Origin of the sequence: Embleya sp. NPDC020886 (genome assembly GCF_044333915.1) — a bacterium.
Classification (GTDB): Bacteria; Actinomycetota; Actinomycetes; order Streptomycetales; family Streptomycetaceae; genus Embleya.
Genome location: NZ_JBIRRX010000006.1, coordinates 299,351 through 486,793 on the forward strand (window position 1 = coordinate 299,351; position 187,443 = coordinate 486,793).

The window sequence follows — 187,443 nt, forward strand, 5'->3', positions numbered from 1 at the left end:
GGAGCAGGACCACGCCGATCTCGGCGCCGATCTCGATGAAGTCGTCGCTCTGCGAGAGGTCGAGTACGCCGCCGTGTCCGAAGGCGAGGCCGCCGAGGAGATAGAAGGGGATGGGTGACATCCCCATCCGGGTCGCGACCCGGCCGAGGATGGACAGGCCCAGAATGATGGCGCCGAGTTCGATGAGCAGTGTTGCCGGGTGCATGTGGGGCTGTGCTCGCGTCGTTCGCAGGGGCAGGGGCGGTCTGCGGCTCGAACGCGGGTGAGGGAGTCCGCGGTCGGGTGGGGTCAGTCCTCGGCGAGCAGTTCCGCGAGCGCCACGGCCTCGGCCCGGGTCAGCCGTACGCCCGGGCCACAGGCGTCGGGGTCGTCCACGTTGTAGAACGCGATCCGTCGCACGCCGTCACGGCCGGCGACCACGGAGATGGCCCGACCGGCGGTGGTGGAGAGCGTGTACTGCGTACCGATGCCCGGGAGGGGGGTTTCGCTGATCGGGACCTGGCCGCCCATGAGGTTCTCCTGTTCGAACATAAGGGGCTTCAGGTTAGGTGCAACAGGGTGTCGATCGGTGTTCTTCCTGGGTTTCGATGCGGCCTTGGCCCGGGTTTGCACTGTTTGCCCGCAGGGATGCGGGTGGATTTCGCCGGATCGGCCGGCCGGCGGAGGTGGGTGGGCGCCGACGGGGTATCCGGGAGGCATCGTCGCCGCCGCGACGTGTCCGGGCCCGCCCGGACCCAGCCCTCGCCAGGAGGTTGCCGTGACCGATCCGTGGCCGGATCCCCTGCCCCCGATTCCGCCGATGCCCGGTCCGCGCCCGCTGCCGGAGCCCGGCCCCGAACCGCTCCCGCCCGACCCGGGCGGCCCACCCGTGCCACCCGTGCCGGACGAACCCGACCCGGAACCGGAGCCGGCGCCGATGCGCTGACGCACCGGCGCACTCTTCGACGCCGCCGACCCGGGCGCTCCGCGTGCCGAGACACGCCGGGAGCGCCCACCGGCGCACGCCACCGCCCTCCGCCACCCACCAGGGGCCCATCCGGGCCCCGCGCTCCCGGGGCTCCGGCCGAGCCGGGTGTGGTCGCTCTCGACGCCGGACGCGGCGGGAACCGGAGAAGGAGCGCGAATGCGATTCCCGGCCGCCGGTTGCGGCCGGGTGCTGCTTCTTTCCCGTGGACGAGAGTCCGGCCTGTTGGTTCGTCAGCGGATCGGTACGCCCGACAACGTTCGCGCGATGACCAGGCGCTGGATCTCGCTCGTGCCCTCGAAGATCGTGTAGATCGCGCTGTCCCGGTGCATGCGCTCGACCGGGTATTCGCGGGTGTATCCGTTGCCGCCGAGGATCTGCATCGCGGCGGAGGTGACCCACTTGGCGGTCTCGCCGGCGTACAGCTTGGACATCGAGCCCTCGGCCGCGGTGAACGGCTGGTTCGTCGCCGCCATCCACGAGGCCCGCCAGGTGAGCAGCCGGGCCGCGTCGATCCGGGTGCGCATGTCGGCGATGGTGAACGCGACGCCCTGGTTGTCGATGATCGGCCGGCCGAACTGCTCGCGGACCTGCGCGTATTCCAGGGCCACCTCGTAGGCGGCGCGCGCGATGCCCACCGCCTGCGCGGCGACCGCCGGGCGGGACGACTCGAAGGTGGCCATCGCCGCGTTCGAGCGCCCGGACGTGCCGGACCTGGCGCGCGCGAGCCGCTCGTCCAGCTTGTCCTTGCCGCCCAACAGGCAGTCGCCGGGGACCCGGACGTGGTCCAGCACCACCTCGGCGGTGTGCGACGCGCGGATCCCGTGCTTCTTGAACTTCTGTCCCTGGGACAACCCGGGCGTGTTCGGCGGGATCACGAAACTGGCCTGGCCGCGCGAGCCGAGGGCGGGGTCGGTGGTGGCGACCACGACGTGCACGTGCGCGATGCCGCCGTTGGTGGCCCAGGTCTTGACCCCGTTGAGGATCCAGTCGCCGGTGGCCTCGTCGAATTCGGCGCGGGTGCGCATCGAGGAGACGTCGGAACCGGCGTCGGGCTCGGAGGAGCAGAACGCGGCGACCCGGACGTCGTCGGTGGTGCCGAACAGTTCGGGTGCCCAGGTGATGATCTGTTCCTGCGTGCCGTTGGCCACCAGGCCGGCCGCGGCGAGCGCGGTGCCGGTCAACGCCAGGCCCAACCCGGCGTCGCCCCAGAAGAGTTCCTCCATGATCAGCGGCATGCTCAGGCCGGTGGGGTCGAACGCCTGGGTGGTGAAGAAGTCGAGGGAGTAGAGTCCGATCTTGGCGGCTTCCTGGATGATCGGCCAGGGGGTCTCCTCCCGCTCGTCCCACTCGGCGGCGGCCGGGCGCATCGTCTCGGCGGCGAAGGTGTGCACCCAGTCGCGGATGGTGGTCTGGTCCTCGTTCAGCGCGAGGTTGAAGGCGGTCATGGGTGGTGGCCCCCGGGACATCGTCGAATTGTTACCGGCTGGTAGCTTGAGTGTGTCGTCGCCGCCCGAGGCCGTCAAGAGGCCCGGGAATACCGGCCGATCGGGTTTGCCCAAGCCACGCACCGCGGTGTCCGGCGGCTCGCGCGACGGCCGCCGACGTCCCGTCGGATGCCGGGTCGCGTCGGGTCAGATGCCCGGTCGATAGCGGATCGGATGCTCGTCCGGAACCTGCACCACACAGATCCGCACCCCGTCCGGATCGGCGATCCACATCTCGTCCAACCCCCACTCCTCCCGGCGCGGTTCGCGCAGCACGGTGGCGCCCCTGCCCAGGAGTTCCTTGTGGGTGACGCCCAAGTCCCGCACCTGGAGCCACAACCGCAGATCCGCGCAGCCGGGCCCGGTCTCCGTCGCGGTGCCCGAGACCTCCAGGAACCCGCCGCCGAGGAAGAACACCGTCCCGCGATGTGTCCCGGTCCCGAACTCGCGGGCGATCGCGAGTCCGAGCACGTCGCGGTAGAAGGCCAGCGAACGATCGAGGTCGAGGGGGCGCAACAGGATGCGGCCGGAGAGTACGTCCATGCCTTCAAGCTTCGCCCCGGGGCCACGATTTCGAACCCTTTCGGGGCGGTGTGTCCCACCCCTGCACGGATCGCCGCCCCGCCGCCGCCCCGCCCCGCGTGCCCGTCACCGGCCCGCATAAAGATCCGAACGCGAGCCGCCCGGCCGGCAGGCTGGGACCTCGACGAAGGGTGGTGCCACATGGTGGGGAACGCGGAGCGGGTGCGCGGGAGCATGTTCGGCCTGGCGTACGGGGACGCGTTGGGCGCGCCGACGGAATTCCTGTCCTACGCGCAGATCGTGCGTCGATACGAACTGCCCGGCCCGATGGACCTGGAAGGCACGCCCGCGCTGGTCACCGACGACACCCAGATGGGCCTGGCGGTGGCCCACGCGCTGATCGACGCGCGGACGAACGCGGGGCCGCACGCGCGGGCGAACGGGTGGGTGCCGACCGCCGAGCAGTTCGCGCCGTTGCTGATCGAGCGGTTCCTGACCTGGTGGGACTCCCCGGACAACACCCGCGCGCCGGGGCACACGTGCATGTCCGCGTGCGCCGAGTTGGCCGCCGGCCGGAGCTGGATCGACGCGACCCGCCGCGGCTCCAAGGGCTGCGGCGCGAACATGCGGGTGACCCCGCTGGGCCTGGTCGACCACCTCGACGAGGCCGCGCGGTGCGGTGCGGCGCAGCTCCAGGCGGCGATCACCCATGGTCACCCCACCGCACTGGCCGCCTCGGACCTGACCGCGACCGCGGTACACGCGCTGCGTACCGGTGTGTCGATCGCCGACCTGCCCGCGTACCTGCGTGCGCACGCCGAGGCGCAGCGCGAGGTCTACCACGCCGACTGGCTCGGCGAGGACCTGTGGCGCGGCCCGTTCGCGGACACGCCGGAGGGCTTCATCGCGCGCGGCTGGGACGAATGCCTGGGCGTGCTGGACCGGTTGGACAGCGCGCTGCTGGAGCGCGATCGACGGTCGGATCCGTGCCGGATCACCGGCGCCGGCTGGATCGCGGAGGAGGCGTTGGCCACGGCCGTGTCGTGTGTCGCGCTGTATCCGGACGACCCGAGGTCGGCGCTGGCCCGGGCCGCCGCCACCTCCGGCGACTCGGACTCGATCGCCGCGTTGACGGGCGCGATGATCGGCGCGGTGCACGGCCTCGACGGGTGGCCCGCGGCCTGGCTGGAGCGCATCGAGTACCCGGTCGAACTGTCCGAGGTGTCCGAGGCGCTCCGGATGTGACGCAGGTCGTGGTGTCCGGGACCGCTTACGGGTAGTGATGGCGCCATGGGAAAGATCCATGCCGCCGACCGGGCGGCCTTCGCGTGGGTGGCAACGCATCATGTGCCGTGGGCGAACAAGGCGCTGCCCGCCTTGTCGCGCGCGGCCAACCATTCGCGTCTGTGGGCGGTGACCGGTGCGGGAATGGCGCTTTCCGGTGGACGCAGCGGGCGCCGGGCGGCATTGCGCGGACTGGGTTCGGTGGCGCTCGCGTCGACCGTGACCAACGTGGTCCTCAAGAGTTGGGTACGCCGGCCCCGGCCGGTGATCGACGCGGTGCCGATGGCCCGCCGGCTCAGCAGGCAGCCGTGGACGACGTCGTTCCCGTCCGGGCACGCGGCCTCCGCGGCGGCCTTCGCCACCGGAGTCGCGTTGGAGTCGCGTCCGTTGGGCGTGGCGGCCGGCGCGCTGGCCGGGTCGGTGGCCTTCTCCCGGGTGTACACCGGCGTGCACTATCCGGGTGACGTCCTGGCCGGCGCGGCGCTCGGCGCGGGCCTGGCGGCGGTGACGCTGCGCTGGTGGCCGACCCGGCCGGTGGAGGCGGCGTCCGCGCCGCCGCCGCGCGGGAAGGTGCCGGCGCTGGTCGAGGGGGACGGCCTGGTGGTCGTGGTCAACTCCTCGGCCGGCCCCGAGGGCGACGCCGCCCAGCGCCTGCGCGAACTGCTGCCGGCTGCCAAGGTGGTCGAGCGCGGCCAGAACGGCGATCTGGTCGCGCTGTTGTGCGAGGCGGCCCGGGAGGCCCAGGTGCTGGGCGTCGCGGGTGGCGACGGCAGCGTGAACTGCGCGGCGCGGATCGCGCTCGATCGGGGCATGCCGCTCGCGGTCTTCCCCGCCGGCACGCTCAACCACTTCGCCGGCGACCTGGGCCTGACCCGACTGGACGACACCGCGCAGGCGCTCGCGGCGGGCGAGGCGGTGTCGGTGGACGTCGCCGAGTTGCAGCGCGACCACTCGCACCCGTTCTCCGACGACGGGCAGGAACTGGGCCCGGAGCTCTTCCTGAACACCTTCTCGCTCGGCGTCTACCCCGATCTGGTGCGCTTCCGCGAGGAGTTGGAGGGCAAGATCGGCAAGTGGCCGGCCATGCTGGTGGGCCTGGTCCGGGTGCTCCGGGACGCGGGTCCGGTCAAGATGCGGGTCAACGGCCGTCCCCGCTCGTTGTGGCTGCTGTTCCTGGGCAACGGCCAATACGCCCCGGAGGGCTTCGCGCCCACCTACCGCCCCGACCTCACCGACGGCCTCCTGGACGTACGCATCGTCGACGCCTCCCGACCGCTGGCCCGCACCCGACTGGTGGCCGCCGTACTCTCCGGCACCCTCGGCACCTCGCGCGTGTACGAGGCGTCCACGACCCGCACGATGCGCCTGTCCGAAATACAGGAGGGCGCCGAACTCGCCGTCGACGGCGAAGTCCGCCCCGGCGCGTCCCAACTCCGCATCGCCAAGGGTCGCCGCCTGATGGTCTACCGCCCGGAGGGCGCGGTACGCGACTGATCCCCACCGCCGGACCCCCGGCGCGGCTCACCCCGCTCGCCGTCCCCGCCGCCCGACCGCCTCGGGAATTCCCTGGCCGGGGCGGCGTTGGGGGTGGTGTGAACGTTGTGCCGCCGGGGGTCCGGTTTTCCGTGCTCGACAGGTCGCTCACCCTGGACGGGGAGCATCCGGCCTCCGCGTTGCGTCATGCCGTGGCGTTCGCGCGGGACGTGGAGCGGTTGGGGTATCACCGGTTCTGGGTCGCCGAGCATCACAGCGTGCCGGGCGTGGCCGGGTCGGCACCCACCGTGTTGGCCGCCGCGGTGGCGGCGGTCACCGAGCGGATTCGGGTCGGGACCGGCGGGGTGATGTTGCCCAATCACCAACCGCTGGTGGTGGCGGAGCAGTTCGGCGTGCTCGAATCGTTGTATCCCGGGCGGATCGACCTGGGCGTGGGTCGTTCGGTGGGCTTCACCGACGGGATTCGGGCGGCCCTGGGTCGGGGCAAGGACGCGGCCGAGGACTTTCCGGACCGCCTGGCCGAGTTGCTCGGCTACTTCCTGGGCACCCAGGACGCGCATCCCGGCGTGCACGCCCGACCGGCCGAGGGACTGCGCCCCGCCCCCTTCGTGCTGGCCACCGGGGCCGGCGCGGACCACGCGGCGCGGGCGGGGGTGCCGCTCGTGGTCGCCGCGGCGATCGGCGAGGAGCGCATGCTGCGCGCGATCGAGCGCTACCGGACCGCGTTTCGCCCGTCCGCGTGGTCGGCGCGGCCCTACGTCGTGGTGGCCGGCACGGTCGCGGTCGCCGAGACCGAGGAGGCGGCCCACGACCTGCTGCTGCCCGAGGCATGGGCCGCCGCGTATTCACGCACCCGAGGCACCTTCCCGCCGCTGATCCCGGCCGAGCGCATCCGCGCCGGCACACCGAGCACCCGCGAGCGGGAACACCTGGACGCGGCACTGCGCGAGCAGATCCACGGCACCGCCGAGACCGTCGCCGCCCGGCTGGCCGCCCTGTTCGCCCGCACCGACGCGGACGAGTTCCTGGTCACCACGAGTTCGTACGACCGACCGGGTCGCCTCGACTCGGCCCGACGCCTGGCCGAACTCGCGGGCATCGCGCCCCGGATCGGCGCCGCCGCGGGTTGAGACCCGCGGGTGGTGCGGCCGGGCCGTGCGGCACCAGGCCGACCGATGGCGGCCGGGCGCGCGTGGCAGGCGGTGGGCGTTGCTAACGTGGTGCGGCCCGAGCCGGTCGTTCTGCGGGGAGGTTCCGACCGATGGCCCATGCCGGCCAGCACGCATCCACGCTGCCACACCCATACGCACCCGGGCACACACCCGCGCACGCGGCCGTCGAGACACCCGCGCAGATCGAGCGGCGCTGGATCGCCAACGTCGCCTCGGTGGTGGTTCCGGGCGTGCTCGCGCACCGGATGTTGCGTCCGTCGCACCGGATCGGCAAGCCGGACGGGCTGATGGGCAACCTCAACCGGGTACGCGCGTGGCTCGGCCTGACCATCGTGTTGGCCGTGTTCCTGCGCGGGCTGTACCAGGAGCGCACGCACGCCTCCGGCGCCACCACCAAGGTGCAGGGTGCCCAGGTGGTCGCCGAGTTGGTCTCGGCGATGGTGCGTCGGCTGGTGCTGCTGCCGCTGTACGGCATCGTCGGCATCCTGTTGATGGGCTGCCTCCTGGTGCTCTGCGCCCGGCCGCACCTGCGGTCGTTGACCATGCGCCAGTTGATCCATCCGATCCGCTCGGTCGGGTTGTTCCTGATCGTCCCGGTGCTGGGCATCGCCCTGGCCTGGGGGTGCCGCAAGGGCGCGGGCCTCGGCGCCGACACCAACACGCTGCGCACCGACGGGACCGCGGTGCAGCTCGTGTTGTCGTGGGTGTCCATGGTCGCCGGGATCTGGGTCTTCGGGTTCGCCCTGGTGGCCATCTGGCAGGTGGCGCAACACCTGTTCTCGGCGGCGGACGGGCACCCGATGTTGCCCGCGCTGATGGCGATGTGGCTGGCCTGGACGTTCGCGCTCACCGACATGCTGGTCAAGACCGACAACCCGCTGTTCGCGGGCTCCGACATCGTGCCGGGCAACATCAAGGCGGTGGTCGGCGTGGGCGGTTCGCTGATCATCACCGGGTTGAGCATCTGGGAGATCCGCCGGCTCGGCCGCTGGAACGGCATCACCTGGCGCAGCGGTCCGTGGGGGTCACGCTCGCCGCAGACCCGAGACGCGGTTCAGGGACCTGGGCAGGGACCGAGGTAGCCGCCGAGGCCGACCACCCGGCCCCGGGCGCGGGTGGGTACGCCCGGGGCGTGTCCTCGATCGCCCGCCGGGCGTCGTGGAGCCCGACGGGGGATCGAGGACACGCCCCGGCTAGTCCTTGCTTCGCGCGCTGGTGATCACGCGGTAGCCGAGGCCGGCGGTGCTCTCCTCGACCAGGAACAGTCGGCCGTCGTGTTCGAAGGGCTTGGGCATCGTCTCGGCGACGGAGACGCCCAGGCGCAGCGGATACTCGTCGAGTACGCGGATGTGCCCGGTTTCCGGGTCGAAGTGGACCAGGCGCGGGGGCTTGCTGCCTCGGGCGTTGACCCATACCCGCAGGCCGCCGTCCCGGTCCACCGCGATCGGCGCGGCCTTGCTGTCCACGCTCACGCCCACGACCTTGACGGCGGCGGGCAGCGCGGAGATCCAGCGCACGCGGCCGCTCGCCCGGTCGATCGCGATGATCTGGTTGGCCCCGGGCGTGCTGGACGCGTGCACGGACCGGCCGTTGTTGCCGGGAACGTAGATCGTGCGGTCGTCGGCCAGGATGCGCGGCGCGGTGCCGCGCGCGTCGCCGATCAGCGGGCCGCCGGCCTCGATCGGGTAGGCGGGCTCGCCCCGGTCGGACAACACGATCAGCCGCGTCGGCCCGCCCGGTGCGTTCGGCTCGTCGACGATCACGGGGGAGGTGGCGACCACCGGTGATCCGCCCTTGGCGACGGTGCCGTCCCGGGGCAGCTTGTGCACCCAGGCCGGCTTGCCGGTGAGCGGGTCGACCGCCCACACGGCGTCGGTGGTCCCGCACAGTCCGTTGGCGACGAGCGCGGGGCCGCCGCGGAAGCCGGTGACGTGGCAGCCCGCCGCGAAGGTGCGGTCCGCGACCCACAGTTGGGCGCCGTCCTTGATCCGGAACGCGGTGTCGCCGCTGACCGCGACACCGCGCGAGACGGCCAGGCGTTCGCGGGCGGGGGTGTCCTTGGCGGGGCGCGGCTTGCTCCACACCTCGGTGCCGGAGGTGAGGTCGATGCCGGCGATCCGGTCGCACGCGGTACCGACGCCGTAGACGACGATGGCGATCGGGCCGTCGGTCTCGGCGCCGGCCGCGCACATCGCGGCGCCGTTCGGGAGCGGCTTCTCCCACACGGTCGCCCCGCTGTCCACGCGGTACGCGACCACCCGGGCACGTTCCGAGCGGACCACGGTGTCGCCCTGGAACCAGGTGCCCTCCAGCGTGCGCGGGTCGGCGACCGCGTTGTCGGGGGGCTTGGGGCCGTCCCGACCCTCCTTCAACGCCCAGGCGACGGTGACGCGTTCGCCGACGTTGTCGTAGCCCTGGGGCTGCCGGACGGCCTGCCGGACCGCGCCGACACCCGCGATCGCGAGTACCACCAGGGCCAGGATCGTGCCGCGGAGCAGGATCGGCCGATCGCGCGCGGGCCGGACCCGGTCCGGGGCGAGCGGCGGTCCGAAGACGAAGTGGTGCGCCGAGGCCGCGGGTTGCAGAGGCATCGGGGCCGGCGTCGGCGGGAGCGGTGAACCGGGGCCGGCCGGGCCGACATATCCGGCTCCGTGCGGGTGCGGGTGCGCGTGCGGGTAGGGCGTGGGCTGCGGATGCGGGTCGTGCAGCGGCAGGTTGGGGTTGGCGACGAAGCCGCCGCCGGAGGCGTTCGGGAACGGCGCGGGTCGGGGCTGTGGTTGGGCCGGGTCGGGGGTGGCAGGCCGGCTGTGAGGATGGCCCGGCGACTGGGGTGCGGTCCGATCCGACGGCGGGGCGAACGCGGGTGGCGTCTGGGCCTGGGCCGGCGGGGCGAACGGCGGAGGTGTCCCGGGCGACGCCGGCGGGGCGAACCCCGGGGGCGTGGACTGCCCCGCCCGGGCCCGGCGTTGCTCGTCCCACGGGTCCTGCGAGTCCTGCCGGTTCGGCGCGCCGTCCGGGTCGTGCGGGTGCCGCGGGGTGCTCACGCGCCACCTCCCGCGATACCGGGTAGCACCGGTGCGCCGAGGCCGACGTCGCGGGGACCGGGCAGGTCCTTCTTGAGGTCGCCGCGGTCCAGCGGGCCCACCGACTGGCCGACGTTGTGCAACCACAACACCAGGAACGCGATCACGGCGGCCGATGCCGCGGTGATCAGCACACACACCACGATCACCCGCACCTTGCGCGGCGCGGCCGGCCGGTTCGCCGCGGGCGGCTCCGTCGCCCCGCCCCACGGTTGTGGTGTCGGTCCCGGTCGTGGTGTCGGCCCGCGGCCCCGACCCTGCCCCGGCAATGAGTGCGTCATGACGATCGCGCCCCCCGTGTTCCTGTCCCGAATCCACCCCGTGCCGCGACCGCGATCCGGCACCCTCGACGCAACGCCGCGTCGATCACCGTACCGACCCCGGCCGGTTCCCGCCGACAATCACCCCCCGCCCGACGTGGAACCCGCGCCGGGCGCGGGCTCGACGGACGCTCTGCGGGAGGCGGACGGGACCACCTTGTGGGCGGTTTGTCGAGGTGGGGCAGGATGGCGACGCGTCGATCGACGTCGTTGTCGTAGCGGGGAAGTGGATCGTGTCGTTTCAGCATCCGGCCGGGGGCGAGCAGCCGCCGCCCGGTGGTGGGCCCTATGGGCCGCCGCCGGGATACGGGGCACCGCCGCCCCCCGGTCAGTCGTACGGTGGGCCCTACGGTCCGCCGCCCGGGGCCCACCAGCCGGGCGCCCACCCGTACGGATACGGGGCCCCGCCGCCCGGGCAGCCGATGTACGGGCCGCCGCCCGGATACGGCCCTCCGCTGCCGCCGGAGCGCCGCGGCCCCAAGGTCGCTCTGATCGTGACGGCCGTGGTCGGTGTGCTGGCGGTCGGTACGGTCGCCGTGCTGGGGGCGACCGGGGCGTTCTCCTCCGATGACAAGGACTCGGTGGCCGAGCCCACGTCGTCGGTTTCCGCGCCGGTGACCGGTGGGCCGACCACGCCGACCACGCGGCCCACTTCGGCGCCGCCGGCGCCGCCTCGGCCGACGAGCACGGCGTCGACGGCCAAGCGCCGGGTGGACACCCCCGCGCGGGCGGGCGGCCTCGATCGTATGGGCGACGACGTCTATCCGCTCCAGACCAGCATCCGGCGGCAGGCGGTGGCCGGTTCGAAGGTCGCCGCCTACGGTCCGGCCGGGGCGACCACCCCGACCGCGCTGGTGATGGTGATGGCCAACCCCTCGCCGCTGTTGTCGCCGACGACGGTGATGGATCAGATCATCGAGGGCATGCAGGACGGTGCGCAGGAGAAGTCGGCGGACATGGGCAACGTGCGCGAGATGACTCCCGGCGCCCTCGGCGGTGTCGTGCGTTGTACCAGCATCCGCTCGGGGGGCAAGGCGCTGCCCACGTGTGTGTGGGCGGACGCGGACACGGTGGGGGTCGTCTACGCGATCAACGAGACGTCGTTGGACGCCGCGTCGGCACTGACCCTGCGGGTGCGTCCCGATCTGGAGAAGTGACCGGCCGTCCGGAGCGTGACCCACCACCTGGGGAAGCGACCCACCGGTGATTTCGGTGCACGCGGCGGGCCGGCTCGATTCGTCGAGTCGGCCCGTTCGCATTCCCGGGACCCGCTGCCCGCTCCGGCGATACCGGGATTCGGGGCGGGTCGGCCGGTGTCCACCTTCGGCCCGGTCGCCGACTGCGCCGGCGAGCCAAATCGGGGCGGAGTTCTTGGTGGCTCGTCCCAACGCGGTACTCGGAGTGCTCATTATGCTTCGAGGAGTGGCTACGCGAGGAGTCGGTTATGGTTGCCCCGTTCGACACGACGGATTTCCGGCGTACCCTCGGATACCTGCCGACCGGGGTAACGGTAATCACCACCACCGACCCGTTCGGCCGGCCCGTCGGTATGGCGTGCAATTCGTTCATGTCGGTTTCGTTGAATCCCCCACTGGTCATGTTGTGTGTCGGTGAGGCGTCGGCGACGCTGGTGGATCTTCGACAGAACGGCGGATTCTGCGTCAACATCCTCGGCAGCGACCAGGGGCAGTTGTGTCGGCAGTTCTCGGTCAAGGACATCGATCGATTCGCCGATGTCCGGTGGAGCGAGTCGGCGGCCGGCCCGGAATTGTGTGACGCGCTCGCCTGGATGTCGTGTTCGATCGACGTCGAGCATGTCGCCGGGGACCACGTCATCATCATTGCCGAGGTCACCGCGCTGCGGGTGAATCCGGACGAGCCCGAGCCGTTGGTATTTCATCGCGGCCTGTTCGGGTCCTTTCGGGAGAGCGCGAAACCGGTCGCGGCCGGGGCCGCACCCGGAGCGGGAGCCGGCGCCGGCGGCCGGACGGTGTCGGTCGCCCCGAGTACCGCCGGATAGGCGTACGCGCCGACCGCACCTCGCGCCGCGGACGCACGGCGAGCCGACCACACCTCGCCGTTGCCCGAAGGCACGCGAGCGCACCGCCGTAGCCGAGCCCCCGAACGCGCGGCCCCGCAGCGCCGTACCGCGGCGCAGGTGCCCGCCCGCACCGGCGCGCGACCGGCGCGGACCGGCCCGGCAGCCTCGTTCGTCCCGCCCGAATCGCTCGCCACACGACCCCCACGCGGGTCGGCGTCGGCGCCGCGCGGGCCGAACCCGCGGCAGATCCACCGTCGTTCGCACTGGTATCGGCAGGTCGTGCGCGCCATGCTTGCCCACACCTTCCGCGCCGCGTGTCGTCGTGCCGCCGGCGGAAATGGCGGAAACGGGGCAGCGGGAACGGTCTTTCCTCTCGCATATCGCTCACCATGGCGGAGAATGGCTCATTAGGGATTAATTTTTATATACCGGCCAAATGGTAGAGACATTGAACGCTGCTCGGGTATCCTTCCGGGAGGTAAATGGAAGGAATGCATAGTTCACTGGGAGTGCCTTTGTTTCCCGAACCGGGTGCCGGAATATTCGAAGTTTATGAATGGAGTTTAGGCCAGGACGGATTCGCGGTCGACGATGTCACGCACGAGTTCGGATTCGAGAGTCCCGGCCGGGGTGAGGAGATCGTGGCCGAACTCCTGGAACTTCGGCTCATTCAACCGTCCCGTCACCAGGACGCCTGGTTCGTCCCGGCGGACCCGAGTATGGCCTCCTCCCGGCTCCTGACGCGCAGCGAGCGCGAGTTGCTCGGTTGGAAGATGGCGACGGGCCAGCTCCGGAACGAGCTGGCCCGACTTTCGCTGCTGTTTCGGTCGAGCAGGTTCGGCGATCGGAATGTCAATTCATTCGACGTGGTCAAGGAACCCGAGACGGTCGAATTGCTGCTTTCCGAGGCGGCGGCGCACAGTTCGCACGAGGTCGTCTGTATGCAGCCCCGCGGCGGGCGGCCGATCGACGAGTCGATCGAGGCACAGACCCGGAATTTCCGACTGCTCGGCCGGGATGTGCGCCTGCGTGTCCTGTACCAGCACGCGGCCCGGTTCGACATACCGATCCGTGAGTATGCGGGGAAGTTGGTCGACGCCGGTGCCGAGTTGCGGACGGCCGGAGCGCTGTTCGGCGAGATATACATCTTCGACCGCTCTTCGGCGTACATCCTCGCGAGCGGCGACGAGGGCGGTGCCGTGGTCGTGCAGGAGCGCTCGCTCATCGACTTTCTCTACTCCTGTTTCGAGCACGTCTGGGCGACCGCGAAGGATTTCGACAGTCGACGGGCCGAAACCGAAGTCATCAGCAGCGACATGAAGAAGGAGATCGTCAAGATGCTGATCTCCGGCGCGAAGGACGAAGCCATCGCCCGGCGTCTGGGCGTGTCGGTCCGCACCTGCCGTAAACATATCGGCCAGGTTATGCAGATGTTCGGCGCGACGAGCCGGTTCCAGTTCGGCTACCTCGTGAAGGAGGCGAACCTGGCGGAGGACGTGTAGCGGCGGCCGGTTCCGTCCACCCCTTGGCCGGCCGCGGCGCGGCCGCGCCCTCCCCTCGACCCGTCCGTCGGCGCGCGCCCGCCGCGGGGACCGTTCGACGCATGACCGGGTACCCGTGTGCTGGTCAAGTGCAGGGTGCGTGAGTTTCATCAAGTGGAGGTGCAGCTTGATGAGCGGGTCGGGGGGTGGAGTCCGCAGCGCTTCTGTCACACACTGTAGGGAGTCGCAACCGCACAACGGCGGGATGTTCGCCGAACACCAGCCGAACACCAAGGGGGCCGCGTCGATCCGTTCATCCCTTGTGTCACCGGTTCGCCCGAGCGTTACAAGCGGGGTTTCGGGGGCACGGTGGCGAGGTAGGTTGCGCATGGAGAATCCTGCACGAATTCATTCACTGGTCATTTTCCCCGGGTGCGGGGTGGCATAGGATTTCGTACCCAGGGCGGCCTTGCAGTCGGCGTCGCAAAGATGCGACTCGGTCGACCTGACGATCCATTATTTTCGTGTTCGCTTGTCTCGACGAGTGGACACTCTCTTGATGTGCACAATTCCTTCCGAAAGTATTTCCGCACGCGATCTTTCCGCACGCAAACTTTCCACACGCAAACCGGGGGTGGTTATGAGCGGGTCTGTCGTTCGTGATATCGGTCGGGGGTTTAGAAAGCCCTTCGCCGTTCCGGGACGGGCGGGCGTGGTCGACCGATGACCGAAAACGGGCGCGCGCCGCAGCTTGCGGTGTTCGGCGCGGGAGTGATGGGAATCGGGATCACGACCCTCGCGGTCGGGCGCGGGGTGCCGGTCGTCCTGGTTGACGTGGATCCGGCACGGCTGGGCAACGCCCGCGAGCGAGTACGGGACGAGCTTCGGCTCGCCCACATGATGGGCGCGCTCCCGCGCGGCGGGCCGATCGGCGAGTTGGAACTCGCCGACTCCGCGGTGGCGGCGGCGGACGCGACCTGGGTGATCGAGGCGATCACCGAAGTGGCCGAGCTGAAGGCCAAGGTGCACCGGGAGATCGCCTCCGTGGTCGCGCCGGGCACGCTGCGGATCACCAATACCTCGTCCATTCCGGTCGACGAACTGGCGGGGGAGGTACCCAACCCCGACTCCCTGCTGGGCGTGCACTTCATGAATCCGCCCTACCTGATCGGGACGCTCGAGGTGATCCGGGGGCCGCGGACCGGCGAGGCGGCGATGACGGCCGTGCGAGACCTGCTGGCCACGTTGGATCGCAAGGGGATCGTGGTCGGGGACGGGGCCGGCTTCGTCACCAGCCGCCTGCTGCACCGGATGATCAACGACGCGGCGAACATCGTCGAGGAGGGGCGGGCCGGCGTCGAGGACGTCGACGCCCTGATGGAGGGCTGTCTCGGACACCCGACGGGCCCGCTACGCACCGCCGACCTGATCGGTATCGACAACCTGGTCGACTCCCTGGTGGTGCTCTACGAGCGCACCGGGGACGAGGGTTGCCGGCCCAGCGAGTTGCTCCTGCGCAAGGTCGCCGAGGGCAACCACGGCCGTAAGACCGGGCGTGGTTTCTACGAGTACGGCGTCCGCTGATGGCCGGCCAGGTGGAAGTGGACGAGCGCCTGCTCGACTACGTGCGGTCGGTGTCCCTGCGCGACGACGAGATCCTGCGCGACCTGGTCGCCGAGACCGCCTTCATGCCCGCGCTCAGCGCCATGGTGACGATGCCCGAAGAGGGGCAACTGCTGGCCATGCTGGTCGGGTTGACCGGCGCCGGCCGAGTGCTGGAGATCGGCACCTTCACCGGTTACAGCACGCTGTGCATGGCCCGGGCGCTGCCGCCCGGCGGGCGGATCGTCACCTGCGACATCAGCGAGCGCTGGACCAGGATCGCCCGGCGGTACTGGGAACGGGCCGGGGTCTGCGACCGGATCGAACTGCGGCTGGGGGACGGCGCGCAGACCATGGTGGACCTGCTCGCCGAGCACGGGCCGGAGACCTTCGACCTGGTCTTCGTCGACGCCGACAAGACCGGCTACGCGCGTTACTACGAAGAGGCGCTGACCCACCTGCGGCCCGGCGGCCTGATCGTGCTGGACAACACCCTCTACTTCGGGCGGGTCGCGGACCCGGAGGCGGACGACGCCGACACCGAGGCCATCCGCGCGCTCAACGCCGCGCTCCTGGTCGACAGCAGGGTCGAACTGTCCATGCTCGTCATGGCGGACGGCATCACGTTGGCACGCAAGAACAAGGTGCAATAGGAAGGGACTTTTCCCATGACGGACCAGACAACGGATCTGACGGTCGCCGACATCGAGCAGCGGATCGGCGAGTTTCTCCAGGCGAAGACCAGGCTGACCTGGGAGCCGGAGGTGGACCTGTTCGCCTCGGGCGCGGTCTCCTCGCTGTTCGCGATGGAGCTGGTGGTGTTCGTGGAGAGCACGTTCGGCGTCGCGGTGGAGGGTGCCGACCTCGCCATGGACAAGTTCCGCACCGTGCGCTCGATGAGTTCGCTGGTGACCCGGCTGCGCACCGGTGGTGACGGTGCTTGACGCCCTGACCGCCCTGGTGACCGAGACGGTCGCCGACGCCGCGGGCGAGTGGGACGTGGCGGGCGAGATTCCGATCGACGTCCTGCGCGGACTCGGCGCCAAGGGCGTGCTGTGCGCCGAGGCGAACCCGACCTTCGGCGGGCTGGGCCTGTCCGGCGCGGCCAACGGCGAACTCGCGGCGCACACGGGCGCGTTGTGCAGCTCGCTGCGCAGCGTGATGACCTCCCAGGGGATGGCCGCGTGGACGATCCAACGGTTCGGTGACAAGGCGCAGCGCACCGAGTACATCGGCCGGCTCACCGGCGGCGAACTGGCCGCGGTGGCGTTCAGCGAGCCGGGCGCGGGCAGCGATCTCGCCGCGATGGCCACCGAGATTCGGCGCGACGGCGACGAGATCGTCGTGGACGGCACCAAGACGTGGATCACGGTCGCCGCGTACGCCGACTGGATCCTGGTGTTCGGTCGCCACGAGCGCGGCGCCGCGGTCGCCGTGGTGCCGACGTCGGCGCCCGGTGTCCGGGTGACCCGGGTGGCCGAACCGCTCGGCTGCCGGGCCGGCGGGCACGCCACCGTGGAGCTGGACGAGGTGCGGTTGCCCGCGGCGAACCTGCTCGCGGTGGCCGGCCAACCGGCGCTCATGCTGACCACCATCGCGCTGACCTACGGCCGGCTGTCGGTGGCCTGGGGCTGCGTGGGAATCCTGCGCGCGTGCCTGGCGGCCGTCGCTCGACACGCGGCGACCCGGGAGCAGTTCGGCAAGCCGCTGCTGCAACACCAGCTCGTCGCCCGGCACCTGGCCGAGCTCTATGCCGCGGAACGAACGGCGACGTTCGCCTGCGAGCAGGCGAGCCGCAGTTGGGACGCGGGTTCGCCGGAGCAGGTACCGGCGTCGGTCCTGGCCAAGCACGTCGCGGCCGGGAACGCCGCGCGCGGCGCGGCCTCGGCGATGCAGGTGCTCGCCTCCGCGGGGGCGGCGGGCGGGCACGTGGTGGAGCGGGCGTACCGGGACGCGAAGTTGATGGAAATCATCGAAGGCAGCAACGAGATCTGCCAGTTGATCCTCGCTGAGCACGCCGCCTCGGCGGCGGGCTGAGCGGTCGCAGAAACGGGGGCGAAGATGTCCGAAACACAACCGGTCGTGAAGTGCCTGGTGTGGGATCTCGACAACACACTGTGGAACGGCACGTTGGTCGAGGACGGCCATGTCGAGGTCGACGACGTCGTGCGCAAGGTGATCGTCGAACTCGACGCGCGGGGCGTGTTACAGGCGGTGTCCAGCCGCAACGACCACGACGAGGCGTGGGCGCGGCTGGAGGAGCTCGGCCTCGCCGAGTACTTCGTCCTGCCGCACATCGGCTGGGGCCCGAAGTCGGAGTCGGTGCGCCGGATCGCCGAGCAGTTGAACTTCTCGCTCAAGACGATCGCGTTCATCGACGACCTGCCGACCGAGCGCGCCGAGGTCGAGTACCACCTGCCGGAAGTGCGCTGCTACCCGGCCGAACAGGTCGGCGTGTTGCTCGGCCTGCCCGAGTTCAGCCCGGCGGTGGTCACCGTCGACGCGCGCCGGCGCCGGCAGATGTACCAGGCCGGGTTCGAGCGGGACCGGGAGCGGGAGCAATACCACGGCGCCGACGAGGAGTTCCTGCGCTCGCTCGACCTGGTGATGCGGATCGGCAAGGCCAGGGACGAGGAGATCACCCGGGTCGAGGAACTGACCCTGCGGACCAGCCAGATGAACGCGACCGGCGTGCACTACTCGGATGCCGCGCTGCGTTCGTTCCTGTCCGACGAGAGCCACGACGTGCTGGTGGTCTCGATGAGCGACCGCTTCGGACCGCACGGCGCGGTCGGGGTGATGTTGATCGAGAAGACCCCGAGTGCCTGGCACATCAAACTGTTGGCGACCTCGTGTCGGGTCGTCTCGTTCGGCGCGGGCGCGGTACTGCTGCGCTGGCTCACCGACGCCGCCGCCCGGGCCGAGGTGCACCTGGTCGCCGACTTCCGGCGCACCGAACGCAACCGAATGATGGAAGTGGCTTACCGGTTCGCGGGGTTCACCACCGCGACCTGTGCCTGCCTGGACTCGTTCTCGCCGCCCGAGGGAACCGAGTGCCTGCATCTGGAGCCGGTCCGGCAGGACGCGCCCACCACCATGCGCGTCCTCACGCCGGAACCGAACGTCGACGGCCGTGAAGCGGAATGGCTGTAACCGGGGCTCATCGCTCGGTCGACCGCTGAACAGGAACGATCTACGGGGGATCTCTTGCAGTTCTTGGTGCTCGGCCCGTTAAAACTGATGGACGACGAGAAACCGATCGCGATCGGTGGCGACCGACGCCGAGCCACACTCGGCCTGTTGCTGCTCAACGCCAATCGCGAAGTGGCGACCAGCAAGCTCCTCGAAGGTCTGTGGGGCACGGAGGAGACACCGGCGACGGCGCGCAAGATCCTGCAGAACGCGGTTCGCGGCCTGCGGGTGATGTTCGCCGAGCACGCGCGTGACGACGCGCGTCCGCCGGCGCTGCTGACCTGTTCGCACGGCTACCAGTTGCAGGTGGACCCGGAACAGGTCGACATGTTCCGGTTCCACCGCCTGGCGCAGGCCGGCCGGGCGCAACTCGCGGCCGGCCGCCCCGCCGCCGCGGCGGTCACCCTGGGGGAGGTGCTCGCCCTGTGGCGCGGCGAGGCGCTGGCCGACCTGGTGGAGAGCGGGCACTCCTGGGCGGAGCTGACGGCGTTGCAGAACGCCCGCCTGGACGTGATGGAGGACTACTACGAGGCCGAGCTGGCCAACGGGCGCCACCAGGCCGTCCTGGGCGAGCTGGAGGCGATGGTCGAGGCCGAGCCGCTGCGCGAACGGGCCTGCCACCAACTGATGCTCGCGCTGTACCGCAGTGGTCGTCAGGCCGACTCGCTCGCGGTCTACCGGCTGGTGCGGCTGCGGCTGGCCGAGGAATTCGGGCTGGAACCCGGCCGCGAACTACGGCTGTTGCAGCACTCGATCCTGGTGCACGACCCGGCCATCGCGGCGCCTGCGGGGCCGCCGCCACCGGTGGTGATCTCCGGGCTCGGGCAGCCGGCGGAGCGGCCCGAGCCACCGGTGCGCAGGGCGGTCCAGCTCGTCGCCCCGCCGACCCCCGGCGTGCGCAGCACGGTCAGCGCCGTGCTGATCCGCGCCGACTTCGGGGCCGGCCGTCGGGTCACCGACATCGGCGAGGCGCTGGAGCGCACCGCGACGACCGTGCACGAGGAGGTGGAGCGGGTCGGTGGCGTGGTCGCCGGATCGACCGGCTCGGTGACGCTGGCCGTGTTCCGGCCCACCTCGCCGCACGAGGACGGCGCCGAGCAGGTCGCCGAACGCGCGGTGCACGCCGCGATGTCGTTGCGACAGCGGATCTGCCTCGACGTACCGGACGGCGAGCGGCCCGCGCTGCGGGTGGCGGTGTCCACGGGCGAGGTTCCGGTCCGTCCCGGCCAGACATTGCTGGAGCCGCTGCCGGTCAACGGCGCGCTGCTCGCCGACTGCGAGTCGCTGCTCCAGTTCGGCGAGGACGCCGAGATCGTGGTCTGCGGTCGGACCAGAAGGCTGACCGGGTCGGCGATCCGGTACGGCCGCGAGGGCGGCCTGCGTCCGCGCTGGACCGTCAAGGGCCGCTGCCGCGAGTCCTTCGCCCAGCCGGAGGTCTTCGACCGCGAGCCCGAACTCGACGTGCTGAGCAGCCTGTTGGAGCGCGTGCGCCGTCGTGCCCGGCCGCACCTGGTGCTGGTGTTGGGTGCCCCGGGGATCGGCAAGTCGCGGTTGCTCACGGCGTTCGAACGTCGCGTCCAGGACGCGGCGACCGTGCGGCTGGAACCCGGCGGGCCGGTGGCCACCCCGAACGTGGCCAAGCTCGCCGAACACCGCCCGCTCGTGGTCTTCGCCGACGACCTGCACCTGGCCGACAGCGCGACCCTGGAGACCATCGAGGACCTGCTTCGGCTGCCCGAGCCGATGCCGCTGCTGGTGGTCGCCGCGGCCCGGCCGGAGTTGTTCCGTCGCCGCCCCGGATGGGGCGACGGTCAACGACAGGCGAGCTGGATGACGCTCGAACCGGTGACGCTCGACCCACCCGTCGAAGCACCGTACGAGCACACCATGCCGACGCTCTGCCACGCCGCCGGCTGAGCACGGACCCGATTCCTTGGTTCGGGGAGCCAGATTCGCGGCCCGGTATGGGTTTCCTGAACCCGGCTGCCCACCGCCCCCGCAGGGTTGACTGGCCCAGTTGAGTACTCGGCCGGAGGAGTGACGACACGATGGAGAACGAGGGCAGGCTGCGGAATTACCTCAAGCAGGCGGTTGGGGAACTGCAGGACACACGCGAGCGTCTGCAGGAACTGGAGCGGGCGGCCGGCGAGCCGATCGCGATCGTCGGCATGGCCTGCCGCTTCCCGGGAGGTGTCGTCTCGCCCGACGGGCTGTGGGAGTTGGTGCTCGAAGGCCGGGACGCGGTCGGCGACTTCCCCACCGACCGCGGCTGGGACATCGACGGCCGGTACGACCCCAATCCCGGTGTGCCGGGCAGCTTCTACGCGCGCGGCGGCGGATTCCTGTACGAAGCCGCCGAGTTCGACGCCGAGTTCTTCGGGATCTCGCCCCGCGAGGCGTTGGCGATGGATCCGCAGCAGCGACTGCTCCTGGAGACGTCCTGGGAGGCGCTGGAGCGGACCGGGATGGACCCGCAGTCGTTGCGGGGCAGCGAGACCGGGGTGTTCGTCGGACTGATGGGCCACGGCGGCCAGCGCTACGGACTCGGCGCGGAGGAATCCGGGCAGGGCGGTGACGGCTTCGGCGGCACCGGGAGCGCGGCCAGCGTCGCGTCCGGCCGGATCGCCTACCTGCTCGGCCTGGAGGGGCCGGCGTTGACGGTCGACACGGCGTGCTCGTCGTCGCTGGCCACCATGCACCTGGCGAGCCGGGCCCTGCGGATCGGGGAGTGCTCGCTGGCGCTGGCCGGCGGGGCGTCGGTGATGGCGTCGCTGGACACGTTCGTGGACTTCTCGCGGCAACGCGGGCTGGCCGAGGACGGCCGGTGCAAGGCGTTCTCGGCCTCGGCGGACGGCACCGGCTGGTCCGAGGGCGTCGGCATGGTGGTGCTGGAGCGGCTCTCCGACGCCCGGCGGCTGGGGCATCCGGTGCTCGCGGTGATCCGCGGCAGCGCGGTCAACTCCGACGGCGCCTCCAACGGGTTGACCGCGCCGAACGGGCCGTCCCAACAGCGGGTCATCCGCCAGGCACTGGCCGACGCGAACCTCACCCCCGCCGATGTGGACGTCGTGGACGCACACGGCACCGGCACGCGGCTCGGCGACCCGATCGAGGCGCAGGCGCTGCTGGCCACCTACGGCCTGGACCGGCCGCGGGAGCAACCGCTGTGGCTGGGCTCGCTCAAGTCCAACATCGGACACACCCAGGCCGCCGCCGGAGTCGGCGGCGTGATCAAGATGGTGTCGGCGCTCCGACACGGCGTGCTGCCCCGGACGCTGCACGTCGACGAGCCGACACCCGCGGTGGACTGGACGTCGGGCGCGGTGGAACTGCTGACCCGGGCACGTGCCTGGCCGGAGACCGGCCGACCGCGCCGAGCCGCGGTCTCGGCCTTCGGGATCAGCGGTACCAACGCCCACCTGATCATCGAACAAGCCCCCGCGGAGCCGGTATCCGACCCGGCCGAGCCGGATTCGGGGCCCGTGCCCGCGCCCGCGACGGTGCCGCTGTTGTTGTCCGCCTCCTCGCCGACCGCGCTCGCGGCCAGGGCACGCCAGGTGCACGAGCACCTCGCGGCGCACCCGGACGCGCCCGTGGCCGGCGCGCTGGCCACCCGGGCACCCCGACTGGTGCACCGCGCGGCCGTGACCGCCGCCGACCCCTCGGCGGGACTGCTCGCACTCGCCGACGGGCGGCCGTCCCCGGACGTGCTGCTCGGCGCCGCCCGGGCACGCGGCAAGACGGTGTTCGTCTTCCCCGGTCAGGGTTCGCAGTGGTCCGGGATGGCCCTGGACCTCTACCGCGAGTCGGACGTCTTCCGGGCCCGACTGGACGACTGCGCCCAGGCGTTGGCGCCGCACGTCGACTGGGACCTGCGCGACGCGCTGGCCGGACCCCTGGACCGGGTCGACGTCGTACAACCGGCCCTGTGGGCGGTGATGATCTCGGTCGCCGCCCTGTGGGAACACCACGGCATCGTGCCCGACGCGGTACTGGGCCACTCCCAGGGCGAGATCGCCGCCGCCCACGTGGCCGGCGCGCTCTCCCTCGCGGACTCCGCGGCCGTCGTCGCCCTGCGCAGCAAGGCCATCACGCGACTGGCCGGCACCGGCGGCATGGCCTCGGTACAACTCCCGGCCGCCGACGTCGCCCACCGGATCGAGCGGTACGCGGGCGCGGTGGAGATCGCCGCGATCAACGGGCCCGGCAGCACGGTCGTCTCGGGCACCCCCACCGACCTGGCCGACCTCGTCGCGTCCTGCGCGGCCGAGGAGATCCGCGCGCGGATCATCCCGGTGGACTACGCCTCGCACTCGGCGCACGTCGAGGCCCTGCGGGACGAGATCGTCACGGCGCTCGCCGGCATCGAACCGCGACCCGCCCGGGTCCCGTTCCACTCCACCGTCACCGACGAGGTGCTGGGCGGACCGGAGTTGAATGCCGAGTACTGGTTCCGCAACCTGCGCCGCACCGTCGGCTTCGCCGCCGGCACCCGCTCGTTGCTCGACTCGGGCCACCGAACGTTCGTCGAGGTCAGCGCCCATCCCGTGCTCACCACCGCGATCGGCGAGACGGCCGAGGAGGCGCAGGCGTCCGAGGCGCTCGTGCTGGAGTCCCTGCGCCGCGACGAGGACGGGCCGGCCCGCTTCCGCGCCGGACTGGCCAGGGCGTACGTGCACGGCGTCGACGTCGACTGGCGAATACCGCCCGTCTCGGCGGAGTTGCCGACGTACCCGTTCCAACGCCGGAGCTACTGGCTCAAGGAGCTCGCGGCCGTCGGCGACACCTCGGCGCTGGGCCTGCAACGCGCCGACCACCCGCTGCTCGGCGCGGTGTTGCGCTCGGCGGACGCGGACACGACGGTACTCACCGGCCGGTTGTCCCGAACCGCCCAGCCCTGGCTGGCCGCACACGGGGTCGGCGAATCGGTGCTGCTGCCCGGCACCGCGATGGTCGAACTCGCCCTGCACGCCGGCGACCGCGTCGGCTGCGGGCACCTGGCCGAACTGACCATCCAGACACCGGTGGTCCTCGATACCGACCTGGACCTCCAGGTGCTGATCGGCGCCGAGACCGACGGCCGCCGGCCGGTGAGCATGTACACCGGCCCGAGCGGAGGCAACGACTGGACCCGGCACGCGAGCGGCGTATTGACCGCGGAGAGCCCTGCCGCGCCCGGTGACCTGACCGCCTGGCCGCCGCCGGGCGCGGTCGCGGTGCCGTTGGACGGGTTCTACGAGTCCCTGGCCGACCGCGGCTACCGCTACGGCCCGGTATTTCGCGGCGTGCGCGCCGCGTGGCAGGACGGCGACGTGAGCTACGCGACGGTCGCGCTGCCCGAGGAGCAGGACATCGCCGGCTTCGGGCTGCACCCCGCCCTGTTGGACGCGTCGCTGCACGCGGCGGGCCTGCGCGGCGCGCAGGAGCTGCGGATGCCGTTCGGCTGGACCGACGTGCACCTGCACGCCACCGGCGCCCGGACGGTCCGAGCGCGGCTGACCCCGGTGGGGCCGAGTTCGATGGCCGTGCTCGTCACCGACGAGGCCGGCCAAGTGGTGGCCTCGGTGGGCGAGTTGGCGTTGCGGCCGGTGGACGCGGGCGCGTTCGGACGGACCCGGGTGGACGACTCGGCGCTGTTCGGCCTGGACCTGGTGCCGGTCGAACTGCCGGAGCCGGCCGCGGAGCAGGGCTGGGTCGCGCTCTCGGGCGACGACCGTCCGGAGTCGGCGGCGGCGGCGACCGCCGGGTTGTGGACGTGCCCCACCGGCGAACCGGCGGAGGTCGTCGGCCGCACGCTGGACTTCGTCCGGGAGTGGCTCGCCGAGCCGCGGCTCGCGGACGTCCCGCTCGTCGTGCTCACCCGGGCGGACGAGCCCGCACATCGCGCGGTGACCGGACTGCTGCGCACCGCGCGCACCGAGCACCCGGGTCGGCTGCGGCAGCTCGACGTCGACCGACACCCGTATACGCAGCAGGCGTTGCCGGCCGCGATGGTCGCCGAACATCCGGAGCTGGTGATCCGCGCCGGCGTCGGCGCGGTGCCCGGGCTGGTCCGGGCGTCCGCCTCGCCGGCGCTGCCGGAGCCCAAGGATCAGCCGTGGCGCCTGGCTCTGACCTATCGCGGCGAGTTGGACGGCCTGTCGCTCACCGCGTGCCCCGAGGTGCTGCGCCCGCTCGACGCGGGTGAGGTGCGGATCGCGGTGCGCGCGGGCGGGTTGAACTTCAAGGCCGTGCTGCTGGAACTGGGCATGGTGGCGCAGGACGGCTGGTCGTCGCTGGGCGAGGGCGCCGGGATCGTGCTGGAGGTCGGCGCGGAGGTCACCGGATTGGCCCCCGGCGACCGGGTGATGGGCTTGTTCACCGGCGGACTGGGCTCGGTCACCATCTCCGATCGCCGGCTCGTCGTGGCGATGCCGAAACGCCTGTCGTTCGCGCAGGCCGCCGGAGTGCCGGTGGTGCACCTGACGGCCTACTACGGTCTCGCGGACCTGGCCGAGTTGCGGGCGGGCGAATCCCTGCTGCTGCACGCCGCGACCGGCGGGGTGGGCTTCGCGGCCCTGCAACTGGCCAGGCACTGGGGCGTCGAGGTGTTCGGTACCGCGAGTGCCGGCAAACGGGACGTGCTGCGGGCGTGGGGATTCGACGACGACCACCTCGCCGACTCCCGCAGCCTGGGCTACGCCGCGCGGTTCACCGAGAGCACCGGCGGGCGCGGGGTGGACGTGGTGCTCAACGCCCTGGCCCACGAGCACGTCGAGGAGTCGCTGGCGCTGCTGCCGCGTGGTGGGCGGTTCGTCGAGATGGGCAAGACCGACATCCGCGACGCGCAGGAGATCGCGCAGACGTATCCCGGGGTGCGGTACCGGGCGTTCGACGTGATGGAGGCCGGCTTCGAGCGCATCGGCGAGATGCTGGAGGAGATCCGGGTCCTGTTCGACGAGGGTGCGCTGCGGCCGATGCCGCTCACCACGTTCCCCGTCCACCGCGCGCCGGAGGCGTTCCGCCACCTGAGCCAGGCGCGGCACATCGGCAAGATCGTGCTGACCGTGCCCGCGCCGCTCGACCCCGACGGCACCGTGCTGATCACCGGCGGGACCGGAGTGCTCGGCGGCCTCATCGCCCGGCACCTGGTCGCCGAACACGGCGTGCGCCGGCTGTTGTTGACGAGCAGACGCGGCCCGGCGGCGGAGGGCGCGGCCGAACTGGTCGCGGACCTGCGCGCGGCCGGCGCCGAGGTGTCCGTGCCGGCGTGCGATGTCTCCGACCGGGACTCGCTGGCGGAGCTGGTCGGTTCGGCACACCGGCTGACCGGGGTGATCCACGCGGCCGGGGTGATGTCGGACGGCGTGCTGGAGGCGCTGACCCGAGCGGATCTGGACACCGTGCTGCGGGCGAAGGCACAGTCCGCGTGGCATCTGCACGAGCTGACCCGCGACCACGACCTGGCCCTGTTCGTGTTGTTCTCCTCGGCCGCCGGGGTGCTGGGCAACGCGGGACAGGGCGGGTACGCCGCGGCGAACGCCTACCTCGACGGTCTCGCCGAACATCGGCGCGGGCTGGGCCTGCCGGGCACCTCGATCGCGTGGGGTCTGTGGGCCCGGGAGAGCGCGATGACCGGCCACATGAGCGAACTCGACCGGGAACGGCTGACCCGGATGGGCCTGGGGGCGATCTCCGACGAGCAGGGCCCGGCCCTGTTCGACGCCGCACTGGACCTGCATCGACCGGTGGTGCTGGCGGCGCCCGTCGACGTGGCCCGGCTGCGCGAGAGCGGCCGTGCGGTGCCGGACCTGCTGCTCGCGCTGGACTCCGCCGGACCGACCCGCCGCAGGGTCGTGGCGGCGGTTGCCGCGGCGAGCCACGCGGACCGGCTCGTCGAGTTGCCCGAACGGCAACGGCGCAGGGAACTACTGGAACTGGTACGGGAGTCCGCGGCCGTTGTGCTCGGGCACAGTACGGCTGCGGCGGTCGACGCGGACAGCGCGTTCAAGGAACTCGGGTTCGACTCGCTGACCGCGGTGGAACTGCGCAACCGACTCGGCAACGGCACCGGACTGCGGCTGCCCCCGACGGTCGTGTTCGACCACCCGACACCGGCCGAACTCGCCGGCTTCCTGAACGAACTGCTCGTGCCCACCGAGGAAACGACGGTGCGCTCGATCGTGACGGAACTCGACCGGCTCGCCGTGACCGACCTCGACGAGAACGAACGAGCGGTGCTGGCCAAGCAGTTGCAGGAGGTGCTGCGCCGACTCGCGGCACCCGAGGACGCGGGTGGTGAGGAGCGCGACTTCACCGCGGCCTCCGACGACGAACTATTCGACTTCATCGACGGCGAACTCGACATCGCGTGATCTTGCACGTCCGAACGGAAGGGGGCTGCCCGGGATGTCCAACGAGCAGAAGCTTCGAGAGTATCTGCGGCGGGTCACCACGGACCTGCAGCGAGCACAGCGGGAACTACGCGATGTCGAGGCCGCCGCGCGCGAGCCGATCGCGATCGTCGGCATGGCGAGCCGCTTCCCGGGTGCCGCGCGCACCCCCGAGGACCTGTGGGAACTGCTCCGCGACGGCAAGGACGCCCTCAGCGAATTCCCGACCGACCGCGGCTGGGACATCGACCGGTTGTCCGACCCGGATCCCGAGACGCCGGGCACCACCTACCTCACCCGGGGCGGATTCCTGCCCGACGCCGGCCGGTTCGACGCCGAGTTCTTCGGCATCTCGCCGCGCGAGGCGTTGGCGATGGATCCGCAACAGCGGGTGCTGCTGGAGACCTCGTGGGAGGCCCTGGAGAACGCCCGGATCGATCCGACGTCGCTCCGGGGCAGCTCGGGTGGCGTGTTCGTCGGGGTGATCCCGCAGGAGTACATGCCTCGCGCGGGGGAGACGCCGGCGGAGTTGGAGGGCTTCGTCCTCACCGGCGGCACCACGAGCGTCGCCTCGGGGCGGATCTCCTATGTGCTGGGCCTCCTGGGGCCGGCGGTGACGCTGGATACGGCGTGCTCCTCGTCGTTGGTGTCGATACACCTGGCGGAGCAGTCGCTGCGCAGCGGGGAATGCGACATCGCGCTCGCGGGCGGCGCCACCGTGATGGCCGGCCCCAGCGTGTTCGTGGAGTTCTCCCGGCAGCGTGGGCTCGCGCCGGACGGATACTGCAAGGCGTTCGCCGCGGCGGCGGACGGCACCGGCTTCTCCGAGGGCGTGGGGGTGCTGGTACTGGCGCGGTTGTCGGTGGCCCGACAGCGCGGGCTGCCGGTGCTCGCGGTGATCCGGGGCAGCGCGGTGAACTCCGACGGCGCCTCCAACGGCCTGACCGCGCCGAACGGCCCGTCCCAGCAGCGGGTGATCCGGCAGGCGCTGAGCAATGCCGGCCTCTCGCCCGCCGAGGTGGACGTGGTGGAGGCACACGGCACGGGCACCCGGTTGGGTGACCCGATCGAGGCGCAGGCGCTGTTGGCCACGTACGGGCAGGCGCGGTCGGCCGATTCGGACGATCAGCCTTTGTTGTTGGGCTCGTTGAAGTCGAACATCGGGCATACCCAGGCCGCGGCCGGGGTGGCCGGGGTGATCAAGCTGGTCATGGCGATGCGGCACGGAGTGGTGCCGAAGACGTTGCACGTGGACGCGCCGACGCCGGCGGTGGACTGGTCGGCCGGGTCGGTCGAGCTGGTGACCGAGACGCGGCCGTGGCCGGCGACCGGGCGGCCCCGGCGCGCGGCCGTGTCGTCGTTCGGGATCAGTGGCACCAACGCGCACGTCATTCTCGAACAGGCGCCCGAGATCGTCCCGGAGCCGGCCGCGGAATCGGTCTCCGCAGGGGACGAGCCGGTGTCGGGGGAGCCGGTCGAGTCCTCGGTGGTGCCGGTGGTGGTGTCGGCGCGGTCGGCGGAGGCGTTGCGGGCTCAAGCGGAACGGTTGGCGTCCTTGGCGGCCTCCGAGTCCTCGGCGGCATCGGTGGCCGGCGACGAGGTGTCGTTGTCGGATATCGGGTTGTCGGCGGCGGTGTCGCGGTCGACGTTCGAGCATCGTGGTGTGGTGGTGGCCGCGGATCGGGGCGAACTGGTCGCGGGGTTGCGGGCGTTGGCGGCGGGTGAGGCCGGGGCCGGGGTGGTTTCCGGGGTCGCGGTGGAGGGGCGTACGGCGTTCCTGTTCACGGGTCAGGGTGCGCAGCGGGCGGGGATGGGTCGGGAGCTGTACGAGGCGTTCCCGGTGTTCGCGTCGGCGTTCGACGAGATCTGTGCCCGTTTCGACGTTCACCTGTCCCGGTCGTTGAAGGACGTGGTGTTCGGCGGGGTGGGGTTGGACGAGACGGGGTTCACCCAGCCCGCGTTGTTCGCGGTCGAGGTGGCGTTGTTCCGGCTGCTCGAGTCGTGGGGTGTGCGGCCGGACTTCGTGACCGGGCACTCGATCGGCGAGTTGGCCGCGGCGCACGTGGCCGGGGTGTTGACGTTGGACGACGCCTGTCGGGTGGTCGCCGCGCGTGGCCGGTTGATGCAGGCGTTGCCCGAGGGCGGGGCGATGGTCGCGGTGCAGGCGACCGAGGCCGAGGTCTCGGACCTGCTGCGCGGTCACGAGGCGCGGGTGGGGATCGCGGCGGTCAACGGGCCGTCGGCGGTGGTGATCTCCGGCGTCGAGGACGTCGTCGTCGCGATCGCGGAGGAGTTGCGCGAGCGGGGGCACAAGACCCGGCGGCTCACCGTCAGCCACGCGTTCCACTCGCCGTTGATGGATCCGGTCCTGGACGAGTTCGCCGCCGTCGTGAACGACGTGGCGTTCGCCGAACCCGAGATCCCGATGGCCGCGGGCACCGAGGAGGTGTGTTCGGCGCGATACTGGGTCGATCACGTGCGTGGCGCGGTGCGGTTCGCCGATCACCTCGCCCGACTGCGCGCGGCGGGCGTGACCCGCTTCGTGGAGATCGGCCCCGACGGCGTGCTCACCGCGATGGGCCCGGAGAACGTGGCCGACGCGTCGTTCACCGCGCTGCAACGCCGGGACCGACCGCAGGTGCGTACCGCCGTGATCGCGTTGGCCCACCTGCACACCGCCGGCCACACCGTCGACTGGTCCCACCTGTTCACCGGGACCGCCGCGACCCTGACCGACCTGCCCACCTACCCCTTCCGACACCGGAACTACTGGCTGGCGCAGTCGTCGTCGGGCGACGCCGTCTCGGCCGGGCAGGCGGCCGCGAGCCACCCCATGCTGGACGCGGTGGTGCGGATCGCCGGCGCCGACGAGGTGGTGTTCACCGGTCGCCTCTCGGCCCGGACGCACGCCTGGGTCGCCGAACACGAGCTGGGTGGGCGGGCGTTGGTGCCGGGCACCGCGTTGATCGACATGGCGATCCGGGCCGGCGACGAGGTCGGCTGCGCCGGTGTGACCGAGATGGTGGTCACCGCGCCGCTGGTCCTCCCGGCGACCGGCGGCGTGCGGGTCCAGCTCGTGGTGAACGAGTTGCAGGAAACCGGGCACCGGGCGTTCGCGATCCATTCCTGCCGGGAGAGCGATCAGGAGTGGATCTGCCACGCCACCGGCCTGTTGGCCCCCTCGGCGCCGGAGCCACGTTTCGAGCTGAGTGAATGGCCGCCGGCCGGCGCCGTTCCGCTGGCGACGGACGGGTTCTACGAGCGGCTCGCGGACCACGGCTACGTGTACGGCCCGATGTTCCGCGGGTTGCACACGTTGTGGCGCCGCGACGGCGCCGACGGGGCCGAGTTCTTCGCCGAGGTCGCGCTGCCGGAACACACGGACACGACCGGATTCGGGATTCACCCCGCCCTGTTCGACGCGGCCATCCACCCCCGGGTCTTCGCCGCGATCGCCGATGCGGGCGATGACTTCACGCTGCTGTTGCCGTTCGTGTGGAACGGGATCAGCCTCTACGCCACCGGGGCGACCGCGCTGCGGGTCCGGGTGGTCATCGACGGCGATGCCGCCGCAGCGACCTCGTGCCGGGTGCAACTCGCCGACGAGGCGGGGCAACCGGTCGCCGAGGTGCGATCGGTGGAGGCGCGCCCGGTGTCGGCCGACGCGCCGGCGGTGCGGGACGAGACGGCCGGCTCCCTGTTCGCGGTGGACTGGGTCGGGGTGGAGGTGAGCCCGACCGGACAGGCCGGGCAGTGGGCCCTGCTGGGCGCCACCCCCGACCGGTCGATCGACGAGGTGTTGACGGTCGACCGCCGCGAGACGTTGGCGGAGGCGGCCGGTGCCGACGTGCTGGTCACCGTCCACGCCGGCCGACCGGCCGGCGAGGTCGCCGAGACCGGCGACGTCGTCGCAGCGGTGCACGACACCGTCGTCGCGGCGGCGGAACTGGTCCGGGAATGGCTGGTCGACGAGCGTTTCACGGCCGGCCGCCTGGTCGCGGTGACCCGCGGCGCGGTGTCGGCCGGCCCGGACGCCGCCCCGGACCTGGTGGGCGCCGCGGTGTGGGGCCTGCTGCGCTCGGCGCAGTCGGAACACCCCGACCGGATCGTACTCGCGGACGTGGACGACGACCCGGCCTCGCTCGCGGTCCTGCCCGCGGTGCTGGCGGCGGGCCACGACCAGGTCGCGATACGCGCCGGCGCGGTGACCGTGCCACGCCTGGCGCCGCAGTCCGTAGTGGACACCGTCGGGCCGGAGTTGGCGCCGGAGGGCACGGTCCTGATCACCGGCGGAACCGGCGCCCTCGGCGCCCTGTTCGCCCGCCACCTCATCACCGAACACGGCGTCCGCCACCTCCTCCTCGCCGGCCGCCGCGGACCCGACACCCCCGGCGCCCACCAACTCGCCCACGAACTCACCACCCTCGGCGCCACCGTCCACATCGCCGCCTGCGACACCGCCGACCGCACCCAACTCGCCCACCTCCTCACCACCATCCCCACCGAACACCCCCTCACCGGCATCCTCCACACCGCCGGCATCATCGACGACGGCATCATCACCGCCCTCACCCCCGACCGCATCACCCCCGTACTCCGCCCCAAAGTCGACGCCGCCTGGCACCTCCACGAACTCACCCGCGACCAACCACTCGTGATGTTCGTGTTGTTCTCCTCGCTCGCCGGCACGCTCGGCAACTCGGGCCAGGCGAACTACTCGGCGGCCAACCACTTCCTCGACGCGCTCGCCGAACATCGCCGCGCGCAGGGCCTGCCCGCCGTCTCGCTGGGCTGGGGCCTGTGGTCCGTGGCGGGCGGCATGCAGGCCGGGGTCACCGCGGGCGGGCTCGACCAACTGCGGCACACCGGACTGCGGCCGATCTCCGCGACGGACGGCGCGGCCCTGTTCGATCGAGCGCTCGCGGCGAATCGCCCGGTGACCCTGCCGGCGCGGCTCGACCTGCGGGCGCTGCGGGCCGGATCGACCCCGGTCCCGGCGATGTTGCGGAGCCTGGTCGGTCGCCCGTCCCGCCGGGTGGTTCGGCCGGGCGCGGGCGGCGGGCGGGCACTGGCCGATCGGCTGGCCGCGCTGGCGCCGCAGCAGCGCGTCGAGCAGGTCGCCGAACTGGTGCGGGCCGAGGTGGCCGCGGTGCTCGGGTTCGGCAGCGGCGAACGGGTCGGCGAGAGCGTGCCGTTCCGCGAGCTGGGCTTCGACTCGCTGACCTCGGTCGAGTTGCGCAATCGACTGGCCGAGGTCACCGGTCTGCGGTTGTCGCCCGGGGTGGTGTTCGACTACCCGACGGTCTCGGTGATCTCCGAGCACCTGTTGGCCGAGCTGAGCGGCGAACTGCCGGCTTCGGCGGCGGCCGTGGCCGCGTCGGTCGCGGGTCCCGGCGGCGAGCACGACCCGATCGCGATCGTCGGGATGGCGTGCCGCTTCCCCGGCGGGGCCGGTACGCCCGAGGCGCTGTGGCGGCTCGTGGTCGACGGGGTGGACGCGATGTCGGAGATGCCGGACGACCGGGGCTGGGACATCGAGCGGCTCTGGGATCCGGACCCCGACAAGCCGGGCACGTTCTATCCGCGTGCCGGTGGATTCATCGACGGTGCCGCCGAGTTCGACGCCGGCTTCTTCGGCATCTCGCCCCGCGAGGCGCTCGCGATGGACCCGCAACAGCGGTTGCTCCTGGAGACCTCGTGGGAGGCGCTGGAGAGCGGCGGCATCGACCCGCAGTCGTTGCGCGGCAGCAACACCGGCGTCTACACCGGATTGACCGCGCAGGCATACGGCGAGGGCGGCGACGGGGTCGAGGAGAGCGCCGAGGGATATCGGCTCACCGGCTCCACGACGTCCTTCGGTTCCGGCCGAATCTCCTACGTGCTCGGGCTGGAAGGCCCGACGATGTCCATCGACACGGCCTGCTCGTCGGTGCTGGTGTCGCTGCACCTGGCCGCGAACGCGGTACGCAGCGGCGAATGCGGACTGGCCCTCGCGGGTGGCGCGACGGTGATGGCCCAGCCGATCGGCTTCATCGAGTTCTCCCGGCAGCGCACCCTGTCGCCCGACGGCAGGGCCAAGGCGTTCGACGAATCCGCGGACGGCACCGGCTGGTCCGAGGGGCTGGGCCTGTTCGTGCTGGAGCGGTTGTCCGACGCCCGGCGCAACGGGCACCCGGTGCTGGCGCTGGTCCGGGGCAGCGCGGTGAACTCCGACGGCGCCTCCAACGGCATGACCGCGCCCAACGGCCCGTCGCAACAGCGGGTGATCCGCCAGGCGTTGGCCAACGCCGGCGTGCAGGCGTCCGAGGTGGACCTCCTGGAGGCGCACGGGACCGGCACCCGGCTCGGCGACCCGATCGAGGCGCAGGCGCTGCTGGCGACCTACGGCCGGGATCGGCCGGCCGACCGCCCGCTGTGGCTGGGATCGGTGAAGTCGAACATCGGGCACACCCAGCACGCCGCCGGCGCCGGCGGGCTGATCAAGGCGGTGCTGGCCATGCGGGACGGCCTGCTGCCCAAGACCCTGCACGTCGCGGAGCCGACCTCGGCGGTGGACTGGTCCTCCGGCGCGATGCAACTGTTGACCGAGGCCCGCCCGTGGCCGGAGCTGGACCGGCCGCGCCGAGCCGCCGTGTCCGCGTTCGGGATGAGCGGCACCAACGCGCACGTGATCCTCGAACAGGCGCCGGCGGAGCCGGTCCCGGCACCGGCGCCGGACCCGGTGTCGCTGCCGGCGGTGCCGTGGGTGTTGTCGGCCAAGTCGCCGCAGGCGCTGCGGGCCCAGGCCGCCCGGTTGTCGTCCGTGCTGGACTCCGACACCGCGCCGAACCCGCTCGACATCGGGTTCTCGCTGGCGGCCCGCACGGTGTTCGACTACCGCGCGGTGCTCGTCACCGGGGGCGACGCCCAGGCGTCGGCCGGGTTGCGGGCGATCGCCGAGGGCGAGGCATCGGCCGCCCGGGAGGGCCGGTCCGCGTTCCTGTTCACCGCAGGGCCGGTACCGGGCCCGGATCCCGATCTGTACGAGACGCTGCCGGCATATGCCAAGGCGTTCGACCGGACCCTGGCCGAACTCGGCGACAAGGGCGAGGACGCCACCCTGTTCGCCGCCGAGGTCGCGCTGTTCCGCCTGGTCGAGTCCTGGGGCCTGTCCATCGGCTGCGTCGCCGGGGCCGGGATCGGCGAACTCGCCGCCGCGTACGTCGCGGGCGCGCTCTCGTCGGCCGACGCCGCCCGGTTGGTGACCGGCGCGGACCGGGACGACGTGGTGTTCGCCGAACCGCGGATCCCGGTGCTGTCGTTGCGCACCGGCCGCCCGCTCGCCGCCGGCGACCCGATCGGGTCGCCGGGAGCCGAGGGCATCGCCGCCGCCGAGCGGTGGATGGCCGAGCAGCGGGTGACCCGGTTCGTCGAGTCGGGTTCCCGGCACACGATCGAGGGCTCGGTGCTCCTGGTTCGGGACGACCGGCCGCGGGTGCACACCGTGCTCGAAGGCGTGGCGGAGCTGTTCGTCGCCGGGGCGACCGTCGACTGGGCGGCGGTGTTCACCGACACCGGGGCCCGCCGGACCGGCCTGCCCACTTACCCGTTCCAGCGCGAGCGGTACTGGCCGGCCGAGTCCGGCGACGCCGTGAGCCCGGACTCGGACGCCGGCGAGCACGGGCTGCTCGGCACCGCCATCGCGGTGGCGGGCCGGGACGAGCTGGTGTTCACCGGCCGGTTGTCGCTCGGCACCCATCCCTGGCTGGCGGACCACGTCGTCGCCGGGGTGCCGGTGTTGCCCGGAGCGGCCCTGGTGGACCTGGCGATCCGGGCCGGCGACGCGACCGGCTGCCCGGTGCTGGCCGAACTCACGGTCGCCGAACCGCTGGTGCTGCCCGATCGCGGCGGCCTGCAGCTACAGGTGGTGACCGGCGCCGCCGACGAGGCCGGACGGCGCACGGTGGGGATCCACAGCCGACCCGCGGCCGGCCCGGATGCGGACGGCGCGCCTCGGGACTGGACCTGCCACGCCACCGGCGTGCTCGCCGCCGCAGCCGGCCGGGCGGAGATCGAGGCGGTCGCGTGGCCGCCGGCCAAGGCCGCGGTGGTGGACTGGGCGTACCAGGATCTCGCCGACGCCGGTCGCCGATACGGCCCGGTGTTCCAGGGCCTGGAGTCGGTGCTGCGGCGCGGCGACGAGGTGTTCGCCGAGGTCCGGCTGCCCGAACGAGCCGTCGCCGAGGTCGGCCGGTTCGGCATCCACCCGGCCCTGCTGGAGGCCGCCGTACAGCCGCTGCTGATCGGCGCCGCCGAGGTCGAGCCGGACGGCACGGCCCTGCTGCCGCTGGGCTGGGAGGGCGTCGCCCTGTACGCCACCGAGGCGACCGTCCTGCACGTGCGGCTGGCTCCGGTCGGATCGCGGGCGTACCGCCTCGAAGTGGTCGACGAGGCCGGACTGCCGGTGCTGGTGGCCGAGTCGGTGCGCCTGGTGTCGGTGCGGCTGACGCCCAGGGACGGTGCGGCCGTTTCGCCCGGCCGCGCCTCGTTGTTCGCGCTGGACTGGACTCCGGTCCCGCCGCCGGCCGAGGACGAGCCGGAGAGCCTGCTCGCCCTGCTCGGCGACGACCCGGGCGACCTGGCCGCGGTGGCGCCGCTGCGGTTCGCCGACATCGAGACGGCGGCGGCCTCCTACACCCCGTGGGACGTCCTGCTGGTGCAACCGTCGGCGCCGGGCGGCGTCGCCGGCCGACCGGCGGACGTGCACCGGGCGGTGGAACGGGCGCTCGACGTGACGCAGTCCTGGCTGGCCGAGGAGAACCTCCCGGACAACCGCCTGGTCGTGGTGACCAGGGGAGCGATGACCGTCGACGCGGCGGAGGAGGTCCGCGACCCGGCCGGGGCCGCGGTGTGGGGCCTGCTGCGGTCGGCCCAGGCGGAGAACCCCGATCGCGTCGTGCTGGTCGACCTGGACGACGACCCGGCCTCGGCCGAGCTGCTGTACCTGGCGGCCCAGGCCGGGGAACCCCAACTCGCGGTCCGCGCCGGGCGGATGCTCGCCCCTCGGCTGGCACCCTCGACCGCGCCGAAGTCGGCACCGCCGGTGCTCGCGAGTGGTGGCACCGTGCTGGTCACCGGCGCCGACGGGCCGCTGGGGGCGTTGTTCGCCCGGCACCTGGTCACCGCGTACGGGGTCGAGCACTTGCTGCTCGTACACCCACACGGGACCGGCGGGCCCGCTGCGGGGCTGCGGGAGGAACTGCTCGGTCTCGGTGCGACGGTCACCGCCGCGGGCTGCGACGTGGCCGACCGGGAGGGCGTGCGCGCGCTGCTCGCCGGCATCCCCGCCGACCATCCGCTGACCGGCGTCGTGCACACCGAGAACGTCCTGGACGACGGGGTGTTCACCGGGCTGACCACCGAGCGGGTCGCCCACGTGTTGCGGCCCAAGGTGGACGGGGCGTGGCATCTGCACGAGCTGACCGAGTCCGCCCCGCCCGCGCTGTTCGTGCTGTTCTCCTCGGTGGTCGGCATGCTCGGCAGCCCGGGCCAGGCCAACTTCGCCTCGGCGAACGCCTACCTGGACGCGCTGGCCACCCGGCGTCGGGCCGGCGGGCTGCCCGCGGTGTCGATGGCCTGGGGTCGGATGGTCGAGGGCGCCCAGTCCGGTCTGCGGGTGATCGCCGAGGACGAGGCACGCGACCTGTTCGACGCCGCGCTCGCCACCGGGCAGGCGGTGGTCGCCCCGGCGCCGCTGGACCTGGCCGCGCTGCGCCGCGACACCGCGCAGGTTCCGGTGGTGCTGCGCGCCCTGGTGCCGCGCGGCGAGCGCCGGAAGGCGAGCGCCGAACTGGCGGGCGACCGATTCGCGCAGATGACCAGGCCCGAGGCCGAGACGTATCTGCGCGACCTGGTGCGCGCCGAGGCGGCCGGCGTGCTCGGGCACGCGACGCCGGAGAACGTGCAGTGGGAGGTGTCTTTCCGGGACTCCGGCTTCGACTCGCTCTCCGCCGTGCAGTTCCGCAACCGGCTGGCCGAACAGACCGGCCTGTCCCTGCCCACCACGCTGGTCTTCGACTACGCCTCACCCGATGTGCTGGTGGAGCACCTGCTCGAACGGCTGGCCGTCACCGACGGGGTCAGCCGCCGCTCCGCGCTGGCCGAACTGGACAAGCTGGAGGCCGTCTTGATGGCCGTTCCGGTCGACGGGGCGGACGACCAGGACTCCGGGCACACCGAGATCGCCGCCCGACTGAGCGCCATTCTCGCCCGCTGGAACAAGACCCGGCCCGACGCGCGGCCCGACGCGGTCCCGGGTACCGGCGCGATCGACCTGGCCGCCGCGATCGAGACCGCGACCGAGAACGAGGTCTTCGACTTCATCGACCGGGAGCTGGGCCGCTCCTCCGCCAACCCGAACCGCTGACCACCAGGAGATATTGGTGAACGCACCCATCCGTTACGCCGAAGCCCTACTGACCGGATTGCTCGGCACCTTCGGTCTGGACATCGAGTATGTCCGAGCGGACAAGAACACCCTGTACTACCTGGACGAGACCGGTACCGAGGTGCCGGTGCTCGACCTGGTCGGTGGTTGGGGATCGTTGATGCTCGGGCACAACCATCCGGAGATCGTCGCCTACGCGAAGGAACTGCTCGACACCGGTTGGCCGGTGCACTCGCAGCACTCCTCGCACCCGGTGGCCGACCGGGTCGGCGCGGTGCTCAACGACATCCTCGGTCGCGAGTTCCCCGGCGCCGAGCCGTACCCGATCATCTTCGCCAACACCGGCGCGGAGGCGGTCGAAGCGGCGGTCAAGCACTGCGAGTTCGACCGCGTGTTGCGAATGAAGAGCCTGTTCGAGCAGATCGAGTGGAACGCCGACGTGGCGCTGAACGCGGTGCGCGACGGAGTGGCGGCACTGCCGGACGACACCTCCCTGCTGCCCGGGGACGTGCCGGCCCCGACCGGCCCGGAGGAGTTCGCGGCGCTGCTGGGAGCGGTGGCCGCGCACAACGTCGCGCGGGCCGGGACCACCCCGGTGTTCTTCGCGCTGGAGCGGGCCTTCCACGGCAAGCTGGTCGGCAGCACCCAGTTCACCTACAACCCGCTGTTCCGGGCGGCGTTCGCCTCGCTGGGGTCGACGGTGACGTTCGTACCGCCGAACGACGCGGGGGCGTTCGAGAAGATCGTCTCCGAGCAGCGGGTCACCGTGCTCGACGTCGAGGTGGTCGAGGGCCGGGTCACGCTCGTCGAGCGGGCCTTCCCGGTCATCGCCGGACTGATCGTCGAGCCGATCCAGGGCGAGGGCGGGATCCACGAGCTGACCGTCGAGTTCGCCACGCGGATCAGGCGGATCTGCGACGAGATCGAGTGCCCGATCGTCGTGGACGAGATCCAGACCGGGATGGGGCGGACCGGGAAGTTCTTCGCGAGCGCGCACATCGGACTGCTCGGCGACTACTACGTGCTGGGCAAGTCGCTGGGCGGCGGAATCGGCAAGACCTCCGTCATGCTGGTCCGACAGTCGCGCTATCGCCCGGAGTTCGAGCTGGTGCACAGCTCGACCTTCGCCAAGGACGGCTTCTCCACCGCCATTGCGCTGCGGACCCTGGAACTCCTCGAAGCGGAGGACGGCGCCGCCTACGACCGGGCCGCCGAACGCGGCGACCGCATCCTGGGCATGCTCCGCGAGCTGGCCGAGGAATTCTCCGACGTGGTGGCCGACGTGCGAGGGCGCGGACTGCTCATCGGACTGGACTTCGCCGACCAGAGCAACGCCTCGTCGCCGATCATCCGGGAGAAGGCGCGGGCCGGGCTGCTCGTCTTCCAACTGGGCAGCTACCTGCAGACGGCCCACCACATCCGCACCGGTCCGACGGCCAGCGTGCCGACCATGTTGCGGATCGAGCCGTCGATCGAGATCAGCGACGAGGAGATCGAGCAGCTTCGGACCGGCCTCACCCAGGTCTGCCGGATCCTGCGCCACCAGGACGCGATGACCTTGATCCACCCGCTCACCGGCGCCGGAGCGTCGGCGCGCCCGGAGATCGCGGACTTCCGACCGGCCGCGGCCGAGGCGTCCGCGCCGACGGAGCCGGCCGACCACCGGGTCGGGCTCGTCGGCTATCCGCTGACCCCGGACGCGTTGCGGGAGTTCGACCCCTCGCTGGCCGACCTCGACGATGCCCGGCTGCTCGCCTACGCGCGGCGGTCCGAGCTGCTCAAGGACCTGCCGGCGTCCGGACCGGTGCGGTTCACGTCGCCGCAGGGGACGTCGGTGGACCTCACCGTGTACCCGCTGTTGGTGACCCAGCAGCAGTTGCGCGAGTACCAGGTCTCCGGGCAGACCTTCCTGATCGGCCTGGACCTGGATCGCCGGGTGCGCGGGGCGAAGGCGGACGGCTGCGACACCGTCGGCCTCGGCTTCGGCCTCGGCGCGGTCGGCGGTCACGGCCGCGCGTTGCGGGTTCCCGGGGTCACGGTGACCGCGGGCAGCGCGCTGGCGGTCGGCTCGGCGCTGGCCGCCGTCCGGCACGCGGCCACCGAACGCTTCGGCGGACTCGACGGGTTGACGGTCGCGGTCGTCGGCGCCGGCGGGCGGATCGGCTCGGCCATCGCCGCGATCGGCGCCCGGGAGGCCGCCCGGATCGTGCTGGTGGGCAGTGGCCGGCCGGGCTCGGCCGAGCGACTGCAGGCCACCGAACATCGCATCTACCAGGAGTCGTGGGCGCGGATCGCGGCCGGCGGCGAGCTGACCGGCATCGCGGCGGCGCTGTTCGCGGAGCCGCTCATCGCCGGGTGGCTGGCGGAGGGACGCGCCGGCGACGAGCCCAGCGGCCAGGCGATCGCCGCCTATCTCGCCGACAGCCGGGAGAGCGACCCGTTTGTCGTCGTGGCCGATGATCTTTTGCCGGTGCGAAATGCACACGTGGTGTTCACGGCACATTCGAGCCCGGTTTCCGTGTTGGACGAGAAGCACCTCACCGACGGCGCAATCATCGGCGATTTGTCCTTTTTCGGCACCGGTGCCGAATCCACGGTAGCGGCTTCTCGCGACGATCTACTGTACGTACGGGCCGGTGTACTTTCCGTGTCCACTGGCGGTATTCTGCCTCCTGGCCTCAGCGTTTCACCGAGTGCTGACGAATTGCCGGCGGGGGCGGCGGAAGCCATCACACTCGCATTGTCCGGGGGTGGATCGACGGGCGATGGTGCCATTACCCGCGAGCGGGTGGACGCCATTGTCGAACTCGCGAAGCTGCACGGATTCGAGACGGTTCTTCGCTGAAGTCCGCCGAACGCCGTTCGCCGGACCATCGGCCGATGGTCCGGCCCGATCAACAGAGGTAAGTGGTATGTCAGAGTCACCAGATTCCGAGTCGAAAGTGGCGGCGGAGGGCGCGTCCGACCCCCACTACGTCAACCGCTGGTTGATCCTGGCGGTGATCGGCATCGCGCAGATGACGATCTTCCTGGATACGACGGTCGTCAACATCGCGCTGCCGTCGGCACAGGCGGACCTCGGGTTCGAGGACGCGGACCGGCAGTGGGTCGTCACGGCCTACGCACTCGCCTTCGGCAGCTTATTGCTGCTGGGCGGCCGGGTGGTCGACCTCATCGGGGCCAAGCGGTCGCTGATGATCTCGATCGTCGGATTCGGTGTCATGTCGGTGCTGGGCGGCGCGGCCAACGGGTTCCCCATGTTGGTGACCGCTCGGGCGCTGCAGGGAGGGTTCGCCGCGCTCGTCGCGCCGGCGGCGCTGTCGTTCCTGCTGACCGTGTTCAAGGACCCGAAGGAACGGGTCACCGCGTTCGGTGTCTACGGTGCACTGGGCAGCGGCGGGCTCGCGCTCGGCCTGATCCTGGGCGGCGCGCTGACCGACTGGTTGGACTGGCGTTGGTGCCTGTACGTCAACGTGATCCTCACCGCGGTCGTCTTCATCGGCGCGTCGCTGACGATGCAGAACCGGCAGGCCGAGCACCGCCCGGAGAAGCTCGACCTGCCCGGCACGGTGACCGCCTCGGTCGGCCTGTTCTGCCTGGCCTACGGCCTGTCCAACGCTGCGGACGGTCACTGGGGCGGCGTCGACGTGTGGGGCTACCTGGTCGGCAGCGGGGTCCTGCTGATCGCCTTCGTGCTGTTCGAACTGCGCTCGAGCACCCCGCTGCTGCCGATCAGGATCGTGTTGCACCGCAACCGGGGCAGCGCGTATCTGGCGATGTTCCTGCTGGGGATCGGGCTGTTCGTACAGTTCCTGTTCCTGACCTACTACCTCCAGTTGATCCTGGACTTCTCGGCGATCCAGAGCGGCCTGGCCTTCCTGCCGATGATCGTCGGGATCGCGATCGGCGCGACCACCGTCCCGCCGATCCTCGAACCCAAGCTGGGGTCGCGCATCCTGATCCCGGCCGGGCTGCTGTTGGCCGCGGTGGGTTCGTTCTGGCTCAGCCGGCTGACCACCGACAGTTCGTACGCGGGCGGCGTGCTGGCCCCGACCCTGATAGCCGGCATCGGCTTCGGCCTGGTCGTCTCGCTGGGCGCCGCGGTGGCCACGGTGGGCGTCGAGCCGCAGGACGCCGGTGCCGCCTCGGCACTGGTCAACACGGTGCAGCAGGTGGGTGGTTCGATCGGCACCGCGCTGCTGAGCACGCTGGCGATCACCGCGGCGGACTCGTACATCGAGGGCAAGACGCCGACCCCGAAGCTCGCCGCGGAGGCCTCCGTGGAGAGCTACACGACGGCGTTCTTCTGGGGCGCGGTGGTCTTCCTCGGCGGCGCGATCGTCTGTGGGCTGCTCTTCGACCGCTTCGTGACGGCGCAGACCGACCCGGAGGTCGGTGAACCGGCCGCGGTGCCGGGCGTCTGATCCGTCCGCGGGCTTCGACCGGGAACCGGTCGTCGGCTCGTACTCGGTGCCAAGGCTCGTACTTGGTTCCGAGTACCAGCCCGGCGGCCGGTTTCTGGGTTCTCGACGCTGGGACTGCCGGGCCGGAGCGGATTGACTTGAGCACGGATGCGGTGCGGTGAGCCCACCCCGATCGGGGTCGGCCCGCGACCCACGATCGAAGGAGAGCTTCGTGACAGCAGTGGCCGATGAGCGGACGGACGAGGCGACCGGGCCGACGGTCGACCCCGCGGAGCTTTTGACCCGTGCCCGTGAGCTTGCTCAGCTCATCCGCGACAATGCGCCGAAGACCGAGCAGGACCGCAGGCTCGCCGAGGAGGTCGTGGTCGGCCTCCGCGACGCGGGCCTGTTCCGGCTCACCACGCCGACCCGGTTCGGCGGCTACGACCTGAAGATGTCGGACCTGCTGGCGCTCGTCGCCGAGGTCGGCAAGTCGTGCGGGTCGGCGGGCTGGAACCTGTCCATCGACACCGCGTCGACGCGGTTCGCGTTGAACGGGATGCCGGAGGCCGCGCTGGCCGAGATGTTCGCGGACAACCCCGACGCGTACGTGATCTCCACGGCCCACCTGAGCACCACCAAGGCATGGCGCACCGAGGGCGGGTTCCGGATCACCGGCACCTTCCCGTGGAGCTCGGGCTGCGAGATAGCGGACTGGGCCTACATCCCCGTGGTGCACATCTACGACGGCGAGGAGCAGACCACCGACCTGGTGGGCGCCGTCGTACCGATGAGCGACCTCAAGATCGAGCGCACCTGGCACGTGGCCGGTCTGGCCGGCTCCGGCACGCACACGGTCGTCGCCGAGGACGTGTTCGTCCCCGAGGTGCGGGCGGTCGGGTTCAGCCTCACCGACCTGGTGGGCGAGGACGAGCGGGACAGCATGCTGCTCCAGGGCAGCGCGCAGTCGCTCGCCGCGATCGTGGGCGCGGCCGAGGGCGCGCTCGAGGTCACCCGGCAGGCGCTGGCCAAGAAGCGGCCGATCACCTACGTCAACTACGAGGCGGCCGTCGACGCGCCGTCGGTGCAGATGTGGTTCGGCGAGGCCGCGCACCTGATCGAGACCTCCCGACTGCACCTGACCGAGATCGGCCGGGCCCTCGACGGGATTCCGGAGACCCAGCCGATGCCGTGGGAGGAGCGGGCCCGGCTTCGCATGCACCAGCGGTCCGCGCACGAAAAGGCGCGCGCGGGTGTGGAGAAGTTGCTCGACGTCGTCGGCGGCAGCGCATTCGCCCTGTCCAACCCGCTGCAGCGCCTGTGGCGGGATATCTCGGTGATGAGCCGGCACACCGCGCTCAACGCGCCGATCATTCTCGAGGACTACAGCCGCGCGACGTTGGACATTCACCCCTCGGTGACTCTGCTGTACTGAGGTTCCTCCTTCCGGCCGGGCCTTCGGGCGCGGCTGCTCCTCCGCAGCGATCAATGCATCGGTATTGCTCGGCGGCCGGATGATCCGGTGGCCGCCGAGCAATACCGGTGCGCCTTTTTATGGACCGCTTCCCACCCGGCCGGCGGCGATTTCCATTGGTATCCGCCACCAGATTTCCATACGCATTCTGGGTTCGTGAAACAAGCCAACTCACCGCCGGCCGCGTTGACTGCTGGGTATGAGACGGATCGCCGTGGTCGGATTGGCTTGTCGGTTTCCCGGGGCCGGCGACGGCCACGAATTCTGGCGATTGTTGCGGGACGGGACGGACGCGGTACGCGAGGCCCCCGAGGACCGGTGGCGCGGCGCCGAACTGCCGCATCGCCGGGGCGGGTTCGTGGACGGAATCGACCGCTTCGACGCGGCGTTCTTCGGCATCGCCCCGGGCGCGGCGGCCGCGATGGACCCGCAGCAGCGCCTGATGCTGGAGCTGGCCTGGGAGGCGCTGGAGGACGCCCGGATCCTGCCCGCCGAACTCGGCGGCGGCGACACCGGGGTGTTCGTCGGTGTCATGTGGGACGACTACGCGGCGCTCCAGGATCGGCTCGGCGCGGCCGGCGTCGACCGGCACACGATGACCGGCACCCGCCGCGCGATCATCGCCAACCGCGTCTCCCACCACCTCGGCCTGCGCGGACCGAGCCTGGCCGTGGACACCGCACAGTCCTCCTCCCTGGTGGCCGTGCACCTGGCGTGCGAGAGCCTGCGACGCGGCGAGTGCGGCGTGGCCATCGCCGGCGGGGTGAACCTGAACATCCTGGCCGAGTCGACGCTCGGCGCGGTGCGCTTCGGCGGCCTGTCGCCGGACGGCCGCTGCTACACCTTCGACGCGCGGGCCGACGGCTTCGTGCGCGGCGAGGGCGGCGGCGTGGTGGTACTCAAGCCGCTGGACGCCGCGCTCGCCGACGGCGACGACATCTACTGCGTCCTGACCGGTGGTGCCGTGAACAACGACGGCGCCGGGGAGGGCGAGCACGCCGGCCTCACCGTGCCGACCCGGTCCGCGCAGGAGGAGGTCGTCCGGCAGGCGTACCGGCGGGCCGGCGTCGCGCTGCGCGGCGTGCAGTACGTCGAACTGCACGGCAGCGGCACCCCGGTGGGCGATCCGATCGAGGCCGCGGCGCTAGGTGCGGCACTGGGTCGCGCCCGGCAGCCGGGTGCGCCGCTGTCGGTGGGTTCGGTCAAGACCAACATCGGGCACCTGGAGGGCGCGGGCGGGATCGCCGGGCTGGTCAAGGTGGCGCTGAGCATGCGGCACCGGTTGTTGCCGCCGAGCCTGAACTTCGTCGCACCGCCCTCGACCATTCCCCTCGACGACCTCGGCCTGCGGGTACAGACCGAGTTGACGCCGTGGCCGGAACCGGACCGGCCGCTGCTGGCCGGGGTGAGTTCGTTCGGGATGGGCGGTACGAACTGTCACCTGGTGGTCGCCGAGGCCCCGGCGACCGGTGCGCGGTCCGCCACGACGATCGCCCCGACCACCGCCTCGGCGGCCGGTGCGCACGTGTGGCCGATCGCCGGCCGCACCGGCGAGGCACTGCGGGCCCAGGCCGCCCGGCTGTCCTCCTTCGTGGACGAACGGCCGGAGTCCGCCGCGGACATCGGGCTGTCCCTGGCCACCACCAGGACCGCGTTCCGACACCGTGCGGTCGTGGTCGGCCGGGACCGGGAACAACTGCGGCTCCGACTGGCCGAGTTCGCCGCCGGCGCGGCCGTCGCCGGAGTGGTCGAGGGACAGGCCGCGGCGGTCGGCGAGACGGTGTTCGTCTTCCCCGGGCAGGGTTCGCAATGGGCCGGCATGGCGGTCGAACTGCTGGAATCCGTACCGGAGTTCGCCGAATCGATGCGGGCCTGCGAGGCGGCGTTCGCGCCGCATGTCGACTGGTCGCTGAGCGAGGTGTTGCGGGACGCGACCGCCCTGGAGCGGGTGGACGTGGTGCAGCCCGCGCTGTTCGCGGTGATGGTGTCGCTCGCCGCGCTGTGGCGCTCGTGCGGGATCGAGCCGGCGGCGGTGGTCGGACACAGCCAGGGCGAGATCGCCGCCGCGTGCGTGGCGGGCGCCCTGTCGCTCGAGGACGCCGCGCGGGTGGTGACGCTGCGCAGCCGGGCCCTGATCGCGCTGTCCGGCCGCGGCGGCATGGTGTCGGTCCTGCGGTCGGCCGCCGAGGTGCGCGAGCGGATCGCCCCATGGCACGGCGCGGTGTCGATCGCGGCGGCGAACGGACCGTCGTCCGTGGTGCTCTCCGGCGACCCCGACGCGCTGGACGAGCTGGTCGCGCGGTGGACCGAGGAAGGCGTCGAGACCCGGCGGATCGTGGTCGACTACGCGTCCCACTCGTCGCACGTGGAGCAGATCCGGGAACGGCTGCACACCGTGCTGGCCGGGATCCGGCCGAGGTCCTCGGCGGTGCCGTTCTACTCCACGGTGACCGGCGACCTGCTGGACACCGCCGAGCTGGACGCCGAGTACTGGTACCGCAACCTGCGGCAGACCGTGGAACTGGAGCAGGCCACGGGAGCGCTGCTGCGCGACGGACACGCGGTGTTCGTCGAGTGCAGCCCGCATCCGGTGCTGCTGCCCGCGCTGCGGGACACGATCGAGCAGGCCGGATCCGCATCCGGCGTGGTCACCGGCTCGCTGCGCCGGGGCGAAGGCGGGCCGGAGCGCTTCCTCGCGTCACTGGCCGAACTGCACGTGCGCGGGGTCCGGGTGGACTGGCCGCGCGTGTTCGCCCTGCGCGGCGCCCGCACCGTGGACCTGCCCGGCTACGCCTTCCAGCGCGAGCGGCACTGGCTCACCGAACCGGCCGTACGGGCCGCGCTCCCCGAGCCGCGGTCCGGGCCGGCGGCGCCCGCTCCGGCCGGGGTCACGGCCGTGATCCCGGCCGGGCCCCGGATGCTCGGGCTGGTGCGGTCGACCGTCGCGGTCGTGCTCGGCCACTCGGGCGGCGACGCGGTGGATCCCGGCGCCACGTTCAAGGAGCTGGGGTTCGACTCGCTGGGCTCGGTGGAACTGCGGGACCGGTTGAGCGCGGCGATCGGGCGCCCGCTGCCGGCGGGCCTGTTGTTCGGTCACCCGACGCCGGCCGAACTCGCGGACCACCTGCGTGTTCTGGTGACGGGCGACGACGCGGACGACTCGACCGGCGACCGGGCGGACGGCTCGCCGGGCGACACGACGGGCGGCTCGGCGGGCGACCTCGCGAGCGACGAGCCGATCGCGATCGTCGGGATGGCCTGCCGGCTCCCCGGCGGCGTGACGTCGCCGGAGGACCTGTGGCGACTGGTCGTGGACGGGACCGACGCGATCTCGGGATTCCCCACCAACCGGGGCTGGGACCTGGACCGACTGCACGACGTCGACCCGGACCGGGCGGGCACCTCGTACACCCGGCACGGTGGTTTCCTGCACGACGCCGACCGGTTCGACCCGGAATTCTTCGGCATCTCGCCGCGCGAGGCGCTGGCCATGGACCCGCAGCAGCGACTGCTGCTGGAGACGTCCTGGGAGGCGCTGGAGCGGGCCGGGATCGATCCCGCGGGCCGACGCGGCGCACCCGTGGGGGTCTTCGTCGGAGCGATGGCACAGGACTACGGTCCGCCGCTGCACGCCGTGCACGCCGAGTCCGACGGCTACCGACTGACCGGCAGCACGATCAGTGTCGCGTCCGGTCGGATCGCCTACACGCTCGGGCTCCAGGGCCCCGCGGTCACCGTGGACACCGCGTGCTCGTCGTCGCTGGTGGCGCTGCATCTCGCCGCGCAGGCGCTGCGGGCCGGGGAGTGCTCGCTGGCGCTGGCCGGCGGTGTCGCGGTGATGTCCGGGCCGGGCATGTTCGTGGAATTCAGCCGCCAGCGCGGGCTGGCCGAGGACGGCCGATGCAAGGCGTTCTCGGCCGCCGCCGACGGCACCGGATGGGCCGAGGGCGCCGGCATCGTGGTGCTCGAACGGCTGTCCGACGCACGGCGCAACGGGCACCGGGTGCTGGCCGTGGTGCGCGGCAGCGCGATCAACCAGGACGGGGCGTCGAACGGGCTCACCGCGCCGAACGGGGTCGCCCAGGAACGGGTGATCCGCCGGGCGCTCGCCGCCGCCGGGATCTCCACCGGGGACGTCGACGTGGTCGAGGCGCACGGTACCGGGACCACGCTCGGCGACCCGATCGAGGCGGACGCGCTCGCCGCCACCTACGGCCGCGACCGGGAGCCGGGCCGCCCGCTGCTGCTGGGGTCGCTCAAGTCGAACATCGGCCACGCCCAGGCTGCGGCCGGGGTGGCCGGCGTGATCAAGATGGTGCAGGCGCTGCGGCACGAGACGGTGCCCAGGACACTGCACGCCGACGAGCCGACCCCGCACGTGGACTGGGCCGGCGGCGGGTTGGAACTGGTGACCGAGACCCGGGAGTGGCCGCGCACCGGTCGGGCCCGCCGGGCCGGGGTGTCCTCGTTCGGGATCAGCGGCACCAACGCGCACGTGATCATCGAACAGGCGCCGGCCGAGCCGGAGTCCGCGCCCGCACCCGTCGGGCCGGCCGGTCAGGTGTTGCCGTGGGTCCTCTCCGCGAGCAGCGAGGACGCGGTGGCGACCCAGGCCGCCGCCCTGCTGTCCTTCCTGGACGCCCACCCCGACCCGGACCGGGCGGACACCGGATTCGCCCTGGCCGCCGCCCGATCCGGCCTGCCGCACCGGGCCGCGATCGTCGGCGCCGACCCGGCCGCGCTGCGCCGGGGTCTGACCGCGCTCGCCGCCGGCGTCCAGGCACCCGGAGTGCTGCGCGGCGTCGCCCGGGAGGCGGGCGCGGTGGTGTTCGTCTTCCCCGGCCAGGGTTCGCAGTGGGTCGGGATGGCGACCGAACTGCTGGACTCCTCGGCCGTGTTCGCCGAGACGATGCGGGCGTGCGCCGAGGCGCTGGCCCCGCATGTCGACTGGGACCTGTTCGAGGTGCTGCGCGACGCCGCCGCGCTGGAGCGGGTGGACGTGGTGCAGCCCGTGTTGTTCGCGGTGATGGTGTCGCTGGCCGCGCTGTGGCGTTCCCACGGTGTGCGGCCCGCCGCGGTGGTGGGCCATTCGCAGGGGGAGATCGCCGCCGCCTGCGTCGCCGGGGCACTGGACCTGGCCGACGCGGCGCGGATCGTCGCGCTGCGCAGCCGGGCCATCCTGGCGCTGTCCGGCGCCGGCGGCATGGTCTCGCTCGCCCTGTCCGAGGACGAGGCCGCCGAACGACTGCTCCGCTGGGACGGCCGGATCTCGACGGCGGTGGTGAACGGCCCGGGGTCGGTCGTCGTCGCCGGCGACGTGGACGCGCTGGACGAGTTGATCGCCGAGTGCGAGGCGGCCGAGATCCGGGTCAAGCGGCTCCCGGTGGACTACGCGTCGCATTCGGCGCAGGTGGAGCGGATCGCCGACGAACTGGCCTCGGTCCTGGCCGGAACGACCCCGCGCCCTGCGGCGATCCCGTTCTACTCGACGGTGACCGCCGATCTGCTGGACACCACCGACCTGGACGCCGAGTACTGGTACCGCAACCTGCGCAGCCGGGTCCGCTTCGCCGAGACGGTCGGCGTGCTGGCCGAACGCGGGCACTCGGTGTTCGTCGAGGTCAGCCCGCACCCGGTGCTGACCTCGGCGATCGAGGACGTGCTGGAGCAGGCGGTCGTGGTCGGCTCGCTGCGCCGCGACGACGGTGGCCCCGAGCGGTTCCTGACCTCGCTGTCCGAGGCGTACGTACGCGGGGTGAGCCCCGACTGGCGGACCGTCTTCCCCGACGCCCGGCCGGTCGACGTGCCCACGTCGGTGTTCCGACGTCGGCGCTACTGGCTCGAACCGACCTCGGACGCGGAAGCGGCGGACGTCGCGGCGGCCGGACTGACCGCGGCGGATCACCCGCTGCTCGGCGCGGTGGTGGAACTGCCGGACTCCGGCGGCCTCGTGCTCACCGGACAACTCTCCCGGCAGGCCCAGCCGTGGCTGGCCGACCACGGGCTGGCCGATCGCGGGCAGGGCGACACGGTGCTGGTGCCCGGCGCCGCGTTCGTCGAACTGGCGGTGCGCGCGGGCGACGAGGTGGGCTGCGACGAGGTGGCCGAGCTGACCTGCGAGGTGCCGCTGGCGCTGCCGGAGCAGGGCGGGGTCGCGGTCCGGGTCACGGTCGGCGAGGAGGACGAGTCCGGCCGCCGGGTGCTGGCCGTGCACGCTCGCCCGGCGGACGGTTCCGGTGTCTGGACCCGGCACGCGAGCGGGGTGCTGGCGGTCGGTCGGGCCGAGGAGTTCGACCTGAGCGCCTGGCCGCCGGCCGACGCGGTCGCGGTGGAGTGGGACGGCGGATACGACCGCTGGACCGAACTGGGCTACCGCTACGGCCCGGCGTTCCAAGGACTGCGCTCGTGGTGGCGCCGGGGTACGGAGATCTTCGCCGAGGTCGCGCTGCCCGCCGAGATCGAGGCGGACGCCGGCCGGTTCGGGCTGCACCCGGCGCTGTTGGACGCCGCGTTGCACGCCGCGGTCGGGGACGGTCCCGGCTGCCGGTTGCCGTTCTCCTGGCAGGGCGTGTCGTTGCGGGCCGGCGGGGCGTCCGCGCTGCGGGTGTGGATCTCGCCGGACGGGGCGGACACCGTCTCGTTGCGGCTCGCCGACGCGACCGGGGCACCGGTGGCCTCGGTGGAATCGCTGGCGCTGCGCCCGCTCCCGGCCGGGGCGCCGACCGGCGGGTCGCCGGATGCCCTGTTCCGGGTGGACTGGGTCGAGGCACACGTGCCCGAGACCCGCGACGACCGGCGGCCGTGGGCGGTCGTCGGCACCGACGAACTCGGGGTCGGCGTGCCGACCCACGCCGATCTCGGCGCGCTGGCCGCCGCCGGACCGGTACCCGACGTGGTCTTCGCCGCGTCGACGGGAGAGCCCACCGCGGCCGGCGTGCACGCCGTGGCCGGCCGGACGTTGCGGTTGATCCAGGAGTGGCTCGCCGACGAGCGGTTCTCCGCGTCGAGGCTGGTGCTGCTCACCCGCGACGCGATGGTCGTGGAAGCGGCCGAGACGGATCCCACCGGGGCGGCGGGTGCCGGGGTCTGGGGCCTGGTCCGGTCGGCCCAGCGCGAGCATCCGGATCGGTTCGTCGTCGTCGACCTGGACGCCCACGAGGCGTCGGTCGCCGCCCTCCCGGTCGCGCTGGCCACCGGCGAACCGCAACTGGCCATCCGCAAGGGGCGGCCACTGGTACCCCGGTTGGCCCGGGTCGCCGGCCGGCCGGCGACGCGACCCGACCTCACCGCGGGCACGGTGCTGATCACCGGCGCCACCGGCACCCTGGGCGCCCTGTTCGCCCGGCACCTGGTGACCCGGTACGGCGTAACCCACCTGCTGCTGGCCGGGCGGCGCGGACCGGACGCCCCCGGCGCGGCCGAACTCGCCGCCGAGCTGGCCGAGTCGGGCGCGACGGTCACCGTGGCCGCGTGCGACGTCGCCGATCGTGGCGCGCTGGCCGAGCTGTTGGCCTCGATCCCGGCCGAACGCCCGCTGACCGGTGTGCTGCACGCCGCCGGGCTGCTCGACGACAGCGTGCTCGAAGCGATGCGCCCCGAGCAGCTCGAACGGGTACTGCGGCCCAAGGTCGACGCCGCGCTGAACCTGCACGAGCTGACCCGAGGACTCGACCTGTCGATGTTCGTGCTGTTCTCCTCGGTCGCCGGGATCCTCGGGCTGCCGGGACAGGCGAACTACGCCGCCGCCAACGCGTTCCTGGACACCCTGGCCCAGCAGCGCGCGGCAGGCGGCCTGCCCGCCGTGTCGCTCGCCTGGGGCCTGTGGGCGCCGCCGAGCGGCATGACCGGCCGACTCGCGGACGCCGACCTGAGCCGGATGCGCCGCGCCGGCCTGACCGCGCTGACCGCGGCGGACGGGCTGGCCCTGTTCGACGCCGCGGTCTCCGCCGACACGCCCCTGCTGGTCCCGGCCCGGATCGACCCGGCCGCGGTACGGGCGCACGGTACGGTACCGGCCCTGCTGCGCGGGGTGGTCCGCGACCGGGTCCGGCGCGCGGAGGCCACCGCGGCCAAGCCGGGCGACGCCGTCGCATCGCTCGGCGCGGGCCTGGCCCGGATGTCCGGTGCCGAGCGCGAGGAAGCCCTGCTCGGCCTGGTCCGCGAACACACCGCCACCGTGCTGGCCCACGGCACACCGGGCGCGGTCGCCCCCGGCCGGACCTTCAAGGAACTGGGGTTCGACTCGCTGACGGCGGTGGAACTGCGCAACCGGCTGGGCGCGGCGACCGGGCTGCGCCTGCGGGCCACGCTGGTGTTCGACTACCCGACACCGGCGGCACTCGCCGGTCACCTGGGCACGGCGCTCGCCCCGACCGAGCCCACCGGGCCGACGGAGCCCACCGGGCCCACCGTGCCGGCCGCGTCACCCGTACCGCAGGCGGTCGAGCTGGACGGGCTGGAGCTCGACGAACTCTTCGACCTCATCGACGGCGAACTTGGCATGCCCTGATCGGAGTTCTTGTGAGTAACGAAGAGAAGCTGGTCGAATACCTCAAGCGGGTCACGGCCGAGTTGCAGCAGACCAAGCAACGCCTGCGCGACACCGAGCAGGCGAGCCGCGAACCGATCGCCATCATCGGCATGGCGTGCCGCTTCCCCGGCGACGTCGGCTCGCCGGAGGACCTGTGGCGGCTGCTGGAGGCCGGTGGCGACGCGATCGGCGAATTCCCCGTCGACCGGGGCTGGGACGCGGAGTCGCTCTACGACCCGGACCCCGACACCCCCGGCCGCACCTACACCCGAAGCGGCGGATTCCTGCGCGACGCGACGGAGTTCGACCCGGAGTTCTTCGGGATCTCGCCGCGCGAGGCGGTCGCGATGGACCCGCAGCAGCGGCTGCTCCTGGAAACCTCGTGGGAGGCGCTGGAGCGGGCCCGGGTCCGCCCCGCATCGCTGCGCGGCGCCCGGGTCGGGGTGTTCGCCGGAGCCATGGCACCGGACTACGGCCCCCGACTGCACCAGGCCGCCGGCGGCGCGGAGGCGCATCTGCTCACCGGCACCGCGAACAGCGCCGCGTCCGGGCGGATCGCCTACACCTTCGGGTTCGAGGGCCCCGCGGTCACCGTCGACACGGCCTGCTCCTCCTCGCTGGTCGCACTGCATCTGGCGGTGCAGTCGCTGCGCCGCGGCGAGTGCACGCTGGCGCTGGCCGGCGGTGCCACGGTGATGTCCACCCCGGGCATGCTCGTCGCGTTCAGCCGCCAGCGCGGACTGGCCTCGGACGGGCGCTGCAAGTCCTTCGCCGACGCGGCCGACGGCACCGGCTGGGCCGAGGGCGTCGGCATGCTCCTGGTCGAGCGGCTCTCGGACGCGCTGCGGCTCGGGCATCCGGTACTGGCCGTGGTGCGCGGCAGCGCGGTCAACCAGGACGGCGCGTCGAACGGGTTGACCGCGCCGAACGGACCGTCCCAGCAGCGGGTGATCCGGCAGGCGCTGGAGAACGCCGAGTTGTCCGCCACGGACGTGGACGCGGTCGAGGCGCACGGCACCGGAACCGGCCTCGGCGACCCGATCGAGGCCCAGGCCGTCCTGGACACCTACGGCCCGAACCGCGACCGCCCCCTGTGGCTCGGATCGTTGAAGTCCAACATCGGCCACACCCAGGCCGCCGCCGGGGTCGGCGGCGTGATCAAGATGGTGCTCGCGCTGCACCACGGGGTGCTGCCCAAGACGCTGCACGTGGACGCTCCCTCCTCGCATGTGGACTGGTCCTCGGGAGAGGTACGGCTGCTGACCGAGCGGCGGGAGTGGCCGCGAACGGACGCGCCGCGGCGGGCCGCGGTGTCGTCGTTCGGGATCAGCGGTACGAACGCGCACGTGATCCTGGAGCAGGCGCCGGCGACCGAGCCGGTCGAGGCGGTCGAGCCGAGGGAGCGGACCCCGCTGCCGCTGGTGCCGTGGGTGCTCTCCGGCCGGACCCCCGAGGGGCCGGCCGACCAGGCCGGGGCCCTGCTGGCCGCCGTGGACGGGCTCGACCCGCTCGACGTCGGGTTCTCGCTGGCGACCACCCGGACGGCCTTCGAACAGCGGGCCGCGGTGGTGGCGGCGGACCGGGACGGACTGCTCGCGGGCCTGCGGGCGATCGCCGCCGGCGACACGGTCGCCGGGGTGGTGCGGGGTGTCGCGCACCCGGGCCGGACCGCGTTCGTGTTCGCCGGACAGGGCACCCAGCGGCTCGGGATGGGCCGCGAACTCTACGCGGCGTTCCCGGTGTTCGCGGCCGCGCTGGACGAGGTGTGCGCCGGGTTCGACGGCCTGCTGGACCGGCCGCTGCGCGAGGTACTGCTCGCGGAGCCGGAGCCGGAGCCGGAGCGGGAGTCGGGGCCGGAGCCGGAAACGCAGACGCAGACGGGCGCCGGACTGCTGGACCGCACCGGCTGGGCGCAACCCGCGCTGTTCGCGGTCGAGGTCGCGCTGACCCGCCTGCTGGGCTCCTGGGGGGTGCGGCCGGAGGTGCTGGCCGGGCATTCGATCGGCGAGTTGTCGGCGGCGTTCGTCGCGGGACTGTGGACGTTGGAGGACGCGTGCCGCGTGGTGGCGGCGCGCGGCCGGCTGATGGAGGCGTTGCCGGCGGGCGGCGCGATGGTGTCGATCCGGGTCGGCGAGGACGAGGTCGCCTCGATGGCGGCGGGTGCCGAGGTCGGCATCGCCGCCGTGAACGGCCCGGAATCGGTGGTCGTGTCGGGCGAGGAGGCCGCCGTGTCGCGGGTCGCCGAGCACTTCGCGGCCCTGGGCCGACGCACGAAGCGGTTGCGGGTGAGCCACGCGTTCCACTCGCCCCTGATGGACCCGATGCTGGCGCCCTACCGCGAGGTGCTCGCCCAAGTGGAGTTCCACGAACCGGTGTTGCCGATCGTGTCGACGGTCACCGGCGAGCCGCTGCCCGCCGAGTCGGTGTGCTCGCCGGAGTACTGGGTGCGCCAGGTCCGCGAGCCGGTGCGGTTCGCCGCCGCGGTGCGTCGGCTCGGGGACGACGGGGTGACCCGGTTCGTCGGCGTCGGCCCGGATGCCGCGGTGACCGCGATGGCCGAGGGGTGTTTCCCGGAAGGGGACGCGGTGTCGGTCGCGGTGCCGGTGTTGCGCGCCGATCGCCCGGAACCGGCCACCGCGACGACCGCGTTGGCCACCCTGCACGTGCACGGAGTGGAGGTGGACTGGCCCGCGGTGTTCGCCGAGACGGGTGCGCGCACGGTGCCGGTGCCCACCTACGTGTTCCGGCGCGACCGGTACTGGATGGAGGTGCCGGCGCAGGCCGGCGACCTGCGCGCCGCGGGCCTGGCCGCCGGGGAACACCCGCTGCTCGGCGCGGTGTTGGCGCTGCCGGAGTCCGGCGGGACGGTACTGACCGGCCGGTTGTCCCCGCAGGCCCAGCCGTGGCTGGCCGACCACGCGGTGCTGGGTCGGGTGATCGTGCCCGGCGCGGCGTTCGTCGAGATGGTGCTGCGGGCCGGCCGTGAGGTCGGGTGCGACCTGCTCGACGAACTGACCGTGCACACACCGCTGGTGCTCGGGGAGCGCGACGGGGCACAACTTCAGGTCGTGGTCGAGCAGGCCGACGAGTCCGGACACCGGGCGGTGTCGGTGCACGCCCGCACCGAGCACGGCGACTGGGTCCGGCACGCGGACGGTTCGTTGTCCGACTGGGCACCGCCCGCCGGGTTCGAGGCCGGGCACTGGCCGCCGGAGGGGGCGCAGGAGGTCGCGATCGGCGACCTGTACGCCGACCTCGCCGCCCGCGGGTACGACTATGGACCGGCGTTTCGCGGGTTGTCCGCGCTGTGGCGGCTCGGGGACGAGGTGTTCGCCGAGGTCGCGCTGCCGCCGGAGGCGGCGGCGGACGCGGATCGGTACGGCCTGCACCCGGCGCTGCTGGACGCGGCGCTGCACGCGGTCTGGTTCGGCTCCTTCCTCGACCGGATGCCGGGCGCCGTCCTGCCGTTCGCGTGGTCCGGGGTGTCCCTGTCCGCGGTCGGCGCGTCCGCGCTGCGGGTGCGGATGTCGGCCGCCGGCGCGGACGTGGTGTCGATCCGGCTCGCGGATGCGAGCGGTGTGCCGGTGGCGTCGGTCGACGGCCTGCGCTTTCGGCAGATGCCGACGACCGAGCCGGGTACGCCCGCGGAGTCGATGTTCCGGGTGGAGTGGTCGGCCGCGCCCGCCGAGCCGGTGGAGCCGGCCCGGTGGACGCTCGTCGGGGAACTCGCCGAGGTCGGCGCCGATCCGGACGTGGTGTTCCTGCGCTGCCCGGCCGGCCCGGACGCCCGGGAGGTCACCAATGTGGTGCTCACCGCCGTGCAGGAGTGGCTCGCGGACGAACGCTTCGCCTCCGGCACGCTCGTGTTGGTGACCGAGGGGGCGGTCGGGGCCGAGCCGAAGGAGCCGGTCGACGGGCTGGCCCAGGCCGGTGTGTGGGGCCTGGTGCGGTCGGCGCAGACCGAGAACCCCGGCCGATTCGGGCTGGTGGACGTGGACGCCGAGTCGGTGCCGTGGGACGCGGTGGCGGCGCTGGTCGCGCAGGAGCCGCAGTTGGCGGTGCGCTCCGGTCGGGCCCTGGTGCCCAGGCTGGTCCGGGCCGAGGTGGGCGGCGCCGGCGCGCCGACGGCGGCGTTCGGGACCGGCACGGTGCTCGTCACCGGCGGGACCGGCACGCTCGGCGCGGTGGTGGCCCGGCATCTGGTGACCGTGCACGGGGTGCGGCGGTTGTTGCTGGTCAGCCGCACCGGCGCCGGGTCCGCGCGGGGCGTCGAGCTGGCGGCCGAACTGACCGCGCTGGGCGCCGAGGTGGTCCTGGCCGGTTGTGACACGGCCGACCGCGCCGCGCTGTCCCGATTGCTCGCCGCGATCCCCGCCGAGGCCCCGCTGACGGCGGTCGTGCACGCGGCCGGCGCGCTCGACGACGGGGTGCTGACCGAGCTGACCGGGCAGCGACTCGACGTGGCGCTGAACCCCAAGATGGTCGCTGCGTGGAACCTGCACGAGCTGACCGGCGATCTGGACCTGTCGGCGTTCGTGATGTTCTCCTCGCTGTCCGGCCTGATCGGCCCGGCCGGTCAGGCGAACTACGCGGCCGGCAACGCCTATCTGGACGCCCTGGCGCAGTACCGGCGAGCCCGGGGGCTGCCCGGGGTGTCGCTGGCCTGGGGCATGTGGGCCGAGCGCAGCACGATGACCGAGGACCTGACCGAGGTGGACCTGGCCCGGCTGGCCCGGCTCGGGGTGACCCTGTCCTCGTCGGAGCAGGGCGTCGCGCTGCTGGACGCGGCACTCGGTCTGGACGAGCCGCTGCTGGTTCCGGTCGCCCTGGACCTGGCCATGGTGCGCGCCCAGGCGGAGGTACCCCCGATCCTGCGGCGACTCGCGGGCCGCGGGGTGACGCCGCGTGCGCCGCGGGCGTCGCGGCCGGCCTCGGCCGGTGCGGGCGCCCTGTCGGACCGGCTGTCCGGCCTGGCCGAGGAGGACCGATACGAGATCCTGCTCGACCTGGTGTGCACCCGGATGGCCGACGTGTTGCAGTACGCGGCGGGACGGTCGATCGATCCGGATCGGGCGTTCTCCGACCTGGGGGTCGACTCGGTGTCCGCCGTGGAGTTCCGGAACCGCCTCGGCGCCGAGACCGGCCTGCGGCTTGCGCAGACGCTGGTGTTCGACCACCCGACGGCGGCGGCCGTGGCGCGTGAGCTGATGCGCCTGCTTGCGGCTCGCCTGTCGACGCCGACGGGCTCGGTGCTCAGCGAGCTGGACCGGGTCGACTCGGCGCTGACCATGTCCTCGGCGACCGGTCGGGACGGGGATCGCATCGCCGATCGCCTGGAGGGTCTGCTGCTGAAGCTGCGCGCCTTCCGGGACTCCGCCGACCGGCCCGACGAGCGGCTCGACGTCACCGCCGCGACGGACGAGGAACTCTTCCAGTTCCTGGACGGCAACCAGTAGGCCCGGATGCGCCGGTGGACTCGCACCGCGGGTCCACCGGCGCCGATCCGGTGGCGGTGAACGGTCCGTCGGGGGTGTCCGAGCACCCTCGGCGGACCTTTTCACGTCGGGCCGCAACCCCGAGCCAGCCGCTCGCCGGGCACCGGCCCTCGCGTGTGCGGGCTCTCACATGTGCGGGCCCTTACGGGCGCCGACCGGGCGCGGCCGGGTATGCCGAAGGGCCGGCGGGCCCAGGTGCGTGGCGAGCCGTCGAAGGCAAGCACACACCTGGGCTGCATCCGGCCCGTTCGGTCCCACCGGTCGGCGGGACGGCACCTACCCGAGCTTGCCCGGCGCCGGGAAGTAGCCGGCGCCGGCGAAGAACTCGGTATACCTGGCGAACAGTTCGGCATCGATCTCCGGGCAGGCGATGCCGGTACCGGCCAGGGCGGCCTCCGTCTCGTCGACGTCCATCCGCATGTACAGCGCCTCGCCGGCGGTCATGTAGCTCCGGAAGATGTCGATCGTCGGGAAGAGCGCGTTGTCCCGATCGGCGCGGACCGTGGCGACGAACTCGTCCCAGGGCACCTCGTCCAGGACGTAGCCGGACTCGCGCAACCGCTTCACCATGTCGGCGTAGCCGACCGCCACCGGGTTGAACAGGTGGAACGTGCGGCCGTTCGTGGTACGGGACAGCGCCAGCACGGCCGCGCTGACATAGTCCACCGGCACCATCGGGAACAGCGCGTTCGCGCCGATCGGCATCGCCCGGGCCTGGAGGCTGCCCTTCAGGCTCAACCAGACGAAGTCCCGGGTCTGGCAGGCGCCGTTGGTCTGTGCGCCGGAGATGACGTCGGCGCGGTAGATCGACACCGGCAGGCCGCGGGCCTGGGCCAGCGCGATGATCTTCTCCGCGACGTACTTGCTCTGCCGGTATCCGTTGGTCAGCTCCTCCGGCGGGCCGGTGGGATCCTGCGGGGTCAGCCCGGCGCCGTCGGGCGCCGGCCTGGCGAAGACGCCGGTGCTCGACACGTAGTGCAGCGGAACCGTGCGATGCAGCGCGGCGAGCCGGAGCGCCCACTCGGTGCCGGTCACGTTGGCCGCCTTCAGCGACGTGTACGGGTGCAGCCAGTTGACCGTCGCGCCCGCGTGGTAGACCGCGTCGACCTCGCGGGCGAACCGGTCGAACCGCTCGTCGCCCAGTCCCAGTTGCGGTTCGGCGAGGTCGCCGGTGACGACCGACAGTCGGTCGAGGTCGATCTCGTCCCAGATGCCGTACCAGGTCAGGTTGGCGCGCAGCCGATCGAGCGCGGCCTCCTCGTCGGCGCCGCGGACCAGGCAGTGCACGGTGGCCCCGGTCTCGCGCATCAGGTCCCGGAGCAGGAACGCGCCGACGAACCCGGTCGCTCCGGTGAGGAACACCTGCCCGGGATCGGCGACCACGGTGGTCACCTCGTCGGCCGGGACCACGTCCTCGGCGAGCCGGATCTCGGCCGCGAAGTCCACGCCGGACCGTGTGGTGCCCTCGGTGCGGCCGGCGAGTTCCACCGCGAGGAAGTCGATCAGCGCCGCAGGGGTGGTGTGGTCGAACAGCAGAGTCGGCGGCAGGCGCAGACCCGTCTCGCCCTCCAGCCCGTTGCGCAGTTCGACCGCGGTCAGCGAGTCGAACCCCAGCTCGGTGAACACGGTCGTGGGGGTGATGCGATCGGTCGAGCCGTGGCCCAGTACCGCGGCCACGGCGGTGCGGACCAGATCGAGCAGGACTTCCCGCCGGCCGGACTCGTCGAGCGGGGCGAGCCGTTCCGCGAGCAGCCCGGTGTGCTCGGCCGCCGCGCTGATCACGCGCCGGCCCGACCTGCGGACCAGACTGCGCAACACCGGGAGGATCGGGCCCGGTTGCCGCTCGATCAGGGCGACGTCCAGGTGCATCGGCACCGTCGTCGGGTGGGCTGCGGCGAGCGCCGCGTCGAACAGCCCCGGGCCCTCGACCGGTGAGATCGGCCGCAGCCCGGCCTGGGTCGCTCGGCTCCGGTCCACCTCGGTCAGTCGGGACGCCATGCCGTGTTCCTGCGCCCAGGCACCCCAGGCGAGCGAGTGGGCGGGCCGCCCGTTCGCCCGGCGGTGCTGGGCGAGCGCGTCGAGGAACTGGTTGGCCGCCGAGTAGTTCGCCTGTCCCGGCGAACCGACGACGCCGGCGACCGAGGAGAAGAGCACGAACATCGCGAGGTCGGCGTCGGCGGTGAGTTCGTGGAGGTGCCAGGCGGCGTCGACTTTGGGGCGGAGTACGGGGGTGATGCGGTCGGGGGTGAGGGCGGTGATGATGCCGTCGTCGATGATGCCGGCGGTGTGGAGGATGCCGGTGAGGGGGTGTTCGGTGGGGATGGTGGTGAGGAGGTGGGCGAGTTGGGTGCGGTCGGCGGTGTCGCAGGCGGCGATGTGGACGGTGGCGCCGAGGGTGGTGAGTTCGTGGGCGAGTTGGTGGGCGCCGGGGGTGTCGGGTCCGCGGCGGCCGGCGAGGAGGAGGTGGCGGACGCCGTGTTCGGTGATGAGGTGGCGGGCGAACAGGGCGCCGAGGGCGCCGGTTCCGCCGGTGATCAGGACCGTGCCCTCCGGCGCCAACTCCGGCCCGGCCGTCGCGGCGGCACGCACCCTGGCCAGTCGGGGGGTGCTCGCCCGTCCCGCGCGCAGGGCCACCTGGTCGTGGCCGGACACGATCGCGGTGCCGAGTTGCTCGGCGCTGGCCGTACTGCCGTCCAGGTCGATCAGGGTGATGCGGCCGGGATTCTCCACCTGGGCCGACCTGACCAGTCCCCACACCGGGGCCGCGGCCGGGTCGACGTCCTCCGCGTCGTGGGTCGCGACGGCGTTGCGCGTGACGAGCACGAGCCGGGAGGTCCCGAACGCCAGCCCGTCCTGCACCAGTTCCAGCGCTCGTACGGTGGCCCGGTGCGCCGCGGCCACCGGGTCGGTGCCGGCCGGCACGTCGATCACGGCGACCAGGACGTCCCCGGCGGCGTCCGCGACGCTCTCGACCCGGCGGGCGGGGCCGGCCGCCGGGGTGTTCCCGAGTACGGCCCAGCCGGTGTCGGTGAGATCCTCCGGGTCGGGGAGCACGACCGGCGACCACAACACGTGGAACAGCGAGTCGGCGACCGCGCCGTCGACCCGGTCCGCGGGCGCCGCCGGACGTGCCCGCAACGCGCGCACCTCGGCGACGGGTTCGCCGGTGTCGTCGGCCAACCACACCCGGAACGCGTCCGGTCCCTTGGGCCTGATCCGGACCCGGAGCGCGCGCGGGCCGGCGGCGTAGAGGTCGAACCCGTGCCAGGACGGCTCGGCGATTTCTCGCCCGACCGCGAGCAACGGGTGCAACGCGGCGTCGAGCAGCGCCGGATGGATCCCGAACGTGTCCGAGTCGACGTCCTCGGGCAACCGCACCTCGGCGAACAACTCGTCGCCGCGTTGCCACAGCGCCGCCAGCCCCCCGAACGCGGGCCCGTGTGTGCGACCGCGCTCGTCGAGCCGCCGGTGGAGGTCGTCCAGGTCGATCGGCACGGCGTCGGCCGGCGGCCAGACGTCCAGCGCGATCGTCGGCGCCGGCGCCGGCTCGGTGAGCAGGCCGGTGGCGTGTACCTGCCACGGCACGGCCGAACCGTCCCCATCCGGCCGGGAGCCGATGGTGATCCGCCGGTGCCCGTCCGCGTCGGCCGCGCCCATGGTGACCTGCACCTGGACCTTCCCGTCGTCCGGGACGGTCAGCGGGACGTCGACGGTCAGCTCGGCGACGCCGGAACAGCCGACCTCGTCGCCGGCCCGGACCGCCAACTCGACCATGGCCGCCGCGGGCAGCGTGGCGATGCCGCCGACCCGGTGGTCGGCGAGCCAGGGCTGGGCGTGCAGCGAGAGCCCGCCGGTGAACACCGCACCGTCACCGCCGGCGAGCACGATGGCCGCCGTCAGCAGCGGGTGTTCCGGTGAGGTCAGGCCGATCCCGCCGGCCTTGCGCCCGCCCGGCGAGGTGCCGTCCAGCCAGTAGCTCTGGTGTTGGAAGGCGTAGGTGGGCAGATCGGTCAGCGTCGCGGCGGTCCCGGTGAACAGGCGGGACCAGTCGACGGTGTGCCCGCCGGTGTGCAGGTGCGCGAGGGCGGTCACGGCGGTGGCGACCTGCGGCCGTCCCCGGCGTTGCAGCGCGGTGAACGACGCGTCGGCCACGCTCTGCGGGCCCATCGCGGTGAGCACGCCGTCGGGGCCGATCTCCACGAAGCGGGTCACGCCCGCCGCGCGCAGTCGGGTGACGTGATCGGCGAACCGCACCGGCTCGCGCACGTGATCCACCCAGTACCGGGCCGAACACACCTCCTCGGCGGTCGCGGCCATCGGGACGACCGGCTCGGTCAACTCGACCCCGGCCAGCACCGCGGCGAACTCGACCAGGACCGGATCCATCAACGGCGAGTGGAACGCGTGACTGACCGTCAACCGGTTCGTCTTGCGCCCCCGCGCCCGCAGTTCGTCCGCGATCTCGACGACGATGTCCTCGGCCCCGGAGATCACCACCGACGACGGCCCGTTGACCGCCGCGATGCCGGCCTCCTTCTCCCGCCCGCGCAACAACTCGACGACCTCGGCCTCCGCGGCCCCGACCGCGACCATCGCCCCGCCCTCGGGCAACGCCTGCATCAACCGGCCACGCGCGGCGACCACCCGACAGGCGTCGTCCAACGTCAACACCCCGGCCACATGCGCCGCGGCCAGCTCGCCGATCGAGTGACCGGTCACGAAGTCCGGCCGCACGCCCCACGACTCGAGCAGCCGGAACAACGCCACCTCGACCGCGAACAACGCGGGCTGGGTGAACCCCGTCTCGTCCAACCCCTCCCCGCCGAACACCACGTCCTTCAACGACCGGGACAGGTGAACGTCGAAACGGGCACAGATCTCGTCGAACGCCGACGCGAACACCGGGAACGCCTCGTACAGCTCCCGACCCATCCCCGCCCGCTGCGCCCCCTGACCCGTGAACAGGAACGCCGTACGCCCCTCCACCGCGACCCCGGAAACCACCCCGGCCCCGGCCTCACCCGCCGCCAACGCCCGCAACCCCGCGACCAGTTCGCCCCGATCCGCGGCCACCACCACACCACGATGCTCGAACGTCGACCGCGACACCGCCGCCGACAACCCGATATCCGACAACGACACCTCGTCGCCGGCCGCGGCGCAGACCAGCGACGCCAACCGCTCCGCCTGGGCCCGCAACGCCGGTACCGACCGCGCCGACACGGCCACCGGCACCACCACCGGCACGACCGGGGCCACCGGTACGACGACCTCGGTCGACTCCACCGGCACCGGCTCGGCCACCGGGGCCTGTTCGACGATCAGGTGTGCGTTGGTACCGCTGACTCCGAACGAGGACACCGCCCCGCGCATCGGCCGCCCGGTCGTCGGCCACGGCCGTGCCTCGGTCACCAGTTCGATCGACCCGGCCGACCAGTCCACCGCCGGCGTCGGCGCGTCCACATGCAGCGTCTTCGGCACCACCCGGTGCCGCATCGCCATGACCAGCTTGATCACCCCGGCCACCCCGGCCGCGGCCTGGGTATGCCCGATGTTCGACTTCAACGAGCCCAACAGCAGCGGTCGGCCGTCCGCCCGGGCCTGACCGTAGGTGGCCAACAGCGCCTGCGCCTCGATCGGATCGCCGAGCATCGTGCCGGTACCGTGCGCGTCGATCACGTCGACCTCGGCGGGGGAGAGACCCGCGTTGGCCAGCGCCCGGCGGATGACCCGCTGCTGGGACGGGCCGCTCGGCGCGGTCAGGCCGTTCGAGGCGCCGTCGGAGTTCACCGCACTGCCGCGGATCACGGCCAGTACCGGGTACCCCAGCCGCCGGGCGTCGGAGAGCCGTGCCAACGTCAGCACGCCCACCCCCTCGGAGAAGCCGGTGCCGTCCGCCGCCGCCGCGAACGCCTTGCAGCGCCCGTCCGGCGCGAGCCCACGCTGCCGGGAGAACTCCACGAAGCCGTCCGGCACCGGAATCACCATCGCCCCGCCGGCCAGCGCCAGCGAGCACTCGCCGTTGCGCAGCGCGGTCACGGCGTGGTGGATCGACACCAGCGACGACGAACAGGCCGTGTCCATGCTGACCGTGGGCCCTTCCAGGCCCAGGACGTAGGAGATCCGACCGGAGGCGACGCTGGTCAGCATCCCGGTCATCGCGTAACCCTCGATGCCGGTGGACGCCGCGTCGACGGTGGAGGCGTAGCCGGTGTACATGACCCCGACGAAAACCCCGGTGTCGCTGCCCCGCAACGAGCGCGGGTCGATCCGGGCCCGTTCGATGGCCTCCCACGTGGTCTCCAGCAGCAGCCGCTGCTGCGGGTCCATCGCCAGCGCCTCCCGGGGCGAGATCCCGAAGAACGCCGAGTCGAAACCCTTGACGTCGCTGAGGAATCCGCCCTGGCGCGCGTAGAACTTGCCCATCGCGTCGGGGTCCGGGTCGTACATGCCCGCCACGTCCCAGTCGCGGTCGGCGGGGAACTCGGTGATCGCGTCGACGCCGTCGGCGGCCACCCGCCACAACTCCTCGGGCGTGGACACGTCGCCCGGGTAGCGGCAGCCCATGCCCAAAATGGCGATGGGCTCGGACCGGCTCGATTCCAATTCCTCGACCCGGGCCCGGGCCTTGTGCAGGTCGGCGGTGACCCACTTGAGGTAGTCGAGGAGTTTCTCGTCCTTGTTCATCTGCCGCTCGCTCATGAGGACACCGCCCGAATCGAGTTCTCCAGTCCCGTGGCGGGACCCTGCTTGGTCAGCACCGACGAGCCGAGCCGGCCGGCCAGGGACAGCGCGAGGTGCAGGCGCAGGTGGTCCACCCGCAGGGACCGCCCGAGCAGTTGCTCCGCCTTCTTCACCCGGTAGACCACGGTGTTCTTCGCGATGTGCAGGTGTTTGGCCGTGACGGCCACGCCCCGCTCGTTGTCCAGCAGGCACCGCACGGTCTCGCGCAACGCGGCCATGGTGCGGTTGTCGGCGGCGAGCGGGCCCAGTTCACGGCGGACGAAGTCGGCGGTGGCCTCGGCGTCGTTGCCGAGCAGGATCACCAACTCCAGGTCGCCGTAGTCGCACAGCCTGGACGGGCCGGGCTCGGTGATCCGGCCGACCCGCTCCGCGGTGACCGCCTGCTCGTGCGAACGCTGGAAGCCGGCCACGCCGTCGCCCGGCAACCCCGAGGCGACGTGGATGTGCGCCGGCAGGTCCACCGGCTTGTCCGAGCGCCCCAGCTCGCCCGGGTGGTCGGTGGCGCGACCGCCCCACGCCCACAGTCGGCCCGGGCCCGCCGGAAGCAGCAACATCGAGGAGCAGCCGACCTGGTCCAGCAGCCGCAGTGCGGTGGTCTCCAGCTCGCGCTTGCTGTCCGGGGTGATCTCGTCCTGCCACAACACCAGCGCGACGTGATGCAGCGTCAGGTCGTACTGCAACCGGCGCAGCGCCTTGCGCGTGTCGACCGGCTTGCCCTTCAAAATCGCGGACACCAGTTCGAAGCGTTCACCCACGGATCCGGCGAACCAGCGGTTGCGTTCGGCGGCGAACTTCTCGGTCACCGCGGCGGAGAGGGTCTCCATTCCGTCGAACAGGTCGGCCGAAATGGACCGCATCATGGCCGGCTGGTCCTGGGCGGGGATCTGCGCCTCGCAGAACGCGAACAACTCGCGGGTGAATCGTGCCTGGCTGGCCCGGACGCACCGGAGCAGGAGGTCGACCGTGGTGTTGTCGGCGATGCGTTCCCGAATGGCATTGGTGAGTTCGGCGGAAAGCAGCCCGGTAATGGCGCGCACACCACTGAGTCGCAATACGACCCAGAGCGCTATCGCCTCGATCAGCCGCGTTTCGCTGGAAGATCTTCGATCGAAGCGCACGAACGGTTCCCCGGCCAACTCGGCGAGCAACAGACGGCTGTTCTCGATGGCCCAACCGGTCGCCCCGGAACCGACGCGCAGGACGACCTCCTCGACCAACTGCGCGTTCGTCGCCGGTAGATGGAGTACGGAGTCGTCCGTGGGGCGCAGTAGATGCAACAGCGAATAGGTGGATGTGATCTGTCGTTGCGCAGGTATGGCAGCCTGCGATATCGGATAGGCCGACAACGAGTAGCCTCCGTACCGGAAAGCGAGCGCGACTGGTCGTCGGCAGCCTTACACGGTTCCATCCACGGTGGGTAATCGGCCGGTAACCGCACGCCGGTGCCGAGATTACCGCCCGATGGGCGGGCTCGGCGGGCGGGTGCGACCTGCATGTCTTGGTGTTTGCGGCGGTATGCCCGGCCCCGGATCGCCGCACCCGGGTGCGGCTGTGCCGCACGCGCCCTGCGCGGGTTCGGGTGCGCGGGACGCGTGCGGGGTGGTGTTCGCCGGCGGACCGTGCCGGGCGGCGGGCGCCGTCGGTCAGTTCGGTACGCGGTCGCCTTCGGACCGCGCGGGCGGCGCGGTGCGCGGGTTCGTGTTCTTCGCCTTGGGCCGGTGTCGCCCGAAGCGCCGGACCAGCGGCGTCTCCACGCACCAGTACAGGAACGCGGAGCAGGCCAGCGCGGCGCCGAGCACGGCCAGGATCAGCAGTGCGTTGACCCAGGACGAGAACGTGCGGGTGGGGCCGATGAATTCGGCGGTCTGCATGATGACGATCCAGTGCACCATGTAGAACGCGAAGGAGATCTCGCCCAGGTAGATCATCGTCGGCTTGCGGAACACCGAGGCGGTGCGCTGTCGGTCCGCGACCGCGGCGGCGGCGATCAGGGGCGCGGTCCACACGGTCGCCACGCCGGCCGTGCCCGCCAGGTACGGCTCGTACTGGGTGAGCACGTAGCCGACGACGGCCAGGCCGAAGGCGGGCACCAGGCCGATGCGCGGCCAGCGACCGGCCGCGACGACCTTGGCCAGCAGAATGCCCAGGACGAATTCGAGCGCCCGGACCGGCGGGAAGAAGTACACGAACCACACCTGGTCGAAGGACACTTCGCCGGACACCCCGAAGGCGGCGAGCCGGGGCTGGTCGTCGACCACGTAGGTGCCGACCAGGAACGCGCCCACGATCAGCGCGAGTACCACCGCGACCGCCGGCCACAACCACTCCTCGCGGATCCGGCGCAGGACCGGCAGCAGGAAGGGGAAGGCCAGGTAGAAGAAGAACTCGCAACACAGCGACCAGCTCACCCCGTTGACCGCCGAGACGGTCTGGATGTCCGGGAACCACGCCTGTTGCATGGACCCGGAGGCGAGCCAGTCGACCAGCCGGGTGGGCCGGTCCGTCTCCAGTACGAACAGGGCCGCCAGGCCGAAGGTGACCACGTGCATCGGGCCGATCTTCGCCAGCCGGCGGCGCCAGAACGAACCGGTCGTGTCGCCCGAGCGGGCCGTCCAGGTGAGCACGAAGCCGCTCAGGATGAAGAAGAAGCCGACGCCGTAGGAGCCGAAGAGGGCGAAGGTCTCGCGAAGGTCGTCCCCCGTGTCACCCGGGACGAGCCGGGTGTAGAACAGGATGTGCGTCGTGAAGACGAGCATGGCCGCCACGATGCGCAGTCCCGTCAACGACGGCAACCGTGCGGGTTCCGGGTGATCGGACGTGTGCGCATCGCCGGCGCGGCTCGGGCCGACTTCCCTGGTCACCATGTGATCGTCGGGGGTAGGAGTTCACCAGCGGGTTTCGCGCTTTCCCGAGCGGAGCGCGGCGGATTCGATCCGGAATGAATGGATGTGATCTGCGGATGCGCAGGAATAAGAGCCTGCGCTATCGGATAGCCCGACAACGAGTGGCCTCCGTACTGGAAAGCGGACGTGATCTGGGGGTCGGCAGCCTTGCACGATTTGTTCCCTGTCGGGTAATCCGTCGGTAACCGGGTCCGGGCGGCGGAATTACCGCACGGTGGGCGGAAACTCGCGGCCCGCGCGATATCTTGCAATGCGCAGTCCGCCGATTGGCAATGACGAGGAGTACTCGTGACCGAGCCGGCCACACAAGACGTCCCGACCGCAGTCGGTGCCGGAGCCGGCACCGTGCCGTGGGTGTTGTCCGGGCGAACCGAACAGGGTCTGCGCGGCCAGGCCGCGCGGCTGCTGGCCCGGCTCGAATCCGACGCGGCGGCGAACGTCGCCGACGACCTCACCGACGTGGGCCGGTCGCTGGTGGCGGCCGGCGCGCTCTTCGAGTATCGGGCCGTGGTGCTGGGGCGCGACCGGGCGGAGTTGCTCGCCGGCTTGCGGGCGCTGGTCGAGGAGCGGCCCGCGCCGAACGTGATCAGCGGACGGGCGACCCGGCAGGCCCAGGCCGATGCCCGGCCGGTGTTCGTCTTCCCGGGCCAGGGCACCCAGTGGGTCGGCATGGCCGTCGAGCTCTTGCACACCTCGCCCGCGTTCGCCCAGGAGATCCGGGCCTGCGAGAAGGCGCTGTCGCCGCACCTGGACTGGTCCCTGGAGGACGTGCTGCGCGGGGTGCCGGGAACGCCGCCGCTGGACCGGGTGGACGTCGTACAGCCGGTGCTGTTCTCGATGATGTTGTCGCTGGCCCGGCTGTGGCGCCGATTCGGCGTGGAGCCCAAGGCGACGGTCGGCCATTCGCAGGGCGAGATCGTGGCCGCGCACGTCGCGGGCGCGTTGTCGCTGGAGGACGCGGCGCGAATCGTCGCGTTGCGCAGTCGGGCGCTGACGGCGATCCGCGGTCGCGGCGAGATGTTGACGGTGCTGGCCCCCAACGAGCGGGTGCGCACCATGCTGGCCGACTGGGACGGCGCGTTGTCGATCGCGGCGGTGAACGGCCCGGCCACCATGACCGTGTCGGGTGACGTGGGCGCGATGGCCGAGTTCGGTGCCGCGCTCTCCGCGGCTCGGATGATGCGCTGGCGGGTGCCGGGAGTGGACTTCGCCGCGCACTCGGCGCATGTGGAGGATCTGCGCGAGACCCTGCTCGACCTGGCGGCCGACATCCGACCGGCGCGCGGCGACGTGCCGTTCTACTCGACGGTGACCGGACGGCGCATCGACACCGACGAACTGGACGCCGAGTACTGGTACCGGAATCTGCGCCAGACCGTCAGGTTCGACGAGGCGGTGCGTTCGCTGGTCGCCGACGGGCACTCGATCTTCGTCGAGTGCAGTGCCCAGCCGGTGCTGTCCGTCGGCATCCAGGACATCGTCGAGGAACTCGGTCGTTCGGCCGTACTGATGGCGACGCTGCGCAACGAGGACGGCGGGATGGGCCGCTTTCTCGCCGCGTTGGCGGAAGCGTACGTGCACGGGGTCGCGGTGGACTGGACGGCCGCGTTCGCGTGAGAACCGGGTGACCGCGTCCGGTCCGCCCGAGCCCGCTTGACCCCGCCGTCGCCTTGAGCCCGCCCCGACCGCGCGTCCGGGCCGGTTCGGCGGCGGCTCGGTGCTGCGCCGGCCCGGGGGCGTCGATCCGCCGCGTCCGGGCATGCCAAGGGGCGGGTCGGCTTCGTCCGGTGTGGACGAAGGCGGCCCGCCGGGGTGGGGCGGGAGCGGTCAGGCCGATTCCGGGGACACCGGGATTCGGCTGGTCATGCGCTCCATGCCGCTGATCCAGTTGTCGCGCAGCGCGGCGGTGGCGGCGGCCACGTCCCCGGCGCGCAGGTGTTCGGCGATCCGGCAGTGCTCCTCCGCCTCGCGTTCCAACAGCGTGTCCTCGCCCGCGATCAGGTGGGTGTAGCGCCGCATGCCCGCCTTCACGCTGGTCACCAGATCCAACAGTCGCTCGTTCGGACACCGGCCGAGCAGCAGGTCGTGCCACTCGTCGTCGTGCCACTCGATCTCCGACTGCTCCGCCACCGGATCCGGGAAGTCCCGGGCCAGGCGCAGCAACTCCGGTGCCATCTCCTGGAGTTCGGCTGGGTCGGAGAGTTCGAGCGCGAGCGATTCCAGGCCCGCGACGATCTCGCACAGGTCGCGGAACTCCTTGCTGCTGACCGGCGCGAACCGGAAGCCGCGTCCCTGATTGCTCTCCAGGACGCCCTCGCCGGCCAGGGTGATCAGGGCCTCGCGCAGGGGAGTGCGGCTCACCCCCAACTCGCCCGCGAGCACCACCTCGTTGATGTCCTTGCCTGCCGCGAAGTCACCCCGGTCGAGGCGCAGAAGCAACTCCTCGCGGATCTGCTCCCGCAGAGGTCGCCGCTGGATTCCCATGGGTCGGTTACTCCTCGTGTCGATCGACGTCGATAACTGGTGCTTGACATGTCACACCGTAGACACCTTGAATTATGAATACAGAATACATGAACGGGAGGTCGACGTGGGGTTGACGCGAGTGCCCGGGCTGCTGTTCGGGGGTGACTACAACCCCGAGCAATGGCCCGAGGAGGTCTGGGTCGAGGACGCCAAGCTGATGGTCGAGGCCGGGGTGAACATGGCGACGGTCGCCGTCTTCTCCTGGTCACGGCTGGAACCCAGGCCCGGCGAGTACGACTTCGGCTGGTTGGACCGGGTACTCGACCTGCTGCACGAGCACGGCATCGCCGCCGACCTGGCCACCGCGACCGCCACCCCGCCGCCGTGGCTGGTCCGTGAGCACCCGGAGCTGTTGCCGGTCGACGCGAACGGCACCCGGCTCGAATTCGGCTCCCGGCAGGGCTACTGTCCCAGCTCGCCGATCTTCCGCGCGGCCACCGTGCGACTGGCCCGGGCGATGGCGGAGCGTTACGGCGAGCACCCGGCGCTGGCGATGTGGCATATCGGCAACGAGTACGCCGACCACACGCTGGAATGCTTCTGCGACGAGTCCGCCCGGCACTTCCGCCGCTGGCTGGCCGAGCGATACCGGGACATCGACGGCCTCAACGCCGCGTGGGGCACCTCGTGTTGGGGTCAGCACTACACCGACTTCGAACAGATCGCCCCACCGCGCGCGGCGCCGGGCCCGATCAACCCGACCCAGGTGCTGGACTGGCGCCGGTTCTGCTCGGACGCGCTCCTGGAGTGCTTCGAGGCGGAGCAGCGCGTACTGCGCGAGGTCACCCCCGACATTCCGGTGACCACGAACTTCATGAGCATCCTGGCCGGCCTGGACTATTGGAAATGGGCCGAGGCCGAGGACTTCGTCAGCGACGACGCCTACCCCGACCCGGCCGACCCCACCTCGCACGTGGGCATCGCGCTCAGCTACGACCTGATGCGCTCGCTCAAGCGGCGCCCGTGGCTGCTGTTGGAGCAGGCCCCGAGCGCGGTGAGCTGGCGCGAGGTCAACGTGCCCAAGCCGCGGGGCAAGATGCGCCTGGACAGCCTCCAGGCACTCGCGCACGGCGCCGACGGGGTGATGTTCTTCCAGTGGCGCCAGGCCCACTACGGGCCGGAGAAGTTCCACTCCGCCCTGCTCCCGCACGGCGGCGTGCAGACCCGCGGCTGGCAGGACACGCTGCGGCTGGGCGGCGAACTGGCCAGGCTCGCCGAACTCGCCGGCACCACCAGCCGCGCGGACGTCGCCCTGCTGCTGGACTGGTCCTCCTGGTGGGGCCTGGAGGCGCCCGAGTCGATGCCGTCCAAGCGGCTGGAACTCAAGCGCCTGCTCACCGCCTGGTACACCCCGCTGCACGCCCTCGGAATCACCGTCGACCTGGCCCCACCGGACCGTGACCTGTCCGACTACCGCCTGGTCATCGCGCCCAACCTGTACCTCTGCACGGACGAACAGGCGGCCCGACTGCGGACGTTCGACGGCGAGCTGATCGTCGGCCCGTTCAGCGGCGTGGTCGACGCGGCCGACCGGATCCATCCCGGCGGGGCCCCCGGCCCCCTGCGCGAGCTGCTCGGGGTGAGCGTCGACGAGTTCTGGCCGCTCGCCGACGGCGACACCAGGCTCGTCCGGCACGCCGACGGCACCGCGGGCGGCGCGACCCGATGGGCCGAGTGGCTGCGTGTCGAGGCGGCCACGCCGATCGCCACCTACGCGGACGGCGACCTGGCCGGGCAACCCGCGATCACCCGACACGGCCGCGCCACCTACGTCGGCTGCGACCTCGACGACGTCACGCCCGTACTGACCGAGGTACTCACCCGCGCGGGCGTCCGCCCCGTCGCGGACGTGCCCCCCGGGGTCGAGGCCACCCGCCGCAGCGGACCCGACGCCGACTACCTGTTCCTGCTCAATCACGGCACGACCACCGCGACTGTGACCCTGCGCGCCCCCGGCACGGACCTGCCGACCGGGCGCGACCTGCACGGCCCGATCGAGATCGGGCCCAGGGACGCCGTGGTGCTGCGCACCGCTCACGAGGGAGAGAAGTGACCCACCCCTACATACCCAATGCCGAGCCGGCCGTCCGGGCCGAGATGCTGGCCGCGATCGGGGTCGAGTCCATCGAGGACTTCTATACCGCCATCCCCGCCGCGCTGCGCCTGAACCGGCCGCTCGACCTGCCCGCGCCGATGGCCTCGGAACACGAACTGGTCCGGCACATGCGCGGGTTGCTCGCACGCAACACCGACACCACCGAGGTGCTCAGCTTCCTCGGCGGCGGCTGCTACCCGCACCACGTGCCCGCCGTGTGCGACGAGGTCAACTCGCGCGGCGAGTTCCTCACCGCCTACGCCGGCGAGCCGTACGAGGACCACGGCCGATTCCAGGCCCTCTTCGAGTACGTCAGCATGATGGGCGAACTCCTGGAGATGGACGTCGTCAACGTCCCCACCTACGACGGCTTCCAGGCGACCGGCACCGCGCTGCGGATGGCCGCCCGCTACACCGGCCGATCCAAGGTGCTGGTCACCGCCGCGATCGGCGCGGACAAGCTGAGCAAGCTGCACGACTTCCTCGCGCCCGACGTCGAGATCGTCATGATCGCGATCACCGAGACCGGCGAGGCCGCCGAGTTCACCGTCGACGACACCGTCGCCGCGGTCTACCTGGAGAGCCCCAACCTCTACGGCGTGGTCGAGAGCCGGACCGCCGAGATCGCCGAACTCGCGCACGCCCAGGGCGCGTTGCTCGTGGTGAGCGCCGACCCGATCTCGCTCGGCGTACTCGCCCCGCCCGCCACCCTCGGCGCGGACATCGTCTGCGGCGACATCCAGTCGCTGGGCATGCACCAGAGCTACGGCGGCGGCCACGCCGGCTACATCGCCACCCGGGACGAACCGCGCCTGGTCGCCGAGTTCCCCTCGCGCCTGTTCGGCATCGCGCCGACCGCGGTACCCGGCGAATACGGCTTCGGCGACGTCTTCTACGACCGCACCTCCTTCGCGCTGCGCGAGGAGGGCAAGGAATGGGTGGGCACCGCCGCCTCGCTGTGGGGCATCACGGCCGGCGTCTATCTCGCCCTGATGGGCCCCGAGGGCATGCGCGAACTCGGCGAGACGATCCTGGCCCGCACCCGCTACGCGATGGACGAACTGGCCGCCGTACCCGGGGTGTCGGTCAAGCACGCCCAGGCGGTGCACTTCCGCGAGTTCGCGATCGAGGTGGCCGACACCGACGCGCTGCTCACGGCGCTGCGCGAGCACGGCATCTACGCCGGCATCGCGCTGGACGCCACGACGCTGCTGGTCTGCGTGACCGAGCGGCACGGCAAGGACGACATCGACTCGCTGGTGCGAGCGGTACGAGAGGTGCAGGGCTGATGGGTGCCGTCGGAGAATCCTTCGCGAAATTGCCGATCGAGGCGAAGCCGCCGCTGCGCCGGTTCCACCAGGCGCGCTGGGACGAGCCGATCATCTTCGAGCTGTCCAGCCCCGGCCGGCGCGGCATCGGGGTGCCCGAGGCGGGCGTGCCCGCCGTCGAACTGCCCGCCGGCATCCGGCGCGAGACGGCGCCCGCGCTGCCGCAGATGTCCCAGTTGCACGTGCTCCGGCACTACATGCGACTCTCCCAGGAGACCATCGGCGTCGACCTGGGCATCGCCGTCGGCCAGGGCACCTGCACGATGAAGTACAGCCCCAAGATCAACGACCGGTTCGTCGCCGACGCCAAGATCGCCGAACTGCACCCGGCCCAGCCCGAGGACAGCGTGCAGGGCGTGCTCGCGATCTACTGGCACCTGGAGCAGATGCTCAAGGAGATCTCCGGCCTGAACCGGGTCTGCCTGCAACCGGGCTCCGGCTCGGCGGCGATCTACGCCAACATCGCGATGATCCGCGCCTACCACGCCTCGCGGGGCGAGGGCGAACAGCGCGACCAGGTGATCACCACGATGTTCTCGCACCCCTCGAACGCGGCCTGCGCCAAGGTCGCCGGGTACGAGGTGATCACCTTGATGCCCGACGCCGACGGCTACCCGGACATCGAGGCCCTGCGCGCCGCCGTGGGCCCGCGCACCGCCGCGCTGATGATCACCAACCCGGAGGACACCGGGATCTACAACCCCCGGATCGCCGAGTTCGTCGAACTCGTGCACGGGGCGGGCGGGTTGGCCTGCTACGACCAGGCCAACGCGAACGGCATCCTGGGCATCACCCGGGCCGCCGACGCCGGGTTCGACCTGTGCCACTTCAACCTGCACAAGACCTTCTCCACCCCGCACGCGTGCGGCGGCCCGGCGGCGGGCGCGTGCGGTGTCGCGGAGAAGCTGGTGCCGTTCATGCCCGGCCCGACCATCGAGTTCGACGGCGAACGCTACTTCCTGGACACCGACCGGCCGCAGTCGGTCGGCAAGATCCGGCCCTACCTCGGGGTCACCCCGAACGTGGTGCGCGCCTACGCGTGGATCATGGCGCTGGGCGCCGAGGGTCTGCGGCAGGTGGCCGAGACGGCGGTGCTGAACAACAACTACCTGATGCACAAGGTGTTGCAGATCCCCGGTGCCTCCGCGCCGTGGAACAAGGACCGGCTGGAGCAGGTCCGCTACTCGTGGCAGGCGCTCTACGAGGACACGGGCGTGCACTCGGAGGAGATCGGCGTGCGCGCGTCCGACTTCGGGGTGCACTACTGGACCAGCCACCACCCGTACCTGGTGCCCGAGCCGTTCACCCTGGAGCCGACCGAGTCGTACTCCAAGGAGGACCTCGACGAATACGCGGCGATCCTGGCGCACGTCGCGGACGAGGCGCGCAGCGAACCGGAGTTCGTCAAGGGCGCGCCGTACAACCAGACCGTGCACAAGATCGACCCGACCTGCCTGGACGACCCGGAGCAGTGGGCGACGACCTGGCGGGCGTACGTCCGCAAGCACCTGTCATGAGAGTCGGCCTGGTCGTCAACCCGGTGGCCGGCCTCGGCGGGGCGGCCGGGCTCAAGGGCAGCGACGGCGCCGACGTGCAGCGCGAGGCGCTGGCACGCGGGGCGATCGCCCGAGCCGGGGAGCGCGCGACCGCGGCCGTGCGCGCGCTCCTGGCCGCCCGCCCGGACGCCACCGTGGTCACCGTGCCCGGCGCGATGGGCGAGCACGCCGTGCGCGCCGCCGGCGCGGTGCCCGAACTGGTGGCGTGCACACCGGGGGAGCCGTCCTCGTCCGCCGACACCCGGGCCTGCGTCCGGGCGTTGGCGGCGGTGGATCTGCTGCTGTTCGCGGGCGGCGACGGCACCGCCCGGGACGTGCTGGACGCCGCGCCCGGCATGCCGGTGCTCGGCATCCCGGCCGGGGTCAAGGTCTACTCCGGCTGCTTCGCGGTCGGCCCGGCGGCGGCCGGCCACGCCGCCGCCGAGTTCGCCGGGGACACCACCGAGGCCGAGGTGGTGGACCTGGACGAACAGGGCTACCGCGAGGGCCGGGTCGGCCCCCGCCTGTACGGCACGCTGACCGTGCCCGCGGTCCGGGTCCGGCTGTCCGGTCGCAAGACCGGCTCCTCGGGCGCCGCGCCGGAAAGCATCGAGGCCATCGCCCGCGAAGTGGTCGCCCGGATGCGCCCGGGTGTGCGCTACATCCTGGGACCGGGCACCACCACCCGTGCGGTCGGCCGCGCGCTGGGCGCCGAATCCACCCTGCTCGGCGTGGACGTGGTCGCCGACGGCGTGCCGATCGGGGTCGACCTGAGCGAGCGCGCGCTGCTCGACCTGGTGGAAGGGCACGAGACGGACGCCGTCGTGTCGGTGATCGGCGGCCAGGGCTTCGTGTTCGGCCGCGGCAACCAGCAGATCAGCCCGTCGGTGCTGGCCCGCGTGCACGGCCTGACCGTGCTCGCCACCCGCACCAAGCTGGCCGCGCTCGGCGGCCGGCCGCTGTTGGCGGACACCGGGGACCCGGCCACGGACGCCCGGTTGAGCGGTTTCGTCCGGGTGGTCACCGGCTACCGCGAGAGCGTCCCCTATCGAATTGTTCCTGCGAGTGAGGAGTGCTGCGGATGAACGGGATGACTGGATCCCTGCACGGCAAGGTCGCCATCGTCACCGGCGGCGGCTCGGGCATCGGCCGGGCCACCGCGCTGATGTTCGCCGCGGAGGGTGCGGACGTGGTGATCGCCGACATCGACGCGGCGGCGGCGACCCGCACCGCGCAGGAGATCACCGACCAGGGCTCCCGGGCAGTCGGGGTCAAGGCGGACGTCTCCGCCGAGGCCGACTGCGTGTCCGTGGTGTCCACGGCGGTGCAGACGTTCGGCGGGCTGCACGTGTTGTTCAACAACGCGGGCATCATCCGGCGCGCCGACGCGATCGGCACCTCGGTCGAGGAGTGGGACCGGGTGATGGCGGTCAACGTGCGCTCGGTCTTCCTGATGTGCAAGCACGCCGTCCCCGCGATGAGCGACGGTGGATCCATCGTCAACACCGGCTCCGGCTGGGGTCTCAAGGGCGGCGGCAACGCGATCTCCTACTGCGCGTCCAAGGCCGCCGTGGTCAACATGACCCGGGCCCTGGCGATCGACCACGCGGCGGCCGGCATCCGGGTCAACTCGGTCAACCCCGGTGACACGGACACCCCGATGTTGCGCGAGGAGGCCCGGCAACTGGCCGAGGACTGGACGGCGTTCGCGGCCGATGCGGCGGACCGTCCGATGGGCCGCGCCGGCACGCCGGACGAGATCGCCCGCGCGGTGCTCTTCCTGGCCTCCGACGCGGCGAGCTACATCACCGGCACCGCCCTGGTCGTCGACGGCGGCGGCCTCGCCTAGTCATCCCGGCCCCGCTCCCGTCGTCGCCGTCGGCGACGGGCGCGGTCCCGGTCCCGGTACGTGCACGTCCCGCACCATTCCCCCCGGAGGCACATCGTGTCATTTTCCCGCGCAGCGAAGACCGTCGCCGTGCTGGCCGTCGGTGCCGCACTCGCCGCAACCACCGGTTGCGGCGGGAGCAGCGGCTCCGGCTCCGGCTCCGGCAAGACCACCGTCACCTGGTCGACCTGGGGCAACCCCGAGGAACTGGCCCGGTTCAAGGAGTTCGAGAAGGACTTCGGCAAGCGCCACCCCGACATCAAGCTGAAGCTCCAGGCGGTGCCGTCCTACAGCGACTACCACGCCAAGCTGCTCACCCAGCTCTCCTCCAAGACCGCGCCCGACGTGTTCTACGTCGGTGACGACTTCGCCGGCAAATTCGTCTCCGCCGGGGCGCTCGCGCCGCTCAACGAGAAGATGGCGGCCCCCGACAGCAAGGCCAAGCAGGAGGACTTCTTCGACGGGCTGTACGGCGGCGCGAAGAAGGACGGCAAGATCTACGGCATACCGAACGACGCCAACCCCGAGGTGCTCTGGTACGACAAGCAGACGCTCAAGGACGCCGGGATCACCGAGGACCCGGCCGCGCTGAACGCGCAGGGCAAGTGGACGATGGCCACCTTCCTGGAGATGAACCGCAAGCTCAAGGGCGCGGACAAGGCCGGTTCGGTCTTCTACAACTGGTACGGCTCGACCTACAGCATGATCAACGGCTTCGGCGGCAAGGTGTACGACGGCGGCAAGTTCGTCGGCAACACCGACCCCAAGTCGCGCGAGGCATTGAAGGCATTGGCGGACGGCTACCAGAACGGGACCTTCCTGGTCGCCGACATCCTGCCCGAGGGCAACGGCTCCGACGTGCAGTTCATCAAGCACAAGGTCGGCTTCGCCGCGGGCGGACGGTGGATGATCGACACGGTCAAGAAGGGGCAGCCGGACAACTACGACATCGTGCCGTTCCCGTCCCAGTCCGGCGTGTTGATGCCGCAGACGGTCGGCACCTCCTTCCTGGCACTCAACAAGGACGCCAAGAACGCGCAGGCGGCCTGGACCTTCATGTCCGAGTTCGTCTCCAAGGAGGGCCAGACCCTGCGCCTGAAGGGCGGCGGCAACGCGGTGCCCTCGGTCAAGGGCGCGGACAGCGTGGTGATGGAGGGCTACCCGGCGCACGCGCAGACCTTCGTCGACGCCCGGGACGGCGGCTTCGCCAACTACCCGGAAGAGGCCGGCGTGCCGGAACTGACGGCGAAGATCAACGAGTTGCTGCTGAAGTTGTGGACCGGCAAGGTCGGGTTCGACCAGGCGATGAACGACCTCGGCTCGCTCGTCTCCGGCAAACTGAGCTGACCGGGGGCCGCCGTGACCACGTCCACGCTCAGCCGCACCACCGACGCACGGCGCCCGGCCACCGACAAGCCCGACAGCCGCCGGACCCTTTTGGGCCGGCGGCGTCGGGAACGGTGGTGGGCCGCCCTCTTCCTCGGGCCGCAACTGGCCGCCCTGCTGGTCTTCACCCTGATACCGCTGGGCTTCGCCGTCGTGCTGGCCTTCATGAAGTGGGACGGCCTGGGTGAGAAGTCCTGGGTCGGCTTCGACAACTTCCAGACCCAGTTCTCCGACCCCACCTTCCGCGACGCGGTGCTCAACACGCTGACCCTGGGCCTGATCACGGTGCCGGTGGGGCTGGTACTCGCCCTGCTGATCGCGATGGCGCTCAACAACGTGCGCGGCAAGACCATCTACCGGGTGATCTACTTCCTGCCCGTGGTCACCAGCTCGGTGGCCGTCGCGGTGATCTGGCAGATGTTGCTGGCCAGCGGTGACCTGGGGATGCTCAACAACACCGTGCACGACTGGTTCGGCATCACCCTGCCGGACTGGCTCAACGACCCCGACTGGGTGATGGTCGCGATCGCGGCGGTGACCATCTGGTCCTCGCTGGGCCTGAACGTGGTGATCTTCCTGGCCGGCCTGCAGTCCATCCCGGCGCACCTGACCGAGGTGGCCCGGATCGACGGCGCGGGACCGTTGCGCATCTTCCGGCACGTCACGCTGCCGCTGCTGTCCCCGACCATCTTCTTCTCCTTCGTGGTCGCGGTGATCAGCTCGTTCCAAGCCTTCGACCAGATCTACGTGCTGGTCGACCCGGACCACAACGAGGGCGCCCGCACGATCGTCTACCAGGTCTACGACCTGGGCTTCAAGAAGTTCGAATTCGGCGCCAGCAGCGCCGCCGCCCTGCTCCTGACGCTGATGACGGTCGTGGTCACGGTCGCCCAGTTCGGCATGCAGAAGCGCTTCGTCCACTACGAGTCGTAAGAGAGGAGGGTCGTGATGGTCACTGCCATCCGCCGACGCGTCGGCACCGTCGCACTGCACACCCTGCTCATCGTGGGCGGGCTGCTGATGACGTTCCCGTTCGTGTGGATGCTGCTCACCGCGTTCAAGGGCGAGGGGCAGATGATCCAGGATCCGCTGGCCTGGCTGCCGGACCCCTGGCGCGCGAGCAACTTCCCCGACGCCCTGGACGCGATGCCGTTCGGCCGCGCCTACTGGAACAGTTTCTACATCGCCGCGATCACGGTCGTGGCCACCCTGCTCACCGCCTCGATGGCGGCCTATGCCTTCACCCGGATCGAATTCCCGTTCTCCCGCTCGCTGTTCGTGGTCTTCCTGCTCACCCAGATGGTGCCCACCCAGGTCACCCTGGTGCCGCTCTACGTGATGTTGTCGCACTTCGGCTGGATCGACACCCACCTGGCGCTGATCCTGCCCGCCATCGCGAACCCGTTCGCGGTCTTCATGATGCGCCAGTTCATCCGGGCGGTGCCGATCGAACTGGAGGAGGCCGCCCGGCTGGACGGCGCGAACCGGTGGACGATCTTCACCCGGATCGTGCTGCCCAACATCAAGCCCGGCATGGCCGCGCTCGGCATCATCGTCTTCCTGGGCAGCTGGAACAGCTTCATCTACCCGTTGATCTTCCTCAACTCCGAGGAAAACTTCACCGTTCCGATGTTGCTCGCCTCGTTCAAGGGCCAGCACGGCGGACTGGACTACGGCATGCTCCTCGCCGCTTCGACGATCTCCGTGGTGCCGATGCTGATCGCCTTCATGATCGGGCAGCGGAAGATCATCAACAGCATGGCGGCATCCGGCATGGGAGGCCGCTGAGATGACGGCGCACGACCGCGACCTGCTCGACCGGGTCGCGCCGGACCTGCGCGAACGCCCCTTCACCGACCGCGGTTCGCGGCTGCTGGTGTTGGCGCAGGAGGACGGCGACCTGTGGATCGCCCGGTCCGAGTACGAGACCCGACTCACCGACACGACCGTGCTCACCGGGCTGCGGATCGAGTCGGCGGGCGGCGACCCGCTGCCGATCCGCTCCGCGCACCCGGACCGGATCTCCTTCGCGGGCGGTGTGCACCTGGCCTTCGCCGATCCGGACACGCTCGTCTTGATCGGTACCGGTGCCCGGGCGCGCTGGCGGACGGCGGACGGCGCCGCGCACGAGGCGGCGATCGAGGGCTGCCGGGTGCTGGTGGGCCGGGACGCGCGGATCGAGGGGCCCGCCGTCCTGGCCGCGGCCGGCGCGCGCTGGAACGCCTGGTTCGAGCGCATGCCGGCGGTCCGCGCGGACCTGCGGGAACGCGCCGCGATGGCGTGGTGGACGCTCGGGGTGAACCTGCTGCCGATCCGCTTCGCGGGCGGCCGGGAGGGCCTGGTCCCGTCCCGGTTCGGCTACGTCGGCGTGTGGAACTGGGACTCCTACTTCCACGCCATCGCGCTGCGGCACGGCGACCCCGAACTGGCCCGGGACCAGATCCGGATCCTGCTCGCCCACCAGCGCGCCGACGGGCTGATCCCCGACGTCGTGCACGACGAGGGCGTGCTGGCCGAGACCAACGACCTGCCGCGCTCGGACCGGGCCCGGCTGGCCGAGCACGTCGGCCAGGCCCTGGGCGAGGACGCGGCACCCGCCGCCGCGGCCGGCGACGCGGTTCCGGTGACCAAGCCGCCGCTGACCGCGTGGGCGGTCTGGAAGATCCACCGGGCGGCCCCCGACCTCGCCTTCCTGGCCGAGGTCTACGAGCCGATCGCCCGCTCCCAGGAATGGTGGCTGACCCACTCCGACCCGGACGGCGACGGCCTGGCCGAATACCTGCACCCGTACTCCAGCGGCCTGGACGACAGCCCGGTCTGGGACTACGGCCCGCGCGCCGAGCCGCCGGACCTGAACGCCTATCTGGCGCTCCAGTTCGACGTGTTGGGCGACATCGCCCAGGAACTGGGCCGAACCGAGGAGGCCGCGACCTGGCGCGAGCGGGCCGCCGCGCACACCGAACTCCTGGTGTCCCGGCGGTGGGACGGCAAACGTTTCACCACCGTCTCGGCGGGCCGCACGGTCCCGGTCCGCACCCCGCTGGAACTGCTGCCGCTGCTCACCGGACGGCTGCCGCGCGAGATCGCCGACCGACTGGTCGAGGACCTGCGCTCGCCGAGCTTCTGGGGCGAACGCCCGGTGCCGACCGTGGCGTTCGACGACCCGAACTTCGATCCCGAGGCGATGTGGCGCGGGCCGGTCTGGCTCAACGTCAACTACCTGCTGATCGAGGGCCTGCGCCGCTCCGGATACCCGGACGTGGCCGACGAGTTGACCGAACGCACGGTGCGGATGGTGGCCGAGGGCGGCGGGTTGTACGAGTACTGGAACCCGCTCACCGGCGGCCGGGCCGGGCGGGCGACCACCGGATTCGGCTGGTCCAGCGCGCTGTTCGTGGACCTGGCCCGGAGCTGAGCACACCGCCCGCCGTCGCCGCATCCGGCGACGGCGGGCCGGACGCGCGGTTCAGCGGGCGTCGAGCACGTCGGCCAGGTCGTAGCGGGCCGGTTCGGCGAGTTGTTCATACGTGCACTGGGCCGGATCCTTGTCGGTGCGCCACCGGCGGAACCGGGTCGTGTGCCGGAACCGGTCGCCCTGGACGTGGTCGTAGGCCACCTCGCACACCGATTCCGGCCGCAACGGCACCCAGTCCGACAGCCGACCGCCCGACCAGCGGGTCACCGCGCCGGGCAGCCGATCCGCCTCGTGCGCCTCGGCCTCGGCCCAGTGCGCCCACGGATGCCCGGCCGGATCCGCCATCCGGTACGGCGCCAACTCCTCGACCAACTCGGCCCGCCGGGCCGCGGTGAACGCCGCACTGACACCCACGTGTTGCAGCCGACCACGGTCGTCGTACAGACCGAGCAACAGCGAACCCACCACCGGGCCCGACTTGTGCTCGCGATAGCCCGCCACCACGCAGTCCGCGGTGCGCTCGTGCTTGACCTTGACCATCGCCCGTACATCCGGCAGATACGGCCCGGCCGGGTCCTTGGCCACGATGCCGTCCAGGCCCGCGCCCTCGAACCGGTCGAACCAATCCTGCGCCACGCCCCGATCGGTGGTGGCGGGCGCCAGGTGGATCGGCGCCGACACCTCGGCCAGCGCCCGCTCCAGCGCGGCGCGCCGCTCGGTCAGCGGACGCGACAGATACGCCCGGTCGCCCAGCGCCAGCAGGTCGAACGCCACGAACGACGCCGGGGTGGTCTCGGCCAGCAACCGCACCCGCGAGGCCGCCGGGTGGATCCGGTCCTGGAGCCGATCGAAGTCGAGCCGTCCGTCCCGGGCGATGACCAGCTCGCCGTCCAGTACGCAGCGTGACGGAAGCAGCCGCAACACCGCGTCCACCACATCCGGAAAGTAACGATCGAGCGGCTTGGTGTTACGGCTGCCGATCAGCACCTCGTCGCCGTCCCGGAAGACGATCGCCCGAAATCCGTCCCACTTGGCCTCGTAGTGCAGGCCGGCGGGAATCCGCGCGGCGGCCTTGGCGAGCATCGGCTTGACCGGGGGCATCACGGGAAGGCGCATGCGGCTCAGTGTGCTCGGGCGCCGCACCGGTCGCCTCCGCAGCGGCCGAACGGCGGCACGCCATCGGGACGAAGCGGGGCAAATCTGCCTACCCTGAGGAATGAGCGCTGCCGAGGAATTCGAGGTCGACGGCAGGTCCGTCCGGGTGAGCAACGTCGACAAGATCTACTACCCGGAACGCGGCTTCACCAAGGGTGACGTGGTCCGCTACCTGATCTCGGTCGGCGGTGGCCTGCTGCGCGGTTTGCGGGATCGACCCACCACCCTGCAACGCTTCCCCGAGGGTGTGGACGGCGAGTCGTTCTTCCAAAAGCGGGTGCCCAAATACCTGCCGGACTGGATCCCCACCGCCCGGATCACCTTCCCCAGCGGTCGGCACGCCGACGAGATGGCCCCCGACAGCGTGGCCGCACTGGTCTGGGCGGGCAACCTCGGCTGCCTGACCTTCCACCCCTGGCCGGTCCGACGCAACGCCACCGAACACCCCGACGAACTGCGCATCGACCTCGACCCGCAACCGGGCACCGACTTCGCCGACGCGGTCCGCGCCGCACACGCGATGCGCGAGGTACTGGCCGACTACCGGCTGACCGCCTGGCCGAAGACCTCCGGCGGCCGCGGCCTGCACCTCTACGTGCCGGTCCGGCCCGAGTGGGAGTTCACCGGGGTGCGCCGCGCGGTGATCGCGCTGGGCCGTGAACTGGAGGCGCGGATGCCCGATCGGGTGACCACCGCCTGGTGGAAGGAGGAGCGCGGCGAACGCATCTTCGTCGACTACAACCAGATGGCCCGGGACCGCACCATCGCCGCCGCCTACTCGCCGCGGCCCACCGCCCGGGCGACCGTATCGGCCCCGCTGACCTGGGACGAGGTCGACGACGCGCACCCCGACGACTTCGACCTCGCGAGCATGCCCGAGCGCTACGCCCGGCTCGGCGACGTGCACGCGGACATGTCGGAGCACGCCTTCGACCTGCGCCCGGCGCTCGAACTGGCCGAGCGGCAGGCCCGCGACCACGGCGCGGGCGACCTGCCCTATCCGCCGGACCACCCCAAGATGCCCGGCGAACCACCCCGGGTCCAACCCAGCCGGGCCCGCGAACACTGAAGGCGAAATCCGCGAACACCGAATGCGAAATCGGGATCCGAGACAGGAAAGAGTCCCTCATGTGTCTGTCGTTTCGTGCGCCGCTGTCCGTGCACAACCCCGTGTCGATCCACCATCCCTTCTCGACCCGCGCCCGGCTGTCCGTGCGCAAGGACGTGGGTCTGCTCGCGCTGCGCCTGGGCACCGGCGGCGTGTTGTTCGCACACGGCGCGCAGAAGTTGTTCGGCTGGTTCGGCGGCCACGGCCTGGCCGGTACCGGCTCGGCGATGGAACACATGGGCTTTCGGCCCGGTCGGCAGAGTGCGATCGCGGCCGGTCTCGGCGAGGCGGGCGGCGGGGTGCTCCTCGCGCTCGGCCTGGCCACTCCCGCGGCGGGCGCGGCGGCGGCCGGCGCGATGGCGGGTGCGGTCGCGGTACACGCGCCGGCCGGCTTCTTCGCGCAATCGGGCGGCTTCGAGTATCCGGCGTTCCTCGGCTTCGTCGCGGCCGGGCTCGGTCTCGCCGGCCCCGGGCGGTTCTCGGTGGACCACCTGACCTGCCACGTGCTGGACCGCCCGTGGGTGGTCGGCATCGCGTTCACCGGCAGCGCCGCCGCGGCCGCCGCGGTGATCGGCCGCCGCCGGGCCGCCGCCCAGGACGAGACGGACACACCGGCCGAGTAGGGCTCAGCGGCCGGCGCCGGCCCAGGCGAGCAGGCGCTCGACGGGCCACGTGGTGATCACCCGGTCCGCCGGCACCTCGCATGCGGTGGCCCGGGCGCAACCGTGGCCCTGCCAGTCGAGTTGGCCGGGCGCGTGTGCGTCGGTGTCGATCGAGAAGCAGACCCCGGCGGCCAGCGCCCGGCGCAGCAGCCGGGACGGTGGATCCCGGCGCTCGGGGCGGCAGTTGATCTCCACGGCGGTGTGCGACTCGGCACATGCGGCGAACACCGCGTCGGCGTCGAACGTGGACTCCGGGCGCTGCTTGCCCCCGATCAGTCGACCGGTGCAGTGGCCCAGCACGTCGACCCGCGGATTGCGCACCGCGGTCAACAGACGGCGGGTCATCGCCGGCTCCTCCATCCGCAGCTTGGAGTGCACCGAGGCGACCACCACGTCCAGGCGGGCGAGCAGATCCGGGTCCTGGTCCAGCGAGCCGTCGTCGAGGATGTCGCATTCGATGCCGGTCAACAGTCGGAACGGGGCCAGTTCGGCGGCGAGTTCGGCCACCACGCGCAACTGCGCGCGCAGCCGCTCGGCGGTCAGACCGCGAGCCACGGTCAACCGCGGCGAATGGTCGGTCAGGACGACCCACTCGTGCCCCAGGTCCCGTGCGGTGCGGGCCATCACGTCGATCGGGCTGCCGCCGTCGGACCAGTCGGAATGCATGTGGCAGTCGCCGCGCTGCGCGGCCAGCAGCGCCGCGCCGTCGGTGGGTACCGGCGAGGGGCGGGATTCCAGGTCGGCGAGGTAACCCGGCAGCCGGCCGGCCTGGGCCTGCTCGATGACGTCCGCCGTCTTGGGGCCGATGCCCTTCAGCTCGCCGAGCGTGCGCTGCTCGACCCGGCGGCGCAATTCGTCGGGCGTCAGTCCGGCCACCACCGCGGCCGCGGTCCGGAACGCCTTGACCCGGTACGTCGGCGCCTGGTCGCGTTCGAGCAGGAACGCGATGCGATCCAGTGCGGTCACGGGGTCGGGGGCGGGGCCGGGCTGGGAGGCGGGCGAGGGTCGGGGAGCCATGGGGGGACTGTGGCCGCGCCGGGCGAGGGTAAACCGCGCGAACGGGCCGATCGGCGTTCATCCGCGGGAGTCGGCGCGGGAGCCGGTGCGCGAGTTCCCGTGGGAGTTGCGGTGCGGAACACGAGCCGGCGTCGACCGGGTGCGTGTCCCGGGTGCGGGTGAATTCGGGATGCGGGTGAATACGGCTAGCGACCGGGTTCCTCGTCCTTCATGCCCTTGCGGATCTCCTCGCGCAGTTCGGGCGAGTCGGTGTGCCCGTGCACGGTCTGGGCATGCTGGGTGGCGGCCACGAGGACTTCGTCCTCGGAGCCGGCGATGGTGAGCGTGCACCCGGACTCACTGGGCATGTCCCGGCAATCGACGATCTTGCGCATGACGTCCTCCCGGACTGGGCTCTCGTCCCCGAGGGGCACGGTCCCGGGCACGACAGCGCGAGACCATGGTCATAGTTTAGTCCGTTTTGTGGCTATTTTCGGGCTCGGGTGAGTGGCCCGGCCCCGCCGCTGCGACCCGTGATGACGCGGGTCGCAGCGGTGACCGGGCCGCCGGCCGGTGCTAGCCGTTGGCGAACTCGTGCACGCCCCACCAGCCGGTTTCGTCGCGGTAGATGCCGATGCCCGCCTCGGTGTGGGTCGGGTCGGTCTGGTTGCGGTAGTGGCCCGGGCTGTGTCGCCACATGTCCTGGAACTTCTCGGCCGCCTGCCGGGCGGTCATGGCCGGGTCGCCCCACCACACGATGTTCTCGGCCACGCCGGTGCGGGCGCCGGTGACCAGGACGTCCGCCTCGGGGCCGGAGTGGGCGAAGCCGGTACGACGCATGTGTTCGGCCCACTTGCGGGCGAAGTCGCTCAGGTCGGTGCTCGCCCGGAGCGGCCGGAGGCCGACCTTCGCGCGTTCGGCGTTGAGCAGTTCCAGGGACATCGCCTCGGCGTCGGCACTCGACTGGGACGCGGGCCGGTTGCCGCGCACGGTGGGGTTGGCCCCGGGCGGCCCGTCCGCCGCCGAGGGAGTGGTGGGTCGGGTGCTCCTGGTCGCCGGGGCGGCCTTGCCGTTCGTCCCGACGCGGCTGGGGCTGCCGGTCGGGGTCGGCGTGCGCGTCGCGGGCGCGGTGCCGGTGCTGCCGGCCGGCTGCCCGGGGGCGGGCGAGGTGGGCGCCGCCGACGTGGGGGCCGTGGCCGCGGTGTCGGTCGGAGCCGCCGGCCGGGCCGCGCCGTCGTGCCGCTCGGCGGGCGAGCCGCAGCCGGCCAGTACGAACGCGGCCAGTGTCGCGGCGAGGGTGGTGGACACGGCCCGGTGGTGTCGGTACAGCCGGTGGTGTCGGTACTGCACGATGCGCAACTCCTCGAAAGGTACGGCTACTCGCCCGGCACGAACGCCGGGGACACCTGGGAGAGCCGCGGGGCGCGGGTGGATAACACAAATACCGAATCGAGTTCCGGGCGGGCGGGGCGGGTCAGGCCGGTGTCGCGAAGATCTGGGTCCACCAGGTCGTGCCGCCCGGGCCGACCGCGGCGCCGACGCCGATGTCGGTGAAGCCGCAATCGAGGATGTTGCCCCGGTGGATCGGACTGGCCAGCCACTGTGCGACCACCGACGCGGCGTCCGACCGACCCCGATCGAGGTTCTCGCCCCACTGCCGCCACCGGTAGCCGGCGGCGGTGATCCGGGCGTCGGGGCGCACCCCGTCCGGGGTCACGTGGTCGTAGAACCGGCGGGCGAGCATGTCGTCGGAGTGTTTGCGGGCGGCGCCGCGCAGCCGGTCGTCCACCCGGACCGGAGCACAACCGTGCTCGGCGCGGGCCGCGTTGACCAGGTCGACCACGGCACGTTCGAGCCGGGGCCGAGGGTCGGTGGAGGCGGAGGCGGTCGTGCGGGTGCCGACGGGCTCGGTCGTGGGTGTCGGCGTGGCCGGCCGCGTGGCGCTCGGCGCGGTGGCGGGCCGCAGGTCGGTGGTGGGCGCGGTGGTGGGCGTCGGAGCGGCGTCGGCGCCCGGCGGGTGGGCGGCGGGCGTGCTTCGGGTCGGCGGGGCGTGGTGGGGGCGGTCGACGATGACGACAGCGGCAAGGACGAGCAGGCCGATTGCCGCGGCGCCGAGCGCGAGCCCGCGCGGGCGGCGACTCGGGCGCGGCGCGGCGTGGCCCGGCGGGGCCGCGTGCGTCCCGGGCGACGGGGCGGCCGGGCCGGTGGCGCCGGGCGGGCCAGGATGGGTGGGTGGACCTGCCTGGGTGGCCGCGCTCGGGTCGGTGGGTGGGCCCGGGTGGGTGAGCGCGCTCGGGTCGGTGGGTGGGCTCGCGTGGGCGAGCGAGCCCGGGTGGGTGGCCGGGCCCGGGGCGGCGAGGGGGGCCGTCGCGCCGGTCGCCGACCATGGGCCCCGGGCGAGCAGGTGCAGCAGGACGGCGGTGGGCGGCAGCAGGGCCAGGCCCGCGAGCAGGCCCTCGACCGGGGCCAGGTCGTACCGGTGCGCGCCGCACGCGCCACACCCGCGGGCGTGGCGGGCGATGCGTTTGCGCCACAGCGGCGTCGGCTGCCCGTCCCAGGCCGCGAGCAGCGCGCCGGCCTGCGCACAGCGCGGGTCGGCGGCGAGGGCGCGGACCACCACCCGGGCCGCCTCCAACTGCTCCTTCATGCGCTGGACCCGGACCGCCACGTGGGCCGCGGGCAGGTCCAGGGCCGCGGCGAGTTCGGCCCGGGTCAGAGTGCCCGCCGCCTCCAGCCACCACAGGGCGAGCAGTTCGCGGGTGTCCGGGTCCAGCCAGCGGGTCGCCTCCGCGACGTCGCGGCGCTGTCCGGACAGGCCCAGCCGCAGGATGGTCAGGTCGGCGAAGTCGGCCGCCGGGTCCGGGTATTCGGCGATCTCGTCGAGCGGGGTCGTGGTCGCCCGGCGGGCGTGCCGACGGCGCACCTGATTGACCGCGATGGCCACCAACCAGGACCGGAAGCGCTCCGGATCGCGCAGGTCGCCGAGGCCGGACACCGCGCACAGCATGGTCTCCTGCACCACGTCGTCGACGTCCGCGTGCCCGTTCAGCGCCCGGCCGACGATGTTGTAGACCAGCGGCAACCAGTCGGCCACGAGTCGGTCCCGGGCACGCAGATCACCACCCTGGGCCGCGACGACCAGGGCGGTGTTGGGCTCGTTGTCCACGTACGTCCACTCTCCTCGACCGGCGTGCCGGGCCCACTCCCGGGCATCCGCCACTCGGGAGAGCGTCCGGGGCGGCGCGGATAACGGAAATCGCCGAACGAGTTCCGAACGTACCGACCCGGCGCCGCCGGCCGTCGCTCAGTTCGGCCGGGTCGCCAGCAGCTTCTCGACCCGGGAGCGCACCTCGGGGGTGTCCAGCCCACGAATGGTCACCGTGGTCCGGCGGCGCAGCACGTCGTCCACCGTCATCGCCCACTCGTGGTCGCGCGCGTAGGCCACCTGGGCCCAGATGTCCGGCCCGTCCGGGTGGATGCGCTCGCCGAGTTCGCGGTCGCCCCGCACCAGCGCGGCCAGGTCGTAGGCGAGGTTGCCGTAGTGCGACGCCAGGTGGCGGGCCACCACCGGGTCCACGCCGTCCTCGGGGGTGGCCTCGCCGAGCAGCCGGTGGGCCACCGCCTCGGGGTTCGCCGAGCCCGGCAGTGCCACCCGGCGCAGCGGGGTCGCCATGTCCTGCTCCAGGGCCACGACGCCGGCCTTGGCCAGCTTGTCCAGCACGGTCCGGCCGATGTGCCGGTAGGTGGTCCACTTGCCGCCCGCCACCGACAACATGCCGCCGCGCCCCTCGGTGACCACGGTCTCCCGCTTGGCCTCGCTCGTGGCGCCCGCGCCGCCGGGCAGGACCCGCAGGCCCGCGAACGCGTAGGTGATGTCCTCGCGGCGCAACTGGGCCGGGTCCACCGCGCTGCCCGCCTCGTCCAGGATCTGGGCGATGTCGGCCTCGGTGGGGGAGACCTTGCCCGGGTCGCCCTCGTAGGCCTCGTCGGTGGTGCCGAGCAGCAGGTGCTCCTCCCACGGAATCGCGAAGGACACCCGGTACTTGTCGATCGGGATGGTCAACGCGGCCCGCCACGGCTGCTGTTGGCGCAGCACCAGGTGCACACCCTTGGACAGCCGGATGCTCGGCTCGGCGGTCGGGTCCTCCATCCGGCGCAGGTGGTCCACCCACGGGCCGGTCGCGTTCAGCACGACCCGCGCGTGCACGCCGAACTCGGTGCCGTCGAGCCGGTCGCGCAGTTCGGCGCCGGTGACCCGGCCGCCGGGGTCCTTGCGCAGGCCGACCACCTCGGCGTGGTTGAGCACCACCGCGCCGGCCTCGACCGCGGCCCGCACGGTGGTCACCGCGACGCGGCTGTCGTTCATCTGGTGGTCGCCGTACACCGCGGCGCGGCGCAGGCCCTCCTTGCGCAGGGCCGGGACGAGTTCGAGCGCGTTCTCGGGGCCGATCACCTTGCCCATGCCGTCGCCGAACGCGGACAGCGCCGAGTACAGGAACACGCCGGCGCCGAGCTTGGCCGAGCCGTGCGGGCCGTCCTTGTAGACCGGCACCAGGAAGGACAACGGTCGCACCAGGTGCGGGGCCACGTCGCGGGCCAGCGTGCGGCGTTCGCGGTGGTTCTCCGCGACCAGCTTGAGGTTGCCGGTCTGCAGGTAGCGCAGGCCGCCGTGGACGAGCTTGGAGGACGCGGACGAGGTGGCGCCGGCGAAGTCGCCCGCGTCGACCATGGCCACCCGCAACCCGGTCTGGGCCGCGGTCCAGGCCACCGCCGTGCCGAGGATGCCGCCACCGATGACGAGCAGGTCGTGGGTGCCGCGCGAGAGTTCGGCGCGGCTGTGGGCACGAGCGGGAACGGTCGGATCCGTGGCGGTGCTCATCACGCGTCTTCTTTCCACTGGGCCGGGCCGCGAAGCGGTGGGACGGAGTCCCGATCCGAATCTACGTGGTCGGCATTGTCGAACGACGAACGACAGTTTTCATTGCCGGTCGGGCAGCGGTCAAGTGCCCCGGTCCGCGCCGGACGGCGAAGCGCGGCGCGGCGTCCGAAATAGGTCGATATGGCAGATCTCAGTACGGAAAGGTGGCACCCAGGTCGCGCGAGATGGCGCGTGCCGCGTCGCGCACCGAGGCCACCAGCGTGGGACGCGGTGCGCCGTCGGCGATGATCCGCTCGACCGCGCCGCTGATGCCCACCGCGCCCAGCGGCGTGCCGCGCCGGTCGCGGATCGGTGCGGCGATGGCCGCCAGGCCCAGGACCGACTCCTCGTTGTCGCACGCCCAGCCGCGTTCGCGCACCGTCACGCTCTCCGCGTCGATGGCGGCCGGGTCGGTCAGCGTGCGGGCGGTGAAGGCGACCGGGTCGCGCTCGTCCAACTCGGCGCGCGCGGCCGGGTCGACCGCGAGCAGCACCTTGCCCCAGGCGGTGGAGTGCAGCGGCAACATCGCGCCGATCTCCAGCACCTGGCGGCTGTCGTCGGGCCGGAAGACGTGATGGACGACCAGCACGCCGCCCTTGTGCAGCACGCCGATGCGCACGCTCTCGCCACTGGCCCGGGCCAGATCGTCGGCCCAGACCAGGGCCCGGGCGCGCAACTCGTGCACGTCCAGGTAGGAGCTGCTCAGCCGGAGCAACTCGGCGCCGAGCTGGTACTTGCCGCTCTTGGCGTCCTGCTCGACGAACCCCTCCTGGTGCAGCGTGCGCAGGATGCCGTGCGCGGTGCCCTTGGCCAGACCCAGGGTGGTGGCCACCTCGCTCAGGCCGAAGCGCCGTTCGCCGCCGGCGAGCAGCCGCAGGATCGCCGCTGCGCGTTCGAGCGACTGGATGGGACCGGGCATACCCACTCCTCCATCGAAGATCAGGTTGGCAATGAAGATCGGGTTGGCAATGTAGAACAGCGGTCGTACACATGCCGGTCGGGTCCACCGTCCGCCCGTCGGGCCCGGCGCTCACGGGCGGGGTCGGGAACGAGATGTTCACGGACTCTTGACGGCGGCGCAACCCGCGGAGAACACTGCCGGACAGCGGTCGTCAATGTCGAATGCCAGTCAGAGTCATCGAATGGACCGGGCCCGGACGATTCCGATCCGAACGCGATCGGATCCGCCCGGCGTACCCACTGCGCGGCACCGCAGCGGCGGTCCCTGCGCGCCGCCCCGACGCGGCGCGGATTCCCGCTTCCCCGCACGGCGCGTCGATCCCGGCGCGCCGTGCGTCCGTCCGGCGCCGGAACCCGGTGCCGTCCCACCCGTGCAGGCACGAACGTGCAGTCGCGAACGTGCAGTCAAGAAGGGGCCGTGTTGTTGTGACGAGCGACAAGATCTTCATCGGCGAGACCCTGGGTACGGCCATCCTGCTGCTCCTGGGCGTCGGCGTGTGTGCGGCGGTCACCCTGAACCGATCCAAGGCGCAGAACGCGGGCTGGCTGGCGATCACCTTCGGCTGGGGCTTCGCGGTGCTGGCCGGGGCGTACGCGAGCGTGTCGTTGTCCGGCGCCCATCTCAATCCCGCCGTGACGTTCGGCATCGCCGTCAAGACGGGGGAATGGGACAAGGTGCCGGTGTATCTCGCCGGGCAGTTCACCGGCGCGGTGATCGGCGCGGTGCTGGCCTGGGCCACCTACCTGGGTCAGTTCAAGGAGCACGGCGAACCGGTGCTCGGCGTGTTCGCCACCTCGCCGGAGATCCGCAACCCGGTGCAGAACGTGATCACCGAGACGATAGCCACCACCGTGCTGGTCATCGTGATCCTGACCCAGGGCCTGACCGACGGGCTCGCCCTCTCCGGCACCGGCATCCTGATGACCGCGCTCCTGGTGGTGGGCATCGGCCTGTCCCTGGGCGGTCCGACCGGCTACGCCATCAACCCGGTCCGCGACCTCGGCCCGCGCCTGGCACACTCGCTGCTGCCCATTCCCAAGAAGGGCGGCTCGGACTGGGCCTACGCGTGGGTCCCCGTGGTCGGTCCCACCCTGGGCGGGCTGGCGGCCGGCGGGCTGTACCGGCTCGCATACTGAGTCCGCGCGTGCGCCGCCCGCCCCCCGCGTGCGCACCGACCCCGACCTTTCCCTCGGATCCTTCGGAAGAGGAGCCATGTCCGACACCTACATCGCCGCGATCGACCAGGGCACCACGTCCAGCCGATGCATCATCTTCGGCGCGGACGGGCGCATCGTCGCCGTCGACCAGCGCGAGCACCGGCAGATCTTCCCCCGTCCGGGGTGGGTCGAGCACGACGCCGCCGAGATCTGGGGCGTGGTGCAGGCCGTGGTCGCCGGCGCGCTCGCCCAGGCGGGCATCCGCCGCGAGCAGATCCGCGCGCTGGGCATCACCAACCAGCGCGAGACCACCGTGTTGTGGGACCGCCATACCGGGGTGCCGGTGCACAACGCGCTCGTGTGGCAGGACACCCGCACCGACGCGCTGTGTCGCGAACTGGGCGGCAACGTCGGCCAGGACCGGTTCCGGGTCGAGACCGGGCTGCCGCTCGCCAGTTACTTCGCCGGGCCCAAGATCCGCTGGCTGCTGGACAACGTCGAGGGGCTGCGCGAGCGGGCCGACCGCGGCGACATCCTGTTCGGCACGATGGAGTCGTGGGTGGTGTGGAACCTCACCGGCGGCCCGGACGGCGGGGTGCACGTCACCGACGTCACCAACGCCTCGCGCACGATGTTGATGAACCTGGAGACGCTGGACTGGGACGACCGGATCCTGCGGGCGATGGACGTGCCGCGTTCGGTGCTGGCCGAGATCCGCTCCTCCTCGGAGGTGTACGGCACCGCCCGGGGCATCCTGGAGGGCGTCCCGGTCGCCTCGGCGCTGGGCGACCAGCAGGCCGCGCTGTTCGGGCAGACCTGCTTCGAGGAGGGCGAGGCCAAGAGCACCTACGGCACCGGCAGCTTCCTGCTGATCAACACCGGATCGCGGATCGTGCAGTCGCACCACGGCCTGCTCAGCACGGTCGGCTACCGGCTCGGCAAGGAGGCGCCGGTCTACGCGCTGGAGGGTTCGATCGCGGTCACCGGTTCGCTGGTGCAGTGGATGCGCGACCAGATGGGACTGATCGGCACCGCGGCCGAGATCGAGACGCTCGCGCTGACCGTCGAGGACAACGGTGGCGCCTACTTCGTGCCGGCCTTCTCCGGCCTGTTCGCGCCGTACTGGCGCTCGGACGCGCGCGGGGTGATCGCGGGTCTGACCGCGTACGTGAACAAGGGGCACATCGCGCGCGCCGTGCTGGAGGCCACCGCCTGGCAGACCCGCGAAGTGGTGGACGCGATGGAACGCGACTCCGGCGTCAAGCTCGCCACGCTCAAGGTGGACGGCGGGATGACCGCCAACAACCTGCTCATGCAGACCATCGCCGACGTGCTGGACGCCCCGGTGGCCCGCCCGTTCGTGGCCGAGACCACCGCGCTGGGCGCGGCGTACGCGGCCGGGCTCGCGGTCGGCTACTGGCCGGACCTGGACTCGCTGCGGGCGAACTGGCACCGCGCCGCGGAATGGACCTCGCGGATGGACGACGCCACCCGCGATCTGGGCTACCGCAACTGGCGCAAGGCGGTGGCGCGCACGATGGACTGGGTCGAGGAGGGCGATCCGGTCCCCGGGGTCTGAGCGGCGCCGCGATCGGGACGGTCGTGCGGGCACCGAGCACGCTCTCGGTGCCCGCCCGAGTGGTTCGGGAGCCGTGCCCGGTGGTCAGCGCGTGGGCAGGTGTCGGGCGAAGAACGTGTGTACCAGCCGACGGACCAGGGGCACCGATGCCGCCGGTGCGATCGTGCCGATCAGGGCGGTCCGGTCGGCCGCCGACATCAGCCCGGTGGCCTGAAGTTGCGGTGCGAGCACGGCGTGGTCGGTGAACACGTGGTGCGCGGCGTGCTCGATCAGGTGCCGAGGGATGGGCCCGCGCGAGTGCGCGCGCAGCGCGGACCACGAGGGTTCCAGGTCCGCTCGATGCACGAAGCCGTCGCTGCCGACCAGGAGCAGCGGCCGGCCGGTGCCCTCGCGGGCGATCGGGTACAACTCGCCCGCCTCGCCCGGCGCCGGCGGCGGGTGGTCCAGATATCCCTCCAGGTTGATCGCGGCGGCGATGCGGCGGTCCTCGTGCATCGTCTCGGCCGCGGTCGTGCCGCCCGCCGAGTGGCCGCAGACGCCCACCCGTCGCAGGTCGAGCGCCCGATGCAGGCCGTCGGGCAGTGCGGGGGCGGTCGGGTCCGGGTTGCCGCCCGAGGCCAGGACCGCCAGTTGTTCCAGGACGAACCGGGTGTCCGCGATCCGGGTGTCGATCAGGGTGCGGAAGAGTCCGGGATCGCTGCGCGGGTCGGCTCGGAGCACCGTCCAGCGCACCCGGCCGTCCCGGCCCGGCAGGTCGACCGGGAACTCCACCACGGCGCCGTCTCCCGGATGGTCGATGCTCACCACGACATAGCCCCGGCTCGCCAACTCCTCGGCGATGCCGGTACCCATGCCGCGCGGGTCGACGCCGCCGGGGCTGTACAGCAACACCGGACGTCGGCCGGCCCGCGCGGGCGCGTTCTCGTGCGCGTGCGCGGCGGTGGCCGCCCAGTCCACGCCCGCCGCCGGCAACTCGGGATGGGTCGCCCGGGCCGCGGTCGCGAATTCCGCCGCGGCCCGGGCGGGCAACTGCGGGGCGATCGGGAATCCGCGCACCCTGCGGGCCGGGTAGAACACGGTGACCATCACCTCGCGCACCGGGATCGGCTCCCAGGGGTCCGATCGGCAACGATCCACCAGATACAGCGTGGTGGTCCCGATCGCATGCGGACCGGTCGGCGGCACGAGCCGCAACACGGCGTCGCTCGCGGGTCGCCGATCGACCGGTCGCGCGGACGCGGGAGCGGCGCGGGTGATGCCGCCCGCCAGGAGCAGCGCGGCGGCCGGTACGGCCGAGGCGACGAGCCGGCGGCGCCCGATCCCCTCGACTCGGTCTGTCGTCCGCGCTTCCGCTTTGCGTTTCACAAACCCTCCTCGTGTCGTGCCGCGGCCGGCTGCGGCACCGCCGCGCGACCTGCACCCTTGTGGTATCGACCGCCCCTGCGTGCCAATGTCGGGGGCATGTCCCGAAGGCTGGCACGCGCCCGGGAGCAGCCGCGAAGGTTGTGGCCAGGGCCGAAAAGCCGGCGCCGCAGCCGTAGGGGGAGTAATGGTCCGGATCCGCTTCACCGCCGCCGACTTCGCCCGGGTCCGGTTCGCTCCGAGACCGGCCCCGCTCCAGGAGCTGAACGTCGCGCTGTCGCGGATGGTCCGCCCCGACGACCCACTGCTCTTCGGGCGTTGGCGGCAACGACTGCTGCGGGCACTGCCGGCGGCCGTCGATCCGCTGGCCGACCTGGTTCCCGGCGGGCGCCCGCCGCTGTTCCTGGACGTGTTCGCCGACTCGCTGACCGAGGGGCTGGACGAGATCCGGAGCACCCGGCCGGAGATGGTGCGCGCGGAGCTCGAACGTGTCTACGCCGGACACCCGACCCCCGTGCCGCCGTGGATCCGCAGCCTGCATCGCGGCGACGCGGACGCCTGGCGGTCGGTGCGCCGCGCCCAGCACGCGGCCTTCGAGACGGTGCTGGGCCCGGTGTGGTCCCTGGTACAGGACCTGCATCACGCGGAGTTCACCCGGCACGCGCTGACCACGGCCGAACACGGCCTCGGCGCGACGTTGACCGAACTGGTCCCGGGCAGCCGACTGCACGGGGACGTCTGGGAGTTCGCGGGTGCGGGCGACGCGGACATCGAGCTGCACGGCCGCGGTCTGCTGCTCCTGCCCACCTTCCACTGGAGCGCACACCCGCTGTTGTCGAACCTGCCCGATCGGCCGGTGGTCGTCACCTATCCGGCGGGGCCGGGCCTGCCGCTCGCCCTCGCCGGGCCCGGCGGCACCGAGGAGGCACTGGCGGCCGTGATCGGCCGGACCAGGCTCGACATCCTGCAACTGCTCGGCACCGGCGCGCACAACACCGGCGAACTCGCCCGCCGGCTCCGGGTGGGCAACGCGACCGTCTCCGCGCACACCGCCGCGCTGCGGGGCGCGGGACTGCTCACGAGCACCCGGGCCGGTCGGTCGGTGCGCCACGAACGCACCACCCTGGGTGCCCTGCTGGTCGGTCGGCACACCGGCCGGCCCGGCGGATCGGGGCGGCTTTCGGTCCTGGCCGAAGGAGTTGACGCGGTTCGGCGCGGCTGACTTCGCTGGTGGTCGGATGTCGCCGGACCAAGGGAGACGAGTCGATGACACGCATGCGCGAGGGACATCACGGCGAGGGGCCCGGGGCGTTCACCCCGGACGGGTGTGCGGTGCAGATGTACGAGCGCATGACGGTCGGGGACGAGCCGGAGACGATCGCCCTGGGTGCCCGGTCGGGCGCCCGCACGCTGCTCGAACTGGGCAGCGGTGCCGGCCGGGTGACGCACGCGTTGGTCGAGCGCGGCTGGTCGGTGACGGCGGTGGACGAGTCGCCCGAGATGCTCGCCCGGGTGCGCGGGGCACGCACGGTGGCCGCCGGCATCGAGGAACTGCGGCTGGACGAGCGGTTCGACGTGGTGCTGTTGGCGTCCTACCTGGTCAACACCGCCGAGGCACAGGCGTGTCGGGCCCTGTTGGACACCTGCCGGGCGCATGTCGCGGACGACGGCGTGGTGTTGATCCAACGCGAGGGTGCCGGCTGGCACGAGAACGTGCCCCGGGTGCGCGAATACCCGGGCGGCGCGGTGCACATGCTCGGCTCCGAGCCGATCGACGGTGACGAAACGTTGCGCGCGGTGCGGATGCTCTACGAGTATCCCGACGCGCGGTGGGTGCACGAGTTCCGGTCCCGGGTGTTCACCGAGGCGGGGTTCGCCGACCTCCTGGCCGGGTCCGGTCTCGCGGTGGAGGATCTTCTGGACGAGGCGGGCACCTGGGTCCGGGCGGTGCCGGTGCACTGAGCGCGCCGGGCCCGGCGTACGGACCCGGCGCGCGAGGTGCGGCCTCGGGGGAGGGGGTGCTCAGCGCAGCACGGTCGGCGAGGACGCCTTCGCGACGAGCAGGCGTGGGGTGCCCGATCCGTCGGCGGGCGTCGCGTAGACGTCGCGGCCCCGGCCGTACATCACGGTGTGGTCGTCCAGCCAGGCCGCCTGGTCGTCGATGCTCTCCCGCTCGGCCAGCGCGGTCTCGCGCATGGTCGCCAGGTCCAGCACGTGCAGTCGCCAGGTGGTGGCGCCGGAGCGCTTCTTGAACGCGATCCGGGTGCCGTCCGGGGACAACGACGGGCATTCCAGGTTCTCCCGCACCGTGTGCGCCTCCCAGTTCGCGTAGTCGCCCTCGACCAGGTAGGTGCGGCCCTTGGTGGACACGGTGGCGTAGAAGCGGTTGTCGTCGGCGGCGAACGTGACGCCCCAGTAGTTGACGTCGGCGGATCGGTAGCGCTTGCCGTCGATGGTCAGCGGGATGGCCTCGATGTTGATCAGCGTGTAGTCGGTGCGGGTGTCCAGGATGCCGGTCCAGGTGGAGAACCCGGTCTTGTTGTAGGACTCGCCGGTGACGAAGACGGTCCAGGACACCATGCGCCCGCTCGCCGAGACCCGGGCCCGGGACGGGGTGCCCGCGAGTTCGATCCGGCGTCGCACGTTCATCGCCGGGTCCACGATCAGCGCGTCGGTACCGGGCAGCGGGCCGCCGCGGGTCTGCAGGCAGACACCGGTGGCCGCGCCGACGGCGAAGCGCTCGCAGCGCAGTCCGCTGTCGGTGCGGGCCGGGCCGGTGGCGCCGGCCGGGTCCATCGCGGTCGCGGCCACGGTGCGGTGGCCGCCCTTGCGGGCGGTGTCCACGAACACCAACTGCCCGCCGGCGGCCAGGTCCAGCGGCCGGCGCCGCACCTGTGCGTCGTCCTCGCGGCCGGCCGCGAAGGTCGAGTAGCCGACCGCCACCCCGACCAGCACGAGCAGGCCGAGCAGCAGGCCGAGGGCGCGCTTCATCCGGTCACCTCCGGCAGTGGGGACCGCGACGGCAGCAGCCATCGGGCCACGACGAGGGCGGCGGCCAACCCGACGCCCATGACGAGCAACGCGGGGCCCGCACCCCACAACGTCCAGGCCGCGCCGAAGAGCACCGAGGAGAACAATCGGGCGCCGGCCTGACCGGTCTGGAGCAGGGCCAGGCCACTGGTGCGCAGGTGGACCGGCAACAGCGGCCCGGCGGCGGCCATCAGCACCCCGTCGGTGGCGGCGTAGAACAGGCCCTGGAGCACGAGCACGGCCGACAACACCGTCCACAACAGCAGCGAGCCCGGCGTGCGGTCGCCGTCGGGTGCGGCGGCCACCGCGTAGGCCGCGAGCAGCGCGAGATGGCCGCCCAGGAAGACCCGGAAACGACCGACCCGGTCGGCGAGGCGACCCAGCGGCACCGCGAGCAGCAGATACGCGCCGGCCGTGCCCAGCGGCAGCAACGGGAAGTAGCGCAGCGGGATGTCGAAGCCGTGTTGCAACACGAGGTACACGAAGGTGTCGCCGACGGTGAGCAGTCCGAGCATGGTCGCGGCCATACAGGTGCGCCGGAACGGGCGCAGCCGCAGCAGCGCGAACGCGGCCCGCAGCGACGACTCGCGGCGCGGCCCGACCGGTTCGTGGTGGTCGCGCACGTACAGCGCCATCAGCAACACCGCGAACGAGGCGACGCAAAAGCTCACCACGAACACCGCGTCGTACGCGTCGTGGGTGGCCCACAACACCGCGAACGCGGCGAGCGGGCCCAGGAACGCGCCGACCGTGTCCATCGCGCGGTGCACGCCGAACGCCCGACCCAGGTCGGGCGCGGGGGTGCTGAGCGTGATCAGCGCGTCGCGTGGCGCGGTGCGCAGCCCTTTGCCGGTGCGGTCCGCCGCGAGCACCAGACCCAGCCCGGTGATCGAGGAACCGGCCAGCGGGAGGCCGAGTTTGCATACGGCGGACAACCCGTAGCCGGTGCCCGCGACCAGTTTGCGCCGACGGGTGCGGTCGGCCACCTGGCCGCCGAGCAGGCGCACGAAGGCGGTGATGCCGAAGTAGGTGCCGTCCAGGAGCCCGTACTGCAGCGGGCTCAGTCCCAGGGTGAGCACGAAGTAGGTGGGCAATACCGCGGTGACCATCTCCGAGGAGATGTCGGTGACCAGGCTGACGGCGCCGAGCGCGAGCACGTTGGCCGGGACGTTGCGCGCGAATCTGCGCGGTGCCTTGGCCGAGGCGATCCCACCGGCCTGATCCGCGCGCCGGGTGGCGGCGATGTACACGGGCGGTCCTCCCTCGATCCGTCCGGGGACGGTGGACTCGGGTCGGGTCGGAGCGGGACGGGGTGGAAACGGGGTGTGTCGCGGTGCGACGGCCGGCAACCACCGGACGGGAGGCGGTGGTCGGGCCTGGTGCGGACCGGCCGGGGAACAGGTCGCCGGCCGGCCCGCACGTTCGGTTGGCTCAGTGGCAGCCGACCGGCCCGAAGGTGTCGAGCTGCTTGCCGTCGTAGCGCACGAGCTGTCCGGAATAGCTGCCGGCGGAGAGGGTCAGCTTGAGCACGGCCGGCGAACCGGTGACCCGCTTCTCGCTGTTGGGTTGCGGACTCTCGAAGTCGTACGGGTCCGCGCCGCCGGTGCCCACGAGCAACTCGCGGATGCCGGCGGGATCCGCCTTGGCCTTGGGATTCTGCGGCGCGTAGCGCTCGTAGAGGTGGTCGTGTCCGTTGAGGACCAGATCGGCGCGCGCGTCGTAGAGCACCTGCCACGCGGCCTGACTCACCTTGTCGGCCTGCGGCCCGGAGCTGTACAGGGGCTTGTGCCAGTAGGCGGCCACGCAGCCCTGCGCGTTGTTCGCCAGATCCGCCTTGAGCCATTGGATCTGTGCCGAGGTCGCCGACATCGACTGCTCGGAGTCGAGCGCGATGAAGTGCCAACCGCCGCGGTCCCAGCTGTACCAGGTGGTGCCGTTGGGTGTTGCGCGGTTGCCGAAGTAGGCCTTGTAGCCGGCCTCGGACGGGTTGTCGTCGGCCTCGTGGTTGCCGGGGGCGGGACGGGTCTTGTCCTTGAACCGACCCCACGTGGTGTCGTAGTACTTGCGGTAGTCGGAGAGGCTGCCGGTGTCGTACTGGTTGTCCCCGAGCGTGATCACCTCGTCCGGGTTGATCGCCTCGACCCGGCGCGCGGTCTGCTCGGCCCCGCACTCCTGGGCCGACGTGCAGCCCGGGTCGGAGATGTCGCCCGCCGCGACGACGGTGAACGAGGAGCCGCCGGCCTGCGGGGTGCCGACCACCGACGCGCTCGGCGCGGACAGGTTGCCCGCCGCGTCGCGGGCGCGGACGGTGTAGGTGTAGCCGACTCCGGTGCTCAGGCCGGTGTCGGTGTAGGAGGTGCCCGCGCTGGTGCCGACCGTGACGCCGTCGCGCAGCACGTCGTAGCCGGTCACCCCGACGTTGTCGGTGGACGCGGTCCAGCCCAGCGAGACGCCGGTGGGCGTGGTGCCGGTCACCCGCAACGCGGTCGGCGCGGTGGGCGCGGTGGTGTCCGGGCCGCCGGCGCCGTAGACCTCGAACTCCCAGAGGGAGTAGCCGTAGTCGGTGGCTCGCGTGGTCGCGTACACGCGCACGTGGCGACCGTGGGTGGACAGTGCGCCGAGGTCGTCGGTGCCGCCGTCGCCGGCGGAGGTGCTGTAGACCTTGGTCCAGGACGCGCCGTCGGGCGAGACCTCGATCCGGTACGCCTTGGCGTAGGCGGCCTCCCAGGTCAGCTTGACCCGGGAGATGGAGACGTCGGAGCCGAGGTCGACGCTCAGCCACTGGGCGCCGGCGCCTTCCGTGCTGGCCCATCGGGTGGTGGTCTTGCCGTCCACGGCCTTGGCCGGGCCGAGGGTGGAGTCCTCGCTGGACGAGGCGGTGGCGGGCTTGCCGCGGGAGAGCAACACCTCCGCGGCGGAGGCGGTTTCGACGAAGGTCAACACCGTGGCCAACATGGCGATCACGGCGAGAACGGCGGGAAATCTGGGCAGTCGGGACACGGCTCGCCGAGCGGTGCGGAACGAGGGACTTCGGCGGGTCGGGCGCGGGGGCAGGGACAGGTGCACGTCGTCCTCCAGCGTTGAGGAGCCGATCGTCGTGCCTGAGCCGGGCAGGATGGTGCGCTCGAATGGGCCGGAGAGGTGCCGTCGCGTGCTCGGACACCACCGCGGTCGGGTGCCCGCGGTGCCCCAACAGGAGCCTCCGGCCCGGTTGTTGGCCCCGACGATCCCAAGGCGCCGCGCGCGCCGTCAAGACTTGTTAGGAAACTTTACTAACAAGACTTCGAGGCGTCGCACAGCGGTGGCGGGCCGTCTCGACCCGCGCCGCGCGGGCGTCACGGAGCGGGCGGATGCTCGAAGGTCGGGCCCGGATCGGCCGGCGCGTGATTGAGGACCAGGACGCCGATCACCGTGGCCGCGGCGAAGACCAGCAGGATCAGCGTGGCCAGGATCAGCCGGCGGCGGCGCTCGCGGCGCTGCCAGTCGCCGTGCGCGGTGCGGTACGCGTCGGGGGCCGGGTGCACACCGGCGGCCAACGTTTCGAGTGCCTCGCGCAGTTGCCGCTCGGTGCCCGAAGGGTTGTTCGTCGCCTCGGTGTCGGGAGGGTTGTTCATCGCCGTACCTCCATCGCCTGCGTGAGAGCGGCGATCCCACGCGCGGTGTGCGTCTTGACGGAGCCGACCGAGATGCCCATGGTCGACGCGATCTCCTTCTCCTTCAGCCCCAGCCAATGGCGCAGCACCAGCGCCTCGCGCTGGCGCGCCGGCAACTCGCGCAAAGCGCGGATCAGCGCCTGTTGGTCGTCGCGCAACAGGGCCGAGGTCTCGGCCGAGGCCACCGTGCCCAAGGGCTCCTCGACATGCCGGCGGACGACCTGGAGATGGCGTATTCGCATCCGGACCAGATTGCACACCACCGACCGCAGATAGGCCGCGGCGGCCTCGGGCGTGCGCAGCCTGCGGAACTTGCGGTAGATCTCGTAGTACGCCTCGGCGACGATGTTCTCCGGATCGTCCGCGCCGAGCAGCGTGGCGAGCCGCAACATGGACGGATAGTGCAGGTCGAACAGGCGCGCGACCTGCGCCTCGCGCTCGGATTCGGTCGCACCCGCGGCGAACTGCGGCGGCACCCGATTCGGGCCCGGCTCGGGCTGCTCCGGGGCCGGCCCGGGGTCCGTCGCGGCGGGCGCCGGCGCGTCGCGGCGCAGGCGTTTCACGAGCCGTTCGCCTCCTTCCCCGCGACGCCCCGGCCGGTCGACCGGGACGGCAGGGTCGTGTCGTCCGGGCCGCGCGTCGCACCGAACCGGTCGAACACCTCGGTCAGGGCCAGGGTGACCGCCAGGTTGAGCAGCAGCGCGGCGAGCCCCGCGTACATCTGCACGCCGTGACCTCCCAGTTCGACCCGGATCAGCGAGACGAAGCCCTCCCGCACGACCGCGACCGTACCGGTCAGCATGCCCACCGCCCAGCCCACCAGCAGGGCCCGATGGTGCAGCCGCCGAGTGAACAACCCGATCACCACGGCCGGGAAGATCTGCAGGATCCACACTCCGCCCAGCAGTTGCAGGTTGATCGCGGCCTGGTCGCGCAGCCCGAAGACGAACGCCACCGCGCCCACCTTCGCGGTCAGCGACACCAGTTGCGCGACCCGCATCTGCCGCTTCGGAGTGGCCGTCGGATGGAAGTACTCGACATAGACGTTACGCACGAACGAGGTCGCGGCGGCGATCGACATCACCGCCGCCGGCACCAGCGCGCCGACGATGATCGCGCCGAACACCAGTCCGGCCGGAAACGCCGGCAACAGCCGGTCCACCAGCAGCGGTACGGCCGCCTCGGCGGTGCCCGAGCGCGTGTCCACGTCCACCGCCAACGCCGCGACGCCGAGCACCCCGAACATCGCCAGTACCGCGGTCCACGCGGGCAACGCGATCGACACCCGGCGCAGCGTGTCGGGGCCGGCCGCGGCGAACCCCGCGGTCAGCACGTGCGGATACAACAACAACGCCAGCGCCGAACCCAGCGCCAGCGTGGCGAATCCGGCCTGCTGATGCGCGCCGAGCACCAACGACGCATCACCCGGCCCACGCCCGGCGAGCCGCCGATCCGCAGCCTCGAACATCGGCCCCGGGCCACCGAAGCGGCGCAGCACGAACACGACCGCCACCGCGGCGGAACCGAAGATCGCCACCGCCTTCAGCGCCGAGATCACCGTCGGCGCCCGCAACCCGTGCCGATATGTGGCGATCGCGAGCCCGGCGAACAACACGACCATGCCCACGTCGCCGGGCGCACCGCGCGGATGCAGCCCGGCGGCGGCGAGCACGGCCCGGATGCCGAGCACCTGAAGGGCCAGGTAGGGCATCGTGGCCAGGATCCCGGTCAACGCGACCACCAGGGCCAGCGCCGGCGAACCATAGCGACCCCGGACGAAGTCGCCCACCGTCAGATAGCCGTGCCGGCGCGCCACCGACCACAACCGGGGGAGCAGCACGAAGGCCATCGGGCAGACGACCACCGTGTACGGCAGCGCGAAGAACGCCGACGCGCCTCGGCCGTACACCTGGCCCGGCACCGCGGTGAAGGTATACGCGGTGAAGATCGTGCCGCCGAGCACCAACCAGGTCCAGACCGCGCCCAGGCCACGACCGGCCAGCGCCCAGTCCTCCAACGACGGCAGGTCGTGACTGCGGTGCAGCCGCGGCGCGGCCACCGCCAGCAGCGAGGCACCGCCGACCACGATCAGGACGGCCGCGGTCATGGCCCCGTCGGTCATCCGTCACCGTCCGGATCGGCGTGCGAGCGCACTCGGGCACGGGTTGCCGCGAGCGTACCGACCTTAGGCCCTGACCGGCCGATTCCGGCGGGGTTGCCGCCGAGCGGCCCGGCCCATCGGTCCGGGCCCGCGCGCGTGGCCGAAAAACGTCCGTCGTCCCGGTCGGGCAACCCCGCGGAAAACCGCGGGACATCGGCTGTCAACCAAAACGCGAGCCCGGGCAACTCTTCCACAGGGCCGACGAACCGGCGGCCCGCACCACCGACCCGGAGGAGGCGCGATGACCGGGGAACACCCCCCACCCACCCCCGCACGGCCCCGTGCGGCCCGCCGGCTCGCCGCCGGCCTCTGCCTCGCCGCGCCGGTCGTGGCGCTGTTGTGGGTGCCCCTGTACGCGCGCCGGGAGCCGGCGGCGGCCGGCGTCCCGTTCTTCTACTGGTACCAACTCGCCTGGGTGCCGGGGTGCGCCGCCGCCATGTTCGTCGCCCGTCTCCTGCTGCGCCGCCCCGACCGGCAACCTCCCTGACCCGTGCCGCCCCCCGGCCGACCCGCAGGTTCTCGTCCGTCGCCGTTTCGCCCCCTGCCCGATGAGGAGTCCGCGTGCCCCCCACGACCGACACCCGCAACCCCCGTACGTACCGCCCGAGATCGATCCTGACCTGGACCGTCGTCGCGCTGCTCGGCGCGGCCGGCTGGGGCATGGTCGCCCTCGCCCGCGGCGAGGAGATCTCGGCCGTCTGGCTGATCTTCGCGGCGGCCGCCTCCTACGCGATCGCCTACCGCTTCTACTCCCGCTTCATCAGCGAACGAGTGCTGGAACCGGACGACACCCGGGCCACCCCGGCCGAACGGCTCGACGACGGCGTCGACTACCAACCGACGGACCGGCGGGTGCTGTTCGGCCACCATTTCGCCGCGATCGCGGGCGCCGGACCACTGGTGGGCCCGGTACTGGCCGCACAGATGGGGTATCTGCCGGGCACCATCTGGATCGTGGTGGGGGTGATCTTCGCCGGAGCCGTACAGGACATGGTGATCCTGTTCCTGTCCATGCGCCGCGACGGCAAGAGCCTGGGCCAGATGGCCCGCGAGGAGATCGGCCGGGTCGGCGGCGTCGCGGCGCTGCTCGCGGTGTTCGTGATCATGATCATCCTGCTCGCGGTGCTCGCCCTGATCGTGGTCAACGCGCTGGCGAACTCCCCGTGGGGGACCTTCTCGGTCACGCTGACCATCCCGATCGCCCTGTTCATGGGCGTCTATCTGCGCTTCCTGCGCCCCGGTCGGGTGCTGGAGACCAGCGTGATCGGGGTGGCGCTGCTGCTGGCCGCGATCATCGGCGGTGGGCAGATCGAGGACACCGCGCTGGGCGACGCGTTCACCTGGAGTCCGACCACGCTGGTGTTCTGTCTGGTCGGCTACGGCTTCGTCGCGTCGGTACTGCCGGTGTGGCTGTTGCTGGCCCCGCGCGACTACCTGTCCACCTTCATCAAGGTCGGCACCATCGTGCTGCTCGCGCTCGGCGTGCTGCTGGCCGCGCCGAACCTGAAGACGGACGCGATCAGTTCGTTCGCGAGCTCCGGCTCCGGGCCGGTGTTCGCCGGGTCGATGTTCCCGTTCCTGTTCATCACCATCGCGTGCGGCGCCCTCTCCGGCTTCCACGCCCTGGTCGCCTCCGGCACCACGCCGAAGCTGATCCAGCGGGAATCGCAGGTCCGGATGATCGGCTACGGCGCCATGCTGATGGAGTCGTTCGTGGCGATCATGGCGCTGATCGCGGCCTGCGTGATCGACCCCGGCCTGTACTACGCGATGAACGCCCCGGCCGGGGTGCTCGGCGCCACCGCGGAGAGCGCCTCGCACGCGGTGGCCGGCCTCGGCTTCACGATCACCCCCGACGACCTGCGCTCGGCGGCCTCGGTGGTCGAGGAGAAGACGTTGATCGCCCGCTCCGGCGGCGCGCCCACGCTGGCCGTGGGCATGTCGGAGATCTTCGCCGAGGTGTTCGGCGGTTCCGGGATGAAGGCGTTCTGGTACCACTTCGCGATCATGTTCGAGGCGCTGTTCATCCTGACCACCGTGGACGCGGGCACCCGGGTGGGCCGCTTCATGCTCCAGGACATGCTGGGCAACGTGTGGAAGCCGATCGGCCGGGTCGACTGGAAGCCCGGCATCTGGTTGACCAGCGCCGTGGTGGTCGGCCTCTGGGGCTACTTCCTCTACGCCGGAACCACCGACCCGCTCGGCGGAATCAACCAGCTCTTCCCGCTGTTCGGCATCGCCAACCAGCTCCTGGCCGCGGTCGCGCTCACCGTGGCCACCACGGTGCTGATCAAGTCGGGTCGACTGCGCTGGGCCTGGGTCACCGGCATCCCGCTGGCCTGGGACGTGGCGGTGACCTACTCCGCCGGATGGCAGAAGATCTTCTCCGACGACCCCCGGGTCGGCTTCTTCGCCCAACGCGACCGCTACGCCGACGCGATCGACGCGGGCAAGGTGCTGGGCCCGGCGAAGAACATGGACGACATGCACACCGTGGTGCTGAACTGCACCGTGGACGGCGTACTGATCGCCCTGTTCCTGGTCCTGATCGCGGTGGTGATGGGCAACGCGGCCGTGGTCTGCGCGCGGGCGATCCGCGCCGGCGTACCGCTGCCCACCACCGAGACGCCCTACGTCGCCTCGACGCTGGTGCTCGAACCGACGGCCTCGCCCAGGGAGAAGGAACTCGCCACCGCGGGCGCCGGCGGTCCCGGCGACGAGGCGGGAGCGTCGTGACCGGGCCGGCCCCGGGTATCGGCGCACGGTTCGCCCGGAACCGGCTGTTCCGGTGGATCCGGTGGTATCTCCGGGAGATCTCCGGCGCGGCGGACTACGACCGGCACTGCCTGCGGCACCGACGCGAGCATCCGGACCGGCCGATCCCCTCCCGCCGAGCGTACGAAGCCTGGCGGACCAGGCGGCGCGAGGAGAACCCGCAGGCACGCTGCTGCTGACACCCGTTGCCGGCACCGCGCAACGGCGGGCGGCGGAGCGGGTCTTCGCCGCCGCCCGCCCACCGCCCGCGGCCCACGGCAGCATCGGCTGTCATGGCGTCGAACCCGCCCACGCGGTCCGCGCGTTCGCGGTCCCGCGTGGGGGCCCGGGTCAGCGCTTGCGCTTGAACTCGTACACGGTGGCCTGCGCGGCACAGTCACGCGGCGGAATCATCTCGACCCGCAGGACGCCCGTACGGCGGTCGTAGTCGTTGCCCTCGGTCTCGAAGTCGGCGGCAGTGCCCGGGCAGGCGCTGAGCAGCGGCAGCGCACCGAGGGAAGTCACGTGCCCGGTCACCGTCTTCCCGTTCAGCGCCTTCTTCAGTTCGATCTGCAGCAGCGGCTTGGCGACGGGGAACAACTTCGCGTCGGAGTCGTCCGACGCACACACCAAGCGCTTCTCGTCCAGGAAGGTGCACCCCTGGATGTCCTTGACCGGCCGGTCCAGTTCGATGGTCGCGGCGAGCGGGAGGGTGCCCCCGGTCCGCGGTGTGGCCTCATTCAGCATCGGCGTGGGGAAGACGAGCAACCGATTCATCGTGTCCCACTCGCCGGAGACGAGCCAACGGCCGTTGGGGGAGACCGCGGCGAAGGAGTTGTTCATCGCCTCACCCGCCGCCAACGGGTGCACGTACTCGTAGGCGTCCCCGGCCGGCGTGGTGACCCGGAACATCTTGGCGGTCGCGTCCCCACCACCCTGGTAGGCGTCGAACACGTAGCCGCGCGAGGAGTCCGGGTCGCCGATGTGCCCCCAGCCACGCTCCCGCACCGGCGCGGGAATCGAGGTGTTCCCGGCGTAGTACATGTAGGGCTTCCCATGGTGGGGCCGCACGCCGGCCAACCCCTGGGCCTGGGACTGCGCGTCGATCTCGTACTTGCCGATCGGCTTCCAACCACTGACGGCAGACGGGAACGCGGCCTGGGCGTCACCGCCCGCAGCCTCCGCCGCGTGCGCCGTACCCGCGAGCCCGCCGCCCGCACACAACGCGACGCACACCGCGCCGACCGACGCCCCGCGCCACGCCGCCCGCAAACCCTTCGAGACCAGCTTCATAGCCACCGAACTCCTCAACCGCGCCGATCCCACGCCAACGTGTTCGAACGCCAAGACCATGACGCAGCACGGTGTCCGCCAGGCGCCCCCCACCTGAACGCCTCCGAACCAGTTCCCAACGTTCCGAAATGCCACCGGGCGTGACGAATCCGATACCGACACACCCGAGGGACTCCCGGCCGCCGGGGAGGAACGGGCCTGGGCACCGGGGTCGTCGCCACGGTCGTGTTCCTCGACGTCGCCGACCGGTTCGAGCCGTCGAACGGGTTGGGCAGGGGGTAGTCGGGAAAGGTTGCCGCTGATCGCCCGTCCACGCGCCTGTTCGTTGGTCCGTCCGTTTGTTCGTCCGTTCGTCCGTTCGTCCGTCCGTTCGTTTGTCCGTTCGTTCGTCGTGTCGAGAAGGAGTCGCCCGTGGTGCGCGGAAGTTCACGTTCGAGTGCGCAGAAGGGTCATCCGTTCGGTCGTCGGCCCACCGGTGGGTGGGCCGACGTGATGTGGGACTGGTCGAAGTCCGGCACCCGGCACGCGGCCCGGAACCGGCTGTTGCGCCGGCTGCCCGGGGTCGGATCGGCGACGGCCTACCGATTCGGACTGGTGGAGCGGGCGCACTACGCGTACGGCGTGCGCCGGGCCACCGAGTCGGCCGCGCGCCTGGGGCATCGGGGCGTGACGGTGGTCGAGTTCGGGGTGGCCGGCGGCAACGGGCTGCTGGCGCTCGCCGAGCACGCCCGGCACTACGCCGCCGCCACCGGCGTCACGGTCCGGGTGGTCGGCTTCGACGGCGGGGTGGGCATGCCGCCGGCCAAGGATCCGCGGGACCTGCCCTACCTGTTCGGCCCCGGCTTCTACACGATGGACCACGAACGACTGCGCGCCCGCCTGGGCGACGCCGAACTGGTGATCGGCGACCTCGCCCGGACGCTGCCCGACTACCTCGACACCCGAGCGCTCGAACTCCGGGACCACCCGATCGGGTTCGTCGCCCTGGATCTGGACCACTACACCTCGACCACGACCGCGCTGGAACTCTTCCGCAGGCCCGACCACGAGCACCTGCTGCCCAGGGTCACCTGCTACCTCGACGATCTCCCGGGCACCGTCGAGCAGATCGGCGAGGCCGCCGCGATTGCCGAGTTCAACGCCGCCCACCCGGACCGGGCGATCGGCCGGGTCCTGGGCCTGCGCGCGTTCACCCCCTTCGACCCGCCGTGGGCCGACCAGATCTACGTCCACCACCGCCTGCATCACCCCGACTACGCGCATCTGGAGACCGGCGCCACCGGCGACCAACTCCCCCTGGCGCCCTGACGGTCGATCGACCACCGCCGACGGTGTGCTGCGGGCCGGAGCACGACCCGGCCCGCATCGCCCCGAGCCGGGTCTCCGGCTCAGCCGACCGGCGAGTCGTCGTCCTCCGAGGACGACCCGCGATCACGTGGAGGGGGACCCGGCCGATGACCGGAACGCCAGGCGCTGTAGAGGGCGGCCAACGCCATGGCGACCGCCGCGAGCGAGGTGGCCGGAACGCCGAAGGCGACGAGGACGATTCCGGTGACCAGGACGGCGAGGAACGCGACCAGGTCGGTGTACCGCCGGGGCGGCGAGGGTGGTTCGGTTGTCATTGACGGTGCCTTGTCGACGTCGCGGTGGATGAGAATGGGTTCAGCCTGGACGGGCCACACTCCGTTGCGCCGGCCGGCACGGTGAACCGATCGTTGCCATTCGCCGGCAACGACTGGTCGGGCGGCACCCCACACGGTGAACTGTCCGTTGCCGAACGGACGCAACGACCGCTCGGCCGGACACGGAGGTGGCGATGACGGAAACCGGGCGGGGCCAACTGGTCCCGTTGGGAGCCGACTTGACCGAGGGATCGAGGGTCCTGGCGGAAAGCCTGCGACTGCTCTTCGCGGTCCTGGACGTGTCGATCACCCGATACGCCGCCCGCTGCGCCCGGGACAAGGGAGCGGTCTCGCGCTACCTGAACGGCACCCGGGTGCCCCCCTGGGAGTTCGTGGTGCAACTCCAGGACCACGTGGCCAAACACACGGGCCGGGGGATCACCGCCGAGGCGGCCGCCGACCTCCGGGCCCGGCACCGGGCGGTGTTGCAGGCGCGCAACCCCGACCTTGCCGAGGTGCAACGCCTGAAGGACGCGCTGGCCCTGGCCGACGAGCACGCCCAGCAGGCCCAGTTGCGCGAAAGAATGTTCGACAACGAACTCCGGGATCAACAGCAGCGCGTTGCAGAGCTGCAACGCCAACTCGACGAGCACCGACTGCGCGCCGAGCAATCACGCGTGGCGCAGACCCGGGCGCTGGAGCGCTGGAACGAGGAGAACGCCCGGCTGCAAACGGAGTTGGCCCGGCTGCGCGGCTTGGTGACCGAACTGGAGGCCGAACTGGCCGAGTCGCATCGCCGCGTCCTCGAAGCCGAGAACCACTGCCGCGGCCTCGAACTCCAGCTCGATGCCGCCGAATCCGACCCGAGCGACGACGCGGACCCGGCGGAGCGCGGCGAGTCCGAGGTCGATGTCTGGGACACCTACCGGCGGGAGCGGCGGCACGACGAGTCGCTCACCCGGCCATACGTCCAGGACTTACGCGAACGCCACAGGTACGCCCGCGGAGTCGGCGAATCCGGTGACCCGGCGCGCGCGGCACGGCTGTTCGCCGCGCTGGCCGACGACCTCGCCCAGGTACGGGGCAGCGCGGCGGGCACCACGGTCGAGGCCCGTCGCGAACACGTGCTCTGGACCGAGCGGGCCGGTGACGTGCCCGGAGCGGCGCGGCTCCGGGCCCGGCTCACCGAGGAACTCGCCGGTGTCCGCGGCACGGACGCGGACACCCTCAGGCTGCGCTGGGCCCATGCGCACGAGGCGAAGAACACCGGTCAACTCGGCGAGGGGGCACGCCTGTTCGCCGTGCTCGCCGACGACCTGACGCGGGTGCACGGCAGCGACCACCCCGAGGCACGGAAAGCCCTTCACGAGGAACGGACCTGCGTCGACATGCCGAACACGCCCGCGGTGGAGGCGGCCTGGTCGCAGGTCGAGCAGTCGCGTCGCACATTCGGATCGGACGCGCTGGGTACCCTCCGGGCCCGCCGAGCACACGCGCACGCGCTGGGGCAGGCCGGCCACGCGACGGGGGCGGCACAGGCGCTCGGGGTATTGGTCGAGGACATGACCCGCGTGTACGGAGCCGACCATTTCGACACGCTGAACATTCGCCACGCGCACGCGTTCTGGACCGGCTGCACCGACGACACGACGGCCGCGGTCCGCATATACGAGGAACTCATTCCCGACCTGATCCACCACTGTGGACCCGACCACCGCGACACCCTGGACGCCCGTCGATGGCATGCCGCCTGGCGCAGTCCGACGGCGGCGCCACGCGAGGCACGGGAGTTGTACGCCCTCCTCCTGAAGGACCTGATCGGCTACCGGGGCCACGAACACCCACACACCCTGGAAATCCGGGCGGCCCTCGCCCACTGGACCGGCAAGGCCGGAGCGGTGGGCAAGGCGGCAGAGCTGTACGCGATCCTCGTCCAAGACCTGACGCGCATCCGCGGTGCGGAACACCCGGAAACCCTCCGGGCCCGAAAACAGTGCGCCGCGTGGTCCGAACAACGTTGAAGCCCATACCGAGACAACCGGCGGCCCGGCGCGCCGCCACCGCCGCCCACCCGACACCCGACCGGGCAACCCATGTGACGCCGAGGCCGTCGTCATACGAGGATGTCCGCATGTCAGACACCAGGTCCTCGCTGCCCCGTCAGGTCGCCGACACGTACGTCGACCAGCTCATCGCCATCGACCCGATCACCGGAACCTATCTCGGCGTCCCGGAAAGTTCCGCCAGGCTGCCCGACCTCTCCCCGGCCGGGCGGGAGGCGCGAGCCGACCTGGCGCGGGCCACCCTCGCCAGGCTCGACCGGGCCGAGCAGCAGCCCGGCGCCGAGGGCGACATCGAACGCCGGTGCGCCCGGCTGCTCCGGGAGCGGCTGACCGCGGAACTGGCGGTGCACGAGGCCGACGAGGGCCTGCGCACCGTCGGCAACCTCGGCACACCGCTGCACGACGTCCGCGAGGTGTTCACCGTGACGCCGGCGGAGACCGACGCGGACTGGGCCGCGATCGTCGAACGCCTGCGCGCGGTACCGGACGCGCTGGCCGGCTACCGCGAGTCGCTCGCCCTCGGCCTGGAACGCAAGCTGTACGCGGGCCCTCGACCGACCGCGACGTGCATCACCCAACTCGGCGAGTGGGCCGACACCGACGGCAGCGGCCGAGGCTGGTTCGAGGACTTCGCCGCCGACGGCCCGCAGACCCTGCGCACCGAACTCGACGAAGCCGCCCGCGCCGCCACCGCCGGGGTGGTGGAACTGCGCGACTGGATGCGGGACGTGTACGCACCCGCCGTCGCCGACGCCCCCGACACCGTCGGGCGCGAGCGGTACGCCCTCTGGTCGCGCTTCTTCAACGGCGCGGACCTCGACCTGGACGAGGCGTACGCCTACGGCTGGTCGGAGTACCACCGCCTCCTCGGCGAGATGCGCGAGGAGGCCGAGAAGGTGCTGCCCGGCGCGGCCACGCCCTGGGTCGCACTGGCCCACCTCGACGAGCACGGCACGCACATCGAGGGCGTCGACGAGGTCCGCGCCTGGCTGCAGGGCCTGATGGACCAGGCGATCGAGCGGCTCGACGGCACCCACTTCGAGCTCGCCGAGCGAGTGCGCCGGGTCGAGTCGTGCATCGCCCCGCCCGGGAGCGCCGCCGCGCCGTACTACACGCCGCCGTCCGAGGACTTCACCCGCCCGGGCCGGACCTGGCTGCCGACGATGGGCCTGACCAGCTTCCCGGTCTACGACCTCGTGTCGACCTGGTACCACGAGGGCGTCCCCGGCCACCACCTCCAGCTCGCCCAGTGGGCGCACATCGCCGGCGACCTGTCCCGCTACCAGGCCACCGTCGGCGTGGTGAGCGCCAACGCCGAGGGCTGGGCGCTGTACGCCGAGCGCCTGATGGACGAACTCGGCTTCCTCACCGACGCCGAGCAGCGCCTGGGCTACCTCGACGCCCAGATGATGCGGGCCACCCGCGTCATCGTCGACATCGGCATGCACCTGGAGCTGGAGATCCCGGCCGACTCCCCGTTCCATCCCGGCGAGCGCTGGACGCCGGGCCTGGCCCAGGAGTTCTTCGGCGCGCACAGCAGCCGCCCGGCCGACTTCGTCGAGAGCGAACTCACCCGCTACCTGACCATCCCCGGCCAGGCCATCGGCTACAAGCTCGGCGAACGCGCCTGGCTGCTGGGCCGCGAGAACGCCCGCCGAGCCCAGGGCGCCGCCTTCGACCTGAAGTCCTGGCACATGGCCGCGCTGTCCCAGGGCTCGCTGGGCCTGGACGACCTGACGGACGAACTCTCCGCCATCCCCGCCCCCTAGCCTGCGACCCCACACCAACCACACGGGATCCTCCGACGCCGAACCCGGCTGCGCGGGATCCCGTGTGCGGTGCGGCCACGGCGGACCCGGCGCCGCAGCCGAGCGGGCGTGGTCCGTGCCGTGATCCTCCCGGGTCGCACGCCACCCGGCCCGCCGTGCTCGGCTCGCAGCGCACACCATCCCGTACGGGTGGGGCGGGAGCGGACCTGCGAAGATCGGTACCCCTTCGGCTCGTTCGTTTCGTGTTCGTGCCGTGCATCCGGTTCCAGCGAAGGAGACGACCGTGGCCGACCCCGAGTTCCTGGACGACGACGATGCGGAGTGGAGCCGGCACACCGGCGGTTCCGGGCACGACGGCCGCGAATGGGGGCCCGAGGACGGGGACTTGGCCGCGGCGTTCCATGCGAGTCTCAACGGCAAGTCCAAGTCGCTCTTCGACCTGTTCGTCGACCACCCCGGCCGCCGCCTCACCACCCACGAAATCACCGAACTGCTCCCGGAATTGACCAACCCGCACTCGATCGCCGCCTCGCTCTCCAGTCTCGCGAAGCCGCGCGAGGAAGCCGAACGGCAGTTCCCCTTCCGCTGGTGGAAGGGCGACGGCGCGTCCACCCCCACCCGGTACGCCATGAAGACGAGTGTCAGCCGACTCTTCGCCGCCGCACGCAACTGAACCTCGGGCGTCCGTACGCCCGTTCGTCCCAGGTCCGGGTGAACCCGGCGGCGCCTCGAAAACCTCGCGACAACGTGTCGCGTCGGCAGAGAGCGTGCGCGAACGGCGCGACCGGGTCCGCCCGCCACGGGCCCGACGGTTGCCCGTGACGAGCCCGACGGGCTGCCCATGACGAGGCCGGACGGAGCACGTCAGGAAAGAAGCGAGCGGCCGGTGGGCGCCAGCCGGAACGTCCATGGGGCGGCGATTTGTTCGTGCTCGATTCCCGGCAGGACCTCGTCCCGTGCGAGGGGATGGGCCCGTACCATGGCGAGGTGCCGTCGATGGGCGCTCTCGTCGGGGTACGAGGTGAAGACCGCGGCGACGTTCTCCCCGGTGCGAACCGGCAGCCCGGAGAAGGTGTTGTGCGCGGTCTCGGTGGTGAGTGCGGCGATCGGCGCGGGTCCGGTCCGGTGCAGCAAGGGGAGGAGACCGTCGCGGATCAGTGCGATGCCCTCGTTTCGTCCGGGTGGGAAGGACCACAGGGTGGCGGCGACGAATCGCTCCGGTGTCAGGCTTCCCACCGGGGGCCGGGCGGGCGGCGGGGCGGCGAATGCGCTCCCGTCGGACAGGGGGCGCAGGAGGAGGACGTCGTCGGAGTCGATCATGGTCGCGTTGGCCCGGGGACCGTGCTCGGCCCAGACGGGGCCGCCGTAGAAGGCGGTCAGTGCGCGGTGCCGGACCGCCATGTCCCGGAAGCCGCGCAGCCAGACGAAGTGATCCGGTTCGTCGAGGTCCCGGAACTGGCCGAGTACGACCATCCCGGTCTCTTCCTGGGTTTCGACGAACTCCCGGTCGAACAGCTCGATGAGCTCGTCGCGCCGGCCGGAGCGCAGCGTGTACCGGCGAAGCTCGATCACGGTGAGGCGGTCGACAGGATCGGTGGGTGTCATGGCGGAACTCCTGTTCGGTGCCCTGCTCCGGGCGCGGGTTCTCGGCTCGTTCGGTCGAAGCCGGGCGCGCACCGACAGTGGAAGCCGGGCGCGCACCGACAGTAGGTGAGCCCCGTGCCAGGTACTGTCAGGGTTTCCGGGAGGAATGCGCCCATGTCCGCCGGTCGCCTGCTGTCGATGCTGCTCCTGCTGCAATCCCGCGGCCGCATGTCCGCGCAAGGGCTCGCCGAGGAGCTGGGCGTGTCCGTGCGGACCGCCTACCGTGACCTGGGGCGCCTGCAGAACGCCGGCATCCCGATCCGCGCGGAGCCGGGCCCCGGGGGCGGATACCGGCTCCTCGACGGCTATCGCACCCGGTTGACCGGGATGAGCGAGGGCGAGGCGCGGGCGCTGTTGCTCGCCGGGCTGCCGGGCCCCGCCGCCGACCTGGGGCTCGCCGCGGAGGTGGCGACGGCACGACTGAAGCTGTTGGCGGCGCTGCCGACGGGACTGCGCGAGGAGGCGAAGCGGACCGCGGCGGTGTTCCACCTGGACGCCCCGGGCTGGTATCGGGAGCCCGAACAGACCCCGTACCTGCCCTTGTTGGTAGACGCGGTGCTCGCCCGACGGGTGGTCGCCGTGCACTACCGCCGTTGGCGCGCGCCGCAGGAGGTGCATCGCCGGCTGCGCCCCTACGGCCTGGTCCTCAAGTCCGGCATCCGGTATCTCGTGGCCGCCGCGGACGGCCGCATCGCGACCTATCGGATCTCCCAGGTCCTCGACGCGAGCCTGCGCGACGAGGCATTCGACCGGCCGCGGGACTTCGACCTCGGCGCGTACTGGACCGGGTATCCGGAGGACTTCCGGACCCGCCGCCACATCGGCACGGCCACCATTCGGCTGTCCCCGCAGGGCCGTCGACGCCTGCCCGACAACGTCCCCCCGGAGTTGGTGCGTGCGGTCGACGCCACCGCTACCGCCGTCGGCGACACCGGATGGGTCGAGGCGGTCGTCCCGATCGAGGGCATCGAGCATGCCTGCGGCGAGCTGCTGCGGCTCGGTATCGACGTCGAGGTCGTCGCGCCGGACGAACTGCGCCGGGCGATGGCCGACAAGGTGGGCGTACTGGCCAGAGCCTATGGACTCGCCTGACCCACAGCCGGGTCACATGACGATGACGACCTTCGCGCGGGCGTGCTCCACCTCCAGGTGCCGGATGGCTTCGGCGCCTTCGTCGAACCCGTAGGTGCGGTCGACGGCCGGCACGACCTTTCCCGAGGCGGCCAGTTCCGCCAACGTCGCCAGACTCTCCCGACTCGGCGTCGCCGTCAGCACCTGCACCCGTTGCCGCGCGAAACGCGACACCACCCGTCCCTTGACGAGCAGGCCCATCGGGCCGACCAGGCTGCCGCCTTCGGACATCCCGCCGCCGGAGAGCACGAGGGTGCCCGTCGCGGTCAGCGCGCGCCGGCAGTCCGTCAGGGTCCGGTTTCCCACCAGGTCGAACACCACGTCGTAGGACACGCCGGCCGCGGCGAAGTCCGCCCGGGTGTAGTCGACCACGTGGTCCGCGCCGAGCGACTGGACCAGATCGGCATTCCGAGTGCTGCACACACCCGTCACCTCCGCGCCGAGCACCTTGGCGATCTGAACGGCGAAGGTACCCACACCGCCGGACGCGCCGTTGATCAGCACCCGCTGCCCCGGCCGCACGCCGGCCGCGTCCCGCAGACCCTGCAGCGCGGTGTACCCCGCCAGGGGCAACGCGGCGGCCTGCTCGAAGGTCACGCTCGGCGGCTTGGATGCCACCAGGTCCTCCGGCGCCGAGACGTATTCCGCGAAGGCACCTTCCGCCTCGCCGAACACCTCGTCGCCGGCGGCGAACCCCTGCACCTGCGCGCCGACCGCTTCGACCACCCCCGCGAAGTCGGTGCCCCGGATCCGCGCCTTCGGCCGGGTCGCTCCGAACACCAGCCGCGCGAGGTACGGGTCACCCCGCATGACGTGCCAATCGCGCGCGTTGACCGACGCGGCCCGAACCCGCACCAGCACCTCGCGATCGGCGACCGTGGGCCTGTCCACCTCCCCGACCCGCAACACGTCGGGTGAGCCGTATCGCTCCTGGACGATCGCCTTCATCGCATCTCCGTCCCGTGCGGATGGACGCACCGAACGATCCGCCCGGCCCACTACGACGCTAGGGCAGCGAACTCCGCTTAACCATCGAGGACTTTCCCTAGTGGATCGCCCCCATCGCCCCCATCGCCCCGATCGCCCCGATCGCCCCGAACCCCGACCAGCCGCCCGAACCGGGACTTGCTCGCCGCCCGGGCGAACCGGGCCGTCCGAGCCGGTGGTTCGGGGCACCTCAGCGGAGCACCGGGATGCCGCCGGCCAGGGTGACGCAATAGACGAGCGTGTACAGGGAGTACGTGAGCCGGTCCGCGGCCGGTGTGCGCAGGGTGAGCACCCGCCAGGCGACCGTCCAGGACAGTCCGGCGACCGGGACCAGGCACAGCAGGACCTCGGCGCGGTCCGCGCGCGAGGCGTACAGCAGGATGTGCACGATCGCGGGCATGGCCAGTATCAGAACTGCCAGATATCGGCGACTGGTTCGCTCACCCAGCAGCATGGGGAAGGTGCGCCGGCCGATCATCCGGTCCCCGTCCAGGTCGCGCAAGTCCTGTATCTGCAGGCCGAGTCCGCCCAGGACGACGGCGAGCGTGAGGATCCAGCGCCATGCCGTCGCGTCCAGGGGCGCGATCTGCTGCCAGGCCGCCGCGAGTTGCACGATCGCGCCGGGGACGATGATGGCGTCCCGGGTCGGTCCCCAGCGACTGACCGGGGTGAAGTTGTTCACGACGGTGATCGCCTGCCACAGGAGGGCCCACCACAGCACCCCCAGGGTCCAGCCCAGGAGGGGGAAGACGGCCATCGCGACCAGCCAGCGCCGCCAGGCTCCCGCTCGGCTGACCAGCCCCGAGGCCAGGGGACGGTCGGGTTTGTTGGCCTGGTCCTCGCGAGGGTCGGCGCCGAGCTGGTTGGCGACGCAGAAGATGTAGATGAACAACGTCAGGTAGACCGCCGCGCGGGCCAGCGCCCGACCGGTGGCCGCGGCGTCGGCGTGGCTGTGCGAGGCACCCGCCAGGACGAACAGGCAGCCGGGAAGCAGCGACGCGGTCAGATCACGATAGACGAACCGCCAGGTCACCAGGCCCTCGCGGGTGAACGCCGGGCGTTGCCGGGACGGTGTCGCCGCGGTGGGTGCCCTCATCCGGCACCTCCCTCCTCGTGTGGGCCGGGGTCAGTGGCTGCGACGGATGGTCAGGTCCGCGAGGGCCAGGAGGTCGCCCGCGGCGCTCGGATCGACGCCGGACCGGGCGAGGTGTCCCGACGCTTCGTGCAACTGGCCGGTGGCCCGCTCCAGCGACCAACTCCGGCCGCCACAGCGGTCGATGAGCCGGGCGGCATGCGCCAGGTCGGACAACGACAGCCGGCCCGGTCGGGAGTACAACTCGGCCAACTCGTGGGCGCAGGGCGCTCCGGACCGCAGGGCCGCCACCACGGGCAGCGACTTCTTGCGCGCCGCCAGGTCGGCGTACACGGGCTTTCCGGTGATCGCGGGATCTCCCCAGATGCCGAGAATGTCGTCCAGGAGTTGGAAGGCGACGCCGATCGCCCGGCCGAACCGGTCGAAGCACCGGGCCTGGGCCTCGGTACCGCCGCCGTAGCGAGCGCCCAGCGCACACGCGGAGCCCAACAGCGACCCGGTCTTGCCCTCGGCCATGCTCAGGCATTCGTGCAGCGACACATCGGTGCGCTGCTCGAACGAGCAGTCCTGGTACTGCCCTTCGCACAGTTCGATCTCGCAGGTCGTCAGCGCGCTCTGCGCCATGGAGAGGTGTTCGGCGGGCCCCTCGGCCAAAACGTGCGAGGCGAGCGCCTGGAGCGCGTTGCCGGCCAGCACCGCGTTCGTGGTGCCGAAGACCTTCCAGGCGGTGGCCCGTCCGTGACGCATGGTGTCCCGGTCCATCACGTCGTCGTGCAACAGCGTGAAGTTGTGCACGAGTTCCACCGCCACCGCCGCGGGCATCGCCATCTCGGCGGTGCCTCCGACGGCGGCGGCCGCCGCGAAGACGAGCGCCGGCCGAAGCGCCTTGCCGCCCGCTTCGCCGGGGTGGCCGCGCTCGTCCTGCCAGCCCATGTGGTACTCGGCGGGCCGTCGTACCCCCGGTGGGAGTCCCGAAATGCAGCGGCGCAGTTCCGGGTCGACGATGCGACGGGCCCTCGTCAGAAGCAGACGGCCTGCCTGACGGGGGCAGTCGAGGGACAGGCTTGCGGGCATGGGCATGCGTCGGCTCCAGGTACGGTCACGTCCGCTGGAGATGCAGCGAAGGCCACTCGGTGATCCACCCATAAGATAGGTGATGGCCGAAAAGGGTCATGCATTCTTCTGTGGCCCCTTCGGGTGATACGGGTCCTCGGCGCGGTGCGCGGTGCCGCAACAGCCTCCGCCGGTCGGTTCGTTGCGGCCATCGGTGACCCGGCCGGCGACACGTCGTTAGGCGGTGCATGTACGCCATCGGAACCGTCGACCGCAGCTTCCTGGGCATGCCGGCGACCCAGCCGCCGATCACCGGATTCTTCCTCGACTTCCGGGGAACGCCACCCCCCTTCGAGGCACTGGCCCGGCGTGTCGAGCAGCGGGCAGGTGGGCTGCCCGCTCTGACACACCTGCTCCCCGGGGACGCAAAACGGTGGTGGCCCGTGCGAACCGGCGCCCCGGACCTCGATGTTCATCTACGGCACCAGGTGCTCCCGGCGGGCGACGAGGTTCTCGCCGACGCGTGCGACACGCTCCTGAGCGATCCATTGCCCGGACCCGCGCACCCGCAATGGGACTGCCGGCTGCTCACCCAGGAGTCCGCTCCGGACCGGTTCCGCCTGTGCTTTCGCATCCATCACGCGTTCCAGGACGGCGTCGGCGGGGCGTACAGCACCCTGGCCCTCTTCGCGGACGACCCCGCCGACGGTCCGAGGTTGTATCCGGCGGCCCGCGCCAGTCCCGCGACGATGTTGCGGATCGGTGCGCAGATGTACGCGCCGCTCCTGTCCGCGACCCCCGGATGGGCCGGCCTGCGCCCGCCCGCCGACGACTCCGGGCGGCGTTGGAACCACCACGACGTCCCGACGGCCCGCCTGCGCGACCTCGCCGAGACGCACCACGCCAACGTCAACGACGTCTGCCTGGCCGCCCTCTCGCTCGCCCTGAAGTCCTGGGACGCCGGCCCGGCCCCCGTCCACCCGCCGGAGCCCGCTCACCTCTTGGCGGTCATGTCCACCCGGCAGCCCCACGAAAGGCACGCCCCCGGCAACCGCATCGGCGGATACCGGATCGTGCTTCCCGGCACGGCGACCACCCTCGGCGCGGCGGTCGCCGACGTACGCCGGCAAAGCGATGTGGTGCGCCGCGGCGACCGCCGGGACGCCTTCCGGGCCCTGCTCGGCCTGCCCGCGCTCCTGTGTCCCGGCCCGACGATGTTGCGCACGATGCTCGGACGCCGGGTGTACCCCCTCGCCGCGAGCAGCATCACCTTCCCCGAGACGTTCGGCTGCTTCGGCGCCCGCTTCGACGCGGCCTCGATGTTCGTCAACGTCGGTGACGCGAGCCCGGTGTACGTCTCCTTCACGCGTACCCCAACCACGGTGCGCTGCACCGTGGTTGCCGACCGGCCCCGGGCCCGGGCGATCACCATCCCGCAGCACTGGGCCCGGGTCCTGACCGAGGGAACGCCGTCCGGGAGCGGGTTCAGCGGACCGGCACCGTACGGTCGACGGCCCGCAGACGAAGCGAGTGCGGGCTGATCGTGGCCGCCGCGCGCACCCGTACCGGCCGATCCGACACCGAGGTCAGTCGCCAGCGACGGGTGATGGCGACCAGCGCCAGGACGGCCTCGGTGAGGGCGAACCGGTCGCCGATGCATTTGCGGGCCCCGGCGCCGAACGGCAGGAACGCGTGGCGCGGCGGCGCGGGGCGCGAGGGATCCCACCGGTCGGGATCGAACCGTTCGGGCGCCGGGTAGATGTCGGCCCGGTGGTGGATGAGATAGGGGCTGTACGCGACGACGGAGCCCGCAGCGAACCGGTGGCCCCCCAGGACGGTGTCGGTGGTGACCCGCCGGGTGGTCAGCCACACCGGTGGGTAGAGACGCAAGGCCTCGCGGACGACGCGACCGGTGAACACCGCCCGGTCGGGACACACCCGCCCATCCGGTCCGGCGGGCTCGCAGCCGTCGACCTCCTCGTGCAGGCGGGCCTCGATCTCCGGATGCCGGGACAGCAGATGCAGCACCCACGACAAAAGATTCGCATTGGTTTCCGCGCCGGCAACAAAGAACGTGATCATCTGATCGCTCAGCTCGGCGTCGGACAGCCCACCGCACACCGCGTCTTCGGGACTGCGCGCGCCCATCAACGCGGACAGCAGATCCCCCCGGTCCTCGCCGCGCACGCGATACCCGGCGACGACCTCGTCCAGCACACACCGCAGGCGGGCCTGTGCCGCGTCGTAGCGCCGCTTCCCGGCGGTCGGCAGCCGACCGAGAGCCGGCGGCAGAATCGCCCGCGTGTAGCTCTCCCGCACCACACAGGTGAGGTCTTCGACCGCTCTGTCCACCGCCCCGGGCGACAGCGCGCTGGAGAACATCGTCTCGGCCAGCGTCCGCACCATCAGCGAGAGCATCTGCGGCATCACGTCGAGGATCCCACCATCGCGCCAGCCGTCCACGGCCAGCCGATTCTGACGGACCATCGCGGATGTGTATCCATCCAGTCGCGCGGGTTGGAAAGCCGGCTGGGCCAGCCGCCGCCGACGGCGGTGCGCGTCACGCGGACAGGTGAGCAACCCACCCCCCAACAACTCGCGCGCCCCGTCGTAGGCCGGTCCGCCCTTGTCGAAAGTCCGGTCGTCCAACAGCAGTTGCCGAGTCAGTTCCACATCGCACACCACCACGGTGTCCACCGCACCCAGGCGGATCCGGACCAGATCCCCGTGCGGGGGAAGAGACCTGAGGAACCCGAGCGGATCACTCAACAGTTGCCCACCGTGCCCGACCAACGGCCATCCGCCGGGCGCCCTGGGAATTTCGTCGACCTTCACAACCGCCTGCACCTGTACGCGCTTCTTCCCACGAACCAACCCACCCGAGCGAGCCCGCCGATCGAACCCCGACCGCAACCCCAGCACAACCCGACGCCCGACCCCAACCCCACAGCCGAGAACCACCCGAACGGCACAGCTCCCCGAGCGCCCGGCAGCCGGTTCGACTCCTCGTGCCGTCCCCCGACGAGCAGCCGACCGCCCGAAGCGGGCCGCGCGTCGAGTACGGAGAACTCCCGTGTCGGAGAGGCAGGTTACGGTCTCCGTTCATTGGGGCCGGTCGGAGCACCTTCGAGGTCCGCGGTCATGGGGGGTGGGGCCGGATGGGCACAACCGAATACCGGAAAGTCCACGCAGTGGAAGCCCTGCCGGCAGCCATACCTCACCCCCCTCCCGCGCCCCACCGCAACGCCGAGTTTCACCCCTTGGCGGGACGGCGAAGCCCCGCCGGAACGCGCGGGTTCCGACGGGGCTCGGTCGGGCCCGTCAGGGGCATGGCGGGTGTTCGTGGGCTCGGGGCCTCACATGATGCGGAGGCGTTCCATCGTGCCGTCCTCGGCGCGCAGGAAGATCTCGTAGCCCTCTTCCTGGCGTTCTTCCATGTAGGCGTAGACCTGGACCGCGCGGTTGACGATGTCGCTCTTGTTCATCTCTGTTCGCCGCATCAGATATGTCATCGCCTTTTCCGCAGCCGAGATCAGTGCGACGGAGAAGCGGGCTCGGGCCTGCCTGTCGCCGGAATCCTCCACCGTCGATCCTTCCTTGCCCACGCGTGGTGAGGGTCGCCTCTCGGCTGCCGTTCTCGCGGTCCTCGCGGCCATGAACTCTCCTACCTCAGTGAAATGTTCGCTTCAGGTAGCTATGCAATTGTTGTTCTGATATCTGCCGAGGCGTGGCTAAATCATGTCATGAACGCGCCGTTGGAACGTCGGATCCACGTCGCGAATACGCCCGTCCGAAGGATGCAGGACGTCGATTTGCCGCGATCCGAGCACCCTCGGGGCACCCTTCCGAGGACGCGCGGGCGTCCCGTCGCGGTCCTCTTGGCGTCCTGTGGCGGCAGCTCACGCATCACTCGGATGTGTGATTGCTGCGATAGGTATGTTCGAGCGAAGCTGGACTGCAACCTCGACACTCGGCCGAACCCCCACCGGAGCCCCCTCCGACGCGCCGGGGTTCGAGCACTTTCCCAAAGATCTTGAAACCCGGAGTGGACGCAACGCGCCGCGCAAACGGGATAACGACGAAGGCATTTCACGCCTCCTGCGCGCCCCGGGCGTACGCCCGGTTTATCCGTAGGTCGCGTGCATCAACCGTTCGGAAGGATCGCCCCCGTGACAGGCACCACCTGGCCCGCCGGAGCCGGGAACCTCCAGCTCCTCATAGGCGTACTCGCCGTCCTCCGCGTCAAGACGGCCGGAGCACCCGCACCGCGCCCGACCGGTGCGTCCCGGCATCGCGGCCGCCCCGGGTGCGGCCTGCGCGCCACGCGCTCCGCGCGCGGGAAGGGCGGCGGACGATGAGCGAATCCCCCGAACGGATCGAGGTCTACTGGTTCGACCCCACCGACGCGGAGATCCGCGCGCTGGGCCTGGAACCGATCGACGTCCTCCATGGCCTCGACGACCTCGACGTGTTCGCCGGCATCGACCCGGCCGACCCCTTCGCCACCCCGGACCCCGCGGCCGAACCGCCCGCCCCCGGCGTCGAACCCGACCATGCCCGGCCGGACCCGGACGGATCCCTCGACGTCGACCTGACCGACCTCCTGCGCAACGACTACCACGCGTTCGCCCGGACCCACCTGCCGATCCTGACCCGCCTCGCCTACCGATTCCTGGAATCCGTGGACGACGCCGTCCAGGCCGTCGAGGACGTCATGGTCGTCGTGGACCGCCGCTGGGACGAACTCCTGCGCTCCCCGGGCCCACCCGTCGACGCCGTCGTCAAACTCCTGATGGAGCACCTGGACGACCACGCCGCCCGCTGCGCCCGGGTCAGACACGCCATGGCGCCCCACCGCAACGCCGACGAGGGCCCGCGACTGCCGGTCGAACTGCCCTGGGCCGACGAGTTCGTCGACTTCGCCCGCGCCTACCGGCCCACCCTGACCTCGCTCGCCCGCAGACGGCTGGGCTCGCTGCACCAGGACGCCGAGGACGTCGTCTCCGAGGTGATGCTCGCCATGTGCGTGCGCTGGAACCTTCTGGTCCAACACCCGAGCCCACCCCAGGCCCTGGCCTACCGCATGCTCAAGGGCAAGGCCGTCGACTGGCAGCGCCGCGCCGTCCACCGCCGCGAGGTCAGCGTCGACTTCACCGCCCCCTCGGCTCCCACGGGCGCCCGCGTCGACACCGCAGGCGATCCCGCCACCTTCGTCCCCGACCTGCACACCGTCCACCGCGCGATCTCGCTGATGCCCCGCAAACGCGGAGTCTGCGCCTGGCTGCACCTGGTCGTGGGCGTCCCCACCGCCGAGGTCGCCGACTACCTGGGGATCACCATCTCCACCGTCCGCTCCCACATCCACGCCGCCCGCCGGGAACTCACCGCCGCGCAGCACGGAACCATCCCCTACGACCCCGTCCGACCCAACCCTCCCGAGGGAAAGACGACATGAATCCTCTCGAACACGCACTCCACGAGCAACGCCGAGCACTCGACGAGGCGTTCGCCGACTACGACCCGGCCGCCGCGGTCCAGCGCCTGGCGTCGCGCGTCGTGCAGGAACGGCTCGCCGCCGAGCTGATCCGACCGACCCCGCCCCGTGCTCCGTCCGCGGGCGACGCGGGCGTCGACGAGACGGTCCGCACCCGGGCGGCCGTCGAACTGGAGCACCTGTGCCGGCTGGTCGTCGCCCGCCTCGACACCACCGCCCTGTTGAGCGACTTCGTCGACCACCGCACGCCGGCCGGAGCCGTCGTGTTCGGCTGCCTGCTCTACCTGACCGGTCGGACCGAACCGGCCGCGTTCTGGTGGCGCTTCGGCGCGGGCGCCGAGGACGCGGAGGCGATGCGCTTCCTGGTCCTGCACCACTGCGTCGAGAACGATCGCTACGACGCGGCGTGGTGGACCCGGCGCATGCCCGACGCCGACCCCCCTACGCGCCCGGCGTCCGATGATTCGGATCCGGCCGCCGACACCTACGTCGCGCGCGTGGAACCGGGGATAAGAGGCGTGGAGGATCCCGACTACGGGGAGGTCTGCGTGCCGCACGCGTGGCTCAAGTCGCGTGTGCAGGCACCCGTCGAGCACTCGCCGCGGCCGGGGCCGCGCGCGTCCTGCCCGACGCCCAACTGACGGCGGAGCGCGACCGGGGGACGCGCGATGCCGGACGGCGCACCGTCCGGCATCGCCCCTCGGGCGAGCCCGCGGGAGAGCCGGCCGGGGGAAATGAACGAGCCCCGCCGGTCCCTCTTCCGGCGGGGCTCGTCCGAACGTTCCACGTGTCGAAGCCCGTCGAGTCGTCGGGCCGTCGACAGTCGTCGTCAAGGTCTTGTCGATGTCACATGATGCGCAGGCGTTCGATGTTGCCGTTCTCGTCGTGCAGGAAGAGGTCGTAGCCCTCTTCCTGCCGTTGCTCCAGGTACGCGTACACCTGGAGGGCACGGTTGACGATGTCGTTCTTGTTGAGTTCGGTGCGTTGTAGTAGGTATGTCATCGACTTCGCAGCCGCCGAGATCAACGCGACGGAGAACCGCGGTCGCGCCAGCCTCTCGTCCGTGCCCTCCAACGTTTCCACCCCCTGGCTCGGTGGCAGCTCTCGCTGCTCGGCTGTGTGTGTGGACTTCGCGGTCACTTGCTCTCCTCGCCGCCGGTGAGATGCCCGCTATCAACAACCTTGGGTGTCTTGCCCCCATAAAAGGCAAGGCGCCCCTAAATCATGTCACGCCCCGCCTGAGATTGCATCATCAGGACACCAGGTTTACATCATCCAGGCGGCTGGGAATGGCTGAATCGCAGTCCTGGCGGTGCTCAGATGCACCAGACACGTGTCAATCAGGTGCGTGTCGGGTGCATCGTCGGCCGTCGGGAAGCTAGACTCCGAAACGGAGGGGTAGCAAAAGGCGAACACAGGGCACTTCTTCGTGATCGATCATGGAGCGGCGAATAGGTCTCCATGTCCGCACCGGAAGGGCCTCTTGCACCCCATCGGTACCTACCTGCAGGTTTCCAACCTTTGCTGCAACTGGTTGACCTAGGAAGGATCGACTCCCGTCGATGGACAGTTCCACTCACTCCGTCCCCTCGGACGGAACCCCGGAAGAACGACCCGCGCTGTCGCCCGAAGTGCACTTCGAGCGCGAGCGGGAGAACTGCCGCATTGTGTACGCCCGCGGAGACCACCAACTCTCCTACGACGGACGCCCCGAGCACTCGGAACAGGCACTGCGCGCCGCCGTGGTGATAACGGCCATGCTGACCACCGTCGGCGGCCCCACCCTGCTCGTAACCCTGCTCGGGGACCACGCGCCCTGGGAGGTGACCGCAACCCTCGCGGTCTGCCTCATGTTGCTGCCGCTGTTCTACGTCCTCCACGGGACGCGACGCCGGCGGTAGACGCGGCACGGAACCCATGTTCACGACGAGCGAGTAGGAGAACAATCGAAGGCACCGGAAAACCCGACCGGCCCAACACGCGACCTCGATCGCCTCTCTTGCAGCAGGGTGGGCCCGCATAGACGGAACGCCCCGCCGGCCGACCGGCCGACCGGCGGGGCAAGGCGGTCGACACCCGCCTGCTCGGCCTTCGGGATCCCGCCCGACCGCCGACCGCACGAAGATGAAACCCGGCACCGGGGCGGCGCCGGGAGCTGATCGGCGAACTCGCCCAACCGGTGGGCGCGCATCCGCTACGAGAGACCTTCCGGGGCCTAACCGATGGTCGCGTTGTATCCGAGCGACCGGCAGGCCGAGGCATTCGACGCCTTCCGCGCATGGTGCGCGTTGTCGCGGGAGCAACTCGGGGTCGATCTCGCGGCCGGGCAGGGCGACTTCGGGCTCGCGTGAGGAGATCGCAACACGGTGTCCGACGCCCGCCGGTCCGGCCGGCCGTACCTCCGCCCGGGATCCTCGCTCCCCGTGTGCCGACACTGCAAGGCAACTCCCTTTCATTGCAAGCCCTTTTTGGTTCCGGCGACCCTCACCGAGTGGCTATACGAGGGCGGCATCGCGGATCCCGCCCGCGAGCCGGGCGCTCGGCCCGCCCGCTCGGGGCGTTCGCTCGCGCCCCGGAGCGGAACCGGAATCGGCGATGGATGACGAGCGCTTTGGCACGTGCTAACTTTTTTTGGCAGGTGCCTAGGTAAGGAGGGCGCATGACAGCTACCGAGTCAGCGGGAGATCGGCTGCTCCTGGTGTTGGCCACGCTGGCCAACCCGCACCGATTGCGGGTACTTGGAGCCCTCACCGGCCAACGGCAGTACGTGAGCGAACTGGCGCGCGAGCTCGGGGTGAGCCGGCCCCTGCTCCAGGTGCATCTGCGCAAACTCGAACACGCCGGGCTCGTCTCGGCCTCGATCGAGGTCTCGGAGGACGGCAAGGCGATGAAGTTCTACGAAGTCGTGCCCTTCGACGTCCGGCTGACGCCGCAGGCGATCGCCGAGGCGGTCGCCACTCTCGACACGACAGTGAAAGGAGCAAACGCATGAGCTCCAGCGACTGGCAGGAGGTCATCGGTGTCATCGGAGTCTTCGCTCTGGTGACCAGCGTGATCACGGTGGGTATCTGGCAGCTCGCCGCGACGTGGCGGGCCAAGGCCCAGCTTGCCCGGGAAGGCGAGTACCGCTCCATTGCCGACCGGGCCGTTCTGGCACAGGAGGGAACGGAGCGTCAACTGACCGCCATCACCGACCAGTTGACGCAGGCCAGGGGCCAACTCGAGACGGTGCAGGACCGACTGGAGTCGGTCGAGCGGATCCTCAAGGAAGTCGAGTAACCAACCTGTTCCAGGTCGCCGAGCGACAACTCGGCGACCTGGTGCGAACAAGCGTCACCTCGCCCGAGGGCGAAGTTCTGCGGATCACTCCCCCTTCGACCTTGCGGGACGACGCGCCGCTGCCCGTCCGGCTGTTGCGCACGTCGGCGGATGCCGGGGCTGATCATGGAGCGCTACCGCGCGACCGGCGAGACAGCCAAGGTCGACCTGGAGTTGCAGGTCGACGAGGGCGCGGGCGCGTTTCGGGGGCAGTTCGTCCACGCGGTCTCGCTCTTCGACGCCGATACGGTGCGTCGCATGGTTCGGCACTTCGAATGGATCATGGACCGGCGCCGTCGAGAACGAAAACGCACCCGTGTCCCGGATCGCGGTCCTGGACGAGACCGAGTGCGCTCTCCTCGTGGGCGAACCCGCGCATGCGGAACCGGCGTGGTGGCGGGCGACACCTCGCTGTCGTACCGCGAGGTCGATATCCGGGCCAACCGGCTGGCGCACCGGTTGCGACGCCTCGGCGCCGGCCCCGATTCGCTGGTCGGTGTCTGCCTGGAACCCGGCCCGGACCTGATCCCGACACTGCTGGGCATGCCGTAGTCCGGCCGCAGGCGCATACAACCAACTCTGGTCCACCCCCACCTTCGCCGCCCGGCGCGGAACCACCACCCCGACCCCGCCCATCCACCACCCCCGGGCGGGGCCGGCAGCCCCCCGGCGACGCCGCCGGGCGGCGAAAGTGCCCCGGGCACTGCGCAGTGCCCGAACGTCTGCGACCGCACATGTGAGGAGGTGCCGCCCAACTGCTACCGCTTCGGCCCGATCGAGGATCCGATCACCATTGCCTTCTCGCTCCGGAGGGGCCGCGCCCCTCGCAAGACCCTCCGCGCCCGCCCGACGCACCACGACCCGGCCGCAAGTCTTCACGCGGACGACCCGCCGGGCACCGGGGACGCCGTCGCGCCGTGAGCGTGCGGCGCCGTGTGCGATCAGGCGTACACCCGCACGGAGTTCGTCGACGTGAGGCTCGTCCACAGGCCCGAGTTGCAGTTGTTGATGTCGACGTCCCACGCCACGTTCCCCGTGCCGTCCCGCCCCGTGAACCCCTTGACCCCCGCACCGCCCGTCTGGCAGTTCACCACGGTGTAGTCGCCGATGAGGTTGGCTACGTTGTACGTGCCGTAGCGGTAGAAGCTGTACACCATGGGGTGGTTGGGGCTGTCGTCCCAGATGTCGCCCTTGTAGATGCAGACATAACCCGAGTCACAGCCGGACGTGCGCATCGAGGGCACGACGGTCGTCGCTGCCGCCGAAGCGGACGCAGCGAAAGTCACCGGCACGGCTGACCCGAGACTCGCGAGGAGCATCACCAAGGCACGGTGCCTGAGAGCCTTCCGACGGGATCGAAGAGAAATCCGGTTGACGTTCATGCACGCTCTCCCATTTCTTCCGGCAGGAATCGGCCCGTCCGGCAGCAAGACGGGCATTCACACACTGGATCCTGTGCCCGGCTCGACACCATCCCCCAACGGAGTGGTTCAAAGTCGGTCGGAATACGAGCGAAGCGCGCCACACGCCGGCGACGGATGGCGGACGAGTTCGGGTGATGTGGATCGTCGCGGCAGCCCCGGGCGACACGAGGAACGCACGCCACTGGCACCCGGCCGCCCGCCCTACCCCCGCGTCGGACGGCTTCCACAAGGTGCCCCGGCCGACCCACCTGCGCGGGGTGCGGTGGTCGGTCGGTGGTCGCCGAGGATCATCAGGGTGCGTACGCCGCCGGCCAGGGTGTCGATGGCCGGGGCGCGAATGCTCACCAACGCGGCACGGTAGGCGCGGAGTTCGCTCCGGCTGCAGAACAGGGCGCCGAACTCCGGCGGTTCTTGGGAACTGCGCGGTCGAGAAACCCTCCCGGCCCTACCGGGTGGTCTCCGATCGGGGCTGTTGCGTGGTGGCACCCGCACCGTCGTTCCCGACCTGCTGTCGTTCGAAATCGTGCGGCGCCAGGCCGGCAAGTCGCCCCGATCCGGGACCCGCTGGGGTGGCGGCGCACCCGTGGCCTGCCCCGGGAGGGCTTGCCAGGACCGGGAGTACGAGAACGGCGGCTGTGGCGCCCCACCCGAAGGCGACCTCCGATGCCGCTGCTGCGCCCGAAACCGGGAGGATGTCCGACCGGACAGCGACGCCGCGCACGGGCCGGAACGCCGGCCGCGCCTACGCCCGGAGCTGTCCTGGGCCTGCCGCTTCCCCATCCCGGACCGCAGGTGATGGGGACATGCGACGACTGTGACCGTGCGCGGCCCGGAGTTCGCGGCGTCGATCCGTGCCGCGAATGCCACGAGGGCCGACCGGCGATGGCGTCGTGAGCGCGCACCGGAACCACTCCGCGAACCCACCGCAGCAGCCTGCTCGGCCCACCCTCCCGCAGCCGGCAAGCCGGCAAGCCGGCAAGCCGGAACGGAACCGCGAGGCGCATCCGTTCCCCAAGGCGACCGCGTTCGCCGGATCGCGCGCGCCGCGCCGGCAGCCAACACCGCGACGCACGGGCCACGTTCGCCGTTCGGGGCACGCTTTGGCCCGTTCCATCCGACCATCCGTGGCCATGGCTCGCGCCTTGTCGTCTCCCCGGTGAGGTCGGCGACTTGATGCGCGAGGTGTCGAACGGACCAACCACGGCCACCGTGCCGACGGGCCCGCTTCGGTTCGCGGTTCGCTGGTGCGGGGAGACGGAAGCCGCCTACACCCGGATCGGTGACCCACTGCTGCGGGAAGCCGAGGGCTCGCGGTGGCCTGTGGATGGCCGACCGCCTGTTTCGGTCCGTCGGTCCGTCGGCGCCGAGACCGGCGACACCCCGCTGGGCGCGCACCGCCTGGCCACCGCCCTCGGGCGGCACGACCCCACCTTCCCCGGCCCGGCCCACGACGAGGCCGAAGCAGCCGCCCGTCTGCACCGGCTCCCGAGGATCACGGCCTGGAGCCCCTTGCGGGGCTGCCAGGGGTCTCCGCCAACTGCTGTGGACCAGCGCCCCCAAGGCTACGGAGGACTCGAACTCGTCCTGACCCACCAGGAATTGTCGAACCTCGGCGGGTCTCCCGGATCAAGGCCGCGATGGACGACGCGGCTCGGTCGATGAACCGGGTACCGGTCGTCATCCACCGGAGAACCTCGGCCTCGAACATCGGAATCGGCATCGCGGAAACGCGCGACGTCCCGAACCGCCATCACGTGGATGATCGGTACCGTGAAGGCTTCTCGGCGAACGCCGGAGCGACAAACGCGGAAGTTCCGCGAACTCCTCACCACGGGCGGCATTCCGCTCCGACGGCGCCGCCCCGTACAGACACTCCGAACGCTGCCGACGGCCACCACCACCGCCGCCGCTCCGGCGCGACTTCGCCCGCCCACCCCAGGCGGAGAGCACCGATTCGATGATGTCGCGCGTGGGGCGTGGCGGTCGTCGACGAACGACTCCTCCGACGCGAAGAGCTTGGCCGAGGGGTCCCGGCGGGTCGGATACGAGCACCTCACGACGATGACGGTCAACGGCAGGCAGGTCTACCGGATGGGTCGGCCGCAGTCCGGGGAGTCCATCCCGTACTTCCACGCGCACGGAACCTCGACGGTGTCGGCCGGGGTGTCAGCGGCCTCGCCCCGGGAGCAGAGGCTGGACCATCCCGGCGCGCGATGCCGGCGGGGCGTCGGCCATGCTGTGCGCGTGGAGTACGTGTCCAGAGTGCCGCGACCGCCGCTGGACGGGCTGATCGACGACCTCTACTACCTGGAGGGTGCGTCGCCGTACGCCCGGCTGACGCTGCCGCCGATGCCGTCGGCGTTGCTCATCGTCAACCTCGGGGCGCCGTTCCGCATCCGCGCCGGCACCGACATCGAGACGGCCGAGTACGCCGACGGCTGCGTGGTCACCACGCCCACCCGCGCGTTGGAGTTCGGCTACCCACCCCGGACCCGGTCCGTCGGCGTGCACTTCAAGCCGTGGGGGCCGGCACCGTTCCTGCCGATGCCCGCGGCCGAGCTGTGTGACCGGCCGGTGACGGTGGAGCAGGTTTGGGGCCGGCCCGCCATAGCCGAGCTGCGAGACCGGCTGGCCACGGCGGACGGACCGCACGAGATGCTGACACTGCTCGAGGAGGAGCTGAGGCGACGGCTGCGCGAGACCGCCGGCTTGGGGCTGGTCCGCCATACGAGCAGCGTCATCGCGGCGACCGGCGGGGCGGTGGCGATCGGCGACCTGAGCGTGGCGGCCGGTGTCAGCAGTACTCATCTGGCACAGCGGTTCAAGGAGCTCGTCGGCGTCACGCCGAAGCGGCTGGCCCGCACTCACCGCTTCGCCGCCACCGTGTTCGCGATCGACCCCGCCGGACCGATCGACTGGGGCGACGTCGCCGGTGGCGCCGGCTACTTCGACCAGGCGCACTTCGGCCACGAGTTCCGGGCGTTCACCGGGCTCACGCCGACCCGGTACATCGAAGTCCGGCGGCGGTTCCTGCGCGAACATCCCGGCCACGCACTGGACCGCTGGCCACTGCCGGCCGATTGATTTCTTACAAGAGCGACAGCTCACGACACGCTAATTTGAGGGCACCCCAAAGCAAGAGGAGGCCCCGTGGGCAAGGTGGTCATGTACGGCTCGGTGTCGGTGGACGGCTTCGTCGCGGACGAGAACGACCAGCCCGGACCGCTGTTCGACTGGTTGTCCGGCGGTGACGTCCCGTTGGACGAGAGCGGCGAGCTGAAGGTGTCGCAGACGTCCTACGACTACACCCGGCCGTACTGGGACGGGATCGGGGCGACGGTCGTCGGCCGCCACGTCTTCGACATGACGGACGGCTGGGAGGGGAAGCCTCCGGGCGGGATCGACCACGTGGTCGTCGTGACGCACCGGCCGGAGCCCGAGGGCTGGGACCCCGAGGCGCCGTTTCACTTCGTCGACGGCGTCGAGGCAGCCATGGCCAAGGCACAGGAGCTTGCGGGTGACCGCATGGTCGAGGTCGCCGCCGGCGACGTCGGTGGCCAGGTGCTTGCCGCGGGCCTGGTCGACGAGGTGCGCATGGACGTCGTACCCGTCGTGTTCGGGTCCGGCAAGCGCTACTTCGGGTCGGTCCACGCGCAGCACCTGTTGGAGGATCCCGACGTGGCGATTCAGGGCAACCGGGTGCTTCACCTGCGCTGTCGGGTGCGCCGTTGACCGATCCGGAGCGGGTATATGCGAAGAGGTCCACCGCCAACGCTGATACAAGATCGGGCCTCCGGCCGCGTTTGCGCGTCGCTGTTCGTGAAGGTGAGCCGGTCGGCGATGGCCGCGCGGAGCCTCGGGTCGGTGAAGGCGCCGACGTCGGAATCGCCAAAGCACACATGTTCCGGCGAACCTGGGCGAGGCAGCGGCTGAACTGCACGGGTTCAATGGGGATGAGCAAGCCACCGAGGTGGACGTATCCTGCGGATCATGACTGCGGTATACGTACTGGACGGAACACGGATTCGAACGCTGGACGACTTCTGGCGGGTCGTCATGGACGCCTTCGACGGTCCCGGACGCCATTACTTCGGCAGGAACTTCGATGCCTTTGCCGACTGCCTCAGTGGCGGCCCCGGACACCCCGACGTCGACGAGTACATCGTCGAATGGCGCGATCACGATGTGTCTCGTGACCATCTCGGATACTCGGAGACGGTCCGCCATCTGGAGCTTCGTAGGTCTCGGTGCCACCCCTCGAACCGAACCGCCTTTGCGGCGCGACTGGCCGCGGCCCGTGACCAGCGCGGACCGACCGTCTTCGACCAACTGGTCGAGGTCTTCGAGAATCGCGCTCCCGGCGTTTTGCGGCTGCAGTAGCTCGGTTGCTCGGACCCATGGCAGGCGTCCTGCGTCGACGTGGTCGACGAGCCGGGTTGCCCCACAGGGTTCGAGGCGGGAGGCCGCAGCGGTCCGGGAGGTGGCTGACATAGGCGGTCGAGGCCGGTGCCCGGCCGGTCTTGGTGATCCGCGCGACGATCATGTGGGGGTTGTCGGTCCGCTGACCCGTGCGATGGGCCGGGCAGTGTTCAAGCGCCGACCACCCGGCCGGGCCCATGGGCACCGACTCCTACCGTTTCGCGCAGACCCGCGCCCGCACCCAACAGGCGGGACAGCCCGACCTGCGAGCGGCGATTCGTCGACGTCACCCGAACTCCCCGGCTCCTTCCACCGACCGCGCTCACCACGCGACCCGGCGGGGCTCCGGCGTCCGCGATCCGCACCGCTGCCCCGGCGTGGCCTGGCATCGCAGCGTCAACGTCCGCCCGCTGGGACGCGATCGTGCGTGCCTGGGCGACCGGCGACGAACATCGGCTGGACGAGCTGTGGACCGACGAGGCGCCGGCCGATCTCGGCTCGGCCCGGGGCGGCTTCGAGTCCGCTTCCGGGGTCGGATTCGCAGGCCGGCCAACTGTGTAGGGTCTCGTTGCGAGGCATGAGTATTTGCGCGCGGATGGCGTCGTCGCGCCGTGTGCCACGGGCTCGCTCGGACGGCCGGGCGCCCGGTGGCGATGGACGCCTTCGGTGACCTTCGCCGTTCGGCGGGCCCAAGCTACGGCCGGCCACTCGGTGCCGGACACGTTCGCGGTCTTGGAGGCGTCATCGGCGGCTTTGCGGGCAGGCAGCCCGGATCGTGGCGGCGAGGCCGGCCGCGTCCTGGGTGAAGCCCGTCAGCAGCAGCTTCCCGCCGCCTTCGACCCGGATGCTCATATGCACGTCCCGGCCCATGAGCCGTCCCAGGGCGTTGTTCATCCCGTGGTCGGCCGATCGGCGGATGGCAGTCCAGGGGACCACCCGGGTCTCACCGGTCCGCCGGTAGACCAGGCCGTCCTGTCGCAGCACGAAGAGCTCCCCGTGCCTGGTCGTGACCCGCAGCCCGTTGGGGAGTCCGAAGCAGATCCCGATGAGGGCACCGCCCCACAGCAGCCCGGCCAGGGTCGAGCCATCCGGCTCGTCGGTGAAGACGGTGATGGTCACCGGAACCGCAATGGCCGCGAGGGCCACGCCGACCAGGATCTCGACGACCGCGACCCACCCGCGACGGCCGTTGTCCGTCGGATGGTTGCGTAAGAAGGTGCCGAGTGCGCGTTCCGCATCCGTTGCCATGAACGTGTCCCCCTGGGATGTCTTCCGTGGTGGTCGAAGTCTGTGGCGGTGGCCGCACGCGCCACGAAGCGACAACGGTCCCGATTATTCAGGACGCGCATCAACGGGGTCGCCTGTTCGGCGAGTTGCCCCGATCCGCAAGCCCGGACGAAATGGCAAGTTCTCGCATACTTGGCGATGTCGACAGGTCTTGTACCTCGTACGGCTGATTCGGTCTCTGTCGTGTGCGTGGTCTCACGGTGTCTGTCACGGTCGTTCGCGAGTGAGTGTGACGTGACTCCGGGCGGGGGTGGCCGATGGACTCGGACGATGTCGAATGGGTCCACGGGGGATTCGGGTTCCGGGGCTACCGCTTCTGTGCCCTGTAGCGCTTCAACAGCGCCGTGATCGTTTCCGGGGTCGTGGAACCGTTCAAGGCGACCACGAGCTCGTCGGGACACAACTCGTACAAGTCGCCCCACCATCGGCGCGCCCTGTTGTCCCAGATCCGATAGCCGCCGGGCACTCCTCGGGCCACATACCTGCGCCGACTCAACCAAACCTCCGCCCGACCCGCGCTCACGGGGGGAATCGCTCCCGGGCATCCGGTGGATGCCGGTCCGGCCGCATCGTAAACCGGTGGTGGACACGACCTCACCCGATTTCTCGTGTCGGACATCTCCACCGCCGTTTCCGCGAAGCCATGTCGTTCGAGAAAAGCGGAACGCCGTGTTCTCGAACGACATGGCAACCGTCCGGCCGCGCCCGTCTCACTCGCCATCTACATTGCGACAGGACGCCGACAAGGTGCCTCCGACTACCGTCGAGGCGTCCCGTACCCAAACGCCGGTGACAGAGTGCAGCAGGTGATGACACGGAACCCGACTGGTGGGACGAGGACTTGCACGATTTCTCGCCGTCCTGACCCGGGTCGGGCGGCACCGGTGTCCGGCCCGGCCGTACTCGCGCCGTCGCGCCGTCGCGCCGCGATCTCCGCGTCGAAGGCGGCATGTTCGTCCTCGGACACGGCCAGGCGGATCTTGCTTTCGTGTCAAGAGCCTCCACCCAGCCGGGTCGGCATGCGCGCCGGGCCGATGGGCCGCGCGTCCGCTCCGGCTCGGCAGCACGCTGCCGTTGGTAGGATCTCCGGGCCTGGACGATGTATCCGCGGGGGAGTGTTGTGGGCGATCAGCCGAGATGGGCGTGGTGGGTCGTGGGGATCGTCATCCCCGTAGCGGGGATCCTGGTGTCGATCCAACTGGCCACGAACTCGGGTTCCGACGACGGTAAGGGGCAGCCGACAGACACCGGCGCGGCCGCGTCGTCGGCATCGAGTGGTGGGAAGGTGCCGCCCGTGTCCGGCGGCGGGAACGCGCCGACGGCGAACCAGCCCGCGAAGGTGCTGGCCGGACCGGTGCGCGTCATCCTCACCGAGGACGCCAACAACGTCGACCTGGACAGTTCGCCGCCGCTCGCCCAACCCGGGAATAAGGGCGGCGACGCCTGGATCGGGTTCAACCTCCCGGACCTGACACTCGGCCATGCGGGCGATGTCATCGCGATCGTTGCGCCCGAGGGGCCCGACCCGACCCGTGACGACTGTCGGCAGGCCATCGCCAAACGCGGCGCCGAAAGCAGCGGCAAATTGGCCCAGGGCATGCGCATGTGCGTCCAGACCGAGGAAGGCCACACCGCCTACCTGCGCATCACCGCCGTCCCCACCCGCAAAGCGGTCACCTTCGAGGCCACCGTCTGGGAGTGACCCGCAAGCCTGCCTCGGCGGCCCAACCAGGCCAGGCGCTCGGGCGGCACGACGCCAACCTGCGAGTTCGCGCGTCCAAGCCGACGACCCGCTGCGGAGTCGCGGCCGCGGGACGAACACCCCGCCGACATGGTGCCCGCCGACACCCACACCAGCGCTGCGCGAGGCAGTCGGGTACGAGCGGCCCGCGACGAAGCCGACGGGGTCGAAGGGCCCGGAGACCACGTCGTGCCGGCCGAGCGCGGTCGTGGACGCGACGGCGACACCGGCCCAATCGGACGGCCGCGACGCGGCGCCGTAGTGGTGGCGGTCGGGGCGTTGCCGCCGGCGTTTCGGGAACGCGGTGGCCATCGTGAACGGCCCACTCGCGCACCGCCCGTGCGCGTCGACGACCAGGCGCAGGGCACAGTCCCCGGTCCCGGTGTCGATCTCCAGCACCCACAAGCCCGGGTGAGCATCGAGGTCGAAGAGCATCCCGGCGACCGTCGAGGGCGTGGACGCCGACAACGTCGCCAACCGCCCCACCCCGTTGCCCTCGTACCGGCCGCCGCCCACCTGAGTCACCAACGCACGATCCGCATACACCGCCGCCCGCCGCGCGCCCCGATCACGGCGGCGGTACACGACGACATCAGCCCCAGCGGGCCGCCGCAGCCCGGCCGCGAAGTCGAGCAACAGCGGACTGATCACGCCGCCCTGGGTGTTCCCTCGTTGAGGCCAAGCTTGAAGGCCAAGCCTCCGGGCGCCGGCCACGCGGTGAGCCGCTCCTCGACCCGTGGGCCTGGTCATGGCTGTGACGGAGCACCGCCGGGTCGTCGACGTGTCCGATCAAAATGCACTCCGGCGGCCGCTTCCGTCCGGTGTCGGTCCACGTTCGTCGGCGCGGGGGAGAAGAACAGGGTCCTGCTGCGCCTCGTGCATGGCGGCCTTGGCCAAGACGCGGGTGACGGCGGCTGCCCTGGCGCCGTACTGCTCGAGGTCGTCGTAACGCCGGTGCATGAACCCGCTCAGGTACAACGCCGCGTAGCCGTGGGCGGCGGCGAAGTGCTGCTCCAGCAGGTCCAGCGCGGCTTTCGCATCCCCAGCCGTCAGCGTGAGCACGAGCGGCAGGAGAAGGTCGGTGAGTTCGCGGCCGGCAGCGCTGAGGTCGGGGTCGTTGCTGCCGGTCAGCTCGCGGGCGAAGATCAGTTCCAGACCCGCGCGGCGGCGGGCCACGAAGCGCACATAGGCGGTCGCGGTGGCGGCGAGCGCCTCGACCGCGTCGTCCCCGTCGGCGGGGCGGACGGGGACGGTCGCAGTCGAGGACGCTCCCCGTCGGGAGGCGTCCGCCGCGGTCAGGGCCGCCCGAATGTCCGCAGTGAGTTCGCGAGCCGCCTCGATCGCCACCGCCATGAGCAGGGCGGTCCGACTCGGAAAATGCCGGTACGGCGCTCCCGGGCTGACCCCGGCGCGCCGTGCCGCCTCCGCCACCGACAGCGCGCCGATGCCGTTGTCGGCGATCGCTTCCAAGCCGGCCCGGATGAGCGCGGCGCGCAGATCGCCGTGATGGTACGTGGATCGAGCCATGCGACCGGTCCTTCCTTCGCAGTCCGCAGCCACCACGGTGACCCGGCCACTCTGCCTTGACTCCTATGTGAGGCTAGCATTACATTAACAATGTAAGACGGTACTTACATTGGCTTTCCGGCTGCACACGCCGTCGACGCCGCACCCCCCGCAGGTCTGCCGGAGGCGGATGTTCGGCACTTGGGAAAGCGAAAAAAGGGGGGAGACTCCAATGACCGACATGACTGGAAAGGTCGCCGTCATTACCGGTAGCACGCAGGGCATCGGCTACGTCGTCGCGCAGGAGTTCGTCGCGAACGGCGTCACGGTCGTCCTCGCCGGCGCCGACCAGTCCGCGGCGGACAGTGCCGTCGCCTCGATCGGGGCCGGCCGCACCGGGCTGAAGGCGGACGTGATGCGCTCCGCCGAGATGGACGACCTCTACCGGTATGTCACAACGAGCAAGGCTGCCTGGACGCCGTGGTCGCCAACGCCGGCCTCGGCCACCACGCACCACTGCCCGCGATCACCGAGCGGCAGTTCGACCGGATCTTCGACACGAACGTCAAGGGCGTGCTGTTCACGATCCAGAAGGCGCTGCCGCTGCTCGCCGACGGAGCCACCGTCGTGATCATCGGCTACACCGGATCGACCCAGGCCCGGGTCGGCATGAGCCTGTACCGCGCATCCAAGGCAGCGGTGGCCCAGGCCGCCCGCGGGTGGATCCAGGACATCAAAGGCTCCGGCGTCCGGATCAACGTCACGAGCCCCGGCGCCGTGAACACCGAGTCACTGCGCAGCACACTCGACCAGGCGCTCGGCGCCGACGTCGTCGCAGGCGCCATCAAGGCGATGGGCAAGGACAAGCCCACGGGCAGGATCGCCGAGCCCCACGAGATCGCCCGGGCCGTCATGTTCCTGTCCGGCGACGAATCCGGCTTCATCACAGGCATGGAACTGTTCGTCGACGGCGGTCCGACCGTGCTGTAGGGCCGACGCCCACCTCCGACCGCGCCGGCCGTGCGGCGCCCGAACCGCTCCGCACGGCCCCGGACGCGCTTTCGCCTGCGCACCGACCCCGACGTCGTCCGCCCAGGTGCCTCCACCCATGCCATCGCCGCCGTCCGCACCCGAGCGACGGACCCCTCAACAAGCGCCCGACCAACAAGGCAGGACCACAACCGTGATCATCTCGGCACGCGCCCGCTCAGGCGCACCCGCCACCAAGCCGGCGACCGGCAGACGCACCGCCGTCGGCATCGCCATCGTCCTCGGCGCACAACTGATGCTGACCCTGGACACCACCGTCGTCAACGTGGCGCTTCCCCGGATCGCGACCGGGCTCAACTTCGGCCCCGCCGCGCTGTCGTGGGTGCTGAACGCCTACACCCTGGCCTTCGGCGGCCTACTGCTGCTCGGCGGCCGGCTCGGCGACGTCTACGGCCGGCTCCGCGTCTTCGAGATCGGCCTCGCCGTCTTCACCCTGTCGTCCCTGCTGGGCGGGTTCGCGCAGTCTCCGGGCTGGCTCGTCGCCGCCCGTGCGGCACAAGGAATCGGGGCAGCCCTCGCCGCCCCCGGAGTGCTCGCCCTCGTCGCAACCAGCGCACCCGACCCCGCTGCGCGCAACCGTGCACTCGCGCTCTTCTCCGCCGTCAGCATGGGCGGTGGCACGATCGGCCTACTCCTCGGCGGCCTGGTGACCGAAGCCGGCTCCTGGCGATGGACGCTGCTCATCAACGTGCCAATCGGCATCGCCATCCTCGCCTTCGCCCGGCGCTACGTCACCGAAACCCCCCGGCGCCACGAGCGGTTCGACGTCATCGGCGCCGTCTGCGCCGTCGGTGCCGCGGCCGCCGTGGTGTGGGCCGTGATCGGTGCCCCCGACCACGGCTGGACCTCGGCCCGGACCATCGGCGGGCTTGCCGTCGGCACGATCCTGTCCGCAGCGTTGGCCGTCACCGAACTGCGCATCCCCCACCCGATGTTGCGCCCGGCGCTGCTGCGCAGCCCACAGCGGCTCGGCGGGCTCGCCGTCATGGCACTCGCCGCCGCCGGACAATTCTCGATGTTCTTCCTGGTCGTCCAGTACGTCCAGAAGATCATGGACTTCAACCCGGTCGAATCCGGAGCCGCTTTCCTCCCGACGACGCTCAGCATCTTCGCCGCCTCCCGTGTCGCCCCGCGTCTGGTCGCCCGCTTCGGTCAGGTACCGCTACTGCTCGTCGGCACGCTCGGCCTGAGCATCAGCTTCCTGTGGCTGAGCAACGTCGGCACCTCAAGCAGCTACGTGCTCGACGTCTGCCTTCCCATGACTCTCAACGGGGTCTCCGTCGGCTTGATCTTCATGCCGGTGACGTCGCTGGTCATGCTCGGCGTCGAAGCGCAGCACGCCGGGTCGGCCTCCGGCCTCCTCCAGACCGCGCAGCAACTCGGCGGCTCCATCGGCCTGGCCGTCATCATCTCGGTCTACGCCGCAGGTGCGGTTCCGGGCGCCTTCGTACCGGGCCTCCGCCCGGCGTTCCTCACCGCGGCCGGACTGGCCTGCACCGCCTTCCTGGTGTGCGCCTTGCTGGCGCGGAGCAATCGCAGGCCGCGTTCGGCCGCCTGACCACTCACCCCCGGAGAGCCGGCCCTCGCACCCAACGGAGGTCGGCTCTCCGCGCGGGAGGTGTCCGAACGTCGGCTCTGACCCGTAGTCCGTGGTGACGCCGAGCAGCCATCGAGGATCATGATCTTGTGACGGACGTCAACTCGCTTATGGGAACGGTGTTTTCCCGGCTTTCCGCGCCGGCTGTCGAGGATGTGACGGACAGCGGTGGCGCGGTGGTGGTCGCGGCCCGCCCCGACGAGGAGCACCACGCGAAGTACCGCCGCCTCGAACCCCCGCTCCCAGGCCCGCCGGACCCCGTACCGGCACCGATCAACCGCACCCTCGCACCCTGAACACCAACACGAACGCCGTTCGGGCTCGAACGCCTCGAAGGCATCCCCACCCCGTTCACGGGACCGCTGCCCGGCGGGGTCCGGACCGGAACGCGACCCCGGCGGGGCCGGGGAACCCGGTCACCCCGCGGCCGGTGGCGTCGACGGCGAGGATGAGGTTGCCCATCGCGTACCGGGGGTCGCCGGCGCCCGTGTCGATGTCGGTCTGCACGGGCGTCGGCGAGGTCGGCGGCTCGGGTCACAGGCAGGTGGCGAGGGTGGCCAGGGTGGTGGTGACGGTCGCGGCGAGGGTGATGGTGGTGGTGAACGCGGCGGCGCCGTGGGCGAGGGCCCGGGGGCGGGGGGTTCCGGCGAGGCGGGCGATTTTGGCGGCGGCTGCGGCGGCGAGCAGGCTCACGACGGCCACCAGGGCGGTGCCGGTGAGGACGAGGGCGAGGATCATGACGGACTCCGGTGTCGTCGGGCGGTGTTGACGACTCCGACGGTGGGTGAAACCGCGTACGGCGGTGTCCGCTCCGGTCGATGATGGTCACCGTCGGACACCGCGACGCGACCTTGGGGGGCCATGGACCGGGACGGGGACGGGGATCGCGCGGCCGCTGCGGCGGCCGAGCTGCACCGCCGGTTGCAGGACGCGCTCGCCCGTTCGCGCAGGACCAAGACGCAACTCGCGGGCCTGGCGGGCCTGGCCCGCAGCACGGTCAACGAGGCGCTGCGGCCCGGGGTCGTGCCGTCGGCGGAGACCGTCGCCGCGCTCGCCCGCGCACTCGGCGAGGACGCGCCCGCGCTTCTCGACCTGCGCCGCCGCGCCGCAGTACCGACCGCGCGGCACGACACGGGACCGGGGCGGCCGATCGGGGCGTGGCACCCCCACGACCTGGAGGTCCATCCCGCCGGCGTCGTGCCCGACGCGGACGCGCCCGGGCGCGACGGCGGAACGCTGCCCGGATACGTCGGACGCGCCCACGACCGCGCCTTGGCAGAGACGGTGGCCGCGGCCGCGTCCGGACGCAGCGCGATGGTGGTGTTGGTCGGGTCGTCGTCGACGGGCAAGACCCGGGCGTGCTGGGAGGCGGTGCAGCCGCTGGCCGACGCGGGGTGGCGGTTGTGGCATCCGTGGGATCCGACCCGGGCCGAGGCGGCGCCGGCGGATCTGGTCCGGGTGGGGCCGGAGACGGTGGTGTGGTTGAACGAGGCCCAGCACTACCTCGGCGACCCCCGGGTCGGCGAGCGGGTCGCCGCCGCGCTGCACACCCTGCTCACCGATCCGCGCCGCGCCCCGGTCCTGGTGCTGGGCACGCTGTGGCCGGAGTACGCCCGCGCCTACACTCGCCTCCCGCCCCCCGGCGGCCCGGACCCGCACAGCCGCGTGCGCGAACTCCTGGCCGGGCGGACCCTCGCCGTTCCCGACACCTTCGACACCGACGCCCTGCGCACGGCCGCCGCCCTGGCCGCAGGCGGCGACCGGCACCTGGCCGACACCCTCACCCGAGCCGGCGACAGCGGCCGGATCACCCAGGACCTGGCCGGCGCCCCGGAACTGTTGCGCCGCTACCACGAGGGCACCGAACCCGAGAAGGCGCTGCTGCGCGCGGCGATGGACGCCCGACGCCTGGGCATGGGCCTGCACCTCCCCTGGGCGTTCCTCGTCGACGCCGCCGCCGACTACCTCGACGACGACGCCTGGGACACCCTCGACGACGACTGGGCCCAGACGGCACTCGACGAACTCTCCCGCCCCGGCCACGGCACCCACGCACCCCTGCGCCGCACCGGCCGTCCCCGACGACGCCCCACGGGCGACCCGGCGGCGAGCCGAGGGCCGGTGTATCGGCTCGCCGACTACCTCGAACAGCACGGCCGCGCGGAACGCCGCCGGGTGTGCCCGCCCGCCTCCTTCTGGGAGATCGCCGCCGACATCGCCACACCGGACGAACTCGTCCACCTCGTCGACGGGGCGACCGGTCGCGGACGCGACCGTCACGCCGTACTGCTCGCCCGACGCGTCCGCGACACCTTCGCGCTGCGGGACCTCGCGTGGATGCGGGAGCGGGCCGGGGATCGGCAGGGCGCGGAAGACCTGTACCGGCGGGCCCTCGACGCAGGCGACACCGTCGCGCTGGGGGGCCTCGCGCGGGTGCGGGAGGAGGCCGGGGATCGGGAGGGCGCGGAACGCCTGTATCGGCGGGCCGCCGACGCCGGCGACACCGCCGTGCTCCGGGACCTCGTGCGGATGCGGGAGCGGGCCGGGGATCGGCAGGGCGCGGAAGACCTGGCCCGGCGGGCCGCCGACGCCGGTGACACCGCCGTGCTGCGGGACCTCGCACTGAGGTGGGAGGACGCCGGGGACCGGGACGGCGCGGAACACCTGCTCCGACGCGCCGCCGACGCCGGCGACACCGCCATGTTGCGGGACCTCGCGCGGATGCGGGAGGAGGCCGGGGATCGCGAGGGCGCGGAACGCCTCGCCCGCCAGGCCGCCGACGCCGGCGACACCGCCGTGCTGCGGGACCTCGCGTGGATGCGGAGGGACGCCGGGGATCGGCAGGGCGCGGAAGACCTGTACCGGCAGGCCGCCGACGCCGGCGACACCGTCGCGCTGCGGGACCTCGCGTGGACGCGGAGGGAGGCCGGGGATCGGGAGGGCGCGGAAGACCTGTACCGGCGGGCCGCCGACGCCGGCGACACCGTCGCGCTGCGGGACCTCGCGCGGGTGCGGGAGCGGGTCGGGGATCGGCAGGGCGCGGAAGACCTGGCCCTGCGGGCCGGCGACGCCGGCGACACCGCCGTGCTGCGAGACCTCGCGCAGACGCGGGAGCGGGCCGGGGATCACGAGGGCGCGGAACGCCTCGCCCGGCAAGCCGGCGACACCGTCGCGCTGCGGGACCTCGCGCGGATGCGGGAGCGGGCCGGGGATGGGGAGGGTGCGGAACGCCTGTACCGGTGCGGCATCGACGCCGGCGACACCCTCGCGCTGGGGGACCTCGTGCGGATGCGGGAGTCGGCCGGGGATCGGGAGGGCGCGGAACGCCTCGCCCGGCGGGCCGTCGACGCCGGCGACACCGGCGTGCTGCGGTACCTCGTGGAGATGCGGGAGCGGGCCGGGGATCGCGAGGGCGCGGAACACCTCGCCCGGCAGGCCGTCGACGCCGGCGACATCGCCGCGCTGGGGCATCTGGCTCGTGTCGTGGCCTCGGACCGGCAGCCCGAGAGCGAGATCCTGCGGTATGGATGGGAGCCCGACGGCAGCGTCTCCGCGCCCTGGTAGGCGTCCGCGCCCACGCGACACCACCCGGTTCGCCCGGGGGACGCCGCACCGCGCGGGTGAACCTGCCATTGAACCCGCCATGCGAGGGGGATCGGCTACGGGCTCGTCGGGTCCGTGGTTTCGGCCGCCTCGTTCGCGAGGGCGGCCACGGGCCTTCTTGAGGAGGTCGCGGTCGGGGGCGCCGTCGGCGGCGGTGATCAGGGCCCGCACATGGCGTCCAACCCGGCCGCGCGGCACGTGTGCGGGCATGCGTTCGACATAACGTGATGGTCGTGGCACCCGGGTCGAGGCGCTCCGCGGATCGCGCGACTCGGGCGGGTGAAACTTCCGCCCACCCTGGCACCGGCATACCGCGTCGGCACGGACCGCGCCGCACGATCCGCGCAGCACGGCCCGCTCCGACGGCGAACCGCGAACGGGCCCCTTCCCGGCGCATCCGCAGAGCCCCGTGCGGAACGGGAGCCTCCCTTGATCGTCGGGACCCGCAGTAGCGGCCGGTGCGTGCAGACATCACGCGTCTCCTCCCTCGCGCTTCCGCAGGGACGGTTGTCGAAGCGGCGCGGTTGCTCGCCGCCCTCGGCCCGTTGCGCCCCGCGCGAGCTCGTTTCCCAACCGGCGCGAGGCGCCCGGTACGACGTCGTCGTGCCGCCGACCGCCGCGGAGTAACGGCGGCCCAGGAGATGTCGCCGTCGTGGATCCACGCGTTCACGCCGTCGTCGCGGACGGTGCGCACTCGCACCTGGGCGGCGCGACGCGAGGTGGGCGCATCCGTGGCCGGGCCTCCGGTGGGCCCTTTGCCTCGGCCCCGAGGTTGTCCGGTTCAGGGGATGGGGACGGTCCGGGTGACGTCGGTCGTGTCGCACCGCACGCGTTGTCGCCCGTCGGGGTGGATGTCGAGGCCGAAGGTGTCGAAGGCGGGGCGTCCGTTCTCGTTCCAGCACCGCCACGCGTTCTCGACCTCGTCCCACACGTGGCGGGGTCCGTGTCGGCGGACGCGGAAGGTGTCGAGTCGGTGTCCGTCGTAGTCGATGGTCGCCCAGGAGGTGCCGGCCTCGTCGCCGACCCACAGCCGTGACCGCACTCCGGCTTCGCCGACGTCGTCGTTCCAGTGCGTCCACAGCCCGGGCAACAGCAGCCCCATCACGGCCTCGTCGTGGCGGTCGCCGCCGGCGACGGCCCACGGCGACAGCGTCGTGGTCGACTCCTCGGGCCGATGCTCGGGGCGGACGACGTCGGCGACGTCGGTGACGGGGGAGCGGTGGCCTCGCATGGCCATGAACGCCCCACCGGGCCCGAACCGACCCCGCGCCGCGTCGGAGTCGACGTCCAGGCGCAGGGTGCCGTAGGCGGTCCAGGCGGTGGCCCACGGCGTGACGATCCGCCCGCCCGGCACCACCTGCTCCAACCACGCCCCGGGGACGCGGGTGGCCGAACACGTGCATACGATCCGCCGGTACGGCCCGCCTGCGGCCCAGCCCTGTTCGCCGTCGCCGGTGATCACATGCGGCCGCAGGTCGAGGGCCTCCAGGTGGCCGCTCGCGCTCGCGGCCAGGATCGGGTCGACCTCGATGGTGACGACCCGCTCGCCGCCGAGGCGGTGGGCGAGGAGCCCGGCGTTCCAGCCGGCGCCGGTGCCGATCTCCAACACCCGTTCCCCTGATGCCGGTTCGAGCGCGAGCAGGGTCGCGGCGACGATCGAGGGCTGCGACACCGACGACGACGGCCATGCAGTCTGCCCCGCCTCCCATGGAGCCCCGTCGTGCACCTGCACGACCACGGGCACGTCGGAGTAGGCCGCGGTCCACCACCGCGTCGGATCCTCGGCGCGCACCACGCGCGTGATCGCACGACGTGGCACCGAGCATGGCTCCGGGCCAGGCACCCAACGCCGGGTCGTCGTGCGCGCCTTCGCCCACCCGCACTGGTTCCGCCGCCTGCGGATCCGCTGGGAGATCCGCGACGACATCCACGAAGCCTTCCTCACCCTCGGATGCGCCCCGATCTGCCGGCGGCGTCTTGCCACGGCACTGCAGCGGCCGGTCCCTGCACCAGAAGATCGTTGAAGCACTGGAGCGAGTCAGTGCACGCGATCCCCGCACTCCGCCGGAAACAACAGGGCACCTTGCGGCAGTTCGCTCGGATCCCGGGCGATCACCCGCAGGCATGCTTCGTGAGAGCCTTCCTCGGGCGGGTATTCGAGGGTGAGTTCGCTCAGCACGGTAATGGCGCCGGCAAGATGCATTTCCGCCGCATGCACGCCGCCGGGGAGACAGCCGGCCAAGATGCCGAAGGCCGCCGTGTCACCGCCGTCGGCCACGCACTCGCGGATCTCGAAGCGCCAGTGCGTGCCCGCGTCGGCCGGCAATGACCGGCCCCTCTTGCCCAGCCCGACAAGGAAGTCGGTGCGGGCTCGCAGATGGTGGGCGATGGCACAGCAGATGGGGACCGCGGTGCCGTCGGCAGCCACTACCCGCGTGTACCCGGCATGCGGATAGCACGACAGGGCCTCGTCAAGCAGCCCCAACGCGGTGTCCCTTGCCCTCGGATGACCCTGCTGGGCGATGTCCAGAAGCAGTGGAGCCGCAACCACGGCCGCTGGGAACACGGCGGCACTGTGACCATGAACAATCCCACCGTTGGCGAGGCACGAGCCGGCCCCCGCCGCCTGTACCAGGTTCGTTGCCTCGGCCAGGTCATGTAGACCACGGACGGCACGATCCGGTTCATACCAGTTGGGAGGGCCCGGTATGGAAGCCCAGTCCACCGCGTCGATCTCATCCAGCACGGCAGCATCCTCGCACGCAGTCGCTACCCACCGTGCAGCTCCAACGAGGCTTGAAGGTCATTCCGTTGGTGGTTCCAAGTCGTCTCCGAGGGGACGTCGTCTCCGGGACCCGGCTGTGGTTGGACCCGGCTGCGGTTGATCGACTTCGCACGCGCGCAAGGCCCGGCCAAGCACACCGGTCTCCCGGCCGCGCAGGCTCTCCCGAAGGCCGTGCTTGCGGCCCGCTGCCGATTCGGCCGGGCCCGCCGATTCCAATGGTCAGTCGTCCTCGTCCTCGGCGCGGTCACCCTCGGCCTGCGACGTCTCGTAGGCGTGGGCGGTCTGCTCCGATGTGGCGTCTTCGTCGGACGGGCGCATGTCGCTTCCCCGTACCATCGCGCGCGGGGGCGAGTGCATTCCGTGGTGGTCGTCGTGAAGCCGGTGCTCGCCGCGCACCTCGGTGTCAGGCATGAAAACCTCCTGCGGCCCACCCGTGCCCGGCGGCGCCGGGCACGGTGCCGCTACTCCTCCAGTGTCCCTCTTGCGCGGGTCGCCCGCCCCGTGCGCGGCGCGTAACCGGCTGCCACGCCCTGCGCAATACCGACCCGGGCTTCGGGGTGAACGCGGTGGGACCTTCGGCGGGCAACCCACCACCGATGAGACGCGTATTCGGTACGTCATTCATGCCGCACATCCACGACGACGGCACCGCCGGCCGGAACCGGCACGACGAGCCCTTCGGCACGGTGGGCCGGTGACGCGTTGGGTTCGTGCTTCCGGGACGAGGAGGCCGTCCGTTTCCACTTCGAGCCGGCCACCGATGGGAACGTGGTCCCGCACGTCGAGTCCGGGACGTAGTCGGCAAGGGACAGGTACCCCGCGTATGGCTGTGCCCGGCGACCGCGTAGCCGCGCTCTCCTCCGAAGTACGACTCCTGGTCGAACCGGACTTCCCGGCACGGGCCCGCTACCGCCGCACCGGACCGGTCGCCGGCTCGCGATCGACGACACCGGACGCGTCGAGTTCGCCGAGACGACCGACACCCGGTAGAAGCCGCGGCCTCCCGCAGATCGCGGCATGCAGGTTCGCTGGGCTGCCCGCACGCCCTCGGCACGAGCCGTTCAGCGTGATCGCCACCGTGGCCGAAGCGGAACCCGACAGGTCGCGGCACAACCGGGAGTGCCGGAGGGACGGTGAAGTCCCGGATGCGCAGCGGCCTTCGACGTCCGGCGAGAGTGCTCGCCGACGAACCCGAAACGGACACGGAGGCCCGGCGCGACCAACGGCTCCGAGGCGGCGCACGCCGACGTGGCCGCGCTGCTCGGAGCCCGGCTGCCCGAAATGCGGTTCCTGGGCCCGGACTTGCGGTCCCGAGCCCCGCACGCGGCGCCGCCGGCACGGGCTCCCGCGCCGCGCGTGGCCGACCACGCGGAATGCTTCGCGGCGGCGGTCTCCGCGCCGGACCCCCGGTGGACGCGCTGTGCGCGGACGCTGCAAGCTTCACCCGACCCACGATCGGTGACACGGCCGGCCACGGCTGGAACCTCGCGGACCTGCCGGCCCACCTGATCGCGACCGATGGCGTGGTGAGTGGCCCGTTGGGCGCTCGGGAGGCGTTGCCGGGCGGGGCAGGGACGCCGGGGACGCCGGATCCGAGACGCTCGGGGAGAAGGAGCTCGCGCCGCGCGTGGGCCTCGGCGACCCGGACGGCACCCTCACCGTCGAGGTGGCGACCCGGCTGGAGGGCCTGCCCATGGGCCCGGGTGCGGGCGATCCGGCGCGACCGGGCCCACGGCACCCCGGACGCGGCGGGCGAGGCCGCACGCGGAGGCGAACGAGTGACCGCGCCCGGCGTCTGCCCGACCCGCGTCCGGGCGTTCGCCGACCGAGCGTTCGAGACGTGGATCCACACGGGCGACCCGGCCCGCCGCCACCACCTGTCGAACGCGGATCCGGCGCGCATGGACCAGCTCCCGGCCTACCCGGTGCCGGTCCTGCGGCACGCGCTGGACGCCGACGGCCCGCCCGTCCGCCCGACCCTGACGGCAAAGGGGCTGCGGCACAGGGCAGTTGCCGGACCGACGGCCGGAGGACGGACAAGAGCAGGGTCGGAGCCAGGGGCGTGAGCCGGTCGCGGAGATCGTGACCGACCCGGTCGAACCCTGTCCGCCGATGAGCGGTCGCCGCACCCTCGAAACGCCACACGTCCAGACGCCGGGCGACCCGAACGCCGCAGGAGCCGTAACGCGCACGGCCGCCTTGTTCGTCCGGCTGTAGGTGATTGACCGGATTTGGAGTTCCGGTCGGCCCGCTCCCACACGAACATGGCATGCGCGAGCTCTGTCCACCGGCGCCGGGCTCACTGCTCGTCGCCTGACGATCGGGGGTCACTTGACCACATCGATGCACGAGACAGCGCAAACCGAAGAAGCCGCACGGGCGATCTCACCCTCGCGCTGTAACCGCTACGCGTGGACGCCCGAGGTGCACGAGCTCTACGGCGATCCCGAAGCGATCCTGGCCAAGATGGACACCTTGGACATGGACCTGTCGAGCCGCCGGATCTTCGCCCTCCTCGTGGAGAGCGAAGGGGCCGCCGACGTCCGCTTGTTCGAGCGGACCGGAACGGACGAGTACACGATCTCGACCTGGACCGGCGAAGCTCTCGACGGGCTCGGCGGACGGATCGCCGACACGATTCTGGCCAACCGGGGAGTCCACTGCGTCGGCGAGCAGACGCGCGCCGTCCTCGCCCCGCTCGGCCTCACCGAACACGCCGGCGTACCGGCCCCGGCCAACCCCAGGGCCGCCTTCGCACACACCGTGCGCGGCCACGGCACGGGGACGTTCACCCGCGCCACGTGCGCGCTGCTCTGCTGAAAGCGCCCACGAAATGCCGGCGACAGCCGGACGACGACGACCGCCCCCGGAGCGTCGGGGGCGGTCGTCGCATGCGGCCGAGACGCGGGAGCGACGGTGCGAGGGGGCGAGTGGTGTGAGAGGCGTATGGCATGTGGAGCGAATGGGATGAGGGAGCGACGAGGCGAGTTCGTCGGCCTGTGGACGGCCTACGCCCTGAGCAACCTGGCGGACGGCCTGGTCGTGATCACACTCCCGCTGATCGCGCTCACCCTGACGTCCGAACCCGGGCTGGTGGCCGGGGTGACCTGGGCACAGACCATGCCCTACGTGCTGTGCACGCTTGCCGTCGGCGTCCTCGTCGACCGGGTCGAGCGCGGCCGACTGGTCCGCGTCGCACACCTGTTGCGGGTCGCCGCCTTGGGCCTGCTGGCACTCGCCCTGGCCGGCGACGTGGCCCCACTCGCGATGATCTACACGATGGCCTTCCTGCTCGGGACCGCCGAACTCGTGGGCGACCTCGCCAGTTCGGCGATGCTGCCCGCCGTGGTACCGAAGGATCGGCTGGGCGCCGCCAACTCCCGTATGGAAAGCACCCGTTCGGCGCTCAACGAGTTCGTGGGCCCGCCCCTCGGCGGCCTGCTGGTCGCGGCCGGCACGGTGACCGCCGTGCTGGGAACGGCGGGTGTGTACCTGGCCGCGGCGGGGGCACTGCTGCTGCTGGTCCGGGGCCGATACGCCCCACGGCCGGCCATTCCCCGCCCGGCCACCCCTCGGCCGCAGCCGAGCCCACCCGATCGGGCCTCGTGGCGCGCCGAGCTCACCGAAGGGCTGACGTTCCTGCGCCGCCACCCGCTGCTCCGGAACCTGGCCGTGATGGTCTGCGTGATGGCCGGAGCGTGGAGCGCGTGGAGCGCGGTCCTCGTGCTGTACGCGGTCGCCCCCGGGCCGATGGGCCTGAGCGGCGCCGAATACGGCCTGCTCCTGACCACGCTCGCGCTCGGCGGCGTCCTCGGCTCGCTTGCCGCCGGTTGGGTGCAGCGAACCCTGGGAGCACGCGACACGCTGGTCGTCGACGTGATCACAAGCGTGCTCATGCTCGGCGCCCCGGCCCTCACCGACCGGGTGTGGATCATCGGCATCACCACGTTCGTGGGCGGGTTCGGCAGCGGCCTGTGGAACGTGACGGTGGTGACCCTGCGGCACCGACTGATCCCGGACGAACTGCTGGGCCGAGTGTCGAGCGCGGCCCGCCTGATCGGATGGGGCGGCATGCCGGTGGGCGCCGTCCTGGCCGGCGTCCTGGCCCAGACCTCCGGCCCGCGCGTGGTCTTCGCCCTCGCGGCGGCGGCGTGCGCCTTGCTGTTCCTCCCGTTCGTGCGGGTGATCCGGGAGGACACGATTCGCGCTGCGGTCGAAGCCGTTGTCGAGGGCGGGGCGGATGGTGCGGTGCGTGGTGGCATGGATGGCGCCGGCGCGCGCGAACTCCCCCACGTCCCGCCCCAGGACCAGGACCGGCCCGAGCAGGCGCCGCCCGTCGACCCGCCGACCACCATCGACATGCCCGGCCTGCTCGCCGAACACCTGTGGAACACCTCGGACGACGCGATCCGCGACGCGCTGAACGCGGCATGGAACATCCGCCGCGGACACGGCTGTTCGCTACGCGTCACCGCCCCGATCACCCTCCACCGGGCCGCGCTCCGGCAATGCGCCGTACTCCTCGGGGACGGATCCACAGCGGCCGTCCGCAAGGCACACCGCACGTACGCCGACCGGATCGCGGCGGCCGAACAGCCGTCCTGACGGGCAAACGATCGTGCAGAAGCACCGAAGTTCTCCCCAGTCGGGCAGTCCGAGCTGGGGGTCGGTGCTTCACAAAGCAAGCTTGTCGTCACCGAGGAAACAAGCCTCTTGTCACTGCCGGCGGCTTTGCATCGGTGTCGTCACCCACCCACCGCCCGGCCCGGCCTCGGTCGACCTCGCGCGGGCACGATTCAACTGCCTGTGACCGATGGGTCAAGGGGCGTGCCGCCGTCGAATCGGAAGCCCAACGCCTGCGTGAGGTCGAAGACCAGGGCCTCGGCCAGTGGATCGCCCTCTGCCACCAGAGCGGCTCTCAACGCCGACGGGTCCGGCCGGAGGCCGGCCTCCCGGGCCCACAGGCAGGCATGTCGGAATACGGTGTCCGCATCGCCGATCCACTTCTCGGGAAAGCCGTAGTCGCGCGCCATCACGGGGGACAAGGCACATTGCCAGAACAGGCCGCTCGGACCGGCGGCTTGAACAGTCACGAAGTCGCTGTGGAGTACGTGCGCAACGAGAACCGGGGCTTGCGTCTCGCTCACGATCGAAGACCGGGGATCTCCCCCGAGCGAAGCCTGCAGGATCTGCCAAGCCCCGTCTCGCGCCCACCATTCGGGCACGCAGCCCGACCCTTGCATCGACGCCTGATCCGTCAGCGGTCGATCGGCCCGCGCCACGATGAAAGTACCCGAGAATCCCACAGCCGGGACCATAGTTCGGACCGCCGACATGCGTTCCGGTTCCGGCGCCGGGACGTCCTCTTCGACGATGGCGTGGTCGGGCATGAGGTCGGCGACGGCCGTACCTATCGCGCCGCGGCCGGCGCCGTGGCCGCGCGCGAGCCGTACAGCAACGCGAAGCCGTCTGGCGAACCGGGGTGATGGGGCACACCCACGCCCGGGGCGCCGAGACACCGGCGTCCCGAAAGGGACCGTCGCCTCTCGTGTGCGTCGTGCCCACCACCGTCTCGTGCCGATACCGGCCGCTCCGGTGATCAACTGGGCGGGAAACCCGATGATCGCCGTCGGCGCCGCGCGGACGTCACCGGAGCGGGTGCCGCCGGGTGTCACTCCCGAGGCTTCGGGCGTTGAACGGCCATGGACGACGCGGAGGACACGACGGCGGCGTAGAAGGCGAAGATAAGGACGCGAGGCGGCTGGGATCGTCCACAACCGGTTCACGCGCGGGCTGATCGGGCACGGACGCGGCAACCATCGCGGGGTACGGACGAACCAATGGACGGTGGACACGGCGCTGGGGCGTCCAGGACGCGAACGCGCTGATCTTGCCGGAGGAACCGGCCGCCCAGCTCCTGCACGGGAACCCGGACGCCGACGCGGCCGGCCGGTGACGACCCGAGGTTGTCACCGGCCGATCGGCGGCTCCGCGCTGTGGGTGATCGCGCCTATCGGATCGCCCGCCGGGCTCGGCGCGGGCGCAGGGGTGGGCGCCGCCGCCGGGGGCGTCAGGAGCCGGTCGTGCCGTCGAGCAGTTCGCGCAGGATGTCCAAGTGGCCGTTGTGGCGGGCCGTCTCCTCGGTGAGGTGGTGCAGGATCCAGCGCAGGTCGACGTGGACGCCGTTGCGGACGGCTCGCCGGGCCTGCTCGTCCAGGCTGTTCCCGGCGACCAGTTCGCGGTAGCGGGCGCTCTGTCCGGCGTATTCGTCGAGCAACTGCGCGAGCGGGAAGTCGACGGCGATACGCATCTCGCGGTCGGGGTCCTCCTCGGTCCACGGGCCCCGGTCCTCCTCGCCGAGAAAGACCACCTGGAACCAGTAGTACTCGACCCAGCGAAGGTGGTTGATCAGTCCGCTCATGGTCGTCAGCGGGGAACCCGGCAGCAGCGCCCTGCGTGCGTTCTCCTCGGAGACGCCGTCGCACTTGGCGCGGGCGGTGCCGCGTACGTAGTCGAGAAACGTGGTGAGCTGAGTGCGTTCGTCCCACGCGGGAGGTGTGTCGTTGATTCTCGTCATCACGCGAAGCATCCCCGATCACCACGACCGGCGTCGCGGCATTTAATGACGGTCCCGGCTGGTACGCCACCCCCACCGTCGCCTACGCCTGGGACTTTGGATCTTGACTGCGTGACCTGGGTTTCCAGTCCTACTGGACGTTGTCCGGCCTGTGGCCTGTGGCTTTGCGGAATCCCGGACGGATGTTCGGTTCCGCTGGGAAATCCCGTGGACGGAGGAGGACGGGGTCGCCTCAAGGACGCCGATCTCGATGTGATGCGGCCGGCGTGCGATCGCGGCGTTGGTCAGCCCGTCGGCCGCAGCGAGAACGATCCGCGCCGCCAGAACCTGTCAGACCTGCGCGGTCACGGATGCCACCAGACGCCGCAGGCGTGCACGCACCGACTCGGCAAGGTTCACCACAACCGCCGTTGGGATCGGCTTGATTGCGCGGGGCGCGACATGCTCCTGGCGGCTTGGGGGTCTGTGTGGGCTGTGCGAGGACTGCGAGGCGCGCGGAGTCGTGTGCGCGGCCCGGCAGTTGGTGCGGCTCGCCGCCGGTGCGGGACGCGAGGCCCGGCAGCAGTGGTGGCGAGCGACATGGCGCGGCGCCGGATCAGGTGGCTGCTGCAGGTGCCTTGCCCGTCACGGCGTCCTTCTGGGCGCCGGCGGGTGGTCCTGCCTTGCGGAGGGGCGTTTCGATGACGTACAGCGCCGCGATGAACGCGGCCGCGCACAGGATCGCCGCGGTGAGGAAGATCTGGTGGGTGGCGCTGGTGACCGCGTTCAGGTAGGCGTCCTTGGCCCCGGCGGGCAGGTGAGCCGGTGCGTGCGCGTCGCTCTCGGTGCCGTCGGTGCCGGGCAGGTGGGGCTGGACGGCGCGGGTGAACAGGGAACCGTAGACCGCGACGCCGAGGGATCCGCCCAGGGTGCGGAAGAGGGTGACCGAGCTCATGGCGGCGCCCATGTCGCGCAGGGCGACGCTGTTTTGGGCGATGGTACCGGCCATCTGCTGGGTGAGTCCGAGCCCGAGACCGACGAGAACCATGTACGTGCAGGTCTGGATTCGGGACGTGCCGGTCCCCATGGTCGCGAGCAGCCCCAGGCCGACGGTGAGGAAGGCGGCGCCCAGGACCGGGAAGACCTTGTACCTGCCGGTGGCGGACATGACCTTGCCCGCGATGGTGGAGACGATCACGACGGGGATCATCAGGGGCAGCATCAACAGGCCGGAGTTGGTGGCCGAGGCGCCTTGGACGGTCTGCTGGAACAGCGGCAGGTACAGGCCCGCACCGAACATGACCACGCCGGCGGCCAGAAGCAGGATGATGGCCAGCGGGAAATTGCGGTGGCCTGTGAAGATCGTCGGAGGCAGCACGGGTTCCGCGGCCCGGCGCTCCGCGCGGATGAACAGGGCGAGCCCGAGCACGACGACTGCCCCCAGAGCAAGGATCTGCCAGGAAGCCCACGCGTAGGTGGTGCCCGCCCAGGTCGCGGCCAGCACGGTCGCGCTGATCGTAACGGTCAGCAGGGCGATGCCCAGCCAGTCGATCCTCGCCTTGATGCGCCCGGCGGGCATGTGCAGCATCCGCCACAGCCACACCAGAGCGAGCAGGCCGAGCGGCAGGTTGACGTAGAAGGCCCAGCGCCAGCCCCAGTTCCCGGTGATGAAGCCGCCGAGCAGCGGGCCGCCGATGGTGCCGATCGCCATCACGGAGGCCGTCATGCCCTGGTATCGGCCGCGTTCGCGCGGCGGTACGAGTGCGGCGATGAGGGCGAAGGCGCCCGCGCCGATACCGCCCGCGCCGATGCCCTGCAGCGCGCGGAAGGCGATCAGTTCGGGCATGGACCGGGCGGCGCCGCAGAGTGCGGAGCCGGCGAGGAACACGGCGATCGAGGCCAGGTACATGGGCTTGCGGCCGAACAGGTCGCCGAACTTGCCCCAGATCGGGGTGGTGACGGCGGTGACCAAGGTATAGGCGGTCACCACCCAGGAGATGTGCTCCAGACCGCCGAGATCGCCGACGATCGAGGGCATCGCGGTGCCCACGACCATGTTGTCGAGCATCGACAGCAGCATCGCGAGCATGACGCCGAGTAGCACCCAGCGGACCTGCCTGGGCGTGCCGGCAGGGGCCGTCGAGCGGGCGTCGAGGGATGCAGGAGATGTGGACATGACGGATCACTCCCTCAGGGATGCGTGGTGACCGAAGAGCGGGAGGCCGGCGGCCGACAGGGCAGCGGGCGCGGCAACCAATCCACAGAAGCACAACAACTCCAAGAGTGCAACAACTCTACTTTTTGAGGCGCCTCGCATTCAGGGGTAGAGTGCAGGCATGGGAGCGACACAGATCCGCGAACCGCAGGCGCAGGGACGCCGTGAGCGCAAGAAGGCGGCAACCCGCAAGGCCATCGCTGATGCGGCACTGCGCCTGTTCCTGGAGCGCGGCTACGACAATGTCGGAATCCGCGAGATCGCCGACACCGCCGACGTCTCGACCGCCACGCTCTTCAAACACTTCCCCAGCAAAGAGGCGCTGGTCTTCGACATGGACACCGATCGGGAGGCCGGCCTGCTCGACGCCGTCCGCAAGCGCCCCCAGGAACAACCACTCCTGGCCGCCCTCCGGGACTACGTGCTGGCCGGCGCGCACCTCTCCCAGGATGCGGAAATGGCACAGTTCCTCGAACTCATCCGCTCAACCCCGGCATTGAGCGAGTACGCCCACCGCATGTGGATGCGGCACGAGAGTGCGCTCACCCAGGCCATCGCCGAGGCAAGCGGCGCACCACAAGGAAATCCCACCTGCCGGGCACTGGCCCACTTCGCCCTCGAGACCACCGCCCTCGCCCGCGCGAGCGACGATCCACGAACGGCCGTCGAGAGCGCCTTCGAGCTCCTGGAACACGGCTGGAACACCACCAGGCCAAACGTCTGAGACCAGCAGCGCATCCACGTCCGCGGACAACACGAGAACAGTTCGATCAACCCCTCAGCGAACTTCTGCGGGTGTGATTTCGCAGTGGTGGTTGGTGTGTGGGTGGTGGTGTGGGCTGGGGTGTTGCTGCAGGTTGGATGAGAACGTTTCGGCGCCGTCCAGGCTGGGGTTGTGTGGTCTGGCCTGGGATTATTGCGGTTTCGTCGAGAACACCCGGGTGTGTTGCACATGGCCTGTGCGTCTAAAGGCCCGGCCCGTTTTTGTGCAGGTCACAGGGTTTTGGATGGTTGCGGGGCCAGGGTGTCCACCGCCGGGGTGTGCGGGACCCGGTGGTGGTGCCGGGGTGGTGCGGGGTTTCGGCGTGGTGGTCGAGGCGGATCCGGTCGAGGCCGGTTTGGTGATGTGTTCGGTGCCGTCCACGATCGCGGTGATGGCGGCTTGGCGGATCAGGCGGGAGGGGGCTGCCGATTCGGCCGGCGGTGCGTTGGCGGAGGTAGGCGGCGAGGCGGGGGAGTGCCCCGGCCCGGTGCGTGTTTCGGGTCCAGGGCGGCTTCCACTCCGGTGATCATCTTTGAACCGTTCGCATGTGCCGAGCCGTGCCGGGAACACGCTGCCGCACTCGACCAACGAGGCCCGTCCGGCGAGTTGCGCCCCCGTACCCCATCGAACAACGGCGTGGCGGTCCTGGGGAACACCGCGTTGGCGACCGAGTGGGACGACGGCGGCCACGACGGCCCCGCGCCGGGCCTGGTGGCGTCGTCGTCGGCGTGGATGCCCCCCGCGGTCGCCGACATGCTCCCGGACCTCGACATCCACGGCGGGGATCGTGTCCTGGACATTGGTCGATGCGGATCCCGCGTTCGCCGACCGCCTGCCACCGCACCGGCAGCAACTCGAGGTAGTCGCTGCCGCTCACCGGACCACCCGCGCCGCAGTTCCCCGACACGGCGGACCGCCCTGCCGCGCCGGGTTCCGCGAGGGCGGACCCACTCCGAGGCGATCGCCCGCACCCCGCGCTGCCCCGAGTCCCCGCCCAAGGCACGGTCGATGCGGATCAGCCCGCCGGATCACACGGATCCGACGCAGACCACACATCCGTCACGTCCAGCGCATGTCGAGCGCGTCGAGCACCGCGATCCGCTCGGCCGACAGCTTCGCCCGCCTGCTCCTGGTGGTGGTGATCCACACCCCCAACCCGACGTCCTCGGGCCGTCCGTCGAACGCCACCACCGACTCGACATGCCTGCACGGTACTTCCCGGTGCCCGACCCGGGCCCGGTATGCCGCCGCCGCGCCCACCGCGATCGCCCACGCCTGCTCGCGCGTCGCTTCGGCCGAGGCCCGTCCGGCACGGACACCACCGCCCCGGCCTCGGCCGCCGCGTCGACCATCGCGGGCGCAGGCGACCCGGGCGCCGTCGACCCGAGCGCCACCCCAGCTGCTCGCGCTGCGCCGCGTTCGGCCCGTCCCACCCGGACCGCTGCCGAGGCACCCACCGCCCGATCGACGTCCCGCGACGCACCACGTCCGGACCCACGTCGTCCAGCCGGGCCCATCGCCGCGTTCGGCCGGGTACTCGGCCGTGTGGGTCGGATGCCGCCGCCACGCCACCGGCCGATGCGTCGGATGCCACGGCCCACCCTCGACCAGGGCGCCGGCGCCGCGCTGCGTCCGGCGGGAAGCTCGCCCCGCCGGTCCTGGGCACGCCTGTTCGCGAGCCGGCTCCCGATGCTCGGCCACACCACCCGACCACTGCCGGGCGCCTGCAAGTAACCAGCCGAACGACCAACCCCGCACCGCGAACCGAGCGCCCCGACCGTCCCAGGCCACGGGGCGCTTCGGCATGCCCACACCCCCAGGACACACACCCCGGAACCCCACCGGCCACCGCCCGAACCCGCATACCGGCGCGAAGACGCCCGGAAATGCCAAGATCCCGCCCGACCTCGACGGTCGAAACGGAATCTCGTCGATTCATTTCAGGCCGTTCCAAGAACGGCCCTGTCGCTGTCCGGTGTGGTAACCGGTCCGACGTGCTGCGCCGTGGTGAGCGCTGTCGAGGTCCGCGATCTTCATGCCGGAACGGCAAGATCCCGTGCCAGGTCGTGGTGGGCCTGGCAAGACTGAGCGCGTTCCGACGGCGGCCGGACGCCGACCTCACCATCGTCTCCAGGACAGGACCATCCATGATCCCCGCGCCACGGCCCTCCTCGGGCCACGCTCCCCGACTCGTGAGGACGTCGGCGACTGCCGTGCTCGCCTTCCTCCTGACGATCGGTGCCGTCGCGTGCGGCACGCAAGCCGACGACGACGTTCCCGCCTACGCCGCCGCCACCCGGGACGCCCCGGGGTTCAAGGGCACGTTCCGGCACGAGTTCGCCGACGTCGACGGCGTCCGGATGCACTACGTGACCGGCGGAAGCGGTCCGCCGGTGGTGCTGATCCACGGCTGGCCGCAGACCTGGTTCGGCTGGTGGCCGGTCATGCCTGCGCTCGCCGAGCACCACACCGTCTACGCCGTCGACCTACCCGGCCTCGGCGACAGCTCCGGCTCCCCGACCGGCTACGACAAGGCCACCCTGGCGCGGTACGTGCACACCCTGATCGCCGATCGGCTCGGGCTGCGCGACGCCCGCGTCGTCGGGCACGACTTCGGCGCCGCGGTGGCGTTCCAGTACGCCGCCCGGTTCCCCGCCGACACCGCACGCCTGGGCTACCTCGACCTGCCGCTGCCCGGGCCCGCGATCGATGCGCCCACCTACCGCTCACTGAGCTGGCACATCGCCTTCCACTCCCAGCGGCGGGTCCCCGAGGCGGTCGTCGGTGACGACGTCCGCGAGTACCTGGCACTGTTCTACCCCCAGGTCTCGTTCGGCGGAACGGCGTTCGGCGGCACCTCGGAGCGATCCCCGTTCACCGACGCCGAGATCGACGAGTACGCCCGAACCTACCGTCGGCCCGAGGTCCTGTCGGGCGGCTTCGAGCTCTACCGCGCACTGGACCAGGACGTCCGCGATGCCAAGGCGGCAACGCCCGTTCGTGTTCCGACCCTGCTCATGACCGCCCAGGGGCAGCTCGACGCGACCCGGGGCACCGCGGCCCCGCTCATGACCAACATCGTGCGGGCGGTGGACGTGCCGAACGCGGGGCACTGGCTCGTCGAGGAGAACCCCCGGTTCGTCACCGCGGAGTTGCTGCGCTTCCTCGATTCCTGATCCCGCCCCGGCCGCCGCGCATCGCGATCCGCGTTGCGCGGCGCCGGTCGGGAGCGGTGTCCGACACGCGTGCCCGGGCTGCTGTGGGTGGTCGTTGGTGGTGGGTTTTGGTGGGGTGTGGGCTGGGGTTTCGTGGTTGTGTCGGGATGGTTGTTCCGGGCGCGGTGTTGGCGGGCCTGGTTTTCGGGGTGTCGGGTGGGTGTTCGGGTATGGCCCGGCGGTATGTCTGAGCCGGGGTTTTCGCACTTGTAATGGGTTTCGCGGGTGTTGTGGGATGCGTTGAGATTTTGTGCAGTTCTGATGGGAATGCCATTGGCGGTGGTTGCCCCCGGTTTGCCGGCGGTCGGGGATCGGCCCCGGCGCGGGGTTTTCGGGGTCGGGTGTGGTGGCGGGTCCAGGACCACAAGAGGTCGTCGGGGCCGGGCGTGAGGCGTGTGAGTCCGAGTGTGTGGGCGGTGTGTTCGAGGGAAGCGCCCGCGGCCGGGTGTGTCGGTCGGGGCGGGGTGTCGCGGGTAGGTGTGTGCGGGCGAGGGTGATCGTTTCGGGATGGATGATCACGGGCCTGGCGGTGAGTCCCCGGGAACTGCCCTGCGTGGTCGTGTGGTCGGGGTTGAAGGCGGCCCGACGGTGTCCTGGTGCCCGCCACCGGCCGGTGGTATGCAACTCGTGGTCGTGGCCGGCGGGTGAACGTTCGCCTGTGCCCACGTATGGGGGTTGTTCGTGTTCGGCCGGCGCAGGGCCTCCGGTGGCCTTTGTACACGTCGGCGAGTTCGGGCATGCCCCGGGTGTCCAGGAGTCGCGGACGGGGTCTGCCGGTGCTCCGACACGCATGCCGTGGGCACCACCTCCGATGGGCGGGGAGATACGCCCGTGCGCGTGCGGTGGCGCCGCCCTCGATCTCACTCCGAACCTCACGTCACCGAACACGAAGGCCCCCGGCCGATACCGTTTCACTACCGCATGTCGAGTTCCGTGGGCAGTCGCACCCGTTTCTCCGAGAGGGAACTCCGCCGGGTGCGTTGGTTGTTGACCCACGTGCCGAGCCGCACATCGACGACTCCACCGTCCTCGCCCACGCCGTCGTCGGGTCCGGTCGCCGTTTCCGGCACCACGGTCTCGTCATGCGCGCGAGGTACTTCGGGACTTCGGTGTCGGGCTACCGGTGCCTGCGGTGCGTCGGTAGTCGTCCCGGGACGGTTCGCGCCCCGTGGCTGTCTCCGGCCGATCGTGTGGTCGGCCGGCGTGATCGGCGTGGTTTCCGCCTCGTCTGTGGATGGTGTGGGCGTGCGTGCTCCTACCGTTGGGTCGTGGGGTGGGTGGGGGTCGGCGGGGTGAGGTCGACGGGGGTGTCGAGTTCGGTGAAGTCCCAGGTGACGGTTGTGTTGTTCGGGTTCGCCACGAGGCGGCGCAGGTGGGTGTGATCGCCGGGTGTGAGGTAGGCGCGGGTGCCGTCGGGTTCGGTCAGTCCCACGCATGTGGTGCCGTCGATGGTCAGCGGTTCGATCGGGGTGAAGTGTTCCGGTTCGGCCGTGGCGTCGTACAGTGCCCCGAGCAGTGAGGACGTGTTCCGGTACAGCAGGTTGCTCGCGGGATCGGAGTCCTCTCGGACCGTGTCGTGTTCCCACGTTCCCGTGTCCGTGCGCCGGTAGACGTCGTCGCCGATGTAGATCGTCTCCTCCGTCACGGTGTTCCCGTCCGTCTTCTTGATGCGGGCGCCCGCGCCGCGGACGATGCGGTGGTCCTCGACGTGGGGGAGTTCGCCGGCCCGCCCGACGGTGACGACCAGGCGGAACGAGCGTGCGGTCCGCACGGTTTCGAGCGCCGTCCGGATCCTTGCGGCGGCGCTCGTGGGTGTCTGGGCCGTCGGGCCCGTTGCCGTGCCGGAGGTGGGTGTCGCGGTCGTGCCGGGGGAGGCGTCGCCGGTCGGCGCGCCGGTCGGTCGCCGCTCCGAGGCCGCGGGTTCGGTGCTGTCGGGCGACGCGACATCCGAACGGGTCGAGGAACATCCGACCAGACACGCCGCCACGATGAACGCGACGGGCACGGCAACTCCGCGCACGAGTACTCCCGGGACGTTGTGAGCGCCGAGGGGCTCGGCGACGGGGCCGCTCCCGATCGCTCGCGTACCCGCACCCGTGGGCGCGGCGTCGGCGACGGGAGACCGCCGGAGACTACAGCCCGGCCAACAGGGCCGCGCCGGTGGGGTGTTCGGCCCGCCGCGGCGCGAGGGACGGGCCGACCGGGAGGTGGCAGGAGCAGAGCGCCCGCAGGCCACGCAACGACCAACTCACCACGAACACGGACGACACCGCTCCGGTCGTGGGCATCCGCGCGTACCCGACCACAGGCGGCACCACCCTCGTTCGCACAGGGCAGCCCCCTCTTACCCATATGGCGTCCGACCACCACGGCACCGCCATGCTGACCGCCGCTCGCCGCCGATCCAAGCCCTTCGGCGAACCCCCGGTACACAGCCCACCCAGGCGAACGGTCAATGGCCCGACGACAAAGGATTCCTCGGCAAACCCATGGACGCCACCGGCCTCACCCACGTCGGCGCCCGCGAATACGTCCCCACCCTCGGCCGCTTCATCAGCGTCGACCCGACCATGGACCCGGCCGATGCGGGGCGGATGCACGGCTACACCTACGGGAAGAACAACCCGGCGACCATATACGACCCCATCGGGCTCTTTGGGGTCGACTGGGGGCATCGGAAAGGCGATAGGGGAAGCCGGCAAAACTGGCTGCAAGCAGTGGCGATAACAAGGGATCGGCAGGTGCCGGCGGGATCATCATCGAGTACGACGGCCTGGGCCGCACCACCGCCCAGGTGTTCTCCTCCAAGGGCATCGAACAGTGGCGCACCACCACCACCTACGCCGGCGCCGACGAGACCCGGGTCACCCCACCCGCGGGCGGCACCGCGTCCCTGTCGATCTCGGACGCCCGCGGCAAGCCCAAGGAACTGCGCGAGTACAACGGCCAAGTCCCCGCAGGCACCGACTACTCGAAGATCACCTACACCTACACCCCCCGCGAGGAACTGAAGACCGTCACCGACGCGGGCGGCAACACCTGGACGTACACCTACGACTTCCTCGGCCGCAAGATTCACGTCGAAGACCCGGACAAGGGCCCGTCCGACACCCGCTACGACCTCGTCGGCCGCGTGATCGGCACCACCGACGCCCGCGGTCAGAACCTCACCTACACCTACGACGCGCTCGGCCGCAAGACTGCCGCCTACAAGGACACGGTTAGCGACGCGAACCTGCTGTCGGAGTGGACCTACGACCGCCATGCCAAGGGCCAGGCCGACGGTTCGTCCCGCTACGTCGGCGGCAAGTCCGGCGCGAAGTACACCAGCGAGATCACCGGCTTCAAACCCGGCACCTACCTCCCCACCGGCACCCGGACCACCATCCCCGCCGCCGAGGGCAAACTCGCCGGAACCTACGACACCAGCACCGGGTACGAACCCGTCCTGGGCCTGCCCGTCACCACCACCCTCCCCGCCCACGGCGGCCTCCCCGCCGAGACACTCGGCACCGCCTACAGCACCCACGGCCTGCCGACCACCCGCGGCGGCGCCGCCGACTACCTCAACTGGGCCGACTACGACGTCTACGGCCGCAACATCCGCGCCACCCTGGGCGACACCCCCCGTCAGGCCGCGTTCACCAGCGACTACGACCCCGCCACCGGCCGTCTGCTGAGCACCAACTGGGACAAGGAGACCGGCACCACCGCGAGCGTGGACGCCACCTCCTACACCTACAAGCCCAGCGGCGATGTCACCTCCATCAAGACCATCCGCGAGGGCACTTCGACCGACACGCAGTGTTTCACCTACGACGGCCGGCGCCGGCTGAAGGAAGCCTGGACCGACACCGCCGGCACCACCACCCTCCCCGCCCCCAACGTCCCCGGCGTCGGCGGCTGCACCACCCAGACCCCGAGCCCGTCCACGGTCGGCGGCCCGGACCCGTATTGGCAGTCCTTCGACTACGACACGGTCGGCAACCGCACCAAACTCGTCGAGCACGACCCCACGAACGACCCGACGAAGAACGTCACCACCGAGTACGGCTACCGCCCGGGCGCCCAGGCCGGCGACCGTACCCACCGCCTGGACACCGTCACCGTCAAGACCGGCACCCGCGAGGCCATCACCACAGGCCTGACCTACGACCAGGCAGGCAACACCAGGACCCGCCCCGGCCCCGACGCCAACCTCCAGACCCTCACCTGGAACGAAGAGGACCAGCTCACCAAGGTCACCTCCGCCACGAGCACGAGCGACTACCTTTATGACGCAGACGGCGGCCGCATCATCCGCCGCGAGGCCGGCAAGACCACCCTCTACCTCGGTGGCGACGAACTCACCACCAACACCGACGGCACCGGCCCGGTCGTCGGCACCCGCTACTACCCCACGGCGGGCGGAGCCACCGTCGTCCGCAGCGGCAACGGCGCGCTCGTGTACATGGCGGCCGACCACCACGGCACGCCCACCAGCACCCTCGACGCCGCCACCCTGGATGCCACCCGCCGCCAGTCCAAGCCCTTCGGCGAGGCCCGCGGCCCCCAGCCCACCCAGGCCAACGGCCAATGGCCCGACGACAAGGGCTTCCTCGGCAAGCCCATGGACGCCACCGGCCTCACCCACGTCGGGGCCCGCGAATACGACCCGGGGCTGGGCCGCTTCGTCAGCGTCGACCCGATCATGGACCTGACCGACTCGGGCCAGATGCACGGCTACACCTACAGCAACAACAACCCCCTGACCCAGTCCGACCCCTCCGGCATGAAGTACTGCGGCAACGTCGCGTCCTGTGACCCGGACCCGGTCTACTGCGGCAACGTCGCGTCCTGCGGAGGCCCCGGCACGGACCAGACCACCACCTCGCCCACCGCGCCAGGCGGCACCGCCCACTGCGTCAACTACTGCATGGACAAGCCCAAGAAGCCCGCTTCGAACACAGGCAAGGGCAAGGGCAACAGCAACCCCTTTGCCAAGGCCTGGGGCGCGGCCAAGAAGAAGACCGGCCAGGCGGCCCACTATGTACAGGACAACTGGAAGAAGGTCGCCCCCATCCTGGCGGGAGGCCTTGCCGAATGGGGCTGCATGGCAGCCGCCGCAAGCGCGGGCGCGGCCACCGCCGGCGCGGCCGCGGTGGGTGGGGCCATGCTGTGCGGAGCACTCGGCAACTCCATTTACGGCGCTCTCGACGACCAGCTCAACCACGGCGACCGCAGCTCCGCGGAATCCCTGGTCAAGATCGCCGAGGATGCCGGCGTCGGCGCCTTGACGGCTGGTGTGGCCCAAGGCGTGATCAACAAGTACGCGCGGGTCTGCCACAGCTTCGTCCCAGGCACCGGCGTCCTCATGGCCGACGGCACCACCAAGGCCATCCAGGACATCCGACCGGGCGACGTCGTCCTGGCCACGGACCCCGAAACCGGCGAATCCAGGCCCCGCACCGTCCTGGCCGCCATCACCACCGAGGACGACAAGGAATTCGCCGACCTCACCATCACAACCGACGACGGCGAAGCCTCCATAATCACCACCACCAACCACCCCTTCTGGGTTCCCGACCTGAAGCAGTGGGTTGACGCCGGCGATCTGAAACAAGGCCAGTGGCTCCAGACCGCCGCAGGCACCCGAGTCCAGATCAGCGCGATCAGGATCCTTGCCCGTGAGCAGCGCACGCACGACCTGACCGTCGATGACGATCGCACGTACTATGTGCTGGCGGGCAGTACGCCGGTCCTCGTTCACAATTGCGACGGCACAGCGACGATCCATTACGACGGTGGCCATGCTTCGATCGAGGTCAGCGCGGGCGGGGAGACTCTTCATACGCACCAGGTTGGCGGCCTGGTAGAGGTAGGTGGCGAAACGATAGCTACGCCAGTGAGGTCAGAGATCTTCACCGGATCCGTTTCACCTAGTGCGCGTTCGGTGACTTTCAAACTGCCGAATCCTGGTGGTGCTATGGCCTATCAGGAGGTCTTTCTTGAGAGGGGAGTCACTGGCACTTATGACGCCTCGACCGAAACCTGCTTCCACTACTGTGCGAGGGTTCTGCAGGCAGGTGGAGTCCCGAATGTTCCGGCCGAGGGAACGATCAGAGAGCTGGCAGTCTTTCTGCGTCGCGCGAATCAGTGAATCGAATGATGATCCTGTGGGGAGAGGAGGTAGGGATGGATGAGTTTGCGTGGTTGGATGACCTGCCAGAAGCATGGTCTGTACCCCCTGAACTTAAAGGGCCCACGCGAGTTCACTTTGTGAATTTCGTGATCGATGTAATTTCGAGCGACTATACGTCAAGCTCGATCAATGAATCAATTGGCGAGCTTCTGGTTGAGCATGCGCGCTTCAATGTCTCTTATCAGATAGGTGCAAAAGGAAGCCTTCCGGAGAAGGACCTTATGGAGCTATCGGTTGCTCTAGAAGGTGTGCTCAAGAGATGCTGGGAAGCGTGGTTGAAGTACCGGCAAATCTGGCTTTCCGGAAATACTCCATCTGGCGGCGACTATCAGCAGCTGCTGACGGATCTACGTGCGAGTAGAGACGAAATCAGGCGCATCAAATTATTTTGAGTGGAATACCGAAGGAGTCGAGGCCCGCTGCTGGTAGCTCGGCGACTCCTTCCGATAGAGATTGAATGAGCAGCAGCCCCACCGGAACTCTGGTGGGGCTGCTGGCCGTCTTGACGGCAGTAGTTGACGGCAACGGCAGTGGACGGGTTCTGCACAAAGTGGTGGTTCGTCGTCGCCAGCGGGCTCGGTGCCGGGCTCCGAGGGGTTGCGCAGTGCGCGGCCGAGGACGTCGATGGCTGTGCTGGTCGAGAACTCGGGTACTGGTCCTGACCCGGGCTTTTCATGTGGCTGCTTCGTACTCGTTGACGAGCCCTCCGAGCCGTTGACGGCGTCGGATCCGGTTGGGCCAGCTCGGGAGGGCGGTCACGTTCGGGGCGTCGCCCGGGGCGCGCGGGTCCAGTCCGTTGCCCTGGTGGCTGCGGCCGGCGTTGTGGTGGGCGACGTACGCGTGGAGGACGATGCGCAGATGGCGTTCGCCGGTGGTGAGGAGCCGGTCGGTGCATTCGCGGCGGACGGGCGCGATCCGGCGTTCCGCGAACGCGTTCGTCCGCGGCGCCTGCGGCGCGGTGTCCACGACGTCGATGCCGGCCGAGGCGGAGATGGCTGTCCTGGTCGAATACTCGGCCATCGGGTTTGACCAGCGCGTTCGCCTGATCGGATGATCACCGGCCATGGCTGTTCGGATGCTGTACCGGCTCGTCGTCGACGTGTTCTCGTGGATGGCGCTACTCGCGCGGTCGACCGCGTCCAAGGACGCGGAGATACTCGTGCTCCGCCACGAGGTGGCGGTGTTGCGCCGGGCGCACCCGAAGCCGCGGCTGTCCCGGCCGGACCGCGCGCTGCTGTCCGCGCCGGCCCGGATGTTGCCCAAGGCGCTGCGCGCGCACCGAATCGTCACCCCGGGCACGCTGTTGCGGTGGCACCGCCGCCTCGTCGCCGCGCGGTGGCGGCAGCCGCGTCCGCCGGGCCGGCCACCGGTTCCGGACGAGGTGGTCGCGTTGATCGTGCGGTTCGCGACCGGGAACCGGACCTGGGGCGTCGTGCGGATCCAGGGTGAACCGCGGGCGCCTGGGCCACCGCGTGGCCGCTTCCACGATCCGGAGGATCCTGCGGGCACGCAGGGTCCCGCCGCCCGGCCGACGCGAAGACACGTGGCGCACGTTCCTGCGGGCACAAGCCGAATCGCTCCTCGCCGTCGGCTTCTTCCACGTCGACACCGTGACGCTCAAACGGTTGTACGTGGCCTTCGTCATCGAACCGGGCACCCGACGCGTGCGACTGCTCGGGGTCACCGCACACCCGACCGGCGCCTGGGCCGTCCGGGTCGCCCGCGACCTCGCCGCCGACCTCGAAGACGCCGGTCACGGGTTCGCGTACCTGATCCGGGACCGGGACGCGAAGTTCACCGCCGCCTTCGACGCCGTATTCGCGTCGATCGGCATCGAGGTCGTGCCCACCGCGCCGCAGGCGCCGCGCATGAACGCCTTCGCGGAACGCCGGATCGCCTCCGTCCGACGCGAATGCACCGACCGGCTCCTCGCCACCGGCGAACACCACCTGCGCACGGTCCTCGCCGCGTACGTCGAGCACTACGACACCGGACGCAGCCACCAAGGCGACGGACTGCACCTGTGTGCCCCCGACGACGACCCGAACGTGCTCGCGTTCCCGGCACGGCTCGACCGGATATGCTGTCGCCGAGTCCTCGGAGGGCTGCTCAACGAGTACCCATCCACCGCATGAAATCCGAGGTCAGAGCAGGTAGCCGAGTCTTCGACCACCACAGGCCGCCCCCTGCTGCTGTTCCGCCCCCGGCCACCCCGGCAGCGGGGCCGCCTCCCCCGAAGGCTCGAGGCCGCCGGATCGGCCGACCGCCACGCCCCACGCCCGGGTTCTGCAACGCCGGTCCGGTGCGGGCCGCGGCGTGGACCTCGCCCGAGCCGACCTGGTCGTCCAAGGCTCAGCGGTTGTCGCTTCGGTTCTCGATGTCCGGTGCCGGAAGGAGGTGATCGAGCGAGCGGAAGTCGTCGTGGGTTCTGTCGCCGGGCGGTGAGTTGAGGATTCCGATGTAGACGGGTCCGCGTGTGGTTCGCGTCCGCAGCGCGGTCCACTGGTCGAGGTCGTGCTCGGCGTACGCGCGGACCAGGACGGCGAGTCGAATCTCGTGGGCCGGGGTGAACCGGTTCTCCCGCGCACCGAGCGGGGGCAGCAGGTGGTCGATCGAGTGGAAGGAGTCGTCGGTCATGTCCGGGGGTAGTGTGCGGAACACCTCGACGTACACGTCCCCGTACTTCGTCCGGGCCCGCAACAGGGTCAGCTCGTCGAGGGCGTGTTCGGCGTACTCGTGCAACACAACGAGGAGTTGCCTTCGATCGGCATCGTCGAACTCGGTCATCGCCTCAGCGAATCGGTGCCCGTCCGGGGACCTCGCGAGGGCCGCTTTCCGCTCTCGGGGCGCGCGACGCGCGATCCGCGCATCCCACGGATCGATACGTGCCGGCAGAGTGCCACTCCAACCCAATGGCAATCCCCGCAGTGTATCGACAAGTGCAGTCAATCTCGGGGTACCGCCCAGGTCACACCGGGCGTCTTGTCGCACCACACCTGCTGCTCCCGCCGGGGAGGATGTCGAGGCCGAAGGTGTCGAAGGCGGGCCGCGCGTGCTCGTTCCACCGGCGCCATGCCGTCTCGACCTCGTCTCGGACGCGGCGGGACCCGTGTTGGCGGACGTGGAAGGTGGCGAGCCGGTGCCCGTCGTAGTCGATGCTCGCCCAGGAGGTGCCGGTGTCGTCGCCGACCCACAGCCGTGACCGCACGTGGGGTTCGTCGTTCCGGTGCGTCCACAGCCCGGGCAGCAGCAGACCCATGACGGCCTCGTAGTGGCGGTCGCCGCCGGCGACGGCTCACGGCGACAGTGTCGTGGTCGACTCGTCGGGCCGGTGGTCGGGGCGGACGATGTCGGAGACGTCGGTGACGGGGGAGCGGCGGCCGCGCATGGCCATGAACGCCCCTCCGGGCCCGAACCTCCCACGGGCTCCGCCGGGTTGAGCGGGTGCAGGTACGCGGCTTTCTGCTCCGGCGGAGAGCGCCACCCCACCAGGGAGCCGTCGAGGCGTTACCCGCCGATCGTCGTCGCCGACGACCCGGATGGCTATGACGGTCTGTAGCGGGCTCTGGCACAAATTTTGGATGCTGTTGGTGATCTTGCCGGGTATTCGCTTTCGTTCGCCAGGCTGACTGTTCGTGTGTGGGCTGCTTGGCTGGGAAGGGGTGAGCCGCAGCGAGGGGAGTGGCCATGTCGATGGGTTCCAATTCGGGGGCCGGGATCCCGGTGCGGACGTTGGAAGTTGCGCGGGCCTCCAACCCGCGTGGCACCACTGCGATGTGGGTGCGGGACCGGCTCTCCGAGTTGTTTACGGACGAGGACTTCGCGGACTGGTATCCGTCGGACGGGCGACGCGGGATCCCGCCCGCGCGCCTGGCGCTGGTCTCGGTGTTGCAGTTCGCCGAGAACCTGACGGACCGCCAGGCGGCCGAGTCGGTTCGTTGCAGGATCGACTGCAAGTACGCGCTGGGCTTGGAGTTGGACGATCCCGGGTTCGACTACTCGGTACTGTCCGAGTTCCGGAACCGTGTCGCGGAAGGCGATCGTGCCGATCGGCTGTTGGCCGAATTCGTGGAGCGTCTGGTGGCGGCCGGGCTGGTCAGGGGAGGTGGGCGGCAGCGGACCGACTCCACGCACGTGCCGGCCGCGGTGCGCCGGCTCAACCGGGCCGAGTTGGTCGGCGAGACGCTGCGATACGCGTTGGAGGCGCCGGCGGCGGCCGACGAGACATGGCTCGTCCCGCTGATCGTGCCCGGGTGGGCGGAGCGTTACGGACGGTCGGTCCGCTACGACCGGCTGCCGAAGAGCAGGGCAGAGTTGGACGCCTACGTCGAACAGGTCGGCGCGGACGGCATGTTGCTCCTGCGCGCAGCCCACGCGCCGGAAGCCCCGCCGAGGCTGCGGACCCTGCCATCGATGCAGGTCCTGCGGCAGGTCTGGGTGCAGCAGTACTGGTACGACGCAGCCGGCCGGCTGCGTTGGCGGGGCCCGAAGGACACCAAGGACCGGGCCAGTCGCCGGGACCGGCCTCGTCGGGCCGCGTCCGCCCCGGCCGCCGACGGGTCGCCCGACCCCGAATCGGCGCGGGTGCCCTGGTCGACGATGGAGGTCGTCACGCCGCACGATCCCGAGGCCCGGTTCTGCCACAAGGCCGGCAAGGCCGCGTGGGTCGGCTACCGCGTGCACCTGACCGAGACCTGCGATACGGGCGGGCCGAACGTGATCGTGCACGTCGCCACGGATGGAATCTGTCCGCGATCTGCACGGCGTCCGGCGCCCCGGTACGGATGCCTTCGGCGTGGGCTCCGGCCCGGTCCCGGCAGACGATCTCGGCGCCGGGGTGCGCGGTGAGCCAGGCCGCGAGGGTGCCGGCCTCCCGGTCGGGCAGCACGTCCACCACCCGCCGTTCCTCGCAGTCGATCAGAACCGTCCCGTAGACGTGTCCCTTGCGCAGGGCGAAATCGTCGACGCCCAGCACGCGAGGGGCCGGGTGGGTTGGAGCGGGCCTGTCCGCGACCAGGCGTAACAGCGTCATCCGGCTGACGCCCACGCCGATGCGTCCGGCGAGCCGTGCACCCGCCCGGCCCGCCTGAGCGAGCCCGACCGACCCCAGCACGGTGCGAAGCCGTTCGGTCCAGCGGCCGTGACGACGGGTCAGCCCGGGTATCTGCTCGACGAACGTCCGCCGCGGACACGGATCGGCACGGCAGAGGAATCGCCGGACCCGTAACGACACCACGACCCGTTGACCAGCCGTCGGCAGGTCCACGGGAAAGCGCAGATACGAGCTGTGCATCCGGTTCGACCAGCCGTCACAGACCGGGCAGTTCGCGCCGTCGGCCGCCGCTCGCGCCTCCACTTTGAGCACACCGTCGTTCCGTGTCCACGGACGACAGGAACACCCCCGACAGGCCCGGGAACAGCACCTTCTCCAGCGACGACGCACTCTCCATGGCCGGTGATTCTGGGCCGGCCGGCAAGCCTCATACGTGATATTCAGGCAATCTTCAGGGCCAAACACGCACCCAGATCCATCACCCAGCGTTACCGGATCACGGAACTTGTGCCAGAACCCAAGAAGGTTCTGGCACAGATCTTGGGGAGTCGTCGCAGAGGGTCACTGAAGCAGGATCATCTTGCGGAGCAGTTCGAATCCGGCTCTGCCGTAGAGCTACCTTTTGATCTTCTTGATGCGGTTTACGGCGCCTTCGACGCTGCCGGAGCTCCACTCCAGGGTCAGCCCGGCAGTCACGGCGTCGAAGTCCCGGAGGAGGTGCAGTGCGAATCCGGTGAGGCCGGGGAGCTTGCCGGCGTCGACGGCATCGATCCAGGTCGAAAGCCTGGCTCCAGAGCGGCGGCCGAGTATCTCGCCGAAGTCGCGGACGTGCTGGGCGGCCGCGTCGAGTTCGGGGCAGCGTGCCTGGACCTCTTTCAGGTCGGCGCGTTCGTCCTCGCTCAGGGTCTCGGGATGGCGGGTGAGCCAGCCGGTGACCTGCCGCACTGTCGGCGGCCGGGTCGGGGTGCCGGACGGGGTGCCGCGCAAGGCAGCGATGTGCGCACGCACCATGGCGTAGGTGACGGGGGCGTTCCGGGCGAGCAGTTCGCCGTGCAGTTGCCTGACGCTTGTGCACCCTGCGGCGAACCGTTGTTCCAGGTAGGGCTTGTGCGGGTCCAGTCTGCTGGGCCGGGGACGGTTCCCGCGGACGGTGTCCTGCCAGTGTTCGGCGGCCGCGTACCGCAGCACGGTGTTCAGTCCCCAGCCCAGGTGCCGGGCGATCGCCCGCCGGGAGCGGCCCTGGGCGAGCAGTTCGTGGACCAGCGCGTGCGCGGCCCGTTTGCGCTCGGCCCGCCGACCGACGGGGTCCGTACTCGGCGGCTTCGGCGGCGCCTCGTCCTGCGGCGGAGGCCGTAGGCAATCGCGGTGGGCGGCGACGCAGGTCTCCACCGCTCGGCCGAGGCCCTGCCACAGGTGGAACCGGTCGGCGACCTGCACGGCGTCGGGGGCGCCGCGCCGGGCCCCTTCTGCGTATGCGCCGGCCCGGTCTCGGCAGATGACCTCCACTCCCGGATGGTCGATCAGCCATGCGGCCAGCGGTCCGGCTTCGCGTGTGGGCAGCACGTCGACCACACGGTGGGATTCTCCGCAGGTCAGGACGGTCGAGTAGACCTGGCCCCGGCGGGTCGCGAAGTCGTCCACCCCGAGCACCCGCGGTGTCCGGAACTGCGGATCGGGCAATGCCATAACCCTGCGCAGCAAAGTCATCCTGCCCGCACCGAACCCCAGATGGGCGGCCAGCCGGGCACCGGCCCGGCCGGCCAGCGCGAGCCCGACCTGCTCCAGGGCGCGGTTGAGCCGGGCGGTGAACCGCGCGTAGGGAGCGGTCAACAAGGTGAACGGCTCGGCGAACGTGCGGCGTGGACACGCGCCCGCGTCGCAGAGGAAGCGCCGAACCGTCAGCCTGATGACCAGGCCCCGCGCACCGAGTGGGAGATCTTTCAGTCTGCGCTGGTAGCGGTCGTGCACCTGGCTTGAGAACCCGCCGCAGTCCGGGCATGACGCTCCGGCAGTTCGGCCTCCTGCCGCCACTTCGACCATGCCGGACGCGACGGTCACCGCATCGACGCCCACGTCGTCGATGCCGTCGAACACCAGCGATTCCCAGGACGATGCGCGGCTCTGCATGAGAAGTACCGTCACCGGCCACGGCGTACTTCGGCAGGGACGACCCGAGACGTGATGGAGCGTCAGTTTCGTCCGGTGCGCAGCGGGGCGTACGCCGTCTTACGCAGTGCCGCCCGTCGCGCTCGGACAGCGCCGTGACTCTCTGCGACGGCCGACCCGACTCAACGCAGTGTGATCAGTCTCGCCGAACGTTGTCTGCTGCCTGCGTCGTCGAGTGAGCCGGAGCTGTCAGCGGCGTGGAGGCCGCATCGTCGCTCTGCGCCTGGTAGACAGTCACGATCGAGGCAACAGCGTCGACTTCGAGCGGTCCGGTGATCCTCAGCCAGGCCAGTTCGGGCAGGTCGTCGGCACGGTCGAGGCGACCGACGGCCTCGGCAGGCCAGGGCGACGGCAATGCAGGCAGATGGATCAGGAAGATCTCGTCGATGAAACTGGGGGCGAGCCCGGGTTCCCACGGTCGGACCGAGTGGAGATTGGACAGCGAGATCACCGTGTCGGGCTTCCACGGCCCCTCGCGCAGCCACACGTCCAGCGTGTTGTCCTTGCGGTTCTCGTTGGACTCGTCCAACGAGATGCGCTCGATGGAGTAGCTGGTGCAGGACTCCAGCGTCAGCGCCGCGTTGATGCACCGGTTCTTGAAGGCACTGTTCGCCCTGTGTTCGTCGGCCACGTTGCGAGACTACGGCGAACGGAGCAGCCCACGGCAAGCGCCTGTCGGGAGCCTGGCTGGTGATCCCGACGTCGACCCACGTCGACGAGGCTCGTCGAACTTCACTCGCACCCCAAGATCTGTGCCAGAACCGAGTTTTGAAGGCAGCGGGGTCCTTAACGCTCGTTCTCTTCGCCTTCGGCATCCGGACGTGACCACCACACCCACGGCGCCGGCCGACGAGGGACCGGGGGCGGTTCGCGATTTCGGCCGCTTCCCGGCCGGGAAGCGGTTCGGGTTCCGGCGATCTCAGTCGATCAGGGCGTCGGTGCGGTAGCGGCGCACCAGGTGGCCGTCGGTGTCGAGCCGGAACGGTCGCAGTTCGGTCGGGTCGGTGTCCGCGGCGTCGGGTGTGTCGTGGACGGTGCAGTGCTGGGCGAGCCATCGCGGCGCCACCGCGCGATCGGGGCCGAACGCCACATACGCGTTGACGTATCCCGCCTCGCCCGGCCGTACCTCCAGCACATTCATGTCTGCCCGTACTCCACGGGGTTCCGGCATCGGCGGTTGCGGACCGTGGCGGCGACGCATTGCAGCAGGTGCGGGTCCTCCGGCGCGATCCACAGGCGCCCGCCCAGCACCACCAGGGGGCTCACGGCCGGTCCTCGCGGGTGCAGTGCTCGGCGACGGGGCAGGCGTCGCAGCCCTTGGCGTCGACCCACTCGGTGGCGACGACGGCGTCGACCAGGTCGCGGGCCTGCCGCTCGGTGAACTCGTCCGGGCGGGCGAGGAGTTTGCGGACCGCGTCCTCGGGGCTGCGGGTTGCGGGATGGCGCAGGATCGCCAGAGCGGCCAACTGCTCGACCGACAGTTCGTCGGACGCCTGCGTCGGGATGCAGGTGGAGGGCACCTTCCGTGCCTCGGGCTCGCCCTGATGGATCCATCGCCCCCCGGGATGGTCGGGGCGCCCCGCGACCAGCCGCACGTAGCCCTCCTCCTCGACCAGCAACGCGGCCGCGGCGTGGAGTTGGTGGACGCTCGCACGGAACCCGTACCCCGAAAGGCCAGCGGGGCCGAAGGCGCCGGGATCGAAGAAGCTGATCCCGCCGTCGGACTGCATCACCGGCAACCGGCCGTCGTCGAGCATCATGTCGAGCACGACCGCGGCCTGGGGGAACGAGCCGCCGTACCGCGGGCCCAGCGTCCTCAACCGGCGCCACAGATCACGAGCCTCCTCGGACAGGCGTGGATCGTCGGGGAGCGTGCCGTCCCAGTCGGCGTGCGGGACGTCGTACCAGTCCCGGTACAACGCGCCGGGCGGACGCAGGCGGCTCAGGTCGCACCCCGCGCCCCGCGTCCGCGTTCGTGTCCGCGCGGGAGGCCGCGGGCGCGTGGTGGAGGGCTTGCGGGGCTTGGGCTTCTTCTTGGGCATGCCCTGGTGGTCCCATCGAGCGAAGGTCTCGGGTCATCCGAACCAACGACACCGTTGCACTCCCCGGGTTCGCCCATCCGAGGGAACCGCTCCCGACGAACCGTACGAGCGGTTCCGACAGAGCCGTCAACCCGCTTCGTCGTACCCCCGAATTTGGGGGTACGGGGGTGGCGTCACCGGTGACGCCACCCCCGGCCGGCAAGACGGCCGGGCCGAGGATCACCCGGGACCAGGTCCAGGCCGTGCGTGCCGTCGAGGCCGGCCTGCCAGCCGCCCTGCTCGCGCCGGCGTCTCGACCTCCCGGTGCCCACCTCGCTCGTGGCGTGGGACGGCTCCTGGTACTGGTCGACGGGCCGTTGCCGGGAGGCGACGAGAGGTGCCGGTACTCCATTCGTCCAGTGGCAGCGCGCAAGGCGCAATATCCTGTGGGTGCTACGACTTCGGGCAGCCAGAGAGGGCGAACATTGCCGTGGCCGCGGTGCCCTCATCCGTGGGAGGTAGACCCCTGCTGCGGGAGGAACGCCGCTGTCCGAAGGGCTGAGCTATGGAAATAGCGGGGCTGGTAGCCGTCTCTCTGACATCGGTGGCGGGAGTCGTGACACTGGCGGGATACGTCTTCGATCAAGTGCCACCCCTCGCGGAGAAGGCGACCATGGCGATCCGATCACTACGAGCCCTGCGCCAGGAACTCAAGCAGGGACACGAGGAACAGCGCTGACCGACCGGGCCCCGCCACCGACATCACGTTGGTGGCGGGGCTCCGAGTTTTCTCGACCGGCGCCGACGGTGACGTCCGCAGGCCCGGCGGCGTGTGGAGCGAGGGCGCCTACGGGGTGCCGGCCGAGGTGCGCCGCAGGCTGGCCGCCTAGACCGAGCACCCCGGCGCCCCACCCACCCGAGGAGACACCCGGTGGGCAAAATCGGCGACGGCCTGGACCAGGCCGCGCAACACGTCCTCACCCGCAAACCGCCGAAGTCCACCAGCGCCCCCGTGCGATTCCTGCCGGGCAAGCACCAGGGCCGCACCCGCGACGTCGCCGCCGTCCTCGGCGTCAGCCAGCGCACCGTCGAGCGCTACCTCAAAGGCGACCGCAAGACCCCACCCCGCGCCGTCGACGCCAGGATCGACGCCGAGGTCCGCCGGTTGTGGCAACCCCAGGTCCGCCGCCGCGCCGAACAACGCGCCGCGGCGGCCGGTGCCGTCGTGGTCGAGACCCGCGCCCGGTTCGGGTTCTCCTCGGCGGCCGGGTCCACCGACCCGCGCATGCGCCGCATCACCCAACCACTTCCCCCCCGACCGCGCCCAAGAGCTGTTCGACGCCCACCACGCGGGCGCCTCCGAACGCGACCTCGAATGCATCGTTGCCGCCGGCCTCCAGGCCGCCTACTTCCAGGAGGGCGGCACCCGGGCCGACGACCTGGACGTGGTGGAGCTGACCGACGTCGACTACATCGACTTCGACATCCGAGGCTGAACATCCCTGCCCGGCCCTTCACAGCCGGGGCGTTGCACCACGTGTGACCACCGCACCGTTTCGGGTTTGGCGCCGTTGTGACTGTGTGGGTGCCTCGAACCTCGGAGCGCCGTACGGCAGACCACCCAGGAGGACCCGTGTCCCACACCGCCGTGCCGAGCCGGGTGCGGACCAAGCACACCCCCGACGAAGCCGAGCGCATCACCCGGTGCATCGCCGAGGCGTGGCCGGTGAGCGTCGGCATCACCGCCGAGGCGACCCTTCTTGTCGAGAACGGGGCCCGCTTCCAGGAGTGGTCGGTCGACACGACTCCCGGCGAACCTCTTGCCGACATGGTGGCCCGACTCCTTGCCCCCGGCGACGGCTACACGTTCGGCGAGCACGTCGACGGCTACGGAGACGAACAACTCGTCGAGTACGTCCTGGAGGCCGACCCCGAACACCTGAACGTGTCCGTCCACGTCTGCGCCTCGGAGGACGACTACGACAAGGGCGTCGCGTGGGAGGTCACCGCCCGACCGGGCGACTCGTTCGCCGATCTCGTCGCCTTGGTCGTGGCCGCCGCCCGAGCAGCCCGATAGGAGAGACGATGCCGTTCCACGTCAACCTCGGGCGGATCGGGCCGCCGACCACGCCGTACACCGTGACCCGCACCCTCACCGCCGGACCCGTGACCCTGCCCGACGTGGCCGCCACCATCGGCGTGGTCCGCGCGCGCGGCGGTCGGGACGAACACGAAGCCGCAACCGTGGCGATCGAGTTGCCCGCCATCCTCGAACTCGTCGACGCCGTGGCCCGAGGCGACGTCACCCCGGCCCAGGCACGCGCCGCGTTCGCCCCGTTCGTCGACGCCGCCGCCGAGTACAGCCGCGAGATGGACGACATCGCCACCCTGTCCTGGGGTACCTGACCGACCCGGCAGCGGACCCCAGGACAGCCGGTGTCACATCGCGTGACCATCAGGCGTTCAAGATCATCGGCAATGCCCCCCCGCAATCGGGGGGCCAATGCGGGGTCCTTTCGGGGGTCCGATTTAGATCGGACCCCCCTCGGCCGGGACAACCGCAGGTCAAGGTGCCTGTATGCCACCTGATTCGGCGCAGACTGGTATGGGATATCGCTACATCTCCCATTCCACCCGGGCCGGGTGTTCACGGCCTGTCGTCACGGCCGGGCCGGTTCGTGGTCAGTCGTCGTCCATGTCGATCCAGATCCGGCCGTCGTCGTCCACGTGCGCGTCGTAGATCACCCCGTCCACGATCGCGCCGTCCACGACGACCCACAGATCCTCGTCGTCGTCCTCGATCCACAGAACGCCGTCGTCGTCGGTGAACGCCGGCTAGATCACCCCGTCCGCGATCACCGCCTCGAAGATCACGTCCGGAGCGAACTCCCGCGAGAACCACCCCATCGAACCCTCCCGAAACCGCGAAGCCACCGGAACCAGCGTGACGCGCGGGCCGGCCGCCGCGGGCCCGAACGCGGCGACAGGGCCGCGACGTTCGCCGGATCGTCCACGCGGTGCGCGATCCTGATCCCCGCGACGACGATCGGGAGTGGGACCGGATGAGGTGGCGTCTACGCCGGCGGGCACCCGCCGTGCCGGTGCGGTGCGGGCAGTGCTGGTCCACCGACGTCGACCAGGAGGCGGCCGGCCTGTGGCGGTGCCACCGGTGCCGGTACGAGTGGGGGACCGAGGCCCGGTGGCGCCCGCGTGAAGTCCTCCCGCTGCTTCCGCCCACCGCCGCCGAGGACCGGGCGGTGGTGCGCTCCGCCGGCCCCACAGGGCGCCGCCCGGTCCGGCGGCGGATCGGGCGCCGTGTCGACCCGTACGACGTCGGACCGGCCGACGGGCCCGAAACGATGCCCGGGCCCGCGCTGGACGCGTACGAACCGGCCCCGCTGACGTCGGCGGACGTGGCGTCGCCGCTGCCGCTCACGGTCGCCGGCCCCGCGTCCCGGATCCTCGATCACCTCGCGGCCATCGCCCTCGATCCCGACGCCGACCCCGTGGCCACCCTCGCGATCCTGCGCGACACCGCCACCGCACTCGACACCGTGATCACCAGCACCACCCGCGCAGCGGCCCCACAAGCCCGTACGGACGCCCGCGACACCCAACCTGGCCCACGGGGCCCGGGAGCCGCGCGGAGCCCGCAGACGGGCACACGCGGCCGCTGACAAGCGCGTGCACCCAGGGTGCGATCCCATTTCCGAAATCGCCGAATTCGAAAAGGAATTCGGGGATTTCCAATCGTGATTCCGGCGCAGCCGGCGCCCACGACGGGTTCGAGTCGCAGCTCGGGCCCGCCCTCGACGCGTACGAGAGAGCCCGGCCGGTCCGCTCCCGGACGGGTGCGGACCGGCCGGGCTTCATGGCGGTGCTCAGTTGGCGTCGCCGAGGTACCAGGTCCACCACTGGTCGGCGTAGTTGCCGCAGGTGTACGCGCTGATCGGGGCGCCGTTGCCGGCGCCGTTCGCGTAGACACACGCGTACGCGGTTTTGAGCTGGAACCAGCTCGCTGTGGTGTCGATGATCAATATCACCTCCTGGCCCAGCGTGTAATCGTTGCACGATTGGGTGGTGACCGTGGCACCATCGACTTGCAGGCATTTGCCCGTAAAATCAGCACCTATACGTCGACTATTAAGGAAGTCAACTGGGCGCCATATTGTCCACCTTTGATCGGCGTAAGCTTCTCTGCACTGGTATTGCATTACTCCGAACAGGTCTGCGGCCGGCAGTGCGACCATGCACTTCTGGCTGAAGAAGTTGATGAGTTGGTTGTTTTCGTTGTTCCAGGGCCACTCGTCGTCCGATCCTCGCGTCAGGCCGGGCGGCTTGTGCTTGGCGAGGTATTCCTGGAGCAGCCTGGGTTGGTCCTCCGGTGCCCCCGCGACGGGGACGGGGGGCGCGGATTCGGCTGTTGCGGTGCCGGCCGTGCCGACGAGGAACGCGGCGACCAGGGAGAGCAACAGGAGCATGACGTACGGGCGTTGCGTTCTCGATTGCATGGATGCCTTCGCTTGTGACGCCCCGGGGTGAGCGCGCTACGAGCTTCCAGAATCTGAGTTGGCCAGGGGAAGACGGAAACCGGCCATGATCCATGCGGTCGATACCTTGACACGACGGCTGCGACACCAGGCGGCCACGGTCTGTGTCAGCAGGTCGAGGGTGGGCACCGGGACCAACACCCGGCCGCGGCGCGCCAGACGGGCCGCACAGGCCGCCGCGATGCGGGTTTTGCCGGTGCCGGTCGCGGCCACGACCTGCGTCCGCAGGCCGGCCCACGGGCCGTCACCCGCGCGCAGCGCCGCCATGTTGTGGGTGGTTGTTGGTTGTGGGGTGGTGTGGGGGGTGTGGGGTGGGGTTTCGTGGTTGTGTCGGGATGGTTGTTCCGGGCGTAGGGCTGGTGGGGTGGGTTTTCGGGGTGTGGGGTGGGTGTTCGGGTGGGCTCGGGCGGGGTGTGTGGGCTGGGGTTTTCTCATTTCCGTTGGGTTTCGCGGGTGTTGTGGGATGCATCGAGATTTTGTGCAGTTGGGTTGGGGATGCCGTAGGCGGCAGGGTTTGGGGGCCCGTTTCGGGTGGTCGCGGGGATCGGCCGGGTGGGGTTTTCGGGGTCGGGTGTGGTGGCGGATCCAGGACCACAGGAGGTCGTCGGGTCCGGGTGTGAGGGGGCCGAGTCCGAGTGTGTGGGCGACGTGTTCGAGGAGTGTGGTCACGGCCGGGTGCCGGTCGGGTCGGGGTGTCGCCGGTAGGCGCGGGCGAGGGTGACCGTTTCGGGATGGACGATCACCGGCCGGGCCGTCAGTGCCCAGGAACTGCCGTCCGTGGCCGTGTGGTCTCGGTCGAAGGCGCCCAGGCGGTGTCCTCGTGCCCGCCATCGGCCGGTGAGGTACAGCTCGTGGTCGTACCGCCGTGTGACGATCGCCTGTGCCCACGTGTAGGCGTTGTTCGCGTTCGGCCGGCGCAGGAGCCGCCGGTGGCTTTTGTACACGTCGGCGAGTTCGGGCAGGCCCCGGGTGTCCAGGAGTCGCGGTCGGGGCCCGTCGGTGCTCCGACACGCGTGCCGTGGGCACCACACGCGGTGGGTGGGCAGGTACGCCCGTGCGCGTGCGGTGGCGCCGCGGGTGTGGCGCAGGGTGCACCACGGGCACGCCCACGAGGGTTGTTCGTACGGGCTTGGGCGGTGCGACGAGGCGATGCCGGCCCCGGTCGCCCCGACAGTTGCCCCGACGGTGTCCGGTGTTCGGGCCGGGTTCCGATCCCGGGGTCGTGCGAGGTGGGGGAGGGCCCGTGCGAGGTGGTGGTGGGGGACTCGGGTGAGGACGGCGAGTCGGTGCCACGCGGCGTCGTCGAGGTGGATCTCGGTCGTGTCGCGGTCGTCGGCGCCCCGCGTGCCCGTGGTGGTGATGCCGATGCCGTCCGGCAACTCGGGCACGCTCTGCCGATACGTCGCCGCGTCGCGGCCGACCCAGGAGGCGGTGGACTCGTGGGGCAGGGGAGCCACACGAAACGCGCCCGGTCGCGTGTCGGTCCGGTCCCGCGACGCGGGTACGGCAGCCGGTCCCCGCAGGTCGCCGTGTCTCGGGAGTCCGCCCGATCCCGACTCTGCTCCTGCTCCCGGGAGCGGACCGGTCCCGGTCGCCTTCACGTGCCGTGCCGCCGTGTGCGGTCACCGGCAGGTGTGCGCCTGGTGACACGGGGGCGGTAGTGGTCCTCGGCGGTGTGGTCCAGGACGATGGCGTCGAGGCCGCCTTTGGTGATTTTCTCGGTGCCGTCGAGGATCGCTGCGATCGCGGCCTGGCGGAGCAGGCGGGCGAGGCTGCCGACGCGTCCGCCGGTGCGGGCGCGGGGGATACGACGCCGCGCGGGGCAGTGTCCCCGCCCGGTGTGCCCGCGGGGCCAGACAGGTTTCCATCGCCGCGACCAGGTCACGGAACGGCGTCCGCCCGCCCCCGCCGGCGAGGGGACCGGCCCGCAGTCGACGACCGTGGCGCGCCCGGCGAGTTGCGCCCCCCGCGTACACCACTGAACAAAGCGGTCGCCGTGACGTCGATGCCCGCGAACACGAACGTCGCGCCGATGCGTTCGGTGAGGTCTCTTCGACAAATCGACGGCCTCCGCCCCCGTGGTCGTGCGTGGGTCGAGGCGGTGGATCTCGTCGATCGCGACCAGCCTCACCCCGGCCTCGCGATAGGTGTGGCACACGGCGTCGACGATCCGCGTCTGGGTCATGCGGGCCGTGACGGGGATCCCGAGGAAGCGGGCGAACTCGCCGGCCGGGGCCTTCGCGCCGGCGCCGGGCGGGACCAGGACGTACGCCACCGGCACCCACCCCTCCACCCCCCGGCCGCGTCGGGCGGCCTCGGCGAGGTGGCACGCCCGACCCACCCGCAACAGCGCGGTGGTCTTGCCCGTGGTCGGCGGTCCGGTGACGATCACACACGGCCGGGCGCCGGTGTCCTGCCGGTGGTCCCGGGATCATCAGGGTGCGCACCGTCCGCGAGATCGCGTCGATCGTCGGGGTGCGCACGACCGCGAACCGCGAGTGATACGCCAGGCGTTCCTCCATCCCGCGCTCGGCCGCGCCCGCTGCGGGCGGTGTGACGGGCGGCCGTTCGACGAAGTCCCGGAACCCGTCCCACGTCACGGGCGACGGCCACCGGCCCTCCACCGCCTCCGCGCCGGTCACCACGACTCGGCCTCGGCATGCGCGTCGTACACCCCGAACCCGCCACCGCCCCCTCCGTACACCCCGAACCCGCCACCGCCCCCTCCGCAGGACACCCCACCCGACCCCGCCTCGGAGTCGGAGTCCGTGTCCTCGCCGAAGAACTCGTCGCCCTCGTCGAGGTCGAGGTCGTCCGGACTCTCCACACCGGCGCCGGTACCGTCGTGTGCCGCCGCGCCCGGTGCCCGCCCCGGGAAGGCGAATCCCGTGACACTCGCCGAGTTCGCGGCCCGCCCGTCGTGCCCGCTTCCCGCCTGCCCCACGACGCGGCGCGCTCCGGGAACCGCCTGCCCCACGACGCGGCGCGCTCCGGGAACCGCCCGACCCGCCGCCGTGCCCTCGCGTTCACTGCTCTCGCCGCGGGCGGGCCCCACGGCGGGGCGGACCTCGCGCAGGAGCGCCGCGAGGGCGCCGGCGAGGTCGGTTTCGTGCCGCTCGCGGTCCCCGCGTCGTTCGACGCTCTCCCTCACGTACCTCCACGCGTGGACGTCGAACGGGGCGTTCACGTGGTCGCGGTGGATCCACGGCACCTCGGCGAACTCCCCACCCGGCAGGCGTACCCACACCCGGCGGCCGTCGTGCGGGTTGTGGTGCACCTCCCACTTCCCGTCCCGGGCGACGACGCCGGAGGACCGCCCACGAAGCGGCCCCAGCACCTCGTGGTCGTAGGTGCGGTGGTCGATGCGGATCCCGCGGTCGGTGACCCGATGCCACCACACCGGCAGCAACTCCACATAATCCCGCCCCGTGAGCGGCACCGGCACATACCCGCACGCCCCCACCAGCGCGCCCCACATCTCGTTCGGCGTCAGCGCCGCCCTGACCATCATCGGGTGCCGCAGTCCCTCGTGGGGCCGGCGCTGCCACCCGCAGACGATCCACTCGTCGAGCAGGTCCTGCAACTGCGGAACCGTCCAACACGCCTGGTCCTCGACACTTCGCCCGCGCACGCTCGTGTTCGAGCCCGTGTACCCGGCCACATGCTGACACAACAGCGTGTCGATCGCGCCGAACGTCCGCTCCACCACCCCTTTCGCCACAGGCCTGCGCGGCGGAGCCGGCTGCACGCTCACTCCCAACGTCTCGCACGCCGCCAAAACGCCTCGGACACGAACACCTTGCCCCGGTCGACGACGATCGTCTCCGGCACGATCACCGGCCTCGCCGCCACGCCCTCCAACCGCCGGTCCACCGTCGCCAGTCGTTCGTAGGGCACGCTCGCCCGCGACAGCTCCAACGCCTCGGGCCAGTGCGCCCGCATCGGATGCGGCACGGCCATCTCCGCGAGCAGCAAAGCGGCGTCGACCGCCTTGGTCCCCTCCGGCCGCAACACCGCCGCCACGATGCTCCGCGTCGCCACGTCCACCGCGATCGTCAACTCCGGCCGCCCCAACCGGCCGTCGTCCAAAACGGCCATCACGTCCAGGCGGGTGGTGTCGACCCGGACCCGCTCACCCGGCCGCGACGCGCCCACCGCAGCGAACGGCGGCACCGTCGCGCTCGCGGTCCGCGCCGGCCGCCCCGGCAACTCCGCAGGATCGGCCAGAGCGTTCACCAACCGATAGAACGTCGCCCGCGACGGTAACGCCACCACACCCGGCCCGTGCGCCTGGTCCAAGACCTCCCCGACCAACCGCCGCAACCCCTCCACCGTGCCCTTCGACCGCCCCCGCCGCCGACGCAACGCCTCCAACACGGCCACCACCACCCGCTCGTCGCTGCGCCCGGTCGCACGCGCGCCGCGCATGATGCGCTTGTCGACCAGCCCCCACAATCCCTGCCGCCGATACCGGCCGCGCATCCGCTGTACCGTCGCCACACTCACCCGTCCACCCCGACGCCCGCGTCTCCTCGGCCTTGGCCCGCTCCCGCTCCGCCATGGACCGACCCGGGCCGTACTGCGCACGCGCCACCCCCACACCGCCCGGGCCGTCCGGCAACCCACACTCGATCTCGTGGATGTGCCGCTGCCACGCCGATGCGTGCTTATGTGCCTGCACCGGGACGGTCTCGAACAACTCCTACCGCGGTGCCTCGGCGGGCACCCGCCCACCCGCCCACCCGCGACCTCGAAGCCCTGGGCCCTGGCGGTAGCCCCGTCGACAGGGGCTTCTCGGCGCCGTCCTCCCCGAGCGGACACACCCGCTCTCCCGGACCGCCGCACCGGCCGCCCGACCGACGAGCTCGTGGTCGAACACGCCCTCGAATGCCTGCTCCACCGCGTAACGGCCCCACCGCGGGGCAGGAAGCGCTCCATCCTCGGGGGCGGCCTGCTCCTCACCCGTTTCGAGGCCCGTTGCGGCCCGCGCGACATCGACGTCCTGGGCAGCCCGTTCCCCGACGGCGAGAGCGAGATCGCCCGAAGCGATCGCGGCGATGGCGACCGACGACGGCACGGTGTTCGCCCCGGCCGTCCGAGAGGAGGACGCGTACCGCGGCGTGTATCCGACGGTGTCCGCGTCCACCGCTGCGCCCGCCTCGAGGTCCGACCCGGCATCGGCTTCGGTGGCGGCCCGGACCCGGACCCGGCGTGTGGGGCCCGGCGGCTCGAGGTGCCGACACGAGCGGCCGACCGTCGTGTGCGCCGCCGAGACAACCTCGTCTTCGGCCCGGCCGCTGCGGGGGTGTCGGGCGGCGGGTGGCCGGGCCGCGGGCGCGGATCACCACGTGCCCGCCGGCCCGGGTCGGGATCGACCGCGGCCGTGACATACGAATAGAGGTATGGTTTATGGAACTGTACTTCTATATCCATACGCGAGGTTGTCGTGGACAAGCCCCCCGAGATGTTCGATCGCGACTACGAATGGTCCGCACTCACCCGATTCATCACCGACGAGCAATCCGGGGCCAGCCTCGGCGTCGTCTCAGGGCGGCGACGTCAGGGCAAGACGTTCCTCCTCGACGCCGCCTGCCGTGCCGCAGGTGGCTTCTACTTCGGCGCCACCGAGGCCGCCGACGCGGAGTCGCTGCGCCGGATCAGCGCGAGCCTCACCGCCCACACCCGACCCGCCAGCGCCCATCACTTCGAGAACTGGTTCGAGGTGGTCGACGCGCTCCTCGCCCTCGGAGCGGAGCGGCCGGTGCCCGTCGTGATCGACGAGTTCCCCTACCTCGCCAAGGCCAATCCCGAACTGCCCTCCGTCATCCAGGAGGCGTTCCGCCCCCTGCGCGACCAGCGCACCGCCTCCCGCGCGCGACTGCTGCTGTGCGGCTCGGCCCTGTCCTTCATGGGCAAACTCCTGTCCGGCAACGCCCCCCTGCGCGGCCGCGCGGGTCTGGAACTGCTCGTCCGTCCCCTCGACTACCGCCTCGCCGCGGACTTCTGGGACATCACCGACCCCCACCTCGCCCTCCGCGTCAACGCCGTCGTCGGAGGCACCCCCGCCTACCGCCGCGAGTTCGCCCGCGGTGACAGCCCCACCGGCCCCGACGACTTCGACGACTGGGTCGTGCGCACCGTCCTCAACCCCGAGACACCCCTCTTCCGCGAAGCCCGCTACCTCCTCGCCGAGGAACCCGACCTGCGCGACACCACCCTGTACCTCTCCGTCCTCGCCGCCGTCGCCGACGGCAACGCCACCCGCGGCGGCATGGCCGGCTACCTCGAACGCAAAGCCACCGACATCGCCCACCCCATCAACGTCCTCGAAGACGCCGGACTCCTTCACCGCGACGCCGACGTCTTCCGCGACAACCGACCCACCTACCGCATCGCCGAACCACTCATCCGCTTCCACCACGCCATCATGCGACCGGTCTGGGACCAACTCGAGCGCCCCGGCAGCGCCCCCCGGGTCTGGCAGGCCAGCCGCCGCCGCTTCGCCGGCAACGTCCTGGGCCCCCACTTCGAACAGGTCTGCCGGGACTGGACCCTGCACCACGCCGACCCCGACCTCCTCGGAGGACTGCCCGCCCGAGTCGGTCACGGCACCGTTCACGACCCCAAAGCCCGCACCGGCCACGAGATCGACGTCGCCGCCATCGGCATCGCCGAGGGAACCAAACCACCCATGCTCGCCATCGGCGAGGCCAAGTGGAACGACATCATCGGCATCGCCCACATCGAACGCCTCCGCGCCATCCGCACCCTCATCGGCCAAGCCGGACGCTACGACACCACCCACACCCGACTCGTCTGCTTCAGCGGAGCCGGCTTCAACGACAAGGCCCGCGCCGCAGCCCACGCCAACCCCGACATCCTCCTCGTCGACCTCCACACGCTCTACGGACGGACATGACACCCACCCGGCCCGACGAGTGCCGACACCGGCCGATCCTCCCGCCGCACCCGCCACGGATCGTCCACCCACCCCAACCCCACACCCGGACCCGCGCCCGCGTCCCCACGCCGCCTGCGGATGACGGCGCCCATCCACGCGATCAAAAGGCCCACCGTCCTCGACCGCGATCTGAGGTGCCCCGCGTTTTCCGGACGCCTTGTTCGCTGTCCTTTTATGCGGCGAGTCCGAGCTCGTGGTGGTTTTGCAGGGCTTCGAGTGGTGTGC

The 187,443-nt window shown here is 71.5% G+C and carries 135 protein-coding genes and 7 pseudogenes (1 of these 142 running past the window's edge); 79 read left to right on the plus strand and 63 right to left on the minus strand.

Annotated elements, in window-relative coordinates; genetic code table 11:
- Together ACH4U8_RS23395 and ACH4U8_RS23400 are read right to left on the minus strand one after the other, a co-directional pair.
- On the minus strand, positions 1 to 205 hold the start of the coding sequence (locus ACH4U8_RS23395) for a cation:proton antiporter (RefSeq protein ID WP_395779898.1). Its footprint begins 1,001 nt before the window's first position; the window shows 205 of its 1,206 coding nt (coding positions 1-205); the start codon lies at positions 203 to 205; the stop codon falls past the left edge of the window.
- Between the two features lie 83 nt (positions 206 to 288).
- Positions 289 to 510 carry a hypothetical protein gene (locus ACH4U8_RS23400; RefSeq protein WP_395779900.1) on the minus strand — a complete coding sequence of 74 codons (222 nt, stop codon included), beginning with the start codon at positions 508 to 510 and terminating at the stop codon, positions 289 to 291.
- Positions 511 to 757: 247 nt separating this feature from the next.
- Here ACH4U8_RS23400 and ACH4U8_RS23405 point away from each other — a divergent pair, with 247 nt between their 5' ends.
- Positions 758 to 925, plus strand: a complete 168-nt coding sequence (locus tag ACH4U8_RS23405; protein WP_360321522.1) for a hypothetical protein — start codon at positions 758 to 760, stop codon at positions 923 to 925.
- A 272-nt stretch (positions 926 to 1,197) separates the two neighbouring features.
- Here the strand turns inward: ACH4U8_RS23405 and ACH4U8_RS23410 are convergent, their stop codons facing one another.
- Together ACH4U8_RS23410 and ACH4U8_RS23415 are read right to left on the minus strand one after the other, a co-directional pair.
- Complete coding sequence (locus ACH4U8_RS23410; protein WP_360322561.1) at positions 1,198 to 2,412, minus strand: acyl-CoA dehydrogenase family protein; 1,215 nt, start codon at positions 2,410 to 2,412, stop codon at positions 1,198 to 1,200.
- Between the two features lie 186 nt (positions 2,413 to 2,598).
- The gene (locus ACH4U8_RS23415; RefSeq protein WP_360322558.1) at positions 2,599 to 2,994 is read right to left on the minus strand and encodes a VOC family protein; all 396 of its coding nucleotides are present in this window, start codon (positions 2,992 to 2,994) and stop codon (positions 2,599 to 2,601) included.
- A 180-nt stretch (positions 2,995 to 3,174) separates the two neighbouring features.
- Here ACH4U8_RS23415 and ACH4U8_RS23420 point away from each other — a divergent pair, with 180 nt between their 5' ends.
- From ACH4U8_RS23420 to ACH4U8_RS23435, 4 genes are all read left to right on the plus strand, one after another.
- Positions 3,175 to 4,218, plus strand: coding sequence for an ADP-ribosylglycohydrolase family protein (locus ACH4U8_RS23420; RefSeq protein ID WP_395779902.1), 1,044 nt, complete (start codon positions 3,175 to 3,177; stop codon positions 4,216 to 4,218).
- Between the two features lie 45 nt (positions 4,219 to 4,263).
- Positions 4,264 to 5,751 (plus strand): phosphatase PAP2 family protein, encoded by a 1,488-nt coding sequence (locus ACH4U8_RS23425; protein WP_360322553.1) that lies wholly within the window; start codon positions 4,264 to 4,266, stop codon positions 5,749 to 5,751.
- A 98-nt stretch (positions 5,752 to 5,849) separates the two neighbouring features.
- Positions 5,850 to 6,881: an MsnO8 family LLM class oxidoreductase gene (locus tag ACH4U8_RS23430; RefSeq protein WP_395779904.1), complete on the plus strand. Its 1,032-nt coding sequence runs from the start codon at positions 5,850 to 5,852 to the stop codon at positions 6,879 to 6,881.
- Between the two features lie 131 nt (positions 6,882 to 7,012).
- Entirely contained in the window at positions 7,013 to 8,005 is a 993-nt protein-coding gene (locus ACH4U8_RS23435) for a hypothetical protein (RefSeq protein ID WP_395779906.1), read from the plus strand.
- Positions 8,006 to 8,116: 111 nt separating this feature from the next.
- On the opposite strand, the gene ACH4U8_RS23440 is transcribed toward ACH4U8_RS23435, so the two are convergent.
- Both ACH4U8_RS23440 and ACH4U8_RS23445 read right to left on the minus strand, forming a co-directional pair.
- Entirely contained in the window at positions 8,117 to 9,967 is a 1,851-nt protein-coding gene (locus ACH4U8_RS23440; protein WP_395779908.1) for a PQQ-binding-like beta-propeller repeat protein, read from the minus strand.
- Positions 9,964 to 10,287, minus strand: coding sequence for a hypothetical protein (locus ACH4U8_RS23445; protein WP_360322541.1), 324 nt, complete (start codon positions 10,285 to 10,287; stop codon positions 9,964 to 9,966). Before ACH4U8_RS23445 ends, ACH4U8_RS23440 begins: the two co-directional genes overlap by 4 nt.
- A 272-nt stretch (positions 10,288 to 10,559) precedes the next feature.
- On the opposite strand from ACH4U8_RS23445, the gene ACH4U8_RS23450 reads away from it, so the two are divergent.
- From ACH4U8_RS23450 to ACH4U8_RS23525, 16 genes and pseudogenes are all read left to right on the plus strand, one after another.
- Complete coding sequence (locus tag ACH4U8_RS23450) at positions 10,560 to 11,483, plus strand: hypothetical protein (RefSeq protein WP_395779910.1); 924 nt, start codon at positions 10,560 to 10,562, stop codon at positions 11,481 to 11,483.
- 287 nt (positions 11,484 to 11,770) lie between these two features.
- On the plus strand, positions 11,771 to 12,346 hold the full coding sequence (locus tag ACH4U8_RS23455; protein WP_395779912.1) for a flavin reductase family protein: 576 nt from the start codon (positions 11,771 to 11,773) through the stop codon (positions 12,344 to 12,346).
- A gap of 662 nt (positions 12,347 to 13,008) precedes the next feature.
- Complete coding sequence (locus ACH4U8_RS23460; protein WP_360322532.1) at positions 13,009 to 13,869, plus strand: helix-turn-helix transcriptional regulator; 861 nt, start codon at positions 13,009 to 13,011, stop codon at positions 13,867 to 13,869.
- Positions 13,870 to 14,571: 702 nt separating this feature from the next.
- Positions 14,572 to 15,432, plus strand: a complete 861-nt coding sequence (locus ACH4U8_RS23465) for a 3-hydroxyacyl-CoA dehydrogenase family protein (RefSeq protein ID WP_360322529.1) — start codon at positions 14,572 to 14,574, stop codon at positions 15,430 to 15,432.
- Complete coding sequence (locus ACH4U8_RS23470; RefSeq protein WP_360322526.1) at positions 15,432 to 16,103, plus strand: class I SAM-dependent methyltransferase; 672 nt, start codon at positions 15,432 to 15,434, stop codon at positions 16,101 to 16,103. The genes ACH4U8_RS23465 and ACH4U8_RS23470 overlap by 1 nt, the downstream gene beginning before the upstream one ends.
- Before the next feature lie 15 nt (positions 16,104 to 16,118).
- Complete coding sequence (locus ACH4U8_RS23475) at positions 16,119 to 16,394, plus strand: acyl carrier protein (RefSeq protein WP_360322523.1); 276 nt, start codon at positions 16,119 to 16,121, stop codon at positions 16,392 to 16,394.
- Positions 16,378 to 17,487, plus strand: a complete 1,110-nt coding sequence (locus ACH4U8_RS23480) for an acyl-CoA dehydrogenase family protein (RefSeq protein WP_395779914.1) — start codon at positions 16,378 to 16,380, stop codon at positions 17,485 to 17,487. Before ACH4U8_RS23475 ends, ACH4U8_RS23480 begins: the two co-directional genes overlap by 17 nt.
- Before the next feature lie 24 nt (positions 17,488 to 17,511).
- Positions 17,512 to 18,603: an HAD-IIIC family phosphatase gene (locus tag ACH4U8_RS23485; protein ID WP_360322517.1), complete on the plus strand. Its 1,092-nt coding sequence runs from the start codon at positions 17,512 to 17,514 to the stop codon at positions 18,601 to 18,603.
- An 87-nt stretch (positions 18,604 to 18,690) separates the two neighbouring features.
- Positions 18,691 to 20,559, plus strand: a complete 1,869-nt coding sequence (locus ACH4U8_RS23490; protein ID WP_395779916.1) for a BTAD domain-containing putative transcriptional regulator — start codon at positions 18,691 to 18,693, stop codon at positions 20,557 to 20,559.
- A gap of 149 nt (positions 20,560 to 20,708) precedes the next feature.
- Positions 20,709 to 26,996, plus strand: a pseudogene (locus ACH4U8_RS23495) (type I polyketide synthase); the annotation flags it as partial.
- A gap of 34 nt (positions 26,997 to 27,030) precedes the next feature.
- Complete coding sequence (locus ACH4U8_RS23500; RefSeq protein WP_395779918.1) at positions 27,031 to 37,419, plus strand: SDR family NAD(P)-dependent oxidoreductase; 10,389 nt, start codon at positions 27,031 to 27,033, stop codon at positions 37,417 to 37,419.
- Positions 37,420 to 37,435: 16 nt separating this feature from the next.
- Complete coding sequence (locus ACH4U8_RS23505) at positions 37,436 to 40,285, plus strand: aminotransferase class III-fold pyridoxal phosphate-dependent enzyme (protein ID WP_395779920.1); 2,850 nt, start codon at positions 37,436 to 37,438, stop codon at positions 40,283 to 40,285.
- 67 nt (positions 40,286 to 40,352) lie between these two features.
- Positions 40,353 to 41,864, plus strand: a complete 1,512-nt coding sequence (locus ACH4U8_RS23510) for an MFS transporter (protein WP_360323615.1) — start codon at positions 40,353 to 40,355, stop codon at positions 41,862 to 41,864.
- Between the two features lie 211 nt (positions 41,865 to 42,075).
- Positions 42,076 to 43,278, plus strand: coding sequence for an acyl-CoA dehydrogenase family protein (locus ACH4U8_RS23515; protein WP_360323617.1), 1,203 nt, complete (start codon positions 42,076 to 42,078; stop codon positions 43,276 to 43,278).
- 238 nt (positions 43,279 to 43,516) lie between these two features.
- A complete protein-coding gene (locus ACH4U8_RS23520; RefSeq protein WP_395779922.1) occupies positions 43,517 to 51,826 on the plus strand; it encodes a type I polyketide synthase in 8,310 nt (2,769 codons plus the stop codon).
- 11 nt (positions 51,827 to 51,837) lie between these two features.
- Positions 51,838 to 57,303, plus strand: a pseudogene (locus ACH4U8_RS23525) (SDR family NAD(P)-dependent oxidoreductase); the annotation flags it as partial.
- 315 nt (positions 57,304 to 57,618) lie between these two features.
- Here the strand turns inward: ACH4U8_RS23525 and ACH4U8_RS23530 are convergent.
- The 3 genes from ACH4U8_RS23530 to ACH4U8_RS23540 form a co-directional block, all read right to left on the minus strand.
- Positions 57,619 to 64,044, minus strand: coding sequence for a thioester reductase domain-containing protein (locus ACH4U8_RS23530; RefSeq protein ID WP_395779924.1), 6,426 nt, complete (start codon positions 64,042 to 64,044; stop codon positions 57,619 to 57,621).
- The gene (locus ACH4U8_RS23535) at positions 64,041 to 65,363 is read right to left on the minus strand and encodes a PucR family transcriptional regulator (protein WP_380020564.1); all 1,323 of its coding nucleotides are present in this window, start codon (positions 65,361 to 65,363) and stop codon (positions 64,041 to 64,043) included. Before ACH4U8_RS23535 ends, ACH4U8_RS23530 begins: the two co-directional genes overlap by 4 nt.
- 366 nt (positions 65,364 to 65,729) lie before the next feature.
- The gene (locus tag ACH4U8_RS23540) at positions 65,730 to 66,950 is read right to left on the minus strand and encodes an acyltransferase family protein (protein WP_395779926.1); all 1,221 of its coding nucleotides are present in this window, start codon (positions 66,948 to 66,950) and stop codon (positions 65,730 to 65,732) included.
- 327 nt (positions 66,951 to 67,277) lie between these two features.
- Between ACH4U8_RS23540 and ACH4U8_RS23545 the strand changes: the two genes are divergently transcribed.
- Entirely contained in the window at positions 67,278 to 68,606 is a 1,329-nt protein-coding gene (locus ACH4U8_RS23545; RefSeq protein WP_395779928.1) for an acyltransferase domain-containing protein, read from the plus strand.
- A 210-nt stretch (positions 68,607 to 68,816) separates the two neighbouring features.
- On the opposite strand, the gene ACH4U8_RS23550 is transcribed toward ACH4U8_RS23545, so the two are convergent.
- Positions 68,817 to 69,473 (minus strand): GntR family transcriptional regulator, encoded by a 657-nt coding sequence (locus ACH4U8_RS23550; RefSeq protein WP_360315097.1) that lies wholly within the window; start codon positions 69,471 to 69,473, stop codon positions 68,817 to 68,819.
- Positions 69,474 to 69,579: 106 nt separating this feature from the next.
- On the opposite strand from ACH4U8_RS23550, the gene ACH4U8_RS23555 reads away from it, so the two are divergent.
- The 9 genes from ACH4U8_RS23555 to ACH4U8_RS23595 all read left to right on the plus strand — a co-directional run bounded on the left by ACH4U8_RS23555 (position 69,580) and on the right by ACH4U8_RS23595 (position 81,162).
- Entirely contained in the window at positions 69,580 to 71,568 is a 1,989-nt protein-coding gene (locus ACH4U8_RS23555) for a beta-galactosidase (RefSeq protein WP_395779930.1), read from the plus strand.
- On the plus strand, positions 71,565 to 72,899 hold the full coding sequence (gcvPA, locus tag ACH4U8_RS23560; RefSeq protein WP_395779932.1) for an aminomethyl-transferring glycine dehydrogenase subunit GcvPA: 1,335 nt from the start codon (positions 71,565 to 71,567) through the stop codon (positions 72,897 to 72,899). The genes ACH4U8_RS23555 and gcvPA overlap by 4 nt, the downstream gene beginning before the upstream one ends.
- Positions 72,899 to 74,455 carry an aminomethyl-transferring glycine dehydrogenase subunit GcvPB gene (gene gcvPB / locus ACH4U8_RS23565; protein ID WP_395779933.1) on the plus strand — a complete coding sequence of 519 codons (1,557 nt, stop codon included), beginning with the start codon at positions 72,899 to 72,901 and terminating at the stop codon, positions 74,453 to 74,455. Before gcvPA ends, gcvPB begins: the two co-directional genes overlap by 1 nt.
- Entirely contained in the window at positions 74,452 to 75,558 is a 1,107-nt protein-coding gene (locus ACH4U8_RS23570; protein WP_395779935.1) for an ATP-NAD kinase family protein, read from the plus strand. Before gcvPB ends, ACH4U8_RS23570 begins: the two co-directional genes overlap by 4 nt.
- Positions 75,555 to 76,322, plus strand: coding sequence for an SDR family NAD(P)-dependent oxidoreductase (locus tag ACH4U8_RS23575; protein ID WP_360315087.1), 768 nt, complete (start codon positions 75,555 to 75,557; stop codon positions 76,320 to 76,322). The genes ACH4U8_RS23570 and ACH4U8_RS23575 overlap by 4 nt, the downstream gene beginning before the upstream one ends.
- A gap of 96 nt (positions 76,323 to 76,418) precedes the next feature.
- Complete coding sequence (locus ACH4U8_RS23580) at positions 76,419 to 77,708, plus strand: sugar ABC transporter substrate-binding protein (RefSeq protein WP_360315085.1); 1,290 nt, start codon at positions 76,419 to 76,421, stop codon at positions 77,706 to 77,708.
- A 12-nt stretch (positions 77,709 to 77,720) separates the two neighbouring features.
- Positions 77,721 to 78,680, plus strand: a complete 960-nt coding sequence (locus ACH4U8_RS23585) for a sugar ABC transporter permease (protein WP_360315083.1) — start codon at positions 77,721 to 77,723, stop codon at positions 78,678 to 78,680.
- A 15-nt stretch (positions 78,681 to 78,695) separates the two neighbouring features.
- Entirely contained in the window at positions 78,696 to 79,535 is an 840-nt protein-coding gene (locus tag ACH4U8_RS23590) for a carbohydrate ABC transporter permease (RefSeq protein WP_360315081.1), read from the plus strand.
- Position 79,536: 1 nt separating this feature from the next.
- Positions 79,537 to 81,162, plus strand: a complete 1,626-nt coding sequence (locus ACH4U8_RS23595; protein ID WP_360315079.1) for an MGH1-like glycoside hydrolase domain-containing protein — start codon at positions 79,537 to 79,539, stop codon at positions 81,160 to 81,162.
- 51 nt (positions 81,163 to 81,213) lie between these two features.
- Here ACH4U8_RS23595 and ACH4U8_RS23600 read toward each other — a convergent pair whose 3' ends face one another.
- Positions 81,214 to 82,278 carry an ATP-dependent DNA ligase gene (locus ACH4U8_RS23600; protein ID WP_395779937.1) on the minus strand — a complete coding sequence of 355 codons (1,065 nt, stop codon included), beginning with the start codon at positions 82,276 to 82,278 and terminating at the stop codon, positions 81,214 to 81,216.
- Positions 82,279 to 82,378: 100 nt separating this feature from the next.
- Here ACH4U8_RS23600 and ligD point away from each other — a divergent pair, with 100 nt between their 5' ends.
- Together ligD and ACH4U8_RS23610 are read left to right on the plus strand one after the other, a co-directional pair.
- Positions 82,379 to 83,386, plus strand: coding sequence for a non-homologous end-joining DNA ligase (gene ligD, locus ACH4U8_RS23605; protein ID WP_360315075.1), 1,008 nt, complete (start codon positions 82,379 to 82,381; stop codon positions 83,384 to 83,386).
- Between the two features lie 59 nt (positions 83,387 to 83,445).
- Positions 83,446 to 84,048 carry a DoxX family protein gene (locus ACH4U8_RS23610; RefSeq protein WP_360315073.1) on the plus strand — a complete coding sequence of 201 codons (603 nt, stop codon included), beginning with the start codon at positions 83,446 to 83,448 and terminating at the stop codon, positions 84,046 to 84,048.
- Between the two features lie 3 nt (positions 84,049 to 84,051).
- Here ACH4U8_RS23610 and ACH4U8_RS23615 read toward each other — a convergent pair whose 3' ends face one another.
- From ACH4U8_RS23615 to ACH4U8_RS23640, 6 genes are all read right to left on the minus strand, one after another.
- The gene (locus tag ACH4U8_RS23615) at positions 84,052 to 85,104 is read right to left on the minus strand and encodes a PHP domain-containing protein (RefSeq protein ID WP_395779939.1); all 1,053 of its coding nucleotides are present in this window, start codon (positions 85,102 to 85,104) and stop codon (positions 84,052 to 84,054) included.
- Positions 85,105 to 85,289: 185 nt separating this feature from the next.
- Positions 85,290 to 85,478, minus strand: a complete 189-nt coding sequence (locus tag ACH4U8_RS23620) for a DUF1059 domain-containing protein (protein ID WP_360315069.1) — start codon at positions 85,476 to 85,478, stop codon at positions 85,290 to 85,292.
- A 181-nt stretch (positions 85,479 to 85,659) separates the two neighbouring features.
- Positions 85,660 to 86,433, minus strand: coding sequence for a CAP domain-containing protein (locus ACH4U8_RS23625; protein ID WP_395779941.1), 774 nt, complete (start codon positions 86,431 to 86,433; stop codon positions 85,660 to 85,662).
- 124 nt (positions 86,434 to 86,557) lie between these two features.
- Positions 86,558 to 88,249: a sigma-70 family RNA polymerase sigma factor gene (locus tag ACH4U8_RS23630; protein ID WP_395779943.1), complete on the minus strand. Its 1,692-nt coding sequence runs from the start codon at positions 88,247 to 88,249 to the stop codon at positions 86,558 to 86,560.
- A gap of 138 nt (positions 88,250 to 88,387) precedes the next feature.
- On the minus strand, positions 88,388 to 89,962 hold the full coding sequence (locus ACH4U8_RS23635; protein ID WP_360315063.1) for a glycerol-3-phosphate dehydrogenase/oxidase: 1,575 nt from the start codon (positions 89,960 to 89,962) through the stop codon (positions 88,388 to 88,390).
- A 190-nt stretch (positions 89,963 to 90,152) separates the two neighbouring features.
- A complete protein-coding gene (locus ACH4U8_RS23640; RefSeq protein WP_395779945.1) occupies positions 90,153 to 90,920 on the minus strand; it encodes an IclR family transcriptional regulator in 768 nt (255 codons plus the stop codon).
- A gap of 467 nt (positions 90,921 to 91,387) precedes the next feature.
- Between ACH4U8_RS23640 and ACH4U8_RS23645 the strand changes: the two genes are divergently transcribed.
- Positions 91,388 to 92,098, plus strand: coding sequence for an MIP/aquaporin family protein (locus ACH4U8_RS23645; RefSeq protein ID WP_360315059.1), 711 nt, complete (start codon positions 91,388 to 91,390; stop codon positions 92,096 to 92,098).
- A gap of 76 nt (positions 92,099 to 92,174) precedes the next feature.
- Positions 92,175 to 93,698, plus strand: coding sequence for a glycerol kinase GlpK (gene glpK / locus ACH4U8_RS23650; RefSeq protein WP_379992743.1), 1,524 nt, complete (start codon positions 92,175 to 92,177; stop codon positions 93,696 to 93,698).
- An 84-nt stretch (positions 93,699 to 93,782) separates the two neighbouring features.
- On the opposite strand, the gene ACH4U8_RS23655 is transcribed toward glpK, so the two are convergent.
- A complete protein-coding gene (locus ACH4U8_RS23655; protein WP_395779947.1) occupies positions 93,783 to 95,063 on the minus strand; it encodes an alpha/beta hydrolase in 1,281 nt (426 codons plus the stop codon).
- A gap of 184 nt (positions 95,064 to 95,247) precedes the next feature.
- Here ACH4U8_RS23655 and ACH4U8_RS23660 point away from each other — a divergent pair, with 184 nt between their 5' ends.
- Complete coding sequence (locus tag ACH4U8_RS23660) at positions 95,248 to 96,282, plus strand: ArsR family transcriptional regulator (protein ID WP_360315053.1); 1,035 nt, start codon at positions 95,248 to 95,250, stop codon at positions 96,280 to 96,282.
- Positions 96,283 to 96,326: 44 nt separating this feature from the next.
- Positions 96,327 to 97,022, plus strand: coding sequence for a class I SAM-dependent methyltransferase (locus ACH4U8_RS23665; protein ID WP_395779949.1), 696 nt, complete (start codon positions 96,327 to 96,329; stop codon positions 97,020 to 97,022).
- A gap of 60 nt (positions 97,023 to 97,082) precedes the next feature.
- Here the strand turns inward: ACH4U8_RS23665 and ACH4U8_RS23670 are convergent, their stop codons facing one another.
- The 6 genes from ACH4U8_RS23670 to ACH4U8_RS23695 all read right to left on the minus strand — a co-directional run bounded on the left by ACH4U8_RS23670 (position 97,083) and on the right by ACH4U8_RS23695 (position 103,865).
- Positions 97,083 to 98,051 carry a hypothetical protein gene (locus ACH4U8_RS23670; RefSeq protein ID WP_360315051.1) on the minus strand — a complete coding sequence of 323 codons (969 nt, stop codon included), beginning with the start codon at positions 98,049 to 98,051 and terminating at the stop codon, positions 97,083 to 97,085.
- Complete coding sequence (locus tag ACH4U8_RS23675; protein WP_395779951.1) at positions 98,048 to 99,340, minus strand: MFS transporter; 1,293 nt, start codon at positions 99,338 to 99,340, stop codon at positions 98,048 to 98,050. The genes ACH4U8_RS23670 and ACH4U8_RS23675 overlap by 4 nt, the downstream gene beginning before the upstream one ends.
- A 181-nt stretch (positions 99,341 to 99,521) precedes the next feature.
- The gene (locus ACH4U8_RS23680; RefSeq protein WP_395780093.1) at positions 99,522 to 101,045 is read right to left on the minus strand and encodes a discoidin domain-containing protein; all 1,524 of its coding nucleotides are present in this window, start codon (positions 101,043 to 101,045) and stop codon (positions 99,522 to 99,524) included.
- 380 nt (positions 101,046 to 101,425) lie between these two features.
- The gene (locus tag ACH4U8_RS23685; RefSeq protein ID WP_360315045.1) at positions 101,426 to 101,704 is read right to left on the minus strand and encodes a hypothetical protein; all 279 of its coding nucleotides are present in this window, start codon (positions 101,702 to 101,704) and stop codon (positions 101,426 to 101,428) included.
- Positions 101,701 to 102,306, minus strand: a complete 606-nt coding sequence (locus tag ACH4U8_RS23690; protein WP_395779953.1) for a SigE family RNA polymerase sigma factor — start codon at positions 102,304 to 102,306, stop codon at positions 101,701 to 101,703. Before ACH4U8_RS23690 ends, ACH4U8_RS23685 begins: the two co-directional genes overlap by 4 nt.
- On the minus strand, positions 102,303 to 103,865 hold the full coding sequence (locus ACH4U8_RS23695) for a sodium:solute symporter (RefSeq protein WP_395779955.1): 1,563 nt from the start codon (positions 103,863 to 103,865) through the stop codon (positions 102,303 to 102,305). Before ACH4U8_RS23695 ends, ACH4U8_RS23690 begins: the two co-directional genes overlap by 4 nt.
- A gap of 280 nt (positions 103,866 to 104,145) precedes the next feature.
- Here ACH4U8_RS23695 and ACH4U8_RS23700 point away from each other — a divergent pair, with 280 nt between their 5' ends.
- From ACH4U8_RS23700 to ACH4U8_RS23710, 3 genes are all read left to right on the plus strand, one after another.
- Complete coding sequence (locus ACH4U8_RS23700; protein ID WP_379991682.1) at positions 104,146 to 104,391, plus strand: DUF3311 domain-containing protein; 246 nt, start codon at positions 104,146 to 104,148, stop codon at positions 104,389 to 104,391.
- A 173-nt stretch (positions 104,392 to 104,564) separates the two neighbouring features.
- Entirely contained in the window at positions 104,565 to 106,640 is a 2,076-nt protein-coding gene (locus ACH4U8_RS23705; protein ID WP_395780095.1) for a carbon starvation CstA family protein, read from the plus strand.
- Positions 106,637 to 106,858: a YbdD/YjiX family protein gene (locus tag ACH4U8_RS23710; protein WP_360315037.1), complete on the plus strand. Its 222-nt coding sequence runs from the start codon at positions 106,637 to 106,639 to the stop codon at positions 106,856 to 106,858. Before ACH4U8_RS23705 ends, ACH4U8_RS23710 begins: the two co-directional genes overlap by 4 nt.
- A gap of 151 nt (positions 106,859 to 107,009) precedes the next feature.
- Here ACH4U8_RS23710 and ACH4U8_RS23715 read toward each other — a convergent pair whose 3' ends face one another.
- Positions 107,010 to 107,951, minus strand: coding sequence for a hypothetical protein (locus ACH4U8_RS23715; protein ID WP_395779957.1), 942 nt, complete (start codon positions 107,949 to 107,951; stop codon positions 107,010 to 107,012).
- Positions 107,952 to 108,362: 411 nt separating this feature from the next.
- Here ACH4U8_RS23715 and ACH4U8_RS23720 point away from each other — a divergent pair, with 411 nt between their 5' ends.
- The gene (locus ACH4U8_RS23720) at positions 108,363 to 109,259 is read left to right on the plus strand and encodes a hypothetical protein (RefSeq protein ID WP_395779959.1); all 897 of its coding nucleotides are present in this window, start codon (positions 108,363 to 108,365) and stop codon (positions 109,257 to 109,259) included.
- A gap of 80 nt (positions 109,260 to 109,339) precedes the next feature.
- Here the strand turns inward: ACH4U8_RS23720 and ACH4U8_RS23725 are convergent, their stop codons facing one another.
- Complete coding sequence (locus tag ACH4U8_RS23725; protein ID WP_360315031.1) at positions 109,340 to 109,573, minus strand: hypothetical protein; 234 nt, start codon at positions 109,571 to 109,573, stop codon at positions 109,340 to 109,342.
- 194 nt (positions 109,574 to 109,767) lie between these two features.
- Between ACH4U8_RS23725 and ACH4U8_RS23730 the strand changes: the two genes are divergently transcribed.
- The 3 genes from ACH4U8_RS23730 to ACH4U8_RS23740 all read left to right on the plus strand — a co-directional run bounded on the left by ACH4U8_RS23730 (position 109,768) and on the right by ACH4U8_RS23740 (position 114,078).
- A complete protein-coding gene (locus tag ACH4U8_RS23730; protein ID WP_395779961.1) occupies positions 109,768 to 111,594 on the plus strand; it encodes a hypothetical protein in 1,827 nt (608 codons plus the stop codon).
- Positions 111,595 to 111,704: 110 nt separating this feature from the next.
- Positions 111,705 to 113,405, plus strand: coding sequence for a DUF885 domain-containing protein (locus tag ACH4U8_RS23735; protein WP_395779963.1), 1,701 nt, complete (start codon positions 111,705 to 111,707; stop codon positions 113,403 to 113,405).
- Between the two features lie 283 nt (positions 113,406 to 113,688).
- Positions 113,689 to 114,078, plus strand: a complete 390-nt coding sequence (locus ACH4U8_RS23740) for a DUF6416 domain-containing protein (protein ID WP_395779965.1) — start codon at positions 113,689 to 113,691, stop codon at positions 114,076 to 114,078.
- 191 nt (positions 114,079 to 114,269) lie between these two features.
- Here the strand turns inward: ACH4U8_RS23740 and ACH4U8_RS23745 are convergent, their stop codons facing one another.
- Complete coding sequence (locus tag ACH4U8_RS23745; RefSeq protein ID WP_395779967.1) at positions 114,270 to 115,010, minus strand: NIPSNAP family protein; 741 nt, start codon at positions 115,008 to 115,010, stop codon at positions 114,270 to 114,272.
- A gap of 153 nt (positions 115,011 to 115,163) precedes the next feature.
- Between ACH4U8_RS23745 and ACH4U8_RS23750 the strand changes: the two genes are divergently transcribed.
- Positions 115,164 to 116,141 (plus strand): helix-turn-helix transcriptional regulator, encoded by a 978-nt coding sequence (locus ACH4U8_RS23750; RefSeq protein ID WP_395779969.1) that lies wholly within the window; start codon positions 115,164 to 115,166, stop codon positions 116,139 to 116,141.
- 12 nt (positions 116,142 to 116,153) lie between these two features.
- Here the strand turns inward: ACH4U8_RS23750 and ACH4U8_RS23755 are convergent, their stop codons facing one another.
- The 3 genes from ACH4U8_RS23755 to ACH4U8_RS23765 form a co-directional block, all read right to left on the minus strand.
- Positions 116,154 to 117,128, minus strand: a complete 975-nt coding sequence (locus tag ACH4U8_RS23755) for an NAD(P)-dependent alcohol dehydrogenase (protein ID WP_395779971.1) — start codon at positions 117,126 to 117,128, stop codon at positions 116,154 to 116,156.
- A gap of 229 nt (positions 117,129 to 117,357) precedes the next feature.
- Positions 117,358 to 118,263, minus strand: coding sequence for a UbiA family prenyltransferase (locus ACH4U8_RS23760; RefSeq protein ID WP_395779973.1), 906 nt, complete (start codon positions 118,261 to 118,263; stop codon positions 117,358 to 117,360).
- 30 nt (positions 118,264 to 118,293) lie between these two features.
- Positions 118,294 to 119,340, minus strand: coding sequence for a polyprenyl synthetase family protein (locus ACH4U8_RS23765; RefSeq protein WP_395779975.1), 1,047 nt, complete (start codon positions 119,338 to 119,340; stop codon positions 118,294 to 118,296).
- A 221-nt stretch (positions 119,341 to 119,561) separates the two neighbouring features.
- Between ACH4U8_RS23765 and ACH4U8_RS23770 the strand changes: the two genes are divergently transcribed.
- The gene (locus tag ACH4U8_RS23770; RefSeq protein WP_395779977.1) at positions 119,562 to 120,854 is read left to right on the plus strand and encodes a wax ester/triacylglycerol synthase domain-containing protein; all 1,293 of its coding nucleotides are present in this window, start codon (positions 119,562 to 119,564) and stop codon (positions 120,852 to 120,854) included.
- Here the strand turns inward: ACH4U8_RS23770 and ACH4U8_RS23775 are convergent.
- Both ACH4U8_RS23775 and ACH4U8_RS23780 read right to left on the minus strand, forming a co-directional pair.
- The gene (locus ACH4U8_RS23775) at positions 120,799 to 122,082 is read right to left on the minus strand and encodes a cytochrome P450 (RefSeq protein ID WP_395779979.1); all 1,284 of its coding nucleotides are present in this window, start codon (positions 122,080 to 122,082) and stop codon (positions 120,799 to 120,801) included. The genes ACH4U8_RS23770 and ACH4U8_RS23775 overlap by 56 nt on opposite strands.
- A 587-nt stretch (positions 122,083 to 122,669) precedes the next feature.
- Positions 122,670 to 122,813 (minus strand): hypothetical protein, encoded by a 144-nt coding sequence (locus ACH4U8_RS23780; protein WP_395779981.1) that lies wholly within the window; start codon positions 122,811 to 122,813, stop codon positions 122,670 to 122,672.
- 854 nt (positions 122,814 to 123,667) lie between these two features.
- On the opposite strand from ACH4U8_RS23780, the gene ACH4U8_RS23785 reads away from it, so the two are divergent.
- Positions 123,668 to 124,768: an RNA polymerase sigma factor gene (locus ACH4U8_RS23785; protein ID WP_395779983.1), complete on the plus strand. Its 1,101-nt coding sequence runs from the start codon at positions 123,668 to 123,670 to the stop codon at positions 124,766 to 124,768.
- Positions 124,765 to 125,448 carry a hypothetical protein gene (locus ACH4U8_RS23790; protein ID WP_395779985.1) on the plus strand — a complete coding sequence of 228 codons (684 nt, stop codon included), beginning with the start codon at positions 124,765 to 124,767 and terminating at the stop codon, positions 125,446 to 125,448. The genes ACH4U8_RS23785 and ACH4U8_RS23790 overlap by 4 nt, the downstream gene beginning before the upstream one ends.
- A 205-nt stretch (positions 125,449 to 125,653) precedes the next feature.
- On the opposite strand, the gene ACH4U8_RS23795 is transcribed toward ACH4U8_RS23790, so the two are convergent.
- Positions 125,654 to 125,809, minus strand: coding sequence for a hypothetical protein (locus ACH4U8_RS23795; RefSeq protein WP_395779987.1), 156 nt, complete (start codon positions 125,807 to 125,809; stop codon positions 125,654 to 125,656).
- A 560-nt stretch (positions 125,810 to 126,369) separates the two neighbouring features.
- On the opposite strand from ACH4U8_RS23795, the gene ACH4U8_RS23800 reads away from it, so the two are divergent.
- The 5 genes from ACH4U8_RS23800 (at position 126,370) to ACH4U8_RS23820 (ending at position 128,677) form a co-directional block, all read left to right on the plus strand.
- Positions 126,370 to 126,708, plus strand: coding sequence for a hypothetical protein (locus ACH4U8_RS23800; protein WP_360315009.1), 339 nt, complete (start codon positions 126,370 to 126,372; stop codon positions 126,706 to 126,708).
- Positions 126,709 to 127,029: 321 nt separating this feature from the next.
- On the plus strand, positions 127,030 to 127,158 hold the full coding sequence (locus ACH4U8_RS23805; RefSeq protein WP_360315007.1) for a BTAD domain-containing putative transcriptional regulator: 129 nt from the start codon (positions 127,030 to 127,032) through the stop codon (positions 127,156 to 127,158).
- A 308-nt stretch (positions 127,159 to 127,466) separates the two neighbouring features.
- Positions 127,467 to 127,799 (plus strand): winged helix-turn-helix domain-containing protein, encoded by a 333-nt coding sequence (locus ACH4U8_RS23810; RefSeq protein WP_360315005.1) that lies wholly within the window; start codon positions 127,467 to 127,469, stop codon positions 127,797 to 127,799.
- The gene (locus tag ACH4U8_RS23815; protein ID WP_395779989.1) at positions 127,796 to 128,086 is read left to right on the plus strand and encodes a hypothetical protein; all 291 of its coding nucleotides are present in this window, start codon (positions 127,796 to 127,798) and stop codon (positions 128,084 to 128,086) included. Before ACH4U8_RS23810 ends, ACH4U8_RS23815 begins: the two co-directional genes overlap by 4 nt.
- 150 nt (positions 128,087 to 128,236) lie before the next feature.
- Positions 128,237 to 128,677: an AMP-binding protein gene (locus tag ACH4U8_RS23820; protein ID WP_395779991.1), complete on the plus strand. Its 441-nt coding sequence runs from the start codon at positions 128,237 to 128,239 to the stop codon at positions 128,675 to 128,677.
- 389 nt (positions 128,678 to 129,066) lie between these two features.
- On the opposite strand, the gene ACH4U8_RS23825 is transcribed toward ACH4U8_RS23820, so the two are convergent.
- Entirely contained in the window at positions 129,067 to 129,507 is a 441-nt protein-coding gene (locus ACH4U8_RS23825; protein ID WP_395779993.1) for a hypothetical protein, read from the minus strand.
- A gap of 2,286 nt (positions 129,508 to 131,793) precedes the next feature.
- Here ACH4U8_RS23825 and ACH4U8_RS23830 point away from each other — a divergent pair.
- From ACH4U8_RS23830 to ACH4U8_RS23840, 3 genes are all read left to right on the plus strand, one after another.
- The gene (locus ACH4U8_RS23830; protein ID WP_395779995.1) at positions 131,794 to 132,633 is read left to right on the plus strand and encodes a helix-turn-helix domain-containing protein; all 840 of its coding nucleotides are present in this window, start codon (positions 131,794 to 131,796) and stop codon (positions 132,631 to 132,633) included.
- Between the two features lie 66 nt (positions 132,634 to 132,699).
- Positions 132,700 to 133,281 (plus strand): dihydrofolate reductase family protein, encoded by a 582-nt coding sequence (locus tag ACH4U8_RS23835; RefSeq protein ID WP_395779997.1) that lies wholly within the window; start codon positions 132,700 to 132,702, stop codon positions 133,279 to 133,281.
- A 258-nt stretch (positions 133,282 to 133,539) separates the two neighbouring features.
- Positions 133,540 to 133,929: a barstar family protein gene (locus tag ACH4U8_RS23840; protein WP_395779999.1), complete on the plus strand. Its 390-nt coding sequence runs from the start codon at positions 133,540 to 133,542 to the stop codon at positions 133,927 to 133,929.
- 780 nt (positions 133,930 to 134,709) lie between these two features.
- Here ACH4U8_RS23840 and ACH4U8_RS23845 read toward each other — a convergent pair.
- Positions 134,710 to 135,216: a hypothetical protein gene (locus ACH4U8_RS23845; RefSeq protein WP_395780001.1), complete on the minus strand. Its 507-nt coding sequence runs from the start codon at positions 135,214 to 135,216 to the stop codon at positions 134,710 to 134,712.
- A gap of 346 nt (positions 135,217 to 135,562) precedes the next feature.
- Positions 135,563 to 135,751, minus strand: a complete 189-nt coding sequence (locus ACH4U8_RS23850) for a hypothetical protein (protein WP_379990159.1) — start codon at positions 135,749 to 135,751, stop codon at positions 135,563 to 135,565.
- A 798-nt stretch (positions 135,752 to 136,549) separates the two neighbouring features.
- Here ACH4U8_RS23850 and ACH4U8_RS23855 point away from each other — a divergent pair.
- Entirely contained in the window at positions 136,550 to 136,957 is a 408-nt protein-coding gene (locus tag ACH4U8_RS23855) for a hypothetical protein (RefSeq protein ID WP_360314992.1), read from the plus strand.
- Positions 136,958 to 137,785: 828 nt separating this feature from the next.
- On the opposite strand, the gene ACH4U8_RS23860 is transcribed toward ACH4U8_RS23855, so the two are convergent.
- Positions 137,786 to 138,523, minus strand: coding sequence for a TetR/AcrR family transcriptional regulator (locus ACH4U8_RS23860; RefSeq protein ID WP_395780003.1), 738 nt, complete (start codon positions 138,521 to 138,523; stop codon positions 137,786 to 137,788).
- A 220-nt stretch (positions 138,524 to 138,743) separates the two neighbouring features.
- Here ACH4U8_RS23860 and ACH4U8_RS23865 point away from each other — a divergent pair.
- The 4 genes and pseudogenes from ACH4U8_RS23865 to ACH4U8_RS23880 all read left to right on the plus strand — a co-directional run.
- Positions 138,744 to 138,944: pseudogene (locus ACH4U8_RS23865) on the plus strand (SDR family NAD(P)-dependent oxidoreductase); the annotation flags it as partial.
- 29 nt (positions 138,945 to 138,973) lie between these two features.
- A complete protein-coding gene (locus ACH4U8_RS23870) occupies positions 138,974 to 139,492 on the plus strand; it encodes an SDR family oxidoreductase (protein WP_395780097.1) in 519 nt (172 codons plus the stop codon).
- 193 nt (positions 139,493 to 139,685) lie between these two features.
- Entirely contained in the window at positions 139,686 to 141,110 is a 1,425-nt protein-coding gene (locus ACH4U8_RS23875) for an MFS transporter (protein WP_395780005.1), read from the plus strand.
- 194 nt (positions 141,111 to 141,304) lie between these two features.
- On the plus strand, positions 141,305 to 141,445 hold the full coding sequence (locus ACH4U8_RS23880) for a hypothetical protein (protein WP_395780007.1): 141 nt from the start codon (positions 141,305 to 141,307) through the stop codon (positions 141,443 to 141,445).
- A gap of 238 nt (positions 141,446 to 141,683) precedes the next feature.
- Here the strand turns inward: ACH4U8_RS23880 and ACH4U8_RS23885 are convergent, their stop codons facing one another.
- Positions 141,684 to 141,887: a hypothetical protein gene (locus ACH4U8_RS23885; RefSeq protein ID WP_395780009.1), complete on the minus strand. Its 204-nt coding sequence runs from the start codon at positions 141,885 to 141,887 to the stop codon at positions 141,684 to 141,686.
- Between the two features lie 123 nt (positions 141,888 to 142,010).
- On the opposite strand from ACH4U8_RS23885, the gene ACH4U8_RS23890 reads away from it, so the two are divergent.
- Complete coding sequence (locus tag ACH4U8_RS23890) at positions 142,011 to 144,713, plus strand: hypothetical protein (protein WP_395780011.1); 2,703 nt, start codon at positions 142,011 to 142,013, stop codon at positions 144,711 to 144,713.
- 820 nt (positions 144,714 to 145,533) lie between these two features.
- Here the strand turns inward: ACH4U8_RS23890 and ACH4U8_RS23895 are convergent.
- Positions 145,534 to 146,547 carry a methyltransferase gene (locus tag ACH4U8_RS23895; protein ID WP_395780013.1) on the minus strand — a complete coding sequence of 338 codons (1,014 nt, stop codon included), beginning with the start codon at positions 146,545 to 146,547 and terminating at the stop codon, positions 145,534 to 145,536.
- 4 nt (positions 146,548 to 146,551) lie between these two features.
- Here ACH4U8_RS23895 and ACH4U8_RS23900 point away from each other — a divergent pair.
- Positions 146,552 to 146,776 (plus strand): annotated as a pseudogene (locus ACH4U8_RS23900) (hypothetical protein); the annotation flags it as partial.
- 14 nt (positions 146,777 to 146,790) lie between these two features.
- Here ACH4U8_RS23900 and ACH4U8_RS23905 read toward each other — a convergent pair.
- Both ACH4U8_RS23905 and ACH4U8_RS23910 read right to left on the minus strand, forming a co-directional pair.
- Positions 146,791 to 147,498 (minus strand): hypothetical protein, encoded by a 708-nt coding sequence (locus ACH4U8_RS23905; protein ID WP_395780015.1) that lies wholly within the window; start codon positions 147,496 to 147,498, stop codon positions 146,791 to 146,793.
- A gap of 258 nt (positions 147,499 to 147,756) precedes the next feature.
- Positions 147,757 to 147,948, minus strand: coding sequence for a hypothetical protein (locus tag ACH4U8_RS23910; RefSeq protein WP_360314960.1), 192 nt, complete (start codon positions 147,946 to 147,948; stop codon positions 147,757 to 147,759).
- A 2,013-nt stretch (positions 147,949 to 149,961) separates the two neighbouring features.
- Between ACH4U8_RS23910 and ACH4U8_RS23915 the strand changes: the two genes are divergently transcribed.
- Together ACH4U8_RS23915 and ACH4U8_RS23920 are read left to right on the plus strand one after the other, a co-directional pair.
- The gene (locus tag ACH4U8_RS23915; RefSeq protein WP_360314956.1) at positions 149,962 to 150,357 is read left to right on the plus strand and encodes a hypothetical protein; all 396 of its coding nucleotides are present in this window, start codon (positions 149,962 to 149,964) and stop codon (positions 150,355 to 150,357) included.
- A 147-nt stretch (positions 150,358 to 150,504) separates the two neighbouring features.
- Positions 150,505 to 152,142, plus strand: coding sequence for an MFS transporter (locus tag ACH4U8_RS23920; protein WP_395780017.1), 1,638 nt, complete (start codon positions 150,505 to 150,507; stop codon positions 152,140 to 152,142).
- Between the two features lie 191 nt (positions 152,143 to 152,333).
- On the opposite strand, the gene ACH4U8_RS23925 is transcribed toward ACH4U8_RS23920, so the two are convergent.
- From ACH4U8_RS23925 to ACH4U8_RS23935, 3 genes are all read right to left on the minus strand, one after another.
- Positions 152,334 to 152,927, minus strand: a complete 594-nt coding sequence (locus ACH4U8_RS23925) for a hypothetical protein (RefSeq protein WP_395780019.1) — start codon at positions 152,925 to 152,927, stop codon at positions 152,334 to 152,336.
- Positions 152,928 to 153,607: 680 nt separating this feature from the next.
- Positions 153,608 to 154,114 carry a DinB family protein gene (locus ACH4U8_RS23930; protein ID WP_360314948.1) on the minus strand — a complete coding sequence of 169 codons (507 nt, stop codon included), beginning with the start codon at positions 154,112 to 154,114 and terminating at the stop codon, positions 153,608 to 153,610.
- A 595-nt stretch (positions 154,115 to 154,709) separates the two neighbouring features.
- Complete coding sequence (locus ACH4U8_RS23935) at positions 154,710 to 156,269, minus strand: MDR family MFS transporter (protein WP_395780021.1); 1,560 nt, start codon at positions 156,267 to 156,269, stop codon at positions 154,710 to 154,712.
- A 160-nt stretch (positions 156,270 to 156,429) separates the two neighbouring features.
- On the opposite strand from ACH4U8_RS23935, the gene ACH4U8_RS23940 reads away from it, so the two are divergent.
- Positions 156,430 to 157,032: a TetR/AcrR family transcriptional regulator gene (locus tag ACH4U8_RS23940; protein WP_395780023.1), complete on the plus strand. Its 603-nt coding sequence runs from the start codon at positions 156,430 to 156,432 to the stop codon at positions 157,030 to 157,032.
- A 1,098-nt stretch (positions 157,033 to 158,130) separates the two neighbouring features.
- On the opposite strand, the gene ACH4U8_RS23945 is transcribed toward ACH4U8_RS23940, so the two are convergent.
- Entirely contained in the window at positions 158,131 to 158,643 is a 513-nt protein-coding gene (locus ACH4U8_RS23945) for a helicase associated domain-containing protein (RefSeq protein WP_395780099.1), read from the minus strand.
- 15 nt (positions 158,644 to 158,658) lie between these two features.
- Between ACH4U8_RS23945 and ACH4U8_RS23950 the strand changes: the two genes are divergently transcribed.
- Positions 158,659 to 158,805 carry a hypothetical protein gene (locus tag ACH4U8_RS23950; protein ID WP_395780101.1) on the plus strand — a complete coding sequence of 49 codons (147 nt, stop codon included), beginning with the start codon at positions 158,659 to 158,661 and terminating at the stop codon, positions 158,803 to 158,805.
- A gap of 479 nt (positions 158,806 to 159,284) precedes the next feature.
- A complete protein-coding gene (locus tag ACH4U8_RS23955) occupies positions 159,285 to 160,247 on the plus strand; it encodes an alpha/beta fold hydrolase (protein ID WP_395780025.1) in 963 nt (320 codons plus the stop codon).
- 1,294 nt (positions 160,248 to 161,541) lie between these two features.
- On the opposite strand, the gene ACH4U8_RS23960 is transcribed toward ACH4U8_RS23955, so the two are convergent.
- Positions 161,542 to 162,291: a hypothetical protein gene (locus tag ACH4U8_RS23960; RefSeq protein WP_395780027.1), complete on the minus strand. Its 750-nt coding sequence runs from the start codon at positions 162,289 to 162,291 to the stop codon at positions 161,542 to 161,544.
- Between the two features lie 127 nt (positions 162,292 to 162,418).
- Complete coding sequence (locus ACH4U8_RS23965) at positions 162,419 to 162,574, minus strand: hypothetical protein (protein ID WP_395780029.1); 156 nt, start codon at positions 162,572 to 162,574, stop codon at positions 162,419 to 162,421.
- A gap of 201 nt (positions 162,575 to 162,775) precedes the next feature.
- Here ACH4U8_RS23965 and ACH4U8_RS23970 point away from each other — a divergent pair.
- The 3 genes and pseudogenes from ACH4U8_RS23970 to ACH4U8_RS23980 form a co-directional block, all read left to right on the plus strand.
- Positions 162,776 to 162,880 (plus strand): annotated as a pseudogene (locus ACH4U8_RS23970) (hypothetical protein); the annotation flags it as partial.
- 200 nt (positions 162,881 to 163,080) lie between these two features.
- A complete protein-coding gene (locus ACH4U8_RS23975) occupies positions 163,081 to 166,425 on the plus strand; it encodes a polymorphic toxin-type HINT domain-containing protein (RefSeq protein ID WP_395780031.1) in 3,345 nt (1,114 codons plus the stop codon).
- Positions 166,426 to 166,460: 35 nt separating this feature from the next.
- Complete coding sequence (locus ACH4U8_RS23980) at positions 166,461 to 166,859, plus strand: hypothetical protein (protein ID WP_379990810.1); 399 nt, start codon at positions 166,461 to 166,463, stop codon at positions 166,857 to 166,859.
- A 280-nt stretch (positions 166,860 to 167,139) separates the two neighbouring features.
- On the opposite strand, the gene ACH4U8_RS23985 is transcribed toward ACH4U8_RS23980, so the two are convergent.
- On the minus strand, positions 167,140 to 167,487 hold the full coding sequence (locus tag ACH4U8_RS23985) for an integrase core domain-containing protein (protein WP_395780033.1): 348 nt from the start codon (positions 167,485 to 167,487) through the stop codon (positions 167,140 to 167,142).
- Between the two features lie 425 nt (positions 167,488 to 167,912).
- Here ACH4U8_RS23985 and ACH4U8_RS23990 point away from each other — a divergent pair, with 425 nt between their 5' ends.
- Positions 167,913 to 168,602: an integrase core domain-containing protein gene (locus ACH4U8_RS23990; protein WP_395780035.1), complete on the plus strand. Its 690-nt coding sequence runs from the start codon at positions 167,913 to 167,915 to the stop codon at positions 168,600 to 168,602.
- A gap of 217 nt (positions 168,603 to 168,819) precedes the next feature.
- On the opposite strand, the gene ACH4U8_RS23995 is transcribed toward ACH4U8_RS23990, so the two are convergent.
- The gene (locus ACH4U8_RS23995; RefSeq protein WP_395780037.1) at positions 168,820 to 169,254 is read right to left on the minus strand and encodes a hypothetical protein; all 435 of its coding nucleotides are present in this window, start codon (positions 169,252 to 169,254) and stop codon (positions 168,820 to 168,822) included.
- Positions 169,255 to 169,435: 181 nt separating this feature from the next.
- Positions 169,436 to 169,726 (minus strand): hypothetical protein, encoded by a 291-nt coding sequence (locus ACH4U8_RS24000; protein ID WP_395780039.1) that lies wholly within the window; start codon positions 169,724 to 169,726, stop codon positions 169,436 to 169,438.
- A 515-nt stretch (positions 169,727 to 170,241) separates the two neighbouring features.
- Here ACH4U8_RS24000 and ACH4U8_RS24005 point away from each other — a divergent pair.
- Positions 170,242 to 170,520 (plus strand): annotated as a pseudogene (locus ACH4U8_RS24005) (transposase); the annotation flags it as partial.
- A gap of 556 nt (positions 170,521 to 171,076) precedes the next feature.
- Here the strand turns inward: ACH4U8_RS24005 and ACH4U8_RS24010 are convergent.
- The 7 genes from ACH4U8_RS24010 to ACH4U8_RS24040 form a co-directional block, all read right to left on the minus strand.
- A complete protein-coding gene (locus ACH4U8_RS24010; RefSeq protein ID WP_395780041.1) occupies positions 171,077 to 171,832 on the minus strand; it encodes an ISL3 family transposase in 756 nt (251 codons plus the stop codon).
- The gene (locus ACH4U8_RS24015) at positions 171,777 to 171,917 is read right to left on the minus strand and encodes a hypothetical protein (RefSeq protein ID WP_395780103.1); all 141 of its coding nucleotides are present in this window, start codon (positions 171,915 to 171,917) and stop codon (positions 171,777 to 171,779) included. Before ACH4U8_RS24015 ends, ACH4U8_RS24010 begins: the two co-directional genes overlap by 56 nt.
- A 218-nt stretch (positions 171,918 to 172,135) precedes the next feature.
- Positions 172,136 to 173,647: an ISL3 family transposase gene (locus ACH4U8_RS24020; protein WP_395780043.1), complete on the minus strand. Its 1,512-nt coding sequence runs from the start codon at positions 173,645 to 173,647 to the stop codon at positions 172,136 to 172,138.
- A 175-nt stretch (positions 173,648 to 173,822) separates the two neighbouring features.
- Positions 173,823 to 174,317 carry a hypothetical protein gene (locus ACH4U8_RS24025; RefSeq protein WP_395780045.1) on the minus strand — a complete coding sequence of 165 codons (495 nt, stop codon included), beginning with the start codon at positions 174,315 to 174,317 and terminating at the stop codon, positions 173,823 to 173,825.
- A gap of 288 nt (positions 174,318 to 174,605) precedes the next feature.
- Positions 174,606 to 174,827 carry a hypothetical protein gene (locus ACH4U8_RS24030; protein WP_395780047.1) on the minus strand — a complete coding sequence of 74 codons (222 nt, stop codon included), beginning with the start codon at positions 174,825 to 174,827 and terminating at the stop codon, positions 174,606 to 174,608.
- Positions 174,824 to 174,952 carry a hypothetical protein gene (locus ACH4U8_RS24035; protein WP_395780049.1) on the minus strand — a complete coding sequence of 43 codons (129 nt, stop codon included), beginning with the start codon at positions 174,950 to 174,952 and terminating at the stop codon, positions 174,824 to 174,826. Before ACH4U8_RS24035 ends, ACH4U8_RS24030 begins: the two co-directional genes overlap by 4 nt.
- The gene (locus ACH4U8_RS24040) at positions 174,949 to 175,728 is read right to left on the minus strand and encodes a hypothetical protein (RefSeq protein WP_395780051.1); all 780 of its coding nucleotides are present in this window, start codon (positions 175,726 to 175,728) and stop codon (positions 174,949 to 174,951) included. Before ACH4U8_RS24040 ends, ACH4U8_RS24035 begins: the two co-directional genes overlap by 4 nt.
- A 595-nt stretch (positions 175,729 to 176,323) precedes the next feature.
- Between ACH4U8_RS24040 and ACH4U8_RS24045 the strand changes: the two genes are divergently transcribed.
- The 5 genes from ACH4U8_RS24045 to ACH4U8_RS24065 all read left to right on the plus strand — a co-directional run bounded on the left by ACH4U8_RS24045 (position 176,324) and on the right by ACH4U8_RS24065 (position 179,384).
- Positions 176,324 to 176,446, plus strand: coding sequence for a hypothetical protein (locus tag ACH4U8_RS24045; protein WP_360314928.1), 123 nt, complete (start codon positions 176,324 to 176,326; stop codon positions 176,444 to 176,446).
- A 192-nt stretch (positions 176,447 to 176,638) separates the two neighbouring features.
- Positions 176,639 to 177,250: a telomere-protecting terminal protein Tpg gene (tpg, locus tag ACH4U8_RS24050; RefSeq protein WP_395780053.1), complete on the plus strand. Its 612-nt coding sequence runs from the start codon at positions 176,639 to 176,641 to the stop codon at positions 177,248 to 177,250.
- Between the two features lie 90 nt (positions 177,251 to 177,340).
- Positions 177,341 to 177,784 (plus strand): hypothetical protein, encoded by a 444-nt coding sequence (locus ACH4U8_RS24055; protein ID WP_395780055.1) that lies wholly within the window; start codon positions 177,341 to 177,343, stop codon positions 177,782 to 177,784.
- A gap of 8 nt (positions 177,785 to 177,792) precedes the next feature.
- Positions 177,793 to 178,113, plus strand: coding sequence for a hypothetical protein (locus ACH4U8_RS24060; RefSeq protein ID WP_395780057.1), 321 nt, complete (start codon positions 177,793 to 177,795; stop codon positions 178,111 to 178,113).
- Between the two features lie 656 nt (positions 178,114 to 178,769).
- On the plus strand, positions 178,770 to 179,384 hold the full coding sequence (locus tag ACH4U8_RS24065) for a hypothetical protein (RefSeq protein WP_395780059.1): 615 nt from the start codon (positions 178,770 to 178,772) through the stop codon (positions 179,382 to 179,384).
- Positions 179,385 to 179,588: 204 nt separating this feature from the next.
- Here ACH4U8_RS24065 and ACH4U8_RS24070 read toward each other — a convergent pair whose 3' ends face one another.
- The 6 genes and pseudogenes from ACH4U8_RS24070 to ACH4U8_RS24095 form a co-directional block, all read right to left on the minus strand.
- Complete coding sequence (locus ACH4U8_RS24070; RefSeq protein ID WP_395780061.1) at positions 179,589 to 180,188, minus strand: RICIN domain-containing protein; 600 nt, start codon at positions 180,186 to 180,188, stop codon at positions 179,589 to 179,591.
- 156 nt (positions 180,189 to 180,344) lie between these two features.
- Positions 180,345 to 180,524 (minus strand): annotated as a pseudogene (locus tag ACH4U8_RS24075) (DEAD/DEAH box helicase family protein); the annotation flags it as partial.
- Between the two features lie 398 nt (positions 180,525 to 180,922).
- The gene (locus tag ACH4U8_RS24080; protein ID WP_395780063.1) at positions 180,923 to 181,714 is read right to left on the minus strand and encodes a hypothetical protein; all 792 of its coding nucleotides are present in this window, start codon (positions 181,712 to 181,714) and stop codon (positions 180,923 to 180,925) included.
- 140 nt (positions 181,715 to 181,854) lie between these two features.
- On the minus strand, positions 181,855 to 182,649 hold the full coding sequence (locus tag ACH4U8_RS24085; protein WP_395780065.1) for an AAA family ATPase: 795 nt from the start codon (positions 182,647 to 182,649) through the stop codon (positions 181,855 to 181,857).
- Between the two features lie 246 nt (positions 182,650 to 182,895).
- On the minus strand, positions 182,896 to 183,963 hold the full coding sequence (locus ACH4U8_RS24090) for a hypothetical protein (protein WP_395780067.1): 1,068 nt from the start codon (positions 183,961 to 183,963) through the stop codon (positions 182,896 to 182,898).
- A 44-nt stretch (positions 183,964 to 184,007) separates the two neighbouring features.
- Positions 184,008 to 184,763: a hypothetical protein gene (locus ACH4U8_RS24095; protein WP_395780069.1), complete on the minus strand. Its 756-nt coding sequence runs from the start codon at positions 184,761 to 184,763 to the stop codon at positions 184,008 to 184,010.
- Positions 184,764 to 185,703: 940 nt separating this feature from the next.
- Between ACH4U8_RS24095 and ACH4U8_RS24100 the strand changes: the two genes are divergently transcribed.
- Positions 185,704 to 187,176, plus strand: a complete 1,473-nt coding sequence (locus ACH4U8_RS24100; protein ID WP_395780071.1) for an ATP-binding protein — start codon at positions 185,704 to 185,706, stop codon at positions 187,174 to 187,176.
- The last annotated feature ends 267 nt before the right edge of the window (positions 187,177 to 187,443 follow it).

Coding starts and splice junctions, on each gene's coding strand:
- gcvPB (WP_395779933.1), top strand. CDS start 72,899: ATGGGTGCCGTCGGAGAATCCTTCGCGAAATTGCCGATCGAGGCGAAG.
- ACH4U8_RS23660 (WP_360315053.1), top strand. CDS start 95,248: ATGGTCCGGATCCGCTTCACCGCCGCCGACTTCGCCCGGGTCCGGTTC.
- ACH4U8_RS23590 (WP_360315081.1), top strand. CDS start 78,696: ATGGTCACTGCCATCCGCCGACGCGTCGGCACCGTCGCACTGCACACC.
- ACH4U8_RS23640 (WP_395779945.1), bottom strand. CDS start 90,920: ATGCCCGGTCCCATCCAGTCGCTCGAACGCGCAGCGGCGATCCTGCGG.
- ACH4U8_RS23935 (WP_395780021.1), bottom strand. CDS start 156,269: ATGTCCACATCTCCTGCATCCCTCGACGCCCGCTCGACGGCCCCTGCC.
- ACH4U8_RS23755 (WP_395779971.1), bottom strand. CDS start 117,128: ATGAAGGCGATCGTCCAGGAGCGATACGGCTCACCCGACGTGTTGCGG.
- ACH4U8_RS23700 (WP_379991682.1), top strand. CDS start 104,146: ATGACCGGGGAACACCCCCCACCCACCCCCGCACGGCCCCGTGCGGCC.
- ACH4U8_RS23815 (WP_395779989.1), top strand. CDS start 127,796: ATGAGCTCCAGCGACTGGCAGGAGGTCATCGGTGTCATCGGAGTCTTC.
- ACH4U8_RS23845 (WP_395780001.1), bottom strand. CDS start 135,216: ATGGCAACGGATGCGGAACGCGCACTCGGCACCTTCTTACGCAACCAT.
- ACH4U8_RS23800 (WP_360315009.1), top strand. CDS start 126,370: ATGGACAGTTCCACTCACTCCGTCCCCTCGGACGGAACCCCGGAAGAA.
- ACH4U8_RS23665 (WP_395779949.1), top strand. CDS start 96,327: ATGACACGCATGCGCGAGGGACATCACGGCGAGGGGCCCGGGGCGTTC.
- ACH4U8_RS23615 (WP_395779939.1), bottom strand. CDS start 85,104: ATGGCTCCCCGACCCTCGCCCGCCTCCCAGCCCGGCCCCGCCCCCGAC.
- ACH4U8_RS23520 (WP_395779922.1), top strand. CDS start 43,517: ATGAGACGGATCGCCGTGGTCGGATTGGCTTGTCGGTTTCCCGGGGCC.
- ACH4U8_RS24070 (WP_395780061.1), bottom strand. CDS start 180,188: ATGCTCCTGTTGCTCTCCCTGGTCGCCGCGTTCCTCGTCGGCACGGCC.
- ACH4U8_RS23600 (WP_395779937.1), bottom strand. CDS start 82,278: ATGCGCCTTCCCGTGATGCCCCCGGTCAAGCCGATGCTCGCCAAGGCC.
- ACH4U8_RS23950 (WP_395780101.1), top strand. CDS start 158,659: ATGCCACGGCCCACCCTCGACCAGGGCGCCGGCGCCGCGCTGCGTCCG.
- ACH4U8_RS23435 (WP_395779906.1), top strand. CDS start 7,013: ATGGCCCATGCCGGCCAGCACGCATCCACGCTGCCACACCCATACGCA.
- ACH4U8_RS23725 (WP_360315031.1), bottom strand. CDS start 109,573: ATGACAACCGAACCACCCTCGCCGCCCCGGCGGTACACCGACCTGGTC.
- ACH4U8_RS23530 (WP_395779924.1), bottom strand. CDS start 64,044: ATGAGCGAGCGGCAGATGAACAAGGACGAGAAACTCCTCGACTACCTC.
- ACH4U8_RS23790 (WP_395779985.1), top strand. CDS start 124,765: ATGAATCCTCTCGAACACGCACTCCACGAGCAACGCCGAGCACTCGAC.
- ACH4U8_RS23635 (WP_360315063.1), bottom strand. CDS start 89,962: ATGAGCACCGCCACGGATCCGACCGTTCCCGCTCGTGCCCACAGCCGC.
- ACH4U8_RS23925 (WP_395780019.1), bottom strand. CDS start 152,927: ATGCCCGACCACGCCATCGTCGAAGAGGACGTCCCGGCGCCGGAACCG.
- ACH4U8_RS23475 (WP_360322523.1), top strand. CDS start 16,119: ATGACGGACCAGACAACGGATCTGACGGTCGCCGACATCGAGCAGCGG.
- ACH4U8_RS23910 (WP_360314960.1), bottom strand. CDS start 147,948: ATGCCTGACACCGAGGTGCGCGGCGAGCACCGGCTTCACGACGACCAC.
- ACH4U8_RS23680 (WP_395780093.1), bottom strand. CDS start 101,045: ATGTTGGCCACGGTGTTGACCTTCGTCGAAACCGCCTCCGCCGCGGAG.
- ACH4U8_RS23575 (WP_360315087.1), top strand. CDS start 75,555: ATGAACGGGATGACTGGATCCCTGCACGGCAAGGTCGCCATCGTCACC.
- ACH4U8_RS23805 (WP_360315007.1), top strand. CDS start 127,030: ATGGTCGCGTTGTATCCGAGCGACCGGCAGGCCGAGGCATTCGACGCC.
- ACH4U8_RS23570 (WP_395779935.1), top strand. CDS start 74,452: ATGAGAGTCGGCCTGGTCGTCAACCCGGTGGCCGGCCTCGGCGGGGCG.
- ACH4U8_RS24030 (WP_395780047.1), bottom strand. CDS start 174,827: ATGAATGTGCTGGAGGTACGGCCGGGCGAGGCGGGATACGTCAACGCG.
- glpK (WP_379992743.1), top strand. CDS start 92,175: ATGTCCGACACCTACATCGCCGCGATCGACCAGGGCACCACGTCCAGC.
- ACH4U8_RS23400 (WP_395779900.1), bottom strand. CDS start 510: ATGGGCGGCCAGGTCCCGATCAGCGAAACCCCCCTCCCGGGCATCGGT.
- ACH4U8_RS23920 (WP_395780017.1), top strand. CDS start 150,505: ATGAGGGAGCGACGAGGCGAGTTCGTCGGCCTGTGGACGGCCTACGCC.
- ACH4U8_RS23825 (WP_395779993.1), bottom strand. CDS start 129,507: ATGAACGTCAACCGGATTTCTCTTCGATCCCGTCGGAAGGCTCTCAGG.
- ACH4U8_RS23980 (WP_379990810.1), top strand. CDS start 166,461: ATGGATGAGTTTGCGTGGTTGGATGACCTGCCAGAAGCATGGTCTGTA.
- ACH4U8_RS23500 (WP_395779918.1), top strand. CDS start 27,031: ATGTCCAACGAGCAGAAGCTTCGAGAGTATCTGCGGCGGGTCACCACG.
- ACH4U8_RS23765 (WP_395779975.1), bottom strand. CDS start 119,340: ATGCCCATGCCCGCAAGCCTGTCCCTCGACTGCCCCCGTCAGGCAGGC.
- ACH4U8_RS23445 (WP_360322541.1), bottom strand. CDS start 10,287: ATGACGCACTCATTGCCGGGGCAGGGTCGGGGCCGCGGGCCGACACCA.
- ACH4U8_RS24040 (WP_395780051.1), bottom strand. CDS start 175,728: ATGCCCAAGAAGAAGCCCAAGCCCCGCAAGCCCTCCACCACGCGCCCG.
- ACH4U8_RS23415 (WP_360322558.1), bottom strand. CDS start 2,994: ATGGACGTACTCTCCGGCCGCATCCTGTTGCGCCCCCTCGACCTCGAT.
- ACH4U8_RS23780 (WP_395779981.1), bottom strand. CDS start 122,813: ATGCGGCGAACAGAGATGAACAAGAGCGACATCGTCAACCGCGCGGTC.
- ACH4U8_RS23670 (WP_360315051.1), bottom strand. CDS start 98,051: ATGAAGCGCGCCCTCGGCCTGCTGCTCGGCCTGCTCGTGCTGGTCGGG.
- ACH4U8_RS23770 (WP_395779977.1), top strand. CDS start 119,562: ATGTACGCCATCGGAACCGTCGACCGCAGCTTCCTGGGCATGCCGGCG.
- ACH4U8_RS23965 (WP_395780029.1), bottom strand. CDS start 162,574: ATGCCCACGACCGGAGCGGTGTCGTCCGTGTTCGTGGTGAGTTGGTCG.
- ACH4U8_RS23620 (WP_360315069.1), bottom strand. CDS start 85,478: ATGCGCAAGATCGTCGATTGCCGGGACATGCCCAGTGAGTCCGGGTGC.
- ACH4U8_RS23940 (WP_395780023.1), top strand. CDS start 156,430: ATGGGAGCGACACAGATCCGCGAACCGCAGGCGCAGGGACGCCGTGAG.
- ACH4U8_RS23820 (WP_395779991.1), top strand. CDS start 128,237: ATGCCGGGGCTGATCATGGAGCGCTACCGCGCGACCGGCGAGACAGCC.
- ligD (WP_360315075.1), top strand. CDS start 82,379: ATGAGCGCTGCCGAGGAATTCGAGGTCGACGGCAGGTCCGTCCGGGTG.
- ACH4U8_RS23510 (WP_360323615.1), top strand. CDS start 40,353: ATGTCAGAGTCACCAGATTCCGAGTCGAAAGTGGCGGCGGAGGGCGCG.
- ACH4U8_RS23490 (WP_395779916.1), top strand. CDS start 18,691: ATGGACGACGAGAAACCGATCGCGATCGGTGGCGACCGACGCCGAGCC.
- ACH4U8_RS23760 (WP_395779973.1), bottom strand. CDS start 118,263: ATGAGGGCACCCACCGCGGCGACACCGTCCCGGCAACGCCCGGCGTTC.
- ACH4U8_RS23840 (WP_395779999.1), top strand. CDS start 133,540: ATGACTGCGGTATACGTACTGGACGGAACACGGATTCGAACGCTGGAC.
- ACH4U8_RS23810 (WP_360315005.1), top strand. CDS start 127,467: ATGACAGCTACCGAGTCAGCGGGAGATCGGCTGCTCCTGGTGTTGGCC.
- ACH4U8_RS24015 (WP_395780103.1), bottom strand. CDS start 171,917: ATGGAGAGTGCGTCGTCGCTGGAGAAGGTGCTGTTCCCGGGCCTGTCG.
- ACH4U8_RS23685 (WP_360315045.1), bottom strand. CDS start 101,704: ATGAACAACCCTCCCGACACCGAGGCGACGAACAACCCTTCGGGCACC.
- ACH4U8_RS23985 (WP_395780033.1), bottom strand. CDS start 167,487: ATGGCCGAGTATTCGACCAGGACAGCCATCTCCGCCTCGGCCGGCATC.
- ACH4U8_RS24000 (WP_395780039.1), bottom strand. CDS start 169,726: ATGGGTCTGCTGCTGCCCGGGCTGTGGACGCACCGGAACGACGAACCC.
- ACH4U8_RS23995 (WP_395780037.1), bottom strand. CDS start 169,254: ATGACCGAGTTCGACGATGCCGATCGAAGGCAACTCCTCGTTGTGTTG.
- ACH4U8_RS23455 (WP_395779912.1), top strand. CDS start 11,771: ATGGTTGCCCCGTTCGACACGACGGATTTCCGGCGTACCCTCGGATAC.
- ACH4U8_RS23595 (WP_360315079.1), top strand. CDS start 79,537: ATGACGGCGCACGACCGCGACCTGCTCGACCGGGTCGCGCCGGACCTG.
- ACH4U8_RS23420 (WP_395779902.1), top strand. CDS start 3,175: ATGGTGGGGAACGCGGAGCGGGTGCGCGGGAGCATGTTCGGCCTGGCG.
- ACH4U8_RS23485 (WP_360322517.1), top strand. CDS start 17,512: ATGTCCGAAACACAACCGGTCGTGAAGTGCCTGGTGTGGGATCTCGAC.
- ACH4U8_RS23860 (WP_395780003.1), bottom strand. CDS start 138,523: ATGGCTCGATCCACGTACCATCACGGCGATCTGCGCGCCGCGCTCATC.
- ACH4U8_RS24020 (WP_395780043.1), bottom strand. CDS start 173,647: ATGCAGAGCCGCGCATCGTCCTGGGAATCGCTGGTGTTCGACGGCATC.
- ACH4U8_RS23930 (WP_360314948.1), bottom strand. CDS start 154,114: ATGACGAGAATCAACGACACACCTCCCGCGTGGGACGAACGCACTCAG.
- ACH4U8_RS23705 (WP_395780095.1), top strand. CDS start 104,565: ATGGTCGCCCTCGCCCGCGGCGAGGAGATCTCGGCCGTCTGGCTGATC.
- ACH4U8_RS23735 (WP_395779963.1), top strand. CDS start 111,705: ATGTCAGACACCAGGTCCTCGCTGCCCCGTCAGGTCGCCGACACGTAC.
- ACH4U8_RS23715 (WP_395779957.1), bottom strand. CDS start 107,951: ATGAAGCTGGTCTCGAAGGGTTTGCGGGCGGCGTGGCGCGGGGCGTCG.
- ACH4U8_RS23795 (WP_395779987.1), bottom strand. CDS start 125,809: ATGACATACCTACTACAACGCACCGAACTCAACAAGAACGACATCGTC.
- ACH4U8_RS23730 (WP_395779961.1), top strand. CDS start 109,768: ATGACGGAAACCGGGCGGGGCCAACTGGTCCCGTTGGGAGCCGACTTG.
- ACH4U8_RS23610 (WP_360315073.1), top strand. CDS start 83,446: ATGTGTCTGTCGTTTCGTGCGCCGCTGTCCGTGCACAACCCCGTGTCG.
- ACH4U8_RS23465 (WP_360322529.1), top strand. CDS start 14,572: ATGACCGAAAACGGGCGCGCGCCGCAGCTTGCGGTGTTCGGCGCGGGA.
- ACH4U8_RS24065 (WP_395780059.1), top strand. CDS start 178,770: ATGAGGTGGCGTCTACGCCGGCGGGCACCCGCCGTGCCGGTGCGGTGC.
- ACH4U8_RS23540 (WP_395779926.1), bottom strand. CDS start 66,950: ATGGTGACCAGGGAAGTCGGCCCGAGCCGCGCCGGCGATGCGCACACG.
- ACH4U8_RS23550 (WP_360315097.1), bottom strand. CDS start 69,473: ATGGGAATCCAGCGGCGACCTCTGCGGGAGCAGATCCGCGAGGAGTTG.
- ACH4U8_RS23470 (WP_360322526.1), top strand. CDS start 15,432: ATGGCCGGCCAGGTGGAAGTGGACGAGCGCCTGCTCGACTACGTGCGG.
- ACH4U8_RS23750 (WP_395779969.1), top strand. CDS start 115,164: ATGTCCGCCGGTCGCCTGCTGTCGATGCTGCTCCTGCTGCAATCCCGC.
- ACH4U8_RS23785 (WP_395779983.1), top strand. CDS start 123,668: ATGAGCGAATCCCCCGAACGGATCGAGGTCTACTGGTTCGACCCCACC.
- ACH4U8_RS23410 (WP_360322561.1), bottom strand. CDS start 2,412: ATGACCGCCTTCAACCTCGCGCTGAACGAGGACCAGACCACCATCCGC.
- ACH4U8_RS23890 (WP_395780011.1), top strand. CDS start 142,011: ATGGACCGGGACGGGGACGGGGATCGCGCGGCCGCTGCGGCGGCCGAG.
- ACH4U8_RS23745 (WP_395779967.1), bottom strand. CDS start 115,010: ATGACACCCACCGATCCTGTCGACCGCCTCACCGTGATCGAGCTTCGC.
- ACH4U8_RS23695 (WP_395779955.1), bottom strand. CDS start 103,865: ATGACCGACGGGGCCATGACCGCGGCCGTCCTGATCGTGGTCGGCGGT.
- ACH4U8_RS23885 (WP_395780009.1), bottom strand. CDS start 141,887: ATGATCCTCGCCCTCGTCCTCACCGGCACCGCCCTGGTGGCCGTCGTG.
- ACH4U8_RS23425 (WP_360322553.1), top strand. CDS start 4,264: ATGGGAAAGATCCATGCCGCCGACCGGGCGGCCTTCGCGTGGGTGGCA.
- ACH4U8_RS24060 (WP_395780057.1), top strand. CDS start 177,793: ATGCCGTTCCACGTCAACCTCGGGCGGATCGGGCCGCCGACCACGCCG.